187 protein-coding genes, 1 tRNA gene, 3 rRNA genes and 6 pseudogenes (2 of these 197 only partly in view) are annotated in these 230,686 nt (G+C 70.3%); 129 read left to right on the top strand and 68 right to left on the bottom strand.

The annotated features are described in order from the left end of the window. From IPK24_16500 to IPK24_16480, 5 genes are all read left to right on the top strand, one after another. Positions 1-27: the 3' end of a leucyl/phenylalanyl-tRNA--protein transferase gene (locus IPK24_16500; protein MBK8077121.1), read on the top strand. It extends 666 nt beyond the left edge of the window; 27 of the gene's 693 nt are visible here — the last part of the coding sequence; its start codon lies off the left edge, out of view; it ends in the stop codon at positions 25-27. A gap of 223 nt (positions 28-250) precedes the next feature. Beyond that, positions 251-1,093: a cytochrome c oxidase subunit II gene (gene coxB, locus IPK24_16495; GenBank protein MBK8077120.1), complete on the top strand. Its 843-nt coding sequence runs from the start codon at positions 251-253 to the stop codon at positions 1,091-1,093. After that, on the top strand, positions 1,093-2,826 hold the full coding sequence (gene ctaD, locus IPK24_16490; GenBank protein MBK8077119.1) for a cytochrome c oxidase subunit I: 1,734 nt from the start codon (positions 1,093-1,095) through the stop codon (positions 2,824-2,826). Before coxB ends, ctaD begins: the two co-directional genes overlap by 1 nt. Continuing rightward, positions 2,823-3,224, top strand: coding sequence for a cytochrome c oxidase subunit 4 (locus IPK24_16485; protein ID MBK8077118.1), 402 nt, complete (start codon positions 2,823-2,825; stop codon positions 3,222-3,224). The genes ctaD and IPK24_16485 overlap by 4 nt, the downstream gene beginning before the upstream one ends. Positions 3,225-3,434: 210 nt before the next feature. After that, positions 3,435-4,640: a L,D-transpeptidase family protein gene (locus IPK24_16480; protein ID MBK8077117.1), complete on the top strand. Its 1,206-nt coding sequence runs from the start codon at positions 3,435-3,437 to the stop codon at positions 4,638-4,640. A 48-nt stretch (positions 4,641-4,688) separates the two neighbouring features. Here the strand turns inward: IPK24_16480 and IPK24_16475 are convergent, their stop codons facing one another. From IPK24_16475 to IPK24_16455, 5 genes are all read right to left on the bottom strand, one after another. Beyond that, on the bottom strand, positions 4,689-4,877 hold the full coding sequence (locus IPK24_16475; protein MBK8077116.1) for a hypothetical protein: 189 nt from the start codon (positions 4,875-4,877) through the stop codon (positions 4,689-4,691). A gap of 206 nt (positions 4,878-5,083) precedes the next feature. Then, positions 5,084-6,724, bottom strand: a complete 1,641-nt coding sequence (locus tag IPK24_16470) for a cytochrome bc complex cytochrome b subunit (protein ID MBK8077115.1) — start codon at positions 6,722-6,724, stop codon at positions 5,084-5,086. Continuing rightward, positions 6,721-7,758 (bottom strand): Rieske 2Fe-2S domain-containing protein, encoded by a 1,038-nt coding sequence (locus IPK24_16465; GenBank protein ID MBK8077114.1) that lies wholly within the window; start codon positions 7,756-7,758, stop codon positions 6,721-6,723. The genes IPK24_16470 and IPK24_16465 overlap by 4 nt, the downstream gene beginning before the upstream one ends. After that, a complete protein-coding gene (locus IPK24_16460) occupies positions 7,755-8,540 on the bottom strand; it encodes a c-type cytochrome (GenBank protein ID MBK8077113.1) in 786 nt (261 codons plus the stop codon). The genes IPK24_16465 and IPK24_16460 overlap by 4 nt, the downstream gene beginning before the upstream one ends. 85 nt (positions 8,541-8,625) lie before the next feature. Beyond that, on the bottom strand, positions 8,626-9,225 hold the full coding sequence (locus IPK24_16455) for a heme-copper oxidase subunit III (GenBank protein MBK8077112.1): 600 nt from the start codon (positions 9,223-9,225) through the stop codon (positions 8,626-8,628). Positions 9,226-9,458: 233 nt separating this feature from the next. Here IPK24_16455 and IPK24_16450 point away from each other — a divergent pair, with 233 nt between their 5' ends. After that, the gene (locus IPK24_16450) at positions 9,459-9,857 is read left to right on the top strand and encodes a response regulator transcription factor (protein ID MBK8077111.1); all 399 of its coding nucleotides are present in this window, start codon (positions 9,459-9,461) and stop codon (positions 9,855-9,857) included. After that, the gene (gene trpD / locus IPK24_16445; protein ID MBK8077110.1) at positions 9,857-10,891 is read left to right on the top strand and encodes an anthranilate phosphoribosyltransferase; all 1,035 of its coding nucleotides are present in this window, start codon (positions 9,857-9,859) and stop codon (positions 10,889-10,891) included. Before IPK24_16450 ends, trpD begins: the two co-directional genes overlap by 1 nt. Positions 10,892-10,902: 11 nt before the next feature. Here the strand turns inward: trpD and IPK24_16440 are convergent, their stop codons facing one another. Next, the gene (locus IPK24_16440; GenBank protein ID MBK8077109.1) at positions 10,903-11,187 is read right to left on the bottom strand and encodes an Lrp/AsnC ligand binding domain-containing protein; all 285 of its coding nucleotides are present in this window, start codon (positions 11,185-11,187) and stop codon (positions 10,903-10,905) included. A gap of 38 nt (positions 11,188-11,225) precedes the next feature. Further along, a complete protein-coding gene (locus tag IPK24_16435) occupies positions 11,226-12,995 on the bottom strand; it encodes a DEDD exonuclease domain-containing protein (GenBank protein MBK8077108.1) in 1,770 nt (589 codons plus the stop codon). A 77-nt stretch (positions 12,996-13,072) separates the two neighbouring features. On the opposite strand from IPK24_16435, the gene IPK24_16430 reads away from it, so the two are divergent. The 3 genes from IPK24_16430 (at position 13,073) to IPK24_16420 (ending at position 16,209) form a co-directional block, all read left to right on the top strand. Continuing rightward, the gene (locus IPK24_16430; protein MBK8077107.1) at positions 13,073-13,294 is read left to right on the top strand and encodes a hypothetical protein; all 222 of its coding nucleotides are present in this window, start codon (positions 13,073-13,075) and stop codon (positions 13,292-13,294) included. After that, positions 13,291-14,649 (top strand): NYN domain-containing protein, encoded by a 1,359-nt coding sequence (locus tag IPK24_16425; GenBank protein MBK8077106.1) that lies wholly within the window; start codon positions 13,291-13,293, stop codon positions 14,647-14,649. Before IPK24_16430 ends, IPK24_16425 begins: the two co-directional genes overlap by 4 nt. A gap of 558 nt (positions 14,650-15,207) precedes the next feature. Beyond that, a complete protein-coding gene (locus IPK24_16420; protein ID MBK8077105.1) occupies positions 15,208-16,209 on the top strand; it encodes a C40 family peptidase in 1,002 nt (333 codons plus the stop codon). On the opposite strand, the gene IPK24_16415 is transcribed toward IPK24_16420, so the two are convergent. From IPK24_16415 to IPK24_16395, 5 genes are all read right to left on the bottom strand, one after another. Next, on the bottom strand, positions 16,190-17,587 hold the full coding sequence (locus IPK24_16415) for a hypothetical protein (GenBank protein ID MBK8077104.1): 1,398 nt from the start codon (positions 17,585-17,587) through the stop codon (positions 16,190-16,192). The genes IPK24_16420 and IPK24_16415 overlap by 20 nt on opposite strands. Before the next feature lie 63 nt (positions 17,588-17,650). Next, the gene (locus tag IPK24_16410) at positions 17,651-17,797 is read right to left on the bottom strand and encodes a Flp family type IVb pilin (protein ID MBK8077103.1); all 147 of its coding nucleotides are present in this window, start codon (positions 17,795-17,797) and stop codon (positions 17,651-17,653) included. An 8-nt stretch (positions 17,798-17,805) separates the two neighbouring features. Further along, complete coding sequence (locus IPK24_16405) at positions 17,806-18,540, bottom strand: response regulator transcription factor (protein MBK8077102.1); 735 nt, start codon at positions 18,538-18,540, stop codon at positions 17,806-17,808. Beyond that, on the bottom strand, positions 18,503-20,158 hold the full coding sequence (locus IPK24_16400; protein ID MBK8077101.1) for a hypothetical protein: 1,656 nt from the start codon (positions 20,156-20,158) through the stop codon (positions 18,503-18,505). Before IPK24_16400 ends, IPK24_16405 begins: the two co-directional genes overlap by 38 nt. A gap of 30 nt (positions 20,159-20,188) precedes the next feature. Further along, a complete protein-coding gene (locus IPK24_16395) occupies positions 20,189-23,353 on the bottom strand; it encodes a hypothetical protein (GenBank protein ID MBK8077100.1) in 3,165 nt (1,054 codons plus the stop codon). A 257-nt stretch (positions 23,354-23,610) separates the two neighbouring features. Here IPK24_16395 and IPK24_16390 point away from each other — a divergent pair, with 257 nt between their 5' ends. The 8 genes and pseudogenes from IPK24_16390 (at position 23,611) to IPK24_16355 (ending at position 28,738) form a co-directional block, all read left to right on the top strand. Beyond that, on the top strand, positions 23,611-23,928 hold the full coding sequence (locus IPK24_16390) for a hypothetical protein (protein MBK8077099.1): 318 nt from the start codon (positions 23,611-23,613) through the stop codon (positions 23,926-23,928). Positions 23,929-23,959: 31 nt separating this feature from the next. After that, the gene (locus IPK24_16385) at positions 23,960-24,403 is read left to right on the top strand and encodes an SRPBCC family protein (GenBank protein ID MBK8077098.1); all 444 of its coding nucleotides are present in this window, start codon (positions 23,960-23,962) and stop codon (positions 24,401-24,403) included. A 3-nt stretch (positions 24,404-24,406) separates the two neighbouring features. Next, positions 24,407-24,508: pseudogene (locus tag IPK24_16380) on the top strand (hypothetical protein). Between the two features lie 31 nt (positions 24,509-24,539). Continuing rightward, positions 24,540-25,565, top strand: a complete 1,026-nt coding sequence (locus tag IPK24_16375) for a hypothetical protein (GenBank protein ID MBK8077097.1) — start codon at positions 24,540-24,542, stop codon at positions 25,563-25,565. A 2-nt stretch (positions 25,566-25,567) separates the two neighbouring features. Beyond that, entirely contained in the window at positions 25,568-26,101 is a 534-nt protein-coding gene (locus IPK24_16370; GenBank protein ID MBK8077096.1) for a hypothetical protein, read from the top strand. Then, positions 26,098-27,057: an ROK family glucokinase gene (locus tag IPK24_16365; GenBank protein ID MBK8077095.1), complete on the top strand. Its 960-nt coding sequence runs from the start codon at positions 26,098-26,100 to the stop codon at positions 27,055-27,057. The genes IPK24_16370 and IPK24_16365 overlap by 4 nt, the downstream gene beginning before the upstream one ends. After that, positions 27,054-28,013 (top strand): ROK family glucokinase, encoded by a 960-nt coding sequence (locus IPK24_16360; protein MBK8077094.1) that lies wholly within the window; start codon positions 27,054-27,056, stop codon positions 28,011-28,013. Before IPK24_16365 ends, IPK24_16360 begins: the two co-directional genes overlap by 4 nt. 20 nt (positions 28,014-28,033) lie before the next feature. Continuing rightward, entirely contained in the window at positions 28,034-28,738 is a 705-nt protein-coding gene (locus IPK24_16355) for an endonuclease/exonuclease/phosphatase family protein (GenBank protein MBK8077093.1), read from the top strand. 5 nt (positions 28,739-28,743) lie between these two features. Here the strand turns inward: IPK24_16355 and IPK24_16350 are convergent, their stop codons facing one another. Continuing rightward, positions 28,744-29,250, bottom strand: a complete 507-nt coding sequence (locus tag IPK24_16350; protein MBK8077092.1) for a hypothetical protein — start codon at positions 29,248-29,250, stop codon at positions 28,744-28,746. An 11-nt stretch (positions 29,251-29,261) separates the two neighbouring features. After that, positions 29,262-30,023, bottom strand: coding sequence for an alpha/beta fold hydrolase (locus IPK24_16345; protein ID MBK8077091.1), 762 nt, complete (start codon positions 30,021-30,023; stop codon positions 29,262-29,264). 215 nt (positions 30,024-30,238) lie between these two features. Here IPK24_16345 and IPK24_16340 point away from each other — a divergent pair, with 215 nt between their 5' ends. The 4 genes from IPK24_16340 (at position 30,239) to IPK24_16325 (ending at position 35,308) form a co-directional block, all read left to right on the top strand. Further along, a complete protein-coding gene (locus IPK24_16340) occupies positions 30,239-31,177 on the top strand; it encodes a 1-acyl-sn-glycerol-3-phosphate acyltransferase (protein MBK8077090.1) in 939 nt (312 codons plus the stop codon). 186 nt (positions 31,178-31,363) lie between these two features. After that, positions 31,364-33,199 carry a hypothetical protein gene (locus tag IPK24_16335; protein MBK8077089.1) on the top strand — a complete coding sequence of 612 codons (1,836 nt, stop codon included), beginning with the start codon at positions 31,364-31,366 and terminating at the stop codon, positions 33,197-33,199. 68 nt (positions 33,200-33,267) lie between these two features. After that, a complete protein-coding gene (locus tag IPK24_16330) occupies positions 33,268-34,596 on the top strand; it encodes a 3-deoxy-7-phosphoheptulonate synthase class II (protein MBK8077088.1) in 1,329 nt (442 codons plus the stop codon). A gap of 181 nt (positions 34,597-34,777) precedes the next feature. Next, positions 34,778-35,308: a molybdopterin-dependent oxidoreductase gene (locus tag IPK24_16325; protein MBK8077087.1), complete on the top strand. Its 531-nt coding sequence runs from the start codon at positions 34,778-34,780 to the stop codon at positions 35,306-35,308. Positions 35,309-35,338: 30 nt separating this feature from the next. On the opposite strand, the gene IPK24_16320 is transcribed toward IPK24_16325, so the two are convergent. After that, positions 35,339-37,408 carry a PASTA domain-containing protein gene (locus IPK24_16320; protein MBK8077086.1) on the bottom strand — a complete coding sequence of 690 codons (2,070 nt, stop codon included), beginning with the start codon at positions 37,406-37,408 and terminating at the stop codon, positions 35,339-35,341. A 59-nt stretch (positions 37,409-37,467) separates the two neighbouring features. Next, positions 37,468-38,892: a LysM peptidoglycan-binding domain-containing protein gene (locus tag IPK24_16315; GenBank protein MBK8077085.1), complete on the bottom strand. Its 1,425-nt coding sequence runs from the start codon at positions 38,890-38,892 to the stop codon at positions 37,468-37,470. Between the two features lie 234 nt (positions 38,893-39,126). Here IPK24_16315 and IPK24_16310 point away from each other — a divergent pair, with 234 nt between their 5' ends. Next, positions 39,127-39,492, top strand: a complete 366-nt coding sequence (locus tag IPK24_16310) for a DNA-binding protein (protein ID MBK8077084.1) — start codon at positions 39,127-39,129, stop codon at positions 39,490-39,492. Between the two features lie 51 nt (positions 39,493-39,543). Here the strand turns inward: IPK24_16310 and IPK24_16305 are convergent, their stop codons facing one another. Genes IPK24_16305 through IPK24_16295 form a run of 3 tightly spaced genes read right to left on the bottom strand, consistent with a single transcriptional unit; the run spans position 39,544 to position 43,152 of the window. Next, entirely contained in the window at positions 39,544-40,524 is a 981-nt protein-coding gene (locus IPK24_16305; GenBank protein MBK8077083.1) for a phytoene/squalene synthase family protein, read from the bottom strand. Positions 40,525-40,534: 10 nt separating this feature from the next. Then, positions 40,535-42,088, bottom strand: coding sequence for a phytoene desaturase (crtI, locus tag IPK24_16300; protein ID MBK8077082.1), 1,554 nt, complete (start codon positions 42,086-42,088; stop codon positions 40,535-40,537). A 2-nt stretch (positions 42,089-42,090) separates the two neighbouring features. After that, positions 42,091-43,152, bottom strand: coding sequence for a polyprenyl synthetase family protein (locus tag IPK24_16295; GenBank protein MBK8077081.1), 1,062 nt, complete (start codon positions 43,150-43,152; stop codon positions 42,091-42,093). A 115-nt stretch (positions 43,153-43,267) separates the two neighbouring features. On the opposite strand from IPK24_16295, the gene metF reads away from it, so the two are divergent. Beyond that, complete coding sequence (gene metF / locus IPK24_16290; GenBank protein ID MBK8077080.1) at positions 43,268-44,146, top strand: methylenetetrahydrofolate reductase [NAD(P)H]; 879 nt, start codon at positions 43,268-43,270, stop codon at positions 44,144-44,146. After that, complete coding sequence (locus IPK24_16285; GenBank protein MBK8077079.1) at positions 44,143-44,799, top strand: SIMPL domain-containing protein; 657 nt, start codon at positions 44,143-44,145, stop codon at positions 44,797-44,799. Before metF ends, IPK24_16285 begins: the two co-directional genes overlap by 4 nt. Positions 44,800-44,944: 145 nt before the next feature. Here the strand turns inward: IPK24_16285 and IPK24_16280 are convergent, their stop codons facing one another. The 10 genes from IPK24_16280 to IPK24_16235 all read right to left on the bottom strand — a co-directional run bounded on the left by IPK24_16280 (position 44,945) and on the right by IPK24_16235 (position 54,904). Continuing rightward, on the bottom strand, positions 44,945-45,700 hold the full coding sequence (locus tag IPK24_16280; protein MBK8077078.1) for an ABC transporter permease: 756 nt from the start codon (positions 45,698-45,700) through the stop codon (positions 44,945-44,947). Between the two features lie 3 nt (positions 45,701-45,703). Next, positions 45,704-46,660 (bottom strand): ATP-binding cassette domain-containing protein, encoded by a 957-nt coding sequence (locus tag IPK24_16275; protein ID MBK8077077.1) that lies wholly within the window; start codon positions 46,658-46,660, stop codon positions 45,704-45,706. Between the two features lie 167 nt (positions 46,661-46,827). Then, on the bottom strand, positions 46,828-47,490 hold the full coding sequence (locus IPK24_16270) for a PadR family transcriptional regulator (GenBank protein MBK8077076.1): 663 nt from the start codon (positions 47,488-47,490) through the stop codon (positions 46,828-46,830). A 124-nt stretch (positions 47,491-47,614) separates the two neighbouring features. Continuing rightward, positions 47,615-48,634 (bottom strand): substrate-binding domain-containing protein, encoded by a 1,020-nt coding sequence (locus tag IPK24_16265; protein MBK8077075.1) that lies wholly within the window; start codon positions 48,632-48,634, stop codon positions 47,615-47,617. Positions 48,635-48,717: 83 nt separating this feature from the next. Then, the gene (locus tag IPK24_16260) at positions 48,718-49,836 is read right to left on the bottom strand and encodes an ABC transporter permease (GenBank protein MBK8077074.1); all 1,119 of its coding nucleotides are present in this window, start codon (positions 49,834-49,836) and stop codon (positions 48,718-48,720) included. Then, complete coding sequence (locus tag IPK24_16255) at positions 49,833-50,612, bottom strand: sugar ABC transporter ATP-binding protein (protein ID MBK8077073.1); 780 nt, start codon at positions 50,610-50,612, stop codon at positions 49,833-49,835. Before IPK24_16255 ends, IPK24_16260 begins: the two co-directional genes overlap by 4 nt. Then, a complete protein-coding gene (locus IPK24_16250) occupies positions 50,609-51,499 on the bottom strand; it encodes a hypothetical protein (GenBank protein MBK8077072.1) in 891 nt (296 codons plus the stop codon). The genes IPK24_16255 and IPK24_16250 overlap by 4 nt, the downstream gene beginning before the upstream one ends. Further along, positions 51,496-52,839 carry a hypothetical protein gene (locus tag IPK24_16245; protein MBK8077071.1) on the bottom strand — a complete coding sequence of 448 codons (1,344 nt, stop codon included), beginning with the start codon at positions 52,837-52,839 and terminating at the stop codon, positions 51,496-51,498. Before IPK24_16245 ends, IPK24_16250 begins: the two co-directional genes overlap by 4 nt. Then, a complete protein-coding gene (locus tag IPK24_16240) occupies positions 52,836-53,915 on the bottom strand; it encodes a LacI family DNA-binding transcriptional regulator (GenBank protein MBK8077070.1) in 1,080 nt (359 codons plus the stop codon). The genes IPK24_16245 and IPK24_16240 overlap by 4 nt, the downstream gene beginning before the upstream one ends. After that, positions 53,912-54,904: a bifunctional hydroxymethylpyrimidine kinase/phosphomethylpyrimidine kinase gene (locus IPK24_16235; protein ID MBK8077069.1), complete on the bottom strand. Its 993-nt coding sequence runs from the start codon at positions 54,902-54,904 to the stop codon at positions 53,912-53,914. Before IPK24_16235 ends, IPK24_16240 begins: the two co-directional genes overlap by 4 nt. Positions 54,905-55,188: 284 nt before the next feature. On the opposite strand from IPK24_16235, the gene IPK24_16230 reads away from it, so the two are divergent. Then, positions 55,189-55,782, top strand: coding sequence for a hypothetical protein (locus IPK24_16230; protein ID MBK8077068.1), 594 nt, complete (start codon positions 55,189-55,191; stop codon positions 55,780-55,782). Here IPK24_16230 and IPK24_16225 read toward each other — a convergent pair. Next, on the bottom strand, positions 55,748-55,981 hold the full coding sequence (locus IPK24_16225) for a helix-turn-helix transcriptional regulator (protein MBK8077067.1): 234 nt from the start codon (positions 55,979-55,981) through the stop codon (positions 55,748-55,750). The two genes, IPK24_16230 and IPK24_16225, sit on opposite strands and share 35 nt — an antisense overlap. Beyond that, positions 55,978-56,385, bottom strand: a complete 408-nt coding sequence (locus tag IPK24_16220; protein MBK8077066.1) for a hypothetical protein — start codon at positions 56,383-56,385, stop codon at positions 55,978-55,980. Before IPK24_16220 ends, IPK24_16225 begins: the two co-directional genes overlap by 4 nt. Before the next feature lie 56 nt (positions 56,386-56,441). On the opposite strand from IPK24_16220, the gene IPK24_16215 reads away from it, so the two are divergent. Together IPK24_16215 and IPK24_16210 are read left to right on the top strand one after the other, a co-directional pair. Continuing rightward, positions 56,442-57,479, top strand: coding sequence for a hypothetical protein (locus IPK24_16215; GenBank protein MBK8077065.1), 1,038 nt, complete (start codon positions 56,442-56,444; stop codon positions 57,477-57,479). 68 nt (positions 57,480-57,547) lie between these two features. Beyond that, complete coding sequence (locus IPK24_16210; protein MBK8077064.1) at positions 57,548-58,807, top strand: ATP-binding protein; 1,260 nt, start codon at positions 57,548-57,550, stop codon at positions 58,805-58,807. A gap of 2 nt (positions 58,808-58,809) precedes the next feature. On the opposite strand, the gene IPK24_16205 is transcribed toward IPK24_16210, so the two are convergent. Further along, positions 58,810-60,429 (bottom strand): hypothetical protein, encoded by a 1,620-nt coding sequence (locus IPK24_16205; GenBank protein ID MBK8077063.1) that lies wholly within the window; start codon positions 60,427-60,429, stop codon positions 58,810-58,812. Positions 60,430-60,464: 35 nt separating this feature from the next. Here IPK24_16205 and IPK24_16200 point away from each other — a divergent pair, with 35 nt between their 5' ends. Continuing rightward, a complete protein-coding gene (locus tag IPK24_16200; GenBank protein ID MBK8077062.1) occupies positions 60,465-60,851 on the top strand; it encodes a hypothetical protein in 387 nt (128 codons plus the stop codon). A gap of 5 nt (positions 60,852-60,856) precedes the next feature. Here the strand turns inward: IPK24_16200 and IPK24_16195 are convergent, their stop codons facing one another. Then, positions 60,857-61,348 carry an NUDIX domain-containing protein gene (locus IPK24_16195; protein MBK8077061.1) on the bottom strand — a complete coding sequence of 164 codons (492 nt, stop codon included), beginning with the start codon at positions 61,346-61,348 and terminating at the stop codon, positions 60,857-60,859. Between the two features lie 80 nt (positions 61,349-61,428). Here IPK24_16195 and IPK24_16190 point away from each other — a divergent pair, with 80 nt between their 5' ends. Continuing rightward, complete coding sequence (locus IPK24_16190; GenBank protein ID MBK8077060.1) at positions 61,429-62,682, top strand: APC family permease; 1,254 nt, start codon at positions 61,429-61,431, stop codon at positions 62,680-62,682. Here IPK24_16190 and crtI (IPK24_16185) read toward each other — a convergent pair. From crtI (IPK24_16185) to IPK24_16165, 5 genes are all read right to left on the bottom strand, one after another. Beyond that, positions 62,666-64,246: a phytoene desaturase gene (gene crtI / locus IPK24_16185; protein ID MBK8077059.1), complete on the bottom strand. Its 1,581-nt coding sequence runs from the start codon at positions 64,244-64,246 to the stop codon at positions 62,666-62,668. The genes IPK24_16190 and crtI (IPK24_16185) overlap by 17 nt on opposite strands. Before the next feature lie 2 nt (positions 64,247-64,248). After that, positions 64,249-64,854: a DUF4126 domain-containing protein gene (locus tag IPK24_16180; protein MBK8077058.1), complete on the bottom strand. Its 606-nt coding sequence runs from the start codon at positions 64,852-64,854 to the stop codon at positions 64,249-64,251. Beyond that, entirely contained in the window at positions 64,854-65,777 is a 924-nt protein-coding gene (locus IPK24_16175; GenBank protein MBK8077057.1) for an alpha/beta hydrolase, read from the bottom strand. The genes IPK24_16180 and IPK24_16175 overlap by 1 nt, the downstream gene beginning before the upstream one ends. Before the next feature lie 12 nt (positions 65,778-65,789). Then, a complete protein-coding gene (locus IPK24_16170; GenBank protein ID MBK8077056.1) occupies positions 65,790-66,287 on the bottom strand; it encodes a YbaK/EbsC family protein in 498 nt (165 codons plus the stop codon). An 82-nt stretch (positions 66,288-66,369) separates the two neighbouring features. Further along, the gene (locus IPK24_16165) at positions 66,370-66,972 is read right to left on the bottom strand and encodes a LysM peptidoglycan-binding domain-containing protein (protein MBK8077055.1); all 603 of its coding nucleotides are present in this window, start codon (positions 66,970-66,972) and stop codon (positions 66,370-66,372) included. A 117-nt stretch (positions 66,973-67,089) separates the two neighbouring features. On the opposite strand from IPK24_16165, the gene IPK24_16160 reads away from it, so the two are divergent. Next, on the top strand, positions 67,090-67,710 hold the full coding sequence (locus tag IPK24_16160) for a pentapeptide repeat-containing protein (GenBank protein ID MBK8077054.1): 621 nt from the start codon (positions 67,090-67,092) through the stop codon (positions 67,708-67,710). Here the strand turns inward: IPK24_16160 and IPK24_16155 are convergent. Next, positions 67,694-68,899, bottom strand: a complete 1,206-nt coding sequence (locus tag IPK24_16155; GenBank protein MBK8077053.1) for a Fic family protein — start codon at positions 68,897-68,899, stop codon at positions 67,694-67,696. The genes IPK24_16160 and IPK24_16155 overlap by 17 nt on opposite strands. Positions 68,900-69,407: 508 nt before the next feature. On the opposite strand from IPK24_16155, the gene IPK24_16150 reads away from it, so the two are divergent. From IPK24_16150 to IPK24_16125, 6 genes and pseudogenes are all read left to right on the top strand, one after another. After that, the gene (locus tag IPK24_16150) at positions 69,408-69,758 is read left to right on the top strand and encodes a hypothetical protein (protein ID MBK8077052.1); all 351 of its coding nucleotides are present in this window, start codon (positions 69,408-69,410) and stop codon (positions 69,756-69,758) included. Between the two features lie 167 nt (positions 69,759-69,925). Continuing rightward, positions 69,926-70,357, top strand: coding sequence for a hypothetical protein (locus IPK24_16145; GenBank protein ID MBK8077051.1), 432 nt, complete (start codon positions 69,926-69,928; stop codon positions 70,355-70,357). A 9-nt stretch (positions 70,358-70,366) separates the two neighbouring features. Then, a complete protein-coding gene (locus tag IPK24_16140) occupies positions 70,367-74,440 on the top strand; it encodes a DNA polymerase III subunit alpha (protein ID MBK8077050.1) in 4,074 nt (1,357 codons plus the stop codon). A 25-nt stretch (positions 74,441-74,465) separates the two neighbouring features. Continuing rightward, positions 74,466-75,251: a methyltransferase domain-containing protein gene (locus IPK24_16135; protein MBK8077049.1), complete on the top strand. Its 786-nt coding sequence runs from the start codon at positions 74,466-74,468 to the stop codon at positions 75,249-75,251. Positions 75,252-75,425: 174 nt separating this feature from the next. Further along, positions 75,426-76,588: pseudogene (gene dinB, locus IPK24_16130) on the top strand (DNA polymerase IV). 144 nt (positions 76,589-76,732) lie between these two features. After that, positions 76,733-77,131: a DUF3040 domain-containing protein gene (locus tag IPK24_16125; protein MBK8077048.1), complete on the top strand. Its 399-nt coding sequence runs from the start codon at positions 76,733-76,735 to the stop codon at positions 77,129-77,131. 29 nt (positions 77,132-77,160) lie between these two features. On the opposite strand, the gene IPK24_16120 is transcribed toward IPK24_16125, so the two are convergent. Genes IPK24_16120 through IPK24_16110 form a run of 3 tightly spaced genes read right to left on the bottom strand, consistent with a single transcriptional unit; the run spans position 77,161 to position 81,889 of the window. Next, complete coding sequence (locus IPK24_16120) at positions 77,161-79,545, bottom strand: transglutaminase (GenBank protein MBK8077047.1); 2,385 nt, start codon at positions 79,543-79,545, stop codon at positions 77,161-77,163. Further along, complete coding sequence (locus IPK24_16115; GenBank protein ID MBK8077046.1) at positions 79,542-80,861, bottom strand: DUF58 domain-containing protein; 1,320 nt, start codon at positions 80,859-80,861, stop codon at positions 79,542-79,544. The genes IPK24_16120 and IPK24_16115 overlap by 4 nt, the downstream gene beginning before the upstream one ends. 50 nt (positions 80,862-80,911) lie before the next feature. Further along, positions 80,912-81,889 carry a MoxR family ATPase gene (locus IPK24_16110; protein ID MBK8077045.1) on the bottom strand — a complete coding sequence of 326 codons (978 nt, stop codon included), beginning with the start codon at positions 81,887-81,889 and terminating at the stop codon, positions 80,912-80,914. A 511-nt stretch (positions 81,890-82,400) separates the two neighbouring features. Between IPK24_16110 and mraZ the strand changes: the two genes are divergently transcribed. The 23 genes and pseudogenes from mraZ to IPK24_15995 all read left to right on the top strand — a co-directional run bounded on the left by mraZ (position 82,401) and on the right by IPK24_15995 (position 106,444). Further along, positions 82,401-82,832, top strand: coding sequence for a division/cell wall cluster transcriptional repressor MraZ (mraZ, locus tag IPK24_16105; GenBank protein MBK8077044.1), 432 nt, complete (start codon positions 82,401-82,403; stop codon positions 82,830-82,832). Positions 82,833-82,985: 153 nt separating this feature from the next. After that, entirely contained in the window at positions 82,986-83,969 is a 984-nt protein-coding gene (rsmH, locus tag IPK24_16100) for a 16S rRNA (cytosine(1402)-N(4))-methyltransferase RsmH (protein ID MBK8077043.1), read from the top strand. Positions 83,970-84,024: 55 nt separating this feature from the next. Further along, a complete protein-coding gene (locus IPK24_16095) occupies positions 84,025-84,669 on the top strand; it encodes a hypothetical protein (GenBank protein ID MBK8077042.1) in 645 nt (214 codons plus the stop codon). Positions 84,670-84,671: 2 nt separating this feature from the next. Beyond that, on the top strand, positions 84,672-86,672 hold the full coding sequence (locus IPK24_16090; GenBank protein ID MBK8077041.1) for a penicillin-binding protein 2: 2,001 nt from the start codon (positions 84,672-84,674) through the stop codon (positions 86,670-86,672). 133 nt (positions 86,673-86,805) lie between these two features. Continuing rightward, positions 86,806-88,383: a UDP-N-acetylmuramoyl-L-alanyl-D-glutamate--2,6-diaminopimelate ligase gene (locus IPK24_16085; protein ID MBK8077040.1), complete on the top strand. Its 1,578-nt coding sequence runs from the start codon at positions 86,806-86,808 to the stop codon at positions 88,381-88,383. Continuing rightward, positions 88,380-89,909: a UDP-N-acetylmuramoyl-tripeptide--D-alanyl-D-alanine ligase gene (locus tag IPK24_16080; GenBank protein MBK8077039.1), complete on the top strand. Its 1,530-nt coding sequence runs from the start codon at positions 88,380-88,382 to the stop codon at positions 89,907-89,909. The genes IPK24_16085 and IPK24_16080 overlap by 4 nt, the downstream gene beginning before the upstream one ends. Then, a complete protein-coding gene (locus tag IPK24_16075) occupies positions 89,906-91,006 on the top strand; it encodes a phospho-N-acetylmuramoyl-pentapeptide-transferase (protein ID MBK8077038.1) in 1,101 nt (366 codons plus the stop codon). The genes IPK24_16080 and IPK24_16075 overlap by 4 nt, the downstream gene beginning before the upstream one ends. Beyond that, positions 90,985-92,523, top strand: coding sequence for a UDP-N-acetylmuramoyl-L-alanine--D-glutamate ligase (locus tag IPK24_16070; GenBank protein MBK8077037.1), 1,539 nt, complete (start codon positions 90,985-90,987; stop codon positions 92,521-92,523). Before IPK24_16075 ends, IPK24_16070 begins: the two co-directional genes overlap by 22 nt. Positions 92,524-92,586: 63 nt before the next feature. Next, on the top strand, positions 92,587-93,828 hold the full coding sequence (gene ftsW, locus IPK24_16065) for a putative lipid II flippase FtsW (protein ID MBK8077036.1): 1,242 nt from the start codon (positions 92,587-92,589) through the stop codon (positions 93,826-93,828). Continuing rightward, positions 93,825-95,039 carry an undecaprenyldiphospho-muramoylpentapeptide beta-N-acetylglucosaminyltransferase gene (gene murG, locus IPK24_16060; GenBank protein MBK8077035.1) on the top strand — a complete coding sequence of 405 codons (1,215 nt, stop codon included), beginning with the start codon at positions 93,825-93,827 and terminating at the stop codon, positions 95,037-95,039. The genes ftsW and murG overlap by 4 nt, the downstream gene beginning before the upstream one ends. Then, positions 95,036-96,547, top strand: coding sequence for a UDP-N-acetylmuramate--L-alanine ligase (locus IPK24_16055; GenBank protein MBK8077034.1), 1,512 nt, complete (start codon positions 95,036-95,038; stop codon positions 96,545-96,547). Before murG ends, IPK24_16055 begins: the two co-directional genes overlap by 4 nt. Further along, positions 96,547-97,374: an FtsQ-type POTRA domain-containing protein gene (locus tag IPK24_16050; GenBank protein MBK8077033.1), complete on the top strand. Its 828-nt coding sequence runs from the start codon at positions 96,547-96,549 to the stop codon at positions 97,372-97,374. The genes IPK24_16055 and IPK24_16050 overlap by 1 nt, the downstream gene beginning before the upstream one ends. 78 nt (positions 97,375-97,452) lie before the next feature. Next, a pseudogene (locus IPK24_16045) lies at positions 97,453-97,902 on the top strand (hypothetical protein). A gap of 288 nt (positions 97,903-98,190) precedes the next feature. Beyond that, positions 98,191-99,183, top strand: a pseudogene (gene ftsZ, locus IPK24_16040) (cell division protein FtsZ). A gap of 486 nt (positions 99,184-99,669) precedes the next feature. After that, positions 99,670-100,419 carry a peptidoglycan editing factor PgeF gene (gene pgeF, locus IPK24_16035; protein ID MBK8077032.1) on the top strand — a complete coding sequence of 250 codons (750 nt, stop codon included), beginning with the start codon at positions 99,670-99,672 and terminating at the stop codon, positions 100,417-100,419. Next, positions 100,416-101,177, top strand: a complete 762-nt coding sequence (locus IPK24_16030; GenBank protein ID MBK8077031.1) for a YggS family pyridoxal phosphate-dependent enzyme — start codon at positions 100,416-100,418, stop codon at positions 101,175-101,177. Before pgeF ends, IPK24_16030 begins: the two co-directional genes overlap by 4 nt. Positions 101,178-101,249: 72 nt before the next feature. Further along, complete coding sequence (gene sepF, locus IPK24_16025; protein MBK8077030.1) at positions 101,250-101,768, top strand: cell division protein SepF; 519 nt, start codon at positions 101,250-101,252, stop codon at positions 101,766-101,768. Positions 101,769-101,998: 230 nt separating this feature from the next. Then, positions 101,999-102,280 (top strand): YggT family protein, encoded by a 282-nt coding sequence (locus tag IPK24_16020; protein ID MBK8077029.1) that lies wholly within the window; start codon positions 101,999-102,001, stop codon positions 102,278-102,280. Positions 102,281-102,424: 144 nt separating this feature from the next. Further along, positions 102,425-103,242 (top strand): annotated as a pseudogene (locus IPK24_16015) (DivIVA domain-containing protein). A 106-nt stretch (positions 103,243-103,348) separates the two neighbouring features. Beyond that, positions 103,349-103,618 (top strand): DUF167 domain-containing protein, encoded by a 270-nt coding sequence (locus IPK24_16010; GenBank protein ID MBK8077028.1) that lies wholly within the window; start codon positions 103,349-103,351, stop codon positions 103,616-103,618. Between the two features lie 128 nt (positions 103,619-103,746). Further along, on the top strand, positions 103,747-104,817 hold the full coding sequence (locus IPK24_16005) for a TraR/DksA C4-type zinc finger protein (GenBank protein MBK8077027.1): 1,071 nt from the start codon (positions 103,747-103,749) through the stop codon (positions 104,815-104,817). A gap of 147 nt (positions 104,818-104,964) precedes the next feature. After that, positions 104,965-105,522 (top strand): signal peptidase II, encoded by a 558-nt coding sequence (gene lspA / locus IPK24_16000; GenBank protein MBK8077026.1) that lies wholly within the window; start codon positions 104,965-104,967, stop codon positions 105,520-105,522. Further along, positions 105,515-106,444, top strand: a complete 930-nt coding sequence (locus tag IPK24_15995) for an RluA family pseudouridine synthase (GenBank protein MBK8077025.1) — start codon at positions 105,515-105,517, stop codon at positions 106,442-106,444. The genes lspA and IPK24_15995 overlap by 8 nt, the downstream gene beginning before the upstream one ends. A 97-nt stretch (positions 106,445-106,541) precedes the next feature. Here the strand turns inward: IPK24_15995 and IPK24_15990 are convergent, their stop codons facing one another. Both IPK24_15990 and IPK24_15985 read right to left on the bottom strand, forming a co-directional pair. After that, a complete protein-coding gene (locus tag IPK24_15990) occupies positions 106,542-107,588 on the bottom strand; it encodes a hypothetical protein (GenBank protein MBK8077024.1) in 1,047 nt (348 codons plus the stop codon). Between the two features lie 171 nt (positions 107,589-107,759). Next, on the bottom strand, positions 107,760-109,043 hold the full coding sequence (locus IPK24_15985; protein ID MBK8077023.1) for an SPFH domain-containing protein: 1,284 nt from the start codon (positions 109,041-109,043) through the stop codon (positions 107,760-107,762). Positions 109,044-109,333: 290 nt separating this feature from the next. Here IPK24_15985 and dnaE point away from each other — a divergent pair, with 290 nt between their 5' ends. Together dnaE and IPK24_15975 are read left to right on the top strand one after the other, a co-directional pair. Beyond that, positions 109,334-112,858: a DNA polymerase III subunit alpha gene (dnaE, locus tag IPK24_15980; protein MBK8077022.1), complete on the top strand. Its 3,525-nt coding sequence runs from the start codon at positions 109,334-109,336 to the stop codon at positions 112,856-112,858. A gap of 170 nt (positions 112,859-113,028) precedes the next feature. Beyond that, on the top strand, positions 113,029-114,657 hold the full coding sequence (locus IPK24_15975) for a hypothetical protein (protein MBK8077021.1): 1,629 nt from the start codon (positions 113,029-113,031) through the stop codon (positions 114,655-114,657). Positions 114,658-114,753: 96 nt separating this feature from the next. Here the strand turns inward: IPK24_15975 and IPK24_15970 are convergent, their stop codons facing one another. Beyond that, positions 114,754-115,392, bottom strand: a complete 639-nt coding sequence (locus IPK24_15970) for a hypothetical protein (GenBank protein ID MBK8077020.1) — start codon at positions 115,390-115,392, stop codon at positions 114,754-114,756. A gap of 32 nt (positions 115,393-115,424) precedes the next feature. Between IPK24_15970 and IPK24_15965 the strand changes: the two genes are divergently transcribed. Beyond that, a complete protein-coding gene (locus IPK24_15965) occupies positions 115,425-116,105 on the top strand; it encodes a response regulator transcription factor (protein ID MBK8077019.1) in 681 nt (226 codons plus the stop codon). Beyond that, positions 116,102-117,433 (top strand): HAMP domain-containing protein, encoded by a 1,332-nt coding sequence (locus IPK24_15960; GenBank protein MBK8077018.1) that lies wholly within the window; start codon positions 116,102-116,104, stop codon positions 117,431-117,433. Before IPK24_15965 ends, IPK24_15960 begins: the two co-directional genes overlap by 4 nt. Positions 117,434-117,475: 42 nt before the next feature. Here the strand turns inward: IPK24_15960 and IPK24_15955 are convergent, their stop codons facing one another. Beyond that, complete coding sequence (locus IPK24_15955; GenBank protein ID MBK8077017.1) at positions 117,476-118,066, bottom strand: DUF305 domain-containing protein; 591 nt, start codon at positions 118,064-118,066, stop codon at positions 117,476-117,478. After that, positions 118,066-119,004 (bottom strand): lytic polysaccharide monooxygenase, encoded by a 939-nt coding sequence (locus IPK24_15950; protein MBK8077016.1) that lies wholly within the window; start codon positions 119,002-119,004, stop codon positions 118,066-118,068. The genes IPK24_15955 and IPK24_15950 overlap by 1 nt, the downstream gene beginning before the upstream one ends. A gap of 300 nt (positions 119,005-119,304) precedes the next feature. Here IPK24_15950 and IPK24_15945 point away from each other — a divergent pair, with 300 nt between their 5' ends. The 3 genes from IPK24_15945 to IPK24_15935 are packed head-to-tail and all read left to right on the top strand — an operon-like array spanning position 119,305 to position 121,793. Next, positions 119,305-119,820 carry a hypothetical protein gene (locus IPK24_15945; GenBank protein MBK8077015.1) on the top strand — a complete coding sequence of 172 codons (516 nt, stop codon included), beginning with the start codon at positions 119,305-119,307 and terminating at the stop codon, positions 119,818-119,820. Between the two features lie 51 nt (positions 119,821-119,871). Then, positions 119,872-121,257, top strand: a complete 1,386-nt coding sequence (locus IPK24_15940) for an aminotransferase class III-fold pyridoxal phosphate-dependent enzyme (protein MBK8077014.1) — start codon at positions 119,872-119,874, stop codon at positions 121,255-121,257. Positions 121,258-121,298: 41 nt separating this feature from the next. After that, entirely contained in the window at positions 121,299-121,793 is a 495-nt protein-coding gene (locus IPK24_15935) for an Lrp/AsnC family transcriptional regulator (GenBank protein ID MBK8077013.1), read from the top strand. Positions 121,794-121,838: 45 nt separating this feature from the next. On the opposite strand, the gene ybaK is transcribed toward IPK24_15935, so the two are convergent. Then, the gene (gene ybaK, locus IPK24_15930; protein MBK8077012.1) at positions 121,839-122,348 is read right to left on the bottom strand and encodes a Cys-tRNA(Pro) deacylase; all 510 of its coding nucleotides are present in this window, start codon (positions 122,346-122,348) and stop codon (positions 121,839-121,841) included. Continuing rightward, a complete protein-coding gene (locus IPK24_15925; protein ID MBK8077011.1) occupies positions 122,348-123,004 on the bottom strand; it encodes an LON peptidase substrate-binding domain-containing protein in 657 nt (218 codons plus the stop codon). The genes ybaK and IPK24_15925 overlap by 1 nt, the downstream gene beginning before the upstream one ends. A gap of 130 nt (positions 123,005-123,134) precedes the next feature. Between IPK24_15925 and hisD the strand changes: the two genes are divergently transcribed. From hisD to IPK24_15890, 7 genes are all read left to right on the top strand, one after another. Continuing rightward, positions 123,135-124,463: a histidinol dehydrogenase gene (gene hisD, locus IPK24_15920; protein ID MBK8077010.1), complete on the top strand. Its 1,329-nt coding sequence runs from the start codon at positions 123,135-123,137 to the stop codon at positions 124,461-124,463. 52 nt (positions 124,464-124,515) lie between these two features. After that, positions 124,516-125,697, top strand: coding sequence for a histidinol-phosphate transaminase (locus IPK24_15915; protein ID MBK8077009.1), 1,182 nt, complete (start codon positions 124,516-124,518; stop codon positions 125,695-125,697). A gap of 1 nt (position 125,698) precedes the next feature. Further along, positions 125,699-126,301, top strand: a complete 603-nt coding sequence (hisB, locus tag IPK24_15910; GenBank protein ID MBK8077008.1) for an imidazoleglycerol-phosphate dehydratase HisB — start codon at positions 125,699-125,701, stop codon at positions 126,299-126,301. Next, complete coding sequence (hisH, locus tag IPK24_15905) at positions 126,298-126,948, top strand: imidazole glycerol phosphate synthase subunit HisH (protein MBK8077007.1); 651 nt, start codon at positions 126,298-126,300, stop codon at positions 126,946-126,948. The genes hisB and hisH overlap by 4 nt, the downstream gene beginning before the upstream one ends. A 131-nt stretch (positions 126,949-127,079) precedes the next feature. Further along, positions 127,080-127,409 (top strand): hypothetical protein, encoded by a 330-nt coding sequence (locus tag IPK24_15900; GenBank protein MBK8077006.1) that lies wholly within the window; start codon positions 127,080-127,082, stop codon positions 127,407-127,409. Further along, positions 127,406-128,137 carry a bifunctional 1-(5-phosphoribosyl)-5-((5-phosphoribosylamino)methylideneamino)imidazole-4-carboxamide isomerase/phosphoribosylanthranilate isomerase PriA gene (priA, locus tag IPK24_15895; GenBank protein MBK8077005.1) on the top strand — a complete coding sequence of 244 codons (732 nt, stop codon included), beginning with the start codon at positions 127,406-127,408 and terminating at the stop codon, positions 128,135-128,137. The genes IPK24_15900 and priA overlap by 4 nt, the downstream gene beginning before the upstream one ends. Further along, on the top strand, positions 128,134-128,970 hold the full coding sequence (locus IPK24_15890) for an SseB family protein (protein MBK8077004.1): 837 nt from the start codon (positions 128,134-128,136) through the stop codon (positions 128,968-128,970). Before priA ends, IPK24_15890 begins: the two co-directional genes overlap by 4 nt. Here the strand turns inward: IPK24_15890 and IPK24_15885 are convergent. After that, positions 128,958-129,614 (bottom strand): SGNH/GDSL hydrolase family protein, encoded by a 657-nt coding sequence (locus IPK24_15885; protein MBK8077003.1) that lies wholly within the window; start codon positions 129,612-129,614, stop codon positions 128,958-128,960. The genes IPK24_15890 and IPK24_15885 overlap by 13 nt on opposite strands. Between IPK24_15885 and IPK24_15880 the strand changes: the two genes are divergently transcribed. From IPK24_15880 to IPK24_15850, 7 genes are all read left to right on the top strand, one after another. Further along, entirely contained in the window at positions 129,613-132,180 is a 2,568-nt protein-coding gene (locus IPK24_15880; GenBank protein ID MBK8077002.1) for an RNA-binding transcriptional accessory protein, read from the top strand. The two genes, IPK24_15885 and IPK24_15880, sit on opposite strands and share 2 nt — an antisense overlap. A 373-nt stretch (positions 132,181-132,553) precedes the next feature. Further along, entirely contained in the window at positions 132,554-133,192 is a 639-nt protein-coding gene (locus IPK24_15875) for a translation initiation factor IF-3 (protein ID MBK8077001.1), read from the top strand. A gap of 65 nt (positions 133,193-133,257) precedes the next feature. Further along, positions 133,258-133,452, top strand: coding sequence for a 50S ribosomal protein L35 (gene rpmI, locus IPK24_15870; protein MBK8077000.1), 195 nt, complete (start codon positions 133,258-133,260; stop codon positions 133,450-133,452). 15 nt (positions 133,453-133,467) lie between these two features. Beyond that, a complete protein-coding gene (gene rplT / locus IPK24_15865; GenBank protein MBK8076999.1) occupies positions 133,468-133,848 on the top strand; it encodes a 50S ribosomal protein L20 in 381 nt (126 codons plus the stop codon). A 1-nt stretch (position 133,849) separates the two neighbouring features. Continuing rightward, the gene (locus IPK24_15860; protein MBK8076998.1) at positions 133,850-134,764 is read left to right on the top strand and encodes an RNA methyltransferase; all 915 of its coding nucleotides are present in this window, start codon (positions 133,850-133,852) and stop codon (positions 134,762-134,764) included. Positions 134,765-134,858: 94 nt separating this feature from the next. After that, positions 134,859-135,698, top strand: coding sequence for a glycosyltransferase family 2 protein (locus IPK24_15855; GenBank protein MBK8076997.1), 840 nt, complete (start codon positions 134,859-134,861; stop codon positions 135,696-135,698). 13 nt (positions 135,699-135,711) lie between these two features. Beyond that, positions 135,712-136,161, top strand: a complete 450-nt coding sequence (locus IPK24_15850) for a hypothetical protein (protein ID MBK8076996.1) — start codon at positions 135,712-135,714, stop codon at positions 136,159-136,161. Positions 136,162-136,206: 45 nt separating this feature from the next. On the opposite strand, the gene IPK24_15845 is transcribed toward IPK24_15850, so the two are convergent. After that, complete coding sequence (locus tag IPK24_15845) at positions 136,207-137,739, bottom strand: glycosyltransferase family 39 protein (protein MBK8076995.1); 1,533 nt, start codon at positions 137,737-137,739, stop codon at positions 136,207-136,209. Between the two features lie 51 nt (positions 137,740-137,790). Then, positions 137,791-138,417 (bottom strand): GNAT family N-acetyltransferase, encoded by a 627-nt coding sequence (locus IPK24_15840; protein ID MBK8076994.1) that lies wholly within the window; start codon positions 138,415-138,417, stop codon positions 137,791-137,793. 86 nt (positions 138,418-138,503) lie between these two features. Between IPK24_15840 and IPK24_15835 the strand changes: the two genes are divergently transcribed. The 3 genes from IPK24_15835 to IPK24_15825 all read left to right on the top strand — a co-directional run bounded on the left by IPK24_15835 (position 138,504) and on the right by IPK24_15825 (position 142,899). Beyond that, positions 138,504-139,127, top strand: a complete 624-nt coding sequence (locus IPK24_15835) for a histidine phosphatase family protein (GenBank protein ID MBK8076993.1) — start codon at positions 138,504-138,506, stop codon at positions 139,125-139,127. Positions 139,128-139,237: 110 nt separating this feature from the next. Then, positions 139,238-140,350, top strand: coding sequence for a phenylalanine--tRNA ligase subunit alpha (gene pheS, locus IPK24_15830; GenBank protein MBK8076992.1), 1,113 nt, complete (start codon positions 139,238-139,240; stop codon positions 140,348-140,350). Next, positions 140,347-142,899: a phenylalanine--tRNA ligase subunit beta gene (locus tag IPK24_15825; protein ID MBK8076991.1), complete on the top strand. Its 2,553-nt coding sequence runs from the start codon at positions 140,347-140,349 to the stop codon at positions 142,897-142,899. Before pheS ends, IPK24_15825 begins: the two co-directional genes overlap by 4 nt. Here IPK24_15825 and IPK24_15820 read toward each other — a convergent pair. The 3 genes from IPK24_15820 to IPK24_15810 are packed head-to-tail and all read right to left on the bottom strand — an operon-like array spanning position 142,817 to position 146,987. Beyond that, the gene (locus IPK24_15820) at positions 142,817-144,895 is read right to left on the bottom strand and encodes a transglutaminase domain-containing protein (protein ID MBK8076990.1); all 2,079 of its coding nucleotides are present in this window, start codon (positions 144,893-144,895) and stop codon (positions 142,817-142,819) included. The genes IPK24_15825 and IPK24_15820 overlap by 83 nt on opposite strands. Next, the gene (locus IPK24_15815; protein ID MBK8076989.1) at positions 144,892-145,923 is read right to left on the bottom strand and encodes a DUF58 domain-containing protein; all 1,032 of its coding nucleotides are present in this window, start codon (positions 145,921-145,923) and stop codon (positions 144,892-144,894) included. Before IPK24_15815 ends, IPK24_15820 begins: the two co-directional genes overlap by 4 nt. Before the next feature lie 11 nt (positions 145,924-145,934). Further along, a complete protein-coding gene (locus IPK24_15810) occupies positions 145,935-146,987 on the bottom strand; it encodes a MoxR family ATPase (GenBank protein ID MBK8076988.1) in 1,053 nt (350 codons plus the stop codon). A 116-nt stretch (positions 146,988-147,103) separates the two neighbouring features. Between IPK24_15810 and IPK24_15805 the strand changes: the two genes are divergently transcribed. The 7 genes from IPK24_15805 (at position 147,104) to argH (ending at position 154,146) form a co-directional block, all read left to right on the top strand. Then, a complete protein-coding gene (locus IPK24_15805; GenBank protein ID MBK8076987.1) occupies positions 147,104-148,162 on the top strand; it encodes an N-acetyl-gamma-glutamyl-phosphate reductase in 1,059 nt (352 codons plus the stop codon). Between the two features lie 31 nt (positions 148,163-148,193). Continuing rightward, positions 148,194-148,613: an ACT domain-containing protein gene (locus tag IPK24_15800; protein ID MBK8076986.1), complete on the top strand. Its 420-nt coding sequence runs from the start codon at positions 148,194-148,196 to the stop codon at positions 148,611-148,613. Positions 148,614-148,648: 35 nt separating this feature from the next. After that, positions 148,649-149,857 (top strand): bifunctional glutamate N-acetyltransferase/amino-acid acetyltransferase ArgJ, encoded by a 1,209-nt coding sequence (gene argJ, locus IPK24_15795; GenBank protein MBK8076985.1) that lies wholly within the window; start codon positions 148,649-148,651, stop codon positions 149,855-149,857. Between the two features lie 21 nt (positions 149,858-149,878). Next, complete coding sequence (gene argB, locus IPK24_15790) at positions 149,879-150,760, top strand: acetylglutamate kinase (protein ID MBK8076984.1); 882 nt, start codon at positions 149,879-149,881, stop codon at positions 150,758-150,760. Between the two features lie 104 nt (positions 150,761-150,864). Next, positions 150,865-152,082 carry an acetylornithine transaminase gene (locus IPK24_15785; protein ID MBK8076983.1) on the top strand — a complete coding sequence of 406 codons (1,218 nt, stop codon included), beginning with the start codon at positions 150,865-150,867 and terminating at the stop codon, positions 152,080-152,082. A gap of 10 nt (positions 152,083-152,092) precedes the next feature. Next, positions 152,093-152,638 (top strand): arginine repressor, encoded by a 546-nt coding sequence (locus tag IPK24_15780; protein ID MBK8076982.1) that lies wholly within the window; start codon positions 152,093-152,095, stop codon positions 152,636-152,638. Between the two features lie 8 nt (positions 152,639-152,646). Further along, entirely contained in the window at positions 152,647-154,146 is a 1,500-nt protein-coding gene (gene argH / locus IPK24_15775) for an argininosuccinate lyase (protein MBK8076981.1), read from the top strand. Between the two features lie 141 nt (positions 154,147-154,287). Here the strand turns inward: argH and IPK24_15770 are convergent, their stop codons facing one another. Further along, a complete protein-coding gene (locus IPK24_15770) occupies positions 154,288-155,025 on the bottom strand; it encodes an alanyl-tRNA editing protein (GenBank protein ID MBK8076980.1) in 738 nt (245 codons plus the stop codon). 11 nt (positions 155,026-155,036) lie between these two features. Continuing rightward, complete coding sequence (locus tag IPK24_15765; GenBank protein ID MBK8076979.1) at positions 155,037-155,942, bottom strand: LLM class flavin-dependent oxidoreductase; 906 nt, start codon at positions 155,940-155,942, stop codon at positions 155,037-155,039. Positions 155,943-155,983: 41 nt separating this feature from the next. On the opposite strand from IPK24_15765, the gene IPK24_15760 reads away from it, so the two are divergent. The 24 genes from IPK24_15760 (at position 155,984) to IPK24_15645 (ending at position 185,038) form a co-directional block, all read left to right on the top strand. Then, positions 155,984-156,700, top strand: a complete 717-nt coding sequence (locus IPK24_15760; GenBank protein MBK8076978.1) for a DNA-3-methyladenine glycosylase — start codon at positions 155,984-155,986, stop codon at positions 156,698-156,700. A gap of 5 nt (positions 156,701-156,705) precedes the next feature. Next, positions 156,706-157,674, top strand: coding sequence for a DUF389 domain-containing protein (locus IPK24_15755; protein MBK8076977.1), 969 nt, complete (start codon positions 156,706-156,708; stop codon positions 157,672-157,674). Between the two features lie 117 nt (positions 157,675-157,791). Then, entirely contained in the window at positions 157,792-159,066 is a 1,275-nt protein-coding gene (locus tag IPK24_15750; protein ID MBK8076976.1) for a tyrosine--tRNA ligase, read from the top strand. A gap of 595 nt (positions 159,067-159,661) precedes the next feature. Then, positions 159,662-161,180, top strand: a 16S ribosomal RNA gene (locus IPK24_15745). 357 nt (positions 161,181-161,537) lie between these two features. Next, a 23S ribosomal RNA gene (locus tag IPK24_15740) occupies positions 161,538-164,640 on the top strand. Between the two features lie 69 nt (positions 164,641-164,709). Then, a 5S ribosomal RNA gene (rrf, locus tag IPK24_15735) occupies positions 164,710-164,826 on the top strand. The 16S, 23S and 5S rRNA genes sit together here, the layout of an rRNA operon. Positions 164,827-165,219: 393 nt before the next feature. Continuing rightward, on the top strand, positions 165,220-165,681 hold the full coding sequence (locus IPK24_15730) for a hypothetical protein (protein ID MBK8076975.1): 462 nt from the start codon (positions 165,220-165,222) through the stop codon (positions 165,679-165,681). 29 nt (positions 165,682-165,710) lie between these two features. Next, complete coding sequence (locus IPK24_15725) at positions 165,711-166,553, top strand: hypothetical protein (GenBank protein MBK8076974.1); 843 nt, start codon at positions 165,711-165,713, stop codon at positions 166,551-166,553. After that, a complete protein-coding gene (locus tag IPK24_15720) occupies positions 166,550-167,629 on the top strand; it encodes an HAD-IIA family hydrolase (GenBank protein ID MBK8076973.1) in 1,080 nt (359 codons plus the stop codon). The genes IPK24_15725 and IPK24_15720 overlap by 4 nt, the downstream gene beginning before the upstream one ends. A 30-nt stretch (positions 167,630-167,659) precedes the next feature. Then, positions 167,660-167,866 (top strand): hypothetical protein, encoded by a 207-nt coding sequence (locus IPK24_15715; GenBank protein ID MBK8076972.1) that lies wholly within the window; start codon positions 167,660-167,662, stop codon positions 167,864-167,866. A 4-nt stretch (positions 167,867-167,870) separates the two neighbouring features. Beyond that, positions 167,871-168,671 (top strand): TlyA family RNA methyltransferase, encoded by an 801-nt coding sequence (locus IPK24_15710; GenBank protein ID MBK8076971.1) that lies wholly within the window; start codon positions 167,871-167,873, stop codon positions 168,669-168,671. Next, entirely contained in the window at positions 168,668-169,579 is a 912-nt protein-coding gene (locus IPK24_15705; protein MBK8076970.1) for an NAD kinase, read from the top strand. The genes IPK24_15710 and IPK24_15705 overlap by 4 nt, the downstream gene beginning before the upstream one ends. A 101-nt stretch (positions 169,580-169,680) precedes the next feature. Then, positions 169,681-171,591: a DNA repair protein RecN gene (gene recN, locus IPK24_15700; GenBank protein ID MBK8076969.1), complete on the top strand. Its 1,911-nt coding sequence runs from the start codon at positions 169,681-169,683 to the stop codon at positions 171,589-171,591. Positions 171,592-171,722: 131 nt separating this feature from the next. Beyond that, on the top strand, positions 171,723-172,820 hold the full coding sequence (locus IPK24_15695) for a hypothetical protein (GenBank protein MBK8076968.1): 1,098 nt from the start codon (positions 171,723-171,725) through the stop codon (positions 172,818-172,820). Then, positions 172,817-173,869, top strand: a complete 1,053-nt coding sequence (locus IPK24_15690; GenBank protein ID MBK8076967.1) for a copper transporter — start codon at positions 172,817-172,819, stop codon at positions 173,867-173,869. Before IPK24_15695 ends, IPK24_15690 begins: the two co-directional genes overlap by 4 nt. Positions 173,870-173,898: 29 nt before the next feature. Continuing rightward, on the top strand, positions 173,899-174,729 hold the full coding sequence (locus tag IPK24_15685) for a hypothetical protein (protein ID MBK8076966.1): 831 nt from the start codon (positions 173,899-173,901) through the stop codon (positions 174,727-174,729). 7 nt (positions 174,730-174,736) lie between these two features. Then, positions 174,737-177,544, top strand: a complete 2,808-nt coding sequence (locus IPK24_15680) for a glycosyltransferase (GenBank protein ID MBK8076965.1) — start codon at positions 174,737-174,739, stop codon at positions 177,542-177,544. Beyond that, positions 177,507-179,261: a CTP synthase gene (locus tag IPK24_15675; protein MBK8076964.1), complete on the top strand. Its 1,755-nt coding sequence runs from the start codon at positions 177,507-177,509 to the stop codon at positions 179,259-179,261. Before IPK24_15680 ends, IPK24_15675 begins: the two co-directional genes overlap by 38 nt. A 95-nt stretch (positions 179,262-179,356) precedes the next feature. Continuing rightward, positions 179,357-179,932 carry an NUDIX hydrolase gene (locus IPK24_15670; protein ID MBK8076963.1) on the top strand — a complete coding sequence of 192 codons (576 nt, stop codon included), beginning with the start codon at positions 179,357-179,359 and terminating at the stop codon, positions 179,930-179,932. Positions 179,933-180,004: 72 nt separating this feature from the next. Then, complete coding sequence (gene xerD / locus IPK24_15665; GenBank protein MBK8076962.1) at positions 180,005-181,012, top strand: site-specific tyrosine recombinase XerD; 1,008 nt, start codon at positions 180,005-180,007, stop codon at positions 181,010-181,012. Positions 181,013-181,424: 412 nt separating this feature from the next. After that, positions 181,425-182,261: a ParA family protein gene (locus IPK24_15660; protein ID MBK8076961.1), complete on the top strand. Its 837-nt coding sequence runs from the start codon at positions 181,425-181,427 to the stop codon at positions 182,259-182,261. Next, positions 182,251-183,285: a segregation/condensation protein A gene (locus IPK24_15655; protein ID MBK8076960.1), complete on the top strand. Its 1,035-nt coding sequence runs from the start codon at positions 182,251-182,253 to the stop codon at positions 183,283-183,285. Before IPK24_15660 ends, IPK24_15655 begins: the two co-directional genes overlap by 11 nt. Continuing rightward, on the top strand, positions 183,282-183,956 hold the full coding sequence (gene scpB, locus IPK24_15650; GenBank protein ID MBK8076959.1) for an SMC-Scp complex subunit ScpB: 675 nt from the start codon (positions 183,282-183,284) through the stop codon (positions 183,954-183,956). Before IPK24_15655 ends, scpB begins: the two co-directional genes overlap by 4 nt. Continuing rightward, positions 183,953-185,038, top strand: a complete 1,086-nt coding sequence (locus tag IPK24_15645; protein MBK8076958.1) for an rRNA pseudouridine synthase — start codon at positions 183,953-183,955, stop codon at positions 185,036-185,038. The genes scpB and IPK24_15645 overlap by 4 nt, the downstream gene beginning before the upstream one ends. Here the strand turns inward: IPK24_15645 and IPK24_15640 are convergent. Then, positions 184,981-186,510 carry a beta-lactamase family protein gene (locus IPK24_15640; protein MBK8076957.1) on the bottom strand — a complete coding sequence of 510 codons (1,530 nt, stop codon included), beginning with the start codon at positions 186,508-186,510 and terminating at the stop codon, positions 184,981-184,983. The two genes, IPK24_15645 and IPK24_15640, sit on opposite strands and share 58 nt — an antisense overlap. Positions 186,511-186,515: 5 nt before the next feature. On the opposite strand from IPK24_15640, the gene IPK24_15635 reads away from it, so the two are divergent. Continuing rightward, entirely contained in the window at positions 186,516-187,700 is a 1,185-nt protein-coding gene (locus IPK24_15635; GenBank protein MBK8076956.1) for a prephenate dehydrogenase, read from the top strand. Between the two features lie 164 nt (positions 187,701-187,864). On the opposite strand, the pseudogene IPK24_15630 reads toward IPK24_15635, so the two are convergent. Then, positions 187,865-188,554: pseudogene (locus tag IPK24_15630) on the bottom strand (GNAT family N-acetyltransferase). Positions 188,555-188,722: 168 nt separating this feature from the next. On the opposite strand from IPK24_15630, the gene IPK24_15625 reads away from it, so the two are divergent. From IPK24_15625 to der, 3 genes are all read left to right on the top strand, one after another. Then, positions 188,723-189,910 (top strand): MFS transporter, encoded by a 1,188-nt coding sequence (locus IPK24_15625; protein ID MBK8076955.1) that lies wholly within the window; start codon positions 188,723-188,725, stop codon positions 189,908-189,910. 111 nt (positions 189,911-190,021) lie between these two features. Further along, positions 190,022-190,759, top strand: coding sequence for a (d)CMP kinase (gene cmk / locus IPK24_15620; protein MBK8076954.1), 738 nt, complete (start codon positions 190,022-190,024; stop codon positions 190,757-190,759). Then, positions 190,756-192,192 carry a ribosome biogenesis GTPase Der gene (gene der / locus IPK24_15615; protein ID MBK8076953.1) on the top strand — a complete coding sequence of 479 codons (1,437 nt, stop codon included), beginning with the start codon at positions 190,756-190,758 and terminating at the stop codon, positions 192,190-192,192. Before cmk ends, der begins: the two co-directional genes overlap by 4 nt. A gap of 7 nt (positions 192,193-192,199) precedes the next feature. Here the strand turns inward: der and IPK24_15610 are convergent, their stop codons facing one another. Beyond that, on the bottom strand, positions 192,200-193,657 hold the full coding sequence (locus IPK24_15610) for an EAL domain-containing protein (GenBank protein ID MBK8076952.1): 1,458 nt from the start codon (positions 193,655-193,657) through the stop codon (positions 192,200-192,202). Positions 193,658-193,789: 132 nt separating this feature from the next. Further along, positions 193,790-194,650 carry a PAS domain-containing protein gene (locus IPK24_15605; GenBank protein MBK8076951.1) on the bottom strand — a complete coding sequence of 287 codons (861 nt, stop codon included), beginning with the start codon at positions 194,648-194,650 and terminating at the stop codon, positions 193,790-193,792. A 139-nt stretch (positions 194,651-194,789) separates the two neighbouring features. On the opposite strand from IPK24_15605, the gene IPK24_15600 reads away from it, so the two are divergent. Together IPK24_15600 and IPK24_15595 are read left to right on the top strand one after the other, a co-directional pair. Then, positions 194,790-194,866, top strand: a tRNA-Pro gene (locus IPK24_15600). A 706-nt stretch (positions 194,867-195,572) separates the two neighbouring features. Next, complete coding sequence (locus IPK24_15595) at positions 195,573-196,319, top strand: hypothetical protein (GenBank protein ID MBK8076950.1); 747 nt, start codon at positions 195,573-195,575, stop codon at positions 196,317-196,319. 25 nt (positions 196,320-196,344) lie between these two features. On the opposite strand, the gene IPK24_15590 is transcribed toward IPK24_15595, so the two are convergent. Then, the gene (locus tag IPK24_15590) at positions 196,345-197,265 is read right to left on the bottom strand and encodes an ADP-ribosylglycohydrolase family protein (GenBank protein ID MBK8076949.1); all 921 of its coding nucleotides are present in this window, start codon (positions 197,263-197,265) and stop codon (positions 196,345-196,347) included. Positions 197,266-197,404: 139 nt separating this feature from the next. Between IPK24_15590 and pglW the strand changes: the two genes are divergently transcribed. Genes pglW through IPK24_15575 form a run of 3 tightly spaced genes read left to right on the top strand, consistent with a single transcriptional unit; the run spans position 197,405 to position 205,452 of the window. Next, positions 197,405-201,622, top strand: coding sequence for a BREX system serine/threonine kinase PglW (gene pglW / locus IPK24_15585; GenBank protein ID MBK8076948.1), 4,218 nt, complete (start codon positions 197,405-197,407; stop codon positions 201,620-201,622). A gap of 2 nt (positions 201,623-201,624) precedes the next feature. Further along, a complete protein-coding gene (pglX, locus tag IPK24_15580) occupies positions 201,625-205,173 on the top strand; it encodes a BREX-2 system adenine-specific DNA-methyltransferase PglX (GenBank protein ID MBK8076947.1) in 3,549 nt (1,182 codons plus the stop codon). A 42-nt stretch (positions 205,174-205,215) separates the two neighbouring features. Then, positions 205,216-205,452 (top strand): hypothetical protein, encoded by a 237-nt coding sequence (locus IPK24_15575; protein ID MBK8076946.1) that lies wholly within the window; start codon positions 205,216-205,218, stop codon positions 205,450-205,452. Here the strand turns inward: IPK24_15575 and IPK24_15570 are convergent. Beyond that, entirely contained in the window at positions 205,427-206,242 is an 816-nt protein-coding gene (locus IPK24_15570; GenBank protein ID MBK8076945.1) for a hypothetical protein, read from the bottom strand. The two genes, IPK24_15575 and IPK24_15570, sit on opposite strands and share 26 nt — an antisense overlap. On the opposite strand from IPK24_15570, the gene IPK24_15565 reads away from it, so the two are divergent. The 4 genes from IPK24_15565 to IPK24_15550 are packed head-to-tail and all read left to right on the top strand — an operon-like array spanning position 206,165 to position 215,208. Further along, a complete protein-coding gene (locus IPK24_15565; protein MBK8076944.1) occupies positions 206,165-208,954 on the top strand; it encodes a phage resistance protein in 2,790 nt (929 codons plus the stop codon). The two genes, IPK24_15570 and IPK24_15565, sit on opposite strands and share 78 nt — an antisense overlap. A 5-nt stretch (positions 208,955-208,959) precedes the next feature. Further along, entirely contained in the window at positions 208,960-211,722 is a 2,763-nt protein-coding gene (gene pglZ, locus IPK24_15560) for a BREX-2 system phosphatase PglZ (GenBank protein ID MBK8076943.1), read from the top strand. 13 nt (positions 211,723-211,735) lie between these two features. Then, on the top strand, positions 211,736-213,085 hold the full coding sequence (gene brxD, locus IPK24_15555) for a BREX system ATP-binding protein BrxD (GenBank protein ID MBK8076942.1): 1,350 nt from the start codon (positions 211,736-211,738) through the stop codon (positions 213,083-213,085). A gap of 2 nt (positions 213,086-213,087) precedes the next feature. Further along, the gene (locus tag IPK24_15550) at positions 213,088-215,208 is read left to right on the top strand and encodes a DEAD/DEAH box helicase (GenBank protein MBK8076941.1); all 2,121 of its coding nucleotides are present in this window, start codon (positions 213,088-213,090) and stop codon (positions 215,206-215,208) included. A gap of 85 nt (positions 215,209-215,293) precedes the next feature. On the opposite strand, the gene IPK24_15545 is transcribed toward IPK24_15550, so the two are convergent. The 5 genes from IPK24_15545 to IPK24_15525 form a co-directional block, all read right to left on the bottom strand. Next, positions 215,294-216,190, bottom strand: coding sequence for a hypothetical protein (locus tag IPK24_15545; GenBank protein ID MBK8076940.1), 897 nt, complete (start codon positions 216,188-216,190; stop codon positions 215,294-215,296). Positions 216,191-216,354: 164 nt separating this feature from the next. Next, complete coding sequence (locus IPK24_15540; protein MBK8076939.1) at positions 216,355-219,594, bottom strand: helicase; 3,240 nt, start codon at positions 219,592-219,594, stop codon at positions 216,355-216,357. Then, positions 219,591-221,363, bottom strand: coding sequence for a phospholipase D family protein (locus IPK24_15535; protein MBK8076938.1), 1,773 nt, complete (start codon positions 221,361-221,363; stop codon positions 219,591-219,593). The genes IPK24_15540 and IPK24_15535 overlap by 4 nt, the downstream gene beginning before the upstream one ends. 46 nt (positions 221,364-221,409) lie before the next feature. After that, entirely contained in the window at positions 221,410-222,717 is a 1,308-nt protein-coding gene (locus IPK24_15530) for a hypothetical protein (protein MBK8076937.1), read from the bottom strand. Between the two features lie 48 nt (positions 222,718-222,765). After that, on the bottom strand, positions 222,766-225,993 hold the full coding sequence (locus tag IPK24_15525; protein ID MBK8076936.1) for an AAA family ATPase: 3,228 nt from the start codon (positions 225,991-225,993) through the stop codon (positions 222,766-222,768). 422 nt (positions 225,994-226,415) lie between these two features. Between IPK24_15525 and IPK24_15520 the strand changes: the two genes are divergently transcribed. Then, on the top strand, positions 226,416-230,686 hold the 5' portion of the coding sequence (locus IPK24_15520; GenBank protein MBK8076935.1) for an AAA family ATPase. 970 nt of this gene lie beyond the right edge of the window; the window shows 4,271 of its 5,241 coding nt (coding positions 1-4,271); the start codon lies at positions 226,416-226,418; its stop codon lies off the right edge, out of view.

Raw genomic sequence — 230,686 nt, 5'->3', positions numbered from 1 at the left:
CCGCACGGGCCGCTCCGTCCGGCGTGACGAAGCGGCCGACCGCTCGTCGCCGTCGACGGCACCTGCGGCGTTTCACGTCGAGGGCGCCTCATCCCCACAGGTGTCAGGCGCTAGTGTGAGCGGAGCAGGATCGTGTCCCCGAACGGTGCGTGGTGCGCCGTCCGGGCAAGCTTTCGTGGAAAGGCCGACGTTGCTCTCGCTCAAGGAAAGCCGCCTGCGTCGCGGCACGAGTCGCCGAGTCGCTCTGGTCATGCTCCCGCTGCTGGTCGTGCTCTCCGGGTGCGCCAGCGACAGTCCGGTGCGCCGGGTCTGGTTGCCGGGAGAGAGAGGCACCACGAACCAGACACCCAAGATCACTGATCTCTGGGTCGGTTCCTGGATCGCCGCGATGGCCGTCGGCGTCCTGGTCTGGGGCCTGATCCTCTGGTGTGTGGTGGCCTACCGCCGCCGCCGCGACGACACCGGATTGCCCCCGCAGATCCGTTATCACATTCCGCTCGAGATCATGTACACGGTGATCCCGCTCATGATGGTCGTCGTGCTCTTCAAGTACACGGCGATCTACCAGTCGGACATCACCGACACCTCCAAGCCGGCCGACGTGCACATCAACGTCGTGGCCAAGCAGTGGGCGTGGGACTTCAACTACCTCGACGACAAGGTGTACGAGGTCGGCACCCAGGTCGAGCTGGATGGCACCGAGAAGGAGATCCCCAACCTGTATCTGCCGGTGGGCAAGCGGGTGGAGTTCACCCTGCAGGCGCGGGACGTCATCCACTCGTTCTGGATCCCCGCGTTCCTCTACAAGCTCGACAACATTCCCGGCGTGACCAACAAGTTCCAGGTCGTGCCGGAGAAGATCGGCGACTACATCGGCAAGTGCACCGAGCTGTGCGGTGAGTACCACTCCGAGATGTTGTTCAACGTCAAGGTGGTCTCGCAGGCCGACTACGACAAGCACATGGCCGACCTGAAGGCCCAGGGCAACGTCGGCCTGCTCGACACCAGCCTGAGCCGCGTCAAGACCCGTCCGGGCGGCGGTGCCGTCCCGTTCAACACCCAGACCCTCGAACCCGCGTCCGGGAGCAACTGATGACTGCGATCGCCCATCCCCCCACGAGCCTGGCCCCGGTGAGGCCCGGCAAGGGAGTCCTGGCCGTCCGCTGGATGACGTCGACCGATCACAAGGTCATCGGCAACCTGTACCTGGCGACCTCGATGTTCTTCTTCGCGGTCGGTGGCCTGCTCGCCCTGGTGATCCGGGCCGAGTTGTGGGCACCCGGTATGCAGGTGTTCATCAGCAAGGAGCAGTACAACCAGTTCTTCACCATGCACGGCCTGATCATGCTGCTGCTGTTCGCCACGCCGGCGTTCAGCGGCTGGGCCAATGCGGTGATGCCGCTGCAGATCGGCGCCCCGGACGTCGCCTTCCCGCGGCTGAACATGCTCGCGTACTGGTTCTACCTCTTCGGTGGTCTGGTGGCGGCAAGCAGCTTCCTGGTGCCGCAGGGGCCGGCCGGCTTCGGCTGGTTCCTCTACCCGCCGCTGTCGAACTCGACCTACACCCCGGGCATCGGCCCGGACCTCGGCATCATGGGTCTGGCCCTCGGTGGCTTCGCCACCATCCTGGGCGCGGTCAACTTCATCACCACGATCGTGTGCATGCGGGCACCGGGTATGACCATGTTCCGGATGCCGGTCTTCACCTGGAACATCCTGATCACCTCGGTTCTGGTCATCATGATCTTCCCGCCGCTGGCCGCGGCGCTGTTCGGCCTGGAGGCCGATCGACGGTTCGGTGCCCAGCTCTTCGAACCCGAGAGCGGGGGACCGGTGCTCTGGCAGCACCTGTTCTGGTTCTTCGGGCACCCCGAGGTCTACGTGCTCGCGCTGCCGTTCTTCGGCATCGTCTCGGAGATCATCCCCACCTTCAGCCGTAAGCCGATCTTCGGCTACAAGGGCCTGATCTTCGCCACCATCGCGATCGCGGGTCTGTCGATGGCCGTGTGGGCGCACCACATGTACTACACGGGCCAGGTCAACCTGCCGTTCTTCGCCTTCATGACGATGTTGATCGGCGTCCCGACCGGGGTGAAGTTCTTCAACTGGGTCGGCACGATGTGGCGTGGCTCGATCACCTTCGAGACCCCGATGCTGTGGGTGCTCGGCTTCCTGGTGACCTTCCTCTTCGGAGGCCTCACCGGAATCATGCTGGCCACGCCGCCGGTGGACTTCCACGTCGGTGAGACCTACTTCATCGTGGCCCACTTCCACTACACGATCTTCGGCACCGTGGTGTTCGCGATGTATGCGGGCTTCTACTACTGGTGGCCCAAGATGACCGGCCGGATGCTCAACGAGGGCTTGGGCAAGTGGCACTTCTGGCTGACCTTCATCGGCTTCCACACGACGTTCCTGATCCAGCACTGGATCGGCGTCGAGGGTGCCGTGCGCCGCTACGCGGACTACCTGCCCTCGGAGGGCTTCACCTTCGAGAATCAGGTCTCCACGGTCGGTTCGGCCATTCTGGCGCTGAGCTTCGTACCGTTCATGTGGAACATCTACATCACGCAGGCCAAGGGCGCCAAGGTCACGGTGGACGACCCGTGGGGCTACGGCTCCTCGCTCGAGTGGGCGACCTCCTGCCCTCCGCCGCGGCACAACTTCCACTCCCTGCCGCGGATCCGCAGTGAGCGGCCGGCGTTCGACCTGCACCACCCTGAAGCGGCGGCGGCAGCCGTCACCACACCGGACAACAGCGTGCTGGCCAATGTCCTCGGCCCAGCCGATGTTCAGGACCCCACGATCGAAGGTGACCGTCCGTGAAGGTCGAAAGGCGACTGTTCGTCTACCTCGGGTTGCTCTACATCCCGGTGGGGACGGTCTACGGCTACATGACGAAGTGGGAAGAGCCGCTGGGCTTCCTGGCGCTCTACCTCACCTCGGCCATGGCCCTGATGATCGGTGCGTACTTGGCGTACACGGCCAAGCACATCGATGCTCGTCCGGAGGACGACCCGAACGCCGAGATTCGCGAGGGCGCTGGCGAGCTGGGCGTGTTCGCGCCGTACTCGTGGTGGCCGATGCCGCTGGGGTTGGCGGCGGCGTGCGTCTTCGCCGGACTGGCCGCCGGTTGGTGGTTGTTCTTCATCGGGGTCCCGCTGGCGGCTGTTGCGCTGATCGGCTGGGTCTTCGAGTACTACCGCGGTGAGTTCGCACACTGACCACCTCGCATCCGCCGAACGGTGGCATCTCGGTCTCTACACGCCGAGGTGTCACCGTTCGGCGTTTGGAGACCGCCGGTCGCGTACTCTTGGCCTGGCTGAGACGACTCACCTCGAGGTCATGGCAACCTTTGCCGCGCGTCCCGCGTCTCGAGGTGGAGGAGGCGTCGAGCAGGACGTCCTCCCGCTTGGATGACTGGAGAAACATCGGTGCGTAAGGGGTTTCTCGTCGCGGTGGCGCTGACGCTCGTGGTGACCTCGAGTGCCTGCCAGCCGGCGTCGAAGACGGCGGCGGGCAGCAGCCCTCAGGGCACGGGGAGCAGTTCCGCGACCAGCACGGTGGCTGGAGCCAGCGCCGCGGTGACCAGCGAGCCAGCGGTCCTCAGCCTGGCTCCCCAGACCGGTAGCACACAGGTGCGCCCCGATCGGCCCGTGACGGTCGACGTCGTCCACGGACGCATCAGCCGCGTTCGGCTGACCACCGAGGACGGTAAGCAGCTGAAGGGGGAGCTCGACGGCGGCAGCTGGAGGCTCACCGACGCCCTGGCACCGGGCACCACGTACACACTCTCGGCCCTGGGCGCCGGCGAGGACGGTTCGCCGGTCACGGCCACGTCCACCTTCACCACGCTCCAGGCGAATCGGCTGGTGTCCACCACCCTGATCCCCGGCGACGACTGGACCGTCGGAGTCGGCATGCCCGTGATCGTCGTCTTCTCCCAGCCGGTGAAGAACAAGAAGGCTGCCGAATCTGCGCTGACCGTCTCCAGCACGCCGTCCGTGGAGGGCGCCTGGCGGTGGTTCTCCGCGACAGAGGTCCACTGGCGCCCCAAGGAGTACTGGCCGTCGGGCACGAAGGTGAATGTCACCGCCGCGATGTCGAAGGTCGAACTGTCGGACGGCGTGTGGGGCCGGCGGACCACCACGAGCTCGTTCACCGTCGGCCGGTCGCAGATCCTGACCGTGGACACGGCTCGACACTCGCTGACCGTGCGCCAGGGCGACAAGGTCGTCCGGTCGATGCCCGTCACGACCGGCAAGGCCGGGTTCCGCACCCGCAACGGCATCAAGGTCATCATGAGCCGCGAGTCCCAGGTGAGAATGGATGCGGCCACCCTCGGCAAGGACAAGAGCGATCCCGAGTACTACAACCTGTTGGTCAACTGGGCGCTGCGCCTGACGTACAGCGGTGAGTTCCTGCACGCTGCCCCCTGGTCGGTGGGCTCGCAGGGACGGGCGAACGTCAGCCACGGCTGTACCGGGATGAACACTGCCAACGCGCGCTGGCTCTACGACAACTCACTCGTCGGCGACGTCGTGGTGTACACCGGGTCGTCGCGAGCACTCGAGTGGGGCAACGGATACACCGAGTGGAACATGCCGTTCGACACGTACGCAGCGGGGACCGACGTCTGACGGGCACGCCGCACCGGGGGTCGGTGGCTCGGCGGCAGAGCTGCCTCGTCAGCGGCGCCGGGGCCCCAAGAGTCGCTTCACGGCCGCCTCGATGACGAAGTAGGCGATGACCAGCAGCAGGATCAGTCCCCACCAGGGGACATTGGTCCAGATGACCAGGTTCACCTTGTCCCAGACACCCTCGAGGATGATCACGAAGATCACGATGGTGATGGCGGCCGTGAGCCGGCGTCGCAAGTCGGTGTTCATCGATGATCCTGACGCATGAGGTGAGGGTAGCGTTCCCGGCCTTGGCGGGGGGAGAACGAAGGGGAGAAGGGGTTTCGCTGCAGCGGGCATTGGCCGATCGCCGATCCGGAGCCGATCCGCACACGAATCGGCAGAGGGCTCATGAAGAAGGCCCGGACCATCAGGCCCGGGCCTTCCTCGTGTACGTGGGTCGATCAGTGCTGTGCCGGCGTTGACTCGATCGCCTCGTGATCGTGGTGATCGTGGTGAGCCGCGGCCAACTCCATCGGGGTCACCGGCTCGACGCGCTGCTCGAAGTAGAACTTCGACAGCTTGTTCTTCCAGCCCGAACCCGAACCCGGACGGCGCACGCCCCGCTCATCCTCCGCCGGCAGCTCGCCCAGCGGTCGACTGGTCTCGTGCTGCACCAGCTTCCACCGCTTGAACTCGTCGAGCGGTTCGTGGACCTCGAAGAACTCGCCGGCCTCGGTGCGTACCAGGACGGCGGTCTCACGGCCGTGCAGGACCAGGTCGCGGTCCTTGCGCTGCAGCCCGAGGCAGATTCGCTTGACGACGATGAAGACGACGGGCGGAAGCACGAAGACCAGGACCCGCAACGTGTTGGTGATGTCGTTGATCGACAGTCGCAAGACGGTGGCCATGATGTCGTTACCACCGCTGATCCACAGCAGGATGTAGAACGTGATGGCCATGGCACCCAGACCGGTCCGGGTGGGGGCGTTGCGGGGCCGGTCGAGCAGGTGGTGCTCACGCTTGTCCCCGGTGGCCCACTGCTCGATCCACGGGTAGAGGAACATCGGTGCCGTCATCAACCCCGGGATGACCAGAGCGGGAACCAGGATGTTGAACGACCAGGTGAATCCGAAGGCCGTGAACTCTCCCCAGCCGGTCATCAACCGGACTGCACCGTCCATGAAGCCCATGTACCAGTCGGGCTGTGAGCCGGCGCTCACGGGGGAGGGGTCGTAGGTGCCGTAGGCCCAGATCGGGTTGATCGTCACCAGCGCCGACATCAGCGTGATGACACCGAACACGATGAAGAAGAAGCCACCGGCCTTGGCGGTGTACACCGGGAAGAGCGGGTAGCCGACCACGTTCTTGTTGGTGCGGCCGGGCCCGGGGTACTGGGTGTGCTTCTGGATCACCAGCATCACGAGGTGGGCGCCGATCAGAGCCAGGAAGATGGCCGGCAGCAGCAACACGTGCACCGTGTAGATGCGGGGGATGAACTCCTCGCCCGGGAACTCGCCGCCGAACAGGAAGAAGCTGAGGTACGAGCCGACCACCGGGATCGCCAGGATGATGCTCGAGGCGATGCGGATGCCGGTACCGGACAGCAGGTCGTCGGGGAGGGAGTAGCCGAGGAAGCCCTCGACGATGCCCAGCAGCACCAGGACGCAGCCGATGACCCAGTTGAGCTCACGCGGCTTGCGGAACGCGCCGGTGAAGAACACCCGGAACATGTGCACGGTCATGGCGGCGACGAAGACCAGCGCCGCCCAGTGGTGGATCTGCCGCATGAGCAGGCCGCCACGGACGTCGAAGGAGATCCGCACGGTCGAGGCGAACGCCTCGGACACGTGCTGGTTCACCAGCGGGGCGTAGACGCCCTGGTAGGTGGTGTGCCCTGAGCTCGGGATGTAGAACAGGGAGAGGAAGACACCCGTCAGCAGCAGGATGATGAAGCTGTAGAGCGCGACCTCACCCAGCATGAAGGACCAGTGGTCCGGGAAGATCTTGCGGGCGAGGAACTTCACACCCTTGCTGGCGCTGAGTCGCTCGTCGGCCCAGTTGGCCAGCTTGCCGGACTTCGTCTCGGTCGTCGTGGTGGTCATCCCCGCTCCCAGAAGCTCGGCCCAACGGGCTCGCTGAATGCGTCTGCGGCCACCAGGTAGCCCTCCTCGTCGACGGTGATGGGCAACTGTGGCAACGGACGCCGCGCAGGACCGAAGATCACCTTGCAGTTCTGCGTCAGGTCGAAGGTCGACTGGTGGCACGGGCAGAGCAGGTGGTGGGTCTGCTGCTCGTAGAGCGCCACCGGGCAACCCATGTGGGTGCAGATCTTCGAGTAGGCAACGATTCCATCGTACGAGCCAGGGCGCGAGGCGTCATCCAGGAGCTCCGGGTCGAGACGCATGACCAGGACCGACGCCTTGGACTTCTCGTTGAGGACGTTCTCGACCTCCTCGATGCCCTCGGGCATGACGTGGGCGACCGAGCCCTGCACCAGATCAGAGGCCTTGATCTTGCCGCCCTGGGGGTCGAGCACCAGGGGCGTGCCCTTCTTCCAGATGGTCTCCGACAGCTTGTTGCCCGGGCGAGGCCCGAGGTCGCTCAGCAGGACGACGGCCGGGAGGGGGGCCAGGGCCATGGCGCCGATCAGAGAGTTACGGATCAGCGGGCGTCGACCGAGGCCGGATTCCTCGGCACCCTCGGCGAGGATGTCGAGCGCAGCGGCCCGGTCCTCGTCGCTGCCGCGCAGGTCGTGACGGTCCTCGACCCGCTCCTCGTCCGGCATCAGGGTCTTGGCCCAGTGGACCGCGCCCGCTCCGATGCCGAACAGGGCCAGGAAGAGGCCGAGGCCGACCAGGGCGGTGGAGAGCTTCACCCGGCCCATGAACTCGGTGTAGGGCAACGTGGTGTCGTACGGCAGGGCGAAGTAGAAGACCATCGCCAGCACGGTGCCGATGCCCGAGATGGCGAACAGTGCCGCCACCTGGCGCTCGGCCCGCTTGGCGGCCGCCGGATCGATGTCGGTGACCCGATGACGATGCGGGGGCAGTCCCGGGTCGTCGAACCTCTCGGAGGTCGCCACGGTGCCGTGGCTGTCACTGGAGACGACGTCGGGAAGGTTCTGGCTCTCACTCACGATGACTTGGCTCCCAACCACACGGCGCACCCGATGAGCAGACCCAGGCCGGCGAGCCAGGCAACCAGGCCCTCCGTCACCGGGCCGAACGACCCGAGGCTCAACCCACCGGGGGTCGGGGTCTCGTCGATCGACTTCAGGTACGCGATCACGTCACGCTTGCTGTCAGGGCTGATGGTCTGGTCGGTGAAGACCGGCATCGACTGCGGCCCGGTCACCATCGCCGTCCAGATGTCCTTCGGGTCGACGCCGGTGAGGCCGGCCGCATACTTGCCGTGCGTCAGCGCACCGCCCTTGCCCTGAATGTTGTGGCACATCGCGCAGTTGGTGCGGAAGATCAATCCGCCCTTGGCGATGTCGCCCTTGCTCGCATCCACGTCCGCGTCGGAGGGGATGGCCGGGCCGGGGCCGAGCGAGGCCACGTAGGCCGCCATGGCCTGGATCTCCTCGTCGGTGTACCGGACCGGGGAGACCTTCGGCGCCTGGGGGCCGGTGGCCGCCATCGGCATGCGTCCGGTGCCGACCTGGAAGTCGACCGCGGCGGCGCCGACGCCGACCAGGGACGGTGCATTGCGCCGTCCCTCGGCATTGGTGCCGTGGCACGTCGAGCAGTTGGCCAGGAACAGCTTCTTACCGGCCTCGATCTCATCCGCTGCGGACACGGCGGCCGAGGCTTTCCCGGTGGTCGCCGCGGCGTACGACACACCGGTGATGATCAGCGCGATCATCACCAGGAGTGCTGTCGCCAGCGGGTGTCGCCGCCGGGCTGCGAGTGCGGTCACGGTTTCTTCTCCTGGGCGAGCAGTGGAACCTGACGGACGTGCGCGTCCTGCGCTGGAATCCCTGTGAGTCGGAGTTGGGGGACTTCTACTTCAGGACGTAGATGACGAGGAACAGGCCGATCCAGACCACGTCGACGAAGTGCCAGTAGTACGAGGTGACGATGGCGCTGGTGGCTTCGGCGTGCCCGAACCGACGGGTCATGTAGCTCCGGGCGATGATCAGCAGGAAGGCGATGAGGCCGCCCGTGACGTGCAGACCGTGGAAGCCGGTGGTCATGTAGAAGACCGACCCGTATCCGCTGGACGCGAGCGTGAGGCCCTCCGAGACGAGCTTGGCGTACTCGTAGACCTGCCCGGCGACGAAGACGGCGCCGGCGATGTACGTGAGCACGTACCACTCGCGCATGCCCCAGTTCTTCCAGCCGTGCTCACGGGTCCAGGGCGTCCACCAGGGGCCCTTGGCTGCGGCCTGGAAGCGCTCTGCTGCGAACACGCCCATCTGGCACCACACGGAACTCAGCACCAGGTTGATGGTGTTGGCGGTGGAGAAGGGGATGTTCAGCAGCTCGGTGTTCTCCGCCCAGACGGGCGGGAGCACGGCTCTGATGGTGAAGTACATCGCGAACAGGCCGGCGAAGAACATGAGCTCGCTCGCCAGCCAGACGATGGTGCCCACCTGGACCATGTTCGGTCGATTGACCGTCGCGTGGGTCGGGTGGGGGCTGTCAACGATGGATGCGGTCGCCACGGAGGCCAATCTAGACCTACCGCGAGGGTGAAACCGAGGGGGTTGGTCAACCGGCGTGCCGAGGTGCCCTCCTTCGGCCGTGACCTGCGCCGAACGGTCGAGCAGCGGCGGCCGGTAGCATGCCCACGCCAGCCCTCACCGACTTCTCGATACGAGGCGGAGATCGCACCATGAACGAGCTGTCCGTCCTGCTGTACAGCGACGACGTGGACACCCGCACTGCGGTGCGGATGGCAGTCGGCCGGCGCCCCGCGGCGGACCTTCCGCTGGTGCGGTGGGTCGAGTGCGCCACGGGGGCTGCGGTTCTCGCCGCGGTGGACGGCGGCGGCCTCGATCTGCTGATTCTCGACGGCGAGGCCAGCCCGACCGGCGGCATGGGCCTGTGCAAACAGCTCAAGGACGAGATCTACGAGTGCCCGCCGGTGCTGGTGTTGACCGGCCGTGCTCAGGACGCCTGGCTGGCGACCTGGTCACGGGCCGATCAGGTGGTGGCTCACCCGCTCGATCCGGTGGCGATCGCGGCGGCGGTCGGTGACCTGGTGCGCGGGTCACGCAGCGTCGCGGGCTGATGGGCGCGATCACCTGGAGCCGTTTGATCGCCTCGCTGCTCAGCGGCGAGGACCTGTCGCGCGAGCAGTGTGCCTGGGCCATGAACCAGGTGATGAGTGCCGAGGCGACCAGTGCGCAGCTGGCCGGATTCCTGGTGGCTCTGCGCGGCAAGGGCGAGACGGTCGAGGAACTGTCCGGGCTGGTCGAGGCGATGTTGCAGCACGCCGTCCGGATCGAGGTCCCCGGACATTGTGTGGACGTCGTGGGCACGGGTGGTGACAGACATCACACCGTGAACATCTCCACGATGGCAGCTCTTGTCGTGGCCGGAACCGGGCGAACCGTGGTCAAACACGGCAACCGTGCTGCGTCGTCCTCCTCGGGCGCTGCTGACGTCCTGGAGGCACTCGGCGTGCGGCTGGACCTGCCACCGGGCCGGGTCGCCGAACTCGCCCCCGAGGTGGGGATCACCTTCTGCTTCGCCCAGGTCTTCCACCCATCGATGCGTCACGCGGCTGTGGCACGTCGTGAGCTCGGCGTGCCGACGGCGTTCAACTTCCTGGGCCCGTTGACCAACCCCGCGCAGCCGGCCGCCGCCGCGATCGGGGTGTCCGATGCCCGCATGGCTCCGATCATGGCCGGGGTGCTGGCCGATCGGGGGACCTCGGCGCTGCTGTTCCGGGGCGATGAAGGGTTGGACGAGATGTCCACCACCGCGCCCACGACGGTGTGGCTGGTGGACGCCGGGCAGGTTCACCGGACCTCGCTGGACGCCGTGGATCTGGGCCTGGCTCGGGCCACGCTGGCCGACCTCGCCGGTGGTGACGCCACGCACAACGCCGGTGTGGTGCGGTCGGTGCTGGCGGGGGAGCAGGGCCCGATCCGTGACGCCGTGTTGCTGAACGCCGCTGCTGCCGTGGTGGCTGCCGACGGCGCTGCCCGCGGTCTGCTCGTCGAGCGGATGCAGGCGGCCTTGGAGGAGGTGGCTGCTGCCGTGGACGGCGGAGCGGCGGCGAGTGTGCTCGATCGCTGGGTGGTGGCCAGCGCCTCCTGACGGGCCGCCCGTCAGTCCCCGTCCATGCCCAGCGCGAAGGCGGCCTCGAGGTCGTGCCGGCTGTAGGCCCGGAATGCCAGGTACGTGCGGGTGGAACTCACCCCGGTCACCTTGCTGATGCGATCGGCGATCACGTCGGCGAGCTGGTCGTGCTCGTGCACCCGGACCATGGCCACCAGATCGACGTCGCCGGTGACCGAGTAGACCTCGCTCACCCCGTCGAGGGCCGCGATGTCGGCGGCGACCTCGGGGATGCGGTTCACATCGGTCTGGACCAACACGATGGCCGTGATCATGCGTTCTCCCTGATCGGTCGGCCCGAGCCGGGTCGGTCTCAGCTCGGTGTCCCCGAGCCTAGTGCGTTCAGTTCGGCCAGGTGGCGGCCGGCGCCCGCCTGCGGGCAGCTCCACTCGCCGTCCAGGTCGACCAGTCGGACGCCGGGCTGCTCGAGCCAGCGCAGCACCTGTTCGGTCTCCTCCGGATGCGCGGCGGGCAAGGGGGCGGGGGGCGGCGTGGGCACTTGCTCACCGGTGGCGCGCAGCGCGTCCAGGTACGGACGCGGGTCGGCACCCGGCGGACTGGTCGTGGTCGCCGCCAGCCGGCCATAGCGCACCAGGATCAACTCCCACCCCCGCATGGAGTGCCCGGCCGCTCGCTCGGCGGGGACCTGCCTCGCGGCCAACAGCTCGCGGGTCGCGGCCAGGGGGGCCAACCGCTGGGTGCGTGAGACCGCCCGGACCACCGCGAGCAACCGATCACGGTGGCGGGCAGCTTCTTCGAACCGCTCCTGCGAGGCCAGGTCGGTGGCGCGGTCGAGCAGGTGGGTCACCACGGCGGTGGCGTCTCGGGTGAGTACCTGCGCAGCCTGGTCGCTCACGGCGCGGTAGGCCTCGACGTCCTGACCCCCGATGCACGGAGCCCCGCACCGGCCGATCTCGGCGAGGACGCACGCGCGGGCCGAGGGCGAGGGGCGACGAGGCAGGCGCGAGGTGCACTGGCGCAACGGAATCGCCTCGTGCAACCCGGCGACGGCGAGCTCGGCCTGCTGGTGTGAGGAGAACGGCCCGACATAGGTCGCGCCGTCCGGGATCACCGTGCGCACGACCGACAGCCGGGGGAAGGCCTCGGCAGTGAGCTTGATCCACGGTGCCCGCTGCGGGAAGCGGGAGCGTCGGTTGTAGGGCGGGGCATGCTCGGCGATCAGACGCAGCTCACGCACCCGCGCCTCGAGCGCCGTGGCACAGACCACCGCGGTCACCGACTCGGCCAGCGCCACCATCTCGCTCATCCGGGTGCGCTTCTCGGTGGCGGTGAAGTACGTCCGCACCCGGGTGCGGACATCGACCGAGGTGCCGACATAGAGCGGACGCCCTCGGCCGTCGCGGAACACGTACACGCCGGGGGCGTTCGGCAGGTCGTCGGCCAGGTGTCGCTTGCGGCGGGTCTTCTCCGGAACCCGCGTGCTCACGGTGGCCAGTTCCTCCAGGCTGGCCACGCCCAGCGGCCCGAGTCGCTCCACGAGAGCGTGCAGCACGTCGACGGTGGCCCGGGCATCGGTGAGCGCCCGGTGATTCGGCTCGACCCGGGATCGGAACAGCCGGGCCAGGGTCGACAGCTTGTGATTGCGGGCCTCGTCGCCCCGGACCACGGCACGGGCGAGCCCCACGGTGTCGATCACCGTCAGCGCCGGCCACACCCGTCCGGTCGCCGCGCACGCCGTCTTCAGGAACGTGGTGTCGAAGCCGGCGTTGTGAGCCACCACGGCGTCCGCACCGATCAGGAACTCGAGGAAGGCCGCCAGCGCTGCCCCGAGTCGCGGCGCCGTGGCCACCATCGGATTGGTGATACCGGTGAGCACCGAGATGAAGGCGGGAATCGGCTCACCGGGGTTGACCAGCGTCTGGAACTCACCGAGCACCTGCCCGCCGCGCACCTTGACCGCTCCGATCTCGGTGATGGCGTGCTCGGCGGCGCTGCCCCCGGTCGTCTCGAGGTCGACCACCACGAACGTCGTCTCGTGCAGGGGGGTGCCGAGTTCGTCGAGGCTGATCTGGGCGCCCGGACGCCACGTCGGGAGCCCGGCGTGGGTGTCGATCGTGGTCATGACCCCGACGCTAGGGGTGGGGTACGACAACCATGCCCCGCCACGTCGTCCGGCGATCCGGCGGGTAGGCTCGCGACGTGTCCGATCTTCGCTGGCGATGTGGTGCCTGCGGCAACCTGACCCGCTTCGACGTCACCCGCACCTCGACGGTGCGCGAGTTCGTGCACCTCGACCTCGCCGGTCAGGGCCGGGTCGAGGAACAGACCGTGCTGGACGAGCGGATCGACCAGGTGCGCTGCCGGTGGTGCGACCGCGATGATCAGATCGAGCTCGTCCCGCGCACCGATCAGCCGGAATGACCGATCCGGAGCTCCCCGACGCGGTCCAGCGGCGGATGTTGGTGCTGGCGGCTCGGGTGCTCGGTGAGCTGGAGCCCGATCGGGTTCCGGTGGTGTTGCGCCGGGTACGGGCCTTTGCCCCCGCGCGACGAGCCGTTGCCGGTGCGGGAGCGCTCCGGACGGCGTTGGACGCCGAGGTGGTCTTCCGGCAGGCGGTGGCTGCGGCGTGGCGCGGTGAACGGCCCGAGGTGGCTGCCCTGGTGGTGCGGGGTGGCCTGGCCGAGGCCACCTCCGAGGGCGGTGAGATCGAGGACGCCGTGTTGCCCGAGCTGCTCGTGGGACTGTTCCTGGTGCGTCCCGAGGGCTGGGAGGCGCTGGCCGGCGAGGTGCGTGAGCGGTTGGACGCCAGGCACAGGACCCGGTCGCACGAGGCGGTGGCAGCGGCCGCCGAGCGAGAGACGGCCCTGGCTCGAGCCGAACGTGACCGGGTGCAGCGCGAGCTGGATGCCGTGACCGCCGCCGTTGCCGAGCGGGAGCAGGAGCTCGCCGTGGTGCGCCGTGAGTTGCGCCGGGCGCGTTCGGACGCCGATCGGGCCCGGGCTCAGGTGCGCGCGGTCGAGGCCGCCCAGGCCGATCAGGCGCAGCAGGATCAGGAGCGGCTGCACCAGTTGGCCGCCGAGGTCACCCGACTCGGGGAGGAGCTGGCCGCGGCGCAGGAACGTGGCGAGGCTGCCCGCCAGTCCGCTCGGGCGGACCGGGCGCTGGACGACGCGCGGGTACGGCTGCTGTTGGACGCCGTGATCGAGGCGGCCGGCGGGCTGCGTCGCGAACTCGCCCTGCCACCTGTCGGGGTGCGTCCAGCGGATGTGGTGGCCGAACAGCTCGCGGCCCGGACCGCCCCGGGTGGCGAGCGCACGACGTCCGGGGGATCCGACGATCTGGTGCGGGGCCGATCGCAGACCGATCCGGGTCTGCTGGCCGATCTGCTGACGGTGCCGCAGACCCACCTGGTGATCGACGGCTACAACGTCACCAAGACCGGGTATCCCGCGTTGGCCCTGACCGAGCAGCGCCGCCGGTTGCTGGACGGCCTGGCCGCGCTGGCCGCACGCACCGGGGTCGAGATCACCTGCTGTTTCGACGGTTCGGACGCCGTCCCGGCCGGCCCGCCCCCGCCGGTGCGCGGCGTCCGGGTGCTGTTCTCGGTCCCTCCGATGAACGCCGACGAGCTGATCCGTCGGCTGGTCCGGTCCGAGCCGGTGGGACGTCCCGTGGTGGTGGTGAGCACCGACGGCGAGGTGGTCTCCGGCGTCAGCCGGTCGGGGGCACGAGCCGTGGCCTCACTCGCCCTGGTCCGCCTGCTGGGATCCCGTTGAGGGGGTGCCGGGACCGCGGTTCCGGGGGACTTGTCGGTGGTGGCCCCTAGCGTCCCCGTCACCGGTCGAACACCGGTGTGACGCGAGCTCACGATGCGTCGCTCGGACGAAGAAAGGGCTTGCCGTGCTCATCGATTGCGACACCTGCCAGGTTCGTGGAGCAGCCTGTGGCAGCTGCGTGGTGACCGTGATGTTGGCTGCGCCCGCCAACGGTGAGTTGGACGGCGCCGAGCGGGCCGCCATCGCGGTGTTGGCCGATTCGGGCCTCGTGCCCCCTTTGCGCCTCGTGCCTGGTGGCCGAACGTCAACCAACCGTGATGGGACTGTGAAGAGACGGGCAACCGGCTGAGGATTCGGCCTGGTGACCAGGCGTTTTCGATAGCCTCCGTCCACCACCTGGCACCCGTCTTGGCGCGCTGATCCGAACCAGCTAGTGTCGCCTCGATGTCACGGTCCGGTCACGACGATCGAACCAACGGGCGCCGGGGGCCTTCGGAGGAACGGAGCGATGGCCGAGTGTCCCTGCACCTGACTGTGCGGCGGGGGATGGCAACGGCGGTGACAGCCGTCGTGGTTCTGGGCCTGGGGGTGGCCGGGGCGAGTGCCGCTCCCAAACCGAATCTCGCGACCGTGCAGAAGCAGGTCGAGACCCTGCAGCATGACGTCGAGGCGGCCACGGAGCAGTACAACGGCGCCCGTGAGAAGCTCGCCAGTGTCAACGTCATGACCGCTGCGGCGACCACCCGAGTGGCCCAACAGCGCGGGCAGGTGGAGATCGCCAGGCAGGGTCTGGGCAGGCTCGCCGCCGAGACGTACAAGGCCGGCGACCTCGAGATGGTCAGCCTCATGCTGAGCGATGACCCGGATGCCGCGTTCGCGGCGAGTGGGTTGCACTCGAGCCTGAGCGAGCGCCAGGCCGAGGCCGTGGCGGCCCTCGTGGCTGCCCAGCGTCGATTGGCCGAGGACCAGGCCCACCTGGGCCACCAGAAGACTCAGCTGGTCGCCGAGACCAAGCGCCTGCAGACGCTGAAGAAGCAGATCGAGTCCAAGCTGGCCGACTCGCGCCGGTTGCTCGCCCAGTTGGATGGCACCCAGCGCCGGGCGATCGCTCAGATGGGAGGCTCCGGCGATCAGCGCGCCATCGAGCAGGCCGGTGTCGAGGTACCCGCGACGGGTCTGCTGCACTGCGAGGACGTGGGGATCGACACCACGGACGCCCAGGCCCGTGCCGCGTTGAACTTCGCCTGCGCACAGATCGGCAAGCCGTATCGGTGGGGTGGATCGGGGCCGGGCAGCTATGACTGCAGCGGGCTGGCCATGGCCGCCTACGCCAAGGCCGGCATCTCACTGCCGCACAACGCTGCGATGCAGGCCAGGGAGGGCGTCTCGGTCTCCCAGGCGAACCTGAAGCCGGGTGATCTGGTGTTCTTCAACAGCTACAACCACATGGGCATCTACGTGGGCAAGGGCCTCATGGTCCACGCGCCGCACACCGGTGACGTCATCCGGATCGCCTCGGCCCGCCTCGACGGCAGGCTCATCAAGGCCGTTCGGCTGTAACCGGGGCGGTGGTGTCCGGGGCCACGGCGGTCGCCGAGGTCTCGGAGGTCGCGGAGTTCACGGACCAACCCACGGCCACCAGGGCTGCCACCAACCAGTACTGGTTGTAGAAGGCCTGCTTGTTCACCAGGTTGGCCACCAACAGCACCAGCGCAGCCCAGCAGAGCAGTTCGCCCGGGCCGGGGTCGTGCCGGTGCAGGTAGCCGGCGACGGCGGCCATCACCGCCAGCACCACGACTCCGGTCAGCCAGAACGGCGGCATCCAGCCGAACTCGTTGATCGCGGCGATGTAGAGGCTGTCCGCGAAACGCATCGGCGGATAGCGCACCAGCACCGCGACGGTGTCCTCGAACATGGCGGCAGGGTCGGCGAGGAACCAGGGCAGCACGGCGACCCCGGTGGCGAGGGCGGTGAGCACCGTGCGGCGCAGACCGAAGCGTGGCCAGGCCGCCAGCAGTGGCAACAGCAGCACCAGGTGCTGTTTGCACGCCATCCCGATCGCCAGCGCGAGGATCGCGCGCAGCCATCGGCCGCCCAGGATTCCGTGCGCGGCCACCACCAGGCAAGCCGCGAGCAACGGCTCGGTCCAGGCCTGTTCGATCTGGGTCGCGGTGCCGGGCACCACGAGCAGCAACGCCGCGGCGCCGGCCGTGACGCGAGGGTCCCGGCCGGGTCGGTGCATTCCGCGCACCACGAGGGCGGTCATCACCGTGATCGCCGCGAGCGCCACCCGGACGTCACCGGCGAGCCACCTGCCGGGGGCGAGCAGCAGCGCCGTCCAGGGCAGGTACGTGAAGGCCGCCATCACCCCGGGTGGGCCGACCCAGACCTCGCGGTAGATGTTGTGACCCCGGGCCAGCGAGTCGGCGGCGCCCTGCAGCGTGTACCAGACATCGATCTCGGGAGCGGGGTCACCGCGCAGCAGCAGCACGGTGGCGACGAGATACCCGGTGATCGCCAGGCCCAGCGCGGCGTTCGCGGCCCGGTGCGGCGTCCACCGCGTCCAGGTGGCAGCGGGGATCAGCACCAGCAGGCCGCCCAGCACCCCCGCTCCGGCGAGGATCCAGCGGACCCGGCCGGCGGCGTCCGGGGGGAGGTAACTGAAGACCGGCACCCACCAGGTGATCAGTCCTGAGCTGATCAGCGCAGCAGCCGGCCCCCAGCGCGCATCGCCGTCGCGGCCCGCAGCCGACCTGCGGGTGCTGCGGGATCCGACCAGGACGGCGGCGAGCACGACGGCAGCCACCAGGTACCCGGCCACGATGGCCGGGCGGTATCGGACAACGCTGTAGGCGGACAGCCCGGTGGCCGCAGCCAGGGCGATGCCCCCCGCGACCTGTCGAATGATCCCCGAGGAGAGGGCGAGAGGGGCCGGCACGGGGGACAGCCTAGGTCCGCGGCGATCCTGAGCGGTCCCGGCGATCTGCGGCGAGGTGGGTCCTCAGCGGACCGCGGCCTGCACGATGGAACTGAGTCCGATCACCACGCCCACGACCACGGCGGCGATCGCCGCCACCATGAGCCCGTACTCGATGGCCGAGGCGCCCTGGTCGTTCGGCCGCCGGGCTGATCGTGGCCGGCGCAGCAGCGGGCGACTCACAGCGTCTGGCCCTCCACCAACCCGAGCCGGACGGCGGCCATGACCGCCTGTGCCCGGTTGCCGGCGCCGAGCTTCTCGTAGATGTTCGCCACGTGGGTCTTGGCGGTGGACTCGCTGATGTAGAGCCGGCGAGCGATCTGCGAGATCGCCAGGCCGTCGACCAGCAGCTCGAGCACCTCGCGCTCCCGCGGGGAGAGCTTCGGCCCGGTCGGGGCGTTCATCCGGCGCTGCATGGCATCGGCCAGATCGCGGGCGGTGAAGGCGCGGGGGTTGGCGGCGGCGTGCCGTGCCGCAGCGACCACTTCCTCGGCAGGGGCGTCCTTGCCGACGAAGGCCGAGGCACCGGCATCCAGGGCCGCGAAGAGCTTGTCATCGCCTGCATACATGGTCAGCACCACCACCCCGAGGGCGGGGGAGGACTTGCGGGCCTTCTCGGCGAGGACGATGCCGTCGCCGTCCGGCAGTTTCACGTCGGTGACCAGCACGTCCGGCGTCAGCCGGTGCAGGGCGTCGACGGCCTCGGCCACCGTCCCCGCCTCACCGACCACCTCGACGTCCCCGGCGCGGTCGAACGCCCGCCGCAGACCCTCCCGAATCAGCTGATGATCATCCACGAGGAGCACGGTGATCTGGTCTTGCACCCCCGTCACATTGTCTCCTTGGTCGAGTGGCCAGCCCAGCTCGGCGAGTCTGTCATGTCCGCGAACCTCTCGTATGCGTGATCGCAACATTACTCCGGGTAGTGGCCCTGCTCGGTTCGAGCAGGATGTCCACGACGGTTCCGCGGGACCGGCTCGCGCCGGGTAGCGCAGGATCGCTCTCGTCCCGGTCGCGCACGGTCAGATTGGCCCCGATCCGGGTGGCACGTTCCTTCATGCCGGTGATGCCCATGCTGTCCGGACGGGGTGGCGACAAGCCGCACCCGTCGTCGGCCACCGTGACCCGGGCTCTCGGCGGGTCGACCATGACGGTGAGCCAGAGGTTGTGGGCGTCGGCATGACGGCGCACGTTGGTGACGGCCTCTTGCACCATGCGGAGCAATTCGACCTCGGTGGCCAGCGGCAACCGGTGGGGCGACTCGTCGGTGGACAGGTGCACCACCAGACCGGCCTGGGTGGCCACCCGCTGTACGTAGTCCGACAGGGTTCGGGCCAGCCCGACGGCCTCGTCCACCCCGGCGCGCAGATCGAAGATGCTCAGGCGCAACTCGGCCACCAGGGTGGTCAGGTGTTCGCGCAGCGCGTGCAGCCGTGCCGCCACCTCGGCGGGGGCGTCGCTGGCGATGTCGTCGATCTGGTAGCCCACCGAGGCCATGTCCTGCGCGATGCCGTCGTGGATCTCTCGGGCGAGCCGGTGGCGCTCGTCGACCGTGGCCAGCCGCCGGACGTCGTCGAACAGCAGGGCCGAGGCCAGGCGCGGCCCGGCCTGGGCGATCGAGGCCCGGCAGGCGGCCACCGAGTCATCGCCCAGGGACTGGGCTCCGGTGGCGTCGGCCAGCACCACGACGGCCACCACGCGCTCACCCATCAGCACCGGAAGCCCCAGCACGGTGACCCCACTGCGGCCGCGCCGCACGAGATCGGCAGCGACCCAGGTGTCGAGCACGACCGACTCGGTCAACGGGTTCGGCGGGTCACCGACCACCGGCACGAAACGTCCGGCGGCCGAACGCACCAGCACCGTGGCGCGCGCGCCGACGGCCAGACCCTGCAGCTCCTCGACGAGGGCGGTGGCCAGCGTGTGAGGGTCCAGGCCGAGGCTCAGCTGCCGGGCGACCAGGTTCAGTTCGGACAGCAGCCGGTGGGCATCGGCGTAGGCCGGCTCCATCACGGGGCGCTCGACCTGCAGCACCCGTCGAGCCCAGGCCGAGGTGGCCCCTGCCGCGCCCAGCAGGGGCAGCCAGGCCAGCGGTCGGGTGAGCGACGGCCCACCGGCGTCGATCGCCGGTTGAAGTGCGGTGATCACACCCAGCGCCGCGGCGCCCGTGGTGAAGGCGGTGGCGACGACGGTCAGCCCGCCCCGCAATCCGGCCTGCACCAGCGGGGCGATCAGATACGGCACGAAGGCCGCTCCGGACGGCGCCAGCGCGGCGACCAGCGTGGCGGCCGCGAAGATCTCGGCCACCGGCTGCCACCGCTCCATGCGGCGCTCGCCGGGGGGCAGGGTGCCGATCACGGCGACCGGGATGAAGAGAACGGCGATCGCGAAGCCCGCACGTGGGCGTCCGGCCGCCGCGGTCACCCCGGCGCCGAAGGCGATCGTCAGCAGGCGTCCCGCCACCGCCCAGGACGTGGCAGTGGTGGCAACCCCTCGCCAGCGCCGTGCCCGCACGTGGGTAATCTGCCACACCTCACCCCCTGAAGGGGTGAACTTGGATACTCAGTGCGACGAATCGATTTCACGCAGTGGCGCCAGCAGGCGCGCCAGGTGGCGAATCTGCAGGGCGGTCTGCAGCAGGGCGGCCCCGTCTCGGATCGGCTCGACCACCGCGTTGAGGTCGGGTTCGCCGAACTGGCCGGCCTCGTACCCCCGGGCCAGGACGACGGCCGCTCGCACCCCGGGAACCGGGACGGCGAGCAGATGACGCCATGCCGCCAGCGGCGCCCCGGCCAGTTTCGGCCGAAGTCCGTCGGCGTCCTCGACCAGGAGTGCCCGGCCGCCCATGGCGATCTCGGAGATCAGCCAGTGCGAGGCATCCAACACCAGCCGGCGCTCCAGCGGTCTCAGCCCGACGCCGCCGCTGACCCGCCACACGCCGCCGTCCGGCACCAGCACCGCGGCAGCATCGGCCTCGGCGCGTTCGACGATCTCGTCGGCCAGCGCCTGAGCGGTGTCGGCGACGCCGAACAGGTCGCCGGAGCGTTCGGTGAGCTGGGCAACCAGGCTGACCAGTGAGGTGGTGACGACCGGGGCCAACGGGTGCCCCGACGGTCCCACGCGCGTGGTCCGGGCCGGCGCCGGCACGGTACGCGTGGCGGCCACCGTGCCCAGCACCGGCAACAACACCGTCGGCGCCGAGGTGCTCGGCGGCGGGTCGCTGCGCAGGTCGACGCCGTGTGGCGGTCCGGAGGCAGGCGCTGCGGGCACCACCGGATGCCGGGCGATCTCGGGGGTCGGAGCCTCGGGATCCTCGTCGGTCGCCGGTTCGGGGGCGGCGTCCGTGTCGTCCGTGTCGTCCGCGGCGTCCGGCAGACGCACCTGCTCATCGAGCGGCAGCCGAGCAGCGGCCGGCGCCGCGGGCGGGGCCGGCTCGGCGATCGGGTGGACCACCGGAATGGGGGGCGCCGCCGACCCAGCGGACGCCATGGGCACCGCGGGGGGAGCCCCCGGCTCCTCGGCATCCGGCGTGCCGGGCGTGACCGTGACCGGCTCGGCTGCCTCGTCCGCCTCGTCCGTCTCGTCCGCCTCGGCTGCGGGGGGCTGTTCGGGCTCGATGGTCGGCGAGCTCGTCGTGCTCTCCTGCGCTGCCTGCGGCGGCGAGACGCTCTCCGGCGCGGTGTTCTCGGAGCTCGTCTCCTCGAAGCCGATGTCCTGTGAGCCGATGTCCTTGGAGCGCGTGTCGTCGGCGCGGGTGTCCTCGGAGCCCATGTCCACGGAGCGCATGTCCTCGGAGGTGGGTTCCTCGGGCGTGGAGTTCTCGGGTGCGCTCGGCTCGGGTGCGACCTCGGCAGGGGTCGAGACGCGATCGACGGGGACGGCGCGTGGGCGAGGTCCCCACCAGTCGAAGTTCTGCGCCGCCCAGTCGTCCGGGGTGGCGGCGTCGTCCGCGACGCGTCCTGCGGCATCCGGCGCACGGTACGGCAGGATCAGCGACCGGGTGTCGGTCGATCCGAGCGGCATCACGGGCGCGATGATCGGGCGCCGGGGCAGCGTCGGCGGCTCGGCGTCCGGCGTGGTCGCGTCGGGTGATGCGGTGTCCCGGGCCACGGGGGTGGTGGCCGAGGTGGTGGTGGCCTTCTGGGCCGGAGGCTCCACCGGTGGTAGCGGGGGCGGCTGCGGCAGCGGGGGTGGCTGCTCGATCGAGACCGGCGGCAGCGGCGGCGGCTGGAGGACAGGTGGTGTGAAGGACGGCCAGTCGGTGGGCGTCGCGAACCTCGGCGGCTCGGTGGTCGCGGTGAACGCGACGGGTTCGAGGCGTGGCTCGTCGTCCGCCTCCGCCTCGCTCGGATGCTCGCCCGCCGCGGGCTCGGTGACGAGTGGACCGGCGACGAGTGGACCGGCGACGAGCGGACTGGCATCCAGGGGTTCGGCGTCCGCGCTCTGCGACAGGGCCTGCCACGGTGTCATCGGCTCCGCCGGTGCGCCGTCGTCGGCCGGGGCCGACGAGCGCCGCCGCCAGGGGATCCAGATCGAACCGCCGGAACCCCGGCGGCGGTGGGCGCCGGGCTCCGAGGCAGGTCGTGGCGAGGTGGACGGGGTGGCTGAGGTGGGTGAGGTGGGTGAGGTGGTGGTCTCACCCACCGGGGTCGTCCCGAGCAGGGGCTGGACCAGGGCATCGCTGTCGGCGGCCGATGGCCGAACCGGCTCCGGTGGCCGGACGGGGATCTCGCGAATTCCGCTGTCCCGCAGGTCGCCGCCGGCCCGCACGTCGTCCGTGGGTCGGTACCACCAGTCCGCGGGCACCTCGTCGGGCAGCTCGGGCAGCTCGTCGGGCAGCTGGTCGGGCAGCTGGTCGAGCACGGACTCACCGTCACTGTCGCCCGGGTCGTCGGTCTGGTCGTCGGCCGGCACGGGTGGCGAGAAAGGTGCCGCCACATCGTCCGGCGGCGCACCGAGGGACTGCGGCGAGGTCTCGGCCGAGGGTGGGGCCAACAACCGCAACCAGTCCAGGTCCGCCTGCTCGGCCGGCGACAACGCGGCGGCGACAGCCGGTTCGGGCGGCGGGGCTCCCGGCTCCCGGGGCTCGAGGGTGACCTCGTCCGCCACGGGCCGCGCGGTGAGCTCCGGATCGATCGAGGAGGCCCGGACGGGTGAGAAGCCCGAATCGGGCTCGGCGTCCTCGTCGAGAGGCTCCTCGGGGGTTGCCGTGTCGTCGGCCGGCCGGGACGTGGGCTGGGCCCAGGCCGCCAGCTCGCCCCAGCCGGGGGGACGATCCGCGGCGGGTGAGGGGGTCGGATGCGCCGGTGACTGGGTCCAGGTGGGGGGCTCGCGCCAGCCCACGGGGGTGGGCGGGGTCCCGGGGCGGGGGGCCGACCGGGCCGCGGGCCGTCGTCCGGTGAGTTCGGAGACCCCCTCGAGCAGGGCGGCTCGGGTGATCGGCAACGGCACCACGACGACGTCCGGCAGATCCACCGAGACCAGGCTGGCCCAGGCCGGCTGATAGCCGGAGACGATCAGCACCGGCGCGGTGTCCCCCGAGGCACGCAACCGATCGAGGGCGTGGATCGCGGAGTGCGGCTCCCCGACATCGAGCACCACGGCGTCGATGTCGCCGTGCAGGGAGATGTCGTCGATGGCCTCGACGGGATGCTCCACGACCTCATGAACATCCGCCAGGCGCATGGCCAGGGCCATGGATCGAGACACCACGAGCAGGCGAGCCACGGTCGCGCACCCTCCCTTCCTCGCTGCCGTGCATCATTGCATCCCCCGGCATGCTCGTGCGCCGCTGCGGGTGGACCCGATTCCGGCTCGTTTCGGGCTCGTTCGTGCTCAAGCCGACCCATCAGGAGGCCGATGGCAGCGCGGTGACCCCTCGTTGTCCGTCCTGCGGGGCCAGGGTGCCCGCCGACGCCGTCTGGTGTGGCCTGTGCCATCAGTCGCTGACGCCGCAGCATCACCAGGCCTCGACCGCCCGGTCCGTGCCCGCCCGGTCCGTGCCCGCCCATTCCGTGGCCGACCATTCCGAACCCGTCCCGGGGCCGCCTGCGCGCCCGGTGCCGCCTGCCGCCGAGCCGGTCAGCGCCGCCACCCTCACCGGTGGCAGCCTGCCGGAGGACCTGCTCGACAGCCTCGTGGGCGAGCTCGCCGCGCAGGAGTCCGGCGGGCCGATCGCCGGACTGGGCCGCTCCGTCAACGGTCCGGCCCGCCAGGTGGCGCTGGCCGCCATCGGCTCGGTGGTCGGGCTGCTGGCTCTGCTCACCGGCATGTGGGTGCTCGGTCAGGTGCTCTCCGGGTAGCCTGCGGGCAGCCGATCTGAGAGGGCACATCATGGCCGACCGCACCGAGTCGCGCATCGTCGTCGCTGCTGCTCCGGCCGAGGTCCTCGACGTGATCGCCGACTTCGAGGCCTACCCCGAGTGGACCGGCGAGGTGCGGGCCGCCGAGGTGCTGTCCGAGGACGACGGTGGGTGGGCCGAGCAGGTCCGGTTCAGCCTCGACGCCGGGGCGCTCAAGGACACCTACACGTTGGCCTACACCTGGAACGTCGTCGAGGACGGCTCCGGAACGGTCTCGTGGACCTTGGTGCAGGCGGGCATGCTCAAGGCGATGGACGGCGCCTATCGACTGCGCGAGGTCGATGGTGACACCGAGGTGACCTACCAATTGTCGGTCGAGCTGCGCATGCCCATGCTGGGCATGCTGCGCCGCAAGGCAGAGAAGACGATCATCGACACCGCCCTGGGGGCGCTCAAGAAGCGGGTCGAGGGATAAGCCTTGCGCCTGCTCCTGTTCACCGGCACCGGTGGTTCGGGCACCACCACCGTGGCCGCGGCCGTTGCCCTGCGCGCCGCTCGGGGCGGCGTCCGGACCGCCTTGTGGACGGTCGAGTCGGCCGAGGCGTTGCGCGATGTCCTCCACGAGCCGCATGACGAGCCGGACGACGGACAACGAGTCGAGCGACCCCGCGGACGACGGGCTGCTCGACGCCGGGCTGTTGCCGGTGCGCGCTCTGGGCGGGCTGCCGGAGATCACCGCACTGCTCGGCGTCGCACACGCCGACGGCCTACTGGACCAGCTCGGGCTCGACCCGGTGCCGCCGGACGTTGCCGGCCGGATCCCCGGCGTGGACGAGCTGGCGGTACTGATCGCGTTCGCTCGGGCGCTCGAGGCCGAAGGGGCCGACCGCGACCTCGTGGTGGTCGATCTCGGTCCGGTCGAGCGGGCGTTGCGTCTGCTGGACGCCGCCGACGCCGTGGCGACCGCAGCCCGCTACATGGTCTCGGTCGGACGGCGGGTCGACCGCGCCATGACGTTGCCGGCCGACCCGTTCGTCGCTGCCGTCGACCGGACCGTCGCCCTGCTCGCAGTACTGTCCGAGCGCTGGGGAGAACCGACCACCTCGCTGCGGGTGGTGACCTCACCGGGTCGGCTGGCCGCACGCCGGGTGCAGCGGGCACTGCCGCGGCTGGCGGTGCACGGCCTGCGGGTCGAGGCGATCGTGGTGAACCGATCGGACGGCGTCCGCTGTGCCGAGGCCATCACGCGAGGTGTGGCCGAGCACCACCTGCCGGTGGTGGCCTCGCCCGAGGGGCCGCTCGGCCCGGATGCCCTGACGGCGTTCGGCGCGTTGGTCCAGCCGGATCTGGCGGCGCTGGTCGCGCCGATCCCCGGTCCCGCGCCGGTGTCCGTCGGCCGCGACGGCAACCGATTCGAGCTGACCGTGCAGCTGCCCTCGGCCACCCGTGACGACCTGGAGGCGGCCCGGTTGGGGGATGACCTGGTGGTGCGCCTGGGCGGCCACCCTCGCGTGATCACACTGTCGAGTGCGCTGCGTCGCTGCCGGATCGTCGGGGCCCGTTTGGTGGACGACGGCCCCGGCCAGCATGCTCTCACCGTGCACTTCGAGCCCGATCCTGCGTTGTGGCGGGGGTGACCGTGAACGAGAACGCCTCGGACCGCAGCCATGACACCGACCATGACACCGACCATGCCACCGAACATGACCTGCCCGACAACCCCCGGGACGCCGCGCGCGCGCTGGCCGCCGAGGCCGCCCGGCTCGTCGCCTCGTTGCGCGAGTCGGTCGAGGCGGCCCAGCGGGAGGTCGACCAGGAGGCGGACGGGCGGGCAGCCGGCGACCCCTTGGCGTCGTCCTGTCGGGCCTGCCCGGTGTGCCAGTTGCTGGATGTGGTGAAGCTGCTGCGCCCGGACGTGGTGGCCAACCTGGGCACCATCGTCTCGGAGCTGGCCGATTCGGCCCGCGAGATGCTCGCGGCGATGCCCAGCTCGGCGAGCGCCGGCTCGACCACACCGCCCAGTTCCCCGGTGCCGGACGCCGCACGCGGCGCATCGGGACGCGCCTCGGGAGCAGAGTCGGGAGCGCCGTCGGAACCAGAGGCTCGATCACTGCCGGACGACGCCGCTGACGTCGTGGAAATCCCTGTGGCCGAACGGATTACGATCACATGACTCTCGAACGGCCGGACGCCGCGATCGGCGTCGATGTCGGTGGCACCAAGATCGCCGCAGGTGTGGTGGCCGCGGACGGCACGGTGATCGAGATGCTGCGGCTGCCCACGCCCCCGCACGACCCGCAGGGGTTGGAGCAACGCATCGGCGATGCCGTTCTCGAGCTGGCCGGCCGCCATGTGGTCAGGGCCGTCGGGTTGGCGGTGGCCGGGTTCGTCGACGAGAAGCGATCGCTGGTGCGCTTCGCGCCGAATCTGGCGGTGAGCCACCGACCCCTGCGCGAGACCGTCGGCGCCCGGGTGGGACTGCCCGTGGTGGTCGAGAACGATGCGAATGCGGCGGCGTGGGGCGAAGTGCGGTTCGGGGCCGGACGGGGCTCGGCGGACGTCTTGATGATCACTGTGGGGACCGGGCTCGGCGGTGGCATCGTGCTCGACGGCCACCTGGTGCGCGGCGCCTTCGGCGGTGCCGGCGAGTTCGGCCACGTGCGCATGGTGCCAGGGGGCCTGCTGTGTGGCTGCGGCAAGCGGGGCTGCTGGGAGCAGTACGCCTCCGGCAGCGCGTTGGTGCGGCGCACCCGAGAGTTGGCCGCCGCCGACCCCTCCGCCGCACGGGTGGTGCTCGGCCTGGCCGGAGGGGATGCGGCGCAGATCCGGGGCACGATGATCACCGAGGCAGCCCGGCAGGAGGACCCCGTGGCACGACAGGCACTGGCCGAGGTGGGGCAATGGCTCGGTGAGGGCATCGCGGACCTGGCCGACGTCCTCGACCCCGACCTGGTGGTGATCGGTGGTGGGGTGAGCCAGGCCGGTGACCTGCTGCTCGACTCCGCCCGCAGGACCTACGCCGAGCATCTGACCGGCGCCGAGCACCGCCCGCGGCTGCGCATCGTGGCGGCGGAGCTGGGCAACGACGCCGGACTGATCGGTGCCGCCGATCTGGCGCGTGTGCCGTGAGGTCGCTACCCGACCGGTTGGCCATCGGCGTCGACATCGGCGGCACCAAAGTGGCTGCTGGAGTGGTGGATTCGCAAGGGCAGGTGCTCGCCCGGGCACGCCGACTGACCCCGTCGCGCGACCCCAAGGCGGTCGAGAACACCATCGTCGAGGTGGTCGAGGAGCTGCGCGCCAGCCATGAGATCGCCGCCGTGGGCGTCGGTGCGGCGGGGTTCGTGGACGCCGACCGCTCGCGGGTGTTGTTCGCCCCGCACCTGGCCTGGCGCAACGAACCACTGCGGGCTGCGGTGGCCGAGGCGGTGGCGTTGCCGGTGGTGGTCGAGAACGATGCCAACGCTGCGGCCTGGGCCGAGTGGCGCTTCGGTGCGGGGCGCGGCGAGACCCACTTGGTCTGCGTCACCCTGGGTACCGGCATCGGCGGCGGGATCGTGCTCGATGGTCGAGTGCAGCGGGGCAAGCACGGCATGGCGGGGGAGTTCGGGCACATGATCGTCGTGCCCGAAGGACAGCGGTGTGAGTGCGGTAACCGGGGCTGTCTGGAGCAGTACGCCTCGGGCAACGTGCTGGGGCGCGAGGCCCGTGAGCTCGCCCGGGCCGGCTCGCCGGTGGCCGTGCCCATGATGGAGCGGGTGGGCGGCGACATCGACGCGCTGGTCGGTCCCGTGATCACCGAGGCCGCCCGGGACGGCGACCCGTTGGCGATCGAGTTGTTCGAAGAGGTCGGTCGCTGGCTCGGCGTGGGCCTGGCCAATCTCGCCGCTGCCCTCGATCCGGGCATGTTCGTCATCGGCGGTGGCGTCTCGGACGCCGGCGAGCTGCTGCTGCGGCCGGCACGTGACTCCTTTCGCCGGGTGCTCACCGGCCGCGGGTTCCGCCCTGAGCCGCGGATCGTGCGCGCCGCGCTCGGGCCCGAGGCCGGGCTGGTCGGGGCTGCCGACCTCGCCCGCGTGGGCTGATCAGGGGCGATGACGCAGGCGTGCGACTGGTCAGCTGGAACATCCGTGACCTGACCGGCGATGTGCAGGCGGTGCAGGCGGTCCTGCGCCTGGTGGCCCCGGACGTGGTCTGTCTGCAAGAGGCGCCGCGCCGTCCCGGGTCGGCGCTGCGCATCGCGGCGCTGGCGCGCGCCACGGGTCTGCGCCACATCGCGGGTGGGCGCGGCACCGGGGGAACCGCGCTGCTGGTGGCGCCTCAGGTCGCCGTCGACGAGGTCCGACCCCTCGCCTTACCCGTGGCGCACTGGTACACCCGCACCCGCGGAGCGGTGATCGCTCGCCTGCGCGCGTCGTCCCGGGCGAGCACGACACCCGGCTCGGTGGAAGGTCTGGCGCTGGCCTGCGTGCACCTGCCGCTGCATCCGGCCGACCGGCTCGATCATGCCCACCGGGTGCGGGCCGAGCTGATGGACCGGGCCGTCGGCGCCGACACCATCGTGGTGGCGGGCGACTTCAACGAACCACCCGGCTCGCCGGCCTGGCAGGCGTTCTCCGAGCTGGTGTCCGACCCGGCGCCGGACGCCGCCGCGACCTTCCCCGCACGCTCACCCGGCGGGCGGATCGATGCCGTCCTGGTGGGTGGGTCGTTGCCGGTCAGCGACTACGGCGACGGAGGAGTGCCCGAGCGACTGGTGCATCGTGCCAGCGACCACTGGCCGGTGGTGGTCGACCTCGGCTCCCGCTGAGAGCCTCAGACCACGGCACCGTCATCGGGGTCGTCCGGTCGGTCGCCCGGCATCCGGGCCACCAGGGTGACGAACCCGCCCACGAAGGCGGTCAGGGCCAGGACGATGGCGTAGGACGGTAGATCGCCACCCAGGAACGCGGCGATCAGCAGCACTGTGGGGCCGCCGATCACTCCGGACCAGGCCAGCCGGGAGTAGAGGTCACCGCGGGGCAGCGGCGGTGGCTCGGGCGGCTCGAAGTGTTCGTCGAGCTCGGCCGGATACGCCGACTCGGTGCTCGCCCCGCCGATCGCGGCCGGGGAGCGCTGCGCTGCCGCAGACTCTGCCGAGCCCGTCGAGCCGGCCGTCCCGGCCGGGAGCGGCGCGTCGGGGGCGGAGAACTGGGCGACGAGCGCCGCGAAGGCGGCGTCGAAATCCAGATCGGGGTCGATGCTGAGCTCGGGACGCCCCACATTGGCAGGAGCCTCGCCGCTCGGGTCGACATCGTCGCGCTCGGGATCGCCGGTCGTCATGGTCACCCCCTTCAGGTCGTGCTCGGGGCGGTGGTCAGCCGCTGGATGAAGGCCAGGCTCTCGGCGAAGATCCGCTCCGCGTCGTTGTCGAGGGTGGCCACGTGGTAGCTGTCGTGGCACATCACCTCGGTGACGTCCTCCGAACCGACCGAACGCAGGATGAGCTCAGAACTCGACGCCGGCACGACATGGTCCTCGGGGGAGTGGAACAGCAGGAGCGGCTGGCGCACGCTCGACAGATCCGCCGCGACGAGGCGGTACATGGCCACCATGGAGTGCAGGGCGTGCAGCGGGGTGCGGTCGTAGGCCAGTTCGGTCACGCCCGGCTTCTTGATGTCACTGCCGACGCCCGGCAGCGACGGCAGCAGATGCCGCAACACAGGCAAGATCTTGAGCCGGGGGTCCTCCAGCTTGACGGCGGGGTTGACCAGCACCAGCCCCGCGACGTCGTCCCCGCGCTGCTCGGCCAACCGCAGGGCCAGCGCTCCGCCCATCGACAACCCGACGACCACCACGGTCTCGCACCGCGAGCGCAGGGAGGTCAACGCGACGTCCACCGCGGCGTACCACTCCGGCCAGCGGCTGCGGTTCATGTCCTGCCAGGTGGTGCCGTGGCCGGGCAACAGCGGCAGGCTCACGCTGAGGCCCGCGGCGATCAGGTACTCCGCCCAGGGCCGCAGGCTCTGCGGACATCCGGTGAAACCGTGGCAGAGCAGGACACCGACCGACCCACCGTCGTGGTGGAGCGGCTCCGCACCGGGCAGAACGGCCACTCGGTTCTCCTCGAATCGCGCCGGCGCGCCCCGCACCAGCCTGGCCATGGTGACACGAGGCCACCGGTCAGCGCGAGGGTGTGGCCGAGCCGTCGCCGTTGGGCGATCTCCGCCGGGGCCGAACCGGCTCCCGGGGACCGCCGGGCATCTCGGCCCGTACAGTTTCCCTCACACTCCTCTGAGCAGGGGGAGTCCAGAGGGGATGGTGGGAGCGGGTGTTCTACTGGCTGCTCAAACGGATCTTCCTCGGACCGATCCTCTTCGCGGTGTTCCGGCCCTGGGTCAAGGGGGAACACCACGTCCCCGAGGCCGGCGGGGCGATCCTGGCCAGCAACCACCTGTCGTTCTCCGACTCGATCTTCCTGCCCCTGGTGGTGCCGCGCCGGGTCACGTTCCTGGCCAAGGCCGACTACTTCACCGGTCACGGGATCAAGGGACGGCTCAAGGCGGCCTTCTTCACCCTGAGCGGCCAGCTGCCCATCGACCGGTCCGGTGGCAGTGCCTCGGAGGGTGCCCTCACCACTGGCCTGCGCGTGTTGCGCCGCGGTGACCTGCTCGGCATCTACCCCGAGGGCACCCGCTCACTGGACGGCAAGCTCTACCGCGGCAAGACCGGCGTGGCCCGGATGGCCCTGGAGGCCGGGGTCCCGGTGCTGCCGGTCGCGATGATCGGCACCGACAAGGTGCAGCCGATCGGGCGCAAGATCCCGCACCTGGGCCGGGTCGGCATCGTCATCGGTGAGCCGCTCGACTTCTCGCGCTACGAGGGAATGCAGGACGACCGGTTCGTGCTGCGCTCGATCACCGACGAGATCATGTATGCCCTGATGGAGCTGTCGGGCCAGGAATACGTCGATGTCTATGCCTCGACCATGAAGGAGCGACTCGCGGCGGCCCGGCGCAGCAAGCCCAGCTCGGTGGTCTCCGCCGCCAGCGCCATGGCCGAGAAGGTCAGCGAGAGGGTCGAGAGGGTCAGCGAGAAGGTCGAGCGGGTCAAGGGGGCGACGTCCGGCGAGAGCACTCCCGGCGCCCCGGACGCCCCGGCCACCACGGACAGCCTGGACAGCCTGGACGCCCTGGGAACCCCGGACGCCCCCGCCGCCGCCGACTCGGGTGCCTCGGATGGTGAACCCCCGGTCGAGCGCAGTGCCTGAGTGCCCGACTCGGTGACCGATCCAGCGGTCCGCCGCGGGCGCGGCCGGCGGGTGGGCGGAGCATCGGGACGGTCGGCCCGGGTGGCTCGCGCGGCCCACAGACCGGGAGCGCAGCGTTCCCGGCAGTCGGCCCGGGAGTCGGCCCGGCAGTCGGACCGGCAGCCGAGCTGGCGGCATCGCGGGCTCATGGCGCTGGCCTGGGCCGCGAACGTCCCGATCCTGCACGCGGTACTGGCCGACACCGATCGTGGCCTGGATGCCATGGACGAGAGCCACTACCTGATGGCCGCCCAGCCCTGGGCCGCCGACAAGGCGTTCAACGGTGTGTTCGGCTGGTACTCCGGCCCGATGTTGCGCCTGGTCGGTGAGGACCTGGGCCGGCTGCGCCTGCTCGCGGCGCTGATCCTGATCGGGGCGGCGCTGGTGTTGGCCCGTGCCGTCCGGCGGGTCTCGCAGGGCGCTGCAGGTCGGCCGTGGTCGCCCGGCCTGCGCGCGCTGTGCCCGCCGGCGGTCGTCGCCGCGGCGCTGTGTTACTACACCGTCTTCGTGCGTACCCCGAGCTACAACTGGTTCGCCGCGGTCGGCCTGATGCTGCTGGCCGCGGGGTTGCTCGAGGTGCTGGTACTCGATCGCCCCGGCCCCGCTGCGGTCGTGGCAGGTGCCCTGGTGGCGCTCGGGGCGTTCATCACCGCCGTCGGCAAAGCCACCACCGCCGTGGCGTCGGTGGCGGTGGTGCTCGTGGTGGTGGCCGGACACGTGGTGTACACGCTGGTGCGGCGCCGGAGCGCGGCACGTGCCCTGGGCGTGGCCGCCGCCTCGACACTGGGTACGGCCCTGCTGGTGGCCCTGCTGCACGTGAGCCTGGTGCACTCGCTGCCGTTCACCGTGGCGACCTATCAGCGGGTGGCGGGCATCTTGTCGGCGGTCGACCCCGGCCGCTACGCGCCCGGCATGCTGACCTCGATCGCTCGGGCCGGGCTGCGCAACATCCTGGTCGACCGGCCGCAGCCGTTCCTGAGCCTGCTCCTGCTGCCCCTGCTCGCGGGGGTGGCAGGAGCTGTCTGGACGGCGCGCCGCGGCGTCCGGGCGCGTGGGGTGCCGGCGCCGGGCTGGTGGCCGGCCCTGGCCCACGGTGTGGTGTGGTGGGTCACCCTGCTGGTGGTGCTGTGGCACTACCCCGGCGGGGTCCCCGGCCTGGGGATGTCGATCCCGCCCCTGGTGGTGGCGGCCGAGGCGTCCGTGGTGGTCGCCGTGTCGGGGTGGCTGGCCGCGGTGGTCGGTTCCGACGATGCCCGCGACGGCGAGGCCGCCACCGCGTCCGACCGTCGTCCGGGCATGGCGGCAACCGCCTGTCTGGCGCTGCTGGTGGTGGGCGTGGTCTACCCGGTGGGGACCAACGTCGAGTACGCCACGCAGCTGCACGGTGGATTCCCGGTGCTGTTGGCCGCCGCCGTGGTCGGGGTCAGTGCCCTGCCGGACGGCGCCGCGGAGGCCGCCGTGCTGTCGCTGGTGGCCGGTGCCCTGCTGCTGGGTGCGGTGCTGGTACCGATGACCCGCGCCGTGGCGCCGTACCGGATCGCCCTGCTCGGCCAGCAGACGGTGCCCCGGGCCGTGGTCGCGGGGACCCCCGAGATCCTCGTCGACGCGAGCACGGCCACCTGGATCGACGACCTGCGCCGGCTCGGGATCACGGGTGGGTTCGCCCCCGGCACCCCGATGCTCGACCTGACCTGGCACCCGGCGTCCGTGCTGATCCTGGGCGGGCGGGCGCCGTCCGTGTTGCTGCCGGCCTTCCCCGGGTGGACCGACCCGGCCGGGTCGGCCGCCTACGCGCTGCGCCAGGAGGACGCCACGGTGTGGAACCGTGCCTGGCTGCTGGTGCCCCACGGTCAGGACGACGCGCTGACCGACGGTGCCACGGTGGTCGTGGGGCGGCACTTCCCGGCCGACTACGAGCTGGTCGGCACCGTCACCGCGCCCTACGACGGGCAGCCCCAGGGATTGTGGCGACCCCGGCCGTGAGGTCCGACTACGCTTGCCCGGTGAGTACGAGCATCGATCAGCTGACCGTCGGATCCGCCGAGCAGGCCTTGTTGAGCGCCCTGGACACCTGGCGTGAGCTGCCCGCGGCGCAACAACCCACCTGGCCGGACGCGGTCGCGCTCGAGGCCGTGGGGCGCGAGCTGGCCAGCTACCCGCCGTTGGTCTTCGCGGGCGAGTGCGACGAGCTCAAGGCCAGCCTGGCCGCCGCGGCACGCGGCGAGGCGTTCCTGCTGCAGGGCGGGGACTGTGCCGAGACCTTCGCCGACGCCACCGCCGACCGCATCCGCAACAAGATCAAGACGATGCTGCAGATGGCGGTCGTGCTCACGTACGGCGCCAGCATGCCGGTGGTCAAGGTCGGGCGCATGGCCGGGCAGTACGCCAAGCCGCGCAGCAAGCCCACCGAGACCCGCGCCGGCGTCGAGCTGCCGGCCTACCGCGGCGACATGGTCAACGACTACGCCTTCGAGGCGGAGCACCGGACGCCGGACCCGCGCCGGCTGCTGCGGGCCTACCACACGGCCAGCGCCACGCTGAACCTGATCCGGGCGTTCACCAAGGGTGGTTTCGCGGACCTGCGACACGTCCACGAGTGGAACCGCGGTTTCGTGGCCAACCAGGCCAACGCCCGCTACGAGGACATGGCCCGTGACATCGACCGGGCGATGCGGTTCATGGCGGCCTGTGGCGGCGACTTCGACGCGCTGCGCACGGTCGACTTCTACTCCAGCCACGAGGCGCTGCTGCTCGACTACGAGCGACCGCTGACCCGGATCGACTCGCGCACCGGGGCGCCGTACAACGTCTCGGCGCACTTCGTCTGGATCGGTGAGCGCACCCGGCAGATGGACGGCGCCCACGTCGACCTGCTCTCGAAGGTCCGCAACCCGATCGGGGTCAAGTTGGGCCCGACCACGACGCCGGCCCAGGCCTTGGAGTTGGCCGAACGGCTCGACCCGCACCGTGAGCCGGGCCGGTTGACGTTCATCACGCGGATGGGATCGCAGCAGGTGCGTGACGTGCTGCCCGGGTTGATCGAGGGGATGGGTGAGACCGCCTCTCACGTGCTGTGGGTGTGCGACCCGATGCACGGCAACACCTTCGAGGCGGCGTCCGGCTACAAGACCCGCCGGTTCGAGGACGTGATGGACGAGGTGCGGGGCTTCTTCGAGGTGCACAACGCCCTCGGCACGATCCCCGGCGGTCTGCACATCGAGTTCACCGGCGATGACGTCACCGAGTGTCTGGGCGGTGCCGAGCACATCGACGAGGACGGCTTGGCCAGTCGCTACGAGACCCTGTGTGACCCGCGGCTGAACCACCAGCAGGCCCTCGAGATGGCCTTCCTGGTTGCCGAGGGTCTCACCGAGCGCTGACTCACCGAGCCGGCGTGCCGAGCGGGGCCGTGGGGTTCGTGTGGCCGCTGTGGTCGCTGTGGTTGCCGCCTCGCGCAGGGATTCCGACCCGGGGTCGGTGAGGTGCAAGGATGGCGTCGTGACGGACGTGGGTGGGCTGCCCGACGCCGCTCTGCCACCAGGGCAGAAGCTGGTTGCTGCCATGCCGATCACCCACTACGGCCCGGTGCCGCGGTATCGCCCCGACAGCTGGCGGCTGACCGTGAACGGGTCGACCGCCGACGGCGAGGACCATCACCTGGACGCCGAGGCGTTCGCGACGTTGCCGCGGGACGAGGTGCTGGCGGACATGCACTGCGTCAAGCGCTGGACGGTGCTCGGCTCGGTCTGGGCCGGTGTGCTGGGCAAGTCCCTGTTGGCCGCCGTCCCGCCCGCCCCCGGCACGACGCACGTGATGACCTGGGCCGAGTACGGCTACTCGGCCACGGTCCGGCTGGAGGACCTGGCGCACGACCAGACGATCCTCGCCACGCACCTGAACGGTGAGCCGCTGCGGCCCGAGCAGGGCTTCCCGTTGCGGCTGGTGCTGCCCCACCTGTACGCCTGGAAAGGGCCGAAGTGGTTGCGGGGGATCGAGTATCTCCGGGGGCCACGTCGAGGGTTCTGGGAGGAACGCGGCTACCACGTCCACGGTGACCCGTGGCAGGAGGAGCGGTACTCCTACCTGGAGTGAACCGCCTCTGGAACCGGCTCTGGAACCGACTCAGACCACGTAGAGGGTGATCGTGCTGCCCGTCGGGGCCAGAGTGCCGGCCCGGGGCTGCTGACGGCGGACGGTATCGCCGCCGAAGTCGCCGAACACTTGCTGACGGTCCACACGGAAGCCGGCGCCCTCGAGGATCTGCTTGGCCTCCTCGAAGTTGCGTCCCACCACGTCGGGTACCTGGGCCTGTGCGCCCTTGGACACCTTGATCTGCACCTTGGAGCCTCGGGGCGCCTGGGTGCCGTTGCCGCCTGCCGGGTCCTGCGCGAAGACGAAGCCCGGATCGACATCCGGGTTGTCCTCTTCGACCACCACGACCTCGAACCCGGCGTTGCCCAGCATCTGGCGAGCGTTGTCGACCCATTGCTCCACGACGTTCGGGACGTCGACCGGGGTCGGACCGTCGCTGACGGACAGCGCGACCGCCGAGCCCGCCTTGACCGTGTTGCCGGATCCCGGCTTGGTGCCGATCACGGTCCCCTTGGGGGCCTGGTCGTTGTACTCGGTGGTGATCCGCCCCGCCTTCAGACCGTTCTGGGTCAGGGCAGCCAGCGCCTCGTCGCGGCTCTTGCCGACGAGTTTGGGCACGGTGCGGTTCGCCGTCCCGAGCGAGAGCACCAGCGTGACGTTGCCCTTCTTGCGGACCTTCTGGCCCGCCCCGGGGTCGGTCCGCAGCACATGGTCCTTGGGCACGGTCTCGCTGTACTCGCCCTGCCCCAGCTTCAGGCCGAGTTCCTGCTTGGCCAGCGCCGACTTCGCCTCGGCCTGGGTGAGGTTGGCCAGCTGCGGGGTCTGGGTGAACGCACCCGGTCCGGCCACGAGCCACCAGCTCCCGACACTGAGCAGCGCCGTGATCGCCAGGACGACGGCCAGGCCCATCAGACCCCGTTGCCGGCGTTGGTGGGCCAGGACTCGCAGCTCGACCTCGTCGGCGGTGGGAGCCACCTGGGCCGCCGCGGTACGCGCCGTCGAGGACCGGTGGTCCACCTCGGCGTGTTCGCGGGCCTCCCGCCGACTGCGCTCGCGCAGAGTGCGCAGGCCGCGCAGCGGAGCCGTGGGGTTGTGGCCGCTGGCGGGCGCGGGAGCGCCCGGCAGTGCGGTGCTGATCGAGAGTGCCTCGCCGGTCACGATCTCGGTCTGCGCGCCGCCCAGGGTCGACGGGATGCCGGTTCCGAGGGGGGTCGGGGGAACCGGGCGGGCGTCCAGCACCTCCGATGAGAGCTGGGCGTGCACCCTGCGGACGACCTGCAGCCAGTCGGCGGCGTCGACCGGGCGATCGTCGGGGTCGCGGGCCACGGCCGCCATCACGACGTCGTCCAGCTCGGTGGGCAGGGCCGGGACCACCGAGGAGGGCAGCGGCACGCTCTCGTGCACGTGGCGGTAGGCCACCTGCATCGGCACCTCACCGACGAACGGTTGTCGCCCGGTCAGCATCTCGAACAACATGATCCCGGCGCTGTAGACGTCGCTGCGGGCGTCGGCCACCCCGCGGGCGACCTGCTCCGGCGCCAGGTAGGCCACGGTGCCGATCAGGGCGCCGGTCTGGGTCGACCCGCCGTGCAGGGCCTTGGCCAGGCCGAAGTCGGCCACCTTGACCCGGCCCTCGTCGGTGAGGATGACGTTCTCGGGCTTGACGTCGCGGTGCACGATGCCGGCGCGGTGCGCGGCGGACAGGGCGTCCAGCACCGGCTCGATCACGGTCAGCGACTCGCGGGGGGTGAGTACCCCCCGCTCGGTGATCACGTCGCGCAGGGTGCGTCCGGGCAGCAGCTCCATCGCGAGGTAGAGCAGCTCACCGGCCTCGGTGTGGTCGGCCCCCTGGTCGAAGACGGAGACCACATTGGGGTGGGACAGCTTGGCGGCGGACCGGGCCTCGTGCACGAACCGCTCGACGAAGTCGGGGTCGTCGCCCAGGTGGGGATGCATCACCTTCAGGGCGACCTCGCGGTCGAGCCGGCGATCCACCGCGAGGTACACCGTGGCCATGCCACCGCGGGCGATCCGGGACACCACGTGGTAGCGCCCGTCGAGCAGGCGCCCGACCAGCGGATCGCGAACCGTCGTGTCCACAGGGGGAGTGTACGGACACCTGGGGGGCGAGCCCTCGGGTACTGCCCAAAAGGCCCGGGTCAGCCCTTGCCGAGTTCGGCGGCGAAACGCTTGCGGTGGGCCTGCACGCTGGCGACATAGGACTTGGTGTCCTCGAACATGCCGCGGGCGCGGACCGAGGCCAGCCCCTGGTAGTAGCCGGCGATGGCCTCGTCCTCGTTCTTGGCCCGGGCGAGCAGGGCGGCCAGGACGGCGACGCCCGCGGTGACGTTGTCCTGGGGTTTGAGCAGGTCGAGTCGGCGCCCGACCAGGTCGGAGGCCCACACCCCGGTGCCGGGGATCACCTGCATGGTGCCGATGGCGTTGGCCGGCGAGACCACCCGCGGGTTGAAGCCGGACTCCTGCCAGGCCACACCCAGGGCCAGGGCCGGGTCGACGCCCATCCCGGCGGCCGTGTCCTGGACCAGCTGGCGCATCTGAGCGCGGGTGGGCATCGCACGCTTGGCCAGCTCGGCCCGGTTGGCCGCGGCCGCCTGGGCGACGGCGGCCGGGTACTTCCGTCCGTTGAAGGTGTCGGGCACCTTCGGCGCGGGCGGCGCCGGCAGTCGCAGCACCTGGTCGGGGTGGATCACACTGGCCTGGGTCAGGCCATTGAGCTTCAGGAGTACCTCCAGCGCCACCTTCTGGGCCTGGCTGATCCCGATCAGCGTGTCGCCGGCCTTCACGGTGTAGGGGCGGGTGGGCGTCGGTGCGGGGGTCTTCGACCCGGCCTTGTTCCCGGCGTTGGTCCCGGCGTTGGCGGCCGTGGCGGGCTTGCCCTGGGACGCCGGGTGGGTGCGGGCGCGCGAGGGAACCCCGGGCAGGCGCAGCTTCAGTCCGGGCCGGATGCGCGAGGGATTGGCCAGCTTGTTGGCGCGCACGATCGAGGCGGGGGAGATCCCGAAGTGCTCGGCGATGGCGGCCACGGTGTCGCCCGGTTGCACCAGGTAGATCGTCCCGCCGGTACGTCCGGCGGGGTGGGTCGTGGCCGGCTGTCCCGCGGCGCTCGCCGGGGTCTTCAGCCCGGGGAGCACCAGGACCTGGCCGATCCGGATCAACCCGGTGGGCGAGAGGTGGTTGGCCTCGATCAGGGCAGGCACGCTGAGCCCGGTGCGCCGGGCGATCTCTGCCAGGGTGTCGCCCTCGCGGACGCGATAGGTCGGGTGTGCCGGGGCCTGCGTCGCGCTCTGCCCGGCAGCCACGGCCGAGCTCCCGGCGGTGGTGGCAGCGGAGATCTCGGGGGTGGCGTGCGCCGCGCCCTGGCCGGTGGCGACCAGGGCCGCCGTCAGCAACGGCACCCCGGCGGTCCGCAGCGCGGCCGGCGCGCCGTCCGGCAGCTTCACTCGGCGCACCATGGCCTCGAGGGCGGCGTCCGGCTGGCAGGCGTGCCTCGGCGCCGAGCGCAGGAGGGCGCCGGAGGTGGGCTGAGTGGGCGCCGCCTCGGGCGGGGTGCTCGCGTCGCTCACGGGAAGGTCCTTCCGCAACCAAGGTGACAGATGTGACTGCTGTGACAGTTGGTGTCTGTGTGATCGTTGTGAAGCTAGCGCAGGGATGTCGCGAATCGGGGGATGTGACGGCTCCACCGGATCGGTGTGTCCCCCGAACGACCGAGGTCCCTGGTCGCTGCTCGGCCGAGCCGGCGGGTGCGACGCGTTCGCCGTCGTCGGGTGCGGTGAGTTGACCCGTGCGGTCGATCGGCCATGCTTGTCCCCGTGGACGATCTCGACGCCCTCACGACCGACTGGCTGACCCTTCCCGACATCGCCGAGCGTCTCGGGATGGACGTGGTCAAGGTCCGTCGCCTGATTCAGGACAGGTTCCTGGTGGCCGTGCGCCGCGGGTCACCGCCGGCGCTCAGCGTGCCGGCCGGCATGCTCGCCGACGATCAGGTGCTCTCGGACCTGCCCGGCACCCTCACCGTGCTGTTCGACGCCGGCTTCGACGACCGTGAGGCGTTGCGCTGGCTGCTCACGCCGGACGAGACGCTGCCGGGTTCGCCGCTGGATGCCCTGCGCTCCGGTCGCAAGACCGAGATCCGGCGACGAGCACAGGCCATGGCCTTCTGATGGCCCGTCGATCGGGCCTCCTGATCAGAACCAGCTGATCGGGCCGTCTGATCAGGCTGCTTGCCAACGCAGCTGTTCGCGGCGTGCGGTGCGCGCTCGGCGCCACGCGGGCGCGGCGACCTGCAGCCGGCGTCGCAGCGGGACGGCGACGCGCTGGGTCAGCACCTGATAGTGGTTCGCCTCGACCTCGTCGAGGATGCCCCGGTAGAGCAGGAACGCCGTCCGCAGACAGTCTCGGCTGGTGGGGTGCACCATGTTGATCCCCGGCTCGGCGAAGGCGTAGAGCGCCCGGGTGCGGTCGATCTCGAACCGCAGCAGTTCGCGCACCGGGGGGGTGATCACGCCGGCGGCCAGGATCTCGCGGCTGACGCCGAACACCTCCAGGTCCTCGGCGGGCAGGTAGACCCGCCCTCGCAGGGTCAGGTCCTCGCCGAGATCGCGGATGAAGTTGGTCATCTGGAATGCCTCACCGAGGGCCCGTGCCCGAGCGCTCGCCTCGGGGGCCATGGGCTCGAGCACCGGCAGCATCTGCAACCCGATCACGGCCGCCGAGCCGTACATGTACTGCTCGAGATCGGTGTACGTGGGGTAGGCGTTCACGGTGAGGTCCATCTGCATGGACTCGAGGAACGCCTCGACGTGCGCCCGAGGGATCGACCAGCGCCGCATGGTGTGGGCCATCGCGCGCGCCACCGGGTCGGTGGTGTGGGGTGCCGCCGAACCGGACGGCGACCCGGATGTGGCAGCGCCGACCGCGGCTCCGGGGGCCAGGATGTCGAGGAAGGTGCGACCCCAGTCGATCAGGGCGACGGCATCGGGCACGGCCATGGCATCGACGAACTCGTCGGCCCGCCGGGCGAAGCCGTAGAGCGCCCAGACGTAGGGCCGCTTCTCCGGCGGGAGCAGCGTGGTCGAGAGGTAGTAGGTACGGCCGTGATCGCGGTTCAACCGACGACAGGTCTCGTAGTCCGCGCGCAACTGGGGATCGGAGATCCCCGCCGCGTCCAGGGCACGCTTGCTCACGGGCGCCATCCTGCCCGACTCAGCGCCATGCCCGGGACCGATACCGACGGTCCTTGCCGCAGATCCGCTCTGCCGCGAGCCGTCCCGAGATCAGCACCATGGGCACGCCCACACCCGGCTGGGTACCCGATCCGGTGAAGACCACGTTGCGTCCCCACAGGTTGTGCGGGCGGAACGGCCCGGTCTGGGTGAAGGTGTGCGCCGCGGCGAACGGGGTGCCCGCCGCCATACCCTGCGCCTGCCAATCGGCCGGGGTGGTGATGTGCTCGACCTCGATGCCCGCGGCGAAGCCCGTGTACCCGCGGGCCTCGAGCGTGCGCATCAGGTGCTCGCGGTAGATCGGGGTCAGCCGTTCCCAGTCCAGCGGTGCCGTTCCGGCCGGGGGTACCAGGTTCGGGGTGGGGGCCAGGACATAGTGGATGTGGCGTCCCGGGGGAGCCAGCGAGGGGTCCGACAGGGTCGGGGTCGAGATCAGCAGCGAGGGGTCGCTCATCAGCCGCCCGCCGGTCAGGTCCTCGAACACCGAGTCCCAGGCCGCGCCGAAGTCGATGGTGTGGTGGGCCATCGTCGAGCGCACCGCCTCGGGGTAGGTCGCCCGTGAGCCGGCCAGCAGCAGATAGCAGGACGGCGAGTAGCGCAGTCGTCGCACCCGCCGGGGCTCGTGGCCGAGCAGGTCGCGGTAGGCGATCGGCAGGTCCGGGTTGAGCACCACCACATCGGCGGCGATCCGCTCGCCGTCCTGCGTGATCACGGCGGTGGCGCGGCCGTCGCGGTGCTCGACCCGGGTCACGGTCGTGGCATAGCGGAACTGGACGCCGTGGGCTGCCGCGGCGTCCGCCATGGCGCGCGGCAGTGCGTGCATGCCGCCGGCGGCGGTGAACACCCCGGCCACCGAGTCCATGTACGAGATCACCGCGTAGATGGCCAGGGCCTGCTGCGGCGAGACCCCGGCATACAGTGCCTGAAAGGAGTACATCCGTTGCGTGCGAGGGTCTTTCAGGTACTGGCCCACGAACGGCGCGAGCCGGCGCAAGCCGCCGAGGGCGACCAGCCGGGCCAGGTTCACCGCGCCGCCGCCGGCCAGCATGCCCCAGGGTGTGTCGAGCACCTTGTCGACGAAGTGGCGCATCTCGTAGCGGTAGATCCGGCTGACGGCCTCGACGTACCGGACGAACCCGGCGGCCTCCTGCGCCCCGCAGACCCGCTCGATCTCGGCGGTCATCGCGGCGACGTCGGCGAACACCGACAGGGCGCTGCCGTCGGCGAACCGGGCCCGGTACGCGGGCTCGAGGGGGCGCAGGTCGAGCCAGGACGACATCGACTCACCGAGGGCGTCGAAGCAGTCCTCGATCAGCTCGGGCATGGTCAGCACCGTCGGGCCGGTGTCGAACCGGTAGCTGCCGCCGTCCGGCGCCTCACGGACGATCAACCCGGCGCGACCGCCGGGGATCGCCTCGCGCTCGACCACGGTGACCCGCCGTCCGGCGCCGGCCAGGCGCATGGCGGCGGACAGGCCCGCCAACCCCGCCCCGACGATCACCACATGGTCGGTCGGACCACTGACCGTTCGCATCGTCAGGTGGTGCGGTCGGTGGCTGCGTCGACCAGTGCCTCGAGCACGGTCCGGGCATGGGGCGCCAGCTGGTCGCCGGGGATGCCGGCCAACGCCGTCCGTGCCCCGTCGGTCAGCTCGTCGATCAGCTGCTCGACGTGGGACACCGCGCCGCAGTCCTGCAGGATCGTACGGGCCGTCTCGACGCCGGCAGCGTCCAGAGTCGTGTCCCCGAGCAGCCGCTCGAGGGTGGCTGCGGCAGCCGGGGTGGCGCGGCCGCGGGCGGCGGCCACCAACACGGTGCGCTTGCCCTCCCGCAGGTCGTCACCGGCCGGCTTGCCGGTTCGTTCGGGGTCGCCGAACACCCCCAGGATGTCGTCGCGCAGCTGGAACGCCTCACCCAGGGGTAGGCCGAACGCGGCATACGCGGCGAGCAGGGTCTCGTCCGCCCCGGCCAGGGCGCCGCCCAGCAGCAGGGGCTGTTCGATCGTGTACTTGGCGCTCTTGTAGTGGATCACGCGCCGGGCGCGCTCCACGGCGTCGGTGATGTCCCTGGCCGCGACGGCGCGCGGCGTGGCGCTCGACTGCTCGAGCATGTCGAGATACTGCCCGGCCATCAGCTCGGTGCGCATCCGGTCGAAGACCTGGCGGCCACGGCGTCCAGCCGGGTGGTCGCCGACCAGTCCACCGGCCGCGAAGAGCTCGTCGCTCCAGACCAGGCACAGATCACCGGCGAGGATTGCCCCCGCCTGGCCGAACCGGACGCCGTCCCCGCTCCAGTCGGCGCCCGCGTGGAGGGCCGCGAACCTGCGGTGCACCGACGGCAGGCCGCGCCGGGTGTCCGAGTCGTCCATCACGTCGTCGTGGATCAGCGCTGCGGCCTGGAAGAACTCGAGCGCCGAGGCGGTGGTGACGATGTCGGCGCAGTCCTCACCGCCGGCACCGCGCCAGCCCCAGTAGCAGAACGCCGGGCGCAGGCGTTTGCCACCGCGCATCAGGTCGGCGATGTACTCGACCATCAGGGTGCAGTCGCTGGAGACCCCCTCCAGCGTGCCGACCTGACGGTCCAGGAACTCCTCGAGCACCTTGTGCACGCGAGACCGCAGGTCTTCGGCATCGAGCGGACTTGCATCCGGTTCGAGCGCTCGGGCGTCCAGTCGGCGTTCGGGCACGTCGGCAGCCTATGTCTAGGCTGGACGTATGGCGACTCTCGCACCGAAGCTCGCACGCGGCGTCCGCTCGTTCTCGTTCGAGTTCTTCCCGCCCAGGGACGACGCCGCCGAAGCCGTGCTCTGGGAGGCGATCCGCCGGTTGGAGCCGTTGGCTCCCACCTTCGTGTCGGTGACCTACGGCGCCGGCGGCTCGACGCGTGATCGCACCACCCGCGTCACCGCCGCGATCGCCGAGCAGACCACGTTGACGCCGATGGCGCATCTCACGTGTGTGGGGGCCTCGCGGGCGGAACTGCGGCAGGTGATCGGGGCCTACGCCGCTGCCGGCGTACCCGCGGTGATGGCGCTGCGCGGCGATCCGCCGGCCGGGCCGGGCCGGCCGTGGCAGGCCCACCCCGAGGGGCTCGACCACGCCGAGGACCTGGTGCGCCTGGTGCGCGAACTGGGCAGCTTCGATGTCGGGGTGGCGGCCTTCCCCGATGGGCATCCCGAGAGTCCCGACCTCGACCACGATGCCCGGGTGCTGCGAGCCAAGGCCGACGCCGGCGCCGACTTCGCGATCACCCAGTTCTTCTTCGACCCGGCGGCCTACTTCGGCCTGCTCGACCGGCTCTCGGCCTTGGGCTGTGATCTCCCGGTGATCCCCGGGATCATGCCGGTGACGAACCTGGCCCAGATCACCCGGTTCGCGCAGTTGTCGGGCACCCCGATGCCACCCGCGGTGATCGCCCGGCTGGAGGCGGTGGCCGGGGACGCCGCGGCGGTGCGGGCGGTCGGGGTCGAACTGGCCACCGAGTTGGCTGCCGCTCTGCTCGATGGCGGTGCACCCGGACTGCACTTCTACACTCTGAACCGCTCGACGGCGACGCTCGACGTCTTCAATCAGTTGGGAGCACTGGCTCGATGAGTGAACTCGTTGCCCTGCAAGGTCTTTCGCTGATCAGCGTGTCGGGGGTGGGACGGGCGAGCGCGGCGCCGGACGTGATGCGGGTGCACCTGGTCGCCAGTGCACTGCGGCCCTCGGTGGCCGAGGCACTGGCGGCCAGCGAGCAGGCCGCGTCCGCGATTCGCGCCGTGCTGGCCTCCGCCAGGGTGGCACCCGCCGATGCCAGCACGCTCGGGTTGTCGATCCAGGCCGAGCAGACCTGGGACGGTGGCGGGGTGCCGCGGACCACGGGTTTTCGCAGTGAACACCGCATGGCGGTCGCGCTGCGCGACCTGGCCGCGGCCGGCCGGGTGCTCGGCGAGGCGTTGGGCGCCGGGGGCGATGACCTGCGGCTCGAGAGCGTCGGGTTCGAGGTCGAGGACGACGAGCCGCTGCGCTCGCGGGCCCGGGCGGTGGCGTGGGCGGACGCCGAGCGCCGGGCCACCCAACTCGCCGAGTTGGCCGGGGTGTCGTTGGGGCGCGTGCACACCATCGGCGAGCAGTCCGGGTTCATGCCGGTGCCGATGATGGCCATGGCCGCCGGGGCCGAGAAGGCCCGCGACCTGTCCGTCGGGGTCGAACCCGGTGCCGTGGGTGTCGAGGTGAGTCTCGCCGTCCAGTGGGCCGTCGCCTGACCTCACCCACCCAACCTGCTCATACTCCGTAGCCGACTCGCGATGCTCCGTCCAGGTCGTGTGGAGCGACCGCTGCGGAGCATGAGTCGTCGCCCACGGAGCATGAGCAGGTTGGGTGGGGTGCGGGTGGTGCCGGGGCTGGCGATCAGGCGTTCTCCTTGCGGAACGTGCTGGTGCCCCAGTACACGGCCAGACCGGTCAGGACGACGGCCCACACCGATCCCCACATCACGCTGGACGAGGCGAGGTCACCCGCGAACGAGGACCGCACGCCGTCCACCACATGTTTGATCGGCATGTAGTCGCTGACCTTCTGCAGCCACGCCGGTCCGAGCGTCATCGGCAGCAGGATGCCCGAGAGCAACAGCACCGGCAGCAGCACCGAGTTCAGGATCGGGGCCATGACGTCCTCGCTCTTGGTGGTCAACGCCACCGCGTAGGACGCCGCCGAGCAGGCCGCGCCCAGCAGCACGGTGAGCAGCACGCCGATCACCAAGCCGATGGCCGAGGCCCGCATGCCCAGGGCATATCCCAACGCACACAACACGATCGCCTGGGCCAGGATCTGCAACAAGTCACGGCTGAGCCGGCCGACGAGCAGCGCCGTGCGGCTGGCCGGGGTGACGCGTTCGGCCTCGACCACGCCCTCACGCCACTCGGCGATCAGGCCGAAACCGGCGAAGAAGGCACCGAACACGCCGAGTTGCACCAGCAGGCCGGGCACGAAGAACGTGTACGCGTTCTGAGCGCCGAACTGGGCGGTCATGGGTTTGAGCAACGGCCCGAACAGCAACAGGTAGAGCACTGGTTGGGTCAGGCCGATGATCACCCAGGCCGGGTTGCGCAGGTTCATGCGCAGTTGGCGACGGAAGACGATGAAGGACTCGCGGGCGAAGCGCATGGCTCAGGCCCCCTCTCGCAACGAACGGCCGGTCAGGGTCAGGAACACGTCGTCCAGCGTCGGACGCCGGATCTCGAGGTGCGACAGGGTGATCGCCTCGGCCTCGAGGTCACGCAGCAGTGAGGGCACCACGGCCCCGGCGTGTGGCAGTCGGGCGCGCACGTGGCGTCCGTCGGTCTCGACCTCGCCGTGACTCTCCAGGTGCTTGACCGCCAGCGGCACCTGCGCGACGTCGGCGAGCTCGAGGTCGACCAGATCGCCGGAGACCTGCTGCTTGAGCCGTTCCGGGGTGTCGTCCGCGATGATCCGGCCGTTGTCGATCACGATCACCCGATCGCTCAGCGCGTCGGCCTCGTCGAGGTAGTGCGTGGTCAGGAAGATCGTGGCGCCGAGCCGGTCGCGCAGGTCGGCGATGTGCTGCCACAGGTTGACCCGGGCCTGCGGGTCCAGGCCGGTTGTCGGCTCGTCGAGGAAGATCAGGCGCGGGTCGTGGATCAGACCCATGGCGATGTCGAGTCGGCGACGTTGCCCGCCGGACATCGACTTGGGTTGGCGATCCCACAGCCCGTCGAGAGCCAGCTGGTCGAAGAGTTCCCGCCCGCGACGCTCGGCCCGAGCACGATCGATGCCATAGAGCATGCCGTGGTCGATCACCTCCTCGCCGGCCCGGGCCACCGAGCTGGTCGAGCCGGACTGCGACACATAGCCGATGCTGCGCCGGACGGCGACCGCCTCGGTGAGCACGTCGTGGCCGGCGACCGTGGCCGTGCCGGCGGTCGGGCGCAGCAGGGTGGTGAGCATGCGCAAAGTGGTGGTCTTGCCGGCGCCGTTGGGGCCGAGGAACGAGACGATCTCGCCCTCGGCGACGTGCAGGTCGACGCCGCGCACGGCCTCGACGTCGACCTTCTCGCGGCCCCGGCGGGTATGGAAGGTCTGACTGAGTGATCGGGTCGTGATCACGGAGATCCTCTCGGCGGACGAGTGGGGGACGAACTCCGGTGTAGGCCCTCACACCGTGTGAAGGTCGATTCGAGTTCATGTTCAAGTTTGAATATACACGCACGGTAGCAAGCCTTGGCGAGCCTGTCGCGTCGAGCGCGCAGGCCGGTGCGTCGGACCTGGGGGAGTCACCCGTCGGGGTCGGGCAGCGCCAACAGCCGCCGGTAGCGCGCTCGCTCGGCCGTCATCTGATGGCCCGGATCGTCCGCGGCCGGCGTCCAGGTCATGGGCTCGCCGGCGAAGCTGAACCGGCCTGCCTCGAGATCGGCCAGGCGCCGCTGCACCCAGGCGATCTCGGTGCGCGTCAGGTCCTGGCTGAGTCGGACGACGTCGATCACGTCCGGTGGGGTGCGCTCGCCGGAGGTCATCAGGTCGAGCTTGGTCGCCAGGTCGCGATCGAGGGCGGCCAGATTGTCCAGCCGCCGGGTCAGGCAGGCTGCCACCTGCTCGCGGGGGAGCAGCCCGGCCATCATGAGGGCGACGTGAAACGGCAACGGGGACAACGGGTCGGCCTCGGTCAGCGCCCGGTCGAGCAGCTGCGCGAGCCGGTGGCGACCCGCCACGGTGGTGGTGTGGACGGCGACGGCGCGGCCGTCGTCCGAGATGTCGTGGCGCTCGAGGTACCCCTGGCGGGTGAGCGTGGCCAGCATCGAGTAGATCGAGCCGGGTTTGATCTGTGCCCACTGGTCGAGTTGCCAGCTGAGCAACTCGCGGCGCACCTGATAGCCGTTGACCGGCTCGAACAGGGCGACCGCTCCCAGCACGCTGATCGTGGTCGCCAGAGCTGCCATACCCGGAGCCTAAACCGGCTCATGCTCCGCGGGTGTACGGGTTCGGGGCCGTGAAGCGCCCGAACCCGCAACCCTACGGAGCATGAGCCGTCAGCTGAGGAGCATGAGCCGGTTTGGCTCGGGCTCAGCAGCCAGCCTTGTAGATGTACTTCGCGACGTCCGGCTCGGCCATGTTGTCCTTGGTCACGACCAGGGACTCGGTCTCGATCTTGGCGGTCACCGAACCACCGGACAGTGAGGCCAGAGCCTGCTCGACACCCTGCTTGCCGATGTCGTAGGGCTTCTGGGCCACGAGCGCCTGCACGTCACCGGCGGCCAGCTGCTTCATCTGGTCCGGACCGGCGTCGAAGCCGACGACCTTGACCGTGCCGGACTTGCCGGCCTGCTTCACGCCCGTCGCCACACCCTGCGCGGTGAACAGGTTGGTGGCGAACACGCCCGCCAGGTCGGCGTCCTTCGCCAGAGCGGCGGAGACCACCTTGGCGCCCTCGGCGGCCTGGTTGTGCGAGTACTGCGCGTCGGAGACCAGGACGAAGCCCAGCTCCTTGGCCTTCTTGTTGAACCCGGCGATGCGGGCGTCGACCGAGGTGATGCCGGGGTCGGTCGAGATGACCAGCACCTTGGAGCCCGACTTCAGGCCCAGGGTCTGCAACGCCTCGGCGGCCTTCTCGCCACCGAGCTCGTTGTTCGTGGCGATCCGGGAGACGCCGATGGTCGTGTCCTCCACCGCGGTGTCGACCAGCACGACCTTGCTGCCGGCGTCCTGGATCCGCTTCAGCGACGGAGTCGAGGCCTTGGCGTCGTTCGGGGCCACCAGCAGGGCGTCCGGCTTGGAGGCCGCGACGGCGTCCAGCATCGGGTTCTGCAGGGTGGCGTCGAACTTGTCCGGACCCTGAACGTCGAGCGTGGCGCCGGCCGCCGCGACGGCCTCCTTCGCGCCGCACTCCATGGAGATGTAGAACGGGTCGCCCTTGACGCCGACCATGAGCGTGATCTTCTTGCCCGCGCTGCCCCCGGCAGCCGAGGATGCCCCGCCGGCGGCCGAAGTGGAGCCCGAGGACGAGGTGTCGGACGAGCCGCAGGCCGCCAGGACGAGCGCGCCGATCGCGACCGCCGACGCACCGATGAGCCGGGTGGTCTTCACAGTGACTCCTTTTGTTGTGGTGTCTTATCTGAACCGCGTGTGGTGCTGTGGAGCTGGGCCGTGCTCTTGCTGGGCGCCGGGGTTCAGCGCCGGTTCTGGGAGCGGCGTCGCAACTGGTCGGACCAGACGGCCAGGACCAGGACGATGCCGACGGCGATCATCTGCCAATAGGGGTTGACGCCGGTGATGATGAAGCCGTTCTGCAACACCGCCGGGATCCAGACCCCGATCAGCGTGCCGATGATGGTTGCCACGCCGCCGAACAGGCTGGTGCCGCCCAGGGCGACGGAGGTGATCGCCTGCAGGTTGTCGGTCGAGTGACCGCCCACCGAGGTGGTGGAGAAGTAGGCCAGCGAGAGGAAGCCGGCGAACCCGTTGGCCAGGCCACCGAGCATGTAGACCTTCAGCAGGTGGCGCTCGACCCGCAGGCCCACCCGGCGAGCCGCCTCCTCGCTGGACCCGATCGCCAGCGTGTGCCGACCGAACACCGAGTAGTGCAGCGTGACATACCCGATGAGCACCACGATCAGGCCGATCAACACCAGGTTGGTCAGCCCGGGGATGCCGGGGATCAGCTTGCCGGTGGCCACCGGGTTGAGGGCGTAGGAGGCCACGTTGACACCCTTGCGGAGCAACAGCGCCACGCCGAGGCCGGCGCCGAGCGTGCCCAGGGTGGCCAGCATCGGGGGGATGTGCATGTAGGCCACCAGGACGCCGTTGATGGCGCCGATCAGCAACCCACCGATCAGGGCACCGGCCAGCGCGGCCAGGATGTACGTGGCCTTGGTCTGGTCGGCCGGGACGTCGATCGCCTTGCCGTCCCCGACCGTGATCCAGCTCAGGGCCTGGGCGGCGAACACCTCACCCAGGATGATCCCGCTCGGGATCGACAGGTCGATGCCCGCGGTGGCGATGATGAACGTCGTCCCCACGCTGGCCACGGTCAGGATGGCGACGTTCTGCGCCAGCAGGGTCAGGTTCGACGTGGTGCCGAACTTGCCCGGGGCCAGGATCGAGAAGCCCACCAACAACACGGCCAGGAACAGCAACGTGGCCATGATCGGCGTCCCGATGAGTTGCCGCAGCCGGGAGGGCTGTGCCTCCTCGGCGACCGCGACATCCGCCGCGACCTCGGCCTCGAGCGCCTTGGCGGTGTTGTTGGTCGGCTTGACCGGCTTGACCGGCTCGGTCGTCTCGCTCACTGGGCCACCCCCTCGTTGGCGTAGGCCCCGGAGATCGAGGCGATCAGGCGTTCGACGTCGGCCTCACCCCGGCGGAACCGCGCGACGCGGGCACCCAGCCGCATGACCTCGATCCGGTCGGCGACCTCGATCACCTGGGGCAGGTTGTGCGAGATGAACACCACGGCCAGGCCGCGTTCGCGCACCGAGTGGATCAACTCCAGCACCTTGGCGGTCTGGATCACCCCGAGTGCGGCGGTGGGCTCGTCCATGATGATCACGTGTCGGGCCCACATCGCGGCGCGGGCGATGGCCACCGACTGACGCTGCCCACCGGAGAACGAGGCGACCGGCACCCGCAGGTCCTGCACCAGGCCGACGCCGAGTTCGGCGAAGCTGGCCGCGGTGCGCTTGCGCATCTCCGGCTGGTCGTGCAGCACCTTGAACCGGCGGATCTCGCGCCCCAGGAACACGTTCGAGGCGGCGTCCAGGTCGGGGGCCAGGGCCAGGTCCTGGTAGACCGTCTCGATGCCCAGAGCCGAGGCGGCCTGAGGGCTGGAGATGTTGACCGGCTTGCCGTCGACCAGCACCTCGCCCTCGTCGGGGGAGTACACCCCCGAGAGCACCTTGATCAGGGTCGACTTGCCGGCGCCGTTGTCGCCGACCAGCGCGGTGACCTCACCCGGGTGGGCCTGGAACGAGGCTCCGCGCAGCGCGCGCACGGTCCCGAAGGACTTGACGATGGCGCGCGCCTCGAGTGCGGGAACCGCGTTCGTGCTGCCGCTCGTCTCGCTCATGGACGCACCTGCCGCCACGACCGTCCGTGCCCGTCGAGCAGGTCGACCAGACCCCGCAACCGGGGGACGGCGATCTCGGCCAGCCAGGCGCGCCGCTCCGGGCCGGGCATGGTGACCGCCTCGCCCCAGATGGCGCGGCCGGCGATGAAACCGCAGGCGCCGCCGTCCAGGGCGATGGTGGCCCGCTCCAGGAACTGCTCGTAGGCCACGCCCGCGGACAGCACCGCCCACGGCACCCGGCCCAGGTTCTCGCTCACCGTGGCGCAGGCCGCGGCGTCGCCGGGCCACTCCAGCTTGAGCAGGTCCATGTCGAGGGTCGCCAACCGGGTGGCCGACCGGACGACGGCCGCCTCCTTCTGTTCCTTGCTCAGCTCGAGGCCGGGAGCGAAGGAGACCAGCGGCTCGATGACGCTGGGGATACCCGTTGCGGCGCAGTCCTTCACGACCTCACGGGTGACGCTGAGTGCGATCTCGGCCAGGTCGCCGTGCTCGTCGGCCGCGCGGTCGGGGTTCCAGTAGAGAAGGAATTTCATGGCGTCGCCGGTGTTGTCGGCCACCCAGGCGGCGTTGCGGGCCGGGTCGCGGGTGGTGCGGTATTCGCCGCCGACCTTCTCCTTGTCCGCGGGCTCGGCGGCGATCAGCAGGCCGGCGCTGTCGGCCAGCGCGCCGCCGGAGCGGACGGCGTCCACGCCGTACTCGACATCGGTGAGCACGCCCGAGGCGAGCGGCGACAGGGCGCCGATCACGTCGACCTTGAAAGCGGTCAGGTCGGCGTCCTCGGCCGGCTGTCCCGCGGTGGTCAGCATCTTGCGCAGACTGGCCCGCTGATCCATGGCCAGGACGGCGAACCGGCCGTCGGGGTTGGCAATGGCATCCAGGGTGGTCATCGGGGAGCCTCTCTGTTCGATGATGCGAGGGTGATCGGGTCGATGGGGGAGGTGTGGCGCGTGAGCGCCCACGGCGGACCGTCGAGGTCCTCGACCGGGGGTAGCAGGCCGGCGGCGATGCCGGCCAGATAGGCGGCGCCCGCGGCGCCGGCCTCGTCCAGTGAGGTGGTGCGCAGCCCGGGCAACTGGGCCTGCTTGGCGGCGAGCACCACCGGGTCGTGCAGCCAGCCGCCGGCGGCCAGCACCGAGGAGTACTCCCCGGCGGCCACTTCGATCGCCGCCAGAGCCGTTGCGGCGCCGTCGATCGCGTGCTGGACGGCGTGGACCCACTCGGGGCGGCCGGCCAGGGCGCGGCGCAGCTCACGGGTCGTGGCGCCCAGAGCGGCCACCACGCGCTCGAGCTCCATGCCGGTGCGCAGCCCCGCCAGGATGCACACCTGGCCGGCGACCACGGTGCGTCCCACGGTGAGTCCGGCGGCGGTCAGTGCCGGGATCGCCTCACGCCGAATCGTGGTCGCGTCGGCGAACCGCAGCAGCGCTTCGGCGGTGCCGAGCGAGTCGAACAGGGTGCCGTGCTGCGCGGCCCCCACCGCCAACGCGGCGCACTGGTGATCGTGACCGCCCACGGCCAGGACAGCGCCGCGCAATTGGGGGGCCTCGGCCAGGCCGAGGGCCTGGCCGCAGGAGGTTCCGGCGGGCTGGGGTTCGCCGAGCAGATCGGCGCCGAGCAGCTCGATCGCGCCGGCCCAGGGAGCGGCGTCGAGGACGTCGAGCAGACCGGTGCGGCTGGCCAGTGACAGCTCGCTGCCGGGGGAACCGCCGAGCAGCCGTACCGCCCATTCGGGCACCGACCAGAACCGTTGCGCGGCAGCCGATTCCGGGTAATCGACGCGCAGGGTGAGCACCTTGGGCAGGGACGGCTGGGGGTCGAGCGGCATACCGATGGCCGACTCGAACGCCGTCCGACCGACGGCGGTCTCGATGGCTGCGACGTCCCCGCGCAGGTCGTGCCAGGCGCGGATGGGTGCCAGCGCGGCCTCGTCCGGGTCGGCTCCGGTTCCCACGGTGAGGATGCCGGACTCGCCCATGCCGGTCACCCCGAGCCCGGCCACCTGCCGCAGCGGCGCGCAGGCTCGGGTCACCACGGTGCGGATCGCGACGGCGAGGTCGGCGGCGTCCATCTCGACGCCGGCGGCGGTGTGCTGCCAGGGGGTGGGCACGTCGGAGGTGAGCAGCGGTCGCCCACTCAGGTCGAAGGCCACGGCCTTGACCCGGGTGGTTCCGACGTCCATGCCGACCAGGCCGACCTCGACACCTGCGGCGTCTGCCCTGGAGCTCACGGGATCACCGCCACGGGAGGGGCGGGGACGACGGGGACGACGGGAACGACGGGGACCACTTGGGCCGGTTGGGGCTGGTAGGTCTGCCCCTCGTCGAGGAACAGGGGCGGCAGCACGACCGAGCGCGGGGCGGCGGCCAGGCCGTCGAGGCGCTCGATCACCATCGCGGCACCGAGTGAGCCGAGCCGATCAGGACCCGAGGCCACGATGACGACCGGCGGGGTGACCAACAGATCGGTGTCGACCATCTCGTCGAAGACCGCCAGATCGAGGCTCACCCCGGCCGCACGCAGCGCACGGATGGTGCCCCGGCCGGCCATGTGCTGGATGGCGAACACCGCGGTGGGCGGTTCGGGCAGGGCGAGCAATCGGTGCATGGCGGTCTCGGCGATGCTCGGGTCGGTGCAGTTCAACTCGACCAGGTCGGCGTCGAACGGCAGACCGGCAGCCTCGAGGCCGGCGCGGTAGCCGTCGAAGCGGCGTTGCAGGGTCCAGAGACGCTCGTCGTTGCCCAGCAGCGCGATCCGGCGGTGGCCCCGAGCGACCAAACGGCGAACGCCCTCGGCGGCCCCGGCGGCGTTGTCGACGACTCCGGTGTCGACCTCGACGCCGTCGATCGGTCGGTCGACGGCCACCACGAACAGGCCGTGCTCCATCTCGGGCAGCAGGTAGCTCGCATCACCGGGGGCGGGGATCAGGATCAGGGCGTCCACTCGGCGCTCGACCAGGGTGCGCACGATACGGCGCTGCCGGTCGGGGTCGTCGTGGTGGCTGGCCGTGATCAGCTGCAGGTCGCGTGGGGCGAGCACCGCCTCCACCGCGCCGACCACCGCGGCGATGAACGGGTCGGACACGCTGGAGATCACCAGTCCGACCGCCGCGCTGGGGCCACCGGCGGCCAGCGATCGGGCCAGCTGATTGGGCCGGAAGCCCAGCGCGCGAGCGGCGTCGGTGACCCGTTGCGCCGTGGCCGGCGCCACGCCGTACTCACCGTTCACCGCGCGGGAGGCGGTCTTGAGACTCACCCCGGCGCGGCGGGCGACATCGGCCAGAGTGGGCCGGCTCGGACGGCTCATCGGGTCGCCGCCACCTTGTCGAGCAACGCCGCCAGCAGCGCCGGATCGACACCGCCGGCCAGCTCGGAGGCCACGGATGCGGCGCCGGTGGCCACGGCCCACCGGGTGGCCTCGGGCAGGGCGAGGCCGCGGTCCAGTCCGGCAGCCAGGCCGGCAGCGAAGGAGTCACCCGCGCCGATCGGGTTGACCTCGGTGACCTTGGGGGCCGTGATCCAGAAGGTCTGCTCGGTGGGTGACCCGTCCGGCAGATGCGCGCCGGCGACTCCGTGGCGTCCCACGGTGACCAGGGCCGCCCCGGCTCCGGCGGCGCGCAGGCCCCGGGCGGCGTCCAGGGCGGCACCCCGCACGTCCGGCACATCAGGTTCGACGCTCTCGCCGGCCGAGCGTCCGGTGAGCACGGCCAGCGCCTCGGACAGGTTGGGTGTGACCACGTCGGGGTGGGCCGGGAGCGCCCGGGCCAGGTCGGCGCGGGCGGCGTCCAGCACGATCGGCACGCCGTGCGCGTGCACCCGGCGGATCAGATCGGCATACAGGTCGGCGGCGTGTTCACCGGGGGGCAGGCTGCCGCTGGCCACGGCCACCCGGTGCGGGGTGCCCGCAGTCGCTGCGGTGGCCAGTTCGTCCTCGACGGCGGCGAGCAGGGCCTCACGATCGGCGGCGGTCAGCTCGGGACCGGGCTCGTTGAGCACCGTGGCGCGGCCGTCGTCCTCGATGATCACGATGGCGCTGCGGATCTCACCCGAGGTGGCGACCCGGCGCACGTCGTGGCCCTCGGCCTCGAGCATCTCGCCCACGAGGGCACCCATCCGACCCGGCAGGTTGGCCACCAGGCGCGGCCGAATGCCATGGGCGCGAGCGGCGCGACAGACGTTGACGGACTTGCCGCCACCGGTGGGGATGGCGGTGCGGGGCCGCATGACGTGGCCGGGGACGAGCCGCTCGAGGGTGAGGGTGCGATCGATCGTGAGGTTCGCGCCGATGACGAGCAACTCGGGCCACCTCCTTGCTGCAACCGTTTCCGACAGCGCTGTCTGACAGCGCTGTCGGACACCTTATGAAGGACGTGGCGAGAAACACAACCGACATGTGGCGATGGATGCCGACTCGTTATCTGACGGTGATCTGCCGGGTGGCTGCCGCGGCGGTTACCGGGGCATGTCACGCCTTGGTGATCATGCAATCCGTGCACAAACCCCCCGTGATCATGCAATTGATGCACGAAATGTGCACGGATTACATGATCACCGGGGGTGGAGTCCGTTGGGGGACGACAATGCAGGGCATGCGTTGGGCCGTCGCCGTCTTCGTCGCCACCGTCGGTCAGCTCGCCGTGGCCACCTTCGTGCCCGGGTTGGAGCAGTTCGAGGGCAAGGCCTTCGGTGCCCGGCTGGTGGCCTACCCGGTGATGATGCTGGTGGTGCCGGCCTGGTGGTGGCTGCTGCATCGCCGGCCGGGTGCCTCCTCCACAGGGGCTGGGGCCGCGGCGATTCCCTGGGGCGCGTTCGCGCTGGTCGGCGCCCCGTTCCTGATCGACGTCACCGGGAACACCCTCGACCTGTACGACCGGGTGTGGTGGTGGGACGACGCCAATCACTTCGTCAACTGGGTGCTGTTGTGTGCGGGGATCGGGCTGCTGATCACCCAGGGCATCGGCCGGCGCTGGGTGGTGGTCACGCTGGTGACCGGCCTGGGCGCGATCCTGGCCATCGGCTGGGAGCTGGGGGAGTGGTATACGTTCATCCGCCACGGCACCGAGCTCGGCACTGCCTACACCGACACCCTGGGGGACGAAGCGCTGGGCACCCTGGGTGCGCTGGTGGCCGGGGTGCTGGTCAGCCGCCGTCCGGGCCGGTCGAGGTCTGCCTGACCGCGGCCTCGTCCGGGCTGAACAGTGTCTCGATGGGTTCGCCGAACACGGCGGACAGGGTGAAGGCGAGCGGCAGGCTCGGGTCGTAGCGGCCGGTCTCGATCGCGTTCACGGTCTGCCGCGAGACCCCGCACCGGTCGGCGAGGTCGGCTTGGCTCCACTGCCGCGCGGCACGCAACTCGCGCAGTCGGTTCCTCATCGGTGCAGGCGGGTGCGCAGGTCGGCGATCAGCAACCACAGCGCGATGCCGCCCATGATGATCGGCTCGATGGTCAGGCGTAGGGCAACACGCCCCGTGGCGTCGAGCAGCGTCGCGATCTGTAGCGCGACCAGGACGCAGGCGAAGGCGATCGCCATGCTCTCGAGTTGGAGCTTGCGCAGATACTCGTCCTGGCGTCGGACGTTGCGCACCATCACCCAGACCACGGCGAGCACGAAGCTCATCGTCAGGGCCAGCCAGGTCCACTCCGCGGCGCCGGTGAGGCCGGGCTTGCTGCCCAGGGTGAGTGCGACGGAGCCCAGCAGGAGCACCGGCAGCCCCTCGATCAGGATGGCGTTGCGGGCGGCGCGTTCCACGCGACTTCGGTGGTTCTCGGGAGTCATGCGAACGAATGTAAAGCGACCTTGTCAACATGTCAAGGAAACTTTACTGCGCTCGGATGCGCCGACCGGACACCGTCGATCCGGTCGGCCGGCTGGCTGTCACCGTCCGGCGCCTCGTCGACGTCCTGTCCGATGAGACCCGGACGAAGGGGGAGGAGGAGGGTGGAGCCATGGCCGAGCTGAGTCGACGGGCACTGCTGGGCGGGATCGGCGGTGTCGCCGTGATCGGTGGTGCAGCGGCCCTGGTGCAGACCGATGTCCTGCCGGGGCGGGTGCGGGCCTGGCGTCAGGTCGAGCGGGTGCTGCCGGACGGCGTCCCGCCCTCGCCCGAACCCGGTGGCCCGACCGCGGGCACCGGGTCGGTGAGTGGGGCGGCGTCCGTCGAGCGCGGTGCGTTCTTCTCGGTGGCCCGCAATGGGGTTCGGGCGGGATGGGTGCTGATCACTCCGGGCGGCGGCGCCGTCCGTCCCGGGTTGCCCGTCGTGGTGGCGCTGCACGGGCACGGTGCCGACGAAACCATGCTGCTCGGCCTGCGGGCGCCCGAGCTGCTGACCGCCGCGATCGCTGCCGGCGTGCCGCCGTTCGCCGTGGCCTCGGTGGCGGGCGGCAACGGGTACTGGCACCCCCGACATGACGGAACCGATTCTGCGGCAACGGTTCTCGACGAGTTCCTGCCGATGCTCGCGCGACGTGGGTTGCGCACGACCTCCGGCCTGGGACTGCTCGGCTGGTCGATGGGCGGCTACGGCGCACTGCGGCTGGCGGGCCTGCTCGGGCCGTCCCGGGTGGCCGCGGTGGTGGCGTGCTCACCGGCGCTGTGGCGTTCGCCGGGCGAGAGCGCGCCGGGGGCGTTCGACGATGCCGAGGACTTCCGGCGCGAAGACGTCTTCGGCGCCCGGACGGCGATCGCCCGGGTGCCGCTGCGGGTGGACTGTGGCTTGGGAGACCCGTTCCTGGCGGCCGCCCGGGCGTTCGTGGCCGGCGTGACGCCGCGGCCCGAGGGAGGCTTCCAGCCCGGCGGGCACGACGGCGACTACTGGCGCCGCCGGTTGCCCGACCAGCTGGCCTTTCTCGGGCGTCACCTGGCGACCTGAGCCAGGCAAAAGAGTTTCTCAACATCTTTTTTTTCAGATGTTCGACAGTCGAATGATACGTTGATCGCATGTCGCGACTCCTCCCGAGATTGATCATCCCCGTGATCGAGTCCGCGCTGGAGTTCGCTCCGGTGGTGATCCTGGAAGGGGGGCGTGCCACGGGAAAGTCCACCGTCTGTGACGACCTGATCACCCGATATGGCTGGGCGCCTCGGATCGACCTGTCCGATCCGAATGTCCGAGCACTCCTGCGGCTCGACCCCGATCGGTTCCTCGACTCGCAGTCCGCGGTCTGTGTGCTGGATGAGGCTCAACTCGAGCCGGAGCTGACGGTGTGGGTCAAACGACAGGTGGATGCGCGCCGCTCCAACGGCCAGTTCCTGATCACCGGCTCCGCTCGACTCGGGCGTGACCAGCTCGGGGGCAGCGACCCCCTGGCCGGGCGCGCCGTCCGACTCCGCCTCTCATCGATGACCCGCGCCGAGCGCACCGATGACCTTGCTGGACCAACCAGCGTGGAACGTGCCTTCGCCGATGGGTGGGCCATCGGCCTACGGGCCGAAGCGACGCGTCTGTCGAACGCGAACGGGGAGTGGAGCGGTGGGCTGCCCAGCATCGCCGGTGTGCTGACCGCGGCACCCGTAGCTGACTGGGAACGGGCCATGGCCGCGTATGTGGAGGCCGTACTCCCGTTGGGGGTGGGGGAGACCCGAGCCGACCTCGGGCGCCTGCTCCGGACATTCCGCTATTTCGCTGCCAACAGTGGGCAGATCGTGAACTTTGCCCGCGCTGCCAGCGACTTGGGAATGCAAGCTCCGACCGTCAGGTCTCACCTCGAGCTACTCGAGGCGGGATTTCTGCTGCGTCGCGCGGAGGCGCATCGTCCCGTCGAGTCCCGGGTCCTGACGGCCCACCCCCGGGTTTTCGCGAGCGACGTGGGCTTGGCCGCCTGGGCGTCCCGGGCACGACTGAGTCCGCTGTCGGCCACGGCGCTCGGCGCGCTCACCGAGACTGCGGTGGCCCACGATCTGATGGCCCAGGCGGACGCATCCATGGACCGTGTCGAGGTCAGACACTGGCGGGACACGCGCACCCAACGTGAGGTCGACCTGCTCTTGGTGCATGCAGACGGGCGGTACGTGCCCGTGGAGGTCAAGGCATCGAGGACGGTCGGCCCGGGTGACACCCATGGCCTGGTCAACTTTGCGCTTCGTCACTCGGAGAGCTGCCATCGCGCCGTCCTGGTTTACGAGGGCTCACAGGTGGTCGACCTGACGCCCGCTGGTTCGCCCAGCCCGATCGTCGCCGTCCCACGGGCGCTGATGTGAGATCAGGTGGCGGTGCAGATCAGTTCGAGCCCGGGCTCGTCGTCCGGGCCGGCGCACATCGTGGACGTCACCCGGGCCGTGGCGCCCAGCAGCTCGTCGACGGCCCGCCGTGAGGTGACCGCCGCCGAGCCGAGCCCGGCGGACTCGGTCACGTCCACGCGCACGGTGATCGGGCCGGGGGAGCCGTGCCACAGCGTGACGTCGAGGGTGAGTTGGTCCCAGCAGACCTCGGCCACCACGATGCCCAGATCGGACGGCGCCGCGCCGGGTAGTGCGGTCATGCGGGTGACCGCGCGGTCGCCGAGCCGATTGCGCGCCACCACGGTCTGGCCTGCCACGTGCCAGGAGAACACCGGGCTGTCGAACCCCACGCTGTGCAGCTGCACCACGAACCGGCCACGGCCGTCATCCCCGTCGGTGCGCCGGATCTCGGCCCAGGCCATCGGGTGCGCCGGCTGATCGCCGACCAGCAGGGTCGCCACACCGTGCGCCCAGCCGATCACCTGCACCGCGACCTGCCGCCCCGCGGTGAACAGCAGCGAATCCGTGTCGCCCGAGGGGGGTAGCGCAATGGTGTCGCGGTAGACCGCCCGGCCGTCGACCACCTCGTGCAGCACCACCCCGGCCGCGTCGGCGGTGTCCCGGTCGGCGGTCCGGCCGGGCCGTGCCAGCCGGTCGAGGGCCAGCGCGCCGTCCCAGTCAGCCTGCGCCGCACCTGCTCCGGACGGCACCGGTCCACGCACCTCCGCGGTGAGCCAGCGCCGTCCGGGTTCGATCGGGATCACCAGCAGCCGGGGGCACCGCCCGGCCTCCGCCGCGGTGTGAGCCAGCCGGATCGGCACCGGCACCTGGCCGAGGGCCACCGTGCAGACCGCATCCGTGTCGGTGGTCCGTATCGGGTGGCCGGGGTCGTGGTCGGCCCACCAGGTCGCCCGGGCCAGCCGCGGCCCGACCTGGTTCCACAACGGGGCGCCCGGCAGCAGCGGCGGATCGTCGATGCGGTGCATCACCTGGCCGGAGCGCCCGCCGAAGCGCCGGGCGCTCATGATGCAGTAGGGATTGCCGTACTCGGTGCCGACCCCGGCGGTGGGCAGTCCGAACGAGTGGCGGGCCGCCAGCAGGTGGCCGAGTTCGTGGGCCATCGAGGTGTGGCTGCACCGGGTCGACAGGTAGGCCGCCAGCACCCGCCGGCCGCCGGCCAGGGTGATCGGCTGGCACCAGTAGACCGGGCTGTCGAGGGTGGTGAGCACCACGACGGCGTCCGCGGCGGCCAGCGTGGCGAGGTCGGCGGGTGGCAGCGCGGGCAGGCAGGCCTCGACGAGGTGCTGGACGGCGGCCGTCAGCTGCCGGTCGGACGCGGCCGAGAGTGCCTGGTGGGCCATGGCGTCCCAGGCCGCGTGCCCGGACGGCAGTTCCACCCAGTCCAGCGCCTGGCTGGCTCCGAGGTCGATCTCGCCGTCGGTGCAGTCGGCCCAGAAGTCGCCGAGGGTGAGGCGGTGCGGCCCCGGTACCCGTGGCGGGGAGGGACGCAGGAGTCGCTGCACCGACGCGTGGTCCCACCGCTGCGCCGCGTCGCCGTCTCGGCCGATACACAGCGCGACCAGGCGGACGATGCGGGACATGGGGTGACCCTAACCGGCGTCGTAGGGTGACGATCATGCGCATCCACACCGCCATGCTCTACGCCACGGATCTGCCCCGCCTGGTGAGGTTCTACGGCGGATTGCTCGGCGTGAGGGCCGAGGTCGACGAGGGCGGCCGATGGGCGCGGTTCGACCTGGACGGCACCGACTTCGCGGTGCATGCCGTTCCTGCGGCGATGGTGGCCGAGCTCGAGCTCGGCTCACCGCCCGCGCCCCGCGAGGACGTGCCGGTCAAACTGCTGTTCACCGTCGACTCCCTGGACGGCCAGCCGGACCGGCTGGCAGCGCTCGGCGCCACGGTGCTGGACCGGCCGTGGGGGACGCCCGACTACGCCGATCCGGAGGGCAACGTGTTCGGCCTGCTACCCGAGGACGGCCTCCGGACCGGGAACGTGCCGTAGCGCGTTCACCCGGTGGTGAGTGCCTCTCCGGTGACCAGGAAGCGCGCGGCGGGCTCGTCGTCCAGGGCGGCCTCGATTCTCACCCTCATGGTGGCCGCCATCGGGGGCAGATCGTCGAGGGCAAACCAACGGGCCTCGAGGTTCTCGCCGTCCTCGGGGTGGGGATCACCGCTGACCCAACGCATCCGGAACACCAGATCGAGGTACTGCGCCCGGTCGCCGTTGGCGTAGACGACCGGGTCGGTGACGTGCACCATCACCAGCCGCTCGGCGATGGCGTGCACCGCAGCCTCCTCGGCCACCTCACGGATCGCCGCGTCGGCCGGTTGCTCGGCGGGGTCGATGATCCCGGTGACCGGGGTCCACTCCCGGGTGTCGGAGCGCAACGCCAGCAGTACCTGATCGTCGTGCAGCACGACAGCGGTCACGCCCGACAGCCACAACGGGTGGCCGCCGATCTTCTCGCGCAGGGACACGATGAACTCGGGGATCGGCACGAGCGACAACCCTAGGCGGTGCCGCACCCGGGCCGGCACCGGGTCTGGGCAGGCGGCGGACCAGCCGTCACGATGGAGCCGTGAGCGAACCTGCCCTGGCCCGACGCCTCGGCACCGCGGACGCGGTCGTCATCGGTATGGGATCGATGATGGGTGCCGGGATGTTCGCGGTCTGGGCGCCGGCCGCTCGGGCCGCCGGCGCCGGGCTGCTGATCGGGCTGGTCATCGCCGCCGCGGTGGCCTACGCCAACGCCACCTCCTCGGCCCAGTTGGCGGCGGCCTACCCGACCTCGGGTGGCACCTACGTCTACGGGCGGGAGCGGCTCGGGCCGTGGTGGGGCTTCGCTGCCGGCTGGGCGTTCGTCATCGGCAAGACCGCCTCGTGCGCCGCGATGGCGTTGACCGTGGCCGCCTACGCGGTCGGTGGTCCGCTGTGGCGACAGCGCCTGGTGGCGGTCGCCGTAGTGCTCGCTCTGGCGGCGTTGAACTATCGCGGCATCACCCGCACCGCACTGCTCACCCGGGTGCTGGTGGGGGGGACGGCGATCGTGATGGCCGTGGTCGTGGTGGCTTCGCTCACGGCACCGGACGTCGTCCACGCCGTGCCGAATCCGTTGCGGTCCAACACCTCGGTGTCCGGGGTGTTGCAGTCGGGCGGGTTGCTCTTCTTCGCCTTCGCCGGGTATGCCCGCATCGCGACCATGGGTGAGGAGGTGCGTGAGCCGCGGCGCACCATTCCGCGGGCGATCACGCTCGCGTTGGCGGCGACCGTCGTTGTGTACGCCGTGATCGCCGTGACCGCCCTGGTGGTGGCGGGTGCCCCGGCGCTGGCGGCCTCGTCGTCCCCGCTGACCACGGTGCTGGAGGCGGCGGATCGTTCGGCCCTGACCCCGTTGGTGCGACTGGGTGCCGCCCTCGCCGCCTCGGGTGCGCTCCTGGCCCTGATCGCCGGCATCGGCCGGACCGCCCTGGCCATGGCGCGCGAGGGCGACCTGCCGCCGTGGTGCGCTGCGGTGCACCCTCGGTTCCGGGTGCCGCATCACGCCGAGATCGCTCTCGCCGTGGTGGTCTGCGCACTGGTGCTGACGGTGGATCTGCGCGGAGCGATCGGATTCTCCTCGTTCGGGGTGTTGCTCTACTACGCGATCGCCAACGCGTCGGCCCTCACCCAGCCGGACGCCGACCGGCGGTGGCCGCGCGCGCTGCAGGGGGCCGGGCTGGTCGGGTGCCTGGTGCTGGCGTTCTCGCTGCCGATCGGCTCGGTGCTCGCCGGGATCGGCGTGGTGGGGGTGGGCCTCGTCGGCCGCTGCGTCGCGCTCAGGCGTCGCCGATGAGGTCGGCCACGATCTGGGCGGACATCCCCACCATCGGCACGCCGCCGCCGGGATGGGACGACCCGCCGACCAGGAACAGCCCGGGCACGGGGGATCGATTGGCCGGTCGTACGAAGGTCGAGCGGTTGGTGTTGCTGCTCGGCCCGTGCAGCGCACCGCCCACGCTGCGGGTACGGCGCTCGATGTCGGCCGGGGTGCGCAGCTCACGCCAGATCACCCGCTCGCGCACGTCCACCCCCCGCGCCGCCATCAACGCCAGCACCTTGTCGGCGTAGGAGTCGGCGAAACCCGTTGCTGCCCAATCGATTCCGCGAGGACGGCCGAGGATCCAGCCGGCGGCGGGATCCTCGGCACCGGTCGCCACGTGCCGCGGTGCGACGACCTGTACCAACCAGGCCTCACTGTCGGCGTCCGGGCGCAGCGCCGTGTCGTCCGGCGCGCTGATCGTGATCGTCGGGTTCTCGGCGGCACGGGGTCCGGTCAGGCGGTGCCCACCGGTGCCGAAGACCGCGTCGAACTCCTCGTCCGGGTCATCCGGGAACAGCACCCGCAGGTGGGCGTCACACGCCGATCCTCCCGTAGCGTGCGAGCCGGGGCCGGGCCGCCCGCGCAGTGCCAGCATGACGGTGAAGGTCGAACTCGACGGCACCATGCGGCGCAGCGTCGTCCGGGCCAGCTCGGCGTCCTGCCCACTCACCAGATCGCGGTAGAGGTGGGTGGCATCGGCGTTGGCGACCACCACCTCGGCCTCGAGCAGTTCGCCCTCGCTCAGCCGGACGCCGCGCGCCGTGCCGCTCGAGTCCAGCAGCACCTCGACCACGTCCGACCCGGTGCGGATCTGGACGCCGCGCTCGCGCGCTCGCTCGGCGAGTGCCTCGACCAGGCCACGGACCCCGCCGGCGATGTACCAGGCGCCGAAGGACTGTTCCACGAACGCCGCGGTGGCCAGGATGGCGGGCGCACGGCGGGGGTCGGAGGCTGCGTAGGAGGCGTATCGGTCGAGCACCATGCGCTGGTGGGGGTGGCGCAGATAGCGCCGACCCAGCCCGCGCAGCGACCGCCACGGTGCCAGGGTGCGCAGGTCACCGTTGCGCCGCGCCTGCTGCGCCAGCGCCAGCGGGCCCTCCTGGGGGCTGGTCAGGAACGGATCGCGGACGGCATCCCAGATGCGGGCGGCGCGCTCGCCGAGGGAGGTCCAATCCGCACCGGCACCCCCGCCCAGGGCGTCGTCCCACGCGGCGGCGATACGGGGCCGGGACACGTTCGGCAGGTCGAGTTCCACGCCGTCGGCGAACCGGAAGTGGTACACGGGGTCGACCGGCTGCAGGTTCAGCACCTCGTCCAGCGGGGCGCCACTGTTCGCGAACAGGTCGCGGTACACCGCCGGCAGGGTCAGCAGTTGCGGGCCGGTGTCGAACGAGAAGCCGTCGCGGCTGAACCAACCCAGCTTGCCGCCGACCGTGTCGGCCTGTTCACACACCACCACCTGATGCCCGCGGAGGGCCAGTCGGACGGCGCAGGTCAGTCCGCCCAGTCCGGCTCCGATGACGACGACGCGGGCCATGGTCAGACATCGTGCCCGGCGTCGGGGTCCCTGGCCACCGTCCGGGCTCGTCGGCGCGCCCTGAACGAGCGGATCACCCGGAGCAGGACGGTCACCAGCAGCGCGCCGATCACCAGCAGAACCCCGGCGACCACCGCCGCGGCCCAGGGGTACAGCACCCCGAGGGTGACCACGCCGGCCACCGTCGCGTCCTCGGCGGTACTGATCACCAGGTTGCTGGCCGGCTCGGGGGAGGTGTTCACCGCTGCCCGGATCCCCGCCTTGACGGTGTGGCTGGCCAGCGCGGTCACCGCGGCGATGCCGGCGGCCACGGCCTCGTTCAACGTTCCGGCCTGACCGGCGATGAGGGCTGCGACGGCGGCTGCGATGCCCGGTCTGATCACGGTGTGCACCGTGTCCCAGGCCGAATCGAGGTAGGGGATCTTGTCGGCGATCAGATCGATCGCGGTCAGCACCGCCGCCGCGATCAGCACGTCGGTGCGCTGCAGCGCCGGCGGTACCCCGTCGGCGCCGAAGAACCGACCGAAGACCCCGAGCAACAGGACGACGGCGTAGCTGTTGAGCCCGCTCGCCCATCCGCTGCTGAAGATCCAGGGCAGGACGTCCATCAACCCTCGCCGGGTTCCGTGGTCGCCTGGGTGACCGGATCGTTCGGCCGGCGCGGCGCGGCGGCCACGGTGTGCTGGATCAGCTCCACGGTGCGCTGCGGGTGGTCCCACATCGGGGCGTGGCCGCAGCGTTCCCAGCGTTGCCACTCGGCATGGGCCGGCGCGAGTTCGGGGCGTTGGTTCGCCGGCGGCAGGATCAGGTCGCGATCGCCGAACACCACCACGGTCGGCACGTGCACCTGGGCCTTGCGCTCGAACCGGCGCCGGGACGTGGCGTCGAGCATCACCTCGTACGCCGTGCTCTGTGCCAGCGCGTGCACCATGCCCCGGGCGACGCCGGGGTGCAGCGCGGCGGGGTTGCTGCTGCCGGTGGCGAACACGAGGCGGCGCATCAGGGCGTTGTCGATCAGGGCGCCGGCGATCCGCTCGGTGCGCCGGGCCAACGCTCGGTTGGCCAGCAGCACCGGGCTGGGTCTGACCGGACGGATCCGCAGTCCCGCCGGGGCCAGGGCAACCAGTGAGGCGGCGGCGTCGTCCGCGGCCATCTCGAGTCCGATCCAGCCGCCCAAGGAGTTGCCGACCAGGTGTGGCCGGACGACGCCCAGCTCCGCGCACGATGCGGCCACCCGGCGTCCCACCGCCAGACAGGTCGGGTCGGCGCCGTCCAGGGAAGTCGAGGCGCCGTGGCCGGGCAGGTCCACCACCAGGACGTCGTAGTGGCGGGCCAACTCGGGCAGCACGGGTGCCCAGACCACCCGTGCCGCGCCGACGCCGTGGATCAGCAGCACTGTCGGCGCGGTGCCGGGGGTTCGTCCCAGGCGGGTGATCGCCAGACCGCGAGCGACCTCGGTCGGCGGTCCGCTCAGCAGTTCGACGGCTGCACCGATGTCGGTGGGCGAGGTCGTCGGCGTCGGGGAAGGCACCGGGGACACTATTCAGGCCACCTCGACCGGCGTCCCACCGGTGATCCGCACCAGCTCGTCGTAGCTGGTGGGGAAGACCGTCCGAGCGTGTCCGGCGGCGGCCCAGACCTGCTGATACTCGGACAATGCCCGATCGACCAGGGTCTGGACCGGTTCGGCATGCCCCACGGGGGCGACCCCGCCGATCACGAATCCGGTGCGCTCGCGCACGAAGTCGGCGTCGGCCCGATCGAGTCGTGCCACGCCGATGGTGGCCGCCACCTTGCCGGTGTCCACCCGGTGAGCGCCCGAGGTGAGCACCAGGATCGGACGCCGACCATCCGGCGCGTCGGCGTCCGGTACGGCGAAGACCAGCGAATTGGCGATCTGGGCGACCTGGACGCCGAGTTGCTCGGCGGCGGCCACGGCGGTCCGGGCGTGATCATCGAGGACGACGACCTCACCGTGGGCTCCGGCGCGATCGAGGGCGTCGCGCACCCGGGCGACGGCGGGGTGGTCGTGGATCGTCATGTCAGCGAGGGTAGGCGAACGGGGCCGGGCCGTTGTGCCGGCCCGGCCCCGTTCGCGTCAGTTCCGTCGTTCGGGCGTCAGCTCAGTCGTTCGGGATGGTGAAGACCTGGCCCGGGTGGATCAGGTCGGGGTTGGCGATGTGGTTGACCTTGGCGATCTCGCGCCAGTCGACCCCGAACTTCTGGCCGATCTCGCTGAGGGTGTCGCCCTTGACCACGGTGTAGGTCCGAGTGGTGGGCGCGGCGGCGGCCTCGGCGTGTGCCGCGTGGGCGACGTGTGCCTCGTGGGCGGCATGCGCGGCGGCAGCCTCCTCGGCCTTCTTGGCGGCGATGGACTCGTCCAGCTCCCGCTGAGTGGCGGCCGCGGTCGCGGCGGCTGCGGCCGCCGCCTCGGCCTCGTGAGCGGCCTCGGCTGCAGCTGCAGCTGCCGGGTCGGCCTTGGCGGCCAGATCCTCGGCGGACTTGCGGGCGGCCTCCGCGGTGGCCTGAGCCTCCTGGGCGGCCTGCTGCGCCTCGTCGGCGGCCTCCTTGGCCTTCTCGGCACGCTCCGCGTCATCCGTGGTGATCGCGTCCTTGATCTTGTCGAACAGGCCCATGTCCTCGGGCTTCCTCTCGGTGGGGATGTCGATGGGGTGTGGCGGCGATGGCACCGGGCGAACTCGATCGAGGTTCGATCCGGGCGCCATCGGCTGCTCCCGATCCTTGCGTGTGTCGAACCTAGAGCAGAGCGGCCCTGTCCGCCTCCTGGTTGACCATGGTCTGCCGCGCACCGATGGCAGCCGTGGTGCGTCAGGATGCTGTCCATGACCACTGCGGCGAACAACTCTGCGGCGGGCGCGGCCTGGCAGCCGGACGGTGAGCTGGACGACGTGCGGCTGACGGGCCTGGACGTCGGGGAGGTGGCGGCATCCGGCATGCGGCTGTTGGACGTCGAGATCACCGCGGGCAGGTTCACCGGGACCGGGCTGGAGCGCTCCACCTGGCGGGACTGCCGGGTGTCCGGCATCCGGATGATCGGCGTTGCACTCGGGCGTAGCCGCTGGGACAACAGCCGGCTCGACGAGTGCTCGGTGGCCGGGTGCGAGTTGTTCGGCGTGACGTGGCGCCGGCTGACCCTGAGGGGGTGCGTGCTCGACGGGGTCAACCTGCGTCAGGCCCACTGGCAGGAGCTGCAGTTGGTCGACTGCCGGTTGCGCGAGGTGGATCTCGCCGATGCCCGGCTGACCGACGTGCGGTTCGAGCGCTGCACACTGGAGGCGGTGGACCTGAGTCGGGCCGAGCTGGACCGGGTGGACCTACGCAGCAGCTCGATCCGGCTGTCCCGCGGGTGGGAGCGGTTACGCGGCGCGGTGATCGATCATGGTCAGTTGTTCGACATCGCCCCGGCGCTGGCGTCGGCGCTGGGCATCAGGGTCGAGGACTGACGGGGCGAGGACCGAGGGAGCGTCGGCCCAGCTCGCTCTCCAGTCGTTCGAGCAGTTCGAGGACGCCGACGGCGGCCCAGACCCGGTTGCGGCCACCGCCGGACAGCTCGGTGAGCACACCGGCGGTCTCGAGCCGTCCGATCGCGGCGTAGATGTTCTTGTCGGCGACGCCCCCGGTCAGCACGCGCAGCGAGTCGATGTCGACCACGGGCTGGCTGAGCAGGGCCTCGAGCAGTGTCGCCACGGCCGACCCGCGGCGCGCCCTGGTGTTCTCGTGCCAGCGCACCCGCAATGTCGCGAGGTCGGTGGCCAGCCGCAGCCCGGACGAGGCGGCCCGCGTGGTGGCTGCGGCGAACCGGGTCACCCAGGCGTCCAGTCGTCCGGCACGGTAGTCGTCCAGGCCGGTGAAGTACCCCTCGACGTCGGCCAGCAGCACGGTCGAGACCGGGACGACGGTGCGTCGGGTGAGCCCGCGTCGGCGGAGGACGACGTGCACCAGGGCTCGCCCGGTACGCCCGTTGCCATCTGTGAAGGGGTGGATGGTCTCGAACTGGGCATGGGTGATGGCGGCCTGGGCGATCGGGTCGACATCGGTGCGGTTGCAGAAGCGCACCAGATCATCGACCAGTCCGGGGACGCGGTCCGGCGCCGGCGGGACGAACAGGGCTCCGTGCGGGGTCAACTCCCCGCCGCCGATCCAGTTCTGCATGGTGCGCAGCCGCCCGGCCCAGCCGCCCTCGTAGGGATCGGCCTCCATCAGCAGCCGGTGGATGTGCAGTAGATCGACGACGTGATACGGCAGATCGGTCAGCGGTGGTGCCACGGCGGCGGTCATGGCGCGCACATTGGCCGCCACGTGAGCTGCCGCGGTGTGCACGGGCACGCCCCGGAGCATGGCCATGCCGAGGTCGCGTTGGCTGGCCTCCAGGTGCTCGATCTTGGAGGAGGCCACCGACTCCGACCGCAACAGTGCCCCGGCCAGGGCCGTCAGGTCGACGGTGGTGGTGTCGTCGAGCAGGCGTACGGCGGCGTGGGCGGCGGCGGTGGTGCCGGTGGTGGCCGGGGCCAGCACCACCGGCCGGACGGCGATCGCGGGCACCGTGGCGACCTCGACCTGGTCGAACTCGGACAGCGACGAGCTCCAGGGCCGGAGTTCACGGCCCAGGGCCGGCCAGTCGAGAACCGTCATGTGGCCTCCAAGAACTGACGTTACGTGAAGTCAACCGTAACTATAGAACGCCGAGGTGACGTTTGTTCGGGTGGGTGGAGGGGGTGATCGAGGGGAGTGCGGGTGGGGCTTGGTGGGTCTTGGGGTGTGACGAGTGTGGCCGGTGGGGCGATTGGCAGGTCGTGTGACACGCCTCGCCGGCGACGCCCGGGTCACTCGGGGGATTGTCGAATCCATCGTTCGGTTGGCGTTGACATGCGCCCGTCGCGAGGTAGAGTCGAGTCATTCGAACGCGTGTTCGAGAAGTTGATCGGGGCGCTGGTTCTCGTCGGGAGGCGGGGGTCAACCGGCAGCTCGATCGACTGATTCGTGGCGGGGCGACTCGACCCCGCCCCGTCACGGATCGGTCACCCGGTGCCTCGGGTGGGGTGTGGGGAAGCACTCCCGCCCGAGGCCACCGGCTCCGCTTCCCCGGAGATGACAGGACGTCGTCCGGCTCGCCGCCAGCGAGTCCGTGAGCAGGGGAGTGATCATGCGTCGGTTCATCGAGAACGTGCACGTGGGGGTGGTCGGCACTCAGCCGGCTGCCTTCCGGTGGCGAGGATCTCGCTATGTGGTGCGGGATGTGCTCGGCCACTGGCGTGAGCGGCGGGCGTGGTGGTCCGGTCCGGCGGCCCGGGCGGTACTCACCGGGTCCGGTCCGGCGACGTCCGGCGGGCTGGACCTCGGCGCCTCCCTGCCGCTCGCCGAGGAGTACGAGGTCTGGCGTGTGGAAGCCAGCCGGCGGGGTAGTGAGCTCGTCGGGGTCTACGACCTGTGCCACGACACCGGAATCCAGCCGGACATCGGCGCGTGGCGCCTGCTGCGCATCGCGGACTGACCGTCATGTCCGCCCCCGGTGTGCCGGACGGGCACGAGGGGAGCAGTACCGAGAGTCACCCGGCCCAGGACGAGCAGCACCAGCACGACCAGCACCAGCACGAGCAGCACCAGACGGATCGACTCACGGACCCGGCACCCGCCGGGGCCACGACGGAGGGACCAGACATGACCGCCATCACCCTGAGCAGGCCCCCGGTCTCCTCGAGTGCACTCACCCTGATCGATCGCTCGTCAGCCGGTCTGTTGCAGGCTTGTGCCGCCCGAACGGCGGGGGAGCGGTACGTCGCGGCCCATCTGGCAGCTCTGCGCGCTGCAGCGGCCGTGCTCGCGGTGCGGGGGCGCAGCAGCCGTGGTGGTCCGCGCAGCGTCTGGGAGCTGCTGCCCCGGGTGGCGCCCGAGCTGGGCGAGTGGGCCTCGTTCTTCGAGGCGACGGCGGGGCGGCGCGCCGCCATCGAGTCCGGCCGGGCATCGGCGGTCACCCCGCGCGAGGCCGACGACCTGCTGCGTGACGCCGAGGCGTTCCAGCACGTGGTCGAGGGGATCCTCGGGCTGCCGCAGTACCCGGTGCTGCCCGAGGCCCTGCCCATCTGCACCTGAGGGGGCGACGTGCCGTTCACCCACCTGCACGTGGCCTCCGGCTACTCCCTGAGGTACGGCGCGTCCACCCCTGCCACGCTGGTCGAGCTGGCTGCCGAGCACGGCATGTCCGCCCTGGCGCTGACCGACCGCGATGGTCTGTACGGCGCGGTCAAGTTCGCTCAGGCCTGTCAGCGGATGGGCCTGGATCCCGTGCTCGGAGTGGACCTCGCGGTCGAGTCGGTGAGGCCGCAGCTCGGAGTGCCGCCCCGCCGGAACGGGTCGTCTGCTGCTCCCGTCACCCGGCGTCGGACCCCGGTGCGGGGCGGTGCCGAGGTCGACCCTCGTCATCCCCGGGTCACCGTGCTCGCGCTGGGGGCGGACGCCCGGCAGGGGCGGTTCTCCGGCGAGGGCTGGGCTCGGCTGTGCCGCCTGGTCTCGGCCACCCACCTGCGGGGTGAACGGGGCCGGCCGGTGAGCACTGCGGGCCTCATCGCCGAGCACGCCCGGCTCGCCTCGCCCGCCACGGTGCTCACGGCACCGGCAGCCTTGACGGTGCTGCTCGGTCCCGACTCCGAGGTGGGCCGGGCCGTGCTGGCCCGTCGCCTCGACCTGGCACGGGCAGTGCTCGACCAGTGGGTCGCCGTTCTGCCCGCCGGTGGCCTCGCCGTCGAGGTGGTCTGTCACGACGGTCCGCCCCAGACCCCCGGCAGTCTCACCCATGCCGCCCGGATGCTGGCGCTGGCCCGTGACGCCGGGCTGCCCGCGGTGTTGAGCAATGCCGTCCGGCACGCCACGCCGGACGGTGCGATCACCGTTGACGTGCTGGACGCCGCGCGCCGGTTGGTGCCGCTCGGCACCCGTCACCTCGACCGCACCACGACCCAGGGACATCTGGCCTCACCGGCCGAGATGACCGCGCTGGCCGCTCGGATCGCGCAGGCCGCCGGGGAACCGGACGCCGGGGCGCGGCTGCTGGCCGACACCCGGGCACTCGCCCGACGCTGTCGACTCGACCCACGCGCCGACCTGGGCATCGGGTCGGTGCACTTCCCCGAGACCCACCTGCTCGGCCTGGGTCCGGCGGAGAATCCGCTGGCCGCGCTGTACAAGCGATGCGATGCCGCGATCTCCCAGCACTATCGCGGCGCAGGAACCGACCTGCTGCACACCGTCACCGATCGGCTGGAGGCCGAACTGGCCACCATCGAGGCTCTCGGGTACGCCTCCTATTTCCTGACCGTTGCCATGGTCTGCGACGACATCCGGGGGATCGGGGTCCGGGTGGCGGCCCGAGGATCGGGCGCAGGCAGTCTGGTCAACCACTTGCTGGGGATCTCCGGCGTGGATCCGATCCGGCACAACCTGTTGATGGAGCGGTTCCTGTCGCCGTTGCGGGCGCAGCTACCCGACATCGACATCGACGTCGAGTCGGCTCGCCGGGACGAGGTCTACGCCGAGATCCTCGACCGGTTCGGGGCCGAGCGGGTGAGTTGCGTCTCGATGATGGACACCTATCGGGTCCGTCACGCGATCCGGGACGCCGGCGCCGCTCTGGGGATGCCGCAGGCGGAGGTCGCCACCATCGCCACGGCGTTTCCGCACATCCGGGCGCGGGACGTACGCGATGCCCTGACCGAGCTGCCCGAACTGCGCGCCGCCGGGCTGGACTCCTCACGGCTCGACCTGCTGTTCGACCTGGTCGAACGGCTCGACGGGTTGCCCCGTCACGTCGCGCTCCACCCCTGTGGGGTGCTGCTGTCCGATGCCGGTCTGCTGGACCGCACCCCGGTCGAGGCCAGCTGGCAGGGGTTGCCGATGAGCCAGTTCGACAAGGAGGACGTCGAAGAGCTCGGCCTGCTCAAGCTCGACGTGCTCGGCATCCGGATGCAGTCGGCGATGGCCTACGCCCTACGCGAGGTCGACCGAGTCGACCACGATCGGATCGAGCTGGACGCCGTCCCGCTGGACGACGAGCCCACCTTCCGCATGATCCGTACTGCGCACACCCTGGGGTGTTTCCAGATCGAGTCGCCCGGGCAGCGTGAGCTCATCGGCCGGTTCGGCCCGCAGACCTTCACCGACATCGTGATCGACATCTCGCTGTTCCGTCCCGGGCCGGTGAAGTCCGACATGATCAACCCGTTCCTGCGGGCACGGCAGGGTTGGGACCAGGTCAGCTACCTGCACCCCGACCTCGAGGAGGCACTGCACGAGACCAGTGGTGTGGTGGTCTTCCACGAACAGGTGCTGCAGATCGTCTCCCGGATCGCCGGGTGCAGCCTGGCCGAGGCCGACGAGGTGCGACGGGCCATGGGCTCGCGCGACGGTCAGGGTCATGTCAAGGAGTGGTTCGTGCCCAAGGCGCTCTCCCGCGGGTACGACGAGGCCACCGTCACCCGGATCTGGCAGGTGTTGGAGGCTTTCGCCTCGTTCGGGTTCTGCCGCGCGCATGCCGCGGCCTTCGCCTTGCCCACCTACCAGTCGGCCTGGCTCAAGACCCATCACCCCGCGGCCTTCCTGGCCGGGGTGCTCACCCATGACCCGGGGATGTACCCCAAACGCCTGATCCTGGACGACGCCCGCAATCTGGGCATCGCTGTCCTGCCGTTGGACGTCAATGCCTCCGAGGACACCTATCGGGTCGAGCGGGTCGATCCCGACGACGCTCCCCACCCCGGCCAGGACCTGCCGGACGGACGGGGGTACGGCATCCGGTTGCCGCTGACCGAGGTGAAGGGGATCGCCCAGGCCGAGGTCAGCCGGATCATCGCTGCCCGCCCGTACGCCACCCTGGCCGACTTCTGGCACCGGGCCGCGACCAGCCGCCCGGTGGTCGAGCGGCTGGTGCTGGCCGGGGCGTTCGATTCCCTCTACGGCCTGGGCACCGCCCTGCCGATTCGTCGCCGCGACCGGCTCACCCGCCGCGACCTGTTGCTGCAGGTCGCCGAACTCGACCGATGGAGCCGCTCGGTGCGCAGGTCGACCGCCGCGGCCGGGAACGGACGGGCCGTTCGCTCGGCGACTGCTTCGCTTGACGTCGCTGCCGCGAACGCCCCGTCCGTTCCCGGCCGCGGCTCCCCTTTCAGTCAGCGGCCCGATGCCGTACGGGCGGCGGCGGCGAGCCAGTCGCGGGCGCCGCGGCGGGCGCCGGCGGTGGCCGACCACGAGGTGCAGCTCACCCTCGACCTGGGCGATGCGCCGAATCAGACCAGGCCCACCGGGCTGCCCGAGATGACCAGCGCCGAACGCACCCGGGCCGAGCTCGAGATCCTCGGGCTGGACGTCAGCCGGCACGTGCTCGACTTCTACACCCCGTTGCTGACCGAGCTCGGGGTGACTCGATCGCGTGACCTGCTGAGTCGGCGCAGCCGTGCCGAACTGCTGATCGCCGGGGTCAAGGTCGCCACCCAGACCCCCCCGATCCGATCCGGACGGCGCGTGGTCTTCCTCACGCTGGACGACACCACAGGCCCGGTGGACGCCACCTTCTTCGAGGACGTCCAGGGGCCGTATGCCGCCACGGTGTTCCACTCCTGGTTGCTGGTGGTGCGGGGGGTGCTGCGCCGCACCGGGCACCGCGGGGTCTCGCTGCGAGCGACCGGGGCCTGGGAGCTGCCGGTGCTCTGGGACGCCTGGACCGAGGGCGGGCTGGTGGCCGTCGAACAGCTGATGGCCACCCCGGACAGTGCGGGCGCACCCGCCGGTGAGAACGCCGACCGGGAGGGGTTCCGGCCACCGGCAGTGGCCTTCGGAGGTGGGTTCGTGCGGACGGCCGAGCAGGAGTGGGAGGCCGCTGCCGCCTCGGACGCCGCCACCGGGTTGCCGTCCGGTGACCGTGATCCCCGCATCGGCGGACGTCGCGAGCGGGCCGGCGGCATGGGTGGGGGCACCGCGCACCTGCGCCGGATCCTGGTTCACCCCACCGGCTACGTGCAGTCGCCCTACGCCGATCTGCAGACCCCGGGCATCGAGGTACGTGACACCCGGCGCGTCGTCGCGGCCGAGGACGGTGACGTCACACCCGAGGCGCGCACCGCGTCGGGACGCTCGACGCCGAACCGCAAGCTGTGGCACTCCAGCCCGGGAAGCAGCGGTCGATGAACCAACTCGCTCTAGGGTGGGCCTCGTGCCCGACGACCCCTCGCGCTCCCGCCGCTGGAGCCTGCGTACCGACCCGCGTACCGCCGTCCGGACCGCGGTGGTCTGGGATCTGCTGGATGCCCTCGCCGCCGAACGCAGTGCGGCGCTCGGTCGCCCGCTGGACGTGGTCGACGTCGGCGGTGGCACCGGGGGATTCGCCGTCCCGCTGGCCGCCCTCGGTCACCGGGTCACCGTGGTCGACCCCAGCCCGGATGCGTTGGCCGCACTGCAGCGGCGCGTCGCCGAGGCCGACGCGGGCAGCCGGGTCCGTTCCCTGCAGGGGGACGCCGGTGAGCTGGTCGGCCTGCTCGGGGCCGAGAGCGCCGATCTGGTGCTCTGTCACGGCGCCCTGGAGTACACCGACGACCCCTCGGCCGCCCTCGCCGACGCTGTGGCCACCCTGCGCTCCGAGGGGCTGCTCAGCCTGCTGGTGCCGCAACGACTCGGCGCCGTTCTCGCGCGGGCACTGTCGGGTCGGTTCCACGACGCCCGGAGGTTGCTGGACGATCCTGCCGGGAAGGGCTCGGACGACGACGTCGTGCCGCGCCGGTTCGACCGCTCGACCCTGCTGGAGATGCTGGACGGGTTGTCGATCCGGGCCATCCACGGCGTCCGGTTGTTCGCCGATCTGCTGCCGGGCGCGCTGGTCGACTCCGACCCGGACGCCGCGGCGGCGCTGCTCGAGCTGGAGCGGGCGGCCGGTGACCACCTCTCCCACTCCGAGCTCGCCGCCATCGCCGCGCAACTGCACGTCGTGGCTCAACGTCCCTGACCCGGTGAGGTTCGTTCGGGGCGGGTCGTGAGTCGCCGCCAGCTCGATCGAGGTGGTCGACCCGGGCGACCGGACAGACCCGCTGCCGATCCCGGTGTCACCGGTTCCCCCAGTGCCCCCGGTGCCCTCGGTGCGGTGCCGGACGACGCCGACTGCTCGATCCTGCACGTCGACATGGACGCCTTCTACGCCTCGGTCGAACTGATCGAACGGCCCGAGCTGCGTGGTCTGCCGATGATCGTCGGTGGCAGCGGCCGGCGAGCGGTGGTGCTGTCGGCCACGTACGAGGCCCGCCGGTTCGGCGTCCACTCGGCGATGCCGCTCGGCCGGGCGCGGCGGATCTGCCCGCAGGCGGTGGTGCTCGAACCCGATCACCACCGCTATGCCGAGGTCTCGCGCGGCGTCATGGAGATCTTCCGGTCCATCACGCCGCTGGTCGAGCCGTTGAGCCTGGACGAGGCGTTCCTCGACGTCTCGGGGGCGATCCGCCGCCTGGGCCGACCGGCACGGATCGCCCAGTTGATCCGCGACCGGGTGGCCGATGAGCAACGGATCACCTGCTCGGTCGGGGTAGCGGCGACCAAGTTCGTGGCCAAGCTGGCCTCCGGACGCGCCAAACCGGACGGGGTGCTGGTGGTGGCCGCCGACCGGGCGGTCCCCTACCTGCACGCCTTACCGGTCGGCGCGCTGTGGGGCGTGGGGGAGCGCACGGAGGAGAGTCTGAAGCGCCTCGGGTTGCACACCGTCGCCGACATCGCGCACACCCCGTGGACACCCTGGAACGAGCGCTGGGCGCCGTCGGGGCCCAGCTGCACGAGCTGTCCTGGGGGCGAGACCCGCGGCCCGTCGTTCCGGAGCAGGTGGAGAAGAGCATCGGCGCCGAGGAGACCTTCGAGCGCGATGTCGACGACCCCGAGGTGGTGCTGCGGGAGCTGCTGCGGTTGTCCGAGAAGGTGGCTGCCCGGTCCCGGTCTGCCGGGATGATCGGCCGCACCGTGGTGATCAAGATCCGGTTCGCGGATTTCACCACGCTCACTCGGTCGCGCACCCTGCCCGAGCACACCGACGTGGCCCGCGTCGTCCATGCCACCGCCCGCGCGCTGTACGAGGGCCTCGGGCTCGATCGCGCCCGGTTGCGTCTGGTGGGGGTGCGGCTCGAGGGGCTGACCGAGGCCACCCAGGGGCATCACCAGCTGGCCTTCGACGAGCGTGAGCACGGCTGGCGGGAGGCCGAGCGGGCGGTCGACCAGGCCAGCGCCCGGTTCGGGGAGGGGGCCGTACGTCCGGCAAGTCTGGTCCGAGAGGACTATTCCGCGCGGGATCCGGGCCCTTGGTAGGGCAATCCCAGGTAAAGTTGTCGCTTGCGGCGGCCGACACTGGGCCGAGAGTGGCCAGTGCGGGTTTCGTCAGGGGCCGACCCGACTTATCCTGGACCTCGCCGCGTTGTACCCTGCCGCGCGTTCTGTTCCTGGGAGGTCGTCGTGCCGCTCTCCGATAACGAGCAGCGCTTACTGGAGCAGATGGAGCGCGCCCTCTATGCGGAGGATCCGAAGTTCGCCTCCACCATGCGCGGTGTCGCTCGCCGTCACGGATACCTGTCTCGCTTGATCATCGGCCTGCTGGCCGTGGTGATCGGTCTGGTGGTGCTCCTGCTCGGCGTGGCCAAGGGCATGGTCCTGATCGGCGTCCTCGGGTTCCTCGCCATGCTGGGCGGTACGGTCTTCGCCTTCTCAGCCCGACGACGCAGCGGCCCCACAGGGGTTGTGACCGCCACCGGCGGTGTCCGGCCTCCGGCTGCGGGTCGCAAGTCCAAGGGATCCAAGGGCACCTTCATGCAGCGCATGGAGCAGCGATGGGACCGCCGGCGCGACGAGCGCTGACACCCCCACCCACCCCGCATCACCGAGAGCTAGCGACGGTCGCCGGAGCCGGCGCGTTCGCGCGGCCGGCGATCCCGAGGACGGCGCGGCTGCACCCGCAGCAGACCGCCCTCCTGCTCGCCGGTCGACTGCTGACGGAGAGCCCGGCGCGAACCGGTGAACACGGCGATCCCCGAGGCCGGCACCAACCGGGCGCGGCGCCTTGCCTGAGGCCCGACCAACTCGCCGACGGCCTCGACCACCCGATCGGTGTCGGCCCGCACCTGGTCGGTGGTGCGTGCCGACGCGGCGTCCGGCGGCGCATATCGAGCGGTCTCGATGTCGTGCACCAGCCGCTCCAGAGCGGCCAGTGCCTCGGCGGGCAGGGTGTGGTCGTGGCTGAGCCGGTGCATCAGGGCGCGCGGCGTCCACGACCTGGCCCAGACCACCCCCAGGTCACTCAACCGGTCGCGCAGGTCGTCCCAGGCGGCCTCGGCGCGCAGCTGCGGGGTCCGGGCTCGCGACCACCGCCGCCGTCGGATCACCTGGCCGGCGAGCCACGGTGCGGCCGCCAGCAGGCCGAGCGAGGCCAGGGCGGCCAGGATCCGCCACGGGATCCGGTCGAACCAGGAGGTGTCCGTGGCCGTGGTGGAGGTCTCGGGCCTCTCCGGCGCCGGCCGAGCCGCGCGCGAGGCGGGTCCGGCCGAGGCGCTCGCCGACACCGAGGCGCTCGGCGTGGCTTCCGGGGCGCTGGGGGCCACCGGATCGGTCTGGGCATAGCCCGGCAGGGATGGCGCCCGGCGGGCCGGGGTCGGTTCGAACCGAACCCAGCCGACGTTCTCGAAGTACAACTCGGGCCAGGCATGAGCATCCTGCAGGCTGATCGTGTACTGGCCGCCGCCCTTGGCGGTGCCGGGCAGGAAGCCCACCGCCACCCGAGCGGGGATCCCGAGGGTGCGCGACAGCACGGCCATCGTCGAGGCGAACTGGACGCAGTACCCCTTCTTGCCGGTCAGGAAGGCCGTGACCGCCTCGGTGCCACTGCCGTCCTCCGGCCCCGAGATCTTCTCGCTGTAGGTGAACCCGCCCGAGGTCCGCAGGTAGTCCTGGATCGCCAGAGCCTGTTCGTAGTGGCTGCCGGTGCCGGCCACGGTGCGTGCGGTCTGACGCACCAGCGCCGGCAGGCTCGGCAGGGCCGTGAAGGTGCGCTGCAGGTCTTGCGGAGGCGCCGGCGCCGCCGCGAGCTGCTCCGCGGTGGGCTCGATGGACAGGTGCCGCGCGGTGTACGAGACCCCGTCGGTCCGCTGGCCGTCGCCGACGACGTTCAGCGAGGCCTTCTCGTACAGCCACCGGCCCTCGATCTCGACCACGGTGGTCGGGTAGGGCAGCGGCAGGTAGGTCTCGCTCAGCTTGCCGATCGCGATGTTCGTGGTCTCGTCCCGGCGGCTGACCTGACTGCTGAGCCCTGGTGGGAACGGCAGGCCGTCCTGCACCTTCTGCTTACGGCTGATCGGCCCTGTCGAGGGCGCCCAGCGTTCGCCACTGAAGGTGTCGTCGGTCGCGATCCGCAACGGGTCGGGGGAGGCCATCGTGGTGGTGTACGTGATCACCGGGTCGTTGCTGCGCGAGGTGAGGTTCTGGTGCAGCGTCAGGATGGGGTTGACCACGCTGATCTGGCCTCGGCCTCGGCCCTCGCCGTCACCGTCGCCGCCGGTCAACAGTCGTTCGTCGACCCCGGGGGTGACCATCGGCAGCAGCACCGCGACAGCCAGCGAGATCGCGGCCACGCGTCGTCCACCGCTCAGCGGCCCGCCCAGGTTCACCCGGCGCTCGTGCGGACCGTGACCCAGCACGCGTCCCCAGGCATGCACCCGATCGACCCAGTCGACGGTGACCAACATCAGGTACCCCAGTGCTGCCACCAGGAAGTAGATCCACGGAACGCCCTGGGGCAACACCGCCGCCGGCACCGAGTAGACCGCCAGCAGCGGCAGCCCGGCGGCTGCGGGGCGCTCCAGGGACGCCGCCACGAGGTCGACCGCGAACGCCACCAGCGCCATGCCCAGCGTGGCCAGCAGCACGATGCCCGCCCCGACGGGCACCGGTGGTCCGGCGGTGCGGATCACCTGGCTGCCCTCGGTCAACAGGGTGCCCATGCGATCGAGGGCCTCGGGCCCGGGCAGGATGCCGAACACGGCCTGGCGCCGGGCGAACAGCGCGGTCAGTGTCACCGTCAGAGCACCGGCCTGTGCCAACGCGGCCAGCGGCCAGATGGGCGTGAGCTGACGCACCGCCACGCCGACCAGCGAGCACACCAGGACGACGACCAGGACGGGCGCCGTCCAGCTCAGGTCGGCGAACAGGGGCCGCAGGGTCGTGGCCGCCAACAGTGTGGCGACCAGCGCGGCCAGGGCCAGGCGCAGCGGAGCGGTCATCGCCGACCTCCCGATCCGGTACCCACGCCGGTCGGCGCGGCCCGGCCGATACCGGCCGAGGCACCCATCAGGCGCTGCCACACCATCGGCACCGCGGACGACGGGTCGACCTCGGTCACCGACCAGCCTGCGGTGCGCAACACGGCCGCGACGCGCTCCCGGCGCGAGTCGCTGCCGGCGTCGTCGGCGGCAGAACGCCCCGGTGACCACCGGGGGGTGGCGAGCAGGATCGCCACCGCGCACGATCCGGGGTGGCGTACCTGGGCCAGGGCATGGGCGAGGTCGGGTTCGAGGTCGCCCAGCACGGCCACGATCAGCCCGTCACCGCGCGAACTCTGCAGCGCGGCCACCGAGCTGCCCAGCGTGGTGTCGTCGGTGGTCTCGGCCAACGCCAGCCGCTCCAGCAGGGCTGCGGTACTGGAGTCCCCACTGGCCGAGCTCCAGGTGGCCGTTGGGTCATCGGTCAGCAACCGGACGCCGTAACGCAGGCCGGACAGGTGCACGGCGACCGAGGCGGTGGCACTGACCGCCCACTCGAAACTGCTGGCCGGGCCGTCGCCACGATGTGAGTCCGCCCGGCTGTCCAGCAGGACGGTGGCACGCATCTGTCGCGGCTGCTCTTCGCGACGCACCATGAGCTCGCCGCGCCGGGCGGTCGAGCGCCAGTGCACCCGGCGCAGGTCGTCGCCGTAGCGGTACTCGCGGATGGCGATGTCGTGGACGCCGCTGGCCGCCGCCGTGCCGTGCATCGCCTCACCGCTACCACCCCAGTGGCCGCCCGTGGGGGCGCCGGACAGCGGCCAGGTGCGCGGCACCACGATCAACGGGTCGGTGGCGGTGAACGCGCGGGTCACCTCGCACAGGCCGAACGGGTCGGACATCTGCAACCGCAACGGGCCGATCTCGTAGCGCCCCCGGGTCTGAGTGGGCACCGAGTAGGTGACGGCGGCGCGTCGTCCGCCGGGCAACCGGGCCATCACGAACCGCGGTGAGGGCCCCAGGGAATAGGGGATGGTGTCCTCGGCCAACAGCACCCGGGTCACCAGCCGGGTGAGGTTCTCGAGTTCGAGCCGCACCCGCGCAGTGTCGCCGCTGACCACCCGCGCCGGACTGATGGTGCGGGTCAGGGCCAGTCGCAGCTGCGCCCGGCCGATCACCAGGGCACAGGCTGCCGGCAGCACGATCAGCAGGACGCCGATGCGCAGCAGGTCTCGTTGGCCGAGGATGAAGGCCGAGGCCGTTGCCGCCACCCCGGCTGCCAGGAACGCGCGCCCACGGGTGGTGAGACCACCCAGGGCTGCTCGGAGCCAGGTCATCGGGCCACCCTCCTCATCGGGCCGTCCTCGGGGTTGTGCTGTCGAGCGGTTCAGGCCCTCGCCCGGGGCACGGGTACCTGGCTGAGCAGGGTCGCCAGCGACTCCTCGGGGGTGCGCTGATGGATCGCGGCATCGGGGCTGGGCAGCAGACGGTGGGCGAGCACCGGCACCACGAGCGCCTGGACGTCGTCCGGCAGGACGTGGTTGCGGCCCTCGGTCACGGCGTAGGCCTTGGCCGCCCGCAACAGCTGCAACGCCGAGCGGGGGGAGGCACCCAGGCGCAGATCGGGGGAGGTGCGCGTGGCCCGGACCAGGGCGATCACGTACTCCTTGATGGCGTCTGCGGTGTAGACGCCGCGCACCGTGGCGATGAGCTGGCGGATCAGCTCGGCGTCGGCCACGGGCGCCAGCGATTCGAGCGGGTCCTGCGCACCGTGGCGGTCGAGCATCTCGAGCTCGGCCGCGCCCGAGGGGTAGCCCATCGAGAGCCGAGCCATGAACCGGTCGCGCTGGGCCTCGGGCAACGGGTAGGTGCCCTCCATGTCGATCGGGTTCTGGGTCGCGATCACGATGAACGGCGGCTGCAGCCGGTAGGTGGTGCCGTCGACGGTGACATTGCGCTCTTCCATGCACTCCAGCAGCGCGGACTGGGTCTTGGGGCTGGCCCGGTTGATCTCATCGCCCACCACGACGTTGGAGAACACCGCGCCGGGCTTGAACTCGAAGTCCCCGCGCTCGGAGTTGTAGATGCTCACGCCGGTCACGTCGCTCGGCATCAGGTCGGGGGTGAACTGGATCCGGCGCACCGAGCACCCGATCGATCGGGCCAGGGCCTTGGCGAGCATGGTCTTGCCGACACCCGGCACGTCCTCGAGCAGCAGGTGTCCCTCGGCGATCAACACGGTGACCGCGAGCCGGACGACGTCCGGCTTGCCGTCGATCACCCGCTCCACCGCCTGCCGGATCGTGCTCGTGACGTGGTGGGCCGTCTCGATCGAAGCCGCCATCGCCCCGGGCGGGCTGGTCATGGTCACCTGATCCTCCTCCTGCTGCGAACACCGTCGCAGCGCCGGTGCACGGCGCCAGTGTCTCAGGCGACGCCGCACCAGGCTCACACACGTGGGCCGGTTCGCCCCAGTCGGGCCACGTTCCGGCAGTGGTTCCCCGGCCCGCCGGCCCTGGTCGGCGGTTCGTCCGGCCCGCCGGTGACCGCCCGTGACCGCCCGGGCAGCCCCCCCACTTTCTCCCACCGATGGCCTGGATCCCGGTCGACGCGACTCTTTCACCCCGTTATGCCCCGTTTCAGCGGCAGTCGTGGGCGCCGGAGAGGTCGAGGTGGGTCCCGCGCCTCGCCGCGGGATCGGACGGCGGGGTTGGGCGCGTCAGATCCCAGATCAAGCCCGTGACCTGCGATGTCGTCGCAAGAGCGGACACACGGCGGGGGTAACGCATCGTTGACGGTGGAGGGAAGTGGAGTAGAGTGGGGCCGTCTGGAAGGTCGGGGTGGGTCTCGGTGGGGGCTCAGGGAGGGCGGGGCGCATGTTCCTCGGCACCCATACCCCGCGACTGGACGACAAGGGCCGGCTGATCCTGCCGGCGAAGTTTCGTGAGCAGCTGGAGGACGGAGTGGTGGTGACCCGGGGTCAGGAACGCTGCCTGTACGTCTTCCCGGTCGCCGAGTTCTCCCGCATCGCCGGTCAGTTGCGCCAGGCACCCGTCACGAGCAAGCAGGCTCGGGACTACCTGCGGGTGTTCCTGTCCGGAGCCAGTGACGAGGTGCTCGACCGGCAGGGCCGGATCACGGTGCCCTCGATGTTGCGCGGCTACGCCGGTCTGGATCGCGAGTGTGCCGTGATCGGTGCCGGCGACCGGATCGAGATCTGGGATGCCACCGCGTGGGAGAGCTACCTGTCCGAGCAGGAGTCGTCGTTCGCCGATCAGGCCGAAGAGGTGGTCCCCGGGATCTTCTGAGTCGCACGTGCTGTATCGGCGGTGAGGTCTCCAGCCGCCCGGGGTGTCCTGATGCACCTTCCCCGGTGTCAGGCCGCCCGGTCGGTGCGGATGGAGACCTGACCGCCGATGCCCATCCGGGTCGGGGGCTGTTCCAGGGTCGAGAGGGTCGAGATGAGCAACGGCGCGCCCGCGCAGGACCGGCACACGTCGGTGCTGCTCGACCGTTGCGTCGCGCTGCTCGCCCCCGCCCTGGAAGAGCCCGGCAGCGTGGTGGTCGATGCCACCCTGGGTATGGGCGGTCACGCCCTGGCGCTGCTCGAACGGTGCCCGACCGTCACGCTCATCGGCATCGATCGTGACCCCGCGGCGCTCGCGCTGGCGGGGGAGCGGCTGGCGGCCTTCGCCGGGCGCACCCAGCTCGTGCATGCCGTCCACGACGAACTGCCGCAGGTGCTGCACCGGCTCGGTCACCGCCAGGTGCACGGCATCCTGATGGATCTCGGGGTCTCCTCGATGCAGCTCGACGAGGTCGATCGCGGGTTCGCGTATTCGGTCGATGCCCCACTCGACATGCGCATGGATCCCACCGCCGGGGCCACTGCGGCGGACATCCTCAACACCTACCCCGTCGCCGAACTGACGCGGGTCCTGCGTGACTACGGCGAGGAGCGGTTCGCCCGCCGGATCGCCGAATCGGTTGCCCGCGAACGGGAACGCCTTCCCTTCTCCACCAGCGCACGGCTGGTCGAGCTGGTGCGCGAGGCGATCCCGGCGGCCACCCGCCGTCATGGCGGCAACCCCGCCAAACGCACCTTCCAGGCCCTGCGGATCGAGGTCAATCACGAACTCGACGTGCTCACCCGGGCGGTACCCGCTGCGGTGGACGCGCTCGCCCTGGGCGGACGGATCGTGGTCATGTCGTTCCAGTCCCTCGAGGACCGGATCGTCAAGCGGGCACTGGCCGAGCAGGCCCGCAGCACCTCCCCGCCGGACCTGCCGATCGAGTTGCCCGAGCACGCCCCGGCGTTGCGTCTGCTGACCAAGGGCGCCGAGACCGCCGAGGCCGACGAGGTGGCCGTGAACCCACGCGCTGCGTCGGTGCGCCTGCGGGCTGCCGAGCGGGTCCGGTTCAGACAGAGCGGGGGAACGCCGTGATCGGGCACCTGGTGATGAGGGCTGTCGTGACGAGCAAGGCCGAGGGGGATGCAGCATGAGCAGCGCAGGGGCGATCCGGACGGCGCGCGCCGCGGTCGCGCGTCCGGCGACGAGCCGGACGACGACCCGACCGCCGGCACCACGGCTGCGCTTGGTGTCCACTCCCGAGAACCTGCGTTCGCGTGGCGGACTGGTTGCGGCCTGCCTCGGCCTGCTCGCCGTGGGCCTGATCGGGCTTCTGGTCATGACCGTGAGCCTGGGACGCGGGGCCTACCAGCTCGGCCAGCTGCGAGCGGACACCACCGAACTCACCGAACAGCGCCAGGCACTGCAGGAGGAGATCGCCTCGTTGCAGGCACCGCAGAACCTCGAGGCGCGAGCTCGCGGGCTCGGCATGGTGCCCGCGCCCAACGCTGCCGTGGTGCGCCGCAGTGACGGCGTCGTCCTGGGCGAGCCCAAGGCTGCCGCCGGGTTGCCGGCTCCGATGGTGCCGCACGCAGCCCAGTCCTCGACCTCGCCATCGGCCAAACCCGCCGCCGCGCAGTCCGCCGGCACCGCTGCCCAGACCAAGACCCCGGCCGTGAAGCCGGTCACGAAGCCGGTCACGAAGCCGGTGACGAAGCCGGTCACGAAGCCGGTCACGAAGCCGAAGGCTCGACCCACGAGCAAGCCTGTGGCCCAGCCGACGGCAGCGGGCTAGCCATGGCCACACCCACCTCGACCCGGACACCGCGGCCACCGGCTGCCCCGCGCAAGGCGGCTGCCCCGCGTCAGACCGCTGCGCCGCGCAAAGCGGCTGCTGCGCCGCGCAAGACCTCTGCTGCGCCGCGCAAGACCTCTGCTGCGCCGCGCACCCGCGCCGCGGCGCCAACCCGTTCGGCCGCGTCGACTCGTGGGGCACGCTCTGCCGGCCAGGGCGCTCCCGTCCGCAGCACCCGGCCCGCCCGGCCCACCCGTCCACCTCGTCCGCCTGCGCCGCCCCGGCCCCCGGCGGATCCGAACCGGCGGATGTCCATCGGCCTGATCGCGATGCTGTTCGTGCTCAGTCTGTTCGGCGGCCGGTTGATCCAGTTGCAGGGTCTGGACGCGTCCGCGGTCGCCACCACGGCTCTGGCCAAGCGCACCGTCGACGTCACCCTGCCGGCTCGCCGTGGTGACATCACCGATGCCCAGGGCGCGGTGTTGGCGGCCACGGTCGATCGGCGCGACGTCCTGGTCGACCAGCAGTTGATGTCGCACAGCGACAACGGCGGTGCCGCGGCGGTGGCGGCCAAACTCGCCCCGTACCTGCGTCAGAGCGTGCCCACGTTGACCGCGAAGCTGACCGGCACGTCCAAGGGCACGATCATCGCCAACGAGATCACCCCCGACGTGGCCCGGCAGATCCGGGCGCTGAAGATCATCGGACTGGTCACCCCGCAGGCCAGTCGCCGGGTCTACCCGGCCGGTGACCTGGCCGCCAACGTGCTCGGCTTCGTCGCGGCCGACGGCAAGTCCTACGGCGGGGTCGAGGGCGGCTTCGACGACGTCCTGGCCGGTACCACGGGGTCGCTCAGCTACGAGCGGGCGCTGGACGGCACCCGCATCCCCACCGGCAACACCGAAGAGGTCGACCCGCGTGACGGTGGCAGCGTCCAGCTGACCATCGACCGTGACCTGCAGTGGAAGGCGCAGCAGCTCGCGGCTGCCCAGGCCGAGGCGGTCGATGCGGAGTCGATCAGCATCGTCGCCCTGGCCCCCGAGACCGGCAAGGTGCTGGCCCTGGCCACCGCACCCACGTTCAATCCGAACGCCCCCGGCAAGGCACCGGACTCCGATCGCGGCAACCGTCCCCTGCTCGACGTCTTCGAACCCGGTTCGACCTCGAAGGTCGCCTCGCTCGCCGCGGCGTTGCAGGAGGGTCTGGTCACCCCGCTGACCCAGGTGACCGTGCCCAACCGGCTGAAGCGGGCCGACCGCACCTTCCGCGACGCCGAGGAGCACGGGGTCGAGAAGCTCACGGCCGCAGGCGTCCTGGCCAAGTCGAGCAACATCGGCACGATCATGCTCGGCGAGAAGGTCGCCCCGGCGACCATGGAGCGCTACCTGCGCGCCTTCGGCCTGGGTGCCAAGACCGGGGTGGGCCTGCCCGAGTCGGGCGGCATCCTGGCCCCTGCCGCCGACTGGAACGGCTCGCAGCGCTACACGGTGCTGTTCGGTCAGGGTCTGTCGGTCAACGCCCTGCAGTCGGCGCAGGTGTTCGCCACCATCGCCAACGACGGCGTGCGCATGCCGCCGTCCATCGTCGCCGGCCACACGTCGTCCGACGGCACCTTTCACGCCACCACGGCCCGCGAACCGGTGCGGGTGCTCAGTGCCGAGACCGCCCGGGCCATGCGAGAGATGATGGAGGGGGTCGTGGTCGAGGGCGGTACCGCGGTCAAGGCCGCGGTGCCGGGCTACCGGGTCGCGGGCAAGACCGGTACCGCGGAGCGTGCCGTCAACGGCGGCTACAGCGGCTACACGGCCAGTTTCATCGGCATGGCCCCGGCCGAGAACCCGTCCCTGGTGATCGCGGTGATCGTGCAGAACCCGAAGCGTGGTCACTACGGCGGTGACGTCGCCGCCCCCCTGTTCCGTGACCTGATGACCTATGCCCTGGCCCACGAGCGTGTGACACCCAGCACCGGTAAGCCGCCGCAGATCCCGACCACCTGGCACTGACGGGTAGCCTCGCAGCGTGCCGATCCCCGGCGGACCACGCCCCTCCCACACCCCGCCCCGCCACCTGTCCGAGGTGGCCGCTCAGCTGGCCGTGTCCCGGCCCGACCTCATCGGTCGCGAGATCGGTCGCGAGATCGGTCGCGAGGTCGGTCGGGAGGTCGGTCGGGAGGTCGATCCGGCCACAGGCCCTGAGGTCGATCCGGCGACGGGCACTGATGAGGACGACGTCCTGATCACCGGGGTCAGCCTGGGGTCGCGCTCGGTGCGTCCGGGTGACCTCTACGCCGCCCTGCCCGGTGCCCGCGCGCACGGTGCCGACTATGCCGGCGAGGCCCAGCGTGCCGGCGCCGTCGCGGTGTTGACCGATGCCGAGGGCGCTCGCCGGGTGAGGACCCAGGGGGTGACCCTGCCGGTGATCACGGTCGAGACTCCGCGCGCCAGGCTCGGCGCCCTGGCGGCATGGCTCTACGGTCGCCCGGCCGAGCGGCTGCACACCTTCGGGGTCACCGGCACCAACGGCAAGACCACCACCACCTTCCTGTTGGACGGTGCGCTGCGCACCCTCGGGTATCACACCGGGCTGATCGGCACCGTCGAGCTGCGGGTCGACACCGAGGTGGTGCCCTCGACCGGCACCACCCCCGAGGCGCCCGATCTGCACGCGCTGCTCGCCGTGATGCTCGAACACGGGGTGGATGCCTGCTCGATGGAGATCTCGAGTCACGCCCTGGCTCAGCACCGGGTCGACGGATTGACCGTCGACGTCGCGGGGTACACCAACCTCTCGCGCGATCACCTCGACTATCACCGCACCATGGCGGAGTACTTCGAGGCCAAGGCAGTGCTGTTCTCGCCGCCGTACGCCCACCGGGCCGTGGTGTGCCTCGACGACGACTGGGGCCGGCGCCTGGCCGAACGGGTGCAGGCGGACGGCGTCCCGCTGGTGACGGTCGGTGCCCGTCCCACCGCCGGCGACGCCTGCGATTGGCAGGTTCTCTCGATCGAGCACCGCGGTGGTCTCGCCGTCGCGCAGCTGCAGGTGCGCCATGACGGTCGGGAGCAGCAGGTGAGGCTGCCGGTGCCGTTGCCGGGGGACTTCAACCTGGCCAATGCCGTGCTCGCGGCGGCGATGCTCACCGAGGCCTACCCGGTCGATCCGGTCGATGCGGTCGCCGCGGTGGCCCGGTCCGGCCCGGTGCCGGGCCGGATGGAGCGGGTGGACGCCGCAACGCGCCGTCCCGGCGCACCACTGGCCGTGGTCGACTACGCGCACACCCCGGACGCCGTCCGGGCGGCCCTGGAGGCGTTGCGCGCCACCGCGAAACCGCTCGTGGTGGTGCTCGGCGCGGGGGGTGACCGTGACCGCGAGAAGCGGCCCATGATGGGTGCCGCCGCGGCAGCCGTGGCCGACATGGTCGTGATCACCGACGACAACCCACGGTCGGAGGATCCGGCCGCCATCCGAGCCGCGGTGCTCACCGGTGCCCGGGATCGGGCGAGCGCGGCGGTCGAGGTGCTCGAGATCGGCGATCGCCGTGCCGCCATCGTCCGCGCGGTCGAGCTCGCCTGGACCGATGCCGGCACCGGCGTCGTGCTGGTGGCCGGAAAGGGCCACGAACGCGGTCAGGAGATCGTGCGAGACGGGGTGAGCGAGGTGCACCCGTTCGACGATCGCCAGGTGCTGCGCGAGGTCCTGGAGTCCGGTCGATGATCCCGATGACGCTGGCCGAGGTGGCCCGGGCCACCTCGGGCCACCTGGGCCCGGGCACCGATGGCGCGGCCAGGGTCACCGGGGCCGTGGTGATCGACTCACGGGCGGTCCAGCCCGGGGCGCTGTTCGTGGCCCTGCCGGGCGAGCACGTCGACGGTCACGCCTTCGCCTCGGCCGCGCTGGCCGCCGGTGCGGCCGGGGTGCTCGCAGCCCGCGACCTGGCCGGCCCCTGCGTGGTGGTGGAGGACGTTCAGCTCGCCCTCGGCGCGCTGGCCCGGGCGGTGCGCGACCGGCTGAGCGAGTTGGCGGTGGTGGCCGTGACCGGCTCCAGCGGCAAGACCAGTACCAAGGACCTGCTGGCCCAGGTGCTGGCCGGGTCGGGCGAGACGGTGGCACCGGTCAACTCGTTCAACAACGAGATCGGGGTGCCGCTGACCCTGTTGCGATGCACCACCTCGACCCGCTACCTGGTCAGCGAGATGGGCGCCCGGATGCCGGGCAACATCAGCTACCTGTGTGACATCACCCGACCCACCATCGGGGTGGTGCTGAACGTCGGCGCGGCACATGCCGGCGTGTTCGGCAGCCGTGAAGCCACGGCCGCCACGAAGGGCGAGTTGGTCGAGGCGTTGCCGGCGGCCGCGGCCGGGGGCGTCGCGGTGCTCAACGCGGACGACGAGAACGTGGCCGCCATGGCGCACCGGACGACGGCGCGCGTCGTCCGGTTCAGCGCCCTGGGGCGGCCGGACGCGCCGGTCCGGGCGCGCGACATCCGGCTGGACGAGGCCGCCCGAGCCACCTTCACCCTCTGCCTGCCCGGGTCGGGTCCCGGGGCGGACGAGGACGAGGTGGAGGTCGGGGTCAGGTTGCAGGTGCACGGTGCCCACCACGTCGGCAACGCCCTGGCGGTGGCCGCTGTCGCGCACGTGCTGGGTCTGCCCGCGCGGCGCATCGCCGAGCTGCTCTCGGCGGCGACGGCCACCAGTAGTGGCCGGATGAGCGTGCACCGGTGTGAGTCCGGCCCGGTCATCGTCGACGACGCCTACAACGCCAACCCCGACTCCATGGCCGCCGCACTGGCGGCGCTGGTGGCGATGCGACCGGTGGGTGGCCGAGCCTGGGCCGTGCTGGGCGAGATGCTCGAGCTGGGGCCCGACACCTCGACCGAGCATCGACGGATCACGGCGCTCGCCGCCGAGCTGGGCGTCGACCAGGTGGTGGCCGTGGGCGAGGGCGGCCTCCGGTACGGCACGGCGCCGCACCTGATCACGGTGCCCGACATCGCCGCGGCCCGTGACCTGGTGGTCAGTCGGCTGGGAGCGCGGGATGTGGTCTTGATCAAGGCTTCTCGGGCCATCGGCCTGGACGTCCTCGCCCGGTCGTTGCGCGAATCGCCCGAAATCGCCGTGCTCCCGCGGTCAGAGGTGGCAGCGGGGCAGGATGTCGGGGGCGCCCGGGCACTGGACGGCTCGGGCCTGCGGGCCGCAAGCCCGTCGGGGCACGAGGCCGGGGAGGTCGGGGCGTGAAGGCAGTCGTCATCGCGGCGGCGGTCGCCATGGTGTGCTCCCTGTTCGGAACGCCCCTGTACATCAAGTTCCTGGTGGCCCGGGGCTACGGTCAGTTCATCCGGGACGACGGACCGACCTCGCACCACACCAAGCGCGGCACTCCCACCATGGGTGGGGCCGTGATCATCGCGGCCGCTCTGGTCGGGTACGGGCTGGCCCACCTGATCACCATGTGGACCCCGACCCTGTCGGCGTTGCTGGTGTTGTTCCTCATGGTGGGTCTGGGGTTCGTCGGCTGGCTCGACGACTACATCAAGATCTCCAAGCAGCGCAGCCTCGGGCTGCGGGCGGTGCCCAAGCTGCTCGGACAATCCGTGGTGGCCATCATCTTCGCAGTGGTCGCGCTGACCCAGGCGAACGGTGAGCGGACCCCGGCGGGCCTGGAGTTCACCCCGGCGTCCACCCACATCTCGTTCATCCGTGACCTGCCGATCGATCTGGCCTTCGCCGGCACCGGGGTCGGGCTGGTGCTCTTCGTGGTCTGGGCGATGATCATGATCGCCGGGACCAGCAACGGGGTGAATCTCACCGACGGCCTCGACGGTCTGGCCAGTGGCGCCGCGGTGGCGGTCGCCGGGTCGTATCTGTTGATCGGCACCTGGCAGTCGAACCAGGCCTGCGCGCGCACCGCCTCGAACCTGTGTTACGACGTGCGGGACCCGCTCGATCTGGCCGTGGTCGCGGCGTGCGTGCTCGGGGCGACCTTCGGGTTCCTGTGGTGGAACGCCTCACCGGCCAAGATCTTCATGGGGGACACCGGCTCGCTGGCTCTGGGCGGGGCACTCGCCGGCCTGGCGATCCTGACCCGCACCCAGCTGTTGCTGGTGATCCTCGGTGGGTTGTTCGTGATCATCCTGATGTCGGTGGTGATCCAGGTCGGCTACTTCAAGATGACCCGCAAACGCGTGTTCCGTATGGCTCCCCTGCAACACCACTTCGAGTTGGCGGGCTGGAACGAGATCACCATCGTGATCCGGTTCTGGATCATCGCCGGCCTGTTCTGCGGCCTGGGCCTCGGGGTGTTCTACGCCGAGTGGGTCGTGGGGACGCAGTAGTGGCACCGGATCTCGAGTCGCTGACCCATCGGGACGCCGACTGGGCCGGGCTGCGCGTCCTGATCGCGGGCCTGGGGGTGAGCGGTTTCGCGGCGGCCGCCGCCCTGGCCGAACGAGATGCCCAGGTGCTGGTGGTCGACGACCGTGACGGTGAGGCCGAACACGACAAAGCCCGGATCCTGGAGGTGCTGGACGCCACGGTGAGCCTCGGCGCCGGCACGACGAGCTCGGCGCAGATCCTCGACCGCATCACTCCGAAGCACCTCGACCTGGTGGTCACCTCGCCCGGGTGGCGGCCGTCCAGCCCGGTGCTGGCCACGGCGGCGGCGCACGGCGTCCCGATCTGGGGTGAGGTCGAGCTGGCCTGGCGGATGCGGGCCGAGCGCGGCGCGGCGCCGTGGTTGACCCTGACCGGAACCAACGGCAAGACCACCACCGTCACCATGCTCGAGGCCATGCTCACCGCCGCCGGGAAGCGGGCCGTCGCGGCGGGCAACGTCGGCACCCCGATCATCGAGGCGGTGCTCGACCCGAACCCCTACGAGGTGATCGCGGTCGAGTTGTCGAGTTTCCAGTTGCACTGGACCCACGCGGTGCAGCCTCAGGCCAGCGCCTGCCTGAACATCGCGCCCGACCACATCGACTGGCACGGTTCGCTCGAGGCCTACGCCGCCGACAAGGGCCGGGTGTACGCCAACACCGAGATCGCCTGCGTCTACAACGTGCTGGACGAGCGCACCGAGCAGCTGGTGCGCGACGCCGAGGTGATCGAGGGCTGCCGCGCGATCGGCTTCACCCTCGGCGTGCCGGCGGTGTCGATGCTGGGCGTGGTGGACGACATCCTGTGTGATCGGGCCTTCGTGGCGGAGCGGCGCACCAGCGCCGCCGAGCTGGCCACGCTCGAGGACGTCCGTACCGCCTCGGGCGGCACGCTGGCCCCGCACGGGGTGGCCAATGCGCTGGCCGCCGCGGCGCTGGCCCGAGCGCACGGCGTCCCGGCGATCGCGGTGCGCGACGGGCTGCGCGGCTACCGGCCGCAGGCTCACCGGATCGCGCTGGTCGCCGAGACCGGTGGGGTGCGCTGGATCGACGACTCCAAGGCCACCAACCCCCACGCGGCGGACGCCGCGCTGCGCGCCTTCGATTCGGTGGTCTGGGTGGCGGGCGGATTGGCGAAGGGGGCGACCTTCGACGACCTGATCACCCGGCACGCCGAGCGGCTGCGCGCCGTGGTGCTGATCGGCGCCGATGCCCCCCTGATCGAGCAGGCGCTGGCCCGACACGCCCCGCACGTCCCCGTGCATCCGGTGAGCGTGGACGAAACTGATGGGATGTCTGCTGGCGCCGATCACCTGGCCGAGCACCTGATGGACGCCGTCGTCGACCGAGCGGCCGCGCTCGCGGCGCCTGGTGACACCGTGCTGCTCGCCCCGGCCTGTGCCTCGATGGACCAGTTCGTCTCCTACTCCCACCGCGGCGACGCCTTCGCAGCCGCCGTGCGGCGCCGGGTGGGCTGAGGCGTGGTCGCGGGCCAGGCTCCCGTGGGCTCCGCGACGGTACGCCGTCCCGGGGGTCACCCGTTGACCCGGCGCAGTGCCTGGGTGGCGCGGCTCGACTCTCCGCTCGCGCCGTACTACCTGATCCTGGGCTCGGTCATCGCGCTGGTCGTCATCGGGCTGGTCATGGTGTTGTCGAGTTCGAACATCGCCGCGTTGCGCGGCTCGCAGAAGGACTCGTACGCCATCTTCGCCAAGCAGGCGATCTTCGCCGCCATCGGTCTGCCTCTGGCGTTCGTCGCCTCGCGCATCCGGGTGTCGCAGTTGAAGGCGCTGGCCTGGCCGGCCCTCGGTGTGGGGATGCTCGGGCTGATCGCCGTGGCGGCCTTCGGGCGGACCACCGGCGGTAACACCAACTGGTTGTACATCGGTCCGGTGGGGATCCAGCCGTCCGAGGCGGCCAAGCTGGCGCTGATCGTGTGGGCGGCAGCCGTGCTGGCGCGCAAGCAGGCCATGGTCGGGCAGGTTGCGCACGCGCTGATCCCGGTGGTGCCGGGGGCGTTGGTCCTGCTCGCCCTGGTGATGGTGGGCAATGACCTGGGCACCGCCCTGGTGCTGGTCGCCATCACGGTCGCCCTGTTGTTCACCGCCGGGGTGCCGCTGCGGTTGTTCGCCGTCGGCGGCCTGCTGGGTGGCCTGGCGATCACGCTGTTGGTGACCACCAGCGAGAACCGCATGAAGCGGGTCAACACCTGGTTGGGCAACACGCCCTGTGAGTACCTGAGCACCTGCTGGCAGCCCACCCACAGCCGCTATGCCCTGGCCACCGGGGGCTGGTGGGGGGTCGGCCTGGGGGCCGGTCGTGAGAAGTGGCTCTGGCTCTCTCAAGCCCACAACGACTTCATCTTCGCGGTGATCGGCGAAGAGCTCGGCCTGATCGGCACCCTGACCGTGCTCGCGTTGTTCGCGGCCCTCGGCATCGGCCTGTTCAAGCTGGTGATCGCCAGCGACGACACCTTCGTCAAGATCGCGACCGGTGGCGTGCTGGCCTGGGTACTGGGCCAGGCCATCATCAACATCGGCACCGTGTTGGGCATGCTGCCGGTGATCGGGCTGCCGTTGCCGCTGGTCTCCAGCGGCGGCTCGGCCCTGGTGACGGTCATGATCGCCTTCGGCATGGTGCTGGGGTTCGCCCGTCAGGTGCCCGGTGCCCCGGAGGCGCTCGCGGCACGTCCGCGCATCGCCGGTCGAACGGCGTCCGTGCTCTCGCGCCGAGGAACCACGGCCCCGACCGCAGTGAACCGGCGGCGCGGGAGGGCACGATGAGCACCGATCCCGGTTCAGCCGGTTCAGTCGGTTCGGACGGTCCGGACGGGTCCGCCGTAGCGCCGACGCCGTCGGAGCGCCCGGTGCGTTCGGTGTTGCTGGCCGGTGGCGGAACGGCCGGGCACGTCGCCCCGCTGCTCGCCTTGGCCGATTGCCTGCGCCGTCGCGACCCCGACATCGCCATCACCGTGCTCGGCACCGCCGAGGGCCTCGAGGCCCGGCTGGTGCCGGCCGCCGGCTATCCGTTGGCGATCGTCCCCCGGGTGCCGATGCCCCGCAGCCTGTCCGGCGACCTGGGCCGGCTGCCGGTACGGCTGAAGGCCGCCAATCAGGCTGCGGCCGAGGCGATCTCCGGTTCTGCTGCCGAGGTGGTGGTCGGATTCGGCGGCTATGTCTCGGCGCCGGCCTACATCGCCGCGCGCCGGCTCGGCGTCCCGATCGTGGTGCACGAGGCGAACTCACGACCGGGCCTGGCCAACCGGCTCGGCGCCCGGTTCACCCCCTACGTGGCCTGTGCCTTTCCCGGCACGCCGCTGCGCGGCGTCCAGGTGCTGGGCATGCCGTTGCGGCGCCAGATCACCTCCTTGGACGCCGCGGCTCGCCGCGCGTTGCGCCCGGAGGCGCTCGCCGAGTTCGGTCTGTCGCCCGAGCGGCGCACCCTGCTGGTCACCGGCGGCAGCCTGGGCGCGCAACGCCTCAACGAGACCCTGGCCGCCGCCGCCCCCGAACTGCTCGGGGCAGGACATCAGGTGCTGCACCTGTCCGGGCGGGGCAAACAGGTCGACCTGCCCGAGCCGTGGCGACACGAGCCCGAGCCGCACTACGTGGTGCGCGAGTACCTCGACCGCATGGACCTGGCCTTCGCCGTCGCCGATCTGGTGATCTGCCGAGCCGGTGCCGGCACGGTGTGTGAACTCACCGCCATCGGGCTGCCGGCCGTCTACGTGCCGCTGCCGATCGGCAACGGTGAACAACGCCTCAACGCTGCGCCGGTGGTCTCGGCCGGCGGTGGACTGCTGGTGGCGGACGCTGCGTGCACCCCGGACTGGGTGCGCCGTGAGATCGTGCCCTTGCTGTCGAACCAGGCCGCGCTGACCGAGATGGCAGCTGCAGCAGCGGGTTTCGGGATTCGAGATGGCGACGAGCAGCTGGCCGACCTGGTCGCGACAGCGGCCGGCTGGCCGGCCCGGCGAGAAGGAGACCCGGCATGACGCAGCTGCCCGCCACCACAACCGAGACAGCCGAGCCGGTCGAGCGGCTCGGCGCGGTGCACTTCATCGGCATGGGCGGGGTCGGGATGTCCGGCCTGGCTCGCATCCTGTGCTCCCGTGGCGTGCGGGTGTCGGGCAGCGATGCCCGGGACTCGGTCGTGCTCGATGGACTGCGCGAGCTCGGCGCCCGGGTCTGCATCGGCCACGAGGCGGCCAACCTGGGCGATGCCGACACCGTGGTGGTCTCGTCGGCGATCCGAGCGACCAACCCCGAGTTGGCGCTGGCCCGTGAGCGGGGCCTGCGCATCCTGCACCGCTCCCAGGCGCTCGCCAGCCTGATGGTGGGGCGTCGTGCCGTCGCCGTCGCCGGCACCCACGGCAAGACCACCACCACCTCCATGCTCACCGTGGCGCTGCAGGCTGCCGGCGCCGACCCCTCGTTCGCGATCGGCGGCGAACTCACCGGTGCCGACGCCGACCGGGCCAGTGCCCGCGAGGGCACGGGGGATGTGTTCGTCGCCGAGGCCGACGAGTCCGACGAATCCTTCTTGCGGTACAGCCCGACGGTCGCCATCGTCACCAATGTCGAGCCCGACCACTTGGACCACTACGGCACGGCCGAGGCGGTCGAGGCCGCCTTCGAGGCCTTCGCCGATCGGATCGTGCCGGGCGGAGCGCTGGTGAGCAGCGCGGACGACGACGGCGCGCTGCGGTTGTCGCAGTCGGTGCGCAGCCGTCGTTCGGACGTCGAGGTCATCTGTTACGGCGAGCGCGAGGGCAGCGACGTCCGGCTGGTGGACGTCCGCCCCGCCGACGGGGGGATCGAGGTCACGTTCCAACCCCGCGCCGGGTTGTCGGTGGCCGGGCGCGAGCTGCCCCGCACCGGACCGCTGCGACTGCAGGTGCCCGGTCGGCACAACGCGGCGAACGCCGCGGCCGCCTGGCTCGCGGGTTGCCGGCTGGGCAGCGAACCCGCCCGGCTCGCGGCCGGCCTGGCGGGCTTCGGCGGCACCCGGCGCCGGTTCGAGCTCAAGGGACGCGTCTCCGGGATCGAGGTGCGCGACGACTACTCGCATCACCCCACCGAGGTGGCCGCCGCGTTGCGCGGCGCTCGCACCACGCTCACCACCCTGGCCGACGGGGGAGCGGGCTCGCGGATCGTGGTGATCTTCCAGCCGCACCTGTTCAGCCGTACCCGCATCTTCGCCACTGCCTTCGGGCATGCCCTGGGGTTGGCCGACGAGGTGATCGTGCTCGATGTCTACGCGGCCCGCGAGGACCCCGAACCCGGCATCACCGGCGAGCTGATCACCCGCGAGGTGCCACTGCCGCCGCAGCGGGTGCACTTCGCCCCGAGCCTGGACGACGCCCGACAGGTGGCACTCGACCGGGCCCGATCCGGCGACCTGGTGATCACCATGGGCGCCGGGGATGTCACCACCCTGGGGCCGCGGTTGCTGAGCGAGTGGGCCGCCCGGGCAGAGCGAGCCGACCAGCCGGGGTCCTGATGGCGCGCACCCCGGCCCCCACCGCGGCTCCCCGTCGCCGGACGCCGAGTGCGCCGCCTCGTCGCGCGGCGTCCTCGGGTACGGCCGAGCGGTTCGCCGCCAAGGTCGCCTCGCGTCGCCGACGCCGGTGGGCCGTGGGCATCGCCGCGGTGGCGTTGCTGGGCGCCCTGGGGTGGCTGGCCCTGTTCTCGCCGTGGCTGAAGGTCACCCAGGTGACGGTGAACTCGTTGCAGCGGGTGAACGGCGTCGCGGTGCACCAGGTGGTGGACGCCGAGATCGGCCGTCCGATGGTGTTGCTCGATCCCTCGGCGGTGGCCCGCCGGGTGGCGGCCATCCCCTTGGTCCGCGAGACCAAGATCACCCGGCGATGGCCGCAGACGGTGCGGGTCGAGGTGGTCGAGCGGGTTCCCGTGGCCGCCGTCCCCGCGGGTGGGGGAGGGGCGGGGTATCGGCTGGTCGATCGTGACGGCGTCGATGTCGAGTCGGTGTCGAGCCGGCCTGACGCGCTGCCCTATCTCGATGTCGACGTCGCGAAGGCCGGCGCCGCCGCGTTGGCCGCCGCGCTCGACGTCCAGGCCGGGTTGCCGACCGAGGTCAACGCTCAGGTGCGCACGCTGGGGGCCACCTCACCGGACGGCGTGTGGTTCGTGTTGCGCAACGGGGCGCGGGTGGTCTGGGGCGGTGCGGACCAGGGCGAGCTCAAGCTGGATGTGCTGCGGGCGCTGGTGACCTCGAACGCGGATGCCGCGGTCTACGACGTGAGCGCGCCGTCGACGCCGTCGGTTTCGCGCGCCACGGTGCGTGACGCCGCGGTCCTACCCCGCTGAACCCTCGGCCCCGCTGAACCCTCGGCCCCGCTGAACCCTCGGTGATCTGCAGGCCGTGCCGCCCCCCCCCCCCGATCCCCCAGATCCCCGGCGCCCCCCCCCCCCCCCCCCCCCCCCCCCCCCCCCCCCCCCCCCCCCCCCCCCCCCCCCCCCCGCCCCCGCCCCCCCCCCCCCCCCCCCCCCCCCCCCCCCCCCCCCCCCCCCCCCCCCCCCCCCCGCCCCCCGCCCCCCGCCCCCGCCCCGCCCCGGGCCCCCCCCCCGCCCCGGCCCCCCCCCCCCGCGCCCCCCCCGACCGCCCGCCCCCCCGCCCCCCCCCCCCCCCCCGCCCGCCCCCCGCCCCCCCCCCGCCCGCCCGGCCGGCCCGCCGGCCGCCCCCCGGCCCCGCGGGCCCCCCCCCCCCCCCCCCCCCCGCCGCCCCCCCCCCCCCCCCCGCGCCCCCCCCCCCCCGGGCCCCCCCCGCCGCCGCCGGCGCCCCCGCCCCTGCACCGCCTGGACCTGGCCGCGCCCCCAGCGTCCTGCACATCATGACGTCACCCAGGCTGCCGCCCCCCCCCCCCCCCCCCCCCCCCCCCCCCCCCCCCGGCGTCGGCGGGTGCGCGATGCCCTCTGTGGCGCGGGTTCGTGACGCGGCTCGGTCGACACACCCCCACGGTCGTTGAATCGCCTCGAGGGCGCCCGTACGGTCACTGAGCAGTAGGAAGTTGACATAACTATAACCCTCTACCTGAGGGTGAGACTTTGGTCGAGGTCCCGACAGGAGGATCTCGATCACGGGGGACTTACGGGTCCACGATCCGCGAGCGAGAGGTACCCGACGTGGCAGCACCGCAGAACTACCTTGCCGTCATCAAGGTCGTCGGCATCGGCGGTGGCGGCGTGAACGCCGTCAACCGCATGATCGAGGTCGGGCTGAAGGGCGTCGAGTTCATCGCCATCAACACCGATGCCCAGGCGTTGCTGATGAGCGATGCCGACGTCAAGCTCGACGTCGGCCGTGAGCTCACCCGCGGCCTCGGCGCCGGCGCCGACCCGGAGGTGGGCCGCAAGGCTGCCGAGGATCACGCGGACGAGATCGAAGAGGTGCTCAAGGGCGCCGACATGGTCTTCGTCACGGCCGGCGAGGGCGGCGGCACCGGCACCGGGGGCGCCCCGGTGGTCGCGCGCATCGCTCGAGGTCTGGGTGCGTTGACCATAGGAGTCGTCACCCGGCCGTTCACCTTCGAGGGCCGCCGCCGTGCGTCCCAGGCCGACTCGGGCATCACCTCGCTGCGTGAAGAGGTCGACACCCTCATCACCATCCCCAACGACCGGCTGCTGTCGATCAGCGACCGGCACGTCAGCGTGCTGGACGCGTTCCGCTCGGCCGACCAGGTGCTGCTCTCCGGTGTGCAGGGCATCACCGACCTGATCACGACCCCGGGCCTGATCAACCTCGACTTCGCCGACGTGAAGTCGGTCATGCAGGGCGCCGGCAGCGCGCTGATGGGAATCGGCTCGGCCCGCGGCGAGGACCGCGCCATCCAGGCGGCCGAGACCGCGATCTCCTCGCCGCTGCTCGAGGCGAGCGTGGACGGCGCGCACGGCGTGCTGCTGTCCATCCAGGGTGGTTCCGACCTCGGATTGTTCGAGATCAACGAGGCCGCCCGACTCGTGCAGGAGGCCGCTCACCCCGAGGCCAACATCATCTTCGGTGCTGTCATCGACGACGCCCTCGGCGACGAGGTGCGGGTCACCGTGATCGCGGCCGGGTTCGACGGCGGCACCCCGACCCGGCGCCGGGACGAGCGGGCGCTGGGTCAGGTCTCCGGGCGCAGTACTGCTCCGGCCGCCGCGTCGACCTCCCTGGGGAGTTTGGATCTACCGCGCACCGACTCCTTTCCGCCCGGACGCCAGCTCGCCGATCCCGCTCCCGCTCTGGTGAGTCCGTCGCTGCGCCCGCAGCCGCTGGACGCCGAGCCGTTCGGCGAGCGTCCGATCGGGGCGCCGACCGTCGCGGCTCCGGTACACAGTGCGGTACTCCCCTCGACCGTGGGCTCGTCCTCCGGCGCGCCGACGAGCGAGCTGCCTCCGTTGGGCAACTATCAGGGCAACGGCTCGTCCTCGGCCGCGCCGCTCGGCTCACAGCCACCGGCACCGGCGGCGAACCCGGCCCCGGTCGCCGCGCCCGCTCCGGCGCCCGCTCCGGCGCCCGAGCCCACCCGGTCGGTGGACCTGTCTCACGAGCGTCCGGTGCGTGCTGCCGCGCGACCGGTCGTGCTCGACGACGACCTCGATGTGCCGGACTTCCTGAAGTAGGTGCACCTGCTCGGCATCGATCTCGGTCCCGGTGTGCGGGCCGCCTTCACACGACGGACGCCGGGCGCCTCCCGCGGGGCGTATGCCGAGTTCGACCTCGCCCAGCACGTGGGGGATGACCCGGCGGCGGTGGCAGCCAACCGTGCCCGGCTCGCGCGCGAGTTCGGGGCGCCGGTGGTCTTCGTCCGTCAGGTGCACGGGGTCGCTGTCCATCGCGTGGACCATGCCACCATCCGGGCACGGGATGTGCTCCACACCGACATCGCCGTCGAGAGCGGCGGGGACGCCCTGGTGACCGCCGATGCCCAGGTCGCGCTCGGCGTCCTGGTGGCCGATTGTGTGCCGGTGCTCCTGGCCGACCCGAGCGCCGGGGTGATCGGCGCCGCCCACGCCGGTCGGGTCGGACTGCTCGCCGGTGTCCTGGACGCCGTCCTGGACGAGATGGTGCGCGCCGGTGCCGACCTCGGTCGGATTCGGGCGGGGTTGGGGCCGGCGGCCGGGCCGTGCTGCTACGAGGTCCCCGAGTCGATGCGGGCCGAGAGCGCAGCCCAACTGCCGGCCGTGTACGCCACCACCACCTGGGGCACGGCGTCGCTGGATCTGCGGGCGGGCTGCCACCAGGTGCTCTCCCGGCGCGGGGTCGAGGTGATGACCGTAGGGGGCTGCACGCTCGAGGACGAGGACTCCTTCTCTTACCGGCGCAGCACCACCACCGGACGCTTCGCCGGCGTGGTACGACTGCTGGCATGAACACCGGTCAGCCCTCGTCCGACGCCCTGGCCGAGCCGGATGCCCGAACCCGCGAACTCGCCACCGGTCTGGCTGTCGTGCAGCAGCGGATCCTGGCCGCGTGCGCGACAGCCGGGCGTGAGCCGTCCGAGGTCCACGTGATCGTGGTGACGAAGACCTACCCGGCCGCGGACGTCGTCCGCCTGGCCGCGCTCGGGGTGCGTGACGTGGGGGAGAGCCGCGACCAGGAGGCGGGGGCCAAGCATCGCGACGTCTCGGCCGCCGTGCTGCCGGTCGGCGCTGATCGTCCGCCGCTGCGGTGGCACTTCATCGGGCGACTGCAGTCGAACAAGGCCCGGCACGTGGCCGGCTACGCCGACGTGGTCCATTCGGTGGATCGCCTCGGCCTGGTCGATGCCCTCGATCGGGGCGCGGCGGCGTCCGGTCGCCGGCTCGACTGCCTGGTGCAGGTGAGTCTGGACGGCGATCCGACCCGCGGCGGGACGCCGGTACCGCAGGTTCCCGAGGTGGCCGACCGGATCGCCGCCGCCCCTCACCTCGGTCTGGCCGGGCTGATGGCCGTGGCACCGCTGGGGGTGGATCCCAGTGCCGCCTTCGCCGCTCTGCGAGAGGTGTCCGAGCGGTTGCGGCAGGTTCATCCCGCCGCCGTCATGATCTCTGCCGGCATGAGTGGTGACCTGGAGGCCGCGGTGACCGAGGGTGCGACACACCTGCGTGTCGGCAGCGCGGTGCTCGGTCCGCGCCCACCCCTCGGGTAACGTCGCAACTCAGGGTGGCCGTGGCTGTGTGTCACGGTGACGGGGAAGACAAAGTCGATGCAGGGAGTAGCGATGGCCGGCGCATTGCGCAAGACCATGGTCTACCTCGGTTTGGCCGAGGACGAGGAGCGCTACGACGGCTACGACGTCGACGAGGACTTCCCGGACGACGAATCGCCGGCCGAGTCGCACGACGACGAGCCCGCCCGCCGCCCCCGCGATGTCGAGCATCTCGAGGAGCGTCGCGCACCCGTGACGCCGATCCGCGGTCAGCTGAGTCGCGTCGTGTCCTCGGCGGCGGCGTCCACCGACCTGCACCGGATCACGACGATCCACCCGCGCACCTACAACGAGGCCAAGACGATCGGTGAGGCCTTCCGCTCGGGTACCCCGGTGATCATGAACCTCAGCGACATGGACGACTCCGACGCCAAGCGGCTGGTCGACTTCGCGGCTGGTCTGATCTTCGGTCTCCACGGCTCCATCGAGCGGGTGACGAACAAGGTCTTCCTGCTCTCGCCGGCGCACGTCGAGGTGGCCCAGGCCGAGAAGGTCAAGGTTCCGGAGCGGACCTTCTTCAACCAGAGCTGACACCCACAGGGGGCTCCGCCCCCCGTGTACCCCCCGGAACCCCGTGGGGTGCTTTGGGTTGGGTGAGAGCCATGTCGAGGTCAAGGGACAAGGTCAAGGTCAAGACTGCGACACCACAAGGCTTCGCGTTGTGGTGTCGCACTCGCCGTTGGCGAGTGGATCGCCGATGATGGCGGGATGAACCCCCTCGAGATGATCGCAGGGATGAAACCCCTGGAGAACGGATCGCTGTGGACTTGCTGATCGGGCTGCCCAGTCTGGTGGTCTTCCTGTTCCTGATCGCGCTGATCGGGCGTCTGATCTTCGAGTGGATCCAGGCGTTCGCGCGGGACTGGCGGCCTCGTGGGCCGGTGCTGGTGGTGGCCGAGACAGTGTTCACCGTCACAGACCCGCCGCTGAAGGCGTTACGTCGGGTGATTCCTCCCCTTCGGTTGGGGTCCGTTCAGTTGGACCTGTCCTTCATGTTGCTGTTCGCCGTCGTGCTCATCCTGTGGCGGGCGCTGCCTCAGTAACGTTTCGAGTACGATCTGCCCCGTGGCAGCCACCAGCTCGTACAAGTCCGGGGCTGGCCATGGGGTTCGTCGTCTGACCCAGGCATCCGATACGGTGACACGGCGACGCCGAACCACCGACCGTCTCTCCCGCGAGGTGACCACATGGCTCTGACTCCCGAGGACGTAGTCAACAAGCGATTCCAAGCGACGAAGTTCCGCGAGGGATACGACCAGGACGAGGTCGACGACTTCCTGGACGAGGTGGTGAATGAACTTCGCCGCCTCACCGAGGAAAACGAAGACATGCGCAACAAGCTGGGTGCCTGCGAGCGCCGGGTGAGCGAGTTGTCCCGCGCCTCCGTGGCGCGTGAGGCGGCCCCCGAGCCCGAGGCGCCGCCCACGGTTGCCGCTGCCGTCATGCCTCCGCCACCGGCCCCCGTGCCGGTACCGGTGCCGCAGCCGGTGATGGCTCCCGAGCCGATGCGTGCCTCGGCCCAGCTCGAGGCGGTCGCCGCCCAGGGCCAGGGTCCCGAGGCCGCTGCCGGCATGCTGGCGCTGGCTCAGAAGCTGCACGACGAGTACGTGCGCAACGGTGAGCAGCAGCGTGACCGCATCGTGAACGAGGCCCGTGAACACGCGCAGCGCCTGGTCCGCGAGGCCGAGGAGAAGCAGCGTCAGACCCTCGGTTCGCTGGAGCAGGAGCGTTCGCTGCTGGAGCGCAAGATCGACGAACTGCGAGCGTTCGAGCGCGAGTACCGCAGCCGCCTCAAGTCCTACCTCGAGGCCAGCTGCGCGAGCTCGAAGCCAAGGCGGCCGTGGTACCGAACCGCGGTCCGCAGGCCTCCCTCGCGGCGGCTGCCGGCGCCGGCAACAGCAACGGTGGTGGTGCCACGTACAACGGGCCGCTGCCGAGCCGCGGCACCTACAGCGAGCCCACGCCGGAGCCGGCTCAGAGCTTCCCCTTCGGCGACCGGGGCTGATCCCCGGAGTATCTGCGTCACCGACGGCGGTGGGCGACCCTTGCGGGAGAGGGTTGCCCACCGCCGTTGTCGTGCGCCGGACGACGCGTCGGTACGGTGAGTGATCGTGCGCCTGACGATCAGGGTCAAGCCGGGTAGCTCGCGGGCCGGCGTGGGTGGGCAACGCGAGGGCGCCCTCGTGGTCGCCGTGAACTCACCCGCTGTGGATGGCCGCGCCACGCAGGCGGCCCTGTCTGCCGTTGCCGAGGCCTTCGGCGTGCGTCCGCGCGCCGTCCGGTTGGTGTCGGGTGAACGCAGCCGAACCAAGATCGTCGACGTCGAGGGTGACGACGATCGGCTCGCCCAGCGGTGGCGAGAACTGCTCGATTCAGCCTGAATGATGCCCCGAAACGGGATTCGCGGCATGATCGAGTATCGACGGAACCGGGCGTGGTGAATTGAGGCCACCACTGCGGGAATCTATTCTTCGCAGACCGTCGATGACGCGGATCGAGGAGGCCTGCCATGGCAGAGCGCACGTCGCTCTCCGGCGCTGCCCGACGGGCAGTGGCTGCGGTGCGTTCATCGGCTGGGCGCAGAGCCGACAAGGGCGCGACGGCGAGCACGCAAGCCGCCGTCCAGCAGGGTGCGGCCGAGAAGCCTGCCGCACCGTCGGCACCCGCCGCGAAGGCCTCGGCCCGAGCGACGAAGGCCGTGTCGCAGGGCGTGGCCAAGGCGGCCGCCGCGGTCAGCAGCGTGACGAGGCGAACCACCTCGCGCCGGAGTGTCCCGGCGGCGTCCCCCGAGTCCGGCGAGAGGGCCATGCCGGCTCGAAAGCCGGCGGCCCAGAAGGCGGTGCCCCGAAAGGTGACGCCGCCTGCCAAGAAAGCGCCGCCTGCCACGAAGGCCACGCCGGCCAAGAAGACAACGGCCGCGAAGGCCCCGGCGGCCAAGAAGACTGTTGCCAAGAAGACAACGGTGGCCAAGAAGGCAATGGCCACGAAGGTCACGCCCGCCAAGAAGACACCGCCCGCCAAGAAGACCACGGCCGTGACAGCGCCACCGGCCGGGAAGAGCGTTCCGGCTGCGAAGGCCTCGCGACCAGCACCGGCCTCGAGAGCGAAGAAGGTGGCGCCGAAGCGGACCACCCCCGGTGAGGTGGCTGGACCGGCGACCCAGGCTGCATCGGCGGCGGAGCCCGAGATCCGGCTGGCGGTTCGCGAGGACGAGACGCCGTGGACGCCGTCCGAGCTGGCAGAGGTGCGCACCGAACTGGAGGCCGAGCTCGCCCGCCTGAGCGATGAACTCGTGACGATCCAGGGTGGCATCACCGACGTGCTGCGTGACAGCGGCGACGGCGCCGGGGACGACCAGGCGGACACCGGCTCGAAGACGTTCGAACGAGAGCAGGGCATGACCTTGCTGTCCACCACCCGCCAGGCGTTGTTCCAGACCGAGCATGCGCTGGCGCGCATCGGCGACGGCAGTTACGGGATCTGCGAGTCGTGTGGCCTGTCGGTGGGCAAGTTGCGGTTGCAGGCGTTTCCCCGCGCGACCATGTGCATGAGCTGTAAGCAGGCTCAGGAGCGTCGCTGACGCGGGCGTCTGCCGGCCCACCTCGTGATCCTCCCGCGAGCAGGGAAAGGCCGAGTGACTGCCCCTGACGGCGGCCGCGGCTCGGACGTGGCAGGCTTGCCCCTCGTGGAACCCCGTCCGGCCCCTGCCCTGCGTCCCCGGTTGATCATGGTGCTCGTCGGCGTGGCGGTCGTCGTCCTCGGTCTGGACCAGCTGTCCAAGGTGCTGGTGGTCGATCGGCTGACCCCGGGCGAGCCGGTGAGTGTGATCGACGGGTGGCTGCAACTGCGACTGTTGCGCAACTCGGGCGCTGCGTTCTCGCTGGGCACCGGCAGCACCTGGGTGTTCACGCTGATCGCCGTGGTGGTGGCCGCGGTGATCGTGCACACCGCGCGACGGCTGCACAGTCTGCCCTGGGCGATCGCCCTGGGCCTGCTGCTGGGCGGGCTGTCGGGCAACCTGACCGACCGGCTGCTGCGCGAACCGGGGTTCGGGCGCGGCCATGTCGTGGACTTCATCGAGTATCTGCGGTTCCCGTTCATGGACTTCCCGGTGTTCAACGTCGCCGATTCGTGCATCGTCAGCGCGGCCGTACTGATCGCACTGCTGGGCGTCCTGAACATCCCGCTGGAGGGCCGGCAACAGGGCGCCGCAGCCGAGGCCGAGTCGGTGGCCGATTCCGTGGCCGAGGACGACGCGACGAACGGTGCCTCGACCGATGGCTGATCACCGCGCACTCCCGGTGCCCGATGGGTTGGCCGGCGAACGCGTGGACGCCGGGTTGGCGCGGCTGCTGGGCATCTCCCGCACCGCGGCCGCCGAGCTGGCGGCCACCGGCGCTGTGAGCGTCGACGGCCGCACGGTGGGCAAGTCCGACCGGCTGATGGCCGATGCCTGGCTGGAGGTCGACCTGCCCGAGGTGCGTTCGGTCGAACCGGCCGTGATCGCCACCCCCGTCGAGGGCATGGGGGTGATCCACGACGACGACGACATCGTGGTGGTGGACAAACCCGTCGGCGTGGCGGCGCACCCCAGCCCGGGCTGGCAGGGACCGACCGTGGTCGGTGCGCTGGCGGCGTCCGGGTATCGGATCGCGACGTCCGGGGCGGCCGAGCGACAAGGGGTGGTGCACCGGCTCGACGTGGGTACCAGCGGATTGATGGTGGTCACCAAGAGCGAGAGTGCCTACAGCCGCCTCAAGCAGGCCTTTCGTGATCGCACCGTCGACAAGGTCTATCACGCCGTGGTGCAGGGTCACCCCGACCCGCTGACCGGCACCATCGACGCCCCGATCGGGAGGCATCCGACCCAGGACCATCGCTGGGCCGTGGTGGCCTCGGGCAAACCGAGCATCACCCACTACGAGGTGATCGAGGCGTTCCGCGCGGCGTCCCTGGTCGAGGTCCACCTCGAGACCGGTCGAACCCATCAGATCCGGGTGCACTTCTCGGCCCTGCGCCACCCGTGCGCGGGCGATCTCACCTACGGTGCCGATCCGGTACTGGCCAAGCGGCTCGGGCTGAACCGGCAGTGGCTGCACGCCGTCCGGCTGGGATTCGAGCACCCGGCCACCGGTGAGTGGGTCGAGTTCCGCAGCGAGTACCCGCCCGATCTGGCCGGCGCACTGCAGGTGCTCTCGGCCGGATAGGCGCACGGTGCGGGGAGCCGAGTCTGGGCACGACGACCGGATCCACGGCTTCTGTGCCCGTGCACGGATTGCATGATCACCGGGGATGCTGCGCGCCTCAGGCGGTCGAGGTCTGCTGCTGGCTGAACAGGTAGACCAGGACGGCGAGCACGATCAGGCCGGCCACCACGGCTGCCACGATCTTGGGGATGCTGTAGGGCCGTTCCCCGATCACCTGCCCGGTGTAGGCGTTGACGAACACCTGGTAGGTCTTGCCGGCGTAGAGGTAGGCCGCCACCCAGACCGGCAGCAGCATCAACTTGAACATCAGGTCCGCGTAGCGGGTGTCCATGGAGTGCACCTGCTGCTCGTCGCCGCCGATGTCCGAACGGCAGTCGTCGAGGATCACCGTCCGCATCTGTTGCTTGGCGGCCTCGAGGCCCTGGTCGGGCTGCACGTCGTAACGCAACGTCTGGTACCCGGACAGGTACTCCTGCTGGTATGGCCTGGCCCCCTCGAGCGCCCAGGGCGAGAGCCTGGCGATCTGATCCGGCTCGAGCTGGGTCGAGGCCACGACCAGGACGTCGTCGAAGTCGCGGGCGACCTGACCCGAGGCGGGCCACCAGCGGGTCTTCATCACCTGGCGGGTCTGCTGTTGTGGTCTGCCGTCGACCATCACCGTCACGTGCTGGGTCTCGAAGTAGTGCTCGCCCCGCATCCCCGAGTAGTGGGTACTGGTGGCCGCATCGAACGTCCAGTGCGGCAGATAGGTGCCCATCAACCGCTCGGTGGTGCTGACCTTCTTGAGCCGGTTGGGGGCGAAGAGCCGAGAGCCCGCCCAGGCCCGGACGGCGCTCTGGGCACCCTGCCGATCGACGGCGAACGGGACGACACCTTCCGGCACGATCTGCTCGCTCGGGTTGACGTCGGCCACGATCGGGGTGCCACAGAACTGGCAGATGGTCGACAGCTGATCGGTCTCGAGTTGCGCGGAGCACTTGGGGCAGCTGAGCAGATGAGCGCCGAGATGACCGGTCGGCTTGATCGGCGAGGACTGCCAGGCGACGAAGTCGTGCTCGTCGACGGCCTCGTCCACGGCGACGACGCCCTGCTCGGCGCCGCAGTACGGGCACTGCAGGGCGCCGGCCCCGGGTGCGTATTCCAACCGGGCGCCGCACTGCTGGCACGGGAAGGTCCGTACCCCGACCGGCGCGGCACTCGGCGGCCCGTCGGTGGGCTCGGCTGTCTCCCGGTCCAGCCGGTTTCCCTGGTTCACCCGTTCCCTCCCGCTGTTCCTCTGGGTCGCACCGAGCCCGGCGCTCCGCCGGACCGCAGGCTACTGCGGGGGTTCGTGGCGCGGCGCGTAGGGGTCGGCGGCCGGCGCAGAGGGTGCAGCCGGAGCAGACGGTGCGGCCGGAGCCGTCGGTGCGGCCGGAGCCGTCGGCTCGGGGGCGGACTCGACAGCGGGCCCGGGCGCTGCAACGGGTGCTGCCGGGGGCAGCGGTGGCGGGGCGATGGACAGCACCGGGGCCAGGGCGATGATCTCGCGCGCCGGCTGCCACTGCTCCATTCCCGCGGTCCAGACCAGCGTGTTCGGGGTGAGCAGTCCCTCGCCGACCTTGGCCGGCAGTTCCGGCCCGGTGAACGGCCCGTGCTGCTGACCCTCGACGCCCAGGAACCAGTGCGTCACCGGCATCGGCGGGGGAGCGGCCGGGGCCGGGGCCGGCGCCGGGGTCGGGGTCGGGGCTGGGGTCGGCGCGCTACCGGCGCGGAGTTGCTCGGCCATCTGCTGGCCGACGGCCATACCCATCCCCAGGCCGATCCCGGCGGCTCCGCCGCCGCCCGGGTTCTGGGCGGCGTCCTCGATGGCCTCAGCGGTCTGGAACTTCGTGTACCGATCGAGGTCGCCGACCACGCCCATCTGGGTGCGCTTGTCGATGGCGGCCTGTACCTCCTCGGGCACCGAGATGTTCTCGATGATGAAGGTCGGGATGGTGATGCCGACGTTGGCCAGGTCCTCGGACAGGATCCCGGCGATGCGCTGGCCGATGACCTGCTGCTGTGCGGCGAGGTCGATCATCGACACCCCGGCGGTGGCCAGCGCCGTCCCGAGCTTGCCGACGATCATCTGCCGCAAGAACTCCGAGACCTCCTCGGTCCGGAACTGCGGGTCGGTGCCGGCCAGCTCGCGCAGCAGCTTCGCGGCATCGGTGATCCGCATCGAGTAGGCGCCGAACGCCCGCAGTCGCACCATGCCGAACTCCGGATCGCGCACGATCACCGGGTTCTGGGTGCCCCACTTGAGGTCGGTGAACTGGCGGGTGTTGACGAAGTACACCTCGGCCTTGAACGGTGACTCGAAGCCGTACTTCCAGCCCTTGAGGGTGCTCAGGACAGGCATGTTCTGGGTCTGCAGGGTGTGGGTACCGGGGCCGAAGGAGTCGGCGATCTGGCCTTCGTTGACGAACACCGCGGTCTGGGACTCGCGGACGACGAGCTGGGCGCCCATCTTGATCTCGTTGTCGTGACGCGGGAAGCGCCACACGATGGTGTCGCGCGAGTCGTCCAACCACTCGATGATGTCGATGAACTCGCCACGGACCATGTCGAACAGCCCCATCGCGTCTACCTCCCCAGCCAGGGCGCCCGTGTCGGGCGTCCACTCGGCAGCGATGCTAGTGGGATTCGATCGTGCTGGCTCGCTCGGCCACGTGCGATCACGTCGGGTGACCTGTCCCACGCCGCGGCGGGCCGTCTGCGAGTTGCCGGAGGAGTTGTCGGACCCGCCACCTAGACTGACCGGGCACCACGCCACCCAGCCCGTCGCTCGTAGCGGGCACTTCCCCGGGCCGGCGCGGCTCTGGCGTTGCTCGTCTGTTCTCGTAGGCCCGGGTGAGGGAGGTTCGACTCATGGCGTCAGCCGCCTCGTTCGTGCACCTGCACAATCACACCGAGTACTCGATGCTCGATGGTGCCGCGAAGATCGACGACCTGTTCGTCGAGGCCAAGCGGATGGGGATGCCCGCGGCGGCGACCACGGACCACGGGTTCTTGTTCGGTGCCTACGAATTCTGGAAGAAGGGGACCAAGCACGGGGTCAAGCCGATCATCGGGCTCGAGGCCTACCTCACCCCGGGTACCAGCCGGTTCGACCGCACCCGGGTGCGGTGGGGCGACGGCAGCCGGGACGATGTCTCCGGTGGCGGTGCCTACACCCACATGACGATGTGGGCCGAGACCACCCAAGGCATGCACAACCTGTTCCGGATGGGGTCGCTGGCCAGCCTCGAGGGCCACTTCTACAAGCCCCGCATGGACCGCGACCTGCTGCAGACCTACGGCACGGGTCTGATCGCGACCACCGGCTGCCCGTCCGGTGAGGTCCAGACCAGGCTGCGTCTGGGGCAGTATCGCGAGGCGGTCGAGGCTGCCGCCGAGTTCCGCGACATCTTCGGTGCCGGCAACTTCTACTGCGAGTTGATGGACCACGGCCTCGACATCGAACGGGTCGTCCAGCAGGACCTGTTGCGCCTGGCCAAGGAGCTCGACCTGCCCTTGGTCGCCTCCAACGACCTGCACTACACCCGGGCCGAGGACGCCCAGGCACACGCCGTCCTGCTCTGTGTGCAGTCAGGGTCCAACCTGGCCGACCCGAAGCGGTTCAAGTTCGACGCCGACGACTTCTACCTCAAGAGCCCCGAGGAGATGCGCCACCTGTGGCGCGAGCTGCCGCAGGCGTGCGACAACACCCTCGAGATCGCCGAACGGTGCAACGTCACGTTCACCGAGGGCGCCAACCTGATGCCGCGCTTCCCGGTGCCCGAGGGTGAGAACGAGCAGTCCTGGTTCGTCAAGGAGGTCGAGCGGGGCCTGCACCGTCGTTACCCGCGCGGCATCCCGGACGACGTGCGCAAGCAGGCCGACTTCGAGGTCGACGTCATCTGCCAGATGGGCTTCCCGGGCTACTTCCTGGTGGTGGCCGACTTCATCAACTGGGCCAAGGAGCAGGGCATCCGGGTCGGGCCGGGGCGTGGCTCGGCAGCCGGCTCGCTCGCCGCCTATGCCACCGGGATCACCGATCTCGATCCGCTGCCCCACGGGCTGATCTTCGAGCGGTTCCTCAACCCCGAGCGCGTCTCGATGCCCGACGTCGACGTCGACTTCGACGAACGTCGCCGGGGTGAGGTCATCCGGTACGTGACCGAGCGCTACGGCGAGGAGCGCGTCGCCCAGATCGTCACCTACGGCACGATCAAGGCCAAGCAGGCCCTGAAGGACGCCTCCCGGGTGCTGGGCTATCCGTTCTCGATGGGGGAGCGGCTCACCAAGGCCATGCCGCCTGCGGTGATGGGCAAGGACATCCCGCTGACGGGCATCTTCGACCCCGAGCACCCTCGCTACAGCGAGGCGGGGGAGTTCCGCGAGCTGCACGCCTCGGATCCCGAGGTGCAGAAGGTGGTCGAGACCGCCCGGGGCCTCGAGGGACTCAAGCGGCAGTGGGGGGTCCACGCCGCGGGCGTGATCATGTCCAGCGAGCCGCTGATCGACCACGTGCCGATCATGCGCCGCGAGCAGGACGGCGCGATCATCACGCAACTCGACTACCCGACCTGCGAGACGCTCGGCCTGCTGAAGATGGACTTCCTGGGCCTGCGCAACCTGACCGTGATCGACGACGCGTTGAAGAACGTGATCGCCAACGGCAAGGACGCCGTCGACCTCGACGAGCTCTCGACCACCCTCGACGACAAGGCGACCTACGAGCTGCTCGCCGCCGGTGACACCCTCGGGGTGTTCCAGCTGGACGGCGGGCCGATGCGCACCCTGCTGCGCCAGATGCGCCCGGACCACTTCGAGGACATCTCCGCCGTCCTGGCGCTGTACCGGCCCGGGCCGATGGGCGCCAACTCACACACCAACTACGCGCTGCGCAAGAACGGCCTGCAGCCGATCACGCCGATCCACCCCGAGCTGGCCGAGTCCCTGTCCGAGATCCTCGACACCACCTACGGCCTGATCGTCTACCAGGAACAGGTCATGGCGATCGCGCAGAAGGTGGCCGGGTACTCGCTCGGCAAGGCAGACCTGCTGCGTCGGGCGATGGGCAAGAAGAAGCGCGAGATCCTCGACAAGGAGTTCGAGGGTTTCAACGCGGGCATGAAGGCCAACGGGTACTCCGATGCGGCGATCAAGACGCTGTGGGACATCTTGGTCCCGTTCTCGGACTACGCCTTCAACAAGGCCCACACCGCCGGCTACGGACTGGTCTCCTACTGGACCGCCTACCTCAAGGCCAACTACCCCTGCGAGTACATGGCCGCGCTGCTCACCAGCGTGCGCGACGACAAGGACAAGTCGGCGCTGTACCTGAACGAGTGCCGCCGTATGGGCATCAAGGTCTTGCCGCCGGACGTGAACTCCTCGGCCGCCGACTTCACCCCGGTCGGTGAGGACATCCGATTCGGCCTGACCGCGATCCGCAATGTCGGGGCCAACGTGGTCGATGCCGTCGTCACGACGCGGGCCGAGCGGGGCGCCTACACCTCGTTCCACGACTTCCTGCGCAAGGTCCCGTTGGTGGTCTGCAACAAGCGCACCGTCGAGTCGCTGATCAAGGGTGGGGCCTTCGACTCACTGAACGAACCGCGGTTCGGCATGGTCAAGGTGCACGAGCCCGCCGTCGAGGCGGTCGTGTCGGACAAGCGCCAGGAGGACCGCGGTCAGTTCTCCCTCTTCGGCGGCATGGACGACGACGGCCCGGCCGAGTCGATGCTGCCGCCGGTGCCCGACATCGAGTGGGACAAGCAGACGTTGTTGTCCAACGAGCGCGAGATGCTCGGGCTGTATGTCTCGGATCACCCGTTGTTCGGTCTGGAACACATCCTGTCCCGGGAGTCCGACTGCTCCATCGCCGCCCTGAACGCCGACGACTCCCGACCGGACGGCGCCGGGATCACCATCGCGGGAATGATCAGTTCGGTACAGCGCAAGCTGACCAAGAACGGCAATGCCTGGGCGATCGCCACGGTCGAGGACCTGGACGGCGCGATCGAGGTCCTGTTCTTCCCGCAGTCGTACCTGACCGTGTCGCACGTGCTCGCCGAAGACCTGGTGGTGGTGGTCAAGGGGCGCCTGAACCGGCGCGACGACGTTCCCACCATCTATGCCCAGGAGCTCAGGCTCCCCGAGTTGCTGGCCGACGGTGACCACGGGCCGGTGGTGGTCTCGCTGCCGGTCGCGCGCTGCACGCCACCCACCGTGGAGCGGCTCAAGGACGTGCTGGCCACCCATCCGGGCAGCACCGAGGTGCACCTCAAGTTGACCCGCACCGGCAAGGCCACGGTGATGCGGCTGGACGACGCCCTCCGGGTGACGCCGTCCCCGGCCCTGTTCGGCGACCTGAAGGCGTTGCTCGGGCCGCAGTGCCTGGTGTGAGCGGGCGATTCCTGCTCTGACGGCTCAGCCGCTCCACCCGGTGTGCCGATGTGGAGATCTGGCGAAGGCGAGCGTCGACCACCTCACGGCTGTGCCAGTGTGTGATCGCCGCAATCCCGGCAGACCGGGCGAGCCGCAGAACTGTTGATCCATCCACTCGAGGGGACATCGTGTCGTTCGACTCCACCCATCCGGGCGAGGGGGCCTCGCCCTACCCGCCGTCGCCGCCACCCACCTACCCGCAGCAGGGCGGGTACCCGCCCCCACCGGCCGGCTACGCCCAGCCCGGTGGCTACGCCCAGCCGGGCAGTACCGAGGTCCTTCCCGGCAGCTATGCGCCGTCCCCGCCGTCCGGGCGTCGCAGCCGAGGCCGGACCGCGGGCATCGTGGCCGGGGTCGTCGGGGCCGGGGTGCTCGCCGCCGGCGGCTACCTGGCATATGCGGCCGTGGGAGGCCAGGGCGAGCGTGCCGACGCTCACCTGCCCGGCACCGCCGTGGCGGCGATGATGGTCGACCTCGACCCGTCGGCGTCGCAGAAGCTGGCCGCACTGCGGTTCGCTCAGAAGTTCCCCAAGTCCAAGGACTTGGATTGGGACGTGGCCGACAAGGACCCGCGCAAGTGGGTGTACGAGCAGATCTCCCAGGACGAGAAGGGCGCTCCGGCCTGGGCCGAGGTCGAGCAGTGGCTCGGTCAGCGGGCCGGGGTGGCTCTGCTGCCCCCGGATGCCGGTGGCGAGGAACCCACCGTGGTGATCGCGCTGCAGGTCACCGACCAGGCCAAGGCCAAGACCAGCCTGTCGAAGCTCGACGGCGTCGACGGGAAGCCGGTCGGGCTGGCGGGCGAGGGCGAATGGGTGATCATGTCGGACACCCAGGCGCACGCCTCGGCCGCGGCGACGGCGGCGCAGTCCGCCCCGCTGTCCGAGCGTCCGGCCTACGCCGATGACAGCAAGGCCGTGGGCGATGCGGGCATCGCGGCGATGTGGGTCGATCTGGCCGGTATGGACGACGTCCAGCGCGCGCTGACGCCCTCGGCCGGCCTCCTGCCCGGGTCTGGCGCCTCGTCCGCGACGGGCCACGGCATGAGCGTGCTGCGGTTCGACGACGACGCGCTGGAATTGGCCGGGTCGTTCCGTGAGCTGGGCGGCGCGATGATGCCGAAGGTGAAGGGGAGCCCGGTCAGGCTCCAGGCGCCCGCTGACGTGGTCGGCGTCCTGGCCTTGGGTGGTCTGGGCGATCAGGTTGCTGCCTCGTGGCAGGACATCGTCGACCAGGCGAACTCGGTTCAGGGTGGCGACAAGCTGACGACGGCCGATCTCGAGGAGCAGACCGGGTTGAAGCTGCCCGGTGACCTGAAGGCCCTGCTGGGTGAGCAGTTCGCTCTGATCGTGGCCGGTACCAGCGCCGACCCTTCGGTCGGCGTCCGGGTGGACAGCTCGGCGGCCGACCTCGATCAGGTGCTCGACCGGGCCACCGCGGCGCTGTCGGATCAGGGCGTCGACCAGGCCCCCAGGCGCACCGCGACCGGTTACACCTGGCAGTGGGGGCCTGCGATCACGGGGCTGGCCGACAACGGCACCCTGGCGTCGTCGCCGACGTTCCGCACCGCAGTGCCCAAGGCCGAGGGCGCCACTGCGGTGCTCTACGTGGACATCGCCCGGGCGATCACCGCGTTCGGCGGGGAGCTGCCTGCCGAGGACGCCGCCGACCTGGCACCGCTGCAGGCGTTCGGTATGTCGGCCACCTGGGACCAGGACCACACGGCGTCCTACGTCCTGCGGCTCACCGCCAAGGGCTGAGGTCACGGGCCGAGGTCACAGGCTCAGGCGTGGTCCACCGCACCTGAGACAACCGGAATTCGGGCCGGCCGGGACACCCCGGCCGGCCCGATCCGGTTACTGGTCGATCACCTGGATGAAGGGCGGCCCGTCGTTCCAGGTCACGATGACCGACGAGGTCCGCTCACCGTCGGTGAAGTCCACCCGCAGCCACTCGGTCTGTTCCCAGGACCTCACGCTGTAGCCGAGAGCAGGGGTGGCCGAGAGCACTTCGGCGTGGTCGGCATAGATCCGCAAGACCACCTGGCCGCCCAGGGTGCGGACCACGCGGGAGATCGACGAGCTCGTCGTGCGCGTTGTGGTGGAGGTGACCCGGCGGCTGGATGAACTCGACCAGCGGGTGACCGTGTGCCCGGGGGCGATGACGGTGGTCTCCATGGTGATCGTGCCGCCGGGACCACTGGTCGGGCGGGTCGGGGGCGACGTGCGGGCCGGCGCCGTGGTCGGCCGGGTGCCGGTGGGGGAGACCTGGGAAGGCGTCGGCGCGGACGGTGACACCGCGGGTGAGGTGCTCGGGGGTGGGGGGAGGGTGGTGGACTGTGAGGCGTCAGCGGCCACCAGCGCCCCCCCGCGCAGGGCCGCCTCGCGGCCGTCGCCGTCCGGGTAGACGGTGCTGCTGATCACCTGGGACGAGATCCACACCAGCGCCGAGGCGGCGGCGAGCCATCCGAGGACGTACCGCAGCACACGATGCACGCTGGCCATTATCGACCCAATACGATGTCGACGTGGCAGCGCTGCTCCTGGTCGAGGACGATTCTCTGCTCCGAACCGCTCTGGTGCACGACCTGGCCGGCCGCGGTCATGTGGTGCGCAGTACCCCGAATGCGTTGGAGGCGCTTCGCGAGTTCAGCGCGCACCCTCCCGAGTTGGTGATCCTGGACCTGAACCTGCCCGATCTGGATGGCGCTCAGGCGTTGAAGATGATGCGGGCGCTGAATCAGGACGTCCCGGTGGTCATCGCCTCCAGCCGCGACCGGGACGAGGAGGTCGTCGCCCTGTTGCTCGCCGGGGCCGACGACTACCTGACCAAACCGTTCTCGAGCGACCAGTTGAACGCCAGGATCACCGCGGTGCTGCGCCGCTCACACCGGCCCGAACCCGACCCCCTGATCCTGGTCGGTGACCTTCGGGTCGACACCGGCCGGCGAGAGGTCAGCCTGGCCGGCCAGTCGATCCACCTGACCCGGCGAGAGTTCGACCTGCTGGCCTATCTGGCGGCCCGCCCCGACCAGGTGGTCACCCGCCGCGAACTGCTCACCGAGGTGTGGGAACAGGCCTACGGACAGGACCAGACCATCGACGTGCATGTCTCGTGGCTGCGCCGCAAACTGGGTGAATCGGCCTCCGAGCCCCGCTACATCCATACCGTCCGAGGCGTGGGGGTCCGGCTGGCGGCGCCTGAGTGAGACGCTCACTCGCCTGGATCTCCGCATCGGTCACCGGGTTGGTGGCGATCGCCTTCCTCGTCCCTCTGCTCGTCCTGGTGGGCGACTCGGTTCGCGAGCGGGCCGTGGCGGAGGCCTATCGCAGTGCCATGGTCACCGGTTCGGTGTTGGCCGTGAGCCAGTCGGTCGACTACGTCGCCTCTCTGGTGGCCGGTGCCGAGGCCTCGGGGATCATCTCGGTCTATCTACCCAGGGCCGGGTTGGTGGCCCAGAAGGCCGAGATCGAGCACGTCGTCACCAGAGCCGAGCTGCAGCCGGCTGCGCCCCGGGTCGCCGCCCTCGAGGCGATGCGGTCGGGGGCACCCGCCACCGTCCCGACCCACGGGGGAATGGCTGTGCTGCAGCCCGTTGCCCTCAGTGGCGGTCGGATGGCCGTGGTCGAGATCGACATCCCGGACGCCGTCCTCGAACGCGGGGTGACCAGGGCGCGGGTGAGTCTGACGGTCTTCGCGCTGGCCCTGGTGGCGGCGTCCATCGCGTTGGCCGACCGCCTGGCGGCCCGGGTGGTGCGTTCGGCGGGCCGGTTGCAGGCCGCCTCCAACCGCCTCGGGTCGGGGGATCTGGCGGTCAGGGTGTTGCCGGAAGGGCCCGAGGAGCTGGCGGCCGCGGCCCGCGCCTTCAACCTCATGGCCGACCGGGTCGGCGATCTGCTGGTGGCCGAGCGCGAACTCATGGCCGACCTGTCACACCGGTTGCGGACCCCCTTGGCCGGCCTGGTGCTGGCAGGCCGTTCGCTGGGCTCGGGGGTCACCGGGGATCAGGTCCGGGCGCTGACCACCAAGCTCCAGGAGGAGGTCGATGCCATCATCCACGAGGCCCGGCAGAGCCCTCGCCCGGCCTCACCCCCCGAGTGCGATGCCATGGCGGTGCTGCGCGAACGGCTGGATTTCTGGGGTGCTCTGGCCGAGGACCAGGGCCGGGGCTGGACCCTGGCCCTGCCGCGCAGCGTCCAGCGGGTCGACGTGCCGGTGCGTCAGGCCGACCTGCAGGCCGTGGTGGATGCGTTGGTGGGCAACGTCTTCCTGCACACTCCCGAGGGATGTGCCTTCGAGGTCGTGCTGCGGGTCGGCGTACGCACCGAACTCGTGGTCGGCGACGCCGGGCCGGGCATTCGCGAGCCCGAGCGGGCCGTGCGGCGCGGTGCGAGCGGCGCCGGGTCGAGTGGGCTCGGCCTGGACATCGTCACCCGGGTGGCACAGACCACCGGCGGGCAGCTGCTGATCGGTCGCAGCCGGCTCGGCGGCGCCGAGATCACCCTGGCGATGCCGACCGTGCCGCGCGCCACCTGATCTGTTGGGACCCCTCCCCGCGTGGGCTGGATCACGGACAGGTCAGGACGCCTCGAGCAGCCCCAACGAGTAGTCCACCTCGGCGGTCCGTGACTGCACGACGCGGCTGGCGAGGGCACGGGTGGCGGCGTCCTGGCCCCGAGAGGCCTCCACCTGGGCGAGCTCGATGGTCTTGCGCTGCATGGCCACCAGGACGGTCAGGAAGACCTGCTCGAACTCGGCTCCGGACAGCGTCTGGAGCTGGGTCATGGTGGCAGCATCGATCTGGTAAGCGTTGCGGGTGACGCTCACGCTCGGCACGCTGGCCCAGCCGGACTGCAGCGTCTGCAGGGTCTGACGCTCCTCGGCCTGGGTGGCCTGGATCGCGGCGGCGAGCGTGAGCACCTCCTCGGTGGTGGCCCGGCCCGCAGCCAGGCGCAGCACCTGGTCGGCCTGCTCCAGGTCGACCGTCATCTGCTGCGCGAAGATCACGTCGGTCTGATTGACGGCACCTGCCTCGGCACTCGACGCCGATGAGCCCGAGGTCTCGCCCCCGAACAGACCGCAACCACCCAGGGCGAGCGAGGCCACGAGCACCAGCGCGCCGGCGCGGGCCGAACGGGCCCACGCCGGCGCGCGTGACGGACGAATCATCAGAGCCTCTGCCAGAGGCAGCGCACGAAGGGAGGCTCCCACCCGGGGAACGAGGTGTGGTTCATGAGTGCCACGTAGCGGACCCCGTTGAAGATGACCTCGTCACCGACGTGGTAGCGCACTCGGGGACGCCAGGTGGTGTGGGCTCCGGTGGGGGTGCCATGGTGATGCCCACTCCTGGTGGGCTTGACCGGCCCGGACGGCGGGCGGGGCCTGGTGCTGCTCGGCGGCCGCGGTGTGGTGGTACCTGGGGCAGGCGGCGTGGTGACCGGTGGCTTCGTCGTGGGAGGCGCCGTGGTGACCGGTGGCTTCGTCGTGGGAGGCGCCGTGGTGACCGGCGGCTTCGTGGTCGGGGGCGTGGTCGGGGGCGCCGTGGTGACCGGCGGCTTCGTGGCCGGTGGGGTGGTCGCGGGCGGGGTGGTCGACCCGCCGCTACCGATCTGCAGGTCGACGCAGTTGTAGAACGCGTTCGTCGTGTCGCCGACCGACCAACGCGCCAGCACCGTGTGCCGTCCGGGGTAGGCGCTCAGGTTGACCGTGTGGGTGACCTGGCTACCCGGGAGGTTGTTGCCGCCGTTGATGCTCGTGACCAGCTTGCCGTCCACGAAGTAGTCCCAGCTGGCGGTGCGGTGGGGTGCGGTGAGGATCCACGAGAAGTTGACCGAGGAGCCCACCGAGGTCACCGGCCAGCTCCGGCTGTTGTCGTCGAGCTCGGCCCAGGCCGACTTGCCGCCGCTGCAGTTGATCTGTCCCTTGGGGCCTTCGACGCTCTGCGGCTCGTACTTCACGGCGCCACAGGCGATGCGGCCCTGGGCGCACATGGCCTGGCGGCTCGGTGGCGTGTTCACGTACCCATGGGCCGAAGCAGGAGTGGCCATCACCACCGAGGCGATGAGTGCCGCAGCACCCGTGGCCGGGACCATCCAACGACGCTTCATACGATTCTCCTCCATGCATCGAGAACCCGACCGGCCCCGGAGGGGGGTGCCGGGGCCGGTCGGGGCCGCCGCCGAGCTGGGGTCGACGGCGGCTCGTCGAGGACGCAGGCTGCTGATGCGCGGGGGCAACCGGTCGATGTCCTCGACTCGGGATCGAACCTAGGCGGCGGGCGCCAAAGTCGGTCTGATCTGGGCCTTAACCGCACCTAACGCTTCGACCGGCCGGGACGGCGTGCCCGGGCACCTCTGGGGCGAGCGGCCCGCTCGGCACGTGAGCGACCGCACGTCTAGGGTGAGCGGGTGCGCGATTCTCCCCGACGGGATGCCATCCTGTCCGAGGCGCGGCCGCCTGCCGTGCTGTCGCCCGGGCACCCGCGCCCGCGGCCGCTGGGTTTCGAGTTGGTCTGGCTGGTGCCGGCCGGTGTGGTCGCAGGCCTGATCTGGCACGTCGTGGTTCCCCGGGCGATCGCTGCCAGCGACGAGGTCGAGCATGCTGCCTCGGTGGACGGCAGTTTTGCGCTGATCACGGCGCTGGCCGGTGCCGTGACGGCAGCGGCGGTATGGCGTCGTCCCGGATCGAGGCCGGCCGCCCGGCTGGCGGTCGTGCTGGCCGGTTCGTGGCTGGCGGCCGGGCTCGCGGTCGGGGTGTCGATCGTTCTGGGTGGGCCGCGGTTGTCGGCCTGGGGTGCGACTGTGGTGTGGCCGGTGGTGACTGCTCTGGGTGCCGCGATCTCGGCCACCCTGGAGTTGATCTTCCGATCGGACACCTCCGAGCGCGCGAGCGAAAAGCATGCCAAGAGTGCTTTGGGCGACTGAAAAGAAAGATCCTTTCTATCTGCGGATCCGATCCTGTATTACCATCGGGTCATGGCCCATTCTGCATCCTCGCCCACCGCGGCGGTCATCGACCGTGCCCGGCTCACCACGCTGATCGATGCCGAGCGTGCGACCTACGCCGCATCCAACCCGCGCTCCGCGGAGTTGTTCGCCTCGGCAGGGCACCTGTTCGGGCGGGTGCCGATGACCTGGATGAACAAATGGAGCGGCGGCTTCCCGCTGTATCTCGATCGGGCCGAGGGCAATCGCCTCACCGACGTCGACGGTCACACCTACATCGACTTCGCGCTCGGTGACACCGGCGCGATGGCCGGGCACAGCCCCGCGGCGACGATCGCAGCAGTGCACCGCCGATTGGCCGAGCAGGGCGGCATCACCACCATGTTGCCCACCGAGGACGCCGAGTGGGTGGGTGCCGAGTTGGCCCGCCGCTTCGGGTTGCCGCTCTGGTCGTTCACGCTCAGCGCCACCGACGCCAATCGCTGGGCGGTCCGCCTGGCCCGGTTGGCCACCGGCCGCAACAAGATCCTGGTCTTCTCCTACTGCTATCACGGCTCGGTGGACGAGATCTTCGCCGTTCCGGGTCCGGACGGCCGTGCGGTGGCGCGCCCCGGCAACGTGGCTCCGCCGGTGCCGCTGCACGAGACGACTCGCGTGGTCGAGTTCAACGATGCCGAGGCGCTGGCCCGCGAGTTGGCCCACGGCGATGTCGCCGCGGTGCTCATGGAGCCGGCGCTGACCAACATCGGCATCGTGCTGCCCGAGCCGGGGTTCCTCGACCGGGTGCACGAACTGTGCCAGGCCACCGGCACCCTGCTGATGATCGACGAGACCCACACCTTCTCGGCAGGCGCCGGCGGCGCAACGGCCGCCTGGGGCCTGCATCCCGACATCTTCGTGATCGGCAAGTCGATCGGGGGCGGCATCCCCTCCGGGGCGTACGGCATCACCCGTGAGGTGGCCGAGCGCATCGGTGCGCACCGCGACGCCGACCTGGTCGATGTCGGAGGGGTCGGTGGCACCCTGGCGGGCAACGCGCTGAGTCTGGCGGCGATGCGCGCCACGCTCGGGCACGTGTTGACCGAGCAGGCCTTCGAGCACATGATCGAGCTCGCCACGGCGTTCACCGAGGGGGTTCAGGCAACGCTGGATGCGACCGGTGTGGCCTGGTCGGTCAGTCAGCTGGGCGCCCGCTCGGAGTATCGCTTCGCCTCGCCTGCCCCGCGGACCGGGACCGAGTCGGCCGCCGGCGCCGACGACGAGCTGGACGAGTTCCTGCACCTGTTCATGATCAATCGGGGTGTGCTGATCACCCCGTTCCACAACATGGCGCTGATGTGCCCTGTCACCACCGCGGCAGATGTCGAGCGACACACACAACTGTTCGCCGAGGCCGTGGCAATCCTGCTGGGATAGGCCCACGACGGAACACCGAGGGGGGAGTCGTGGGGGGAAACGTGAATCGTCAGGACGCCGATGCATCGTCGGGGCCGGTGACGCTGGACGCGATCGACGTCCAGCTGCTGGACCTGCTGGCACGGGACGGACGGTCGTCCTATGCCGCGCTGGCGCCGCAGGTGGAGCTGTCCGCACCGGCGGTGCGGCTACGGGTGCACCGGTTGATCGACCTCGGGGTGCTCCAGGTGGTCGGGGTCAGCGACCCCGCGGCCTTGGGGTTCCCGGTGCAGGCCATGGTCGCGATCACCACGCAGGGTGATGTCCGGGAGGTCGCCGACGGGATCGCGACGATCGAGAACGTGATCTATCAGGTGCTCACCAGTGGTGAACACGACCTGTTGGCCGAGGTGGTCTGCCGGACATCCGACGAGCTGCTCGCGGTGGTCAACGACCGCATCCGGGCCGTCCCCGGGGTCACCTCGACTCGGGTGTGGCAGTACTACGGCATCCACACCCACCGGTTCTCGGTGGCCACGCCTGCCGAACCGGCTTGAGTGGGATCATCGAGTGGGATCATCGAGTCGGATCATCGAGTCGGATCAGGCGGTACCGATCGGCGCCAGGACCGCGCCGGTCAGCGCGGTGAGGTCGGCGGCTGCCAGCTCGACGTCCAGGCCGCGGCGTCCGGCGCTGACCAGGATCGCCGCGTGGTCGCCGGCCGAGGCGTCCAGCACGGTCGGCAACCGCTTGCGTTGGCCCAACGGGCTGATCCCGCCGACGACGTACCCGGTGGTGCGCTCGGCCATCGCCGGGTCGGCCATCACGGCCTTCTTGCCCCCGGACGCCGCGGCGAGAGCCTTGAGATCGAGCTGCTGGGTGACCGGGACGATGGCCACGGTCAACCGGCCGTCCACCTCGGCCAGCAGGGTCTTGAACACCCGCTCCGGCGGTACCCCGAGTGCTCGAGCGGCCTCCAGCCCGTAGGCGAGTCCGCGGGCGTGCGCCGTCGTGTCGTGGTCGTAGGCGCGCACCGTGTGCGGCACCCCGGCGGCGGTCAGGACGGCGAGCGCCGGGGTCGCTGCGCCGGCGGCCCGGGTGCGGCGCGCCATCAGTTCTGACCCGGTGGCTCGCTGAGCAGATCGACGGCGGGCAGTGCGCGGAACGCATCGACCAGGCTGCCCTCGCGGCGCAACAACTCGGCCTCGGCTCGTAGCCGATGCGCCGTGGTCGGCTGCTCCAACAGGTACTGCCGTTCGGGCAGGTCGAGCACCATGGCCGCGGCGACGAGATAGCTGACCACTCGGGGGTCGTCCGGCAACTCGGTGACCTCCACCTGCAGCCGGCGCCGATACTCGGCGAATCGGTCGACCACCCGCAGCCGCAACGGCTCGACGTCGTCCTCGCCGTCCGGCTCCGGGAGGAACTCGACCAGACCGGTCAGGTACGGCGTGTCCGCCTGATCGTCGATGCCGAGTAGTCGAAAACGCGACTCGCCCACCGAGATGATGTCGAATCGTCCGTCCGAGTACGGCGTCACCTCGCGCAACTCGGCCGAGCACCCCACCTCGTAGAGCTCCGGGTGCGGTTCGCCTGCCTCGACCCCCGACCGGATGGTGATCACGCCGAACTGGCGGAAGGCGCCGTCCGGCAGCGCCAGCAGCGCGTTGACCAGCACCCGGTAGCGCTCCTCGAAGATGTGCAGCGGCAGCACCAGGCCCGGCACCAGGACGGAGCCGAGCGGGAACAACGGGAGGCGAACCGGCACGAGGTCCAGGCTATGCGGCGAGGGCCGGTGACCGCTGCCCCCGAACGGTGCCGAGGCGGTCCGAAGCCGTCCCGGGTGGTCGGACGGCGTCGCTGATGTCGCCGGCGAGCGGGCCTCGTAGACTTTGCGGGTGATTCGCCGACTCGATCTGCGTGGCCGCACCCTGCGAAGCCGGGAGCTGCGGGGCGTCGTGCCCCGGGCAGCCTTCGATGTCGACCATGCCCTGGAGGCGGTCCGCCCGATCTGTGACGACGTGCGTGATCGCGGTGAGGTGGCGGTGCTCGACCACACCGAACGGTTCGACGGGGTGCGTCCGGAGCGGGTGCGGGTGCCCGACGAGGCGCTGCAGCGGGCGCTCGACTCGATGGACGACGCGGTGGTCGCCGGTCTGCGCGAGGCCATCGACCGGGCTCGCCGCGTCCACCGGGCCCAGCTGCCGTCGGGACACTCCACGCAGGTGGTACCCGGCGGGTCGGTCACGCACCGCTGGCTCCCGGTCGGCCGAGTGGGGTTGTACGTGCCCGGCGGCCTGGCGGTCTACCCGAGCAGCGTGGTGATGAACGTCGTCCCGGCCCAGGAGGCCGGGGTCGAGCAGGTGGCCGTGACCAGTCCCGCCCAGCGTGACAACCCACCCGGGTTCGCCGGACTGCCACACCCGACGATCCTGGCCGCGTGCGCGCTGCTGGGCGTGGCCGAGGTGTACTGCGCCGGGGGTGCCCAGGCGGTGGCGATGTTCGCCCACGGCGCCCGGGACGCCGAGGGTGGCTGGGCGTGTGAGCCGGTCGACGTGATCACGGGGCCGGGCAACATCTACGTGGTGGCGGCCAAGCGATTGCTGCGCGGACTCGTCGGGATCGACGCCGAGGCCGGGCCGACCGAGATCCTGGTCCTGGCCGACGAGAGCGCGGACGCCGCGCACGTGGCGTCCGATCTGATCAGTCAGGCCGAGCACGACACCCTGGCCGCCTCGGTGCTGGTCACCGACTCCCCGGCGCTCGCCGACGCCGTCGAGGTCGAACTCGAGCGTCAGGTCTCCGCGACCAAGCACCTCGAGCGGGTGGGCACCGCGCTGTCGGGCGAGCAGTCGGCCATCGTGCTGGTGGACGATCTCGACGCGGGCCTGGCCGTGGTCGACGCCTACGCCGCCGAACACCTCGAGATCCAGACCCGGGACGCCGCCGCGGTGGCTGCCCGGGTGCGCAACGCCGGTGCGATCTTCGTCGGGGCCCACGCACCGGTGAGCCTGGGGGACTACTGCGCCGGATCGAACCATGTCCTGCCCACCGCCGGCAGCGCCGTGCACTCCAGCGGGCTGAGCGTGTTCGCGTTCCTGCGCGGCGTCCAGGTGATCGACTACGACGCGGCCGCGCTGGCCGAGGTCGCCCCGCACGTGCTGGCGCTGTCCGCTGCCGAGGACCTGCCCGCTCACGGTGATGCCGTCCGGGCGCGATTGTCGTGACCCCGTTGTCCACGCTGACCGTGGTACCGACCCCCTGCCGAGAAAGCTGCCGATGACCTCCTCGCTCGTGCCCGAGCTCACCCTGGACGACCTGCCGCTGCGGGATGACCTGCGGGGCAAGACCCCGTACGGCGCACCGCAATGGGATGTCGCGGTGCGGTTGAACACCAATGAGAACAGCTACCCGGTGCCGCCGGCCGTGGTGGCCTCGATCGTGGCCGAGGTCGCCGAGGTGGCGGGAACGCTCAACCGGTACCCGGACCGTGAGTTCACCGCGCTGCGTGAAGCCCTGGCGGCCTACCTCGCCTCGGTGACCCACCGCGTGGTCGCGGCCAAGCAGGTCTGGGCGGGCAACGGCAGCAACGAGGTGCTGCAGCACATCTTCCAGGCCTTCGGCGGGCCGGGGCGTACCGCGCTTGGGTTCACCCCGGCCTACTCGATGCACCCGATCATCGCCTCGGTCACCGCGACGGGGTGGGTCGACGGCACCCGCGGCAGCGAACGGCCGGACGGCGCCCGCGACTTCGACCTGAGCCGCGATCAGGCGGTGGCGCAGGTGCGCGCGGTGCGGCCCGACCTGGTGTTCCTGGTCTCACCGAACAATCCGACCGGGACGGCGCTCGACCTGGCCGTCGTGGCCGCGGTGCTCGACGAGGTGCACGCCTCGGGCCACGGCCTGGTCGTGGTGGACGAGGCCTATGCCGAGTTCGCCCGTGCCGGCACCCCCAGTGCGCTGAGCCTGCTCGACGAGCACCCCGCCGGCGGACGGTTGATCGTGAGCCGCACCATGAGCAAGGCCTTCGCCCTGGCCGGGGCGCGACTGGGTTACCTCGCCGCGCACCCCGCCCTGTGCGATGCGTTCCGGTTGGTGCGCCTGCCCTACCACCTGTCCTCGCTCACCCAGGCCGCCGCGAGGGCAGCGTTGGGTCATGCGGATCAGTTGTTGTCGACCGTCGAGGCGATCAAGACCCAGCGGGATCGGATCGTCGAGACACTGCCGACCCTCGGCCTACGGCCGGTGCCGAGTGACGCCAACTTCGTCCTGTTCGGTGGCCTGGACGACGAGAAGGCGACCTGGCAGGGGCTGGTGGAGCGCGGCGTCCTGATTCGGGACATGGGGATCGCCCATCATCTGCGGGTGACCGCGGGGACCGAGCACGAGACCACCGCGTTCCTGACGGCGCTGGCCGAGGTTGTGGCCGGGGCCGGCGGCAGCGCCGAGCCGAGGAGTTGACGTGAACGCACGGACCGCCCGGATCGACCGGGCGACGAGCGAGTCGAAGGTCAGTGTCGAGATCGACCTGGACGGCACCGGTCGGGCGCAGGTGAGCACCGGGGTGGGCTTCTACGACCACATGCTGACGTCGTTGGCCAAGCACTCACTGATCGACCTGAGCGTGACGGCGACCGGGGATGTCGAGGTCGATGCCCACCACACCGTCGAGGACGTCGCGATCGTGCTCGGTCAGGCGCTGCGCCAGGCGCTCGGCGACAAGGTGGGCATCCGGCGATTCGCCGACGCGATGGTGCCGTTGGACGAGGCCCTGGTGCAGGCCGTGGTCGACGTGTCGGGGCGGCCGTACTGCGTGCACACCGGTGAACCCGAGGGGCAGCAGTACGTGATCATCGGTGGGTCGTATGTCGGCTCGTTGACCCGGCACGTGTTCGAGACCCTGGCGTCGACCGCCGGGATCGCGCTGCACGTGCGGGTGCTGGCCGGTCGCGACCCGCACCACATCGTCGAGGCCCAGTTCAAGGCGGTGGCCCGAGCGCTGCGCGTGGCGGTGGAGCGTGACCCGCGGGTGAGCGGCGTGCCGAGCACCAAGGGTGCGCTGTGACCGGACGCCGGGTCGTCGTCCTCGACTACGGCTCGGGCAACGTGCGCTCGGCGGTGCGAGCGCTCGAACGTGTGGGCGCGCAGGTGGAACTGACCGCCGACCGGCGGGCCGCCGAGAACTGTGACGGCCTGGTGGTGCCCGGGGTGGGGGCGTTCGCCGCGGTGGCGGCGGGGCTGCGTGCGGTACGCGGTGATCAGATCGTCGACCGGCGCCTGGCCGGGGGGCGGCCGGTCCTCGGGATCTGCGTCGGGTTGCAGGTGATGTTCGAACGGTCCACCGAACCCTCGACCGAGCACGGCCTGGTCGAGGGCCTGGGGGAGTGGCCCGGAGTCGTGGAACGGCTTCCGGCGCAAGTGGTTCCGCACATGGGGTGGAACACGGTGACCCCGCCCCAGGACACCGTGCTGTTCGCCGGGGTGCAGGACCAGCGGTTCTACTTCGTGCACTCCTACGGCGTGCAACGCTGGGAGTTCGAGGCGAGCGACGTCACCCATTTCACGCCGCCGGCGGTGACCTGGGCCGAGCACGGGGTGCCATTCGTGGCGGCGGTCGAGAACGGACCGCTGTCGGCCACGCAGTTCCACCCCGAGAAGTCGGGGGACGCCGGCGCCCACCTCTTGCGAAACTGGGTCACCACTCTCCCGTGATCATGCAATCCGTGCACAAACCCCCCGTGATCATGCAATCCGTGCACACCACCGGTGTGCCGGTACGGACTGTCGACCGAAAACCGACCTGATCGCCCCGGCTGTCACCGCCCTCGGATAGCGTTTCCGTCGTGGTCACCCGCAGACGCACCACCAGCACGCGCCGATCCACCACTCGGCGCTCCACGACCGCGCGTCGCACCACCCGCCGCCGGACCACCAGCACCCGGCGGCGCAGTCCGAAACTCGCCACCACGCTCGGCAGCGCCCTCGCGCTCGGGCTGGTCGCCGGGTGGGTCCGGCTCAGTTGGACGTGGCGCGGCGTGCTGGTCGGCGGGCTGCTCGCTCTGCTGGTGATCTATTTCCTGTGGAGCCGCCGCGGTGACATCTACGACGAGATGCAGACCGACCCGAGCGCCTCTCCCACCACCGAGCCTGCAACCGAGGAGCCCCAGCCGTGACCGCCCGACTCGAACTGTTGCCCGCCGTGGACGTGTCCGGAGGGCAGGCGGTGCGACTGGTCCAGGGTGAGGCCGGCAGCGAGACCTCGTACGGCGACCCGCTCTCGGCGGCCCTGGCCTGGCAAGAGGCCGGCGCCGAGTGGATCCACCTGGTCGACCTGGACGCCGCGTTCGGACGAGGCTCGAATCGTGACCTGCTCGCGGCGGTCGTCACGGCGCTCGACGTCAAGGTCGAGATGAGCGGTGGCATCCGGGACGACGCCTCACTGCAGGCGGCGATGGCCACCGGTTGCGCCCGGGTCAACCTGGGCACCGCTGCGCTCGAGGACCCGGACTGGACCCGCACGGCCATCGCGAAGTACGGCGACCGCGTCGCCGTGGGCCTCGACGTCCGGGGCACCACGCTCGCCGCCCGCGGCTGGACCCGTGAGGGCGGCGACCTCTGGCAGACCCTGGCCCGCCTGGACGCCGACGGCTGTGCCCGCTACGTGGTCACCGATGTCACCAAGGACGGCACGTTGCGCGGCCCCAACGTCGAGCTGTTGCGCGAGGTCTGCGCCCGCACCGACCGCCCGGTGGTCGCCAGCGGTGGCATCTCGAGCCTGGACGATCTGGTCGCCCTGCGCGCCCTGGTCGGGGAGGGCGTCGAGGGGGCAATCGTCGGCAAGGCCCTGTACGCGCAGGCGTTCACGCTGGAGCAGGCGCTGGACGTGGCCGGCCGGCCGTGACCGGCCACGGGTACGGCAACGGACACGGACACGGACACGGACACCAGCACATCGGCCCGCGCCCCGGCCGGCACGGCGAGGGACCCACCGACTCGCTCGGCGTTCCCTGGGCGGGTCGCGATCTCACTCCGCAGCCGTTCGCGGGGGATCCCGGCGAGGCCGACCCGGCGCTACTCGCCGCGCTGATCGGCCATGCCGCTGACCCCGTCGGCCCCGTGCGTGAGCAGCACGTGATGGCCGCGCTGGCCCCCGCGCGCCTCCTCGTGCCGATCGTGGCCAGGGTCGGCGAGGGCCACCCGATGCCCGATCACATTCGCGGTGACGCCGGCGCCGAGGCCTCGATCCCGTTGCTGGCCGGCCCCGGAGGCGTCCGCGGGCTGCCCGCCTTCACCAGCGTGGCCGCCATGGCCACCTGGGACGCCGCCGCACGCCCGGTGCCGGTCGAGGCCGCCCGCGCCGCTCTGTCGGCGGTGGACGAGGACTGCGACGTCATGGTGATCGACGCCGGTTCGCCCCACACGTTCGTCGTCCGGCGCCCGCCGCTGTGGGCGATCGCCCAGGGCCGCGCTTGGAGCCCACCCTCGGACGACGCCGAGCTGGCGGACGCCGTCCGTTCGGCCCTGAGCCCGCTCATCGTGGTGCACGAGGTCCGGCTCGAACCCGGACGACGCAGCGAACTCGCCGTGGTGCTGGTCCTCGCCCCGGGGCTGGACACGCCCGGGTTGCAGGCCGTACTCGCCGACGTGTCCGAGCACCTGGCCGGCGTCCCGCTGCTCGCCGAACGAGCCGAGTCCCTCGAATTGCGTCCGGTAACGGCCGATCAGCGGCGCTGATCGCCGATCAGGCGTGTCAGCACCTCGGCGTACAGCGCCTGACCGGCCACACTCGGGTGAAACCCGTCCTCACACACCAGCTTCCAGCGATCCAGCGCCCGGCACGCCTGGACGAACCCCTCATCGGTCGACGGGTCGACCACCCGCGCCAGCTCCCGTAGCAGCTCGCCGATCCGCCGGTATTCGGCCGGTTGGTCGGCCTCCAGCAGCGTCGGCGCGAGAACGATCACCTCGGCGTCCGGCCAGGCGGCGCGGGCGGCGTCCAGATACCGCGCGGCGGCGTCCCGGATCGCGTCGAGGCCGGACTCGGCGTCGTTGCGGCCGGCGTCCACGATCACGATGTCGATCCGGGGGTGCTGCCGGACGACGCCCGGCAACCGGGCGATCAGCGGCGCGTAGTCCGGTGAGGCGAGCCAGCCGGGATTGACGAAACCCGTGCCGCACTGGGCATCGACCACGCACCGCCACGCCAGCGCGGCGCTCACCAGCGCCGGGTAGGTCCGCTCCCGGCCCGCTGCTCGACCGTGCAGCCATCCCCGGGCACCCTCGCCGTCGGTGAAGCTGTCCCCGACCCACAGCGCGACCGGTTCAACACCGTCCGTTGTGGCCGAGTGGTCGGCCCGATGGTCGGTGGTGTCGGTCATGCCTCCTAGGATCTCGCATGTGAGCATCCCGCAGTTGCCCTCGCCCACGGCGGTCACGGCCTCCATCGCGCAACGGATCGCCGACGACCTCGGTGTCCGCCCGGCACAGGTGGTCGCCACGGTCGCCCTGCTGGCCGACGGCGCGACGGTGCCGTTCATCGCCCGGTACCGCAAGGAGGTCACCGAGGGTCTGGACGACGCGCAGCTGCGCACCCTGGACGAACGCCTCGGCTACCTACGTGAACTCGAAGAGCGCCGGGCAGCGGTCTACGAGTCGGTGAAGGAGCAGGGCAAGCTCACCGCCGAGCTGGCCGCGCAGATCCTGGGCGCCGACACCAAGGCCCGACTCGAGGACGTCTACCTGCCCTACAAGCCCAAACGGCGCACCAAGGCCCAGATCGCGCGCGAGGCGGGGCTCGAGCCGCTGGCCCAGACGCTGCTCGCCGACCCGTCCGGTGACCCGGCGCAGGTGGCAGCCGCCTATGTGGACGCCGAGCGTGGCGTCGCCGACGCCACCGCCGCGTTGGACGGCGCGCGGGCGATCCTGATCGAACGTTTCTCCGAGGACGCCGACCTGGTCGGCGCACTGCGTGAGGACGTCTGGCAACGCGGCCAGTTGGCCTCTCGCGTGCGCGAGGGCAAGCAGGAGGCGGGCGCCAAGTTCGCCGACTACTTCGAGGCCTCCGAACCACTGAGAACCCTTCCCTCGCATCGCATCCTGGCCATGTTCCGGGGCGAGAAGGAGGACATGCTCAGCCTCGAGATCGACCACGACCCGGACGCCGAGGCCGATCCGATCACCGGCCGCAAGGACAGCTCCCGGTTCGAACGCCGGATCGCGGCCGCGTTCGACGTCCCGTCGGGTGAGGGTCCCGGCCATCGCTGGCTGGCCGACACCGTGCGCTGGGCCTGGCGCACCCGCATCAGCGTGCACCTCGACGTCGACCTGCGTTCCCGGCTGCGCCAGGCCGCCGAGGACGAGGCGATCCGGGTCTTCGCGGGCAACCTGCACGACCTGCTGCTGGCCGCTCCGGCGGGGGGCCGCGCCACCATGGGGCTCGACCCCGGATTGCGGACGGGGGTCAAGGTCGCGGTGGTCGATGCCACCGGCAAGGTGGTGGCCACCCACACCATCTACCCGCACGTACCGCATCGCCGCTGGGACGCCGCGCTGGCCGAACTGGCCGCGCTGGCCGCCCGGTTCGATGTCGAGCTGCTCGCGATCGGCAACGGCACCGGCTCACGCGAGACCGACAAGTTGGCGGCCGAGCTGATCGCGGCCAACCCGCAGCTGAAGGTCACCAAGGTGATGGTCAGCGAGGCCGGCGCCTCGGTCTACTCGGCCTCGGCCTACGCCTCCGCCGAGCTGCCCGACCTGGACGTCTCGCTGCGCGGCGCGGTCTCGATCGCCCGCCGTCTGCAGGATCCGCTGGCCGAGCTGGTCAAGATCGACCCCAAGTCGATCGGGGTCGGCCAGTACCAGCACGACATCACCGAGGGCCGGTTGTCGCGTTCACTGGACGCCGTGGTCGAGGACGCCGTGAACGCGGTCGGCGTCGAGGTGAACACCGCATCGGTGCCGCTGCTGCGCCGGGTGTCCGGCATCAGCGAGTCGCTGGCCGCTGCCATCGTCGAGCACCGTGACGGCAACGGGCCGTTCCGGTCTCGTGAGTCGCTGCGGGCGGTGCCCCGGCTCGGGCCCAAGGCGTTCGAGCAGTGCGCCGGCTTCCTGCGGATCCGCGACGGCGAAGAGGTGCTCGATGCGTCCTCGGTACACCCGGAGGCCTACCCCGTGGTCCGCAAGATCGCGGCATCGGTCGCCGGGGGAGACGTGCAGGCGCTGATCGGCAACGGGGCGCTGTTACGACGGGTGAGTGCGGTCGAGTTCGCCGACGAGCAGTTCGGCCTGCCGACGATCACCGACATCCTCACCGAACTGGACAAACCCGGCCGCGACCCGCGCCCGGCCTTCCGCACGGCCACCTTCGCGGAGGGCGTCGAGAAGATCGCCGACCTGACCCCGGGCCTGGTGCTCGAGGGCGTGGTCACCAACGTGGCGGCCTTCGGCGCCTTCGTCGACGTCGGCGTGCATCAGGACGGCCTGGTGCACGTCTCGGCGATGTCGCGCGACTTCGTGTCCGACCCGCGTGAGGTGGTCAAGCCCGGCGACGTGGTCACGGTCAAGGTGATGGACGTCGACGTGCCCCGCGCGCGCATCTCGCTCACCTTGCGCTTGGACGACGAGGTGGGCGCGACCCGCTCTGCCCGGGGTCAGCGCCCCGAGCGTGCCGATCGGAGCAAGCCCGCCGACCGGACCAAGCCCGCCGAGCGGAGCAAGCCCGCCGACCGGACCAAGCCCGCCGACCGGACCAAGCCCGCCGACCGGACCAAACCGACTCCGGACGGCGGACGTCGCGGGCCGCGTCCCGGCGGTGGCGGCAGCGGTGGTCAGCGTGGTGCCGAACGTGGTGCGGGACAGCGCCGCGACCGCCCGGCTCCGGCCCCGGTCAACACGGCGATGGCCGATGCCCTGCGCCGCGCCGGCCTCACCGACGACGGTCGCTGAGGAACCCTCCGTGATCATGCAATCCGTGCACGCCCGCTCCGCGCGCCGCCGCCGGTCAGACCGTGGTCGGCGTGCACGGATTGCATGATCACGGATTCCGGAGAGGGTGCATTCGGGACATCGTGCTACGGCTGGTAGTCTTGGCGATCGACCGACCGGGTGCTCGTTGCCCGGTGCGCAAAGTGGAGATCCCTCCCACCTGATCGTCCTCACGGATGACGGGTTCTGGTCCTTGCTCCACCGTTCGCGGTGGGGCCGGTGACGTCCTGGTGGCGTCGTCCGATCGAGGACGTTCGAGGCTCCCCGGCGCGCCCGCCATGGGGAGCCTTTCCCTTTGCCGGTGGTTGTCGCGACGGCAGCGAAGGAGCAGCACATCAGCGAGCCCCGGATCAACGACCGCATCCGCGTCCCCGAGGTGCGGCTGGTCGGCCCCAACGGGGAGCAGGTCGGCATCGTGCGTATCGAGCAGGCGCTGACCCTGGCCGCGGAATCCGATCTCGACCTGGTCGAGGTCGCGCCGCAGGCCCGCCCCCCGGTCTGCAAGCTCATGGACTTCGGCAAGTTCAAGTACGAAGCCGACATGAAGGCCCGTGAGGCGCGCCGCAACCAGACGCACACGGTGCTCAAGGAGATTCGTCTCCGGCTGAAGATCGACCCGCACGACTACGGCACCAAGAAGGGCCATGTCGAGCGGTTCCTCAAGGCCGGTGACAAGGTCAAGGTCATGATCATGTTCCGTGGTCGTGAGCAGTCCCGCCCCGAGATGGGCGAACGGCTGCTGCAGCGTATGGCCGCCGACGTGGCCGAGTACGGCTACGTCGAGTCGATGCCGATGCGTGACGGCCGAAACATGATCATGGTCATCGGACCGCACAAGAAGAAGGCCGAGGCCAAGGCGGAAGCCCGGGCCGAGCGAGCCGACCCGCGCCGCCGGCGCGACGAGGTCGAGGCCGCGGATGCTCAGGCACCCGAGGTCCAGGCCCAGCCCACCGACGAGGCGAACGCCGGCTAGCCGGTACAGCCCCACCCCACCGGTCCCCCCGGCCGGGCAACCACGCACGAGGAGAGACGGCAGCCATGCCGAAGATGAAGACGCACAGCGGTGCGAAGAAGCGGTTCCGGGCGACCGGCTCCGGCAAGCTCATGCGTGAGCAGGCCAACCGTCGTCACCTGCTGGAGGGCAAGTCCTCCATCCGGACCCGCCGCCTCGCGGCCGACGTCGAGGTCTCCGCGAACGACAACAAGGCGATCAAGCGACTGCTCGGTCGCTGACGAAGGAGGACTCACGTGGCACGCGTGAAGCGGGCGGTCAACGCCCAGAAGAAGCGCCGGGAAGTTCTCGAGCGGGCCAGTGGCTACCGTGGCCAGCGGTCGCGGCTCTACCGCAAGGCCAAGGAACAGGTCACCCACTCGCTCGGGTATGCCTACCGCGACCGTCGGGCCCGCAAGGGTGACTTCCGCCGGCTCTGGATCCAGCGGATCAACGCCGCGTCCCGAGCCAATGGCCTGACGTACAACCGGCTCATCCAGGGCCTGAAGGCCGCTGGTGTCGAGGTCGACCGGCGCATGCTGGCCGAGCTCGCGGTGAACGACGCGGCGGCCTTCACCACCCTGGTGGACGTGGCCAAGAAGGCACTGCCCGCCGACACCTCGGCGAGCGCCGCCTGACGTGTCGGCCTCCGCTGACCGAACGGCATCGCAGCACCCCGAGCGCCCGGGCACCGGCGCGCCGACCAGTCCCCGGTCCGACCGGGTGAAGGCGGTGCGCCGGCTGACCGGGCGCTCGGCGCGTCTGCGCGAGGGCGCGTTCGTCGCCGAGGGACCGCAATCGGTGCGCGAGGCGGTCCTCGCCCATCGTGACCGTGCGCTCGGTGCCCCGGGTGCCCCGGGTGCCGCGCCCGTCGTCCAGGCGGTGTATGCCACCGACCAGGCGCTCGACCGACACCCCGACATCGTTGCCGGGCTGGACGACGCTGGGCTGCGCGCCGTCCGGGTCGCACCCGAGGTGCTGGCGGCCATGACCGACACCGTGACGCCGCAAGGCATCATCGCGGTCTGCCGACTGATCGATGCACCGCTGGCCACGGTGATCGAGCGCCGGCCTCGGTTGGTCGCCGTCCTGGCGCAGGTGCGCGACCCGGGCAATGCCGGCACCGTGATCCGTGCCGCGGACGCCGCCGGCGCGGACGCCGTGATCCTCACCGACTCGAGCGTCGATGTTCACAACCCGAAGTGTGTCCGCTCCACCGCGGGCAGTCTGTTCCACCTGCCGGTGGTGACCGGCGTACCGCTCGCCGAGGCGGTCGCCGGCCTGCACGCTGCCGGTTTGGTCGTCGTGGCCGCCGATGGCGCCGGGGCACTCGACCTGGACGAACTGCAGGACGACGGTCCGGCCGGACTGCTGGCCGGGCGGGTCGCCTGGCTGTTCGGCAACGAGGCCTGGGGACTCCCCGAGGCCGATCGAGCCCTGGCGGACGCCGTGGTGCGGGTTCCGGTGCACGGCCGGGCCGAGAGCCTCAACCTGGCCACCGCCGCCACGGTCTGCCTCTATGCCACCGCTCGAGTTCAGCGCCGGACGGGATGACGAACCTCTAATCCCCCGCTAACGCGCGCGCCCCACTGTTGGGTCACAGTGGTCGGGTGATCCCAGGGCCTGCCTGGGACGTGAGGAGGGCGCGATGGCCACGCCGAGCCGAGGCTCCGGCGTCCTGGTGGTGCTGCCCGCCTACAACGCCGCACGCACGTTGGCCGACACGGTGGTGGCGGTGCCGCCGGCCTACGAGGGCACGCTGCTGTTGGTGGACGACGCCAGCGCCGACGACACCTGTCGGCTCAGCGCCGAGCTGGGGCTGACCACAGTGCGGCACGAGCGCAACCGAGGGTATGGCGGCAGCCAGAAGACCGGCTACGCCGCGGCGTTGGAGCGCGGCGCGGGCATCGTGGTGATGCTGCACCCGGACGGTCAGTACGAACCGCGCATGATCGAGGCGTTGGTGCGTCCCATCGAACTGGGCATCTGCGACATCGTGCTCGGCAATCGGGTGCGTTCGCGGCGTGAGACCCTGGCCGGCGGGATGCCGGTGAGCAAGTACCTGGTCAACCGCCTGCTCACCGGGCTCGAGAATCTGGTGTTGGGCCAGAACCTGGGCGACTTCCACAGCGGCATGCGGGCCTACTCGGCGCGAGCGTTGCGGTCGTTGCCGATCGAGACCTTCACGGACGACTTCGGGTTCGACTCGCAGCTCTTGATCGCGGCGGCGTACCAGGGGTTGCGCATCGGGGACGTCCCGGTACCCACCGTGTACACGCCGGAGTCGTCCCAGATCGGCTGGCGCAAGGGCGTTCGGTACACCGTGGCCACGTTGGTGGGCATGAGTCGCTACCTGGTGCAGCGGGCGGGCCTGGCTCGCTTCCGCACGCTGACCCCGATCCGGTCAGGAATCGAGAAGCACGACGATGCACTCGTGCTTAGCCTTGCGGCGAAAGGTTCGGTACCCCAACCGAAGCCCGATCGTTGAGAGGACGCCGCTGATGGCCACCGAGCAGGTCGAGACCCGGTCCGACGGATTCAGTGCCGAGGAGCGCGCCGCGATGAAGGAGCGCGCCGCCGAACTGCGCGCCGAGGGCAAGAAGGGCGCCAAACGGGCCGATGGGCTGCAGGCGGTGCTGGACAGCATCGAGAAGATGGCGCCGCCGGATCGCGCTCTCGCCGAGCGCGTGCACGTGGCGGTGACCACGACCGCACCGCAGCTGGTGCCGAAGACCTGGTACGGCATGCCTGCCTATGCGAATGCGGACGGCAAGGTCGTGCTGTTCTTCCAGGACTCGGGCAAGTTCAACTATCGGTACTCGACCCTCGGGTTCCAGGACGCTGCGCACCTGGACGACGGCGACATGTGGCCGAGTTCGTACGCGCTCACGGCCTGGACCCCCGTCGTCGAGGCGAGGGTTGTCGAGCTGGTTCGCGCCGCGATCTCCTGAGAGGGTCGCACCTGCGTGGTGCGCGGATCACGGCGCGCGCGGGACTCACCCGGTGAGGGTGTATCGGCACGCCGAGACCCCGACGTAGTCGTGGCAGACCGTCTCGGCGGACAAGGCGCTCAACGCCTCGGCGATCGTCAGGTTCGCGTCGTGGGTCTGGGAGTAGACCACCCAGGCGTGGCGTCGACCGGCGGTGAGTGTCGCCAGGGTGGCGAGCTGGGTCGGATCGGGAACGGTCGCGAAGTCGGCGCTGTCCAGGGGGAACGGGCGCTTGTCCAGGTCGGTGCGGTGGGCATAGCTGTCGAACCCGCTGGCGAGGGTGTAGCCGGCGTTGAACAACACCAGGTCACCGGGTGCTGAATCGGCCTCGACCCAGGCCGCCACCTCGCGCCACTGCTCCTTCTCGATCCGGCTCAGGTGCGCGTACACCGTCGGGGCCATGGCCGAGACCGTGACCAGCGTCGCCAGGCCCGCCACCATCGCCGCCACGGGCAGATCGGGGACGCCGCGCCGCGCCACACCGGCGACCAGATCGCCCAGCTGCGAGGCGCCGTCCGCCACCAGGACCAGCAGCGGCAGCGAGGTCGCGATCACGTACTTGGCCCCGAACACCGGGGCGAACAACACCGCGTAGGTGAACGTGCCCAGCAGCGGTATCGCCAACGCGACCCAGAGCAGCAGCACCTGCTGTCCCGCCTCCGGCCTGGCCAGGCGGGAGCGTGCCAAGCCACCGGCCAGCAACAGGACCACGAAACAGGCCAGGCCGGTGCCGGAGCCGGCGAAGGTCACCAGCACGCGGTAGAGCGTGGTCGGGGTCGGCCGGGTCAGCCACGGGAACTCGTTCACCTTGCCGAGTTGGTTCAGGAACAGCAGCACCCACGGGATGGACAGCACCGCGCCGAGCGCGCTCGCCGTCACCCAGCGCCGGATCGCCATTCGGTCGAGGGTTCCCGACACTGTTCGGGCCACGACGTACACGACCTGAGCGGCGATCAACATCGTGGCGTGGTGATGGGTGTAGAGCATCAGGGCATCGACCACGCCCAGGCCGATCACCGGTCCGATGGAGCGCGGGCCGGACAGCACCGTCACCAGCAGGTACAGCGAGCCCAGATACAGCAGCGCGAGCAGTTCGTAGGGCCGCGCCTCCTGCGAGAACCACAGGTGGAACGGCGAGAAGGCCAGCAGCACAGCGGCGATCACCGCTGCCCGCCGGCCGACGGTCACCAGCGCGAACCGGTGGATCAGCACGATCGCGACCGTGCCGGCCACGGCGGACGGCAGCCGCAGCGCGACCTCCGACGTCCCGGCGATCGAGGTCCAGTAGTGCATGAGCGCGAAGTACAACGGCGGCAGGATGTTGCGGATCGTGTGCAGCACATTGTCGATGTAGGCCACTGGGTCGAGCCGGATCAGCGAGGCGGTGTAGCCCTCGTCGACCCACAGGCTCTCGCGCCCCAGCCCCACCAGTCGCAGTGCGCCGCCGATCGCCGCGATGAGCAGAACGGGCCACCAGGGCGTGGGCAGCTCGGCGCGAGCATCGACCCGTCGCGCCCGGCGCGTCGTGGAATCCTGCACGCGCCGCCCCTCCGTGGTCCGTCCGGGCCGAACCGGCCCCCGATCGCCACTCTAGGCGCGGGACCCGGCGTCGGGCCGAAGCGTTGGAGCCTTCTCATCCGGGCTCACGGTGATCCAGTAGCGCCGCATGGTGCCGCGCACGTCCTCCAGGACGCCGCCACAGCGTTCGATCACGCCTGCCGAGGCGGCATTGCCCTCCTCGCAGGTGAGCAGCACCCGGGTGAGGCTCAACGGTGCCGCCGCGGCCCGCTCGAGCGCCCCACGCAACGCCGCTGTGGCCAACCCCCTGCGGCGGCTGGTCGGGCGCACGCTGTAGCCGATGTGGCCGCCGGTCTGCAGCAAGAAGTCGTTCAGCTCGTGTCGAAGCGATACCGCGCCCAGATATCGATCGCCGTCAGTGATCCACAACTTGGTGTCGGGCACCAGCCCGAGCGGGCGCACGACGTCCGGGTCGGTCAGGCTGCGAAGATCGGTCACGAACGCCGCGAAGCGGGCCGGATCGGCGAGCTCGCCCGGACGCCACGCGGGCATGCCCGCGAGGGGTTGCTTGCCGTCCGGGGTCAGGCCCGAACCGTGCGGGAACTCACCGGTGGCCGCGAACTCGGCGGCAGCCTCCAGCCAGCTGGCGTGCCAGCGGACGTCAGGGAGGGTGAGCTCGAAGCTCGGTGGGGTCGACATGACTCGACGGTAGGACGCCGATCTCGCTCCGGCACGCGGATTTCAGGCCGCGCCGTCCCCCGGACGGCGGCGTAGATTCACCTCGCATGAGCGATCTGCAGTGCCCGGCCACCCTGCTGGTCGCCCGACACGGCGACGCCGAGTACCCGGTGCACGGAGTGCTCACCGACGACGGTGGCCGGTTGACCACGACCGGCCGGTCGCAGGCCCAGGCGCTGGCCGAGGCGGTGCGCACCCGGCGGGTGGCGGCGGTGTACGCCAGCTCCATGACCCGGGCCGAGGCCACCGGCAGCATCCTGGCGCAGACACTCGGCGTGGGGCTGACCGTTGTTGCCGGGCTGCAGGAGTTCTCGGTGGGCGAGCTGGCCGGGGTGCCGTACACCGATCCCCGTCCCCAGCAGGTCTTCGAGGCATGGCTGGACGGTGACCTCGAGGTGGGGATCCCGGGTGGGGAGACCGGCCTGCGCGTGATCGATCGGGTCGAGGACGCGCTGGCAACGATCGCCGATGCCCACCGCGGCGAGACCGTCGTCGTGATCAGCCACGGCGGAGTCATGTCCCTGACGCTGCCCCGCCTGGCCGACAACGTGCCGAACGACCTGGCCCGGGCGCGGTTCGTCCCCAACTGTGTGCCGGCCGAGCTGCGGGCCGACGCCGACGGCTGGGCGCTGTTCGACTGGCCGGGCAGCGCCGACCGCTCGGTGGTCTGATCGAGACTCCGGGGGACGCGGAATACCTGTGCGCGGGTGCCGGTGCCCATCTGACAGACTCGAGCAGGGTCCTCTCGCGGATCCGTCACCGAGCCTGAACGTGGATGGACATGTCTGCACCGAACAAGAGTTTCGATCCGGTCGAGGTCGCGGCGTTGAGCCCCGAGGAACTGGACCGGCAGGTCCTGTGGGCACTCGCCGCCATCGACGGTGCCACCGACCTCGACACGCTCAAGCAGGTCCGCCTCGCCGTCGCGGGCGATCGCAGTCCGCTGGCGCTGGCCAATCGTGAGATCGGTGCCCTGCCGCCGGCTGCCCGCAAGGACGCCGGCCAGCGGGTCGGTACCGCCCGGGGCCGGGTGAACCAGGCGCTGGCGCAGCGCACCGTCGTCCTCGAGGCCGAGCGCGATGCCCGGGTGCTCGTCGAGGAGACGGTCGACGTCACGCTGCCGGCCGAGCGGACGACGCGCGGCGCACGGCACCCGCTGGAGTCGATCTCCGAGCGGATCGCGGACGTGTTCGTGGCGATGGGCTGGGAGGTCGCCGAGGGCCCCGAGCTCGAGGCGGAGTGGTTCAACTTCGATGCCCTCAACTTCGATCCCGACCACCCGGCACGCCAGATGCAGGACACGTTCTTCGTCGACCCGCCGTCCAGCGGTCTGGTGCTGCGCACCCACACCTCACCGGTGCAGGCCCGCTCGCTGCTCGACCGCGGCGTCCCGGTGTACGTCTGCGTGCCCGGGAAGACCTTCCGCACCGACGAGCTCGACGCCACGCACACCCCGGTGTTCCATCAGGTCGAGGGGCTGGCCGTCGACGAGGGCCTGACCATGGCCAACCTGCGCGGCACGCTGGATCACTTCGCGCGGGCCATGTTCGGCCCCGACGCGGTGACCCGGTGGCGACCCTCGTTCTTCCCGTTCACCGAGCCGAGCGCCGAGTTCGACCTCGGCTGCTTCGTCTGCCCCGGCCCGTTCGGGCCGTCCGGCCCCGACCCGGCCTGTCGCACCTGCGGCGGCACCGGGTGGATCGAATGGGGCGGCTGCGGCATGGTCAACCCGAACGTGCTGCTGGCCTGTGGCATCGACCCCGAGCGCTACAGCGGGTTCGCCTTCGGCATGGGCCTCGAGCGCACACTGATGTTCCGCCACGGCATCGCCGACATGCGCGACATGGTCGAGGGCGACGCCCGGTTCAGCCTGCACTACGGAATGAGTGTCTGATGCGCGTTCCCCTGCCCTGGATGGGCGAGTACGTCGCGCTGCCCGACGGCGTGCGCGGCACCCAGGTCGCGGCGGCGCTGGTCAGCGTCGGCCTCGAGGAAGAGGGCGTCCACGGTGGTGGCGTCGGTGGACCGTTGGTGGTCGGCCGGGTGGTCGAGTTCGCCGACGAGCCGCAGAAGAACGGCAAGGTCATCCGCTGGTGCCAGGTCGATGTCGGCGCGCACAACACCGCCGGTCCGGACGGCGCGAGCACGCCCCGGGGCATCGTCTGCGGCGCGCACAACTTCCTCGCCGGTGACCTGGTCGTGGTGAGCCTGCCGGGCGCGGTGCTGCCCGTCGTCCCGGGTGGGTTCACCATCACCGCCCGCAAGACCTACGGCCACGTCAGCGACGGCATGATCTGCTCGGCCGCCGAACTGGGCCTGGGCACCGAGCACGGCGGCATCATCCGGCTGGTCGAGTGGGATCACGGGGATGCCGAGGTGGGTTCGGACGCCATCGCGCTGCTCGGCCTGGGGGAGGAGACCGTCGAGGTCAACGTCACCCCCGACCGCGGCTACGCGCTCAGCATCCGGGGTGTCGCGCGCGAGTACTCCCACGCCACCGGCGCCGCCTTCACCGACCCGGCGCTGATCGAGGTGCCGAAGCCGGACGACGACGGGTTCGCCGTCCGGTTGGCGGACGACGCCCCGATCCGGGGTGTGGCCGGGTGCGACCGGTACGTCGCGCGCATCGTGCGGGGCGTCAATGCCTCCGGAGCGTCGCCGGCCTGGATGCAGCGCCGGCTGGAACAGTCCGGCATGCGGGCCATCTCGCTGGCCGTCGACGTCACCAACTACGTGATGCTGGCCGTCGGCCAGCCGCTGCACGCCTTCGATCTGAACGGCCTGGTGGCCCCGATCGTGGTGCGCCGCGCCCGTGCGGGTGAGCGGCTGACCACCCTGGACGACGTCGATCGCCCACTGGACGCCGAGGACCTGCTGATCACCGACACCGGCGGCGAGCGGGTGCTGGCCCTGGCCGGCGTGATGGGCGGTGCGAGCAGCGAGGTCACCGAGCAGACCACCGACGTCCTGATCGAGGCGGCTCACTTCGACCCGATCACCGTGGCGCGCACCGCACGGCGGCACAAGCTGTCCACCGAGGCCAGCCGCCGGTTCGAGCGCGGGGTCGACCACGACCTGGCCGACCGGGCGGCGGAGCTCGCCGTCCGGCTGCTGGTCACCTACGGCGGTGGCGAGCAGGTCACGATCGGTGCCACCACGGATGCCGATGTGCGGGTTCCGGTGGCGCCCATCGTGATGGCCGCCGACCTGCCGGCCCGGATCGTCGGGGTCGACTACACCGCCGAGCAGGTGGTGGCCTCGCTCGAGACCATCGGTTGCCAGGTCTCCCGGGATGATGCAGCCGCGGTCCTGACGGTGCAGGCGCCGAGTTGGCGGCCCGACCTGCGCCGGGGCGTCGACCTGGTCGAGGAGGTCGCCCGGCTGCGCGGCTACGACGCCATTCCATCGGTGTTGCCGATCGCGCCGCCCGGGCGAGGACTGACGCACGAGCAGCGCTCGCGCCGCAGCGTGGCCCGATCGCTCGCCGAGCACGGCCTGGTCGAGGTGCTGACCTACCCGTTCGTCTCCCCGGCGGCGGACGACGTGTTCGGTCTGCCGGCCGACGATGCCCGCCGGCGCGCCGTCCGGCTGGCCAACCCGCTCTCGGACGAGGCGCCGCTGTTGCGCACCTGGCTGCTGCCGACGCTGCTGGAGGCGTTGCGCCGCAACATCTCCCGCGGGACCACCGACCTGGCGCTGTTCGAGCTCGGCATGGTCACCCGGCCCGGTGAGACCCTCGGGGTCGCCCCGCGGTTGCCGCTGGCGATGCGCCCCTCGGAGCAGAACCTGGCCGCGCTGCGCGATGCGGTGCCGCCCCAGCCGCGCCACGTCGCGCTGGCCCTGACCGGTAACCGGCGTCCGGCCGGGTGGACCGGCCCGGCGCGCGCGGCCGACTGGGCCGATGCGGTCGAGGCGGCGCTGCTGGTCGGCCGCACGGTCGGCGTCGAGCTCGCGGTGAGCGCCGACGTCCACGCCCCGTGGCATCCCGGCCGCTGCGCCCGGCTGAGCCTGGACGGCGTCACCGTCGGGCACGCAGGGGAGCTGCACCCGACGGTGCTCGGCGCACTGGGCCTGCCGGCCCGCACCTGCGCCGCCGAACTCGACCTGGACACCGTGATCGCCGCCTCGGTGGGCATCCGGCGGGCCGTGCCGATCTCGACCTACCCGGTCGCCAAGGAGGACGTCGCGCTGACGGTCGACGAGGCCATCCCGGCCGGGGAGGTGTCCGCGGCCCTGACCCAGGGCGGGGGCGACCTGCTCGAGAGCGTCCGGCTGTTCGACGTCTACGTCGGGCCGCAGGTGGGCGAGGGCAAGAAGTCGCTCGCGTTCTCGTTGCGGATGCGGGCGGGCGACCGCACCCTCACCGCAGCCGAGACCGCAGGCGTCCGGGACGCCGCCGTCGCAGCGGCCACACGCCGGTGCGGGGCGGTGCTCCGCGGGTAGCGGCGCGGAGCGCCCGGACCGTCTCGTCGAGCGTCGCCACGGCCGTCGTCCGGTCCTGGGGGCTGAGCTCGTGGGCGTCGTACCGCGATCGGGAGAGCACGCCCAGACCGTTTCGGGCCTGCGGTAGTCGGACCGCCAGCTCGGTGAGGGTCTCGGTCGGCGCGTGAGGTAGCGAGGTCTGCGCGAGCGCCTGCTCGAGACGGTCGTAGGCCTGTTCCAGTTCGGGGTCGCGTGACGGGACGGGGTGCGGAGGGGCCGGGTGGTCGCTCGGATCGGGCCGGCGGCTGGTGCGCCGCAGGCGCCGCCACCAGGCGCGAAGCCGACGACGGACCGTCCAGCCGGCTGCAGCGGCCACGAGCCAGCCCGCGAACAGCCAGCTCCACGGCGTGGGCCAGGTCGACCCCGCCGCGGCCGTCGCGTCGACCGCACCGGCGGGAGTCGCGTCGCTGCGCACCCACCCGGCCTGGGGCAGGTAGGCCTCGGTCCAGGCGTGACCGCGGTCGGCCGTGATCACCCGGTTGCCCGGCTGGTCGGCGTCCTGGTGTCCGCCCAGATAGCCGGTCGCCACCCGGGCGGGGATGCCGAGCGAGCGAAGCAACACCAGTTCCGCCGCCGCGAAGTGCACGCAGTAGCCGCGGTGGGAGTCGAACAGGAAGAAGTCGACGCTGTCCTGGCCCTCGGGCGGCACCGGCGCCTGCAGGTCGTAGGCGTACTGGCTGGTCAGATACCTCCTGATCGCCGCGACGGCCTGCCTCCGATCCTGGATTCCCGCCGTGATCTGCCGGGCCAGGTCGCGGGTGCGTGAACTCACGGTGTTCGGTAGCGCCAGCCATCGGTCGTCCGTCGCGAGCAGTGCGGTCGGCGTCGAGGGCGGCTGCGATACAGCGGCGGTCACGTCGTCGAGGTCGGGAGTCGGGACGGCGGTGACCAGATGAGCCTCGGCGGAGAACACCACCACGACCTGATCGTCGTAAAGCAGGCGCGCCGGCGCCGCCGGGGTCACCGAGCGTAGGGTTCCGGGCGCGATCACGGTCACGCCACCGGTCTGCTCGACGGGCTGCACGCGATACGTGACCGCCGGTCCAGCGGGGTCGGCGTCCACCGAACCCTCAGGGTGAGGCACGATGACGGTGCGCCCGTCGTCGGTGTTCGGTAGCAGGGTCTGCAGAGTCGGCGCGTCACCGTCCGACGGTGTCCTGCGCGTGAGCAGTCGCCCGTCGTATCCGCTCAGCAGGCCGCTCCTCCAATACTGCGGGCTGTCGGCAGGTACCACGGCGACCGGGTCGGTGCGTGGCTCGCCCCGCACGCCGAGATCGACGTCCCCGACGGCGGCCAGGTCGATACGGGCCGTCTCCGCCGTCCCTCCAGCGACGCCGTCCGACCTCTCGCTGGCAGGCAGGCCCACCGGCCGTGGTGGGCCGAGCGGCACCACCGCGGCTGCCACCAGCGCGCCGGCCAGCGCCCAGCCCAGGGGTCGACGAGCTGCGCGTGACACCGACACCTGCTGCCCCGCGGTGTAGAGGGTGGCGTACCCCGCGATCGGCGTCCGGAGCCGATGCGAGGCCCGCACGACCGCGGTGAGCAGCACCAACGCCCACGTGGCCACGTACACCGCGCGCGCGAGCACGCTGTACGGCTGCGTCGGGTCCGCGACCGGGACGAAGACCAGCGCGCACCCGACGAGCACGAGCAGCGACTCCGTGCCCAGCAGCGGTGCGATGCCCAGGTAGAACAGGCTCGCCATGGCCAGCGAGCGGGACGCCAACAGGGTCACCAGCAGACCGAGGACGACGCACAACACGATCACGCGCAGTGCCACCACGACCCGGGCACAGCCGGTGGTGGTGTGCGTTGCAGCGCGGGTGATGGCGGTGGCCAGCGTCAGGAAGACCATCGCGGCGAGCCACCATCGCGGCGTGGCCAGGCCGCAGGCGAGAATCACCGTCGCGGTCGACGCGGTGGCCGCCCAGCCGCAGGCCAGCTCCCGGTCGTTCACGACGGCTCTGCCCTCAACCAGGACGGCACTGTCCCGCGGGCGGCCAGCCGGGTGGTCAGCTGGTGCACCCAGACCGGCGGGGTCTGACTGCTCGCGGCGATGGTGAGGCTCGCGGCGTCCCCGGTTCTGGCCAGCACGGCCTCGACACGGGGCACGCTCGGCTCGGCCAGGGCGGCGAACCAGTCCGCCGAGGCGGTCACCGAGCCCGAAGGGGCCGTCAGGCAGCGGGTCCCGTGCCAGGCGAGCACCTGGACCGGTTCGCCGGTGGCGATCCGTCGACCGGCGAGAGCCGAGGCCAGGGCCAGGATCTGCTCGTCGTCCTCGGTGCTCGGGCGGCCGATGACCAGAACCAGTGCCGGTGGTGGCTCGTCGGCTCCTCGCTCGGCCACGATCAACTCGCCGTGACGGGCGCTGGCCCGCCAGTGGATCGCCCGTGGGGCATCGCCGCTGCGGAACGCACGCACCCCCAGCAGCTCGCCACCGCGGCCCGACGGCGGCGGGCCGGTCGGCTCGGCGGGAGCGGGGACCCGACGCGGGTGCACGACCAGCGGCGCCGGGAAGGGCACGTCCTGGCGGAAGGTGACCTGGTTGAGCTCGGTGCCGACGGTGACGACCAGTTGCGCGACGTCGGCAACGGTGCGTCGGCAGGCGGTCCGTGTGATCGGCACGGTGAGGGCGCCCCGAGCAGGCAGCCCCACGATGCTGATCAGCACCGAGGAGAGCCCGGGTTGGACCACCCCCACGGTGAGTCGGTCGATCTCCCGGCCGGGTCCACGGAGCACGAGCTCGTGCTGCACCGTGTCGCCGACAGCGGTGCGCTGCGGCCCGTGCAGCTCGGCCTCGAGACGAGGGCGCCCCGTCGGCCAGATTGCCGAGAGGGCGACGGCGACCAGGGCGCCGGCCACGCCGACGAGCCAGCGATTGCCCACCCGCACCGCCGCGAACCCGATCACCACAGCAGCGATGGTGATCCCCGTCACCACCCGCCGGCTGCGCCGGAGCTGCCAGGTGTCGACGCGCACCGTCATGCCCGGTCCCGTCACGGATGGATCGGGGTACGCGCCAGGGCGTCCCGCACCAGGGCGTGGGGGTCGGACGCCGTGGTGTCGTCCCCGTCCACCGGGCCGACTCGATGCGCCAGGGCGTCGACGGCGACCGCCTTGATGTCGTCCGGTGTGACGTGATCGCGGCCGCCGATCAGGGCATGGGCCTGGGCCACGCGCAACAGCGAGATGGCGGCCCGGGTACCGGCGCCCTGCGCCCGGTGCTGCCGGCCGCGGGTGGCAGCGGCAAGCCGTGCGCCGTAATCGAGCACGGCATCCGCGACGTGGACGTGGCGTACCGCCTGCTGGATCCGCCACAGACCTGCCGGGTCGATCACGGTGCCGAGCCGCTCGACGCTCGGGCCGCCCAGCTGGTCGCGGATCACCCGCAGTTCGGTGGCACCCGACAGCGGGGCCAGGCGCACCGCCACCGCGAACCGATCGAGCTGGGCCTGCGGCACGGCGTAGGTGCCGTGATGCTCGGCGGGGTTCTGCGTGGCGATCAGGAAGAACGGTTCGGGCAGCCGGTGCCGCACCCCGTCGACGGTGACGGCACCCTCGTCCATGGCCTCCAGGAACGCCGACTGGGTGCGGGGCGGCATCCGGTTCAGTTCGTCGACCAGCACCACCGTGGCGAACAGCGGTCCGGGGACGAAGACGAATCGGCCGCCGGCGACGTCGTGGCCCTGCCACATCGACGACCCGCTGATGTCGGCCGGCAGCAGATCGGCGGTGGCCTGCACCCGCGCGAAATCACCGCCCACCGTGGCGGCGAATGCTTTGGCCATCGTGGTCTTGCCGCTGCCGGGGCGATCCTCGATCACGGCGTGGCCGCCGCTGAACAGCGCGCACCCGATGGTCGTGAGGGCCTGATCCTGACCGCGGACGACACTCGCCACCGCACGCAGCACGGCCACCATGTCCCGGTGTGCCTGGCCGGGCGTGACCGGGGACGCGCCGGCGGGTGGCGCGGCGGCAGCGGCCGTGGGGGACTGCTGCGGGATCGGCCGCCCCTGAGCGAGGTGGGCCGCCGACGAGGGCGTGGACACGCTTGCGCATCGACCACCCCGGGTGGGCACTTGAGGAGCGCCTGGTCCCGTCGACCGCTGGTGGGCTCGGCCAGCGTGACTGCATGTTCATGCATCACTGTGTATGCTCATGCGTCATGTCGGTGAGGGTGGCGGTCGCTGGGGCCAGTGGCTACGCAGGTGGTGAGCTGCTCCGGTTGCTGGTCTCGCACCCGGAGGTCGAGCTCGGGGCGTTGACCGCCTCGACCAGCGCGGGCAGCCGGCTCGGCGAACACCAGCCGCACCTGCCGATGCTGGCCGACCGGGTGATCGAGCCGACCACGGCCGCCACGCTGGCCGGGCACGACGTGGTCTTCCTGGCCCTACCTCACGGCGCCAGCGCCGAGCTGGCGGCCCAGCTGCCGGACGACACGCTGGTGGTCGATTGTGGCGCCGACCATCGACTGGTCGACCCGGCTGCCTGGGCCGAGTTCTACGGTGGTGACCACGCAGGGTCCTGGGCCTACGGTTTGCCCGAGTTGGTGCTCGCCGACGGGTCCCGGCAGCGCGAGCAGTTACGCGGCGTCCGGCGCATCGCCGTCCCGGGCTGTTACCCGACCGCCGTGAGCCTGGCCCTGGCGCCGGGCTTCGTCGCCGGACTGCTCGATCCCGACGTGGTCGTCGTGGCGGCCAGCGGTACCTCCGGTGCCGGGAAGTCGTTGCGGCCCAACTTGATCGGCAGCGAGGTCATGGGCTCGATGTCGCCTTACGGCGTCGGTGGCGTCCACCGGCACACCCCGGAGATGGAGCAGAACCTGGCACTGGCGGCCGCCGGGCCGGTGCAGGTCTCCTTCACCCCGACCCTGGCGCCGATGGCGCGCGGCATCTTGGCCACCTGCACCGCGCGCCTGGCCTCCGGCGCCGACGACGGTGTGATCGATTCCGAGATCGTGCGTGAGGTCTGGCAGAAGGCCTACGCGGGCGAACCGTTCGTCACGGTGTTGCCCTCCGGGCGCTGGCCGCGTACCGCAGATACCCTGGGGGCCAACACGGTTCACTTGCAGGTGGCCCTCGACCCGCGGACGCGTCGGGTGGTGGTCACGGCGGCGATCGACAATCTGACCAAGGGAACAGCCGGCGGTGCGGTGCAGTCCACCAACCTGGCGCTCGGCCTGCCCGAGACCCTCGGCCTGCCCGTCGCAGGCCTGGCCCCCTGACGTCTGCTTCCTCTCGGAAGGACCCCCGCTCATGCGCCTGCTGGTGAATGCTCAGTCGGTTGCCCTGGTTCGGATGCCGCCGGACGCCCCTCACCCCGACTGGGCCGTCGGGGGGCCGCTGTGCAGCATCACCCGCACCGAGAACGAGACCAGTGTCATCTGCCCCACGACCTCGCTGCCGGACGACCTGCCCGGAGCCGTCCAGGGGCCGTTCGTGGCCGTCGTGGTCGACCAGGTGCTCGAGTTCGCCCAGGTGGGCATCCTGGTCGCGTTGCTCAAACCCCTGGCGGACGCGGGGATCCCGGTGCTGACGGTGTCCACCTACGACACCGACTGGGTGCTGCTGGACGCCGCGAGCGTGCCGACCGCGGGCGCCGTCTGGCGCGCCGCGGGGTACGAGGTGATCGACACCCCCGTCGCGGTGTATCCCGGACGAGGGGACGACGAATGAGCGCCCCCGTGCCCGGCGCGGCGGCTCGGCCGGCGATGGCCCCCGGGGTCGAGCAGGTGTGTGGCGTCACCGCGTCGCAGGGCTTCCGCGCCGCCGGCGTCGTGGCCGGGCTGAAGTCGACCGGTGCCCGGGATGTCGCCCTGGTCGTCAACGACGGTCCCTCCCGGGTCGCGGCGGCCGTGTTCACGTCCAACCGGGTCCAGGCCGCGCCCGTGGTCTGGTCCCGCCAGGTCCTGGCCGACGGCCGGGTGGACGCCGTGGTGCTCAACTCCGGCGGAGCCAACGCCTGCACCGGACCCGAGGGCTTCGCCGACACCCATCACACCGCCGAGCACGTGGCCGAGCGACTCGGCATCGCCCCCGGCGATGTCGCGGTCTGCTCGACCGGGCTGATCGGCGTCCGGCTGCCGATGCCGCAGGTGCTCGCCGGCATCGACACGGCCGTGCTCGCCCTGGCGGCCGGTCCGAGCGCCGGTGCCGATGCGGCCGAGGCGATCATGACCACCGACACCGTCGCCAAGACCTCCGAGCGCACCGTGGCCGGCACTGGTCCGAACGGTCCGATCGCCCCGTGGACCGTCGGCGGCATGGCCAAGGGCGCCGGCATGCTCGCCCCCGGCCTGGCCACCATGCTCGTGGTGATCACCACCGATGCCGACCTGGACGCCGAGACCGCCGATGCCGCGCTGCGCGAGGCGGTACGCACCACGTTCGACCGCATCGACTCCGACGGCTGCATGTCCACCAACGACACCGTGCTGCTGCTGGCCAGCGGCGCCGGCGGCACCCGGCCCGGCGCCGAGGAGTTCACCGAGACGCTGCGTGACGTCTGCGCCGACCTGGCCCGCCGTCTGATCGGTGACGCCGAGGGCGCGAGCCACGACATCGCGGTCGAGGTGGTCAACGCCGCCACCGAGGACGACGCCGTCGAGGTGGCCCGCGCGGTCACCCGCAGCAACCTGTTCAAGGCTGCGGTGTTCGGCAAGGACCCCAACTGGGGCCGCGTCCTCGCCGCGGTCGGCACGACGTCCGCAGCCTTCAACCCGCTGACCCTCGACGTGTCCATGAACGGCATCCAGGTGTGCAAGGCCGCCGGCGTCGGCGACGACCGCGAGCTGGTCGACCTGTCCGGCCGCGAGGTGCGCGTGCTCATCGACCTGCACGCGGGTGAGGCGACCGCCACGGTCTGGACCAACGACCTGACCCACGACTACGTCCACGAGAACAGCGCCTACTCCTCCTGACCATCACAGAGAGAGCCCCCGATGAGCCCCCTGCGTTCCCTGTCCGCCCAGCACAAGGCCCACGTGCTGATCGAGGCGCTGCCCTGGCTGCAGCGCTTCCACGGCGCGATCGTCGTGGTCAAGTACGGCGGCAACGCCATGATCGACGACACCCTCAAGCAGGCGTTCGCCGAGGACATCGCCTTTCTGCGCTCGGCCGGGCTCAAGCCGGTGGTGGTGCACGGTGGCGGCCCGCAGATCTCGAACATGCTCGACCGGCTCGGCATCGCGAGCGAGTTCCGCGGTGGGCTGCGGGTCACCTCACCCGAGGCGATGGATGTCGTCCGTATGGTGCTGGTCGGCCAGGTCGGTCGCGAGCTGGTCGGCTTGATCAACGGTGCCGGGGCTCGCGCGGTCGGGTTGTCGGGCGAGGACGCCGGCATGTTCACCGCCCGCCGCCGTGGCGCCGTGGTCGACGGCACCGAGGTGGACGTCGGCCTGGTCGGTGACGTGGTCGACGTCGACCCGGCCGCGGTGCTCGACCTGATCGAGGCCGGCCGCGTCCCGGTGGTCTCGACGGTCGCGCCCGACGAGGACGGCCAGGTGCTCAACGTCAACGCCGACACCGCTGCCGCTGCCCTGGCGATCGCATTGCAGGCCCGCAAGCTGGTCGTGCTGACCGACGTCGAGGGGGTCTACGCCAACTGGCCCGACCGCGACTCGCTGCTCACCGAGATCACCGCGAAGGAGCTCGCCACGATGCTGCCCGGCCTGCAATCGGGCATGGTGCCCAAGATGGAGGCCTGCCTGCGCGCCGTCGAGGGCGGCGTCCCGGCGGCGAGTGTCATCGACGGCCGCGTCGAGCACAGTGTGCTGCTCGAGGTGTTCACCCCCGAAGGCGTCGGAACGATGGTGCTGCCGTGACCGGCGACGTGGCGAACGCGCCGCAGGCGTCAGCCCACACCACAGCCCTCTCCACGGTCGGCCCGATCGGCAGCGGCCTGACCGACCGCTATCGCGCCGCGGTCATGAACACCTTCGGCACGCCGTCCCGGGTGTTGGTGCGTGGTGAGGGCTGCTACGTCTGGGACGCCGACGGCAACCGCTACCTCGACCTGCTCGGGGGCATCGCGGTCAACGCCCTCGGCCATGCCCATCCGTTCTACACCTCGGCCGTCACCGCCCAACTGGCCACGGTGGGCCACGTCTCGAACTTCTTCGCCAACGTGCCGCAGATCAACCTCGCCGAGCGACTGCTCGACCTGATGGGTGCTCCCGAGGGCGCTCGGGTGTTCTTCACCAACTCGGGCACGGAGGCCACCGAGGCGGCCTTCAAGCTGACCCGTCGGCTGGCCCCGCCCGGCGAGCGGGTCGGCGTGGTCGCCGCGGAGGGCGCCTTCCACGGCCGCAGCATGGGTGCGCTGGCGTTGACTCACAAACCGGCCTACCGCGAGCCGTTCGAGCCGCTGCCCGGCGGCGTCGTCCACGTGCCGTTCGGGGACGCCGCGGCGCTGGCCGAGGCAGTGACGCCGCAGGTCGCGGCCGTCGTCCTGGAGCCGATCCAGGGCGAGGCGGGGGTGCGCATGCCGCCGCCGGGATACCTGGCGCAGGCGCGCCGGATCACCCGGGACGCCGGTGCGCTGCTGGTGCTCGACGAGGTGCAGACCGGCGCCGGACGCACCGGAACCTGGTTCGCCCACCAGAACCCGCTGGTGCTCGGCACGGATCCCGATGTCACTGCGGAGCCCCTCCAGCCGGACGTCGTGACGCTGGCCAAGGGCCTCGGTGGCGGCGTCCCCATCGGTGCGGTCATCGCGTGCGGTGAGGCGGCAAGCCTGCTCGGCCCGGGCAGCCACGGCACCACCTTCGGCGGGAACCCGTTGGCGGCCGCAGCGGCGCTGGCCACGCTGCACGTCATCGAACGGGACGGCTTGCTGCACAACGCCACCGTCGTCGGTGAACACCTGCGGGCCGAGGTCGACCGGATGGCCCACCCACTGATCACCGGCAGCCGGGGGGCGGGCCTGTTGATCGGCATTCAGCTCAGTGCCCCCGTGGCCGCCGACGTCGCCGGCGAGCTGCTCACCCGCGGCGTCATCGTCAACCCGGTGGCGCCGGACACCATCCGGCTGGCGCCGCCGTTGATCCTCACCACGGACCAGGCCGACAGCTTCATCGCCACCCTCGGCCCGGTGCTCGACGCCGTGCACGATGCCGCGTCCCGCGGCCTCGCGTCCGCCACCTAGGAGGCCGGCGATGTCCCTCGACACCCCCTCGCAGCTCGGACGCAGTGCCCCCACCAAGGCGGCGCGGCACCACACCATCGTCGATCTGCTGCGCCGTCACCCGGTGCGTTCCCAGGTCGAACTGGCCGAGTTGCTCACCGCCCACGACGTCGTGGTCACCCAGGCCACGTTGTCGCGCGATCTGGTCGAGCTCGGCGCGATCAAGGTGCGCTACCCGGGTGGGGGACTGGTCTACGCCGTCCCGGGCGAGGGCGGTGACCGGACGCCGCAGGCGGGCCTGTCGCAGGAGGTGCTGGACGCGCGGTTGGCCCGGGTCTGTGCCGAAGTGCTGGTCACCGCCGAGGCGTCGGCCAACCTCGTGGTGTTGCGCACCCCGCCCGGTGCGGCCCAATTCCTCGCCTCGGCCATCGACAGCTCCTATCTGCCGTCGGTGCTGGGCACCATCGCGGGGGATGACACCATCTTGGTGGTGACCCGGGAGCCGCTCGGCGGTGACGCGGTCGCTGCCCGGTTCCTCGACCTGGCCCGCAGCGGCCGGGCCGATCTGGACGCGTGACCTCGCGCATGACCCCGACGTATGACCAGGAGGATCCTCCCGTGACGCAGGCCCCGACCCTCGACGCTTCCGGCCCGAGCGAGCCGGTACCGGCCGGTGGGCCGGTCAAGTTGTGGGGTGGCCGGTTCGAGGGTGGTCCGGCGGCGGCCCTGGAGGCACTGTCGGCGTCCGTGCACTTCGACTGGGTGCTGGCCCCGTACGACCTGGCCGGCTCGCGTGCCCACGCCCGGGTGCTGCACGCCGCCGGGCTGCTGACAGAGGCTGAGCTGACCGCGATGATCGCCGGGTTGGACGCCCTCGGCGCCGACATCGAGGCGGGCCGTTTCGTCGGCACCCCGGCCGACGAGGACGTGCACACCGCGCTCGAACGCGGCCTGATCGAGCGCGTCGGCGCCGACCTCGGCGGCCGGCTGCGGGCCGGACGCTCGCGCAACGACCAGGTGGCCACGCTCTACCGGATGTACCTGCGTGACCAGGCTCGCGCCGTCGCCGTCGCCACCCTGGACCTGGCCAACGCCCTGGTCGGGCAGGCCGCAGCACACCCCACGGCCCCGATGCCCGGTCGCACCCATCTGCAGCACGCCCAGCCGGTGCTGCTGGCCCACCACCTGCAGGCCCACGCCCATGCCCTGGCCCGCGACGTCGAGCGGCTGGTCGACTGGGACCGCCGGGCCGACGCCTCGCCGTACGGCGGGGGAGCCCTGGCCGGATCCTCGCTCGGCCTCGACCCGATGGCGGTGGCCCGCGAGCTCGGGTTCAGCCGGGCCTGCGACAACTCGATCGACGGCACCGCCAGCCGCGACGTCGTCGCCGAGCTGGCGTTCGTGCTGGCGATGATCGGGGTCGACGTCTCCCGGATCGCCGAGGAGGTGGTGCTCTACTCCACCGCCGAGTTCGGATTCCTGGTGCTGGACGACGCCTACGCCACCGGGTCCTCGATCATGCCGCAGAAGAAGAACCCGGACGTCGCCGAGCTGGCTCGCGGTAAGTCGGGTCGTCTGATCGGCAACCTGGCCGGCCTGATGGCCACCCTCAAGGCGCTGCCGCTGGCCTACAACCGCGACCTGCAGGAGGACAAGGAGCCGGTGATCGACTCGATCACCCAGCTGCTGCTGGTGCTGCCGGCGTTCAGCGGCATGATCGCCACCGCCCGGTTCGACCTGGAACGTCTCGCAGCGCTCGCCCCGGCCGGGTTCTCCCTGGCCACCGACATCGCCGAATGGCTGGTGCGGCAACGGGTCCCGTTCCGGGAAGCGCACGAGATCGCGGGCGCGTGCGTCCGCGCCTGCGAGCAGCGGGGGATCGAACTGCACGACCTGGACGACGCCGCCCTGGCGGCGATCTCCCCCCACCTGACCCCCGCCGTCCGCGAGGTGCTGAACGTCGCCGGCTCCCTGGCCAGCCGCGACACCCACGGCGGCACCGCCCCGGTGAGAGTCGACGAACAACGCGCCAATCTCCGAACCCGCCTGTCCACCCTCCTCACCTGGGCGCAAACCAACCCCTGACAAACCCGCTCATGCTCCGCAGCTGACCGCTCATGCTCCGCCAGTGACGCGTTTTCAGCCTCGAATCCGGGTTCAACGCGTCACCTGCGGAGCATGAGCAGGTTGGGGTGGGGGTGGGGGTCTCGGCCGGCTGGGCTTGCCTCAGCCGGTGATGCGGACCCGCAGCCGGCGGAAGCCCTTGCCCTTGTTCTCGATCTTGACGATCTCCAGGCCACCGATCTGGGACGTCGACGCGACGTGCGTGCCGGCGTCCGCCTGGGTGTCCAGGCCGGCGATGTCGACGATCCGTACCACCTCGAGGTCGTCGGGTAGCAGGTTCGTGGCGGTACGGATCAGGTCGGGGTAGTCGGCGAAGGCCTGTTCGCGTGGCAGCGTCGTGGTGGTGATCGCCCGGTCGGCGGCGACCTCGGCCGCGCAGGCGGCGGCCACAGCGTCGCGGAAGCCCTCGGGAACGCTCGGCAGGTTGAAGTCCATCCGAGCCTCCAGCGGCTCCATGTTGCCTCCGGTGACCAGCGCTCCGAAGTCGCGGAACACCACGCCCGAGAGCAGGTGCAGCCCCGAGTGGGTGCGCATCAGCGCCGTCCGCCGCGCCTGCTCGACGGCACCGGTGACAGCCGTCCCGACCGGCGGCAACGGATCGCCCTCGGCCGGCAGCAGGTAGAGCTCGTCACCCTTGCGGGTGCCCACGATGCGGGTCTGTACCCCACCCCAGAGCAGCACGCCGTGGTCCGGCGGCTGCCCGCCCCCGCCTGGGTAGAACGCGCTGCGGTCCAGCACGATCCCGTCCGGGACGGCGTCCAGCACCGTCGCGGTCCATTCCCGCAGCGTCTGGTCACCGAGTTCGAGCCGATGGGTCCTGCCGTGCCGCTCTGCCTCCACGACGAGGCACCCTAGTGCCGACGCGACCGCAGCAGCTGCAGGGTCTCACCGAGGGCGTCGATGCCGGCCGGCACGATCGGGTCGACCACCAGCTGGATCTCGTCCGCGCCCACTGCGGCGAAGCCCGCCAGCTGATCGGCGAGCTCGTCCGGCGTGCCTTCCAGTGGCCGGCCCCGATCGGCCGGGTAATCGCCCATCTGCCGCCCCACGCCACCGGGCAATCGAACATGGACGGCGCAGCTCGCCTCGATCTCGCCGGTTCGTCCGATGGTCGCAATCCGCTCGTCCACAACGGCTTTCACCTCGGCGAAGCCCTCGGGAGTGTTGCCGAAGTCGCTCCACCACACGTTCCAGGACGCCACGTACGGCAGCGTGATCGCCTGCATCCGTGGACCGATCGAGCCGATCATCAGCGGCGGCCCACCGGGACGCGGCGAGCGCGGGTGCAGCACGGCGTCCTCGGCGGTGTAGTACGTGCCCCGATGATCGATGGCCCCTTCGGCCAGCAGAGTGCGCACGATGGTGAACGCCTCCTCGAACCGGCCCACCCGGGCGTCGTACGGAAAGCCGAACGCCGCATACTCGCGCCGGTTCCAGCCTGCGCCGAGCCCGAGCACCAACCGCCCACCGCTGATCGCGTCCACCGTGGCGGCCATCTTGGCCAGCATCGCCGGAGCGTGAAAGCTCGTGGCGGCCACCAGCGGGCCGAGCCGCACCCGCTCGGTGCTGGCCGCCAGCGCGGCCAGACTGGTCCAGCACTCCCATGGTCCGCGAGGCCCGACGGGCAGGTCGTAGAGCAGGTGGTCGCCCAGCCAGATGGCGTCGAACCCGGCCTGTTCCACCTGGCGGGCGAGCGCGATCAGGTCCGGGAACGAGATCTCGTACTCGACTTCGGGCAACTGCACGCCAACTCTCACCCGCGCGAGTGTGCCAGCATCGTCCGATGCCGCCCCCTCGGATGCTCCGGGTCCCGCGCGCCGCCGTGCAGGCCACCTCACTCGAGGTCGCCCCCCACCTGCTCGGCGCCGTCCTGGTGCACGAGAGTGCCCAGGGACGCGTCGCGGTCCGGCTGACCGAGGTCGAGGCTTACGCCGGTCAGGGCGAGGATCCCGGTTCCCACGCGTTCCGCGGTCGGACCCCACGCACCACGGTCATGTTCGGGCCGCCCGGGCATCTCTACGTCTACTTCACCTACGGCATGCACTGGTGCGCCAACGTGGTCTGTGGCCCGGACGGCTCCGCGGGGGCGGTGCTGCTGCGCGCGGGCGAGATCGTCACCGGCCTGCCGCTGGCCCGGGGACGCCGCAGCCGTCCGGACGGCGCGCCACCGCCTGATCGTGACCTCGCCCGTGGACCGGCACGGCTCACCCGGGCGCTCGGGCTGGACGGGTCCCACGACGGCCACGACCTGTGTGCCGGCGAGCCCCGGATCTGGCTCGAGCGACCCCCGGACGGCGCGCAGCCCGCACTCGACGCGGCGCTGCGCACCGGTCCTCGGGTCGGGGTCAGCGGCCCCGGTGGCGACGCCGCGCGGTATCCGTGGCGCTTCTGGCTGGACGGCGAGCCGACCGTCTCGGGGTATCGCCCGGGCGTCGTTCGCTCCCGCCGGGCCAGCCGAACCACCACCGCCTCGGCGATGTGCCGTGTGGCCGACCCGTCCGCTGCTCCAGACTGACGATCGTGCTGCGTCTCACCGTCACCGCCCCCGCGCGCCTGACCGACGATGTCCTGCAACGGCTCGCCTCCGACCCGGCAGTCAGCGCTCTGGTCGTCGTCCGGGGCGCCGCGATACGCCCCAGCGGAGATCTCGTCACGGCCGACGTCGCCCGGGAGGCCGCCAACGATGTGCTGGACGCGTTGCGCGCGCTCGGCGTCCAGCATGAAGGCACCGTGCACATCGAGTCCGTGCCGACCTGGCTGTCGGCCGATGCCTACGCCGCCGAACGCCTCGCGCCGGGCAGCAGCGCTGATGCGGTGGTCTGGGCGGAGGTCACCCAGCGCGCCTACGAGGACAGCGAACTCAACTGGACCTACCTCAGTTTCATGACGCTGGCCACGGTGCTGGCAGCGATCGCCATCGTGCTGGATTCCCAGATCCTGGTGATCGGCGCCATGGTGCTCGGGCCCGAGTTCGGTGCGGTGGCTGCCCTCGGGCTGTCCCTGGTGCGGCGGCGCTGGACCCTGCTGCGGATGGCCGCGCGCACCTTGGCGGCCGGATTCGCGATCTCGATGGTGTTGACCACGCTCGCCGCGTGGGCAGCCCGGGCGGCGGGCTGGATCGAGATCGAAGCAGTGACCGGCCCGAGACCCGGCACCGGCTTCGTCTACTCACCGGACCGCTGGTCGCTGGTGGTGGCACTGATCGCCGCAGCGGCCGGCGTTCTCTCGCTGACCTCGGCACGACTCGGCGGACTGTCCGGGGTGTTCATCTCGGTCACGACCATCCCCGCCGCCGGCAACGTGGCGCTGGCCGCGGCCTTCGGAGTCGGCCACGAGGCCTGGGGCAGCCTGCTGCAGTTGACCGTGAATCTCGTGGGGATGGGCCTGGCGGGATGGGCCACGCTGGCGTTTCAGCAGGCGGTGTGGGCGCGAATGTCGCGGCGGCGGGCGCACATCGTGGCCCGCTGGCGAGATCGGGGACGAGCCTGACCACCGGCACGTGACCCGAACCGTATCCGGCAGGATGTCGGACAGACCCGGTGCGGGTGTGGCCGGGCGGACGACACGAGAGGACCAGGCGAGACGGTGAGTGAAACCCCGATCGAGGTGGCGGCTCGGGCCGACGTGCTGGAGGACCTGTTCTGGCGGGGCCTGGTGGCACAGATGACGGACGAGGAGGCGGTGCGCCGGGCGCTGGCCGGTGGTCCGGTCACGGTGTACTGCGGCTTCGACCCGACCGCGCCCAGCCTGCACTTCGGCAACCTGGTGCAGTTGGTGGTGCTTCGACTGCTGCAGCGTGCGGGCCACCGGGTGATCTGCCTGGTGGGGGGCTCGACCGGACTGATCGGAGATCCCAAGCCCACGGCCGAGCGGGTGCTGAAGACCAAGGAACAGACCGCCGACAACGTCGCCCGGATCAAGGCACTGGTGCAGCCGTTCCTCGACTTCGACGGAGCCAACCCGGCTCTGCTGGTGGACAACCTCGAGTGGACGGCGCCGCTGTCGGCGTTGGACTTCCTGCGGGACATCGGCAAGCACTTCCGGGTGAATCAGATGATCCGCAAGGAGGCCGTCTCGGCCCGGCTGACCAGCCGTGAGGGGATCTCCTACACCGAATTCAGCTACCAGCTGTTGCAAGCCCTGGACTTCCTGCACCTGTACCGGAAGTACGGGTGCGTGCTGCAGACCGGCGGCTCCGATCAGTGGGGGAACCTGACGGCAGGAGTCGATCTGGTGCACCGGGCCGAGGGTGTCTCGGTCGACGCCCTGTCGACGCCGCTGCTCACCGACTCCTCGGGAACCAAGTTCGGCAAGTCGGAGGGCAACGCCATCTGGCTGTCGCCGGACATGACCTCGCCGTACGCGTTCTTCCAGTACTTCCTCAACATCGAGGACGCGTCGGTGGCGACCTTGCTGCGGATCTTCAGCGATCGCGATCGTGACGAGATCGCCGACCTGGAACGGGCGGTGGCCGAACGGCCACAGGCGCGCGAGGCACAACGGGCACTCGCCCGGGATGTGACCACACTGGTGCACGGGGCCGAGGTCGCGCACCGGGTGGAGGCCGCCGGTCAGGCGTTGTTCGGGCGGGGGGATCTGACGAGCCTGGACGCCGCCACCTTGGGGGACGCCCTGCGCGAGCTCCCGGGAGCGACGGTCCCGGCCGGGGAGCACTTGATCGTGGATCTTCTGGCGGCCAGCGGCCTGGTCGCGAGCAAGTCCGCCGGACGTCGGGCCATCGGCGAGGGGGGTGCGTACCTGAACAACGTCAAGGTGATGAGCGAGGACGCCACGCTCGGTGTCGGAGACCTGTTGCACGGGCGTTGGGCCGTGCTCCGGCGCGGACGCCGGTCACTCGCTGTGATCAACGTGGGGGAGTGACGGCACGACGTGGCGCGTGATGCAGGTCTCATCTCCGCCCGAAACAGGCCTGTGACCCCCCGTAGTTGCGCTCACTCAGGGGCATCTGTGCAGGTCAGAAGGCTCTTGACCCCCCGATTTGACTCTGCATCGGCTGCTCCGTACTGTTCTCGATGTCAGCCCGACAGGGAGAAACGGACACCAAGTGGCCGGTCCCGCAGGGTGACCCCCTAGCCTCCAAGGCACTCGCTACAGCGAGTGTTTCGAAGGTGTGGGGCGGCTCTTCCAAGCCTCTCCGATCAGCCGCAAGGCCGATTTGACCGGGGAACGCGGAAGACCTAAGCTTGAAGGGTTGCCCCGAAAACAGACCGAAAGGTCCAATAATCGGTGCGCGTCCGCTCCTTGAGAACTCAACAGTGTGCCAAAAGTCGATGCCAAATAACCTCGTCGCGAGGTGGTGGCGGTCGGTCCCTTCGGGTCCGTTCGATACTAACTCGTGAACGATTCCTTTGGTAGAGATAGATGAGCTAGAGTTCATCTGCTCAGCCAGATCAGGTCCTTCGGGACCAACTTCGAGATGTCGGCGCCGGTGCGTGCACCGACGCCGTATAAGACATCAACGGAGAGTTTGATCCTGGCTCAGGACGAACGCTGGCGGCGTGCTTAACACATGCAAGTCGAACGGTGAACCCTCTTCGGAGGGGGATCAGTGGCGAACGGGTGAGTAACACGTGAGCAACCTGCCCCCAACTCTGGGATAACTCCGGGAAACCGGAGCTAATACCGGATATGAAGCACTCGGGCATCCGATGTGCTTGGAAAGATTTATCGGTTGGGGATGGGCTCGCGGCCTATCAGCTTGTTGGTGGGGTAACGGCCCACCAAGGCGACGACGGGTAGCCGGCCTGAGAGGGCGACCGGCCACACTGGGACTGAGACACGGCCCAGACTCCTACGGGAGGCAGCAGTGGGGAATATTGCGCAATGGGCGAAAGCCTGACGCAGCGACGCCGCGTGAGGGACGAAGGCCTTCGGGTTGTAAACCTCTTTCAGCAGGGAAGAAGCGAAAGTGACGGTACCTGCAGAAGAAGCACCGGCTAACTACGTGCCAGCAGCCGCGGTAATACGTAGGGTGCAAGCGTTGTCCGGAATTATTGGGCGTAAAGAGCTCGTAGGCGGTCTGTCGCGTCTGCTGTGAAAACTCGGGGCTTAACCCCGGGCCTGCAGTGGGTACGGGCAGACTAGAGTGCGGTAGGGGAGACTGGAATTCCTGGTGTAGCGGTGAAATGCGCAGATATCAGGAGGAACACCGGTGGCGAAGGCGGGTCTCTGGGCCGTAACTGACGCTGAGGAGCGAAAGCATGGGGAGCGAACAGGATTAGATACCCTGGTAGTCCATGCCGTAAACGTTGGGCGCTAGGTGTGGGGCTCTTTCCACGAGTTCCGTGCCGCAGCTAACGCATTAAGCGCCCCGCCTGGGGAGTACGGCCGCAAGGCTAAAACTCAAAGGAATTGACGGGGGCCCGCACAAGCGGCGGAGCATGCGGATTAATTCGATGCAACGCGAAGAACCTTACCAAGGCTTGACATGAGAGGTAATCCGGCAGAGATGTCGGGTCCGTAAGGGCCTCTCACAGGTGGTGCATGGTTGTCGTCAGCTCGTGTCGTGAGATGTTGGGTTAAGTCCCGCAACGAGCGCAACCCTTGTTCTATGTTGCCAGCGCGTAATGGCGGGGACTCATAGGAGACTGCCGGGGTCAACTCGGAGGAAGGTAGGGATGAGGTCAAATCATCATGCCCCTTATGTCTTGGGCTTCACGCATGCTACAATGGCCAGTACAAAGGGCTGCGAGACCGTAAGGTGGAGCGAATCCCAAAAAGCTGGTCTCAGTTCGGATCGGGGTCTGCAACTCGACCCCGTGAAGTCGGAGTCGCTAGTAATCGCAGATCAGCAACGCTGCGGTGAATACGTTCCCGGGCCTTGTACACACCGCCCGTCACGTCACGAAAGTCGGTAACACCCGAAGCCGGTGGCCCAACCCTTGTGGAGGGAGCCGTCGAAGGTGGGACTGGCGATTGGGACGAAGTCGTAACAAGGTAGCCGTACCGGAAGGTGCGGCTGGATCACCTCCTTTCTAAGGAGCACCTGGCGCTGTTCGCAGCGTCCAGAGCCACAACTCGGGCGAACGTTCCGAGGTGGTTGCTCAAGGGTGGAACATCGACTAGTTGGCCATCGAATTCGATTCATGGGTCAGTACATCCGCTTGCGGATAGGAACCTCCCCGGATCGCAGACGATGGCCTGGCACACTGTTGGGTCCTGAGGGAACGGGCACATGCCTCTTCACCTCTACGCCCGGTCGTTCTGACCGGTTGCGCGGACCGGCCTTCGGACGAACCACTCGCATGGGCGAGCAGGCGCCGATCACGGGGCCAGGATTTCCGCCCGTAGCTTGAGAACTGCACAGTGGACGCGAGCATCTTATTATCTGTGGTCAAGTTTTTAAGGGCACACGGTGGATGCCTTGGCACCAGGAGCCGAAGAAGGACGTAGGAGTCTGCGATAAGCCTCGAGGAGCTGACAACCGAGCTGTGATTCGAGGATTTCCGAATGGGGAAACCCGGCTGGGGGCAAGCCCAGTCACCCATACCTGAACACATAGGGTATGCGGAGGGAACGCGGGGAAGTGAAACATCTCAGTACCCGCAGGAGGAGAAAGCAACCGCGATTCCGTTAGTAGTGGCGAGCGAAAGCGGAAGAGGCTAAACCGAGCGCGTGTGATAGCCGGCAGGCGTTGCGCGTTCGGGGTCGTGGGACCATCTCATCAGGACTGCCGTCTTGATAAGGAGTCAAAAATTCGCGTCATAGTCGAAGGACCTGGAAAGGTCTGGCACAGTGGGTGACACCCCCGTAGACGAAATGGCGCGAACTCCTAGATGTGTTCCCAAGTAGCACGGGGCCCGAGAAATCCCGTGCGAATCTGGGGGGACCACCCCCTAAGCCTAAATACTCCCTGGTGACCGATAGCGGACAAGTACCGTGAGGGAAAGGTGAAAAGTACCCCGGGAGGGGAGTGAAATAGTACCTGAAACCGCGTGCCTACAATCCGTCGGAGCCTCCTAGCGGGGTGACGGCGTGCCTTTTGAAGAATGAGCCTGCGAGTTAGTGGTACGTGGCGAGGTTAACCCGTGTGGGGAAGCCGTAGCGAAAGCGAGTCCGAATAGGGCGAATGAGTCGCATGCTCTAGACCCGAAGCGGAGTGATCTACCCATGGCCAGGTTGAAGCGCGGGTAAGACCGCGTGGAGGACCGAACCCACCAGGGTTGAAAACCTGGGGGATGAGCTGTGGGTAGGGGTGAAAGGCCAATCAAACTCCGTGATAGCTGGTTCTCCCCGAAATGCATTTAGGTGCAGCGTCACGTGTTTCTTGCCGGAGGTAGAGCTACTGGATGGCTAATGGGCCCTACAAGGTTACTGACGTCAGCCAAACTCCGAATGCCGGTAAGTGAGAGCGTGGCAGTGAGACTGCGGGGGATAAGCTCCGTAGTCGAAAGGGAAACAGCCCAGAACACCAGCTAAGGCCCCCAAGCGTGTGCTAAGTGGGAAAGGATGTGGAGTTGCACAGACAACCAGGAGGTTGGCTTAGAAGCAGCCACCCTTTAAAGAGTGCGTAATAGCTCACTGGTCAAGTGATTCCGCGCCGACAATGTAGCGGGGCTCAAGCACACCGCCGAAGCTGTGTCATTCACGCAATAGCCAGGTCTTCGGATCCAGGCGTGTGGATGGGTAGGGGAGCGTCGTGTGGCGAGTGAAGCGGCGGGGTGACCCAGCCGTGGACGCCACACGAGTGAGAATGCAGGCATGAGTAGCGAAAGACGGGTGAGAAACCCGTCCGCCGAATGACCAAGGGTTCCAGGGCCAGGCTAATCCGCCCTGGGTAAGTCGGGACCTAAGGCGAGGCCGACAGGCGTAGTCGATGGACAACGGGTTGATATTCCCGTACCGGCAAAGAACCGCCAATACTGAATCTGGTGATGCTAAACGCTTGAAGCGTGGATTGGTCTTCGGACCGGCCTACGTGGAGCGCGTGAACCGACCTAGTACTAGGTAAGCAATGGGGTGACGCAGGAAGGTAGCCACCGCGTGGCGATGGTAGTCCACGTCCAAGGGTGTAGGGCGAGATGTAGGCAAATCCGCATCTCATGAGCCTGAGACCTGATGGTGACCGCGAATGCGGGAAGCAGGGTGATCCTATGCTGCCAAGAAAAGCCTCTAGCGAGGTTCGAGCCGCCCGTACCCTAAACCGACTCAGGTGGTCAGGTAGAGAATACCAAGGCGATCGAGCGAATCATGGTTAAGGAACTCGGCAAAATGCCCCCGTAACTTCGGGAGAAGGGGGGCCTGAGGAGTGAAGCCGCTAGCCGGCTAGCTCTTGAAGGCCGCAGAGACCAGGGAGAAGCGACTGTTTACTAAAAACACAGGTCCGTGCTAAGTCGCAAGACGATGTATACGGACTGACGCCTGCCCGGTGCTGGAACGTTAAGGGGACGGGTTAGCCTCACGGCGAAGCTCAGAACTTAAGCGCCAGTAAACGGCGGTGGTAACTATAACCATCCTAAGGTAGCGAAATTCCTTGTCGGGTAAGTTCCGACCTGCACGAATGGCGTAACGACTTCTCCGCTGTCTCAACCGTGAACTCGGCGAAATTGCACTACGAGTAAAGATGCTCGTTACGCGCAGCAGGACGAAAAGACCCCGGGACCTTTACTACAGCTTGGTATTGGTGTTCGGAACGGCTTGTGTAGGATAGGTGGGAGACTGTGAAATCGTCACGCCAGTGTCGGTGGAGTCAACGTTGAAATACCACTCTGGTCGTTCTGGATGTCTAACTTCGGTCCGTAATCCGGATCAGGGACAGTGCCTGGTGGGTAGTTTAACTGGGGCGGTTGCCTCCCAAAATGTAACGGAGGCGCCCAAAGGTTCCCTCAGCCTGGTTGGCAATCAGGTGTCGAGTGCAAGTGCACAAGGGAGCTTGACTGTGAGACAGACATGTCGAGCAGGGACGAAAGTCGGGACTAGTGATCCGGCCGTGGTTCGTGGAAACGCGGTCGCTCAACGGATAAAAGGTACCCCGGGGATAACAGGCTGATCTTGCCCAAGAGTCCATATCGACGGCATGGTTTGGCACCTCGATGTCGGCTCGTCGCATCCTGGGGCTGGAGTCGGTCCCAAGGGTTGGGCTGTTCGCCCATTAAAGCGGTACGCGAGCTGGGTTTAGAACGTCGTGAGACAGTTCGGTCCCTATCCGCTGCGCGCGCAGGAAACTTGAGAAGGGCTGTCCTTAGTACGAGAGGACCGGGACGGACGAACCTCTGGTGTGTCAGTTGTTCTGCCAAGAGCACCGCTGATTAGCTACGTTCGGAAGGGATAACCGCTGAAGGCATCTAAGCGGGAAGCTCGCTTCAAGATGAGGTTTCCATGGGGTTTACCCCGAGAGGCTCCCAGCTAGACTACTGGGTTGATAGGCCGGATGTGGAAGTGTGGACAAAAGACACATGAAGCTGACCGGTACTAATAAGCCGATAACTTGTCAACAGACTTGCTCGCGTCCACTGTGCGGTTCCCGAGGTGCGGTCGGTATATCCGACGACATCTCCATAGTGTTTCGGCGGCCATAGCGGCGGGGAAACGCCCGGCTCCATTCCGAACCCGGAAGCTAAGCCCGCCTGCGCCGATGGTACTGCCCGGGGGACCGGGTGGGAGAGTAGGACGCCGCCGGACATCTTTCACGATGGCGGTCACCCGTGAGGGTGACCGCCATCGGTGTTTTGCCGACGGTGTTCCCCGGCCGTTGTGAGAGAGTCCTGGAACCACTGAGAGGGAGTCACATGGCCGACGACGACAACGAGCGCGGAGACGATCGCCGGAGACCGTCGAGTGGGCGTTCTGTCGGGCGCGGCGCTCCTCGCTCCGGCGGAGGTACCGGGTCGTCGGGCACGGGACGGCCGAGTGATTCCGGTGGCCGTGGCGGATATGCGGGCAATGGGCGAGCGAGCGGCGCCGGTGGCCGGTCGAGCGCAGCGGGCGGACGCCCGAGCAGCTCGGGGGGTCGACCCAACAGCGCGGGCGGCCGACCCAACAGCGCGGGGGGCCGTCCCGGCAGCGCAGGAGGCCGTGCCAGCGGAACCGGGGGACGCCCTGGTGCCGAGGGTGGCCGACCTGGTGGTGCTCGTCCGTCCGGCAGTGGTGGACGTTCGGGAGCCGGGTCGACCGGTGAACGATGGAGCGCCGGCCCGAGGCAGGGAAGCCGCGGACGGCCCTCGGCGAGCGGGCGTCCGACCGGAACAGGTGGGCGTCCGCCCGGAGCAAGCGGTCGTCCAGCGGGATCAGGTGGGCGACCTTCGAGCGATCGTCCGCGCGGTGACGCCAGCGGTGGCCGGCCCCCGGGGTTCGGGGGTCCCCGACGCGACAGCTCGCCACGAGGCGACGACCGTCGTGACGCGCGAGGGCCGGGAGAGCGCCCACCACGTACCGGGGCGCCGTCGCGCGGAGCGTCCGGCGGTGGGCCTCGTCGCGAGGATCCTCGACGTGAAGGCCGGCCGCCACGGAGCAGCGGCCCGTCGCGCGGCGGTTTGACCGGCGGCCCCCGAGCGGAACGGGAAGCCTTGCCGCGCAAACGGTTCGACGGTGATGCGCCACGCAAGCGGTTCGAGGGTGACGCTTCCCGCCGGCCCGGGGAACGGCCGTCGTCCGAGGTGCGCAGGCCGTCGGTACCGGTGGGACCGCCGGTACCAGACGAGGTCACCGGCAAGGAGCTCGACCGTGAGGTGCGGGCCGAGTTGTCGAGCCTGGGCACCCACGGGTCCGTCATCGTGGCCCGGCATCTGGTCATGGTCGGCAGGCTGTTGGACGAGGACCCCGAGCTGGCCTGGGAACATGCCCTCGCCGCCCGGGGGCGAGGTGCGCGGATCAGTGTGGTGCGTGAGGCCACGGGTCTGGCGGCGTATCACACCGGTCGCTATGGCCAGGCGTTGGCCGAGCTGCGCACCCTGCGCCGGCTCACGGGTTCTTCAGCGCACCTGGCGGTGATGGCGGACTGCGAGCGAGGGCTCGGTCGCCCCGAACGGGCACTTGCCCTGGCCGCATCGCCCGAGGCGGCGCGACTGAGCCATGCCGATCAGATGGAACTGCGGATCGTCACCGCCGGGGCACGCGCCGATCTGGGCCAGCTCGAGGCTGCCGTGATCACGCTCCAGATCCCCGAGCTGCAGAGTACGGGTGGCGAGGAGTGGCTGGTGCGGCTCCAGCTGGCGTATGCCCGGGCGCTGGCTGCGGTCGGTCGCACCGAGGAGGCGGCGACCTGGGCAGAGCGAGCGGGCCTGTCGCTGGAGGATGCTCTCGACGATGACCTGCATCCCTCGGACGACGCGCCGTCCGCCGACTCGGATCTGGTCGGTGACGAGGACTCCGACGGTGACTTCCTGGACCTGCTGGAGGAACCGCAGTGAGTGGGCTCGAGGCGAGTGAGCGACCGCTGTGCGAGATCCACGACCTGGCCGTGGTCGACCTCGACGGTGTCGTCTATGTGGGGCCGGACCCGGTACCCGGTGCACCGGAGGCGATCGCCGGCGTCCAGGCCGCGGGCATGCGGCTCTGCTACCTGACCAACAACGCCAGCCGCACACCCGACACCGTCGCCGATCACCTGCGGCGGCTCTCGATCACCGTCGACGTGAGCGAGGTGCTCACCTCGGCTCAGGTCGGGGCGGCGCTGCTCGCCGAGCGCTTACCGGCCGGGTCCCGGGTGCTGGTGATCGGGGGCGAGGGGTTACGGGTGGCATTGACCGAGCAGGGTCTGGTGCCGGTGGCCACGATGGACGACACCCCGGACGCCGTCGCGCAGGGATTCAACCCCGATCTGACCTGGCGGCTGCTGGCCGAGGGGACCCGCGCCGTCCGGGCTGGATTGCCTTGGCTCGCAACGAATCTGGATCTCACCGTGCCGACTCCGTTCGGACCGGCTCCCGGTAACGGCTCACTGGTGGCAGCGGTGGCGACCGCCGGCGGGCGTCGTCCGGACCTGGTGGCCGGCAAGCCGCAGCCGGAGCCGTTTCTCGACGCCGTGAAGCGATACGGGGCCGCCGCCCCGGTGGCGGTCGGCGACCGGCTGGACACCGACCTCGAGGGCGCGCGTGCCGCCGGCATGCCCGGATTGGCCGTGATGACCGGGGTCAGCGGGGTCGGTGATCTGGTCGCTGCGCCACCGTCACAACGACCGACCTACCTTGCTGCGGATCTGTCCGGCCTGCTGCACCCTCATCCCGCGGTGGACGTCCAGACCACCGGTGGAGTCACCGCCCGCTGCCGTGAGGCGACGGTGGCGGTCGAGTCGGCCGGCGAGGACGATGACGCCACCCTGGTGGTCCGCAGCATCGGCACCGACCCGGTGGACCTGCTGCGCGCTGCCTGTGGCGCTGCCTGGGCGTGGCGCGATGCGCGGACAGGCGTGTCGAAGCCACCGTCGAGCGACGACGTGTGGACCGCCTGCCGCCGCTTCGAGACCGCGGCAGCCTGGGCGCGATAGCGTGATCGAGGCAACGGGAAGGAGCCTCGAATGATCATGGATGAGGGCGGTCGGGAGCCCGAGGTGAATGCGGTGGACCCGGTCACACCCGAGGTACCCGGCACTGACGACGAAGGCCTGAACGAGATGATGCGAGAGCTGGCCAGGGCCTCGGCCATCTCCCTGGAGGACCAGCTCCCCGTGATCGAAGCGGTGCACCGCACCCTGCAGAACCGCCTCGCCGACGTCGAGGGCTGACCTCGTGGCCCAGCGGCGGCGGCTGGACGTCGAGCTGGTGCGGCGCGGGCTCGCGCGATCTCGCGCCCACGCCGACGAGCTCGTCGCCGCGGGGCGCGTGGTCCTCGCCGGGCAGGTGGCCGGCAAGGTCGCGACCCAGGTTGATCCGGCGGCCGCCATCGTGGTGCGTGAGGTCGAGGGCACACCGGATTTCGCGAGTCGCGGCGGCCACAAGTTGACCGGTGCCCTCGACGCCTTCGCCGGGATCGACGTCGTGGGTCGGCGATGTCTGGATGCCGGTGCCAGCACGGGTGGCTTCACGGATGTGCTGCTGCGTCGCGGTGCTGCACACGTCATTGCGGTCGACGTCGGATATGGCCAGCTCGTCTGGTCGCTGCAGCAGGACGAACGGGTCAGCGTTCTCGACCGCACCAATGTTCGCGAACTGACCCGTGCTCAGCTGCCCTTTGCGCCGGATCTGGTGGTCGCCGACCTGTCGTTCATCTCGTTGCGTCTGGTGCTCGAGCCGCTGGTTCGGGTGAGTGAGCCCGGGGCCGACCTGGTGCTGATGGTCAAGCCGCAGTTCGAGGTGGGTCGGGAGCGGTTGCCGCAGGGCGGCGTCGTCCGCTCGGCCGTGGACCGGGCCGATGCCGTGCGCAGCGTCGCCGAGGCGGCAACCGATCTCGGTCTCGGGGTGCGCGGCGTGTGCGCCAGCCCCTTGCCCGGACCCAGCGGCAACGTGGAGTACTTTCTCTGGCTGGTTGCCGGAGCCGAACCGCTGCGCGAGGCTGATCTGCTGCGCGCCGTCGAGGAGGGACCACAGTGAGCCGCGGAGACCGTCGGGTACTCGTGCTCGCGCACACCGGACGCCCCACGGCGGTGCGGGTGGCGGAGGAACTGGTGACCCTGCTCGGCCGCGCCGGGCTGAGCCCGATCATGCCCGAGCCCGAGGCGAGCGCCCTGGGGGACGCCGCGCGCCGGGTCATCGAACTGGCCGACCCCGACCAGCCGTTGGACGGCGCCGAACTGGTGGTGGTGCTCGGCGGCGACGGGACGATCCTGCGCGCGGCCGAGCTGGTGCGGGGCAGCGACGTCCCGTTGCTGGGGATCAACATCGGCCACGTCGGATTCCTGGCCGAGGCCGAACGAGACGACCTGCACGACACCGTGCTGCGGATCGCCGAGCGCCGCTACGAGGTCGAGGAACGGATGACCCTCGACGTCCAGGTGATGCTCGGCGATCAGGTGTTGGCGCAGACCTGGGCGGTCAACGAGGCCAGCATCGAGAAGGCCGACCGGCGGCACATGATCGAGGTCGTGCTCGAGGTGGACGGCCGCCCGGTCACCGAATTCGGTTGCGACGGAGTCGTTCTCGCCACGCCGACCGGCTCGACGGCTTATGCGTTCTCGGCTGGTGGCCCGGTGGTGTGGCCCGAGGTCGAGGCGCTGCTGCTGGTGCCGATCAGCGCCCACGCCCTCTTCGCGCGGCCCTTGGTGGTGGCGCCCAACTCGGTACCTGCGGTCGAGATCGTCTCGCCGGGCACAGCGGTTCTCTGGTGCGACGGCCGGCGCAGTCTCGACCTACCCACCGGCTCGCGGGTGGAGGTCCGTCGCTCGCCGCTGCCGGTACGCCTGGCCCGGTTGGCCCGGCCACCCTTCGCCAACCGGCTGGTGGCCAAGTTCGGTCTGCCGGTCCACGGATGGCGCGGCCGCAGCCGGCACGAGCACGAATAGCCCCCCGGACGAGTCTCATCGGCGCCGAAGGGCGGCCCCGGGGTGTGGGTAACCGCCTCGGGCGGCCCCCGAGTGCCTAGGCTGTCCCCGTGTTGCAGGAGATGCGCCTTCGCGGCCTCGGTGTGATCGGTGAGGCGGTGCTCGAGTTCGGGCCGGGCCTGACCGTGGTCACCGGCGAGACCGGCGCCGGCAAGACCATGGTGGTCACCGGGCTGGGCCTGCTGTTCGGCGGGCGCGCCGACCCGGGAGCGGTGCGGACCGGCCAGGCCAGTGCGCTGGTCGAGGGCCGGATTCTGGTGGAGGCCACGGGCACGATCGCCGAGCGGGTTCGCGAGGCCGGTGGCGAGCTCGATGAGCTGGTGGACGGCACGGCCGAACTGATCGTCTCGCGCACCGTGGGCGCCGAGGGTCGAAGCCGCAGCCATGTCGGGGGCCGCGCCGCCCCCGTGGCGCTGATCTCGGAGTTGGCCGAGGACCTGATCGCCGTACACGGCCAGAGTGAGCAGCTGCGGTTGCGGTCGGCGGTGCGCCAACGCCAGATGCTCGACCGCTTCGCCGGTGCCGAGGTGAGCGAGCTGTCGGCCGAGTACCGCACCCGGTGGAACCGGCTCCGGGTGGTCGAGGCCGAGTTGCACGCCATCCGCACCCAGACCCGGGAGCGAGCGCAGGAGGCCGAGTTGTTGCGGCTGGGCCTGGCCGAGGTCGAGCGAGTCGACCCGCGCCCGGGTGAGGACGTCGACCTGCGCGCCGAGTCCGAACGGCTCGGGCACGCCGAGGAACTGCGCGCGGCGTCGTCCACGGCCCAGGCCGCGCTGACCGGGCGCGACGACCTCTCCCTCGACGAGCCGGACGCGCTGGCCCTGCTGACCCGGGCCCGCCAAGCCCTCGACCAGGTGCGCGATCACGATGCCGCCTTGGCCGCGTTGGCGGACCGGCTTCGCGAGGTGAGCATGCTGGTGGCCGAGGTGGCCGGCGACTGCGCGTCCTACTCGGACCGGCTGGAGGCTGATCCGACCCGGTTGGCCGCGGTCGAGAGCCGTCGTGCCGAGCTCGGCGCACTGACCCGGGCCTACGGGCCGGACGTCGACGCCGTCCTCGAGTGGGCGCGGGCCTCAGGGCTGCGGTTGCTCGAGCTGGAGGGTGACGAGGACCGCTCGCTCGCCCTGGACGCCGAGCGCGAGACCCTGCGCCGCGAGCTGGGGGAACTGGCAGCCCGATTGAGTCGAGCCCGGCTCGAGGCCGCGGCCCGTCTGGGGACGGCGGTGAGCGAGGAACTGACCGAGCTGGCCATGCCGCACGCCGAACTGGTGGTCGAGGTGCGCCAACGTCCCGACGAGGACGGACTCGCCGTCCCCGACCTCCCGGTTCGCCACGGCAAAGGCGACAAGGGATCGGGCGGGGGATCAGGCAAGGGACCGGGCAAGGGATCGGGCAAGGGCAAGGCCGCTGACCCGGTGTCGAGTACGGCGCCTGCGCGGCTGCTGGCTGCCGTCGCCGACGGGGTGGACGAGGTCGAACTGTTGTTGTTGCCCCATCCGGGGGCTCCTGCTCGCCCGTTGGCCAAGGGCGCCTCGGGCGGTGAGCTCTCGCGGGTGATGCTGGGGCTCGAGGTGGTGCTCGGTGGGGTTGACCCGGTGCCCACCTTCGTCTTCGACGAGGTGGACGCGGGGGTCGGGGGGCAGGCTGCGCTCGGCATCGGCCGGCGCCTGGGGCGATTGGCGCGCAGCGCCCAGGTCCTGGTGGTCACCCACCTGCCTCAGGTGGCAGCTTTCGCCGACCGTCACCTCGTGGTGACCAAGGCCGTGACCGGTGAGGTCACCGAGAGCGGCGTCACGCTGCTGGACGAAGCGGGACGGGTTCGTGAGCTGGCCCGGATGCTCGGAGGCATGGCCGACTCGGGCAGCGCCCGCGCCCATGCGGAGGAATTGCTGGCCACGGCGCGGGCCGAGCACACACCGGAGCACACCCTCCGGTCCGACCGGCGAGCAGAACGTGGCACGATCGTGGGGTGAGGAGGCTCCTGGCAGGCAGGTCCTCGGGGACGCAGAGCGGCCCGGGGGTCACTGGTCGGGTGCGGGTGGATCGACGCACCAAGAACCTCACCAAGCGGCTGCGCCCCGGCGAGATCGCCGTGATCGACCACATGGATCTGGACAAGGTCTCGGCCGATGCCCTGGTCGCCTGCCGTCCGGCAGCGGTGATCAACGCCTCGGCCAGCATCTCGGGGCGTTACCCCAACATCGGGCCGGCCACGTTGCTGGCGGCCGGGATCCCGCTGATCGACTCGGTCGGCGAGGACCTGTTCGAGGTCGTGCACGAGGGCGATCAGGTGCGGGTCTTCGACGGGATCCTCCACCGGGACGAGCAGGTCGTGGCCAAGGGCCTGGTGCACGACGAGGACACCATCGCTGCCCTGATGGAGGAGGCCCGGGCCGGGCTCGCCGTCCAGTTGGAGTCGTTCGTGGCCAACACCATGGACTACCTGCAGCGCGAACGGGGCTTGCTGCTGGACGGCATCGGCGTGCCCGAGATCCGCACCCCGCTGGACGGGCGGGCGGTGCTCATCGTCGTCCGGGGGTATCACTACAAGGAGGACCTGGCCACGCTGCGGCCCTACATCCGGGAGAACCGGCCGGTTCTGATCGGGGTGGACGGCGGCGCGGACGCGATTCTCGAAGGGGGCTACACCCCGGACATCATCGTCGGCGACATGGACTCGGTGACCGACCGGGCGCTGAGGTGTGGCGCCGAGATCGTGGTCCACGCCTATCGCGACGGCCGGGCGCCGGGGCTGGACCGGGTCACGGCGCTCGGGATCGAGCCGGTCGTGTTCTCGGCCACGGGCACCAGCGAGGACGTCGCGATGCTGCTCGCCGACGATCGCGGTGCCTCGGTGATCGTCGCGGTCGGCACGCACAACACCCTGGTGGAGTTCCTGGACAAGGGCCGTGCGGGCATGGCCAGCACCTGGCTGACGCGGCTGCGCGTCGGCGGCAAGCTGGTCGATGCCAAGGGGGTGTCGCGGCTGTACCGGCAACGGATCAGCAACGGCCAGCTCGGCGTCCTGCTGCTGGCCGGTCTGCTGGCCGTGGGGGTGGCGCTGTATGCCACGCCGGGCGGGCAACTGTTCTACCAACTGATCGGGGAGTGGTTGGACGATCTGTGGGCCTTCGTGCGCTCGCTGGTCACCGACGCTCCGCCGGAGGCCTGGGCTGAGCACACGAGTGAGCGGATGGCATGATCGATTTCAGGTACCACGTGGTCTCGCTGGTCTCGGTGTTCATCGCCCTCGCGGTCGGGATCGTGCTCGGTGCCGGCCCGTTGCGGGGCCAGATCGCCGATCAGCTGAGTGCTCGGGTCGACCAGCTGGCCGAGGAGAAGAGGCAGCTGCGTTCGGACAAGGACATCGCCGAGGCAGGGGTGAAGAACCGTGACGCCTTCGCCACGCAGGTGACGCCGCTGCTGGTGACCGGGCGGCTGTCGGGTCGTCACGTCGTCCTGGTGTCGTTGCCGGGAGCTCAGAACGAGCTGGTCGACCCCCTGACCACCGCCCTCAAGGCGGCCGGGGCCGAGGTCACCGGCCGCGTGGAGATCAAGACGACCTGGTCGGCACCCGATCGCAGCCAGGCCCGTGCCACCGTGGTGCGCGAATGGTCCAAGGTGCTCACCGCTCCTGCGCAGCAGGCCACACGATCGTCGGGTTCGGGGACGCCGCGGCCGAGCGCCGGCGCCAAGAACGCCACGCCCAGCCGCGGTGGCACCGACATCCGGGCGGATTTGCAGGACCTGCTGGCGCGCTGCCTCGTGACGGCCAACCCGCTGGAGACCGGCGACCCGGACCCGGTGGGCGGCCAGGTCCTGAACGCGTTCTCGCAGCAGGGATTGGTCGCCGTCCGCGAGAAGGTGACCGGACGCGCCGATCTGGCGGTGGTGCTCGCCCCGCCGGTGGCCACCGACCCTGTGGCGCCCAGTCCGAGCCCCAGCGGCGCCGACCCGGTGCGTGATTGGGTGGATCTCTCGCTCACGCTGGATCGGGCCGGTGGTGGGGTCGTGCTGTTCGGCCCGGCGTCCTCGGCCCTGGACGGTGGAGCGCTGGCAGTGCTGCGGGCCCAGAAGCAGGACACCCGACAGGTGTCGACCGTCGACACCGCCGGCAGCCCGATGGGTGACGTCACCACCATCCATGCCCTGTCCGAGCAGGGGCGAGGCGACGGCAACGCCTACGGCTTCGGTCGTGGCGCTGCCGCGGTGATGCCCGCGGTGAGCGTGGCAGAGCAGGTCGCCTCGTGAGCGAGCGCCCCGCCGCCTGGGCGGGACGCCTGGCCGTCGCCACCGGCGCGGCTGCCGTGGCCCGGGTGGCCTGGACTCGGCTGCGGGCCGCACCCCCGGGGGGTCAGCAGCGGTGGCAGCGGACCAATCATCGGGGTGAGCCGATCACGCTGTTGGAGGGTCCGGCCGCCACGGTCGCCACGGTGGCGGCGCTCGTCGTGGCGCCCGGTGTGCCGGCTCGGCTGCGGCTCGCCGGGGTGGTCGCCGGTCTGGGCGCCGGCGCCTTCGGTCTGCTCGACGACCTGGGTGAGCGGGGCAGCTCCAAGGGACTGCGTGGCCACCTCGGGGCACTGCGTCGAGGGGAGATCACCACCGGGGCGCTCAAGATTGCCGGCATCGGTGCTGCGGGACTGATCGCGGGCGGGTTGGCGGTACGCGAACGCCCGTCCGCGGGAGGCCCGCTGGCTCGCACGCTCGACGTGGCCACTGCCGCCGCCACCATCGCGGGTGCGGCCAACCTGATCAACCTGCTCGACCTGCGCCCTGGTCGGGCGCTCAAAGTCGTTCTGCTGCAAGGTCTCGGGGCTGTCGCCGTGACAGGGCCGGCCGGGGCGGTGTCGGCGGCGTTGACCGGCACCGCGGTGGCCCTGCTGCCCGAGGACCTGGGTGAGCGGGCCATGCTCGGTGATTGTGGGGCCAACGCTCTCGGTGCCCTGATCGGCACCGCGGTGGTGGCCGGTGCCTCGCGACCCACTCGGACCCTGGTGCTCGGTGGGTTGGTCGGGCTGACCCTGGCCAGTGAGAAGGTCAGCTTCACGAAGGTGATCGAGTCCACGCCGGGGTTGCGTGAGCTGGACGCGTGGGGACGTCGTCCGCGGTGAGTTCTCGATGACCACACGCCGGCTGTTCGTCGGTCTGGCGGCCTCGGCGGCGCTGATCTCGGTGCTCACCGTGTTGTCGCGGCTGACCGGCTTCGCGCGGACCCTGGTGTTCTCGTCCACGGTCGGGGCGGCCTGTGTCGGTGGTACGTACAACACCGCGAACCTGGTGCCGACCGTGCTGTTCGAGGTGGCTGCCGGCGGTGCGTTGTCGGCGACGGTGATCCCGTTGCTGGCGCCGTTGTTGCCCGACCGACCCGCTCAGGCCGAGCGGCTGGCCGGTGCGGTGCTGACCTGGACGGTGACCCTGCTGGTTCCGTTGACGGCGGTCTTGGCCCTGCTCGCCCGGCCGATGGCCGAGGTACTGGTCTCGGGCGGGCTCTGTGAAGGGCAACGTGAACAGACCGCCGCGATGCTCGTGGTGTTCGCCCCCCAGGTACTGCTCTACGGCGTCGGTGCCGTGCTGGCCGGGGTGTTGCAGGCCCGCGGCCGCTTCGCCTGGCCGGCCTTCGCCCCGGTGCTGTCGAGCGTGGTGGTGATCGCGGCCTACGTCGTCTACGACGTCATGGTCGGCGACGCCCCGGCGTCCCGAACCGATGCGGCGTTGTCGGACGGTGCCTTCGCGGTGCTCACCTGGGGCACCACGGCCGGGGTGGCCGCGATGACGCTTCCGTTGCTGATCCCGGTGTATCGCAGCGGGTTCCGGTTGCGTCCGACGTGGACCTTTCCCTCGGGGACGGCGCGGCGCACCGCAGCGCTGGCCGGTGCCGGGGTGCTGGCCGTGCTGGCACAGCAGGGGTTTCAGCTCGCCGCCGTGGTGTTGGCCAATCACGGTGGCAACTCCGGGACCGTGGTCACCTTCGGCTTCGCGCAGGCCGTGACGGTGTTGCCGTACGCGGTGCTGGTGGCGCCGCTGATCACGGCCTTGTTCCCGCGGCTGGCCCGTGCCGCCGAGGGAAGTACCGGGCAGGGGAGTATCGAGCGGCGTTCCGAGCAGGGGAGGGCCGCCTCACCGGGCGCGGCGTTCACGGACCTGTCGGCGCGCTCGATCCGGCTGGTGCTCATCGCCGGGGCGGGCGCCGCAGCGCTGCTGGCCGCGAGCGCCCCGGCCATGGCCGCGCTGTTCACCCGCCTCGACAAGGGCCGGGTCACCTCGATGAGTGAGGCGGTGCTCGTCGGTGCGCCCGGGTTGGTGGCGCTGGCGCTGGTCATGTTCATCGGGCGCACCCTGTACGCGGTGGGGGCGCCCCGGGCGGCCGCCGTCGGCACCTCCACCGGGTGGCTCGCGGCCGTCGTCCTGGCGGCGGCCGGTCTGCTGATCACCTCACCCGACGGCGCGGTCATCGCCCTCACCGGTGGCCAGAGCCTGGGCACGGCCGTGGGGGCCGCAGTGCTGCTCGGCGTGCTGCGGCGTCGGGCCTCGGTCGCGGCCACCGCCGGCCTCGCCCGCGCCGGTCTGGTCCTGGTTCCGGCCGCAACCCTCGCCGGCGGGCTGGGCTGGGCTCTGGCCCGGTGGCTGGTCGGGGTGTGGGACGGCGGACCCCTCGGCGCCGTCCTGGCTGCCGTGGTGGCGACCTCGGTCGCCGGCCTCCTGTATGCCGTGGCCGCGCTGCTGGTGGCCACCGATCTGCTGGGGGTGCCGCCGGCCGGCCCGGGCAGTCGGAACGCCGCCGCCCTGGGCGACGACGCCGTCGTGCCGGCCGGTTCGATCGTGCAGCTGCTGGGGATCTCGGCCGGCGGCATCGGGCGTCACGTGCTGGCCCTGGCTACGGGGCTGTCGGGTGCAGGCCGTTCGGTGGTGGTGATCGGCCCGAGCGAGACCTTGGACGCCTTCGGCTATGCCGCAACGGGTTTGGAGACTCGAGAACTCGCCGTGGGGGAGCGGCCCGACCCGGTTCGAGATCTGGACGGCATCCGGCGACTCACCGCGTTGACCCGCGGCGCCGCGGTGATCCACGCCCACGGCATCCGGGCGGGGGCGCTGGCCGTGCTGGCTGCGCGCGGCGTCCCCGTGGTGGTCACGGTGCACAACGCACCGCCGGCCGCCGGGTTCGCCGGGCTGATCTACAGGCTGCTCGAACGCCTGGTGGCCCGGCGGGCGGCCGTCGTCCTCGCCGTCTCGGGCGATCTGGTGGCCCGGCTGCGGGGGCTGGGGGCCCGCCGGGTCGACCGGGCGCTGGTGCCGAGCCCGCTGCACCCGGTGCCGTCGGCAGAACGCGCCGAGGTCGCCGCCCGGCTGCGGCTCGAGCTCGGGGTGGGTCCGGACGAACGATTAGCCCTGACCGTCGGCCGGCTGGCGCCGCAGAAGGGCCTCGGCGTCCTGCTGGAGGCCGCCGCGTGGCTGCGCGAGCTGCCGGTGCGCTGGGTCGTCGTCGGCGATGGACCGCTGCACGACGAGCTCGCGGCGCAGATCACCGCCCGCACGCTGCCGGTGAGCCTGCTCGGGGTGCGGGACGACGTCCCGGCGCTGCTCGTGGCGGCCGACATCGTGGTGGTGCCGAGTCTGTGGGAGGGACAGCCGCTGATCGTCCAGGAGGCGCTCGCGGCAGGAGCGGCGATCGTGGCCACCGACGCCGGCGGCACCGCCGAGGTGCTCGGCGAGGCGGCGCTGCTGGTCCGTCCGGGTGATGCCGAACAGCTCGCCGGCGCCGTGCGGATCGCCGTAACCGACCCTGAGCGTGCCCGTGACCTGCGAGAACGTGCCCGTGAGCGAGCGGTGACACTGCCCACGCAGGACGACGCGCTGGCGCAGGCGATGCGGGTTTATCACCGGCTCATCACTGATAGCCTCGAATCCCGTGGCGCAGCGCATATCTGACTCGGTCCCGCGGCCTTCCGGAGGCTCTGCCTCCTCACCGACCAAACACATCTTCGTCACCGGTGGTGTGGCGTCGTCCCTGGGCAAGGGACTGACAGCCTCGAGCCTGGGGCATCTGTTGCGTGGTCGCGGGCTGCGGGTGGTGATGCAGAAGCTCGACCCGTACATCAATGTCGACCCGGGCACGATGAACCCGTTCCAGCACGGCGAGGTCTTCGTCACCGAGGACGGCACCGAGACCGACCTGGACATCGGGCACTACGAACGGTTCCTGGACGTCGAGCTCGACTCCTCGGCCAACGTCACCACCGGTCAGGTCTACTCGACGGTGATCGCCAAGGAACGCCGGGGGGAGTACCTCGGCGACACCGTGCAGGTGATCCCGCACATCACCAACGAGATCAAGGCCCGGATGCGGGCCCAGGCGACCCAGGTCGGGGCCGAGGGCTCGCCGGACGTGATCATCACCGAGATCGGCGGCACCGTCGGCGACATCGAGTCGCTGCCGTTCCTCGAGGCCGCCCGCCAGGTCCGCCACGACCTGGGCCGCGACAACGTGTTCTTCGTCCACGTCTCGTTGATCCCCTACCTGGCGCCGTCCGGCGAACTGAAGACCAAGCCCACGCAGCACTCGGTGGCCGCGTTGCGCAGCATCGGTATCCAGCCCGATGCGATCGTCTGCCGCGCCGACCGCGAGATCCCTGCCGGGGTGAAGCGCAAGATCGGGTTGTTCTGCGACGTGGACACCGAGGCCGTGGTGGCCGCCGTCGACGCGCCGTCCATCTACGACATCCCCAAGGTGTTGCACCGTGAGGGCCTGGACGCCTACGTGGTGCGCCGGCTCGGGTTGTCGTTCCGCGACGTGGACTGGCGCGACTGGGACGAACTGCTGCGCCGGGTGCACCGTCCCGCCCATCGGGTCGAGGTGGCCCTGGTCGGTAAGTACGTCGATCTGCCGGATGCCTACCTGTCGGTCACCGAGGCACTGCGCGCCGGCGGATTCGACCGCGACGCCAAGGTCGAGATCCGCTGGGTCGCCTCCGACACCTGCGAGACGCCCGAGGGTGCGCGCCGCATGCTCGACGGTGTGGACGCCGTGTGCGTACCGGGCGGGTTCGGCGTGCGGGGCATCGAGGGCAAGGTCGGCGCGCTGCGCTGGGCGCGGGAGAACCAGATCCCGACCCTCGGGTTGTGCCTGGGCCTGCAGTGCATGGTGATCGAGTTCGCGCGGCACGTGGCCGGCCTCGACGGCGCCAGCAGCAGTGAGTTCGACCCGGACGCCGCGCACCCGGTGATCGCCACCATGGAGGAGCAGAAGTCGATCGTGGACGGCGGGGGCGACCTCGGCGGCACGATGCGGCTCGGTTCCTACCCGGCCGTGCTGACGAGCGGGTCGATCGTCGCGCAGGCCTACGGCAGCGAGAAGGTCACCGAGCGCCACCGTCACCGCTACGAGGTGAACAACTCCTACCGGGCGCAGCTCGAGGCGGCCGGGCTGGTCGTGTCGGGCGCCTCACCGGACCGCGAGCTCGTCGAGTTCATCGAGCTGCCCGCCGAGGTGCACCCGTACTACGTCGCCACGCAGGCTCATCCCGAGTTCAAGTCCCGGCCCGACCGGGCCCACCCGCTGTTCGCGGGGTTGATCGGAGCCGCACTGGCCCGGCAGGCGGCCGGCCGGTTGCTCGAGGTGGACGTCGACCTGACCGCCACCCGGTGAGCGCGGGCGAATGGGTGGAGCCTGCGGCGCCGACCGAGCCCGTGGTGCCGCTGCACGACGTCCTGGTGGATCGGCCGGTGCAGCGGCGTGAACTGGTGCACGAGGGACTGATCTGGGACGTGGTGCGCGACACCGTCGACCTGGGCCCCGGCGGGGTGGTTCGCCGGGAGTACATCGACCACCCGGGTGCGGTGTGCGTCATCGCGCTGGACGCCGACGAGCGGGTGCTGCTGCTGCGCCAGTACCGCCACCCGGTGCAGATGGCGCTGTGGGAGCCACCGGCGGGCCTGCTGGACGTCGCGGGCGAACCACCGGTGCTGGCGGCGCAGCGCGAGCTGGCCGAGGAGGCCGATCTGCTCGCCGATCGCTGGGACGTGTTGATCGACTGGTTCAACTCACCGGGCGGCATGAACGAGGCGTTGCGCTGCTTCCTGGCCCGCGACGTCCGGGCGGTGCCCGAGCACGAACGGCACGAGCGCACCGCCGAAGAGATCGACATGCCGGTGCGCTGGATCCCGCTCGACGAGGCCCGCGACGCCGTGCTGGCGGGGCGGATCCACAACCCGGCCGCCGTCATCGGCATCCTGGCGGCGTGCACCGCGCGGGATGCGGGCTGGACGACGTTGCGTCCGACGGATGCGCCCTGGCCGGAGCACCCCGCGAACCGCTAGGCGGATGGGTCCGGTCCGTTCGGGCGGGGGAGCGTCCCGGCGGGTGGTGCTGCGTGCCAGACTGCGGACGAGATGTCTGTCGTCGAGGTGGCCGGCTCGTCTCCCCTCGGGGTGGGAGGCGATGAGCCCGTGCCCGATCCGGTACCGGCCGCCGTGCCCGCAGCGCTGGTGGCCGCCCTGCGCGGGTACCTGGACCACCTGCAGGTCGAACGGGGACTGGCGGTCAACACCCTGGCCGCCTACCGCCGTGACCTGGACCGGTACCTGGCTCATCTGAGCGTGCTCGGCCTGACCGCGATCGAGCAGGTTCGCGAGCAGCACGTCAGTGCCTTCCTGGTGGCCGTGCGGACCGGGTCGGACGGCGGAGCGCCGCTGACGGCGAGTTCGGCGGCCCGCGCCGTGGTCGCCGTCCGGGGATGGCACCGGTTCCTGGTGCTGGAGGGCGTGTGCGCGCTCGACCCGGCCGCCGCCGTCCGGCCGCCCAGCCAGCCCCGGCGGCTGCCCAAGGCGATCGCGCTGGACGACGTCGAGCGGCTGCTCGAGGCGGCCTCGGTGGGGGGCACCCAGGGCGCGGTGCGTGATCGCGCCGTCCTCGAGGTGCTCTATGGCAGTGGCGCCCGGATCAGCGAGGTGGTCGGGCTCGACCTCGACGACCTCGATCTGGACGACGGGCTGGCCCGGCTGCGGGGCAAGGGGTCCAAGGAGCGGGTGGTGCCGATCGGCAGCTACGCCGTCCGCGCGCTGGAGGCCTATCTGGTGCAGGTGCGTCCGGATCTGGCCCGGCGGGGGCGCGGCACGCCGGCGGTGTTCCTCAACCTGCGCGGTGGGCGGTTGTCACGACAGAGCGTGTGGACGGCGCTGCAGGCCGCGGCCGAGCGCGCCGGCCTGGCGGCCCACGTCTCGCCGCACACGTTGCGGCACTCGTTCGCGACCCACCTGCTCGAGGGCGGCGCCGACGTCCGGGTGGTGCAGGAACTGCTCGGTCATGCCTCGGTGGCCACCACCCAGATCTACACCCTGGTCACCGCGGACACCCTGCGCGAGGTCTACGCCGCCACCCACCCCCGCGCCCTGGCCTGACCAGCCCGGTCGATGCGGGGGCCGCGCGACTCATCCGAAATGAGCGCAATGTGACATCACGCTCGTCTGGCGAGCGCAACGTGACATCGCGCTCGGCGCGGATGAGCGTGATGGTGCCGGCTCGGGGATTGTGGGGCGGGTGGGGCTGGTGTGACGGGTGTGGATCTTGTGGTTGAGCGCGGCGCGACGCGCCGGTTAGCCTCGCGGTGTCCGAGCCCGACGCGGGGGAGGATTGTGGTATTCGCGCCGGGACTGCCGTCACGCCGACCTCCGACGTGGGCCTCGACGCCGCCGGGCGCGAGGCCGCCGCGAGTTGCACGGAAGGATTGAGGTCGTGATCAACCAGACGCAGGACGGACTCACGGTGGTCCTCGACGTCCCGGAGGGTCTCGAGGGCCTCGCCGCCGGCGGGATGGGCCCCACAGGGCGGCCGATGCCGGCCTTTCCGGAGCCCCCCACGCTGACCACCCACGGGCCGGCGCGGATCATCGCCATGTGCAACCAGAAGGGCGGGGTCGGTAAGACCACGTCCACGATCAACCTGGGTGCCGCACTCGCCGAATACGGACGCCGCACGCTGCTGGTCGACTTCGACCCGCAGGGCGCGCTCTCGGTCGGGCTCGGGATCAACCCGCACGAGCTGGACAAGACCGTCTACAGCCTGCTGATGGATCGCAGCACCGCCGTCCGCGACGTCATCCGTCCCTCGAACGTGCCGAACATCGACCTGCTGCCCGCCAACATCGACCTGTCCGCTGCCGAGGTGCAGCTGGTGGGCGAGGTCGCGCGCGAGCAGGTGCTGTCGCGGGTGCTGCGCCCCATCGTCGACGACTACGACGTCATCCTCATCGACTGCCAGCCCTCGCTGGGCCTGCTCACCGTCAACGCACTGACGGCCTCGCACGGCGTCGTGATCCCGCTGGAGTGCGAGTTCTTCGCGCTGCGCGGGGTCGCCCTGCTGGTCGAGACCATCGAGAAGGTCAAGGACCGGCTCAACCCCGGTCTCGAGATCGACGGCATCCTGGCCACCATGTACGACCCGCGCACCCTGCACAGCCGCGAGGTCGTCGCCCGGGTGGTCGAGGCGTTCGGCGACCAGGTGTTCCACACCGTCATCGGACGTACCGTGAAGTTCCCGGACGCCTCGGTGGCAGCCGAACCGATCACGACGTACGCGGCGTCCCATGCAGGGGCCTACGCCTACCGTCTGCTCGCCCGCGAGCTCATCGCGCGCGGCGATGCCGCCTAGTGTGATCACGCTGGAACCTTCCGTCGACGCCGTCGAGTCAGCTCCGCCGCAGCCCACACCGGACACCCCGGGTGGAGTGCTGCCCGGACGCGGCTCGGCCTTCGAGGTGCACCTCGACAACTTCGAAGGCCCCTTCGACCTGCTGCTCGGGCTGATCGCCAAGCACAAGCTCGATGTCACCGAGATCGCGCTGGCCGAGGTCACCGACGAGTTCCTGGGCTGGATCCGGCAGCGCGGTACCGACTGGGATCTCGGCGAGACCAGCGAGTTCCTGCTCGTGGCGGCCACGCTGCTGGACCTGAAGGCGGCACGGTTGCTGCCCGCAGCCGAGGTCGAGGACGACGAGGACCTGGCCCTGCTCGAGGCCCGCGACCTGCTGTTCGCCCGGTTGTTGCAGTACCGGGCGTTCAAGGACGTCGCCGCGACCTTCGCCCAGCGCATCGCCGCCGAGGCGACCCGTCACCCCCGCTCGACAGGCATCGAGCCGCAGTTCGCCCAACTGCTTCCCGAGCTGGTGTTCGGTATCAGCCCGGAGGCGTTCGCGGCCATTGCGGCGACCGCACTACGACCCAAGCCGGCGCCGACCGTGGGCCTCGAACACCTGCACGCACCACACGTCAGCGTGCGGGAGCAGGCCGCGATGATCGTCGACCGGTTGCGCCGTCACGGCTCGACGAGTTTTCGTACCGTGGCGGCTGACGCCGACTCGACCCTGGTGGTCGTGGCCCGCTTTCTGGCGTTGCTGGAGCTGTTCCGCGAGGGTGTGGTGGCCTTCGACCAGGCAGCACCGTTGGGTGAGCTCACCATCCGCTGGACCGGCGGCGACCGGGAGGACGTCGACCTGGAGCGGGACTTCGACGACTACGGCGGCGCCGAGGGTGCCGCGGTGGCCGACAATGGTCTGGCTGCCGACACCGGGGAACCCACCGCGGCCACCGACAGCACCGATTCGACAGACCGCACCGATTCGACCGAGACCCCTGGCGCCGCCGCGGGCCGGGTCGACGGGGAGAGTGCCACATGAGTGCATCGACCGACGTCCTGACCGACGTTTCGCAGCTACCACCTGATGAAGCAGAGCTGTCGCTCAGCGTCACCACCGCGCCGGACGCCGGGCAGATCGAGCTGGATCTGGACACCATGCCGTCAGGTGCCCGCGGTGCCATCGAGGCGGTGCTCATGGTGGTCGAGGATCCGGTGAGCGAGGTGGCCCTGGCGTCAGCGCTCGGATTGACCACCGACACCGTCGAGGTCTTGCTGGCCGACCTGGCCGCCGACTACGACGCCGCCGGCCGGGGGTTCGAACTGCGTCACGTGGCCGGGGGCTGGCGGATCTACAGCCGTACGGCCTACGCCCCTGCCGTCGAGAAGTTCATGCTCGACGGTCAGACCGCCAAGCTCACCCAGGCCGCGCTCGAGACGCTGGCCATCGTCGCCTACCGCCAACCGGTCAGCCGGGCACGGGTCGGCGCGATCCGCGGCGTGAACGTCGACGCCGTGATGCGCACCCTGCTGACCCGCGGCCTGGTCGAGGAGGCCGGGCACGACAGCGAGACCACCGCGGTGCTCTACCGGACGACGACCTACTTCCTGCAGCGGCTCGGCCTGGCCTCGATCGAGGAACTGCCGGCGCTGGCCCCGTTCCTGCCCGAGGTGGACGCCCTCGACGAGCTCGGTGTCGGGGGGACGGCATGACCCCGCCCGGACGCCGCGGCGCCGGCGGGAGCAGCGGTGGGTCGGGACGTTCCGGCAAGCCCTCGCGCTCCGGCAAGCCCGCGCGTTCCGACAAGACCTCGCGCTCGGACAAGCCCACGCGTTCCGACAAGACCTCGCGGTCGGACAAGACCTCGCGATCGGACAGGCCTGCGGGGTCGGGTAAGCCCGCCGGCACGCAGGGCGGATTCGGCCCGAAGAGCGGATCGCCCTCCGCAAGCCAGGGCGGTAAGGGCACCAAGCGCAGTGCTCCGGCCGGTTTCGGCGGGCCGCGGCGGGCGGTGCGGGTGCGCACCTCTCCCTCGCAGCCCGCACTCGACGTGCACGACCCGGACGGCGTGCGGTTGCAGAAGGTGCTGGCCCAGGCAGGTCTGGGCTCGCGCCGGGCCTGCGAGGAGCTGATCACCGACGGGCGGGTCGAGGTCGACGGTCAGGTCGTCACCGAACTGGGGGTGCGGGTGGACCCGCGCCGTGCCGTGATCCACGTCGACGGACTGCGGGTCCAGCTCGACGAGTCGTTGGTGACGTTGGCGCTGAACAAGCCGGTCGGCGTCCTGTCGGCGATGAGCGACGCGCAAGAGCGGGCCACGTTGGCCGACCTGATCACGGGGCGCGAGGAGCGGCTGTTCCACATCGGCCGACTCGACGTCGACTCCGAGGGCCTGATCCTGTTGACCAACGACGGTGAGCTGGCCAACCGGCTGGCCCACCCGAGCTATGAGGTGCCCAAGACCTATCTGGTCGAGATCGCGGTCACCGGCAGCACCGTGCCGCGCGACCTCGGCCGGCGATTGCTCGCCGGCATCGAGCTCGACGACGGGCCGGCCACGGTCGACTCGTTCCGGGTGGTCGACGCCCGGCCGGGCCACGCGCTGATCGAGTTGGTGCTGCACGACGGTCGCAACCGGGTGATCCGCCGGTTGATGGAGGCCGCCGGGTTCCCGGTGTTGCAGCTGGTGCGCACGCAGATCGGCCCGATCCGCCTCGGTGACCTGCGGACCGGACGTCACCGGGTGATCTCGGGCGCCGAACTGGGCACCCTGATGGCGGCCGTCGACCTGTGAGGGATGGTCCGGGCGCGGCGATCCCGCAGCGCCCGGACGCCGATCCAGAGCAGGGTCAGCGGCCACGCGAGCTCGAGCACCAGGGCGTCCGGCGCGGCCTCCCAGCCGAACCGCACGGAGTTCAGCAGCGAGCCCGTCTGCTGGATCGCCGGTAGGGCGAAGACGGCGGCGAGGGTCACCGCCGCGACGGGCCAGAACATCAGGGTCCACAGCGCCGGACGGCGTCCGGTGCGTCGACGGGTCCGGGCCCGTCGGCGCGAGCCGACGATCGTGATCACGAGGGTGACCAGGCCCGCCCACAGCACCGCCGTCGCGATCCGGTACCCCTGAGCGACGTGTGGTGATTCGCCCACCAGCACCGCGGTGGCACCGCTGCCGGTCGCCGCGGCGTTCGAGAGCCATTGCCCCGCCACGAGATCGACCACGGCGCGCTGCTCGGCCGGGATCATCACGATGTCGGCGTGATAGCGGTCGGTCGTTCCGCTGTGGGTGACCACGCGTCGTCCCGACCTGGTGCCGCTGAACCACCCCATGGCGTAGGACTCGAGCTCGGTGCCGGCATGGTCGGGTACCTCGATGGTGCCGCGATGCATGGTGGTCATCAGCTCAGTGGGCAGCAGCCGGGCGCCGTCGGCGGTGGCGCCGTCCCCCAGCTGGAATCGGGTGTAGGTGGCCAGATCGCGCGCGGTCGAGATCACGTAGCCGTCGGCCAGGGCGGACTCGAAGCCCGTCTCGGGCCGGGTCACGGGGAATCCCAGGATCGTGGTGTGGCCCTCGGCCATGCCCGCGGCGCGGGCGGTCGCGCCGTCGGTGAACGTGCGGGTCAGACCCAGGGGTTGCAGCACGTCGGCACGCAGCACCTCGGGGAAGGGCCGTCCCTCGACCTGCTCGAGCAGGCGCGCCAGGACGGCGTAGCCGACGTTGCAGTACGCGAAACGTTGCCCTGGTTCGGCTGTCGGCGTGATCGACCGCAGCTGACGTACGCGTCCGGCAAGGTCTGTGGCGTGCGGGTCACAGTCGGTGAGGTCGAGGCCGGAGGTGTGGTTCAGCAGGTGCCGCACCAGAACCCGTGGGGTGCGAGCGCCGTCCGCCAGACGGAACTCGGGCAGGTAGCGCACCACGGGGGCATCCAGGTCGACCTGTCCTCGCGCGACGGCCACCATCGTGGCCAACGCCGTGAACGACTTGCTCACCGAGCCGATCACGAACGGGGTGTCCGGCCCGGCTCCCTGGCGGCCACCGAAGTAGGTCTGGTCGCCGTCCAGCACGGCGTAGGCGGCCGGCAGGGTGGCGCCGGCGTCCAGCTGCGTTTCGAGGGCGCGGACCACGGGATCCTCCGATGCCGAGGTCGCCGGCCGGGGCGAGACCACCGGGGCCGAGACCGCCGCGGCGAGCGGGGCGGACTGACTCGCGAGGACCGCGGCGAGGAATGTGGCGAGGGTTCCCAGACGAACTCGGTGATGGACTCTCATGTCCCATGAGCCTGGTGCGGGGGCGTCTGGCGAACCAGGGTGCCCACCCCCGATTCGCGGCGGGGGACAGCCCCCACCCACACCGCACTAGGCTGGGTCGCGTGAACACGGTGCGGGTGGTCGGCACCGGCCTGCTCGGCACCAGCGTCGCGTTGTGCCTCAGCGGAGCCGGGGTACGGGTGCTGCTCGCCGATCCCTCACCGACGGCGCTGGCACTGGCCCGTGACCTGGGCGCCGGTGAGATCGACACCGGTGAGTTCGATCCCGACCTGGTGGTGGTGGCCGCCCCACCGGACGTCGTGGCGCAGGTGGTGCTCGCCGAGCTGGCCCGTCACCCGCAGGCGACGGTGACCGATGTCGCCAGCGTGAAGGCCAGCGTGCTGGACGCCGTCCTGGCCGGTGGCGGGGACGCCGCGCGCTACGTCGGGGGGCACCCGATGGCGGGTCGGGAGCGTTCGGGGGCCGTCGCGGCGCGCGGCGATCTGTTCCTGGGCCGGCCGTGGGTGATCTGTCCGACGCCGAAGAACGAGTCGCGGCGGGTGGACGCCGTCCGGTGGCTGGCGTCGACGGTGGGCGCCAGCGTGGTGACCATGTCGGCGGCCGAGCACGACGAAGCGGTGGCGCTCGTCTCCCACACGCCGCAGGTGATGGCCAGCCTGGTGGCCGGTCGGTTGCAGCAGGCGCCGGACGCCGCGGTGGCCATCGCCGGTCAGGGCCTGCGCGACGTGACCCGGATCGCGGGTAGTGACCCCACGCTGTGGGCGCAGATCTTGGCAGCCAACGCGGGGCCGGTGACCGAGGTGCTGTCCGCCGTCCGTGACGACCTGGACGGCGTGCTCGCGGCGTTGGCGGCGTTGGCCGCCGAGCGGGAGGGGCACCCCGCCCGTGGGGCGCGGGCCGACATCGCCCGAGCGGTCGCGGCGGGACGGTCCGGGCGTGAGCGGCTACCAGGCAAGCACGGGACGCGACCGATGGTGTTCGCCACGATCACGGTGGCGATCCCGGACGAACCCGGGTCACTGGCCCGGTTGTTCGCCGACATCGGCGATGCCGGGGTGAACATCGAAGAGCTGGCGCTGGAGCATGCCCCCGGCCGTGCCGTGGGTCTGGTCGACCTGTCGGTGCTGCCGTCGGCGGGCGAGGCGTTGGAGCGGGCGCTGGCCGATCGCGGTTGGCAGGTCGTGTCCTGAGCCGTTGCGCTCGGGACCTCCGAAGACCTCCCGCCCATGATCACCGTTAGATCGCAGTTTGCTCCGGCTCGGCGGTGGGAAAGTGCGACCCAACGGTGATCATGCGGTGGGGTCCGGGCATGGGGTGGGGGTCGGGCATGTGTCCGGGTCGGGGTGGTCAGCGTCGACAACGCGACCTGCTGGACGCCGCCGATGAAGTTCGCGGGATCGAGCCAGCGTTCGTAGGCGGCGCGCAGCGGCGGCCAGTCGGCATCGGTCAGTGCGAACCAGTCCGTGTCGCGGTTGCGTCCCTTGTAGACCAGGTGCTGGCGGAACCGCCCCTCGTAACGAAACCCCAGGCGCAACGCGGCCAGCCGCGACGGCTCGTTGCGGCTGTCGCACTTCCACTCGTAGCGCCGGTAGCCGAGGTCGTCGAATATGTGCCGCGCCATCAGGTACATCGCCTCGGTCGCGGCCCGGGTGCGCTGCAGGGTCCGGCCGAACAGGATCGAGCCGATCTCGACCGCGCCGTTCGCTGGGTCGGCGCGCAGCCACGAGGCCATGCCGGACGCCGCGCCCGGCTGCGCGGCGTCGTCCAGGGGGCGGATCGCCAGGCTCACCCACCCCGCCGGGGCGGCGGCCAAGCGTTGGCGCAGCTGTGCGACGTTCGGGGGTGGTTCGTCGTTGCGGTAGGTCCACAGCGCAGTGTCAGTTGGGTCGGCCAGCGTGGCGAACAGGTCGTCGGCGTGGTCGCCGGTGAGCGGTTCGAGGACGACGTAGCGCCCCTGTAATCGGACCGGCACCGGCGCAGAGCAGCCGGACCATGCCTCGAGCGGGTCGCCGAGGGGTTGGCCGTGGACGTTGAGGACGGTCACGTCGAGCAACCTAACCCCGCGACCCATGATCACCGTTGGATCGCAGTTTGCTCCGGCTAGGCGGTGGGAAAGTGCGATCCAACGGTGATCATGGGCCGGGGGCCGGGGGCTGGGGGCTGGGGGCTGAGGGCTGGGGGCTGAGGTTGAAGGCGGGGCGAGGGAGAATCGGTGATCGTGTCCACCGACTTCCGGTTGCGCTCGATCGCGCTGACGGCGTACGGCCCCTCGGCGCTGGCCGCGATCGGGTACGGCGCCACCCTGCCGGTGCTGCCGTTGCTGGCTCGTCACCTCGGGGCCAGCGTCCAACTCGCCGCGTTGATGATCGGGTTGGCCGGGCTCGGGCCACTGATCGCCTCGCTGCCGGCGGGTTCCCTGGTGGATCGCATCGGGGAGCGGCGCACCCTGGTCGGGGCCGGGGTGATCGACGCCACGGCGATGACGATCATGGCTCTGGCCGGGAACCTGCCGTTGTTCATGGTCACGGCGCTGGTCAGCAACATCGCCTGGACCGCGTTCCTGTTGGCCCGGCAGGGATACATGATCGATCTGGTGCCGGCCGCGCATCGGGCGCGGGCCTTGTCGACCCTGGGCGGCGTGCACCGCATCGGCGCCGTGGTCGGCCCGCTGCTGGGCGCCGTCCTGATCGATCGGTGGGGGATCCGCGCGCCGTTCCTGCTGGCAGCGGTCGCCTCCCTCGCGGCGGCGGCGCTGACGCTGACCCTGCCCGACCTGAGCGCCCCGGCTCGAGCCGAGCACGCCGGCGTCCGCATGATCGAGGTGCTCGGTGCGCATCGCGGCGTCCTGTTCACCCTGGGCACCTCGGTGGTGGTGATCTCGGGCACCCGTGCCGTGCGCGCAGCGCTGGTGCCGCTGTGGGCCGAACACGTCGGCCTCGACGCCGAGGTGATCTCGCTGATCGTCGGGGTGTCCTCGGCGATCGAACTGCTGCTGTTCTACCCAGCGGGCTGGATCATGGACCGCTACGGGCGGTTCTGGGTGGGCTGGTCGTGTGTCGCGGTGATGGCGCTGGGGTTCTGCCTGTTGCCGCTGGCCCACGGCGCGGTCACGGTGCAGGCCGTCGCGCTGGTGATCGGGATCGGCAACGGTCTGGGCTCGGGCATCGTCATGACGCTGGGTGCCGATGCGGCGCCGACGCGGGGCCGGTCCCAGTTCCTGGGGGCCTGGCGCACCTGCGGTGAGGTGGGCGGCGTGGGCGGGCCGCTGCTGCTCGGCGGGTTGGCTGCGCTGGCGCCGCTGGCCACCGCCGTGGTGGCGACCGGGGTGGTCGCCCTGGTCGGCAGCGGCTGGGTCGGGTTCTGGGTACACCGCGCCGGACGCCGCGCCCCCGCCGGGTGAGGCGCCGTCCGCAACCCGGGCGGGACATCGGTCGCCGCCCGGCGAGATAGTCTGGGGCGCCGTTCCCCGGTGGTCTGCCACCGTTCCCGAGTTGTCTTCCGGAGGTTGAAAGTGCCTGCCGACGCCGCCGTACCGCGCCGCGCCGGACTGGTCGTCGCTATCGACGGACCCTCTGGCTCGGGCAAGTCGAGCGTCTCGCGCGAGGTGGCGCGCCGGCTGGGCCTGCGCTACCTGGACACCGGGGCGATGTACCGCGCGGTGTGCTGGTCGGTGCTCGCCGCCGGGCTCCACACCGCTTCGGACGACGCCGCGCAGGCTGTGGTGACCGCCCACACGGTGGCGCTCGACCTCGACCTCTCGACCGACCCGGACCTGGAGCGCATCGCCGTCCGGCGCGGGGGTCGGCTGGTGGAGGTGACCGAGGCGATCCGCGAGCACCGGATCTCGGCGGCGGTCAGCGCCGTGGCGACCAACCTGGGGGTGCGGGCCGATCTGCGCCGCCGCCAGCGCGAGATCATCGACGCGGCCCGGGCCGACGGCAGCGGGATCGTGGCCGAGGGGCGCGACATCACCACGGTGGTGGCCCCGGACGCCGACGTCCGGCTGCTGTTGACCGCGAGTGAGGCGGCCCGGCTGGCGCGCCGGGCGCGCGAGGTGCACGGTGAGGCCAGCGCCGAGGCGGTGGCCTCGATGCGGGACGTGGTGGTGCGCCGCGACGCCGACGACGCGACGGTGTCGAGCTTTCACACCGCGGCGGACGGCGTGCTGGAACTGGATTCCTCGGGACTGACCTTCGATCAGACGGTCGAGGCCGTGCTGAGTGTGTGTGGAAACGTGAGTGTGGGATGACTGAGCCGGATGTCGGGCGGGCTTTGCTCGCCGGACTGGACGAGTACGACCTGTCTGAGGAGGACCGCGCGCTGCTCGCCGAGGGCGAGGACGCCGGGGGGGCTGAACAGAGCGCGGGGCCATTGCCGGTGCTCGCCGTGGTCGGCCGCCCGAACGTGGGCAAATCGACACTGGTGAACCGGATCCTGGGCCGGCGCGAGGCGGTCGTCGAGGATGTTCCCGGCGTGACCCGTGACCGGGTGAGCTATCCCGCGGAGTGGGCAGGGCGCCCGTTCCTGGTGGTGGACACCGGGGGCTGGGAGCGGGACGTCCGGGGGATGGCGGCACGGGTGGCCGAGCAGGCCGAGCTGGCCGTCGAGCTGGCCGATGCGGTGTTGTTCGTCGTCGATGCCACGGTCGGCGCCACGGACACCGACGAAGCCGTGGTGAAACTGTTGCGCCGCAGCGGGAAGCCCGTCGTACTGGCCGCGAACAAGGTGGACGACCTGCGCGGTGAGGCCGATGCCGCGACCTTGTGGAGCCTGGGACTCGGTGAGCCGTACCCGGTCTCGGCCGTGCACGGCCGAGGCAGCGGCGACCTGCTCGACGCCTGCCTCGCGGTGCTGCCGGAGGTCTCGGCGGTGGGCGGCGCGGAGCAGGACGGGCTGCGCCGGGTGGCGCTGCTGGGGCGCCCGAATGTCGGGAAGTCCTCGCTGCTCAACGCTTTGGCGGGGCGCGAGCGGGTGGTGGTCGATGCCACCGCCGGGACGACGCGCGACCCGGTCGACGAGATCGTCGAGATCGGGCAGCGGCCGTGGCGAGTGGTCGACACCGCCGGGATCCGCCGCAAGGTGCACCAGTCGCACGGGGCCGACTTCTACGCCTCGCTGCGTACCCGGGCGGCGCTCGAGAAGGCGGAGGTCGCCGTCGTCCTGCTCGATGCCTCGGAGCCGTTGACCGAGCAGGACACCCGCGTGATCCAGATGGTGGTCGACGCCGGGCGAGGGCTGGTACTCGCCTACAACAAGTGGGACCTGGTGGACGAGGAGCGTCGTCGCTACCTCGAGCGTGAGTTCGAGATCGACCTGGTGCAGGTGCAGTGGGCGCCCCGGGTCAACGTCTCGGCCAAGACCCGTTGGCACGTGGACCGTTTGGCCAGGGCGCTCGACACCTCGCTGGCCTCGTGGGAGCAGCGGGTCCCGACCTCGCGGCTGAACGGGGTGCTGGCCGAGATCGTGGCAGCCCACCCGCACCCGCTGCGTGGGGGCAAGCAGCCGCGCATCCTGTTCGGCACCCAGGCGGCGACTCGTCCGCCGCGATTCGTGTTGTTCACCACCGGGTTCCTCGAAGCGGGCTATCGACGCTTCGTCGAGCGGAGGCTGCGCGAGGAGTTCGGGTTCACCGGGACGCCGATCGAGGTCTCGGTGCGCCCCCGCGAGAAGCGTCGTCGCTGAAGCGGTTTCAGCCGTCGACGCCCTGTCGACCACGTCGTTGGGTGGGGGGCAGGAACGTGCCGTGGGCACGGACGATCGGTGGGGGGACGTCGTCCGGGGCTGTGGCGAGCGCGGCGATCTCGGCACGGTGGCGGGGTAGATCCTCGGCGCACCAGCGATCGAATGCCTCGGTGTTCAGTGGCCGAGCCAGGTGGTACCCCTGGGCCACGGCGCAGCCGTAGCTGTGCAGCAGGGCCATCGACTCGGCGTTCTCGACGCCCTCGGCGACGGTCTGCAGACCGAGGTTGCGACCCAGATCGAGCATGCCTCGCACGATGACGTCGTTGCTGCGGTCCTGGTTCATGGTCATGATGAAGGACTTGTCGATCTTGAGCTCGTGTAGCGGCAGGTTCTTCAGGTGAGCCAGGCTGGTGTAGCCGACGCCGAAGTCGTCGATGGCGATGGAGATGCCGTGGTCGGTGAGGCGGCGCAGGACCTCGGCGGCACGTACCGGCTCGCTGATGATGGCCGACTCGGTGACCTCGAGGAGCAGCAGTTCGGTGGGTAGGGCGTGCCGTTCCAGAAGCAGGGCGACACGTTCGACCAGGTCGTCGTCCAGCAGGTTGCGCGGCGAGAGGTTGACCGAGACCCGGATGGGGTGGCCGGCGTCCAGCCATCGGCGGGCCTGGCGGACGGCGAGGGTGAGCACTCGATCGGTGAGGGGGGTGATCAGGCCGGTGTGCTCGGCCATCGGCAGGAAGGTGTCGGGGAAGAGCAGGCCACGATCGGGGTGTTGCCACCGCACCAGGGCCTCGGCGCCCGTCAGCTCTCCGGTGTCCAGACGCAGCTGAGGCTGGAAATGGATGATCAGCTCCTCCGCGTCCAGGCCGCGGCGCAGGTCGCTGAGCAGGGCGAGTCGATCGGGGTGGTGATGGTCGGCGTCCGGGTCGTAGGAGAAGATCCCGATGCCGCGGTTCTTGGCGACGTACATCGCGACGTCGGCGCGCTGCATCAGCGTGGTCGCATCGTCCCCGTGCAGTCCTGCGAGGACGACGCCGATGCTCGCCTCGACCTCGAGGTCGAGGCCGTCGACCAGGAACGGCTGGGTGAGGGCGTCGAGGGTCCGCCGAGCGATCACACAGGCCAGGTCGAGGGTTTCGACGCCGGGCAGCAGGACGGCGAACTCGTCGCCGCCGAGGCGGGCGATGGTGTCGCCCGGGTGAACGGTGTCGGCCAGGCGAAGGCCGATCTGGGTGAGCAGCAGGTCACCGAGATGGTGGCCCAGGGTGTCGTTGATGTCCTTGAACCGGTCGAGGTCGATCAGGAGTAGCGCCGAGGCGGGAGCATGTTCGTCGGCCAGCGCGGCCTGGAAGCGACGGGCGAGCAGCACCCGGTTCGGCAGCCCGGTGAGGGCGTCGTGCAGCGCCTGAGTCGTCAGGGCGTTCTGCAGCATCTGGCGCTCGGTGACGTCGCGCGCCGTGAGCACGATGCCCTGGACCGAGGGCTCGTGGGTGAGGTCCTGGGCGGTGATCTCGTACTCCCGCCAATGGTCATCGCTGCCGAGCCGACAGGCGATCCCCTCGCGCTCGGCCCGATCGGCGCCGAGTCGGAGGCAGGCCTAGGCTGCCTCGAGATCGTCCGGATGGACCAGATCGAGCCAGGTCGACCCGCGCCGATCCGAACCGAGATGGTCGTCGAGGAACCGCGTCGTCGAGGGGCTGCTGAAGGTGAGCTGTCCGGCGCTATCGACCACCATGACGAGGTCGGATGATTGGTCTACCAATGCTCGATAGCGCTCCCCGGCCTCGTGTTCGGCCCGATGCCGGGCGTCGGCGCGTACGCCGCGCTCGAGCACCCAGGCCGAGGTGCCCATGAGCGACACGATGGTGGCCAGGATGCCCAGGTCACTGATCAGACCCTGATGGGCTGCCCGCTCGCCGAGCGCGATGATGTGCTGCTCGAGGATCGAGTCCAGGGAGTCGAACCGTGGGTCGACCAGGTCCTCGTCGACCTGCACGGCGGCAATGGGAGAGTCGTTGCGCTGCAGGGCGATGAGCCGGTCGAGTGCCTCGTGGTAGGCGCCGAACGCTGCGGAGATCTGCGTGACAGCACCCAGGGACAGGCCTTCGCCACCGGCATCGTGCAACCCGTACTGGATGTCGGCGGCGGTAACGCTCAGTGCCGAGGCCATGTCATCCGCCGACATGTCCCCCGCCCGGAGCCGCCACTCCTGTCCGTCCAGCTCGTGTAGTTGCGTGGCCAGCCGTTGCAGATCGCTCTGTGCCTCGACGGCCTGGAGCGCCGAGCGCTTGAGGGCCAGGGTGAACAGGCCGGCCGTCGTCCCGAGGGCGAGCAGCAGGGCCAGGGTCAGCAGTCTGCGCCACGGTCGCACCCGCTGGCGTCGTGGCTCTCCGGCGGCAGAGCCCGTGTCGGGCACGACGGCGTCGCGGGTGCTCGTCGGGGTCGCTTCGGACGGCACGAGTGTCTTTGTCGACCAGGGTGTCTGTGCTCTGTAGCTCTGGCGGGGGGTGAGCGCGCTGCCCGGCGGATATCGGTCGAAGACGAGGGTCCGTCATGCGCTAGCATCGTCAAGCCCGCTCGATGATGCCGGGCACGACCGGGACGTAGCGCAGCTTGGTAGCGCACTTGACTGGGGGTCAAGGGGTCGTGGGTTCGAATCCCGCCGTCCCGACCATATAACCGCAGGTCAGAGGCATGATCAAATCGTATACCCCCTCGGGGTATGAAGATCATGTGCTGTTCGTGTGTTGTGTGTTGGCCCGTTCGACCTGCAGCTCCCTCGCGATCGACCCGCCATGTTGGTCGCGTCCACGGCGTACGTGAGCCGTGGGACCCTGGACCGCCTCGCCCAGGCCGATCAGCTCTTCGTCGCAGGCGGCCCAGCGGAGGTCGGCGAAGGGACCCTCACCTGGCACGCCGGCAAGCCGGTCTGGGCGCCGGCGCCGATGCCGCAGGACAAGAGCAGCGCCCTCAAGACCGCCTACCGGCGCCTCGAAGGCGCCTACGCCGAGTCCGTCTCGCAGGTCCACTACATGAGCAGCCCGGCGCATCAGCCTCGCAGCTGGCTTGATCGAGAGCACACCGCTGAGGGCACCGCTGCCCGTGCCGTCACAACAGAGACTGTCGGCCAGAGCCGAGCGAGGGTTATGGGCTGCTCCTCATACCTTTGCTGGTGCGCAACCCAACCGAGCAAGCCCTTCGCGCGCCACTCGAGGGTGACCGCGAGACGACCGATGCATGAGGTGGCGCGTCACCCCCGTACGCCCGTTGGGGTTGTCCGCGTTGCCAATTGGCCATCCGGGGCTCGACGTCTGGACTCCTCTGAGAGGCTTGACGAACGACCATTCGAGGAGTGAATCGCACGCAGGTGGGGTGAAGGCATGAGCCCGGGATCGATTGACGACTGGTACGCCGACGCGAACCTCGACGGGCGCATGGAACCCAAGCATGACTGGGCGAATGACGATGCTCCTGACCGCTCGACCACCTCGTGGATCGATCGGAAGGCGGGTGTGCCGAGCGAGGTCGATCGCGCTGGCGACACGGGACAAGGCCGGCGGCGGAAACGGCGAAACAAGCGGTCCATGACCGCTGGCGAACTCAAGATGGCTGCCCATCGCATCCGTGCATATGAACCCCACCTGACTCCAGCGCAAGTGGCGTTCAGGCTGAGAGAGGCAGGGTTCGATGGCGTTACCAAGGCCGCGGTCGCCCGGGCGCTGGCCAAGGAAGCGCCGTCGGCGCGCGAACCGCACCCGTCCAGTGGGGTACGTCGGGCGTACCCGGTAGCTCGTGAAGACCTCGCCCGCAGCGTCGTGCCGCCCAAGGCAGTCAACCCTGCGCCGCCGCCTCCTTCGGGTCGAGGGCACCTGTCGCCGTCGCTGTCTGGCGGCGCGGAGCAGGACGTGAAAGTTGCCGGCCGTCGCTCCTGGTGGGCGAAGTTGACTTCGAGGGTGCTGGCACGTCGAGCGCCCCGGCAGGCGAAGACCATCGACCCGGCTCGACCCGACCTGGAGCGAGCCGGGAGCCGGGGCCTGGTGAACGAGGGACGCCGCGAGCCTCGCCTTGCCAGCTGCCCGTCGTGCGGAGCGCCGATCGGCTTCAACGGCTCTTGTCGCTGCTCGTAGTTGACTGAGCCAGCTGTTGCTACGTCTACCAGCCTGGGTAGCGACTCCACCACACCGGGTCCGGCGCCGCTGTGAACTCCGTTCCGCCGGGTTTGGCGGTGATTTGGGAGTAGGCGTCCTGGGCGAGTTGGTCGGCGACCCAGGCGATCTCCAGGTCGTTCACGAGCTCACTCGGGACGCTTCGTAACCCGTTTGCCGCGCCGTAGAGCGCCGCGGCTGTCGTTGTCGCTCCTCGTCCATGGGCGCGGGCGCGGTGGATGGCATCGGCGAGGTCATCGGCAGCATGTGCAGCGATGCGTCCGTGGTGCAGGGCGTGCATTGCCGTGCCTGGTGGTGCGGAGGACGATTGGCGTGGCAGCTCGACCCGGTCACCTTCTCCGTGCAGCAGCTTGGCAACGAGATCAACTCCCTCTGCGGCGGCCGATGCGGCGTCGGGGCTGCCATGGGTGAGCCCCGCCAGGTCGGCGCCGATCTGGGCGGCATTTGTCAGCTCGGACGCGAAGATCGCGGTTGGAAGGCTGCGCGTAAGCGCGTGATGCCCCGAGCTGTTGCCGACGGCGCCTGCGGGTGCTACCGAGGAGCGACGCAGCGCAGCGACGGTTGCCGGGGCTCGGCCGTGTCGCATCGACAACGGACGTACCTGGCTGAGCCAGCCGTCCGGCCAGTCACCTGAGGTGCCCCAGTGAGCGGCGAACGATGATCCGAGGCCTTGGACGTGGGCCCATCGGCACCAGGCGTGCCAAACGACCGATGGCGGGTGGCACAGTCCCTTATGGTCATAACGGACCGACGCTCGGATGAGTCCTTCGAGGGTGAAGCAGGCGAGCTGCGCCAAGCAGGTTCCTTGGACGCGAGCCGTCCCGCCGCTCGTCGTGTCGTAGGCGTCACCCAAGAGCAGCCCGAGCATGAGGCCGCGAACTCGGTCCTCGTTGAGGCGCATCGTCACGAAGGCGCCCTCCACTCGCTGGCGCTGATCAAGGGTCAACGCAGAGTATCTGCCGACGGGGCCGATATGTTGGCCTCGGGGGCAGCCGCGGGTGCGCGGTGGGCAGAGTCCGTTGCGCGACGTTTGGGGGACCAGCAGGGTGGTGCACGCAGGGTCCGATCGCTGGGTCGAGGTGTCTCCCTCGCAGTTCCCCCACGAGGCTGATGGTCTGGCCTTGGTGCGATTGATCATGCCTGACGAGACACCGTTCCGGGCCTGGTCGAACTTCGAGTTCCGCGACTCGCGAGGCCGCTGGCACGAGGTTGACCTGCTGCTTCTCGGCCGCGGACAGCTCCACCTGATCGAGCTGAAGTTCTACGCTGGAACCCTGCGCGGGGACGACCAACGGTGGACCCGAGACCAACGCCGCCCTGAGGACTCCCCACTCAAGCTCGCCCGCCGCAAGGCGCAGTACTTCGCGACCAAGCTCCGTGACGAGCTGCGGATATGGGCTGCTGAGAAGAAGGTCACGATCCCTGATGAGAGGGACGTCGTCCCGTTCGTCCAGGAGTCGGTGTTCCTCCACCATCCGGACTTCCGGTCAGCCCTGCGTGAGGCCAGCGCGATCGGGCTGTTCGGCCTGGACGGTGGTGAGAACCGCAGCAACCTTCCGGGCATCTCTACCCTCGTGTTGGAAGCGGCGGGCCGGAGGTCGGTCGGCCGCAACCAGGAGCGCATTCTGGTCGAACTCATGGCGCGTATCGGCCTGGTCCAGCGCCGCGAACGTGACGCGGGGTCGTGGGTCATTCAGGATCAGGCGATTGACTCAGGTGACGGCTGGCAGGACTGGCTCGCTTCCCACCGTGTGGTGCCGACTGACCACGCTCGCATCCGGTTCCGGGTGTTCGCACCGAGCGCGAGCCAGCAGGAAAATGCCGCGGCCCACGCGATCGCCACGCATGAGTTCCAGGTGATGTCGCGGCTCCAACACGATGGCCTGCTGCGACCGCGTGACGTCGTCGACTCCGAGCTCGGCGTCGGGCTGGTCTACCCGTACGACCCGCACTGGGAGCGTCTCGACCTGTACCTGGCGGGCCAGACCCAAGGCATCCCGCTGACGACACAACTGTCGATCATCCGGCAGGTCGGTGAGGCCCTGCAGTACGCGCACAACAACAAGGTCGTGCACCGCGCCCTGTCGCCGCTGGCGGTGTGGGTGCGCCAGGATCCCGGAACAGCACACGACGTCAAGGTCCGCGTCGGCGACTGGCAGGCGGCCGGAGCCCTGGACGCCGCATCGGCCACCAGGCCGGCCCCCGGAGTCACGTCGGTGGTGGGCGCCCGAGCCGCCGACGACGAGCCCCAACTCGTCGAGGTGTTCCGCGCGCCCGAGGGGGCGTGGAATGCCGGCGCCGATCGGATCCGGCTCGACGTGTTCGGCCTCGGCGCGCTGGCGTTCTACCTGCTCACCGGCACTCAACCTGCGCCACACGCTCTCGCGTTGAAGACGCGCCTGCAGGAGCAGCAGGGTCTGGACGCCGCGATCGAGCTGCCACAGATCTCCTCCACGCTGCGCTCCCTGATGCTCAAAGCCACCCATCCGGCGCCCACCCAGCGCACCGCCGACGTCACAACGGTTCTCGCTCACCTCTCCGCCGCCGAACGGGAGTCCGCGACGGACGTCGATGAGACCGACCCGTTGGACGCCGTGCAGGGAGCCATCCTCGACGGCCGGTTCGAGCTGAAGCGCCGCCTCGGTCAGGGCTCCACGGCCGTCGGTCTGCTGGTCACCGACCTGCTCGCCCAGGGGAGCGACACCGAGCGGGTGCTGAAGGTCGCACTCAACGAAGACGCCGCGGCACGGCTGGACGATGAGGCGGCGGTGCTGCGAAAGCTCACCGTGCCGGGGGTCGTCAAGGTGCTCGACGGCCCACTCGTCGTCGGGGGTCGGCGGGCCCTGTTGCTCGAGAGCGCCGGACCGCAGACGCTGAGCGACGTCCTGCGCACCCGGGAACGCCTCTCTCTGGACCTGCTCGATCGCTTCGGCCAAGACCTGTTGGAGTGCCTCGTCGCGCTCGACAAGGCTGGCGTCGACCACCGCGACATCAAACCGTCGAACCTGGGCGTGCGAGAGAGCCGGGGCGACCGGACCAAGCACCTCGTGCTGTTCGACTTCTCCCTGACCCGGGCCGCGGCGTCAGCGACCTCGGCCGGCACCCCGCCGTATCTCGACCCGTTCCTGACCGGTCCGCGGGACCGGTACGACTCCGCGGCAGAGCGCTACGCCGCCGCGGTGGTGCTGTTCGAGATGGCTACAGGGGCGACACCGGTCTACGGGGACGGGCAGTCCGACCCGGCTACCATCCCGGACGAAGCCTCGGTCGAGCCCGCCCAGTTCGACCACGCCCTAGCGGAAGGGCTGACAGCCTTCTTCCGTACCGCCCTGGCTCGAGACGCCAAGCGTCGCCACCACACGGCCGACGCGATGCGTTCCGCCTGGCTGGCCATCTTCGCCAACGACGCAACCACTGAGCCTGACACGACGAACGACGAGCTGGCAGCCCGGGCAACCTTGACGACGCCGCTGCGCGACTCCGGGCTGACTGCCCGGGCACTGTCGGCTCTGGAGCCCTACGCGGTGCCAACGGTGGGCGAGCTGCTCACCGTCGACCCGGTCCGGCTGTCCCGATTGCCCGGGGTCGCCAACGCCACTCGGCTGCAGATCAGCGCCCGGATCAAGCAATGGCGCGCGCGGTTGGGCGAGCAGCGGTCAGCTGCCCCCGGCGGCGGTGTCCCCACGCCGACAGATGCTGCAGACGTCCTGCTGGCCGCGATCACGACGTCGCGGTCCCCAGCCCGGGGAGCGATGGTGCGGCTGGTGCTCGGTGTCGGGACCGACCTGGACGCCTTCGCGACGCAAGCCCAGCTGGCAGCGAACCTGCCCGACCCCGTGACGCCGCAGCGAGCCACGCAACTCCTGGCGACGCTGCAGGAGGTGTGGGCCGGCGACGACGCGGCGCGCGGGCTGTTGGACCGGCTCGCGGAGGCTGTGACGAGCCGGCTCGACGAGCTCGGCGCTGTCGCGACCCTGTCAGAGCTCACCGCGACCGTGCTGGAGTCGCTGGCCACACAGGAACACCCGGACGGGCGGCTGGCCCGCGGGTTGCTGCGGTTCGCTCTTGAGCGGCGCCGCGCGCTCGGCCGCGCCGACGGCGCGGGGGAGTCGTTGTGGCTGCGCCGCCGCTCCGGGGTCGCCTTGCTGGTGGCCGGGGACCAAACGCTCCTCGACGTTGCCGAGCCCCTTGGCGCCGAGGCGGATCGACTCGTGGCCGCTGCCGGAGACCCGGTCCAGGCAGTCGTGCCGGCGGCACGGGCCTGCGCGCGGCTGGAGGCCGCTCTGCCGTCCGACGGTTCGCTACCAGCCGGACTGCGTGACCCGATTCGACTGGTGCGCCTGGCCGCCTCACTGTCGACCCACGCCGCGTCGTCTGGGGCCGGTGAGTTGCACCATCGAGACCTGTCGCAGCGAGCGGCGTTGGAACTCGCGTTCGTGGGCTTCGGCGGTGGGCAGCAGCTCGCCCCGGACGAGGTGCGTGAACGGGTCCGCGTCCGGTTCCCGGCGGTGGCGTCGCTGCCCAAGCGACCGACTTTGGATGCACTCGTCGCGGACGCCGGTCTGGGGTGGACCTTCGACGACCGGCTCGGGGTCTACCGGGCGAGGGAGTCCAGTGCGGCGACGACAGGACTGGAGTCGCGCCGCCCGACCAGCCACGCGGTGAACACCTCTCCGGTCGGGACGACTGGTGCGCTCGGAGCACGGTTGGAGAGCTCGATCGCCAGCCGCTCCTTCCTCGCCCTCGGCGTACGCGCCGACAGGCTGGCGCGCCTCGTGGCCTCGGCCGAGACACGTTACCGTGCAACGGTCGTCGACCTCACCGGCGTGCTGCTCGACGCCCTCCGCGCAACCTCGACCTCCACCGGGCCGTCGTGGGAGCACGTGCGAGCAGCAGATGCCGAAGGCGAGTCGAGCCGAGCTCGGCGGGGCCTGAATGAGTTGGTCCGCCGCTCATGGCCCACCGTCGAAGCAGCCGTTGAGGCCGCCCTGGCCGAGGCGGAGCCCGACGCTCCGGTACTGCTCACCGAGGCCTCACCTCTGGCCCGGTACAACAACGTCGGCCTGCTCGCCCGATGGACAGATCTGGCCGCCCCGCGCCGCCGCGCGGTCTGGCTCGTCGTGCCGCAACTCGGCGGGAACCACGGCCCACTGCTCGACGGACGGCCGGTGCCGTTGGCGGCGCCGAACCAGTTCGTCGCCCTGGACAACGACTGGATCGATGCCGCGGCTGCCCTGACCGCGGCCGCTCGAATGGAGGAGTGAGAGTGGCCGTGAGCCCGGGCCTGACGGCCGCGCTGAAGAAGTTCGTAATTGAGCTGGAGGACGACCTGCGCGACCAGGTCGAGGGACAGCCCGAGGTGCGGGCAGTGTGGGCACAGGAGCACCACGAGGCGGTTCAGCGGGAGCGCACCTCAATGGCGTGGCAGGTCTGGCGCGATGACCGGGTCACCCAAGCGGCGGTAGCGTGGGTGCTGACCACGGTGTTCATTCGGTTCTGCGAGGACAACCGTCTGCTGGGACCGGTGTGGATCGCTGGCCCCCCGGAACGTCGTCAAGAGGCGCTGGACGCCGAGCTCGCGTACTACCGGGCGAACCCAGAACACAACGACCGGGAATGGCTGCTGCAGGCGATCGAGCATCTCAGGTCGACGAAGGCGACGCGAGACCTCGTTGAGTCGCACTCTCCATTGTGGTCGGTCTCCCCCTCGGGTCGAGCCGCCAAGCGACTGCTGGCCTTCTGGCGTGAGCAGGCTTCCGGTTCCCTGGTGTGGGACCTCACTGACGATCAGCTGTCGACGCGCTTCCTCGGCGACCTCTATCAGGACCTCTCGGACTACGCGAAGAAGACGTTCGCGCTGCTGCAAACCCCGGAGTTCGTCGAGGAGTTCATCCTCGACCAGACCATGGAACCCGCTCTGTTGGAGCGGCCTTTGGAGGGGTTCCGGCTGATCGACCCGACCTGCGGCTCTGGGCACTTTCTGCTCGGAGCGTTTGCACGACTCGTCAACCGTTGGGCGGACAGGGCGCCGGGTCTGGAGGTGCAGTCCCGGGTGCAGAGGGCTCTGGATGCGATCCACGGAGTGGACCTCAACCCCTTCGCGGTGGCGGTCGCCCGGTTCCGCCTCCTGCTGGCCGCGCTCCAATCGAGCGGGCTGACCTCGCTCGAAGACGCGCCTGCCTTTGGGTTCAACCTGGCCGCGGGGGACTCACTGCTACACGGCTCGAGCCAGCTCGAACTCGACCTGCCGGGCATGGCGGACGCGGACTCCTCACTCAGCGGGTTCGCCTACGTGAGCGAGGATCTCGCCCTGCTCCGGCGGATCCTGGAGCCGGGTCGCTATGACGTCGTGGTTGGCAACCCGCCCTACATCACGGTCAAGGACAAGAAGCTGAATCAGGCCTACCGTGATCGCTACGCCACCTGCAAGGGCACCTACGCGTTAACGGTGCCGTTCATGGAGCGGTTCTTCCAACTCGCCAAGCCGACGTCGGGCGATCGTCCGGCTGGGTGGACTGGCCAGATCACCTCGAATTCCTTCATGAAGCGTGAGTTCGGTTCCCGCCTGATCGAGGAGTTCCTAAGTAAGCAGGACCTACGACTAGTGGTCGACACGTCGGGTGCCTACATCCCTGGGCACGGGACGCCGACGGTCATCCTGGTCGGTCAGCCGCGCCCATCGAGCGGCACAACGGTCAAGGCTGCCCTTGGGATCAGGGGTGAACCCGGCCAGCCATCAAACCCGGCCAAGGGTATGGTCTGGTCGTCCATCGTCGATGGCGTCGGGCAGAGCGAGTTCGAGAACGAGTACATCTCCGTCGTGTCCCTGCCGCTTGTCTCCCTTGCAAAGCACCCGTGGAGCCTAAGTGGCGGTGGGGCGGACCGCCTGCTCGCCGCAGTCGATGCGGTGGACAACCGCCGACTCGACGACCTTGTCACTGAGATCGGTTTCGGTGCCGTAACCCGCGAGGACTCAGCTTTCATGATCGGAGCAGGCGCCGCGCGACGGCACGGTGTAGACCCTGATCACATCCGACCGGTTGTTGAAGGGGACGTGACGCGTGATTGGGCGATAGTGGACCCGGTCGGCTCAATCTGGCCGTACAACCCGGAGACTCTTGGCGCGGAGCGCGACCCCTCCATTAGTCGATGCTTGTGGCCCTATCGGACATTGCTCAGCTCGCGAGTCGCTTACGGTCTGAGCCAAATACAGCGTGGCCTGCAGTGGTTCGAGTACTCCATGTTCTTCACGAAGCGGTTCGCCCTGCCGCTCTCGATTACGTTCGCGTTCGTGGCTACGCACAACCACTTCGTGTTCGATCGCGGCGGGAAGGTCTTCAATCGCTCAGCTCCGGTGATCAAGTTGCCGGAGGGGACGACGGAGGCCGATCATCTGGCGTTGCTCGGTGTGTTGAACTCTTCGACGGCCTGCTTCTGGCTCAAGCAGAACAGCCATGACAAAGGTAGCCAAGGTATCAACGAAGGCCTCAAAGCCGAAGCGTGGGAACGGTTCTATGAGTTCACTGGCACCACGCTCAAGGACTTTCCACTCCCCACTACCCTGCCTTTGGACAGGGGTCGCCTGCTCGATGAGCTCGCGACCCGGCGCGGAGTCATCTTCGCTGCAGCCACAACACCAACGTCGGCTACGCCGACGACGGCTGGGCTCGACGCGGCTCGCATGGCAACTGAAGAGGTCCGGGCACGAATGATCGCAGAGCAGGAGGAGCTCGACTGGGAGGTGTACCGCTCGTACGAACTCCTAAACGCTGATCTCACCTACGCCGATGGTGATCTGCCTACCGTGCGCTTGGGGGAACGAGCGTTCGAGATCGCCCTGGCGCGCAAGGTCTCGGCGGACGAGGAGGCGACGACCTGGTTCTCACGACATGGTTCGGCTCCGATCACTGAGATTCCTGTCCATTGGCCGCAGGGCTACCGCGATCTCGTACAGCGCCGCCTCGACATGATCGAGTCGAACAAGTTCATCCACTTGCTGGAGCGTCCAGAGTATAAGCGACGGTGGTCCACCGAGCCGTGGGAGAAGCGGGTCGAGCGGGCGCTGCGTAGCTGGATTCTTGACCGGCTTGAGGACCGACGGTTCTGGTTTGACGGGCGGGGCCGTCCTGTGGCGCGGTCGGTGGCTCAGCTTGCCGACATCGTCTCCCGGGATGCCGAGGGCGCTTCGGTGCTGGAGCTGTGGTCGGGGCATAGGGATCAGTCGGTGACCCAGCAGCTCAGTGCCTTACTGGCGGATGAGAGTGTGCCGTTCCTCGCCGCCTACCGGCTCAAGGACACTGGCCTGCGCAAGCGTGAGGCGTGGGAGCACACTTGGGACCTGCAGCGACGCGAGGACGCTGGCGAGACTGTTGGTGCGATCCCGGTGCCGCCGAAGTACGCTCCCGCCGATTTCCGCAAGCAGTCGTGGTGGCAGCATCGCGGCAAGCTTGATGTCCCCAAGGAGCGGTTTGTCCTCTACCCGGATGCGAGTCGGGAGACCGACTCGACCCAGTTGCTCGGATGGGCCGGCTGGGACCACGCGCAACAGGCCCTCGCCCTGGCCGGGGTCGTCGCCGAGCGCGAGGCAGAGGGCTGGCCGGACGAGGCGCTCGTTCCGCTGGTCGTGGGGCTGGCTGAGCTGCAGCCGTGGGTCCGTCAGTGGCACAACGAGACTGACCCGACGTATCAGGTCAACCTGGCCGATTTCCTGGATGAGCAGTTGCGCAGCCGATCCCTGCAGGTCGGCATGACGCTGGAAGAGTTGGCCGGGTGGCGCCCAGCGCCAGCCACCCGTGGCCGCAAGGCCAAGGCCTGACATGCGAGAGCCCCACCCGATGCAGGACCGCGAGGAGACGACGTGAGCATCCTGCTCCGAGACGTCATCGACATCCCCGAGCGGGCCGGCGCAGAGGACTATGTGCTGCGCCTGACCGACTCTGTGGGGCACGCCGCGGCACGGCGCACGCTGGACGAGTACGTGGTCACGGACGCGATTGCCGAGGCGTTCGACGCGGCGCTCGGGATCGTGGCTGAGGCCATCGGGTCTGGCGTGAGTCGCGGTGCGTTCCTCACCGGGTCGTTCGGCTCCGGGTAAGTCGCACTTCATGGCTGTGCTTCATGCTCTCCTCGAGCATGAGCCGGCCGCCCGGGCGAAGGCGGAGCTGCAGGCTGTGGTCGCCAAGCACGATTCCCAGCTCGCGGAGCGCAGGATCCTGCCGTTGGCGTTCCACCTGCTCGGCGCGAAGACCATGGAGGAGGCGCTGTTCCAGGGATACGTCCGCCAGGTTGGTGAGCGACACCCGGGGGCACTGCTGCCCGCCGTCCACAGGTCGGATGCCCTGCTCGAGGACGCCGAGCGGCTGCGGATCCAGCTCGGCGACGCGCAGTTCTTCACCGGCTTGAACGGCGGTGCCGACGCCGGGTCGGGAGCCCCGATCGACCCGTGGGCAGCCGTGCTCGGGGCGGGGACGTGGGATGCGGATCGCTACTCGGAAGCTCGAGCGGCCTCTGCGGCCTCTGAGGGACGTCAGCAACTCGTGTCGGCGCTCGTGGACACGTACTTCCGTGCGTATACCCAGCAGGCCGAGTACGTCGACCTCGATACCGGTCTCGCCGCGATCGCCAGCCATGCCAAGGGGCTGGGCTATGACGCTGTTGTCCTGTTCCTCGACGAACTCGTGCTGTGGTTGGCGTTCTCGGTGCAGGACCGTGAGTTCTTCCGCCGCGAGTCGCAGAAGCTCACCAAGCTCGTCGAGTCCTCCGTCGGTGGTCGGGCGATCCCGCTGGTCTCGTTCATCGCGCGGCAGATGGATCTGCGGCGCTGGTTCGCCGATTCCGGCGCCAGTGGCACCGAGCAGGACGCGCTCGATCGCGCCTTCCGTCATCAGGAGGGTCGCTTTGCTGAGATTGCTCTCGGCGATGACAACCTGCCTTACGTCGCGAATCGCCGGCTCCTGCGACCGAAGGATGCCCGCGCCCGAGCGCAGCTCGAGGACGCGTTCGGCGGTATCGATCGTCGTCCGGCCGTGTGGGATGTGCTCCTGGACGGGGTGAACACCGACGAGCGGCATCGTGGGTCTGATGAGCAGGCGTTCCGCCTCACCTACCCGTTCTCGCCGGCGCTGGTCTCCACGCTGCGGTCCTTGGCCAGCGTCATGCAGCGGGAGCGGACGGCGTTGAAGGTGATGCAGCAGATGCTCGTCGACCGCCGCGGCACGATGACTATCGACGAGATCATCCCGGTCGGTGACTCCTTCGATCTTGTCGTTCAGGGGCAGACCGGCCAGGCCTTGGATGCCGATGCCGCGGCCCTGTTCCGCTCGGCGAATCGCCTCTACACGGAGAAGTTGCGCCCGCTCCTGCTCGGGATCCACGGGCTGGAGGAGCGCGCCGTGCACGATGCCCCGGACGCGGTGCCGCCGGCGTACCGCACCGACGACCGGCTCGCAAAGACGTTGTTGCTCTCGGCGGTGGCTCCCAAGGTGCCGGCGTTGAAAGCGCTGACTGCGGCTCGGCTGGCTTCGCTGAACCACGGTTCGATCACCTCGCCGCTGCCCGGCGGTGAGGCCTCTGTCGTTCTGTCCAAGGTGCGGACCTGGGCCCGCGACGTCCCGGAGATCCACCTCGACGGCGACGACCGCAACCCGACGGTTCGCGTGCAGCTGTCCGACGTCGACTTCGACTCGATCGTCGAGCGGGCCAAGGGCGAGGACAACGAGGGCCGACGCCGCGAACTGCTGAAAAACCTGGTGGGCGACAGCCTCGGCGTCGCCCTCGGCCAGCAGGACATCCAGGGCGCCTACCCGCACCAGTTCATCTGGCGTGGCTCCCGCCGGCAGGTCGACGTTATCTTCGGCAATGTCCGCGACCGGAGCTGGCTGTCTGACGATCATTTCCGGGCTGCCCCGGACACGTGGCGGGTGGTGGTCGACCACCCCTTCGACGATGCCGGACATTCCGCAGCTGAAGATCTGCAGCGCCTCGATGAGATGGTCACGCGGGGCGTCGAGTCGCCCACGATCGTCTGGCTGCCGCGGTTCCTGTCCGAGGAGAGGATCCGCGACGTGCGGCTCTTGGTCATCCTGAACTGGCTGCTCGAGGGCGCCGGGGATCGGTGGCAGGCCCACGCGGACCATCTCAACGAGACCGATCGTGCATTGGCGAAGTCGATCCTGGAGTCCCAGCGGAACACGCTGCGGCGACGGCTTGAAGAGGCCGTGCAGCAGGCCTATGGCGCCGCCTCGCCCCGGCCTGGGGTCCTGCTGGATGACCCATCGCACGACCGGACGCTGTTCTGCCTCGACCGGTCGTTCGCTCCGGCCAATCCCGTCGGTGCCACGCTGGGTCAGGCTTTCGAGAATCTGCTAGCGCAGGCGTTCGAGGCGACCTACCCCGCGCATCCGCATTTCGAACCCGGCGACGTCGAGGTGAAGGTGCGGGATCTGCGCGCCGTCGCCGCTCACGTTGCTCGAGCCGTCGCCGACCGGGACAAGCGCGTCGAGCTCCAGGTCGACGCGGTCTCCGTCCGCCGGATCGCTCAGCCGCTCGGGGTCGGCAAGGCCACGGAGATGCACTACCTCCTCGGGGACGACCGGTTCAGCCCGTGGGGCCAGGAAATCGAGCGTTCCCTGGGCCGCCGCGCCCAGGAGCAGGGCCTGGACGCCGATGGCCCGGTGACGGTCGCCGAGCTGCGCCGATGGATCGGCGAGGTTCGCCCGGCGCACGGGCTCCGCACCGAGGTTAGCGACCTGGTCATCATCACCTGGGCGGCGCTGCGTCAGCGGGCATGGTTCCAGCACGGCACCGCCCTGGCGCAGGTGCCAGACCCCGGCTCTCTCGCGCCGACGATGGAGTTGCGCGCGCAGGAGATGCCGACAGCGCAGGAGTGGGAACAGGCCAGGAAGAGCGCTGGCGCGCTTCTCGGCGTCACCGCGGCCACCTACCTGACCGCCCCTGCCGTCGCGGACTTCGTCGCGCAAGTGACGGCCACGGCCCGAGATCTGGCCCTTGCGGCGCCCGACCTCGTCGCGGCCCTGGAGCAGGCGCATAGCCGTGTCGGGCTGACCGCGGGGGCACGGCTCGACACCGCCCAAGCCAGTGGCACGCTCGTCCAGCACCTGAGGCACTTGACCGGCGTCGCCCTGGTCCGCGCGCTCGCCGAACCTGCGCTCGGTGACGCCACACCGATCGAAGCGGGCAAGTCGTTGGGTTCTGCGCCGGCGGTGTCGGCCGCGCTCAACCGGTTCCAGTGGTCGCGGCTCGATCCGCTGCTCCAGGCCATGACCGGCGAGGGGGAAGGCGCACGCAGGGCTGCCGCGGTGGTCAACGCTCTCCGCGACGCCCTACAGGCCAACGAGCAGGTGACACCCATCGGTGCGGCGCTGCACGCAGCGGACGACGGTGCCTTCCGTTGGCTGACAGACCAGACGGCCCCGCCGTCACCAGACCCCGTCGGGCCGATCGAGCCCCCTGCGGGTGCCGGGCGCACCACCCGGGCACGCCGGGCCCCGAACGAGGAGATCATCGCCGATCTGCGGTCCTTCCTCGACGCCCACCCCGACGAAGCCGTCGAGGTCACCTGGCGTGTGGTCCCATGACGGTCATGACGACCGTCACCCCGGTCAGCCCGTCAATGGTGCTCGCCATCATCGACGAAGCGCGGGCCAAGGACTACCGCAGCGGTGTCATCGGCATCCGTGGCGCGCCCGACGCGGCCGTGAAGGCCGACGTGACGCATCACGGTCAGGCTGTCCGGGTACGCCCAGCGGAATCTGCCCTGGCGGTCCGTGAGGTGCTGACCGAGCATCGCGAAAGTGACTGGCTCGTCGTGGTCACCGATCGCGACGACGACGATCTCGGCGCCGGCATCCTCGCCCACTTCATCTGGCAGCGACTGCGCAGCCCCGACCCTTGGGATGCCGTCCGCCGACGGTTCGCCGCCACCGGGATCGACCCTGCCTTGACCACGGGGCCAGGCAGCCGCGACCTCGCCGTCGCTCTGCTCGCCGCTACCCCACCCGCCGGGTGGCCGGCCGCCCCTGCCGGAGTGCTCACCCGAACGCACGCATTGTCAGCCGTCGCAGCAGCTCACCTTGGCCTGGACGGTGACACCGCCGACGTGCTCGGCATCCTGCACTGGTCGATGAGCGCGGACAGTGTCACCGCCGTCGGGGCGATGCGCCGAGACCTCGGCGAACAGCTGGCTGACGCCACCCTCGACTGGATCGCCCGACGGACCGGAGCCGCGGCCGCCCCTGTGCAGGCCCTCCTGCACCGTGGTGAGCTCGCCGACGTCGCCCCCCTCGGCGTCCTGCTTGCGCTCCTCACCTCCGAGCGCCTGCCCGGCGCCGACGCGCGGCATCAGGCCCAGCTCGCCCTGGCTCGGCTCGAGCAGCGTTGGGGCGGCGTCGTCCCCAACGTCGCCGCACTGCGCGCCCTGGGCGAGGGCGTCACAACGTTGCTCTCCGAGCTCGTCCACGACCGCCGGGCCCAGGAGGACGTCGACCGGGTGCTCGCACGGGCCGACGCTCTCGCCGAGCAGGTCCAGACCCAGCTACTCAGCCGATACTCCGACCTGCTGCCCAGCGGGTTCCGCGCTCGCCTGGCCCTCCTCGCCGACGCCCTCCGGTCCGTCTGCGACACCCCGTCCGATGTCGAAGAGGTTGAAACTGGCTGGGCTGCAGTACAGGAGCATCAACTGGGGGTGGTCGGCAGCGCCCGATTGCGACCCTTCGAGGCCGCCGTCCGACTCGTCCGCTGGCTCGCCACCCGGCCGGACGACGAGCCCGCCGCGGCCCCATCGGCCCGGCTGGACCGGCTCGTGCGTCGCCACGTCGACCACTCGGCGTGGGCCGACGCGGCGATCAACGGCGCGTTCGCTGGCGACGGCGACGCCGACCTGGCCTCCGCGCTGCAGGCTGTCGTCACCGCAGCCCAAGGCCGCCGACACGGTGAGGAACGCGCGTTCGCGGAAGCGCTGGCCCAAGTGACTGCCGTTCCCGCGGCAGCTGGCTCCTCGACCGAGGTGATGCACCTGGAGCGTGTCCTGCCGGATGTGGTCCTGCCTCTGGCGAGGAAACGGCCGGTACTGCTCCTCGTCATGGACGGGATGAGCGTCGCGGCCGCGACCGAGATTCTCGAAGACGCCACGACCCAGCGCGGCTGGGCCGAAGCTGCCCTGCCCGGCTCGACGTGGAAGAGGCGGGCCGCGGCGCTCGCCGTCCTGCCGTCGGTCACCGAGGTAAGCCGCGCCTCGCTGCTCTGCGGCCGGCTCACTAGCGGGCAGCAGTCGGCGGAGCAGGCGGGCTACGCCGATCTCACTCAGCAGGGCGGCAAGATTAGGTCGGCACTGTTCCACAAGAAGGCCGTCGACACCACCGCGGCCGGCTGGGCGGTCAGCCACGAGGTCGGCGCCGCTCTCGACGACACCGACGTCAAATTGGTGACGATCGTGCTCAATACGATCGACGACGCGCTCGACCGCAGCGACCCAGCCGGAACGGTATGGACCGCAGAAGCAGTCAAGCACCTCGAACCCCTACTCGCCCGGGCGCGTTCGGCGGGGCGGACCGTGGTGATGACCTCCGACCACGGGCACGTGGTCGAGCGGCGCCAGGGCACCCAGCGGTCCTACTCCGAGATCACCAGCGGGCGCTCGCGCGCCGTGACCGGCACTGTGGAGGAGGGGGAGATCGAGGTGTCTGGGCCTCGCGTTCTGGCTCCGGGGCACCGCGCCGTCCTCGCCGTCGACGAGGGTCTACGGTATGGGCCACTCAGGGCGGGCTATCACGGTGGCGCCAGCGCTGCCGAGGTCGTCGTCCCGGTGACGGTGCTCGTCCCCAACGACGCGGCGGAGGCTGATCTGGCTCTGTTGCCGCCGCAGATCCCGGCCTGGTGGCTGACCACCCAGGCTGTGCCTGCAGCCGCGCCCAGCGTTCCGGTGCCGCCGAAGCGCAGCGGTCGTCCCCGAGCGCACGTGATTGTGGACGACGAGCACACCCTCTTCGATGTGGAGCCAACGCCTCCGGCTGAGCTTGTGCCGGTGGTGACGCTGAGCCTGGGGCGCGCGCTCATCGCCGGCGCGGTCTACAAGGCCCAGCAGAAGGTCGCCGGGCGGCTCATCGTGACCGACGAGCAGGTGGCCACCTTGGTCGACGCTCTCGCCGCGGCCAGCGCATCCCGCCTTCCCCGAGCCCTGGCGGCGCAGGCGCTGGGTGTGAGCGAGTCGCGTCTGGCCGGTGCGCTCGCCCAGGTGCGGCAGCTGCTGAACGTCGAGGGGTACGCCGTCCTGGCCAGCGACGCAGCGACAGGTGCGGTTCTGCTCGACCTCCCGCTCCTGCGAGAGCAGTTCGAGGTGCGCTCATGAGGTGGGTGCGTCGATGACTCTGGAGGTGTCCTCTCGCCGCCGACGCGAGGTGGTCGGTGCGCTGCGTCGGGGGACCGTGCCCGAGGCCGGGCTGGATCTGTTCGCGGTCGGGCTCGACCGGTTCGGCGCTGCCCTCGATGACGACCTGGACACGGTCGCCGGTGGAGGCGCCGTCTTCAAGGCCGTCCGAGGCGAGTACGGGGCAGGGAAGACGTTCTTCACCCGGCACCTCGCCGAGCGCGCCCTGCGACGAGGGTTCGCCACCGCCGAGGTTCAGATCTCGGAGACCCAGACACCCCTGCACCGGCTCGAGACCGTCTACCGGCGAGTCACCGAGTCGCTGCGCACGGCCTCCATCCCGCCGAGTGCCTTCCGGTCCGTGCTCGACTCGTGGCTGTTCACCCTGGAATCCGACGCCCTCGACGCTGACGCAGAGCTCGCAGCGGCGGGAGACGCGGCGCTCGTGGCAGCCGTCGACCGGCTGCTCGAGCAGCGGCTCACCCACGTGAGCACCCGCACACCCGTCTTCGCGCAAGCACTGCGCGGGTATCGTGCCGCCGCTGAGGCCGGTGACGGCGCCCTCGCTGACGGCCTGGCCGCATGGATGGGTGGCCAGCCGCAGGTCGCGGCGTCCGCCAAGCGGTCCGCCGGGATCCGCGGCGAGCTCGACCACTTCGGTGCCATGGCGTTCCTACAAGGTCTACTGACGGTGCTGCGGGACGCCGGCCATCCGGGGCTCGTGCTTGTCCTGGACGAGGTCGAGACCCTGCAACGGGTCCGCGGGGACGTGCGCGACAAGGCATTCAACGCACTGCGCCAACTCATCGACGAGGTGGACGCCGGCCGATTCCCTGGGCTCTACCTGCTCGTGACCGGGACGCCCGCGTTCTTCGAAGGACCTTCCGGCGTGCAGCGACTCGCGCCGCTCGCCCAACGACTGGCGACCGACTTCGCGACCGAGGCCCGGTTCGACAACCCCCGTGCGGTACAGATCCGACTCCCAGGGTTCGACCACGGCTCCCTGGTGCAGTTAGGGCAACGGGTCCGCGACCTGTACGCCTCTGGCAGCGCCGACGACTTGCGGATCAGGTCGGTCGTCGACGATGCCTACCTCGGTGACCTCGCCCAGTCAGTCGCCGGGGCGCTCGGCGGGCGGGTCGGGATCGCGCCACGGGTGTTCCTGAAGAAACTCGTTGCCGACGTCCTTGACCGGGTCGACCAGTTCGAAGACTTCGACCCCCGCGTGAACTACGCGCTGACCGTCGACCCCACCGAACTCTCCGACGTCGAACGGGCCGCCCGCGGCAACGCGGAGTCTCTCGACGACATCGCCCTCGACGTCGACCCAGACCCCGAGGCCTGACGGTGTCTGCAGCCGACCTGGCCTTCGACCAACTCCACCCCGTCCTCCAACACCACATCGTCAACGCCCTGCAGTGGCCGGGATTGCGGCCGCTACAGAACGCGGCCGTCGAGCCGCTGCTCGCCGGGCAGGACGCACTGCTCCTCGCCCCGACCGCCGGAGGCAAGACCGAAGCCGCCCTCTTCCCGCTGCTGACCCGGATGGAGACCGAGCAGTGGCCGGGGCTATCGGTGCTCTACATCTGCCCACTCAAGGCGCTGCTCAACAATCTGCTGCCCCGCGTGGAGCGATACACCGACTGGCTCGGGCACACCGCGGGCATCAGGCACGGGGACACCACCGTGGGCACGCGCCGACGGCAGGCAATGGACCGGCCCTCAATCCTGCTGACCACACCGGAATCGCTGGAGGCGATGCTCGTCTCCCGCACCGTCGACGCGTCGCGGATGTTCGCCGACCTGCACGCCGTCGTCGTCGACGAGGTCCACGCCTTCGCCGGCGACGACCGTGGCTGGCACCTGCTCGCCGTCCTGGAACGCGTGTCCGCGCTCGCCGGGCGGCCACTGCAACGGGTCGGACTCTCGGCGACCGTCGGCAACCCCGAGGCGTTGCTGCGCTGGCTACAGGGACCGGCGGTGGGGGAGCAGCCAGGGTCAGTTGTGGCGCCAGAGGCAGTCTCGCTGGTCGTGCCGGAGCTGTCCCTCGACTACGTCGGCAGCGAGGCCAACGCCGCTACCCTCCTCTCCCGCGTGTTCCTCGGAGAGAAACGGCTCGTGTTCGCCGACTCCCGCCGTGCCGTCGAAGGCCTTGCCGTGCGCCTGCGCGAGCACGGCATCGAGACGTTCGCCTCGCATTCCTCGCTCGCCCTCGACGAGCGCCGCCGCGCAGAGACCGCGTTCGCCGAGTCCCGCGACTGCGTCATCGTCTCCACGTCAACCCTCGAGCTCGGGATGGACGTCGGAGACCTCGACCGCGTCATCCAGCTTGGCGCGCCCCAGACGGTCGCCTCGCTACTGCAGCGCCTCGGTCGGACGGGACGTCGTCCCGGAACGAGCCGCAACATGACGTTCCTGGCGCTCGACGACATTGAACTGATGCGAGCGGCGGGGCTTCTGCTCCTGCTGAGCGAAGGATTCGTGGACCCAGTTGTCGCGCCGCCGGCGCCAAGACACGTCGCCGCGCAACAGTTGCTCGGATCTGCGTTGCAGAAAGGGCAAATCGACCTGCTCGCTGAGTCGCAGTGGCTCGCTGGGCTGGGGCTCGCGACCTCTGAAGAGCTGGAGAGCATCGGCCGATGGCTCGTCGACACAGGCCACTTGGACGTCGACTCGGGGCTGGCGTTCGTTGGGCCGGAGACCGATCGTCGCTACGGGGTGAAGAACTTCATGGAGTTGTTGGCCATCTTCACTGCGGCTCCCGAAGTGCTGGTGCTGCACGGACGCACGGAGATCGGCAGCGTCGACCCACTGCTGCTGACAGCAAAGACGGACGGGCCTCGACACCTGGCCCTGGCTGGGCAGCCGTGGGTGGTCACGCATGTCGATTGGAAACGGCGACGCGCCTTCGTCGAGCCGAGTGATCGAGCCGGGACGACGAAGTGGACTGGCGACTCCCAGCCCTACTCCTTCGAACTCTCCGACGCGATCCGTCGCGTTGTGCTCGGCGCCGACCCGGTCGGGGTGACGCTTAGCAAGCGAGCCGTCCAGCGGCTCGGACGGCTTCGCGAGACGTTTGGGCCGCGGGCCGATTCCGAGTGCACGGTGCTGGCCTCGGAGGGGGCGCGAGTGCGGTGGTGGACCTTCGCAGGAGCTCGCGCCAACGCCGTCCTAACGTCGGCCCTCGGAGTCGTGGCTCCCGAACTGCTGGACAGCTGGACCTTCAGCAATCTCAACATCGCCCTGCGATCCGACGCCACCGCGGCGGCCGTCAGCGCCGCGTTGCGTCAGGCACAAAGCCGTTTCGGAATCGATCTCGCCGGCGTTGCGCCCGAGGTGAGTGAGCGGGCACTGAAGAGACTCAAGTTCTCCGAGATGCTCCCGCCGGATCTCGCTGTTGGCACGCTCGCGATGCGTGCGGCGGACTGGCAAGGTGCTGCGAAAGTCGCTGCCCGGCCCTTGGCCTGACTGGCAAGTGTGCCTCTATGCGCTGATTAAGTAGCGCCACAATGCGCATTGTTTACCTGCCATCACTTGAGAAACTCCTGCCGCATCATTCGGCCATCGTCTCTTGGCTCTCGTCATTTGAGTCAGTTGCTGGCGCAGGCTGGTCCGGCGCTTCCGGTACCCCACTCCCTGCTCCGTGAGGTTCGGCCGACCCTGCAAGAAGCGAGAAAGTGGCGGCTGATAGCGAGGCGACGAAGAGAGTTGCGATGATAACTTGATCTGAGAGGCTCTCGTCCGAGCGTAGAATCGCCTCTGCCGTCGCGACCCCCAATGCGCCGGCGGCGGAAAGACAAAGAACAAGAATAGGAAGCCAATCTCGCTTCGATCCGGAGAGATATGGACGAACGCGACGCCTGAACAACCCACCCAAAAATACGCCGAGGAATCCAGTCAAGGTGGCGGCGATACCCCAAGTCCCCACGGAAGATTCTTGGCATGCCTGAAGGCCGGCAGTCTGGAACTTCGCCGTCAGTATGTCTTGCACGGCAGCTAAATGGAAGAGTAGCACAACTGAAGGCCCAACGAATGACACAATCGCGCGACTAACTCCTGCCGGAGTTTCGTATCCGGATCGACCATCAAGCAGTTGCAGCGTTCCGTAAAGGAGGAGCAGCACCGATAGACCAAACGAGGCCCCTGCGATGACTTCCTCGGAGGCGGCTCTGCCCAAGTTCGGATTGGTCTTTGACAGGGTATCGGCTGCCCCCGCGAGGACAGCGTATTGAACGGTTGATAGCAGAAGGGCAAAGAATGAGCAGATGAATGAGGTTGCGGCGTGCGCGCGCCTAGCTTGACTGCCCAATATTTCCCCGTTAGTTAGGACCAGCAAGACTGCGGTAAAGGCAAAGCCAGCCAGCACTCCCGCGGCTTGAGAGTAGAAGCCAGCCGTTATTGCGATGTTGAATCCACCGTTGTAGCAGTCCACAATATCCTCCACAGTCACGTTCGAGATAGCGAGACTAATGGATTGCGGCTCATTTGTGTGCTGGATTGCCGGAGTCGGTCGGACGCGGTGCCGAATCTCCAGCGATAGCCCACACGATCTTGAGGAACAAGGGAACCGTCAGTGACCTGGATCGCTTCTGCGCCGCACCCGCATGCCACTGGTCAATTTGATCTTCGCGGTGGCGACAAGTCAATGCGTGCTTGAATCACATCGTTCTGGCTCGGCGCGGTGCGCCGGAGCAGTTCGAGCATGTCTTCTTGCCGGGGTTGTCCGAAGGTGAGCCGGTAGAGCGCGACGTCGTCCTTGAGCTGCTCGTAGCGCGCTCGATCGCTGCTTAGGGGGTAGGGCGCGACGTGTCGTTCGATGCGAGTTGATCCGGGGTAGACCCAGTGGGGCGCGAAGTCGCCGCAGCGGTCCTGTTCGTCGGTGGCGACGCGGTAGGCGGCTCGCCAGGGGTTGGGGTCGGGGTCGCTGAAGATGTTCGCTGCGTGCCGCTCGGCGATGTTGCGGCGAACGGCGTGTCCGTCGCGGCGGTTGACTCGGCCTTCTCGTTGTTCGAAGTCGACAGGGTTGGCTGGGGTGTTCCAGTGGACGATGGCGTGGCACCACCAGTGCAGGTCGATGCCTTCTTGACCGACGCTGGTGCTGGCGAGCACGAACGGCCAGAACGGGGAATTGAACGCGTTCCTCACTTCGGGTTGGCGCACGTCGTCTTGGCTGAGGCGGCGTCCGCCGTAGCGGAGCGCGAATCTGCTCGTGAAGGCGATCGGGTCAGCGGGGTGGTGGGGATCGAAGGCCTCGTAGCGTGAGACTCGGACGGCAATCGCGTCGGCTGCTGCCTCCGCGAGGCTGCGCAACCTGTGGTCGTCCAGTACTGGTGATCCCTCACTCACGTAGAGGTGGTGAAGGTACTCATCAAGCACCGACTGGAGGTTCCCCCAACCGCAGTAGGTCAGGACTGCCCGCCAGTAGGGCACGCCGGCCTCGATGAGGTGATCCAGCAGCAAGGTGCTTTCCCAGCGGGCGAAGACTCGGCGTAGGCCGTTCGCGAGCACGGCTGCTGCTTCCCAGTGACCTGCGCGGCTGACCGTTGGCTGATCGTGGGTCAGGCGGTTCAGTGCCCGCCAAGCGCAGTTACCGGGGGAGTGCAATGCCAGTGTGGCGATGGTCTCTGCCAGATCCGGGGGGATCGCTTCGGGTTCGAGGCTGCCGATTGCCGCCAAAGCGGCCTCGACGTGAGCCCGGAGACCACCTTGGCCATCAGCGCGGTCCGGCTCACCATCGGCATCATCGTGGGTGTCAACGGGCTCGCCGTTCGGAACACGGGTGCCGGTGGGCACACCCGCCATCGCGTTGACGATCCGGTCAGGGTCAGCCTGGAGCGCCGCGGGGACGCTTCCGGGCCCGCTGACCGCGGCCTGCCAGTGCCAGGCCGCCGCGGAGGACGCCGTGCTCACTGCGCCCTGCGGCAAGTCACTTCTAATCTGCTCAGCGATGGCAGCGAGGGCTGCGTATGGATCTGCGGCGCCACCGGCGCGCCGAGCCGCGGTGAGCGGATCAGCGAGTTCAGCGAGGCGAGGTGAAGGCCAGAAGAGGGCCAGTGTGGTCATGGCCTGAGGGCGGTCGCCGTCGAGGCTGTAGGTGAACCTCCGCGCGAGCGAGGCTCTAGCCGCAGCGGTGTTCGCGTGCAGGGCGGATCCTTCGGCCACTCGGCGGGCCGCCTCGTAGCTGAGCAGGGAGGCCACGGCTGTGGGCGTCGCAGCCCAGGACGAGAAGACCAGTCGCTTGGTGATTCCGTGAGCGGGCGCCTCGGCGTAGGGACCGCCCGGTTGTAGGTAGGGCAGGGACGGCGGCATCCACAGGAACTTCCACCACCCGGCGGCAACGGTCTCCCCGGCGAGTTGACGTAGGCGTGCGTTGCCCATGTCGAGTGGTCCGAAGCCACGCACGGTGTCGGCGTCAATGGTGGGGACGTCGGCGAGCAACGGCTCAAGTTCGGGGCCGTCTTGAGGGTCGAGGAGCGCGTTCTTGAGGCGGGTCCCGAACTGGTATCCGTCGCTGAAGTTGAGGAAGTACGGACCGGACTTCCAGTAGTCGACGCTCATCGGTGCGTCGAGCCTGCGGGCGAGCGCGCGCAGGCCGACGTAGGTGAGCAGGTCGTCCTCGGTGATGGCGGCCGCGTCGTCCGCGTGTTCGACGAAGGCTCCGATCGTGGCTGGGTCCGGCCGCTCTTGGCGGCACATCACGGTGAGCAGCTGAGAGCGTAAGTCGGAGACAAGATCGTGGACGGGCAGACCGTCGACGACGCGGCTGCGGTAGCGCGCCAGGTCGGTCTCGATCCGGGCGACGTCCACGTCGGGTACGCCCGCAGCCAGGAACCGCAGCGTCCGCATGAAGTCGGCGTGGTGGTCGTCGCTCTCCCGTTCTTCCGCGTAGGTGAAGGGCTTGTAGGGCGTGGCGGACAACAGCAGGACCCGCGCCTGCGGGTAGTTGAAGAGGTGGTGGGCCAGCTCACCAGCCTCGCTGTTGGGGTCGAGCAAGTTCCGGAACCGTTGAAACTCGTCCAAGATGATCAGGTCTGGCTCGAGTGTCTCGACGCCAGCGCGGGCGAGGGTTGTGCGCAGTCGCTTGATGAGTAACCGGGCTCGAGGGGACTCGTCCTGCGAGAGGGTTTGCCGGCGGCCGAGTTCGGTGACCAGGTCGTTGAATTCCTCGACCAGGCCGTTACTCCGAGCCGCCCCCATGAACTCCGCGGCGATGGTGGGGTCAATGCCTGAGCGGAGCTCGTCGTCCAGTCGGTCGACATACTGTTGAAACACCTCGACCCGCTTGACCGTCCACCGCAGGATGTTCAAGGCGCCGCGCCGACGCCACCCGCCGGTGAGGTCCAGCTCGTGCCGTAGGAGGAGGTAGAGCAGGGCGCGTTCTTCGGCTGCGCCGGTGTGCCAGCCCATGTCGAACGAGGTGCCTGGGGTGAACGAGACGAGGTTGACCGGCTTGCCTGCGTCGGGTCCGGTACCGCCAGGGCTGCTGGATGCGGCACGGAGGTTCGGGGCGGCTTTGGCCAACAGGGTGAGCCGGCTGGCGAACCGCAGTTGTCGTTGGCCGGTCGGGTCGATTCGCGTGATGTTCTGCCGCGCGATGTCGGCGTTCGAGCAGACGTAGACCACGTCGATGCGGTCGACGGTGTCGTCGTCCTGCAAGGCTTCGATCGTTCGGGCGATGACGCCGCGGGCCACGAAGCTCTTGCCGAGCCCGGTCTCGTCAGCGACCAGGAAGCGGCGGCTCAGGCCCGTGCGGTAGAGGCGGTCTACGACGTGCTCGACGGTGTCCCGCTGGAAGGACGGCAGACCGTCCAGGACGGCTGCGGCGTCGAACGGGGCGGGCGGCACGCTGCTCACGAGACGATCTCCTTCGCGAGACGAGCGTGAGCGCCCATGACCGTGCGCCACAGATCTGCGAATCCGGGCGGCAGAACTGCCTGCCCTTCTGGAGTGCGTCCCAGGCTGCTCACGAGGCGATCGAGGTCGACGATCAACCGGGGTGAATCAGCAAGGGCGCGGAGGACAGCTTCGAGGATGCCGCCACCCGACGCGAAGCGCGAGAACTCACTGCCAACTCCGTCCGTGCCGGCCGAGTCGAGCCCGGACAGCGGGCCCGCCTCGAGCCCCAGCAGCAACGCGAGGAAGCGCAAGAACTTCTCCGGGGTATCCACGTAGCGGGCCAGGACGTGGTCGAGGCGGCCGGCCGGGTCGTCCAGGATTGTGGCGCGTACGACGGTGGCGGCCTTGAGCCCGCTGGGCGCCTCGAGCCGCAGCGCCAAGAAGGGTGTGACGTCTGCGAGCTGGACGTTTGTGAAGGCCACGTCTAGCGCGGCTGAAGAGGGTAACGGTCGGGCATCACCTGGGACGGTGAGCAGTTCAGCGGTGACGCGGACGCCCGAAGGAAGACGAAGCGGGCCTCGGCTTGTCACTGCGAGGTCGTACGAGGTCGTGACCGTAGTCTCGTTCCCCGCCGTCTGGGCTTCGCTGACGGCGACGACGAACCTGACCTCAGCCAGGTCACGCAGCAGGCCTTCCAGGAGGCGCCCCTCCTCATCGTCCGGGTCTGGCGCGGCGTCCCCGTCGCAGTCGTACTCCTCAAGGAATGGTCTAAGCGGTCCGTCCGGCCCGGCGAGAGCATCGATGCCCAACCTGCTACGACTCCCGTTCATCACAATGACGAACTCGACGTTTCCGTCGAACGCCGCATCCGTCGCATTGGCAGAGCCAAGGTGGACGTAGGCCTGGTGCCCCCGCTCGACGACAATGATCTTCGCGTGGAGACCGAACGGCAGTGGATCCGCGGCCGCAGACTGTTCCGGGGCATCGGTGTCGATCGCGGCGGAGTCGTTTGCCGGGAGCGCGGTCAGCACAAACCGGTTGAGGCGCTTTAGGGTCGCGGCCTGCAGTTGGTCGAAGGACTCGGGGCGAGAGATCACTGTCACGTCCGATGACTCCGGCGCCACTCGATCGAGGCCTGTGTCGGTGAGGAACGGCGAGATGACCAAGTGGCGCCGTCCGGAGAAGTCGAACGTGGAGCGCGAACCGGGGATCCCGAGAAGGTGAAAGGCGATCTCGTCGACGTCGACGGGATGCTCCCACTCGATCCGCCGCGCGTCCTGCGCCAACGCCTCGAGCCGCTCCAGCCGGGCATTCGGCAAAGGAGTGACCGCTAGGCCGGGCAAGGCACGGATCAGGTCCGACAACGGACGATTCCCTGCGGTGGGGCGAAGGGCCGCTGTTCCATCCAGCCGGACGACGGCGTCCCAGGAGCGGTCCTGGGTGAGATTGCGCGTCAGGCAGAGCAACCGGAAATGCGGTTCAGCCGAGTCCAGGTCGGTGTACCTCAGGAACCACACCTTCGGGTGGAAGAGGTGGCCGGGCCGTGGACGGCGGACCGCGTGCACCATGGGTTCGAGGAACGCCAACAGCCCCGATGCCCGGGCAGGCACCGCAATCTGGCCGGCTTGATGGAAGATGTCGAGGCGGTCACTGCACGCACGCAAACACTGCAGCGCGGCGATCGAGCCGCCGGTTTCGCTGAGTTCAGCGGCGGCGAACGCGAGCGGGGGGACCAGGGCCGCCGCGAAGTCGAGAGTGAACGTCGTCGCAACGCCAGCGTCCAGCACCGCACCCGGCGGGGGCCGAAGTGCGTCCAGAAGGACTGCCCTCTCGTCAGGCGCCAGCACTGCGGACCAGTCCCTCGGCGACGTCATTCACGAGTCGGCGCACGTTTGTCCACCGGTAGACCAGTCGCCCCGTGCCTGCCTCACCAGACCACGACTTCAGGAGGGCAGCGTTGGACAGCCGCGCCTGTCCACCCTTCTGAGCGATCTCGCGATCCCGCGCGAGGCGTCGCAACGCGGCGTCGTCAGCGGCTGCGGGCGTCCGATCGTCGATGACCGCGTCGATCCATGCCCGAACGAACAAGCGTGTTGAGTAGCCGATGCGTGGGTTCACGCTCAGTACGACACTCCACAGGTCGGTGCGGTCCCAGGCAGCCAACTCATGGGACTGGGCCTGACATTCGTCAGCCCACTGAGCCAGACGCTCACGGAAGGTCTCAACGGGTTCGCCGACCCGGGTGTACCCGGCGTCTTCGTAGCGCTCCCCGACCAAGAGGTTGTAGAGCAGAGCTGCTCCCTGCATGGTCAGGCTGAAGAGTTCAGCATGCTTCAGCACACGACCAACGGGCTCGGCGGCGGAATCTGCAGATGCATCCTGCCAGGGGGCGGAGCTCGTGGGGTCAATGGCAACGCCGCGTGCCAGCAGATGCTCCAGCAGCGTCCCTGACGCTGCCGATCGCATCCGCTCGCCCAGCCACGACGCCTCGTCGTTGGTGAGGTCGAAGCCTCCCTCGAGTGTGCTGGGGAAGGTGGCCGGTGCAGGAGGCAGGGTCGGGTGCCAGTCGCCCAGCCTGCGCTCGGCAAGCTCGTCGTCTGCCTCCTGTCCTCCCGCCGCGCCCAGTCGATTCGGCGCAACGTCCCGGCGAAGTACCCCATAGCGCGCCAGGCCTGACCAGTAGATGGTGGACGGGAGTACCTTGACGTTCGGCCCAGCGATCCGGCCGATGAGGCCATCGACCTGGCCAGCGCGGCGCATCTCCTGGATGAGGCGACGCTCTCTCTGCTCCACCCATGCTCGGAGCCCTGACCCGACGAGGCCTCGACGGGTGCCCTGTGTGAACAGCCATGGCACGATCAGGAAGTAGCGGGCCCGGGTCTGCAGCACCGAGGTCCCAGGAAAGAGGCATTCGCTGAAGGCGTCGCGGATCTGCCCTATCCCCAACTCATCCCGGCTGTCGGACTGAGTGAACAGGGCGAGCATTTCCCGCGTGGCGCGTTGCTCCTCAGTTGATGTGTCGAGCCACAACACCGACGACGTCACTTCACGCCCTTCTGGGAAGTCATGATGGGCAGCAATCTCGCGGATCTCACACCCTGTGGTGTCGAGAAGGCACTCTAGCCAGTGGCCAGCGCGCACCTCTGAGCGATTCTCAGAAAGCCAGCCCGAGTAGATCTTGGGAAGGTTTCACGAGCAAGAGCAGCGCGCGTTGGCGGTCGGTAGGACACCGCAGCTGGGGCACACCCGCGGCGCAGTCCGCGGGCGGGGGATCGGCGACAATCTGCCCTCGGCAGGACGCCGGCCGGTGGGGGGCGCCTGAGCGACAGGTGGATCCGGCTCGATCGAAATCGAGCAGCGGTCGCAGCGGGCCCACACCCTCTGGTCCCAACGTTCCACTCTTGTCAGCGGATCTCCGCACCCTGAGCAAACGCGCGTGGGATCACCATCACCGAAGGCTTCCCTGGTCGGCCGACGCCGGAGAAGGCTGAACAAGGCATCTGCAGCGAGGGGGCCTCGCCGTACAAAGACCAGGTCGCCGGGTCGCAGTGTGAGCAGGTCTCCGTTGCTCACCACGATCTCGTCGTCCACGACGCCGACGTTCTCGCGCACGGTTTCCAGAGGGTGCAGCGCAACCGTCGTCTCGCGGAACTGCGGCCACGACTCGGCAACCCGTGACGCGGGAAGCCAGACCGTGACCTGCACCCCGCGGCCAGCTGCGTCAGCTAGCGCCTGCTGAATCAGGCGCGCCGGAGCCACCTGTCGCGATGCTGCTGTAGACCACAGCACGATCCGCTTGCTGGCGTTGGCGAGACTCTTTTCCAGGTGCACCGCCCCTGAGTGGCTGTCGAGCACTCTCAGGTCGGCTCCCGGCTGTGCGTCGATCAAGCTGCGCCAGGACAACCGCTCGGCTCGTTGCGCGAGCTGGGCCAGAGCTCTGCCCACGGGGGTGGGAGCATTGGCAGCGCGGGCCAGGCGGTGGAGGTCAGCGACCACGATGAGGCGATCGCGTGCGCGAGAGAGCGCCACGTTCAACAGCCGGGGACCGGCCTCGTCCTCCGAGGCGCCGGTGAACCACCGATGAACGCCGATTCCGGAAGCTGTCGCTTCGACCGTGTCGTAGATGATCACGTCTCTTTCGCCACCTTGATAGCGGTGCACCGTTGCGGCCTCTGCGGTGGATTCGTGATCGGTGAGCATCGCGCGGATCAGACGTGCCTGAGGGTTGTACGGGGAGATGACGCCGATACTCGGCGGCTCGGTGCCTGCTTCGCATTCGATCGACCGCACCAGAGCTTCGACCACGAGGGCGTGAAGGGGGGTGTAGCGGGAGCCGAATCCGCCCGCCCGGGCCATCCACGGCAGGGCCGAAGAGGTATCGACGAGGAAGATCTCTCGTCGCGGCAAGCAGCGCGCGAGCTGCGGTGCCAGCGGCCGTGCCCCGATCTCAGGGCTGGTGATCAGTCCCGCTTCAGGATAGAACGCCGAGCCGACGAACTCCGCGATCTCGGGGCGCATCCGATGTTGCTCTCGCAGGATCGTCATGTCAGGGACCGTGACGCCAGCGGTGACTGCTTGGTTGATACCTGCCATCTCGAACACGCTGTGAGCCATCCATCGGGCGTCGGCGGAGGTTGCCGAGGTCTTGCTGATGGGGCCGAGTTGCCGGAAGTCGCCGGCGACGACGGTGTGACCTCGACCGAGTCCGGCAGCGAACATGGCTAGTGGCACTGAGAGCATGCTCGCCTCGTCGATGACCACGACATCGAACTTCTGGTCGCTGAGGTCAGCGAGGTAGCAGCGATGCGCCGTGGCGAACACCGCGCGGGCCTTCCGGAGGGCCTGTCGACGGAGGTAACTCATGAGCCGGTCGAGGCGTCGTTCTTCGGCTTGCGCTTCGGCAAGCTCGCCGTCGAGAACCTCAATCTCCTGCTTCAGTTGATCGAGCTCAATCTGATCGGTATGAATGCGGGTCTTCAGCGCCTGGGCCTCTTCGGCCGCGCGCTCAAGCTGCTCCTGGATCTTCTGCGCTTCCTCGGGTGCCTTGCCGACTTTCTCTTGTGCTGCTTGAACATCTCGGCGGTGGGTGGCGAGTTGCCGTTTGGTCAGGTGGGCGGCTTGTCCCTGGAGGACGCGTTGCTCCGCCTTCTTGAGTGCGGCTCCGGCGCGGGCAACGGATGCTTGAGCGAGGCGGTGTTCGAGGGTCTTGACCTGGCTCTCGATCGCGGGTAGCCGGGAGTGTGCCCTCTTGAGACGCCGGATGTGTGCCTGGACCTGCGCTCGTCGTGCTCGAAGGGTTCGGATGCGGTGGCCCATGGCCATCTTGGCGGCTGCCACGTTATGGCCGGCCCGTGCTGCTTCCTCGTCGAGCAGCACCGGCCAGGGTTGCCGCTCAGTGAGCCGGTCCTGTGACGGTGTCCCGACGCGGAGCACACGTCCCGGCAGCATCTCCGAGGGCTCCTGTGTGTCGAGCAGGCGTTCCAGCGCCGTGTCGACGGCCGCATTCGTGTTCGACACGACCAGGACCCTCAGGCCGTCTTCCATCAGCGCTTCGACGAGCGCAGCGAGCGTCGTAGTCTTCCCTGTGCCCGGTGGACCCCAGATCCAGCTCACCCCCGTTTGCCGGGAGCGTTGGACGGCGTTCAGTTGATCCTGGTTGAGGCCCTGGGCAGGCTTCTGCGATTCCAGCATCGTGATGGACCGGGTGGACGGAGAGCGCTCGGCCACGGGTTGGGTCGATGTGTCGTGGCGATCGGTCACCACTGGCCGCGTCAAAGCCAGTGCTGCCTCGGCGTTGAAGGGCCGCGCCGAGTGCAGCACGTCGTCGAGGTGGCGGATCTGTCCCACGATCAGGAACGAGGCATCGACTCTCAGCTGACCGCACGTCTCGTGCTGCGGCGCATGTAAGGGGAGCGCCACCCGCAGGCGCCCGCCGATGTTGGAGACGACTTCAGCGTCGTACCACCTGGTGCCGAGCTGGACCCGACAGCGTGCACCGTCAGCGATGTCGAGGCTGCCGCGCGGCACGAAGGAGTAGAGCAGGCGTTGGGGCGTCCGTGAGACAAGGACACCTTCAATGAGCTCAACGAACCGGTCGGGTTCGGATTGGGCCGCCCGGAGCTCGGCACTCAGCGCCTGGCGGATCTCGTCGGCAACCTCCTGCCACATCCTGGGAATCGGGCCGCGATCCCGTGGGGGCTCGCTGGTCTGGGATCTGGTCTCTTCCGCCTCGAGCTCCGCTGGGTCGATACCCAGCTCGGCAGCCAAGGTCGTGGACCGGTGTGACGTTGTCTGGGGTGGCCTGTGGAGATGCCAGATGCCCTCGGGTGATTGCCAGGCGCCCATCGCGGCCAGGGCGGCCTGGAGTTCGGCGTCGGATGGTGCTTGCCAGCCCATCGACTCGAGACGGCGGGTCATCTCGGTGACGTTCGCGGGTGCGCCGCGAAGGACGACTCGTACGGCCACCTCAAGGCACTTCGCGTTCACGGCAAGAGACCCCCTGAAGACCGGTATCGACACCGGTCGGCAGGCTGAGTCCGCCTATTCGGTCATCGGCGCTCATGTACTCGTATGGACGAGCGCCTCGCGACGGTGTATGTGCGACGTGGATAGCGATCCGACGGTCCGGCCCACCCGAACGGCCGGGCCGGCCTCGACTGTTTGGCTGGTCTTGATCATTCCGATGTGGGGAGTCGAGTGGTTTGTCCGCTTTAGATCTTCGGCTCTGGCTAGGCTCACTGCACGCCATACGCGAGGCCTGGAGACTTGTTCAGGCGACGCGTGGCGGTGTGATCGCGTCGGATGCCGGGGGAGATGGCGCCTGACCTGGGGAGACGCACGTGGTGGGGGAGTTCGGTGGCGCTGTGAGCGTTGCGTCCGGAGCGCGGCCCGAGCTGGTGGAGCGGGGTCGGCGTCTATTCCAGTTCTTGTCGGCCGCTCAGCGGCTGCGGTTGGCTCCGGTGCGGACGACGGCGTCGTATGAGCGTGACGGCGCGGTCTTCTGGCTCGGTGAGCTGCCCCTTCATCCGGCCGTGTTCACGGTCCTCGACGAGGCCTCCCCGGTACCGGAGGCGCCGGTGTTCGTGGTGCGCCGGGTTGCGCGCCTTGAACCGCCGGAGCCTGGCCCGGTGGTGGAGCCGTGGCTGGATGGGACGCATACCGACCCTGAGCGCCCGGCCGAGCTGCGGCCGACCCGGACGGTCGTGACCCCGGGTGGTCCGGTGGAGGGGGAGACCGCTTACCTGGAAGATCATCCGGAGGTCGAGGCGGACTTCCGGGCCTGGCGGGTCGGGTGGGATGCGTGGGCTGGGCAGCAGGTGGTGGACCGGCCGGTGCGTGCGTTGTACAAAGAGCTGTTCGCCGCCCACACCACGGGGAGCAACCAGCCCGAGGACTACGAACTTCTGCTCGGTGTCGGCTGCTTGGCATGGACGCCGCAAGAGCACGAGCCGGTGCGGCGGCACACCCTGGTCACGCCGGCCGCGATCGATTTCGATGAGTCGACCGGCACGTTGACGGTGCGGACAGAGCCGGGGCTGGACGCGTTGAGCGTGGAGCTGGACATGCTCGACCCCGCGCGGGTGCCGGCTCAGCATCTGCGCCAGGACGTGGTCGAGCGGGCCAGGGTGCACGAGGCCCACCCGTTGGATCGGGCCGCTACCGGTGATCTGCTGCGTCGCCTGATCAATGGGCTGGACGCCGACGGCCGCTACGACGACGTCGACAACCGGCCGGCGATCGGGGCGGTTCCGGTGATGGCGTTCGCGCCCGCCGTGATTCTGCGGCGCCGCTCCCAGGTCGGCCTGGTCGCGGTCTTCGATCAGATCGAAGCGGCGATCGCGCAGGGTGGCGCGGTCCCCTCGGGCCTGTTGCCGTTGCTGGACCCGGATCACGTTCCGGTGGCGGTGCCGGATCCGTCGCCGGGAGCGATGGTCGAAGTGGACGACGAGATCTTCCTCCCGCTGCCGCTGAACGATCGGCAGCTGGACATCATCCAGCGGGTCGACCGGCAGGCTCAGACACTGGTGCAGGGCCCTCCGGGGACAGGGAAGACCCACCTCGCGGCGGCGTTGATCTCCCACCTGTTGGCCCAGGGGAAGCGTGTGCTGGTCACCGCGCACACCGACCGGGCGCTCAAGGAGGTGCGGGGAAAGCTCCCCGATGAGATCCGTCCGCTCGCCGTCGCGGTGGTGGGTACCGATAGTTCTGACATGGCTGACCTGAAGGTCGCTGTCGAACGCATCTCCAGCCGCTCCAACGAGGGAGACAACGGTGTCCTGGTGCAGGAGATGCAGGGGCAGATCGAGGCCGCTCTGGCGCAGATCGACCAATTGCGACGTCGCCGGGCCGAGCTGCGCGCCCGGCTCGTGGACGCCCGCACCGCTGAGGTGACGCCGAGGTCGTTCGCCGGGAGTTCCGGCACCCTCGCCGAAATGGCCAGGACCTACCGGGATCAGGCCGAGGCGCACGCGTGGCTGACCACTCTGGCGCAGCCCGAGGTCACCAATGACGCGCCGTTGACTGGGCAGCAGGCGACCCGGTGGCTGGAGCTGCTCCGCGACGTCGAGGTCACCGCGAACGAGGCGGAGGCCGCGGGCCGGTTGGTGGACCTGGCCTGGTTCCCCACGCCGACGCAGTTCGCTGCACTGCTTGACCGCTACTCCGCCGCGAAGGCAGGGCACGACGCGGTGACCGACTGGATCCGTCAACCCGCGTTCGCGCCGGTCAGTGCCCTGGCCACGGATGAGCGGGCGGGGCTGCAGCAGCGGTTGGGTGAGCTGGCCCGACAGGTGGTCGGGTTCGAGCAGCGTGGTGAGCAATGGATGGCGCATGCGTTGCACGACATCCGCACCGGCCGGGCCTCGACCTGGCAGAGCCGGGCCGAGCACATCCACGGGTTGCTCGGCTCGGTGTGGCCCGGGTTGCAGCAGCTCGGTCCGGCGACGCGGGTGACGGTGGCCGCCGGCGCGGACCGCGCTGCGATCGGGGCGCTGGCCGAGTATCTGCGCAGCCACGTGCAGGGCGGGGGGAGCGTCAAGCTCAACCCTGACGGCTCGGTGAAGCTAGGGGCGTTCAGCGGGAAGGCGATCAAGAACAGCAGCCCGTTGTTCGAGGCGGTCCAGGTCGATGGCCGACCGCCGACGACGGCCGAGCAGCTCACTGCCGTGTTGACCCATCTCGACGTCGAGCGCCACCTCGCGGCCCTGGATCAGGCCTGGCCAGCCGAGGTCCAGGTGCCGCAGGAGGACACGCTTCAGGAACGGTTCCAGTGGCATGCGACCGAGCTCGGCCAGCTGCAGGCGCTGCTCACCGTGGGTCAGGAGATCGCCGCAGAGCAACGGCGGTTCGAGGAGTTGCAGCTTCCGCAGCCGAACTGGAACGACCTGAAGGCAGTGCTCGCGTTTGCTCATCTGGTCGATGCGGCGTCGGCCCGCGATGCCTACGCGGCAGCGGCGGCACCGCTGCAAGAGCTCGCGGCGGCCAGCGGTCAAGGAGTGCAGCAACCGGGGGCGGCACCCGTGTGCGGCGCCCTCGACGACGCCGTCCGGTTTGGCAACCGGGGGGCCTACGTGGAGGCGTATGAGCGCATCCGGTGGCTGTTCGCGATCCGGCAGCTGGTAGCCGAGCGGGATGCGTTGACCGCCCGCGTCGCAGCTGCCGCCCCGGCCCTGGCCGCGGCGGTGACCTCCAGCCTGCACGAGCAGACGTGGACGCAGCGGATCCCGGCTCTCGCGCAGGCATGGGACTGGGCCCGGGTGGGTTCCTGGATCCTGAGGCAGGAAACCGAGGACGCCAACGAACTACAGCAGCAGCTCGACGTCGCTGAAGACAGCTTGCGGGCCGCGATCGAGCGGCTCGCCGGCGTCCGCGCCTGGCGCCACGCCCTGGCCCCGACCCGGCTTTCCGGCCAGTCGCGCGCCGACCTCAATCAGTATGTGCGCCTGGTCAAGCGCTTGGGCAAGGGCGGCGGCAAGTACGGCGACGTCCGGCGGGCAGAGATCCGTCAGGCGATGGACCGTTGCCGTCCGGCGGTCCCGGTGTGGATCATGCCAATCTACCGGATCGCCGAACAGCTGCACGTGAGCGAGAACATGTTCGACGTCGTCATCGTTGACGAGGCCTCCCAAGCTGGACTGGAGGCGACGTTCCTGCAGTACGTGGCGCCGAAGATCGTTGTGATCGGTGACGACAAGCAGGTGTCGCCATCCGCGGTCGGGGTGGACCAACAGAAGCTGCGTGACCTCGCCAACCAGTTCCTCCCCGATCACCGCTACAAGGAGTCGTGGCAGGACCCGAAGATGTCGCTGTTCGACGCAGCGAGCATCTGGTTCGGCAACAAACGCACCCTGATCGAGCACCGCCGGTGCGTGCCCGAGATCATCGAGTTCTCCAACCGGATCGCCTACGAGCCGGACAACATCCGGCTGGTGCCCGTGCGCCAGTTCGGCGCCGACCGGCTCGAGCCGGTCAGAGCGGTCCGGGTGACCGACGGGTTCGAAACTGGCGGTAGCGGAACCAAAGTGAACCGCCCCGAGGCAGACGCGATCGTCTCGCAGATCGAGAAGTGCCTCGCCGACCCCCGGTATGACGACAAGACCTTCGGCGTGATCTCCCTGCTCGGGCCACGTCAGGCAAAGGTGATCAACGACCTGCTGCTGGAACGGATCGCACCGGAGGAGTGGGTGGCCCGCGACCTGCGCTGCGGGGACGCCCCGGCGTTCCAGGGGTCCGAACGCGATGTCATGTTCTTGTCGATGGTCTCCGCCCCCGAGCCTGGCCAGCGGATGGGGGCGTTGACGGTCGAGGCGAACGTGCAGCGCTACAACGTCGCCGCCTCCCGGGCCAAGGACCAGATGTGGGTCTTCCACTCGGTGGCGCTGGAGCAGCTGACCAACCCCGAGGACATGCGGTTCCAGCTGCTGGACTACTGCTACCACGGTGTGCGTGGGCTACGCGTCGACGACAGCGGCGCCTTCTTAGGCATGGTGCACGAGGATCGGCGGGTCGAGCCGTTCGACTCCTTGTTCGAGCAGCGGGTGCACAACCGGCTCGTCCAACGCGGCTACACCGTGCTGCCCCAGTTCGACTCGATGGGCTATCGGATCGACCT

The organism is Kineosporiaceae bacterium (assembly GCA_016713225.1).
GTDB lineage: Bacteria > Actinomycetota > Actinomycetes > Actinomycetales > Kineosporiaceae > JADJPO01.
The sequence above is the reverse complement of the archived record's forward strand: the minus strand, read 5'-3'. Positions and strand labels throughout refer to the sequence as shown.

Coding starts and splice junctions, on each gene's coding strand:
- coxB (MBK8077120.1), top strand. CDS start 251: ATGCTCCCGCTGCTGGTCGTGCTCTCCGGGTGCGCCAGCGACAGTCCG.
- ctaD (MBK8077119.1), top strand. CDS start 1,093: ATGACTGCGATCGCCCATCCCCCCACGAGCCTGGCCCCGGTGAGGCCC.
- IPK24_16470 (MBK8077115.1), bottom strand. CDS start 6,724: ATGACCACCACGACGACCGAGACGAAGTCCGGCAAGCTGGCCAACTGG.
- IPK24_16455 (MBK8077112.1), bottom strand. CDS start 9,225: ATGGTCCAGGTGGGCACCATCGTCTGGCTGGCGAGCGAGCTCATGTTC.
- IPK24_16450 (MBK8077111.1), top strand. CDS start 9,459: ATGAACGAGCTGTCCGTCCTGCTGTACAGCGACGACGTGGACACCCGC.
- trpD (MBK8077110.1), top strand. CDS start 9,857: ATGGGCGCGATCACCTGGAGCCGTTTGATCGCCTCGCTGCTCAGCGGC.
- IPK24_16440 (MBK8077109.1), bottom strand. CDS start 11,187: ATGATCACGGCCATCGTGTTGGTCCAGACCGATGTGAACCGCATCCCC.
- IPK24_16435 (MBK8077108.1), bottom strand. CDS start 12,995: ATGACCACGATCGACACCCACGCCGGGCTCCCGACGTGGCGTCCGGGC.
- IPK24_16425 (MBK8077106.1), top strand. CDS start 13,291: ATGACCGATCCGGAGCTCCCCGACGCGGTCCAGCGGCGGATGTTGGTG.
- IPK24_16405 (MBK8077102.1), bottom strand. CDS start 18,540: ATGTTGCGATCACGCATACGAGAGGTTCGCGGACATGACAGACTCGCC.
- IPK24_16385 (MBK8077098.1), top strand. CDS start 23,960: ATGGCCGACCGCACCGAGTCGCGCATCGTCGTCGCTGCTGCTCCGGCC.
- IPK24_16375 (MBK8077097.1), top strand. CDS start 24,540: ATGTCCTCCACGAGCCGCATGACGAGCCGGACGACGGACAACGAGTCG.
- IPK24_16365 (MBK8077095.1), top strand. CDS start 26,098: ATGACTCTCGAACGGCCGGACGCCGCGATCGGCGTCGATGTCGGTGGC.
- IPK24_16350 (MBK8077092.1), bottom strand. CDS start 29,250: ATGACGACCGGCGATCCCGAGCGCGACGATGTCGACCCGAGCGGCGAG.
- IPK24_16335 (MBK8077089.1), top strand. CDS start 31,364: ATGGCGCTGGCCTGGGCCGCGAACGTCCCGATCCTGCACGCGGTACTG.
- IPK24_16325 (MBK8077087.1), top strand. CDS start 34,778: ATGCCGATCACCCACTACGGCCCGGTGCCGCGGTATCGCCCCGACAGC.
- IPK24_16310 (MBK8077084.1), top strand. CDS start 39,127: ATGCTTGTCCCCGTGGACGATCTCGACGCCCTCACGACCGACTGGCTG.
- IPK24_16305 (MBK8077083.1), bottom strand. CDS start 40,524: ATGGCGCCCGTGAGCAAGCGTGCCCTGGACGCGGCGGGGATCTCCGAT.
- crtI (MBK8077082.1), bottom strand. CDS start 42,088: ATGCGAACGGTCAGTGGTCCGACCGACCATGTGGTGATCGTCGGGGCG.
- metF (MBK8077080.1), top strand. CDS start 43,268: ATGGCGACTCTCGCACCGAAGCTCGCACGCGGCGTCCGCTCGTTCTCG.
- IPK24_16285 (MBK8077079.1), top strand. CDS start 44,143: ATGAGTGAACTCGTTGCCCTGCAAGGTCTTTCGCTGATCAGCGTGTCG.
- IPK24_16280 (MBK8077078.1), bottom strand. CDS start 45,700: ATGCGCTTCGCCCGCGAGTCCTTCATCGTCTTCCGTCGCCAACTGCGC.
- IPK24_16270 (MBK8077076.1), bottom strand. CDS start 47,490: ATGGCAGCTCTGGCGACCACGATCAGCGTGCTGGGAGCGGTCGCCCTG.
- IPK24_16255 (MBK8077073.1), bottom strand. CDS start 50,612: ATGAGCGAGACGAGCGGCAGCACGAACGCGGTTCCCGCACTCGAGGCG.
- IPK24_16250 (MBK8077072.1), bottom strand. CDS start 51,499: ATGACCACCCTGGATGCCATTGCCAACCCCGACGGCCGGTTCGCCGTC.
- IPK24_16240 (MBK8077070.1), bottom strand. CDS start 53,915: ATGAGCCGTCCGAGCCGGCCCACTCTGGCCGATGTCGCCCGCCGCGCC.
- IPK24_16230 (MBK8077068.1), top strand. CDS start 55,189: ATGCAGGGCATGCGTTGGGCCGTCGCCGTCTTCGTCGCCACCGTCGGT.
- IPK24_16225 (MBK8077067.1), bottom strand. CDS start 55,981: ATGAGGAACCGACTGCGCGAGTTGCGTGCCGCGCGGCAGTGGAGCCAA.
- IPK24_16220 (MBK8077066.1), bottom strand. CDS start 56,385: ATGACTCCCGAGAACCACCGAAGTCGCGTGGAACGCGCCGCCCGCAAC.
- IPK24_16215 (MBK8077065.1), top strand. CDS start 56,442: ATGCGCCGACCGGACACCGTCGATCCGGTCGGCCGGCTGGCTGTCACC.
- IPK24_16210 (MBK8077064.1), top strand. CDS start 57,548: ATGTCGCGACTCCTCCCGAGATTGATCATCCCCGTGATCGAGTCCGCG.
- IPK24_16205 (MBK8077063.1), bottom strand. CDS start 60,429: ATGTCCCGCATCGTCCGCCTGGTCGCGCTGTGTATCGGCCGAGACGGC.
- IPK24_16200 (MBK8077062.1), top strand. CDS start 60,465: ATGCGCATCCACACCGCCATGCTCTACGCCACGGATCTGCCCCGCCTG.
- crtI (MBK8077059.1), bottom strand. CDS start 64,246: ATGGCCCGCGTCGTCGTCATCGGAGCCGGACTGGGCGGACTGACCTGC.
- IPK24_16180 (MBK8077058.1), bottom strand. CDS start 64,854: ATGGACGTCCTGCCCTGGATCTTCAGCAGCGGATGGGCGAGCGGGCTC.
- IPK24_16170 (MBK8077056.1), bottom strand. CDS start 66,287: ATGACGATCCACGACCACCCCGCCGTCGCCCGGGTGCGCGACGCCCTC.
- IPK24_16165 (MBK8077055.1), bottom strand. CDS start 66,972: ATGGCGCCCGGATCGAACCTCGATCGAGTTCGCCCGGTGCCATCGCCG.
- IPK24_16160 (MBK8077054.1), top strand. CDS start 67,090: ATGACCACTGCGGCGAACAACTCTGCGGCGGGCGCGGCCTGGCAGCCG.
- IPK24_16155 (MBK8077053.1), bottom strand. CDS start 68,899: ATGACGGTTCTCGACTGGCCGGCCCTGGGCCGTGAACTCCGGCCCTGG.
- IPK24_16145 (MBK8077051.1), top strand. CDS start 69,926: ATGACCGCCATCACCCTGAGCAGGCCCCCGGTCTCCTCGAGTGCACTC.
- IPK24_16120 (MBK8077047.1), bottom strand. CDS start 79,545: ATGACCGCTCCGCTGCGCCTGGCCCTGGCCGCGCTGGTCGCCACACTG.
- IPK24_16115 (MBK8077046.1), bottom strand. CDS start 80,861: ATGACCTGGCTCCGAGCAGCCCTGGGTGGTCTCACCACCCGTGGGCGC.
- IPK24_16110 (MBK8077045.1), bottom strand. CDS start 81,889: ATGACCAGCCCGCCCGGGGCGATGGCGGCTTCGATCGAGACGGCCCAC.
- mraZ (MBK8077044.1), top strand. CDS start 82,401: ATGTTCCTCGGCACCCATACCCCGCGACTGGACGACAAGGGCCGGCTG.
- rsmH (MBK8077043.1), top strand. CDS start 82,986: ATGAGCAACGGCGCGCCCGCGCAGGACCGGCACACGTCGGTGCTGCTC.
- IPK24_16095 (MBK8077042.1), top strand. CDS start 84,025: ATGAGCAGCGCAGGGGCGATCCGGACGGCGCGCGCCGCGGTCGCGCGT.
- IPK24_16090 (MBK8077041.1), top strand. CDS start 84,672: ATGGCCACACCCACCTCGACCCGGACACCGCGGCCACCGGCTGCCCCG.
- IPK24_16080 (MBK8077039.1), top strand. CDS start 88,380: ATGATCCCGATGACGCTGGCCGAGGTGGCCCGGGCCACCTCGGGCCAC.
- murG (MBK8077035.1), top strand. CDS start 93,825: ATGAGCACCGATCCCGGTTCAGCCGGTTCAGTCGGTTCGGACGGTCCG.
- IPK24_16055 (MBK8077034.1), top strand. CDS start 95,036: ATGACGCAGCTGCCCGCCACCACAACCGAGACAGCCGAGCCGGTCGAG.
- IPK24_16050 (MBK8077033.1), top strand. CDS start 96,547: ATGGCGCGCACCCCGGCCCCCACCGCGGCTCCCCGTCGCCGGACGCCG.
- IPK24_16030 (MBK8077031.1), top strand. CDS start 100,416: ATGAACACCGGTCAGCCCTCGTCCGACGCCCTGGCCGAGCCGGATGCC.
- sepF (MBK8077030.1), top strand. CDS start 101,250: ATGGCCGGCGCATTGCGCAAGACCATGGTCTACCTCGGTTTGGCCGAG.
- IPK24_16005 (MBK8077027.1), top strand. CDS start 103,747: ATGGCAGAGCGCACGTCGCTCTCCGGCGCTGCCCGACGGGCAGTGGCT.
- lspA (MBK8077026.1), top strand. CDS start 104,965: ATGGTGCTCGTCGGCGTGGCGGTCGTCGTCCTCGGTCTGGACCAGCTG.
- IPK24_15995 (MBK8077025.1), top strand. CDS start 105,515: ATGGCTGATCACCGCGCACTCCCGGTGCCCGATGGGTTGGCCGGCGAA.
- IPK24_15985 (MBK8077023.1), bottom strand. CDS start 109,043: ATGGGGCTGTTCGACATGGTCCGTGGCGAGTTCATCGACATCATCGAG.
- dnaE (MBK8077022.1), top strand. CDS start 109,334: ATGGCGTCAGCCGCCTCGTTCGTGCACCTGCACAATCACACCGAGTAC.
- IPK24_15955 (MBK8077017.1), bottom strand. CDS start 118,066: ATGATTCGTCCGTCACGCGCGCCGGCGTGGGCCCGTTCGGCCCGCGCC.
- IPK24_15950 (MBK8077016.1), bottom strand. CDS start 119,004: ATGAAGCGTCGTTGGATGGTCCCGGCCACGGGTGCTGCGGCACTCATC.
- IPK24_15940 (MBK8077014.1), top strand. CDS start 119,872: ATGGCCCATTCTGCATCCTCGCCCACCGCGGCGGTCATCGACCGTGCC.
- ybaK (MBK8077012.1), bottom strand. CDS start 122,348: ATGGCGCGCCGCACCCGGGCCGCCGGCGCAGCGACCCCGGCGCTCGCC.
- IPK24_15915 (MBK8077009.1), top strand. CDS start 124,516: ATGACCTCCTCGCTCGTGCCCGAGCTCACCCTGGACGACCTGCCGCTG.
- IPK24_15880 (MBK8077002.1), top strand. CDS start 129,613: ATGCCTCCTAGGATCTCGCATGTGAGCATCCCGCAGTTGCCCTCGCCC.
- IPK24_15885 (MBK8077003.1), bottom strand. CDS start 129,614: ATGACCGACACCACCGACCATCGGGCCGACCACTCGGCCACAACGGAC.
- rpmI (MBK8077000.1), top strand. CDS start 133,258: ATGCCGAAGATGAAGACGCACAGCGGTGCGAAGAAGCGGTTCCGGGCG.
- IPK24_15855 (MBK8076997.1), top strand. CDS start 134,859: ATGGCCACGCCGAGCCGAGGCTCCGGCGTCCTGGTGGTGCTGCCCGCC.
- IPK24_15850 (MBK8076996.1), top strand. CDS start 135,712: ATGGCCACCGAGCAGGTCGAGACCCGGTCCGACGGATTCAGTGCCGAG.
- IPK24_15840 (MBK8076994.1), bottom strand. CDS start 138,417: ATGTCGACCCCACCGAGCTTCGAGCTCACCCTCCCTGACGTCCGCTGG.
- IPK24_15835 (MBK8076993.1), top strand. CDS start 138,504: ATGAGCGATCTGCAGTGCCCGGCCACCCTGCTGGTCGCCCGACACGGC.
- pheS (MBK8076992.1), top strand. CDS start 139,238: ATGTCTGCACCGAACAAGAGTTTCGATCCGGTCGAGGTCGCGGCGTTG.
- IPK24_15815 (MBK8076989.1), bottom strand. CDS start 145,923: ATGACGGTGCGCGTCGACACCTGGCAGCTCCGGCGCAGCCGGCGGGTG.
- IPK24_15805 (MBK8076987.1), top strand. CDS start 147,104: ATGTCGGTGAGGGTGGCGGTCGCTGGGGCCAGTGGCTACGCAGGTGGT.
- IPK24_15800 (MBK8076986.1), top strand. CDS start 148,194: ATGCGCCTGCTGGTGAATGCTCAGTCGGTTGCCCTGGTTCGGATGCCG.
- argJ (MBK8076985.1), top strand. CDS start 148,649: ATGGCCCCCGGGGTCGAGCAGGTGTGTGGCGTCACCGCGTCGCAGGGC.
- argB (MBK8076984.1), top strand. CDS start 149,879: ATGAGCCCCCTGCGTTCCCTGTCCGCCCAGCACAAGGCCCACGTGCTG.
- IPK24_15785 (MBK8076983.1), top strand. CDS start 150,865: ATGAACACCTTCGGCACGCCGTCCCGGGTGTTGGTGCGTGGTGAGGGC.
- IPK24_15780 (MBK8076982.1), top strand. CDS start 152,093: ATGTCCCTCGACACCCCCTCGCAGCTCGGACGCAGTGCCCCCACCAAG.
- argH (MBK8076981.1), top strand. CDS start 152,647: ATGACCCCGACGTATGACCAGGAGGATCCTCCCGTGACGCAGGCCCCG.
- IPK24_15760 (MBK8076978.1), top strand. CDS start 155,984: ATGCTCCGGGTCCCGCGCGCCGCCGTGCAGGCCACCTCACTCGAGGTC.
- IPK24_15715 (MBK8076972.1), top strand. CDS start 167,660: ATGATCATGGATGAGGGCGGTCGGGAGCCCGAGGTGAATGCGGTGGAC.
- recN (MBK8076969.1), top strand. CDS start 169,681: ATGCGCCTTCGCGGCCTCGGTGTGATCGGTGAGGCGGTGCTCGAGTTC.
- IPK24_15695 (MBK8076968.1), top strand. CDS start 171,723: ATGGATCTGGACAAGGTCTCGGCCGATGCCCTGGTCGCCTGCCGTCCG.
- IPK24_15690 (MBK8076967.1), top strand. CDS start 172,817: ATGATCGATTTCAGGTACCACGTGGTCTCGCTGGTCTCGGTGTTCATC.
- IPK24_15680 (MBK8076965.1), top strand. CDS start 174,737: ATGACCACACGCCGGCTGTTCGTCGGTCTGGCGGCCTCGGCGGCGCTG.
- xerD (MBK8076962.1), top strand. CDS start 180,005: ATGTCTGTCGTCGAGGTGGCCGGCTCGTCTCCCCTCGGGGTGGGAGGC.
- IPK24_15660 (MBK8076961.1), top strand. CDS start 181,425: ATGGGCCCCACAGGGCGGCCGATGCCGGCCTTTCCGGAGCCCCCCACG.
- IPK24_15655 (MBK8076960.1), top strand. CDS start 182,251: ATGCCGCCTAGTGTGATCACGCTGGAACCTTCCGTCGACGCCGTCGAG.
- scpB (MBK8076959.1), top strand. CDS start 183,282: ATGAGTGCATCGACCGACGTCCTGACCGACGTTTCGCAGCTACCACCT.
- IPK24_15645 (MBK8076958.1), top strand. CDS start 183,953: ATGACCCCGCCCGGACGCCGCGGCGCCGGCGGGAGCAGCGGTGGGTCG.
- IPK24_15640 (MBK8076957.1), bottom strand. CDS start 186,510: ATGAGAGTCCATCACCGAGTTCGTCTGGGAACCCTCGCCACATTCCTC.
- IPK24_15635 (MBK8076956.1), top strand. CDS start 186,516: ATGAGCCTGGTGCGGGGGCGTCTGGCGAACCAGGGTGCCCACCCCCGA.
- der (MBK8076953.1), top strand. CDS start 190,756: ATGACTGAGCCGGATGTCGGGCGGGCTTTGCTCGCCGGACTGGACGAG.
- IPK24_15595 (MBK8076950.1), top strand. CDS start 195,573: ATGAGCCCGGGATCGATTGACGACTGGTACGCCGACGCGAACCTCGAC.
- IPK24_15565 (MBK8076944.1), top strand. CDS start 206,165: ATGGATCTGCGGCGCTGGTTCGCCGATTCCGGCGCCAGTGGCACCGAG.
- IPK24_15570 (MBK8076945.1), bottom strand. CDS start 206,242: ATGACGGAAGGCGCGATCGAGCGCGTCCTGCTCGGTGCCACTGGCGCC.
- pglZ (MBK8076943.1), top strand. CDS start 208,960: ATGACGACCGTCACCCCGGTCAGCCCGTCAATGGTGCTCGCCATCATC.
- brxD (MBK8076942.1), top strand. CDS start 211,736: ATGACTCTGGAGGTGTCCTCTCGCCGCCGACGCGAGGTGGTCGGTGCG.
- IPK24_15525 (MBK8076936.1), bottom strand. CDS start 225,993: ATGACCCGCCGTCTCGAGTCGATGGGCTGGCAAGCACCATCCGACGCC.